The organism is Silvibacterium bohemicum, assembly GCF_001006305.1.
Classification (GTDB): Bacteria; Acidobacteriota; Terriglobia; order Terriglobales; family Acidobacteriaceae; genus Silvibacterium; species Silvibacterium bohemicum.
The window spans coordinates 288358-519043 of record NZ_LBHJ01000001.1 but is presented as its reverse complement, the minus strand read 5'-3'; the positions used below and the strand labels follow the sequence as shown (position 1 = coordinate 519043).

The following is a 230686-nucleotide window of genomic DNA, read 5'->3' as shown; positions in this document are numbered from 1 at the left end:
GAATCGTAGCTGTCCCCAGGTCTTCGTGCACCGGCTTCAACCGCGGTTGCGCCGGAGATACAGCCGCTTGAATGGCCGCCGGAGAGGATGCCGAGGCATTGGCATGAGTCGCAGGCCCATTGAAAAATCGCATGCGTCCCGAATCCGATTCCCAGCACCCACCCCGCAGGTCTCGCGGAGGTTCCACCGTCACCGTCGCTTGTTTGTGGACGGAATCCCACATTGAGCTGGTTCCCGCCACCGGATCGTGAATATTAACCATCGTGGTGGTGTTGTGGACAGCGGGACTGGGGAGCTGATGCGAAAGGAAAGTGAGCCCTTGCGAGTCCCGAGCCCGTTTTTCGGTAGTCTCCCGGGTGATGGTCCCGCCGTTGGCCAGCGTCTGAATTGAAGTGACCTTGAATTCCGCGGTGTAGGGACCATTGTTCTGAGCCAGCAGACCGTATGGCCCCGCGAAAACCATCAGTAAGGCAAAAAGGCGAGTTGCCTTCACGCGCATGGAGCACCTCCGCTACGGAAAACCTCAAATTCGCACACTCATCCTACCGCGATCTGGGCATATCTACGCCCGCATTTCGTTCATTTCACCAATCCTTTCAGCGCCTCCAGATTACGACGGTCATCGCCCGGCTCATCGACCGGAGTTTCCGCAATAAAAGCGCAGTGCTGAAAGCGCTTGTCGTTGAGCAAGCGCCGGAACGGCTCAAGTCCCATCGTTCCTTCGCCGATATTCTGATGGCGGTCGAGCTTTGATCCTTGCGCAGCTTTGGCGTCATTCATATGCCAGACATGGACATTCTTGTGCCCGACGGTGTTCCCAATCAGGCCGAGAGTCTCCTCGTAACCGCCGGGGGTCACAAGATCGTAGCCCGCAACGTGGCAGTGGCAGGTATCGAGGCAGGCTCCCACAGGCACAACGGGCTTCAGACGTGCGATCAGCTCCGCCACCTGCTCAAACCTGCTCCCCAGCGAGAACTCGGCCCCCGCCGTGTTTTCGATGAGGATGCGGAAATCACAGGAGTCGAGCGCGATGCCTTCCGTGGCCGCAGCAATCGATTCGGTGGCGAGGTCGAGCCCTTGCTCGCGGGTGAGGCCGCGCCAGGAGCCCGGATGAAGCACCAGGTATTCGGCCCCCAGCGCCAGAGCGCGCTCCACTTCCCCGCGGAAAGCGCCGATAGACTTCTGACGGACCTCCTCCGACTGGCTGCAAAGATTGACCAGGTAGCTGGTGTGGATCACCAGAGGAGCGCAGTCGTAGAGATCGCGCAGGCGTGCCATTTCGACACAATGACTCTCATCGATGCGCGCCGGACGCCACATCCGCGGACTAGATGAGAAAATCTGAAAGGTATTTGCGCCGATCTCACGGGCGCGCTCGGCGGCTTTGAAAACGCCGCCCGACGTAGACAGGTGGATCCCGATACGGCGAGGCTTCATCTGCATCTAGTTTAGGTTTTTAGTTGACGAATTTGCCAGTAAGCAGGAAGGTGGAGCCTTGATGCTCCAAAGAGAAGAAGCATGCAGACGGTAATTACAGCGGAGCGGCTGATCGCTCCCGAACACTTGATCGAAGATCCGATGGTGGTCATCGAAGATGGCCTCATCACCCACGTTGCCTCGCGCGCCGGAGCCGAGCTGCCTCCGGGCCATCATCTCCACTTCGCTGGCTGCACCCTCGCGCCTGCGCTCTTCGATGTTCACATCCACGGCAGCGCGGGCCACGACGTGATGGAAGCGACGCCGGAGGCCTTCACCAAAATCGGCCGCTTTCTGGCACAGCACGGTGTGGGCGCGTATCTGCCAACGACGGTGACAGCGCCTCTGGAAGCGACCCTGCGCTCGCTCGCCGGCATGGCCAAGCTGATCGGCAGCGTCGAGTTCGGAGCGAGGCCCCTCGGCATTCACATGGAAGGTCCGTTCCTCTCGCCGCACAAAAAGGGCGCGCATACCGAGCGCCTTTTGCTCACGCCATCGGTTGAGCTCTTCGAGCGCATGTGGCAGGCGTCGGAGGGAAAAATTCGGCTCATGACCATCGCACCCGAGTTGCCGGGCGCAGAAGAAGTGATCGCGCACGCGACGAGTCTCGGCGTGCGGGTGAGCCTGGGGCACAGCAACGCCGATTCTGATGCGGCACGGCGCGGTGTGGAAGCCGGCGCGGTGAGCGCGACCCATACCTATAACGCGATGCGCGCCTTCGACCATCGCAGTCCAGGTCTGCTGGGCGAGGTGCTCGCCAATGACGATCTCTTTGCCGAACTCATCTGCGATGGGCTGCACGTGGCTTCGAACGCGGTGCGAATTTACTGGAAATCGAAAGGCCCGGAGCGCGCCATCCTGATTACCGACGCCATGGGCGCCACCGGCATGCCGGACGGCAACTACAAACTCGGCGAGCTCGATGTGCGCGTGAAGGACGGCGTCTGCCTGACCGGCGAGAACACCCTCGCCGGCAGCACGCTGACCCTGGATCGCGGAGTGAAGAACTTCTCCGCCATGACCGGCGCATCGATCCGCGAGGTAGCGGCGCTGGCCAGCAGAAATCCGGCGCGCATGACCGGCTTTGCGGCCGAAGTGGGCTCACTGGCGGTGGGACGCAGCGCCGACATCGTCGTGCTCTCCGCGGAAAACGATGTCCTCGATACCATCCTGCGCGGAGAAATTTTGGCGCGCGCGTAGGATAGCGCTCACAGCCCGCTCTTCGCAGCGGGCCGCGAAATCGGTGAGTCGCTTCTTAGCCTCGGACCGCCTGCCGGGCTCTCCACAGCGCGCCTTCGATGGGGTCGACGGCTTCAGGAACGATGAGGACGCCGGGCAAGGCGAGGCGGATAGTGTCCATCATGCTCTCGCGCACGACGGCGATCTTCTCGAGAATGCTGCCGGTGAAGGCGATACCGGGCAGATCCGGCGTCGGATCGAGCGCACGCACGCGGCGAAAGGCTTCGATTGCATCTTCTCCAATCAAGCGTCCGCCTGCGACCAGCACCCGCATGGCTACAGCATCGCCTTGCCCGGCCAGCTCTACGATGATCGGAGAGAGCTGAGAGAAATCCGGCGGCGGCGTCCCATTCGCGATGTTCACGACCTCTTCCAGGCTCGGTGCGGACCAAAATTCGATGACGCGCTCCAGAATGCGCGTCGGCTCCTCGTAGTCGAGCGCGCGAAATCCCGCGCGGAGCGCCTGCACGCCAATCCAGTGACCGGAAGCCTCATCGCGCAGCACCGGTCCCCATCCACCCACGTTCAGCATCGCACCGCCGCTGGTGCGGCCCACGGTATTCGAGCCTGTTCCCGCCATGGAGAGAACTCCCGCCTGGCCCGGAAAGGCCGCGTCGAGCGCGATCTCTTCATCGCCGCAGATCACAATCTTTCCGCCGGCGCAGGCGGAAAGAATCTCTCGCATCCACCCATCCGTTTGCGGGAGCATCACTCCGGCCGTGCCGATGCAGGAGGCAGCAACGCTGCGCAGATCGACGCCCGATTTCGCTTCGACTTCGTCGAGCAGCGAACGCATGTTGTCGCGCGCCTCTTCGAAGCTGACGCGAAGCGGCTTGATGCTGCCGCCGGTGGCGCGGATCAAAATCTGGGAGTCATTGCCAAGCGCGCAGGTGGTCTTGGTTCCACCCGCATCAAAGCCCAAAAAAAAGGACATCCTACTGCTTTACCTCTTCGTGATCGGCCAGCACGCCGGAAAGAACATTGGCGCTGCCATCGATAGGTGGGTTTTCGAGTCCGAGAATCTTTGTCACCAATGGAAAGACGTTGATGTTCTCGAATGGCTTCAGAGCGATGCCGCGCTTGATGTCCGGCCCCTCGGCAAAGAAGATGGCGCGCATGCTGTGCATCTGGAAAGGGTCGTAGCCGTGCGCGCCGGCCGTTGGCGGATGATCTTCCCGGCCGGCCGCGGGAGCATTGGCGCGGATCATAAACGGGCCATTGGGCACGATAACCGGATCGCCCTCGCGCGGGTTGCTGTTGTAGTGAAGATAAGCAGGAACTTTGTCCCGGCGATAGACGGTGAACGACGCATCCGCCGACTTCAGCTTTTGATAGACGCGGTTGGCCTCAGCCTCGGAAGGAGCGTATAGCAGCGAGCCCGCTGTTTCAAATCCATCGAGCGAGACATACTTGTCGAGGTTGATCCAACTGCCCTGAACGCGCTCCATCCCATGGTCGGAGACGACGATGAGGTCGATGGGCAGATGCAGCGCGTCAAGGTCGGCATGCAAGCGGCCGATAAGCTCGTCGACGTGCTTCACCGCCTCGGCAACCTGCGGCGTGTCCGGACCGAATTCGTGCCCGGCATGGTCGACATTTGCGTAATAAAGAGTGATGAAGTGCGGACGCTGCGCATCGGGCAGGCGCAGCCACGCAATCACCTGGTCGATGCGCTTCTTTTCGTCGATAGTGTCATCGAAGCGCAGATAGTAGCTGGGACGCTCGCCCGCGATCTCCGCCTCCGAGCCCGGCCAGAAGAAGCAGGCGGTGCGCATTCCCTGCTTCTCGGCGAGCGACCAGAGCGGGACGCCGCTATACCACGACCCGTCAGTCACGGATTGGGCATCGCCCAGCGCATAGGTGGCCTTGCGCGCCGGATCGTAAAACCGGTTGGCGACAATGCCATGGTGCTCAGGATAGAGCCCGGTCACCAGGGTGTAATGGTTGGGGAAGGTCAACGAAGGATACGCGGGAATCATGCCGTCGGGCGCGCTTGCGCCCTCCTCGCCAAGAGCCAGAATGTGCTTCGCCCCATACTTCTTCGCATAGTCGTAGCGAAAGCCGTCGAGCGAAACCATCACCACATAGTGCTTCTGCTGTTGCTGAACCGCCTCCGGCCCGTGGTCGACGGCAATGACCGATGTGACCTGCCCGTGGCAGGAAAACAATGGAAACAGGACCAGCGTTACCGCGAGCAAATGACGACGAAATGACGATGGCATAGGCGATCCCGCTTCCTTCCCCGACAAGCTTAAACGAAACCGCTAACGGATGAGGAATGCCCAGGCGGCAATACCCATGCCGGCGGCGCCGAAGGCCATACCCAAATACCAGTACGCGCGCTGGCGGGTAAGCAAAGTGATGGAGGTCACGACCAGTCCGATTTCGAGCAGCGCCTCGCCAAGGTCGAAGCGATCGGCGTGGCGCTCGGATTTGCGCACCTCGGCTTCGAGACTGTGGGCTTCCTTCTCCTCATCGGCCAGGTCGTCGTTCCACTTTTGCAGGTGGGATTTGTAACTATCGATGACTTTATCCGCAGCCGCCTGATCGTGAATGGTGACGGCGGTAAGCAGATCGGCGGTCAGCTGGGTGTTGTACTGCCGGTTCTTTTTGGCCTGGTAGAGGTTCCACTGGTCGCTGGCGCGCGCCTGCTCCAGCACCGCCTCGGTATGGGTGCGGTGTCCGAGGACTGTGGTGACGGCGACCAGAACCGCTAGCACGCTCATAGTGAAACTTACCGGACGCAGGCTCGGATCATGCGCCGCGTGTTCGTGCTCTTCCTGGAGTTCCTGGGCTTCGTTGGCTTCCATCTTCTTTACTGATTCCTTATGGGAAGATTAGCAATTTCGGAGCCGCCAAGCGAGCAAACTTTGGGCACACAGCTGACGAATCCCTAATTGCGCTTCTCGATGCAGCCAGGGTTTCCTGGTCCATCGGCTGCCCACTGAGCTTGCAATGTGTGAGATCGAAAAACGCGAATGCCGGGCGAAATTCCTTGCACGAACACAAGTATTTACCCGCCAGGACTTTTGGCCTACGCTGAATGCATGCAATATTCGCAAATCATCACAATGGATGCGGGCCAACGGCGCGGCAAGCCATGTATTCGCGGATTACGCGTGACGGTCTCCGATGTTCTCGAGTACCTGGCCTCCGGCATGACGCATGAGCAGATCCTCAACGATCTTCCCTACCTGAAAGAGGAGGATATACTCGCCTGCCTCGCCTTCGCCGCAGACCGTGAGCGGAAACTGGAAATTGTGACGGCGTGAAGCTGCTGCTCGATGCCAACTTATCGCCCCGGCTAGTGGAAGTTCTTCGAGATCTTTACCCGGGCTCCTTGCATGTACTGCATTGCAGCTTGCTGGACGCCTCGGATGACGCCATCTGGCGATATGCAAGAGAACAAAGCTTCACAATCGTCTCGAAGGACTCGGATTTTGCCGAGCGTAGCTTTTTGTATGGCCATCCACCCAAAGTCATTTGGCTTCGTCTGGGTAATTGCACTACGCAAGCTGTGGAAAAATCGCTGCGCGCAGCTTTCCAGGTAATCCACGACTTTGTAGAGACTGATCTTGAGACCTGCCTCATCCTCGGATCATCGAACTCAGCTGAATAAAAACTCCTTGGTCCGCAGCTCCTTGATTGAGTCGCGCAGTCGCGCAGCCTTCTCGAACTCAAACTTCTTCGCAGCCTCGCGCATGTCGGATTCGAGCTTGACGATATGCGCATCCAGCTCCTGCTGCGACTTGAAATCGGGCATCGCGTCGGCTTCGTCAGTCAGATCGGCATAGTCCGCCTTGAGTATCTTGGCCAGCGACATATCGGTTGGACGAATAATCGACGTAGGCGTGATGCCGTGTTCTTCGTTGTAGGCGCTCTGCACCTCGCGGCGACGATTGGTCTCGCCGATGGCCTGCTTCATTGAATCGGTCATGCGGTCGGCGTAGAGGATGGCGCGGCCATTCACATGGCGAGCAGCGCGGCCGATCGTCTGGATAAGCGAGCCGGACGATCGCAAAAAACCTTCTTTATCCGCATCGAGAATGGCCACCAGCGAAACCTCGGGAAGGTCCAGCCCTTCGCGCAGCAGATTGATGCCGATCAGCACGTCGTATTCGCCCTTGCGCAGATCGCGCAGTAAACGGACCCGCTCCAGCGTCTCGATCTCGGAGTGCATATAGCGGCACTTCACTCCCACCTCGGAGTAGTAGCCGGCCAGATCTTCGGACATGCGCTTGGTCAACGTGGTCACCAGCACCCGCTCGTTCTTCGCCGCGCGGTCGCGAATCTCCGCCAGCAGATCGTCGATCTGCCCGCGAATAGGCCGGATCTCCACTTCGGGATCGATGAGGCCGGTGGGTCGAATAATCTGCTCGACCACCACACCCGCGGATTTCGTCAGCTCATACGGTCCCGGCGTCGCCGAGACATAAAGCACCTGGTTCACGCGGCTCTCGAACTCATCGAATTTCAGCGGACGATTGTCCGTCGCCGAAGGCAGCCGGAATCCATAGTCGACCAGATTTTGCTTACGCGAGCGATCGCCATGCCACATGCCGTGAATCTGCGGAACCGTCGCGTGCGATTCGTCGATGAAGACCAGATAGTCGCGCGGAAAGTAATCGAGCAGCGTCGGCGGCGGCTCGCCCGGAAGCCGGCCGGAAAAGTGGCGCGAGTAGTTCTCGATGCCGTGGCAGTAGCCGACCGACTTGATCATCTCGAGGTCGAAGCGGGTGCGCTGGTGAATGCGCTGCGACTCCACCAGGCGGCCCTGCGATTCAAGCTCCTTCTCCCACCATTCCAGTTCTGCGAGGATGGACTCGATCGCCGTCTTCTTCCGCTCCGGCTGCACCACATAGTGGCTCTTGGGGTAGATGGGCAGCCGCGCGTACTTCTGCTTCACCGTGCCGAAGAGCGGATCGATCTGCGCCAGGGTGTCGATCTCGTCGCCGAAGAGTTCGATGCGGTAGGCGTTCTCGTCGTAGGTGGGATAGACCTCGATGACGTCGCCGCGCACGCGAAAAGTGCCGCGGCGAAAATCGGCATCGTTGCGCTCGTACAGGATCTCCACCAGTCGCTTGGTAATATCTTCACGGCGAATCTTCTGCCCTTTTTCGAGCAGCAGGAGCATGCCGAAATAAGCTTCCGGCGAGCCCAGTCCGTAGATGCAGGAGACGGAAGAGACGATGATCGCATCTCGCCGCTCGAAGAGCGAGCGCGTAGCCGAGAGCCGCAGCTTGTCCAGCTCCTCATTGATCGTCGCCTCCTTCTCGATATACAGGTCGCCGGAGGGGATATAAGCCTCGGGCTGGTAGTAGTCGTAATAGGAGACGAAGTATTCAACGGCGTTGCCGGGAAAAAACTGCTTGAACTCGTGATACAGCTGCGCAGCAAGTGTTTTGTTATGCGCCAGGATGAGGGCAGGGCGGTTCAGCTCCTCGATGATCTTGGCCATGGTGTAGGTCTTGCCGGAACCGGTAACCCCGAGCAGCACCTGGTGCTTCTCGCCCGCATTCACTCCCTGGACCAGCTCCGGGATGGCGCGGGCCTGGTCGCCGCGAGGCTGGTAATCGCTCACTAATTGGAAATCCACCTCTCTATCGTAACGAATGGGGCGGAAAGCGGCGGGAGAGCTGGCACGAGGCGATTTTTCTGATTTTTTGCCGATGAAATCAGAGCGGTTGCCGGCCAAAAACCTGCGCAGCCCCGCACCCAATAAAATCCGGTGAATCGCTAAACAATTCACCGCGATGTGCCGAAAAGCAGATTGAGGATGGCTGTCCCCAACGCACGAGGAGAAACCATGCAGATCAGCAACGAACCTTCTGTAGCCCCAATCGCTCCGGTGTCCGAGCAAGAGCAGATCATCAAGCAGGCCGCGCAGACCGCCGCCACACCGGCTCCTCCCACGCAGAGCAACGCGGTGACCGCTGTCAGCGAAACGCTGGCCGCCGTCTACTTCACCTCCGCCGCGGGAAAGCAATTCTCCGCGAGCGTCGATCAGGCGGGAGCCGAATACGTCGCGAACCTGCCCTATCCGCCGGGCGGCACCGTAACCGCGGACACCATCGGCGCCGCCGAAACCGACATCGCTATCAAAATCGACGAGCTGATTTAAGCCCTTCAGAATTTGCCGCAAACGGCCGCAACGGCGCCGATACGGCACGAGACGAACTGGGCGATCCCATCGAGAAGATGCCAGGCCACCCCATCTTCCTAGAGGGCTTGATGAGGTGCGTCTGAGCGTTGACTCCGAGCGGCCAGCCGCACGGCCGCCCTCTGCAGGTTATTGTCCAAACGTATCGCTTATACTGAAAACATAGGAACCACCTATGGAATTTCAGCAGTTGAAATACGTGTGCGCCATCGCCGACACCGGCAGCTTCAGCCGCGCCGCCGAGCGCTGCCATGTGGCGCAGCCCTCGCTCTCGCAGCAGGTTTTAAAGCTCGAAGAAGATCTCGGCGCGAAGCTGTTCGATCGGCTGGGACGCAGCGTTCGCCTCACCGAGGCAGGACGCGCCTTCCTGCCTCACGCGCGATCCATCCTCCACCAGATGGAAGCCGCCCGGTGCGGCGTTGAGGACAAGCGCGACGATATTCGCGGCAGCGTGTCGGTGGGCGTGATCCCCACCATCGCGCCCTATCTGATGCCGCAGTGCATCGCTGCATTCTCAAAGCGATATGCCGACGCCAAGCTGCGCATCGTCGAAGAGACAACCCCGCTTCTGGTCGAGAGCCTGCGCAGCCTGGCCATCGACGTAGCCATCCTGTCACTGCCCCTCAAGCACAAGGACTTCGAAGTTTTTCCTCTGCAGACGGAGCCGCTGTTTGCCGTGCTGCCTCGGGATCACAGCCGCGCCGAAGCAAAGACTCTGGCGCTGAAGGATCTGAAGGGCGAATCCTTTGTGCTGCTCCGCGACAGTCACTGCTTTCGCGACATCAGCATGGCCGCCTGTACACGTGCCAAGGTCGATCCGCGCATCGCCTTCGAGAGCGGTCAGTTCAGCAGCCTGCTGGGGATGGTGGCAGCCGGCGTGGGCGTATCCCTGGTTCCGGAGATGGCCGTCGATCCCAACTCCAATTGCAGCTTCGTCCGGATCTCCGATACCCAGGCTTCGCGCACCATCGTGGCCGCAGTGCTGCGCGGACGATCCTTCAACCGCGTGCAGGCAGCCTTCCTCGCGCATCTGCGCGACTACGCCGCGGCCGGCATGCCGGCGCGCAGCAAAGCCGCCATCAAAAGTTGAAGCGCATGGCCAGTTGCAGGCGGCGCGGCGGTTCGGCGCTGGTCACCTGCCCAAAGTCGGGACTGCCTTCGGTGGTGTCGACGAACGACCCATTGGGGTGATTCAGCACATCGAAGGATGAAATCGAAAGGCCGAGGGTCGGGCTCTTGTCGATCTCCTTCGGCTCCAATTTGAAGTCGTAGCCCCAGCGCAGATCCAGGTCCGCATAGTCCGGACCTATCTCCGAGTTGCGAGCCACGCCCTCGGGACGCGCATTGAAGAGGTTGTCCCCGAAAGAATCGGTTCCGGTCAGAACCGACCATGGATGTCCGCTGTTGGCGAATACACCAACGCCAAGATTCAGCAGATGCTGCGGGTTGATCGAGCCATAGAGCCCGAAGTGGTTGCGTTGGTCCCACGAGGCCGGCCCCCACTCCGCGTTCGGCTCCTGCTGGTTCTGAGGAAACCACGTGATGCCGTCGGTGTTGTTGGCGTAGTGGCTCCAGGTGTACCAGGCAAAGCCGGTGAAGCGCTTGTTGAAGCGGCCGCGATAGTTGATATCGAGCGCCGAGCCGATCTGCGTGCCCGCCGACTGAATCTGGCGCAGCTGCGAGACGTTGGGATTTGGCCTGGTTGTGTAGTCGGGACCGAGCGGCGCATTGACGTCGATGGAGCGGAAGACATCCACACCGCGGTTCATCCGTCCGCCAATAGAAACCGTTCCCTTCTCGCCGACTCTGCGGTCGAGCGATAGACCATATTGGATCTGATAGGGCGTCTTAATGCCCGGCGCGAGCTCGACGAGCGACGGCGGCAGCGCAGTCGTATCGACGCAATCAGCAATGGGAAAGCATAGCGGCTGCTGGTTAGCCGAGAGCTGCAGCAGCCGCAGCTTGGCAAACTGATAGCGCGCGAGATCGACCAGCGGCCCGGAGCCGGTGCGGTCGTAGTAGATGCCTCCGCCGCCGCGCAGCACCAGGTCATGCGCCTGATCCCACACCCAGGCAAAAGAGAGGCGCGGAGAGAAGTTGTTACGATCCCCTCCCAGAAAGTTCTGCCAGTCGTAGCGCAGTCCCGGAGTCACCGAGAACCACGGCTTCAACTTGATCTGATCCTGAAAGAATCCGCCCACTTCCTGCTGGTGATAAACGAAGCGCGTCTGCCCCTGCTGCATGGAGAAGCCGGAGGGACTGTTGGCCTGCTGATTCTGAATCGCCGTGGTGACCAGCGTGCCGGTTGCGTCATACGTGGGGCTGAAGGTGTAAGTGCCGTCCTGATTGGTGAGATCGTCGCGCACGCGGCGGCTGAAGTGCGGCAGGTTCATGCCGAACTTCATGGTGTGCGGCCCCTGCGTCCAGGTCACCATCTCGTTGGCGCGCAGGTTGTATTCGGTATTCACCTGATCGGCCTGGGCGCTACCGCCCGTGTAGTTGCCGTTAACGCGAATCTGCGGGCCTTCCTGCACATCGCTCACCGGATCGTAGCTGCGCTCGAGCACAATCGAAGCCTGGTTCAGCTTTGTCGGAGAAAGGATGTAGTCGTCGTGAAAGATCAGATCGTCTTCGCGCGTCTCCGTGTTATATCCAGCCTCCGGCAGCGTCTGGTTGCCCACGCCGGAGTTGCGATTGGTCGCGTCCTGAAAGGCATACATCACCGACGCGCTGTTCTTGTCGCTGAACTGATGCCCGATCCGGAAGGAGAACTCGGTATCGCGCGTAGGCGCAGGCACATTGACGTTGAAGATGCCGTTGGGATTATCCGGCGCCGGCGCCACCGTCGCATTCACCACCGCGTTCAGATCCTCTTCCGCGCGATTGAAAGAAAACAGGAACATGGTGTTCTTCGAATGCAGGACAGGACCCGTGAGATTGCCCTCGTAAATGCGGCGCTGCTCGAATGGCTTGCTGGGAGAGAAATCCTGCTGCGCATTCAGCGCCGAATCACGGAAGAGAAAGTTGAACTGCCCGTGATAGGCGTCCGCCGACTGCTTGGTGATGATTTCGATCTGGCCGCGGCCGGGGCGATAATACTGCGCCGAGTAGGGGTCCTGATTGATGTGGACCTCCTGCACCGCTGACGGCGATACCACGGACCGGTTCGCCTCGACGCCGTCGACCATCAGGCCCGAGCCTGCAGTGCCTGCATCTCCGGAATCGAGAAAACTGCCCATCGCGGTTACAAAATCGTTGTCGAAAACGGGAAGATCTTTCAGATCGCTGGAGGTCATCACCGCGGTGTCGCCGTTGTTCTCAGAAGCAGTAAGATCCACCTGCGATCCTGCGCTCACCGTCACCTGCTGCACGGCCGCAGCGACACTCAGCGTGATGGTCAACGCTGCCGGCGAACCACTCGCCGCAACCGTCACCGCGGCAGTCGCTGTCTGGAAACCAGCCAGACTAGCAGCGACCGAATACGCTCCGGGCTGCGGAGCCAGCATCCGAAAGCTGCCCGACGCATCCGTAGTGGTTGTCGACACAGTCGCGCCGGTCGCATCGGTGAGCGATACTTGAGCGCCCGGAATGATCGCGCCCGAGGGATCCTCTACCGTTCCGGTCACAGCAGCTGAGGCGGCGGGCGATGCCGCCAATGCTGATGAGGGAATCAGAGACGCGGACTGCGCAAAGGCGGAGGAGCAGAGCAGGGTGGCTGCAAAAACAAAACGGATCGTCGAACAAGTCAAGATGTGTCTCCCAAGGCAAAAGAAACTCAAGATGCAAATGCATCTCGAAGTTTTGAAATCGTTTCCATTGCAGTCGAGAGAAACAACGCACTCTGCGCCTCGGTGTTGAAGCAAGAGCGATCCGCACCGAAGTCCGGGAACGCTTCTTAAGAATGCATTTCGATTGCGATGGGACTATGTAAAGCGGTGGCACTCCGAAAGAGATGAAGCCTGCGGTGCGCGTCTAATGCTTGGCTCAGCGATGCGCGCTTGTCGAGTTGAATGCTGTAGCCCATTCCGCAGCCGTATCGACCAGGCAGTCAGAGGGGATTGACTCCAATGTATGCGAGGACAGGCCGAACCTGCAACCAATGATCCAGGCTCCGGCACGGCGCGCCGTCAATACATCCACGTCCGAGTCGCCAACCATCACTGTTTCCTCGGGGCTCACGCCGGCCTCGCGGATCAACGCATTCAGCCCCTCGGGATCGGGCTTCTTGGTGCCGAAACTATTCCCGCCATAGATCTGGAAGAAGTAGGGGCTCAGCTTCAGAGCTTCGCAGATGGCCAGCGAAGGACCGATTGGCTTGTTGGTCAGCACCGCCATCGCGCGCGCAGAGCCGTCAGGCATGGTCTTGAGAGCCTCGAGCGAGGAGAACACGCCCGCATAAACATAGGTGTGATCCAGCTTGTGCTCGCGATAGTAGTCGAGAAAGCGCTTCAGCCCTTCCTCGACAAGATGCTCCTCCTCGGGATCGCCAAGCGCCCGGCGCACCAACATACCCGCGCCATCGCCGATGTAAGTGGCGATGATCTCCTCAGGCAGCGGCTGGCGCTGCATCTGCGTGAGCATGGCATTGATGGACTGCGCGAGATCCTTGCGTGAGTCGATGAGCGTGCCGTCGAGATCGAAGACGATCAGACGAATGGAATCAGCAGGAATGGGATTCGCAATGTGCAGCATGGTTCCAGTCTAGCTGCCCAGCGCTGTTGAGAGGGATGATGAGGCATCTTCTAGCTCCGAGTCAGTGATTACCCAAATGAATTTGTCATCCCGACCGAAGCGAAGCGGAGCGGAGGGACCTGCAGTTTCCTACCGTGTGCTCGGAGAGAGCACTGTTTTCGGAGAGGGCGTGTTTTTCGGAGAGGGCGTGTTTTCAGAGAAAGCGCGTTTTCAGAGGGAAGCGCGTTTTCAGAAGGAAGCACGCTTTCCGGAGGAAGCGTGCTTTCCGGAGAGAACACGATTTTCAGAGAGAGCACGGTTTTACGGAGGGAGCGTGAGGCTTCAGCCTCACGACTTAACCGCCCAACTCCGAGGGCTTCAGCCCCGGGCCTTCCTAAACCAGACCCAACTTCGTCCGAAGCCTCGTCTAAATACTCTGCGCCTTCCACCGTCCGCGGCGAAACAGCACAATGCTGATAACCGCGATCGTGCACTCAGCAATAACGATCGACAACAGCGCCCCCACCGTGTGCAGGGAGGTGCGCGTCGCGAGGTACCATGCCAGCGGCAGCTCCAGCACCCAGAAGCCGAAGAAGTTCACGATGGTCGGAGTAATGGTGTCTCCCGCGCCATTGAAGGCCTGCAGCATCACCATCGCATAGGCATAGCCGATATTGCCGCAGCTCATCACCCGCAGCGCCGCAGCCGCCAACGGCACGACCGCGGGATCATTGACGAAAAGCCGCACCGCGGGCGTGGCAAATACAAAGAAGAACACGCCGATGCTGCCGAGGAAGAGCATGTTGTAGAAGCCGGTGCGCCATACAGCCTGCTCCGCGCGATCAGGACGGCGCGCCCCGAGATTCTGGCCCACCAGCGTGGCCGCCGCATTGCTCAACCCCCACGAAGGCAGGATGAAGAAGATAACGATGCGGATGGCAACGGTATATCCGGCAACAGCAGCCGATCCGAAGAGAGCAATGATGCGCACCAGGCCGATCCAGCTGGCATTGGCGATGGTGAACTGCAGGATGCCGGTCAGCGACACCCGCAGCAGCCTCCACAACACCGCTACGTTCAGCCGCAGATGCCGCGCCATCACGTGGATGCGCTCAGTCCCCTTCAGCAGCCGGTAGAACTGGTAGAGCACGCCGATGCTGCGGCCCGTGCAGGTGGCCAGCGCTGCCCCCGTAACCCCGAAACGATGGAATGGGCCAAGGCCGAAGATCAGGCAGGGGTCGAGAATCAGGTTGATGATGTTCGAGACCCATAGCAGGCGCATGGCAATGGCGGCATCGCCCGCTCCGCGAAAGATCGCGTTGTTCAGGAAGAGCATGATGATCGCGCCGCATCCGCCCAACGCAATGCGCGCGTAGCCGGAACCGCTGGCGACAATGCTCGGAGATGCGCCCATGGCCCGGAGCAGGTTCGGTGCGAAAATTCCGGTGGGGATGCCCACCGCCAGCGAGATCAGCACGCCGAGAGCGATGGCCTGCACCGCCGAGATGGCCGCGTCCTCCGGATCTTTTTCCCCGATGCGGCGCGCGACCATGGCTCCGGTCGAAAGCGCCAGCCCCATCCCTACAGCGAAGACCAGCATCAGCATCGATTCGGTCAGCCCGACCGTGGCCACGGCATCCGCGCCCAGCCTTCCCACCCAGAAGACGTCGACGACGGCAAAGAGCGATTCCAGAACCATCTCCAAAACCATGGGAATGGCGAGCAGCAGGATGGCGCGGTTCAGATTTCCGGCGGTATAGTCCTGGTGCGATCCGCGCAGGGCTTCGCGCACCGACGACCAGAGGCCGGGTGTAGCTGGAATTACGGGCTCGGAGGCAGAATTCATCTTAGTGTGCCGCGACTCTACAAGATATGCTGTTGACCATGGTTATACCTGTCCGTTCGCTCGCTCTACTGGCTGGGTTTTGTATCACTTGCTCGCAGTTTTCTTTGGCCTTCGATGACAACCGCTTTCCTTCTAATGAAGACTTGCGCCATGTACGCAGCATGTCGCAGCCCCATCTCTCACCCGACGGCCGCAGCGTGCTGCTCACGGTGACCGATTCAACCGCCGACGGCGCGAAGAACCATCTCTGGCTGGTGGATATTAAACAGAATACCGCGCGCCAGCTCACCTGGTCCGAAGCCGGCGAAAAGCGAGGCGAATCGCAGGGCAAGTGGATGCCCGATGGCGACAGCATTTTGTTTCTCGCCCACCGCGGCGAACACACCCAGCTCTATCGCCTGCCCATGGAAGGCGGCGAGGCTCGCGCCTACGATCTGAAGATCGCTCCGCCCGTGGATACATCCACGCTGGCCGATGCCATTCCTCCGCGCAAGGAGGAATCGTCTCCCGCAAAGATCGAGCCGCTGCCCATCGACGTACAGAATTACGATCCTTCGCCCGATGGAAAGTGGATCGCCATCCTCGCACACGATCCGGAGACTCCAGGCGAGAAGAAAGCGCACGATGACAAAGCCGACGCCGTCTGGGTCGATCACGATCCGCACGGCTCGCGCCTCTATCTGCTCGATACAGACAACGAGAAGATGACGGTAGCCGGTGTGCCGCCCGACGTTCACAGCATCGCGTGGAGCCGCCAGGGCGATCGCTTGATGGCCGTTGCCGGCGGCATGAACAATATTGGCGATCTCGCCCCTGCTGACACCACATGGCTGGTCAGTGTCGGCGATCCCGCCCACCCCAGGCAGCTCAAAGAGTTTCCGGCAACCATTCAGAGCGGTGTGTGGTCAGAGGATGCCAAGCGATTTTATTTCCTGGCCCAGTCCACGAAGGACGCGCCTCCCGGCTATCACGATCTATTTGTCTTCACCTTCGCCGACGGCAGCATTCAGGATATGACTCCAGACTTCACCGGCTCCCTCTCTCACGAGATGCCATTGATCGATGATGGCAAGATTCTCGTTCCCGCCGAAATGGGAGTTCATGTAGGCGTGCTGCGGATCGATAGCGAGAAGCAGGAGCCGGTCAAATTCGAAACCGTCACGGTTACACAATTGAATACCAACGCGAAACAGAATGGCTGGGTGTGGCTGGGAGCCAGCAGCACGCAACCCATGACGCTCTATTATTCCGAGAAGCTTGGCCATAACGAAAAACCTCTCAACGCGCCGACGCTCCTGCCGGCGACCTGGCCCCAGATCAACTCGCAGGTAGTGAGCTGGAAGAATGAGGGCCAGTCCATCGAAGGCCTGCTCTATCTGCCGCCGCAGGCCGCGACGCATAAGGTGCCGCTCATCGTCGACGTGCACGGCGGGCCTACGGGCGCCTTCGAGGATAGCTACTATCCGCTGGTCGAATACCTGCTTGGCCAGGGCTGGGCCGTTCTGCGCACTAATCCGCGCGGCAGCACCGGCTATGGCGCAGCCTTCGCCGCGGCGAATAAGAACGATCTCGGCGGCGCGGACTATCGCGACATTATGACCGGCGTCGACACCGTCATCGCGCGTTATCCCATCGACGCGACCAAGCTCGGCCTCATGGGATACAGCTATGGCGGCGAGATGGCCGGCTTTGTCGAAGGCAAAACCGATCGTTTCAAAGCCATCATCAGCGGAGCTCCGGTGATCGACCAGAACAGCGAATACGGAACCGAGAGCGGCTCATGGTACGACCGCTGGTTCTACGGCAAGCCATGGGAGCACGAGGCCGATGTCTGGCGGCAAAGCCCACTCGCAGGCGCCTCGCATGCGAAGACCCCGTTCCTGCTGCTGCAGGGCGAATCCGATACCACCGACCCGCTCGGTCAGAGTCTCGAGATGTACCGCGCGCTGCGGCAGATGGGGGTGCCGGTAGAGATGGTCCAGTATCCACGCGAAGACCACGGACCGCTCGCGGGAGGCATCTTCGGAAGCCCCACCCCCGAGCCATGGCACGGCTTCGACGGGCGCCAGCGCATCGTGAAGTTCTTCAAAACGGCTTTTGGAGAGTAAGAAAACTTCTTTGAAACGGCCTTTGATGAAGTGAGAACTTCCACAAGCGCTCAGGCATAGCGTGAACTAAATCTCAAACCGTCATTCCGACGACCGACGGGAGGAAGAATCTCAGCGATGCTCGGCCTCAAACATCGCTGAGATTCTTCACTTCGCTGAGAATGACGTTCGCTGTCAGAACGGCGTTCACGGGACAACTCAACAACGTCCTCACACCGCAGTAGTCTGACGCGCGAGAGCCCGCCGCAGCACCACCTCGAACGCGGACTTCAGCTCCAGATACTCCGCCTCCGACAGCTTCCCTTCCAGCCTCTCCGTCTCGAGCGAGAAGAGTTCATCCTTCAGCGCAGCCAGCAGCGATCCGCGTGGCTCGCCCGTTACGCGTCCCGGCAACGCAGCTGCAACCTCGGGAGTGCGCACCAGCGGCGACGGGAGAGGCGCAGCCGGCGCTGTCTCAACCGGCTTGCCGCGCAGAAAGAACGCCGCGGCAATCACCAGCACCAGGGCCAGGCCGCTCAGGATCCACCACTTGTATTTCTGCAGCGGATCGGGCGTATCGATTGGAGCTCCCAGCCCGATGCCGGGGCGCGTATCGCTCTCGGCGCTCGCCGGACCACCACCCGCCGCAGGTGGCATCGCGTTCGCACCGGAGCTATCCCCCGCCTGCTGTTGCTGCTGCTGCGAGTCGCGCGGCATCACGCCTTCCCCGGAAACGGTGAAGTCAAGAGCCTGCGATGGCTGCACATTCTTGGCCAGAAAGGTCTGTGTCGCGGTATCGATGTCGGTCGCCTGAAAAGCCGGACCGCCATCGAACTTCATGCTCTTCGGCAGCATGATGGCCAGGTTCTGCGTCGGCAGCGCCAGCTTCGGCGTGAATTTGTAACTGCCACTGTAACTTAACGTGTAGCTGATCTGGAAGCGCGTCTCGCCGGGACGAACGGGAAAGACAAAGGCGTAGCGTCCCTTCTCGCCAGTCGGCATCGGCGATGACGAAACCGGCATGCCCGCCGGCCCCATCGCCGCCGAGGCTTCAATCTTCGCGTCAGCCGGCAGATAAATGGGATAAGCCTCTTTGCTGAACTGGGTGCGCGGAGGATTCGACTCGTTCTTCACGAAGAAATTCTCGATCACCCGCATCCCCTGCGGCCCGGCCTCGATGCGCATCACGTCGGCTTCCGTGCTGACTCCTTCCACCTTCGGCGAAACGTCGTAGACATCGATATCTACGCTCGTCTTTCCCGGCTGGACCGGCTCGAAGTAAGCAGCCTTCTGGTGGTCAACGCGGATCAGGTGCATCCCGTTGTCCGGCACATCGATGCTGTAGTGGCCGGTCGCGTCGGTTTTCGTGCGTCCCGCCTCCTGCATACCCTGGGCGAAGCCGATCAGGACCACATCGTCCCCGGCTGCGGCCTTGTTGTTCGTTTTATCTGTAACTTTTCCAGTTACAGTTGCCGCAAAAGAGGGAGAGACGCCGGCAACCAGGAGAGCAAAGGCGAGAGCCGCGCAGGAGCGCAGTCGTAGAGCAGATTTCATTCGTTTCCTCGGTTTCAATTCCGGCGGTGTCGGCATCCGATACGTCAGCGCGGCTGGGCTTCGAGCAGGTCGATCTCGGCCACGACCTCTGCGGCTTCGGTTTCCAGAATCCCCTGCTGCGCGGCGTAATCTTCCTCGACATACTTGCCCGCGCGGTATTCGAAGTTCAGGTCGCGCAGGTTATCGTAGAGCACCTCTTTGCGCTCGCGCAGGTATTCGAGACGAGTCTTCTGCGTCTGCGATTCCACATGGCGCTCCGGATAAAAAACGTAGATCAGGATGCCGATCAGCATCAGGCTGCAGGCGACAATAGTCATAGCTCGGTCTCCCGGTGAATGCGATCGCGTATGCCCTGGAACTGCACGGAACGCTGCACCGGAGGCAGCGCGGCTGTGCGAAGCCTCCAGCGCCGGACCAGCACCATCGTGCCGGCGATGCCCAAGAGGAGAAGTATAGGCGGCATGATCCACGCCAGGATGTTGAATTTCGTCAGCATCGGAGCAGCCAGGATCGTCGGTCCGTATTTTTCCTGGAACGCCGCAAGAATGCTTTCGTCGTTTCCACCCTGTGAAAGGCTCGTGCGCAACTCACCCAGCATGCGATCCGAATCAGGGCAGCCCAGGTGATTGCACTCGATCAAAATCTGTCCGCAGCCGCACGCGCACATCATCTTGTGGCCGAGCTCGTTATAGCGCGTCGCATTGTCGGCAGCGCCCATGGTCAGAACCGCCACGAGCACCACCATTAGCACGCGAGAAATTACGGAGATGCGCCGCATCAATCGCCTCCCCGCGCCGGCAGCGCGTCAGCAACAGCGGCAGACTGCACCCGGTTGCGGCTCGCAGCCAGGGCTGCGGTCATGTTCGGGAACAACGCCACACCTGTTCCGAAGACAATGATGGCCACGCCGATCCATATCCATGCAACCAGCGGATTCAGAAACACTTTGATGATGGGCTGGCCGGTGTCGGGATTCTTGCCCGCATAGATCACGTACAGATCCCAGGCCAGCGTCGAGTGGTTGGCCACCATCGTCGATGGTTGCTGGCTCGCGATATAGAAGCGCTTCTCCGGCGCCAGTTGCGTAATCTTCTTGCCGCCGCGATAGACGTCAAGCAGCGCGAATTCGGTGTCGTAATTGGCGTTCGAATCCTGCGAATAGCTCTGGCACTCCAGCCGGTAGGGTCCGATGTTCAGGCTCTCCTTGAAGCCGAGCTCCTGCTCTTTGCTCTGGTTAAAGGCGCTCCCGGCAATGCCGATAAAAATCACTACCACGCCGAAGTGGACGATGTACCCACCATAGCGGCGCGTATTGCGGCGAGTCAGCTGCACCATCGAGGCCAACAGTCCCTGACCGGTGTGGCGAGAGATCACACCCGCGCCGCGCAGGAACTCGGCACTGATGGCAGTGACCACCATCGCCGCCAGGACAAAAGCAAAGAAGGCATAGAACGATCCCTGGCCGTCGGTGGTAAAGATCTCCCAGGGATGCACGCCGCACACAATTACCACGACCGCGGCTACCAATCCCGCAATGCAGGGCAGAACGAAGTTCTTGCGGATGCTCTTGAATGACGAGCTGCGCCACGCCAGCAGCGGTCCAATGCCGGTCAGGAAAAGCAGAAAAAGTCCGATGGGCACGGCAACGCGATTGTAGAAAGGCGCGCCAACCGTAACGCGATTGCCCTGAACGTATTCTGACAACACCGGGAAGAGCGTTCCCCACAGCACTGTGAAACAGGCAGCCAGCAGCACCAGGTTGTTGAACAGAAAGCTCGACTCGCGCGAAACCAGTGACTCCAGCTTGTTATCGGCCTTCAAATGATCGCGCTGCAGGATGAAGGTAAACAGGCATACCGACAGCACAATGATTAGGAAGGCCCAGAACCAGCTGCCGATCGACGACTGTGCGAAGGCATGAACGGAGCTGACCAGGCCCGAGCGGGTGAGCAGCGTCCCGAAGATCGCCAGCATGAAGGTGGAGAAAATCAGCCACACATTCCACGTCTTCATCATGCCGCGCTTCTCTTGCATCATCACCGAGTGCAGAAAGGCAGTGCCGGTGAGCCACGGCATCAGCGAAGCATTCTCAACCGGATCCCAGCCCCAGTATCCGCCCCAACCCAAAACCGAATACGCCCAGTGCGCACCGAGAAAGATGCCGCAGGTCAGGAAGAGCCACGTCACCATCGTCCAGCGGCGGGTGATGTGAATCCACTTCTCTCCGGGATAGCGCATCATCAGCGCGCCCAGCGCAAAGGCGAAGGGCACTGCAAAGCCCACATATCCGAGATAGAGCATCGGAGGATGGATCACCATCTCCGGATACTGCAGCAGCGGATTGAGCCCGAAGCCATCCTGCGGAACGGTTCCGCCCACCAGCGAGAAGGGCATCGCAGCAAAATTCAGCAGCAACAGGAAGAAGACCTGGATGCCGGCCAGGATGGTCGAGGCGTACGCAGTCAGCTTGACATCGACCTTGTGGCGCAGACGCAGGACGAATCCATAGGCCGCGAGTAGCCACGCCCACAGCAGCAAAGAGCCTTCCTGACCTGACCACAGCGCTGCGAATTTATACGGCCCAGGCAGCGCGCGGTTGGAGTGGTGCAGGATGTAGGCGACGGAAAAGTCGTTGTTGAAGGCCGCCCAAACTAGCGCGAAGGCCGCGGCAGTCGTGGCTACAAAGCTTCCGATGCCGGCGCGACGCGCCGTTTCGGCCAGTTTCTCAGGAGTGACGCGGGCTCGTGCACCGGTCGCAAGCTGGCGAAGCGCCACCGCGCCTGCGAGAAGCGTGTATCCGCTGAGAGCGAGAGCGAGCAATAGGGAAAAACTGCCGAATGTAGGCATAGGATCGACAGTTCATTGTCGCAGACAGCTCGAACCTCAGCAATTCAGGAGTGAATTGCGGGAGGAAAAGCAGACCACGTAGACAGAAGCTTGAATAAAGCTAGGCGCTGCGGCTGATGGGACCGTCGAGAATCGATGCGGTCAAAGCGACGAGCATATCCGGCGCGAAAGGCTTCACGCGAAAGATCACGTTCATGCCCTCATACTCGCCTTCAGCATCGGCCAGCCCGCTCAATACTAGAACGGGAATCTTGGGCAACTGCTCTCGCAGCTTCTCGACAAACTGGGGACCATTGATGCCAGGCATCCAGTGATCGCTGATGATCAAGCCAATCGAGCCCAGCAGCCCTTCATCTTCCAAAATCTGCAGTCCCTGTGCGGCTCCGGAAGCGATGACGACGGAGCGCCCCGCCCGCACCAGAATGGCCCGACGGGTTGTGGCCTGTACAACATTGTCATCAACTAAAAGAATCTCAGCGGTCATCGTGTAGGTATCGTTTTCTAGGCCGATTTTGGTGGTTTCTTTGCTAGATGCACGCGTTGGGACGAGGGTTGTGCAGCAAACCTTTCCATTTTGTAACCGGTCACACGCGGAATTGCAACAGCGAATGGCCCGGGAGGACCCTATACAGCTACCCGGCAGCTACTGGATAGATACCGGCAAAGGCAAGCCGGCGGCAGAAAAAAGAGCGAGGCGGCTAGAAGCCGCCCCACTCTCGCTTGATAGTGAAAGGGTTAGAAGTTGAACTTGCCAAAGACCTGCAACACTCGCCCACCCACACCGGCCGACTGGAAGGATCCATAAGGGCTGGTGGGAGGAGCAAGGATGTTGCCGCTGCTGCCGATGCTGCCGGCAGCCACGTCGTTGGCCGGCGGTCCGAAGTTGGGGTGATTGAAGACGTTAAATGCGGAGGCGCCGATTTGAAGGGTATAGCGCTCCAGATTCAGGAACCTCTTGCTGAGCGACCAATCGGAGTCGGCATAGTGGGGACCGTAGAAGGAATTGCGCCGTACGTTGCCGAAACCAGTTTGGCTTGTGGACGTTTCAAAGTCCGCGACCGAGTTGCAGGGAGTGGCAATGCCATTTCCATTGCAGTGGTAAGTAAGTTTCGCCCCGGGAACCGCAGCGGCAAGAACCTGATCCGCTCCGGCGACGGGATAGAACGTTCCACCGACCAGGGAGCTGTCGACGATCGAGAAAGGCTGGCCGGAGCGCCAATACGATTTGCCCGAAAACAACCAGCCGCCTGCCAGAGTATTTACCAGCATTCCACGGTTGCCAAATCTTGGCATCTGGTAGACGTAGTCGGCAACGAAATCGTGCCGGAAGTCATAGTCTGAGTTCGAGTAGTTCAGGCCGGCTACGCTCAGCGGAGAGACCTGTTCGTTGATCGACCCGAGGTTGTAATACTCACCGACGCCGCCATTCGAAACATCGTCGAGTGAGTGGCTATAGGTGTAGGTTAAATCGACAGAGAGTCCATGCTGATCGATGTGCTTGTAGGTGACCGATGCACCGTTATAGTTGGAATTCGCTTCATTCAGGTATTGGTTCACAGCGTTGAAGCGCGGGTCGGGCGAATTCGTCGGTAGCCCGCCGAAGTTGGTCGATGACGAGGCGTTGACCAGAGGATTCTGGATGACCTCGTCATAACCCTTATTACCGACATAGCTGATGATGACGGCGTCGGAAGGCCCGACCTGATGCTGAATCTGCAGGTTCCATTCCAGATACTTGGGACTGCGCCAATTCTGCGGGGAAACGTTAAGGTTAGGGGCGGAGAACGGAACGCCAATGGCGGCAAGCGCGTTCGTGATCTGCGTTGCGTTTTGGCCCGTATTGAAACCGGCTTGTAGAAGGTTATTGGATTGCGCCGCGAAGTTCCCTGCGCTGGTCGGCGATGCGGTAGGAGCAACATGACCGCTGGTTACCGTCGCCGCATATAGCTGCGGGAAGTTCTGCACAAAGCCATCCAGGAAGGTTGACGCAGGCAGATCTCCGAACAAGCCAACTCCGCCGCGAACAACAGTGTGCCCGTTGCCGGTCAAGTCGTAGTTAAAGCCAAAACGAGGCTGAGCAACGACCGATTCGATGCTGGGAAAGGCATTCTGCAGACCGTTGCTGATCGCCTGATTATAAGGAGCGTCCACCGTGGAGTTGGGGAAGGAACCGTTGTACCGGGCAAAGCAATCGTTGTTGCAGAGCGGGTTTCCGGTGCGATCGAAGCGGATGCCGAGCGTCGTGTGCAGCCGCGGTGTAGCCTGCCATTCATCCTGCAGGTAGGCGCCGATGTTGTAGAGGGCGAGATACGCGGTGGATTTCTGAGCAAAGTTCTGCAAATAGTAAGACTGGCTCGGGCTGCCTGCGGGGGTGGCGGCTGGCAACGAAAGCTGGCCGGAAGCAAAGTTGTTCAGGCTCAGGAAATCGTAATAGCCGTTCTCGATCTCCTGGGCGTCGTAGTCGGAAAGATCGTCACGGCGAAAATTGTAGCCGAAACGGAAGGTGTGGCTGCCCTTGATCCAGGAGAGATCGTCGACAAACTGATACTGGGTGACGTTTCTTCCCTGCGGAAAGTAGTAAGGGGCTCCGAGAGAACCGAAGTCCGCGCCGGAGTTGATTGCGCCATCGCTAAAGCCCATATATGTCGGGAATGTCGAGAGAGTCTGAGCGAGATTCGAGGGGCCGAAGAACGCTGTGTACCAGTTGGCCGCGAAGACGAATTGGTTGGTCAGGTGAGGGTTGAAGACATAAGTGTCGTTCAACTGACCTTCGTAGGCAGGCTGCGAAGAGATGGTGTTGAATGCCGGGCTCACGAAGCTGGTGTATGTGGGCTGGGTTCCGCGATCGAGCTTGAAGCGGCCGAAAATCTTGTGCTTCTCGTTGATATCCCAGTCGACGCGCGCCGTAAACAGGTATTCCTTGTTGGTGTTCGAAGCGCTGCCGACGGCGGCGTTTTCGCAAGGAGTTGTAACTCCAAAGCCGGCCGTGCCGGCAAACTGGCCGCAACCCAGGTTGCCCGTTGAATCCTGAAGAGGACCGCCGCCCGTGGTGACTGGAATGGCAGCTTTGGCTGAAGGCGAGTTGTTATAAAGCGCGAAGGCCTGCTGGTAAAGAGGGACCGAATCCGCGGGAATATTCGCCAGAATGTAATTCTGGAACGCGGCGGTCGGGAAGACCGCGTAGCCCGACGCGGGCAGCACGTAGTGCAGACCTTCATAATCGGCGAAGAAGAAGAGCTTATCCTTAATGATGGGGCCGCCTACGTTCGCTGCCCACTCGTTCGAGATTGCGCGTTCCCGGCCGATACCGGCATTGTTGCGGAACCAGTCGTTCGCGTTCAACACGTCGCCGTTGTAGTAGTAATTCGCCATGCCGTGGAACTTATTGGAGCCGGACTTCGTGGTGTAGTTCAGAATGGCGCCGGCAGCGCGTCCATACTGAGCGCTGTAACCATTGAGAACCACGGCGGCTTCAGAGATTTCGCCCTGGCCGAGAGACAGGTTGGAAGATCCCGAGTTGTTCAGGTTCAAAAATGGATCTTCATCATCAAAGCCGTTCAGCACAAACAGGTTCGAGGTGCCGGGCAGGCCATTCGCACTGAAATTGCCATAGCTGCCGCCCGCGTTGACCGCGACTCCAGGAACGGTAAAAGCTACGGTGGTGATATCCCCACCCGGAGCGGGAAGGTTCTGAACCTGTTGTTCGTTGAAAGTAGTGATGAGGGCAGGCGACTCAGTATCCGTAAGCTGCGCAACCTGGGCAGAAACGGTGACGGTAGTATTTTCGCCGGAGGGAGACACGGTGAAGTCGATGTTGGATGTCTGATCGACCAGCACCTGAACCTCAAGCTTCGACGATGAAAGTCCAGCGGCAACGGCTCTCAACTCATATTTTGACGGCTTCAGCAGAGGGACGTTGAAACGGCCCTGTTCGTTCGACTTCGCCGTCTGGGTAGAGCCAGTTGCGGTGTCCGTGACAGTGATCGAAGCTCCCGGGACCACGGCGCCGGACGGGTCGCTGATGACACCGGTCAGCGCGCCGGTAGTGGCGGTCTGCGCCTGCGAATTCGCAGGCAGGAAGAGCAATGCTGCAAGCAGCGTCACCCCAAGGAACAGGGTTTTGATCGAGATAATCGCTGAGCGATCCGGGCAGTAGATTCTCATAGCGACTGGTTCATGCAATTGCAATGCCTTTTTAGGGTGATCCCTAAGACTTCCCTAATTGTTTGATAAGGTTAAGGTTACATATTTACCAAATAGTAACCCTGGCTCTCATCGGAGGAGCGGTTTATTCCATGAATATCCCGTTAACGAAAGGGTAACTACAGGAAACCATATTTGTGAAATTCCTTTTATGAAACAATGAATTTATATGCCTCGTTGCACCATGGGAGGACATAGCAAATGAACACTCTCAAGACCGCTTTTCTGCTTACTGCTTTGACACTGCTGCTGGTTCTGCTGGGGGATCACTTCGGCGGCCGCAACGGCATGGTTCTGGCCTTTGTCATCGCCGCGGCAATGAATTTCGTCAGCTACTTCTACTCAGACAAGCTGGCCCTCAGCATGTATCGCGCCCAACCGGTCACGCGCGAGCAGTTGCCGCGCGTTTACCAGGTCGTCGAGCGGATGACCCAGCGCATCGGGCTTCCCATGCCTAAGATTTATGTCATCCCCTCCGACTCGCCGAATGCCTTTGCCACCGGCCGTAATCCGCAGCATGCTTCCGTCGCGGTCACCAACGGCATTCTGAACCTGCTCAGCGACGACGAGCTCGAAGGCGTGCTGGCCCACGAACTGGGCCACGTCAAGAACCGCGATATCCTGACCAGCTCCATTGCAGCCACCCTCGCCGGCGCCGTCACCATGCTGGCCCGCATGGGCTATTGGGCCTCGCTCTTCGGCGGGTATGGCGGCGGACGGGACCGCGAGCGCGGCGGAGGAGGCATGGGAGCGCTCTTCATGCTGATCCTGGCGCCCATTGCGGCCATGCTCATCCAGCTAGCAGTTTCACGCTCCCGCGAATACGAGGCCGATGCCACGGGCGCTCAGATCACAGGCAATCCCTATGCGCTCGCCAGCGCGCTCGAAAAGCTCGAAGCCTATTCGAAGCGGCTGCCCATGGCCGCCTCGCCTTCGACCGCACATTTGTTTATCGTGGCTCCAGTGATCAGCGCGCGCGATCTGACCAGCCTCTTCTCGACCCACCCACCGATTCCGAAGCGAATCGAGCGTCTGATCGGCCGCCCCAGTGTCTATGGAGTACAAGACCGCTAGATGAAGACCGCAATCCGCGCAATCATCCTCCTTCTCATCGTGTTGTGGCTGGGCGGCGTGATGTTCTTTCCCATCGTCGCCGCGTCAGCCTTCACCTCCATCGCGGATACCCATGCCGCCGGAACCATCGTGGCCAAGTGCCTGCGCACTTTGCATTATGAAGGCCTGTTCGCGGGAGCTGCGATCATCCTTCTGCTACTCGCAGCGCAGACCGTGAAGGCGCTTCCCCGCCCTGTCGGCGCTCCCGTAGCGGTGACACTTATCATGCTGGCGCTGACCGCCTTTTCGCAGTTCTCCATCATCCCGCGGATGGAAAACGACCGCATCGCTGTCGGCGGAGCCATCGACGCCGCGCCTCCCAACGATCCGCACCGCGCAGAATTCAATCGCCTGCACGGAGTTTCCGAGAAGGTGGAAGAGGGCGTCCTCGTGGCCGGCATCGTCCTGGTGGTTCTGCTCGCGATGGGACCAAAAACAACGATGACAGCGGAGCGAACCTAGCTTCTGGTTTTGCAGGAGAGCGGCGGGTGCCGTCTTATCGGAGGGAGCCCTGGGCATTAGTCTGGGAAATAACCCAGAGCAAAGTGGGGACTTCAGCCCCCGGCTATGCATCGGACCGGGTATAGACCAGCCCAGACCGGGTGCCCCACATCTCGATTTTGAGATGTGGGATTGGGATTACGAAACCCGTGTCGATCACCACTAGAACGAGCGCCGAAGGCGCAATCGCCTGGTCGGCCAGTCGCTCTCCGAGCGAAGATGAATTCTCCGGGAATTTGCGCGGGAGAAAGAACCACATCGCACAGCGCTGCTATCATGAAGGATTGCCCTAGCCCCGCTTTTGTCGGCTGTGGGTCATATGTGCATTCTTCCGGCTGGTTGAACCAGCCGCCCCATCGTTCCTCTGAGTCATGATCCATAGATCGGGAATCTTATGTTGCTTTCGCTTACGCTCGGACTTCTCGCTGCCCTTGCCGATATTCTCGGCGGCCTCATGCTGGTGCGCCACAATTGGAGTAAGCGCTACCTGCGTTACTTCATCGCCATCGGCGCGGGATTTATGCTCTCCGTCGCACTGCTGGAAATGATGCCCGAGAGCCTCCATTTCTCCCCGAAATGGTCGCCCGTTCTCATTCTCGCCGGATACTGCGCCATCCATCTTCTGGAGCACACCATCACGCCGCACTTCCACTTCGGCGAAGAGACACATCATCACGAGTTCGTCTCAGCGCATACCGGCTATTCGGTCCTGGTCGGCCTGGCGGTGCACGCGCTTTTTGACGGCGTGGCCATCGGCTCGGGGTTCGTGCTCTCCAGCTGGCTGGGCTGGCTGATCTTCTTCGCCGTCTTCCTGCACAAGATGCCCGAGGGATTCACGGTAGCCTCGGTCATGCTGGCCTCGGGACGAAGCCGCCGCGCGGCACTGATTTCGGCTATGATTCTGGCGCTCACCACCGTGCTCGGAGTGCTGGTCATCAACCTGCTGCCAGGATGGGTAGAGGCGGGACTACCGCTTTCGGCGGGCGTCTCCATCTATGTGGCGGCCACCGACCTGGTTCCGGAGGTAAACCGCGAGCCGGGCATCCGCATGGCGTTGGTCTTCTTCGCCGGAGTGCTGATGTTCCTGCTAATCAAGCTGCTGGTTCCGTCGATTTAGAGTCTGTTATGCCCTTTTGGGCATAACAGACTCTAGTGATGCGGCCGGGAATGCCGTGAGAGCGTAGTTCGAATGGCAGCGGGAATTTTTCTGACCAACTCGCCCACACCAATCTGTTCGTGCTCCAGCTTGTACATAAAACCGGGATGCACCAAAGCAAGAGGCAAATGCCGAGGTCGCGCTGCCTCAGCCATCAGTTTGGGATATGCGGATAACCTGTGGCTGGCTACAAAAATGAACATATTCTGCCGGTACCACCACGCGATGCGGTCGTCGTCCCACAAGGCATCCCGCAAACAATCGATGCAGGTATAGCCTCGCGCGTTAAACAGCGATGTCCAATATTGAGGCCACTGTTCGTTCACGTGATGAGTGCCGCCTTGCGATGGAATCGCCGCCGAGAACAGAATCACATCGCCATGCTTCGTGAGCGTATCGATAAAGGTTGTGGCTCGATCGTTGGAGAGATGTTCCGCGACTTCGAGTGACATCACCAAATCGAAAGTCCGCTTCAGTTCCAAGGGTTGGGTGATATCGGCTCGAACGAAATGATCCTTGGGGATGACAAGGAGAGCATCGGAAACATACTCACCGTCAATGCCGGTGATATCTCCAATCCCCAGTTCGGTAAATGAGCGCAGCCATGTACCCACACCGCAGCCGAAATCGGCCACGCTTTTTGAATCGCAGAGTGAAAGCACGCGGGGTATCACCACACCCGCAGAGATGAGGGAGGCATCCTTTTGGCTGTTAAAGAATGCGGCGTTGTAGGGGGAACGCGCCATGTCGGACTGTCCTTAATCAATGGTCAGCAAGATTCGAATCCTGCATGCCCACTCCTGTCAAGGACAACATGGCGCTCGCGTGCTTTGAGTTAAACCGCTATTGTGCGGCTACCGCTGATGCCTGCTTCTCTTTCCACAGCTTGTAAAGCCCCCAGGCGGCAACGGTGCAGGCGTCCTGGATCGTTCCGTCGAGGAGCATTTGCTCGAATTCGGCGACGGTCGCGGTCTGCAGCACCAGGTCGTGCTCTTCGGGGTCGGGATCGGTCCCGGCCGGGGTCAGGCCGGTGGCCAGGTAGACGTGCTGCTTCTGCCGGGTGAAGCCGTAGGCAATCCAGAGCATCCCCAGGTAGGTCATCGAGTCGGCGATCAGGCCCGTCTCCTCGCGCAGCTCACCCCGGGCCAGCTCCTCGGGATCGACGTCCGCGCTCTCCCACCCGCCCTGCGGCAGCTCCAGGGCGCGCTGCTGAATCGTATAGCGGAACTGCTCGATAAGGTAGACGGTATCTCCCTCAAGGGGGAGGATGACCGCGCAGTCTTCCTTGTCGACGACACCGTAGATGCCTCGGGCTCCATTGCTGCGTTCAATCTCATCTTCGCGGAGGCGAAGCCAGGGATTGCGATAGACTTCGCGGCTGCTCAGGGTTCGAATGCTCATGGGTCCTGCTATTTTCCCACGCCGGGAATGACGCGCAGATAAACCTGCTTACACACTTTGTGGGACTTTCCCGATGCGCTATCCTTATGCGGACGTCTAGAGCCTGTTATGCCCTTTTGGGCGTCGTCGCCGGGAGCCAATTTTCTGGATTCTAGGAGCGAGGAGCGACGAATATCGGGAATCTTCGAGCGACGAGGGACAACGAAGCCGGGCCCTGGAAATGGAAAACGGGTGGCCCCGGCCCTTCGGGTTGCGGCGCAAAGCGGTCCATACTTCGTTGTCGCCCTCGACGGTGGGCCCGCCACAGCCTTCGGGCTCCGTCTCGTCTGGACCGCTTTTCGCTCGCAACAACAACTGCCCAAAAGGGCATAACAGGCTCTAAGTGCCAAGGAGAATGCCAGTGGCCATATTCGCGATTTTCAGCTTCGTAACCATCTTTGCCGTGTCGATCCTATGGGCCAGCCGGCCCAACCATTCCGACCACCATTCGCACCACTAGAGCTATCGCAGATATATCTTATTCGCGACGGTCGAGGGCCGTCGTTCGGCATTGAAAGCCGTGCTGTATCAATGATCTGGTGGCGAGAAAAGACCTCCGGGCCGTGAAGCTCGACTAGGAACAAGCCCCATTTTTTTCTCTCATCGGTGATGGCGAGTCGGAATCCCGGCAGAGAGGCTCCTCAGAAGGCGGCTGCCGGGAGCGAAGCCGGACGCGGAATCATCTACCATCCGAAGGTGCCGCGGACAGCGCATATTCTCTAGCCCAGTTGTTACTTGTTTATTAGCAAGTAACTGACCGGCGGCGGTAGTTGCGGAGTAGGTGATACCCATGGCCTCAAGTTTTTAACATATGGTTTTCCATAGGTCGCAATGAAAATCTGCAGCAAAGGCAAATCATTTGTGACCCGACCGGCTCTTCAGCGGTCTATACGGTATCTCGTATTCCATTGCTCATCAACGATATACTGGGGAGCACTGTGAAATTCGGGTTGTGCGCGACCTTGGCAGGAGAGTTGCACAGGCAGGCGGTGCATCTCCGAAACCACACGTCCTCCACCCTTTATGGAGAAGTCTTTTCAAATTCGCATCACAGTGGTGCTGCTGGCAGTCTTCACCGCCGCAGCCGCGGTGCTTGCGTCTTTGAATTTCGTCCAGGAGACGGGATACCAGTCTCCTACCGACGGCGTGGTGTGGGTGGAAGCCACCGGTGGTCTGGCGGCCCAGCGCGTAGCGGCCGGCAGCGCCGGACAGCATGCCGGGCTGAAGGCCGGCGACCTGATGGTACGCGCCAACGATCGCGAGGTTCCGCGCTGGGCAGCTCTGGCCCAGGAAATGATTCGCACCAAAGCCTATAACACCATCACCTACACCATCATGCGTGACGGCGTCCGGATCGAAGTCCCGGTCATCCTCGACGCGCTCGACCGCAGCTTCAACCAGGGCTTCCGGCTGATCGCGCTGGTGTATCTCGGCATCGGGCTTTACGTGCTCTTCCGGCGCTGGACGGCCCCGCACTCGACCCACTTTTATATCTTCTGCCTGGTTTCTTTCGTTCTCTATTCGTTCAAGTCCACCGGCAAGATGGACGGCCTCGACCAGGCCGTTTATTGGGGCAACATCCTGGCCGAGAGCCTGCAGCCGGCGCTGTTTCTGCACTTCGCGCTGGCCTTCGCAGACGAACGCGGCCGGCGCCGCCCACGGCTAATGTCGCTGGTCTACCTGCCCGGCATCTTTGTCATCGGCCTGCGGCTGATGGCCATCTGGCGCTGGTCGGCAACCGAGTTGCTGCGCCATCGGCTGGATCAGATCGGCATCGGTTACGACGCAGCATTCTATGTGCTGGCAGCGGTCGTGCTTTTCGTCAGCTACAAGATGACGACGGCCCCGCTGCGGCGTCAGCAGCTGAAGTGGCTGACGCGCGGCACCATCGTAGCCGTGATGCCGTTCGCGCTGCTCTACGCGATTCCCTACCTGTTCAACTTCGCGGTTCCGGACCTGGTGACCAAGCTGGCGGGCATCTCGCTGGTCTTCCTGCCGCTTACCTTCAGCTGGGCCATCGTGCGCTACCGGCTGATGGACACCGACCTGATCTTCAAGCGGGGCGTCACCTACACGCTGGCCACGGCTTCACTCGTGGGCCTGTACTTCCTGCTGGTAGCAATTTCGGCCGAGGTGGTCCGCAAACGGCTGCCGAATGCCGGCGCGTGGGGCGTGATCGCGGCGATTGTGATCACCGCCCAGCTCTTCGATCCCCTCAAGCGGCGCATCCAGGACCGCGTCGACCGGGTCTTCGATCGCAAGCGCTACGACTACCGGCAGACTCTGATCGAATTCGGCCGCGGCTTGAACTCCCAGACCGACCTCAACGCACTCCTGAACGCCATTGTCGACCGGCTGCCGCGCACGCTGCTGGTGACCCGCATCGCGGTCTTCCTGGCCGACCAGCAGCGCGGCGGATTCGTTCTCGCCGCAGGACACGGATTGCCGCCAAGCGCCTTCGATCCCAAGCTCGACCTGGGACTGCTGGACTTCGATCAGCCCGATGCCGGCTCACATATTTTTCTCGAGAATCCGCAGCAGGCGCTGCACCTCACCGAACCGGAGCGCCGCGCCGCCTCCCTGCTCGACCTGAATTACTACCTGCCCTGCCGCGTCCAGGACCGGGCCATCGCCGTCATTGGCCTGGGACGCACGGCGGATGGCGATTTTCTGTCCAGCGAAGATGTAGAGCTGCTGGAATCTCTGGCCAGCTATATCGGCATCGCCATCCAGAACGCGCGGCTTTACGCCAGCCTGGAAGAAAAGATCTCGGAGTACGAACGCCTCAAGGAATTCAACGAGAACATCGTCGAATCGATCAACGTCGGCATTCTCGCCGTCGATCTCGAAGACCGCATCGACAGCTGGAACTCGCAGATGGAAGTGATGTACGCGCTGCCCCGCGCCGAAGCGCTGCGCCAGCCGCTCTCCGCGGTGTTTCCACCCGGACTCATCGAGGCCTACGAGCGGGCGACGAGCGAATCGGGTGTCCACAATCTGTACAAGTTCCGCCTGGAGACGCGGACGGGCGAGGTGCGCACCGCAAACATCGCCATTGCCCCGCTCGTCTCCCGCGACTTCACGACGGTGGGACGGATCATCCTGGTAGACGACATCACCGACCGCACCGAGCTTGAGGTTCAGCTCTCGCAGGCAGAAAAGCTGTCGTCGATCGGCCTCCTGGCCGCAGGCGTGGCGCACGAGGTCAACACTCCGCTGGCGGTGATCTCCTCCTACACGCAGATGCTGACCAAGCAGGTGCGCGGCGACGACCGGCTCTCGCCGCTGCTCGAGAAGATTACGCAGCAGACCTTCCGCGCATCGGAGATCGTGAATGGGCTGCTGAATTTTTCCCGCACCGGCACGACCGAATTTCGCGAAACCGATCTGAATGCAATCATTCGCGACACGCTGACGCTGGTCGAGCACCAGTTCAAGACCTCGCAGGTTCAACTGGATGCCACCCTCCTCCCCGATCTGCCTCCGATTCTGGGCAACGCGGGCAAGCTGCAGCAGGTCTTTCTCAATCTCTTTTTGAACGCGAAGGACGCGATGACGGACGGCGGTACGCTGCGCATCGCGACCGAAGTCAACGGGCATGTGAGTGTAGCCATCTCAGACACCGGTTCGGGGATCTCTCCCGAACATCTGCGCCGCATCTACGATCCGTTTTTCACCACCAAGTCGGCTCCGAAGGAAGGCCAACGCCGCGGCACGGGCCTGGGCCTGGCCGTGACCTACGGCATCATCCAGGAGCACGCCGGCAAAATCCACGTGGAAAGCCAGGTAGGGGAAGGCACCACCTTCTATCTGGAATTTCCCATGTTAAGGAAAGCAGCACATGTCTGAGGGCACACTCGCCATCCCCCCCGCCTCTACCGCCAATCCATCGGGAACGATCGAGCGGATACTGATCATCGACGACGAGGCAGCCATCCGCGAATCGCTGGAGACGCTGCTCGGCCTGGAAGGCTACACCGTCGACACCGCGGTGAATGGCGAAGACGGGCTGGTGGCGATCGAGCGCGCGGCCTATGACCTGGTTTTGCTGGACCTCGCACTTCCGGGAAAGAACGGCTTGGAGATCCTGGCCATCCTCCGCGAGCGGCATGCCTCGCTCCCGGTCATCATGATCACCGCGTACGGCAAGGTCGACAACGTGGTCGACGCCATTCGTACCGGTGCGCAAAACTTCGTCCAGAAACCGTGGGACAACGAGAAGCTGCTCGCCGATATCCGCTCGGCCATCGGACGCTATCACGCCGAAGAAGAGAACATCCAGCTCAAGCGCGCGCTGAAGCAGCGGTACAGCTTCTCGAACATCATCGGCAAGAGCGATGTCATGCTGCGCATCTTCGACCTGATCGCGCAGGTTGCGCCCAGCCGGTCTACAGTCCTGATTCAAGGGGAAAGCGGCACCGGCAAGGAGCTGATCGCCAAGGCCCTGCACTCGAACTCCACGCGCAAAGACAAACCGTTTGTCCCGGTGAATACCGGCGCCATGCCAACCGACCTGCTGGAGTCGACGCTCTTCGGCCATGTCCGCGGCGCGTTCACCTCAGCCGTGTCGTCGAAAAAGGGGCTCTTCGAGGTCGCCAACAGCGGCACACTCTTCCTGGACGAGATCGGCACCATGGGAATGGACACCCAGGCCAAGATCCTGCGCGTGCTGCAGGACAAGCGCTTCATGCAGCTCGGCGGGGTGCATGAGATCCAGGTGGATGTACGCATCATCGCCGCGACCAACGTCGATCTGCGCCAGGCCGTGCGCGAGGGCAAGTTCCGTGAGGATCTGTTCTACCGGCTGAACGTGATCAATATCGAACTGCCGCCGCTGCGCAGCCGACGCGAGGACATCCCGCTGCTGGCCGCGCACTTTCTGAAGTACTACGCCGAGGAGAACAGCCTTCCGTTGCGAAGCCTGGCTCCCGACGCCCTGCGCGCGCTGATGGACTACGACTGGCCGGGAAACGTCCGCGAGCTCGAAAACGCCATGGAGCGCGGAGTCGTGCTGTCGTCCAGCCCCGTCATCGGCTCAGACCTGCTGCCCGGGCAGATGACAGGCCGCAGCTACTCCACTAGCCTGCTCGAACACAACGCCGACGCCTCCCTCTTCGACATCCTGGAAGACATCGAACGGCGCATCATCATGGACAAGCTGGAGCGCTGCAACTGGAACCAGACCGAAGCCGCGGAGCAGTTCCGCGTTCCGCTGTCCACGCTGAACCAGAAGATCAAGCGGCTGAATATCGAGATCAAGAAGCGGGCGAAAGAATAGGCCCCCTGCCATTGCAACTTCGCATGGCAAGCACATCCCGGCCGGTTGTAGACTCGCATGTATGGCGCCCATAGCCTCCCGCGAGGCAAAAACTCATTTCCCCGCTCTTCTGAAGCGCGTGCAGGAGGGCGAGCACATCACCATCACCAAGCATGGTGTTCCGGTGGCCGTGCTGTCTCCTGTCGAGGCGAAAAAGGGTAAGAGCCGGGAAGATGCGATCGAGGCGATGCGGGCGTTCGGACGCGGCCGCACGCTTCCTGAAGGAATGACATTCAAGGACATGATCGACGAAGGGCGGCGATATTGAACGCCAGCCTGAGAATCGATGCCTCCGTCACACTCCGGTGCATGGTAGTCTCGCACTAGAATCGAAGTAGGGCTGATCGGCATCCTACGAACAGCCCATATTCAAGGATCTGACTTCCGACCCATGCCTTTCACCACGATCGATGCAGCCGCCAAAAGAGGTGTCACCTCCGTCCAGGAGTACTCGCTGCTTTCGGCGCGAGCCCTGGGCAATCTCTTTCGCCGTCCCTTTTATGGCGCGGATATCATCACCCAGGCTGACATGATCGGCGTTGGGTCGCTGCCGATCGTGATTTTGACCGGCTTCTTCACGGGTGGCGTGCTGGCTTTGCAATCGGCCTCGACGTTGGCCCAGTTTGGCGCCGCAGCGGTGACCGGGCAGCTGGTTAGTATGTCGATGATCAAGGAGCTGGGTCCCGTTTTAACCAGCCTCATGGTTTCCGGACGCAATGCTTCAGGGATGGCCAGCGAGCTGGGATCGATGATGGTGACCGAGCAGATCGACGCCATGCGTGCGCTGGGAACCGATCCGCTGAAGAAACTGGTCATGCCGCGGCTCGTAGCCACAATCATCATGATGTTCTTCCTGACCATTCTTTCCGATACGGTGGGAATTTTAGGTGGAGCGGCCTGCGCGGTCTTCCTGCTGGGCCAGGACTCTTCCCAGTACTTCCACACCGCCTATCAGACGATCCACTATGCGGATATCATCCAGGGACTGGTAAAGCCGGTCTTTTTCGGTTTCATCATCTCCACCATCGGCTGTTATTACGGAATGAATACGCGCGGCGGCACCCAGGGCGTCGGCCGGTCAACGACACAGGCAGTCGTCGTTTCGTCGGTAATGATTATCGCCTCCGACTTTGTCCTCAGCCGGTTCATGATCGGTATCTTCGGGCGCTGACCAATGGCCACTAAAGAGCTCGCCGCCAACGCCATCGATCCGCTCAGCGATACTGACCCCAGCCAGATCTACCCCGAAGCACAAGCCGTGGAATTTCAGGATGTAAGCATCGGCTTCGAGGGGAAGCAGGTACTCGAAAACATCTCCTTCCGGGTGAAGCGCGGCGAAACCCGCGTCCTGCTTGGGCCAGCGGGCGTGGGCAAGAGCGTGCTGCTCAAGTTAGCAAACGGCCTGCTCAAGCCGGATACCGGACGCATCTTCGTCTTCGGCTTCGAGGTCAGTGCCATGCGCGACGACGACCTCTTTCGCCTGCGTGGATCGATCGGTACGGTGTTTCAGGAGGGCGCGCTCTTCGACTCGCTCACCGTGCGCGATAATGTGGCCTTCCGGCTCACCGAAGAGCGGGTGCCGGACGAGGAGATCGACCGCCGCGTGACCGAGGCGCTGCGCTTCGTGGAGCTCGAGCACACGCTGACCAAGTTTCCCTCCGAGCTCTCAGGGGGCATGCGCCGCCGCGTGGCGATTGCGCGTGCCATCGTGACAAAACCGGAGTTGCTCCTGTACGACTCGCCGACCGGAGGCCTCGATCCGATTACTTCGACCACCATCGTCGAGCTGGTCATCAAGCAGCGGGACGTGGCCCAGACCAGCTCCCTGCTGGTGACGCACCGGCTGCAGGACGCCTTCATGCTGGCAACGCATCACTTCAACAAAGAGACGAACCAGGTCGAAGAGCTGCCCGAGAACCAGACCATACCCAGCACCAGCTTCCTGATGCTGCACCAGGGCAAGCTGGTCTTTGACGGAACCACGCACGATCTGGTGAATTCGAAAGATGAATTCATCAAGGGATATATTTCCTGACAGCACTCGATGTTTCCCGACGCGAGGCAGCGGCCATGTGCAGAAATATCAAAACCCTTTTCAACTTCGATCTGCCTGTAACGCCGGAGGAGGTTCAAGCTGCTTCCCTTCAATTTGTGAGGAAGATCAGCGGCTTCAACAAACCTTCGCAGGCGAACGAAGCAGTATTTCTGGCAGCCATCGATGAGGTGGCCGCAGTCTCCGCGCGCCTTCTGCAATCGCTCGAAACGAATGCGCCGCCGAAGAATCGGGAAGAAGAAGCGGCCAAAGCAAAAGCCCGGGCTGCGGAGAGGTTCGGGGATTAGGCCGTCAGATCTCCTAACAAGTTTTCTTGGCCGAGCTGGCTTTTGCCCGCCTTTGAACCGCTCTGTTAGGCTGAGTGGTTTGATTCCTGGCACTGGAGCGAGTTTTTATGGCATACCCCTTCAAGGGCGTGGACTTTATCGGTTTCGACGCGCTGCTCGATGATGATGAGCGCATGGCGCGCGACATGGCGCGGCAATTCATTGAAGACAAGCTGATTCCCATCATCGAAGAGTGCAACCGCGAGGGCCGTTTTCCCCGCGAGCTGGTTCCACAGATGGGGCAGCTTGGCTTCTTCGGAGCCAACCTGCATGGCTACAACTGCGCGGGTATGTCGAACGTGGCGTATGGGCTGGTGATGCAGGAGTTCGAGCGCGGCGATTCTGGCCTGCGCAGCTTCGTGAGCGTGCAGTCGGCGCTGGTCATGTATCCCATCTACACGTTTGGTTCCGAAGAGCAGAAGAACTACTGGCTGCCTCTGATGGCCAGCGGCGAAAAACTCGGCTGCTTTGGATTGACAGAGCCGGATTTCGGATCGAATCCCGGCGGCATGCGCACACGCGCGGTGAAAGAGGGTGACGAGTACATCCTAAATGGCGAGAAGATGTGGATCACCTCCGGTTCCATTGCAGATGTCGCCGTGATCTGGGCCAAAGTCAAAGAAGAGGATGGCGGCAAGAACGAGGATGGCGGTACGGATGTAGTCCGTGGATTTCTGGTCGAGACCAATCGGCCCGGATTCTCCGCGCATGACGTTCACGGCAAGTGGTCTCTGCGTGCGTCGGTCACTTCCGGCCTGTCGCTCCAGGATGTGCGGATCCCCGCCAAGAACTTGCTGCCCCGGTCGGGAGGACTGAAGTCTCCGCTGATGTGCCTCAACCAGGCGCGGCATGGAATCAGCTGGGGCGCGATCGGCGCAGCCATGTCGTGCTACGACACGGCGCTCAAGTATTCGCTCGACCGCAAGCAGTTTCGCAATGAGCCGATTGCCAGCCACCAGCTGATCCAGGAAAAGCTGGCCTGGATGATCTCGGAGATCAGCAAAGCACAGCTGCTGGCGCTGCATGTTGGCCGCATGAAGGACGACGGCAAGGTTGGCCACGAGCATATCTCCATGGCCAAGCGAAACAACGTGTGGATGGCGCTCGAGTGTGCGCGAATGGCGCGCGACATCCTCGGGGGCGCTGGAATTACCGATGATTTCCCCATCATGCGCCACATGATGAACCTGGAGTCAGTGAAGACGTATGAGGGAACGAACGATATCCACACCCTGATCATCGGGCAGAGCGTTACCGGGATCTCCGCGTTTTAGGACTGGCCGTCCAGGCCATCGCTTCGCGCCGGAAACTCCGAAATCGGAAATCGAGATACAGAAGTTCCTCGAAGCGCTCGGCGCAACCCGTGGGTGGGAAAGGCGTCTAAAAGAGAGACGCTCCATGGCCATGCACCTGCCCAAGCTCGAACGCCGTCCCGAACTCGACGCTTTGCGCGGGCTCTTTCTGGTGTGGATGACGCTGACGCACCTGCCAACGCGCTTTGCCGATTTCGTCAATCAGCCCATCGGCTTTGTGACCTCGGCGGAAGGGTTTGTTTTTCTTTCGGCGCTGCTTGTAGGCAGGCTCTACATTCGCGAGCTGGTACTGGACGAGCCGGGTGTGCGCATGAAGCTGTGGAAGCGCTCGCTGAAGATCTACGCCTATCACCTCCTGATGCTGGCCTTCGCCTTTACCGTGGCCGCGGAGTTCGCGATCCACACCCACCGCGCGGCGCTCACCAACCTGCTGGATTTCTATCTGGCGCATCCGCTGGTGGCCATCGTGGGTTCAGTGCTGCTGCTGTATTGCCCGCCGCTGCTCGATATTCTGCCGATGTACGTGACCTTTCTATTCTTCACGCCGCTGCTGCTCTCGGCCTCGGTGCGCTTCGGCTGGAGAAAGATTCTGGCGGTGAGCGGGCTGGTCTGGCTGCTGGCGCAATTCGGCCTGCGGGACATGGTCCACAACGCGATTGTCCGGGCCACACATCTGCACATCCCGCTGCAGGAGACGGGTGCCTTCAATCTGTTTGCCTGGCAGGCGGTGTGGGTTGTCGGACTATGGCTGGGCGCGCGGTCAGCTACCGGCGCCGTGCCGCTCAAGAGAATTCCCGGCTGGGGAACCGCTGTGGCGGGCGCGGTATGCGTATTCTTCGTCGGCGTGCGGCATGGCTGGCTGGGACCGCACCTGACGGCGCAAACCCTCGGTGTACAGGTCGACAAGTGGCAGATCGGGCCGCTGCGCGCGCTGAACCTGATCGCCTTCACCGTGCTCTTTTACTGGCTGCGAAAGTACGTGCTGCGCGTGGTGTCGGTCGAGCCGTTTCTGACCCTGGGCAAGGCTTCGCTGCAGGTCTTTTGCGCGCATGTATTCTTCGTCTTTGTGGGGCTGGCGCTGCTCTATGGCGAGCTTGAGCAGCTGCAAGGAACCACCGCGGTTGCCCTCGTGGTGGTCACCTTCGCCGCACTGATTCTGGTGGCAGCGAACGAAGTCCGGAAGCGGCGCTTAGACCGCGAAGCGAAAAAGCGTGAGCTGCGCGAGAAGGAGCTGCCGCCTGCTTCAGGACGGCCTCTGGCTTGTGTCGAGCAGCAGCCCTAACTGCAGCGAGTCAGCAAGTCAGCGGTCAGCCACGAACCCGGCCAGCATCCTACTCGCGAATGACTGACCGTCTTTGCGCCTGACTGCTGCCCGCTACTCTTCAGACCGCCACCGTGAACGAATCTTCCGTTCTCGTCACCGCGCGATAAAGCGTGTCGCGTTCGACGGGAACCCGGCCGGCTTCGGTGATGAGTCTTACCAGATCCTGGCGGCGCATGCCTTGCGGCGTGGTCGCTCCTGCATCGTGGTAAATCTTCTCTTCGATCACCGTGCCGTCGACGTCGTCGGCGCCGAAGCGCAAGGCGATCTGCGCGATCTGCGCTGTCATCATCTGCCAGTACGCCTTGATGTGCGGGAAGTTGTCGAGCAGCAGGCGGCTCACCGCGATCTGCCGGATATCGGTCATGCCGCTGGTGCGGGGCAAAAATCCAAGCGCAGTGTTGTCGGGATGAAAGGCCAGCGGGATGAAGGTCTGGAAGCCGTGGGTTTCGTCCTGCACCTCGCGCAGCTTCAGCAGATGATCGACGCGGTCTTCATCGTTCTCGACATGGCCGTAGAGCATGGTCGCATTCGATTTCAGGCCGGCCTGGTGAGCCATGCGCGCAGTGTCCAGCCATTCGCTGCCATCGATCTTGTGATCGCAGATGATGTGGCGCACGCGGTCGGAAAAGATTTCGGCTCCGCCTCCCGGACAGGAGTCGACGCCGGCTTCCTTCATGCGCTCCAGCGTCTGCGGGATACTGAGCTTGGCACGGCGCGCCAGGAAGGCCACTTCCACCATGGTGAAGGCCTTGATGTGCACCAGCGGAAAGCGTTCTTTCAATCCGCGTACCAGATCGAGGAAGTATTCGAGGGGCAGATCGGGATGAAGTCCACCGACGATGTGGAACTCGGTGACCGCTTCGCTGTATCCGGAGGCCGCCGTCTCCCATGCCTGCTCCAAAGCCATGGTGTAGGAGCCCTCGGTGCCCTTCTTGCGGCCAAAAGCGCAAAGGCGGCAAGCGGCTACACAGACATTGGTGGGATTGATGTGGCGATTGACGTTGAAGTAGGCGAGATCGCCGTGCATTCTTTCGCGAACGTAGTTGGCGAGCCAGCCGACAGCCAGAATGTCAGGCGATCCATACAGCGCGAGACCGTCTTCGAAGCTGAGGCGTTCACCGGCCAATACCCTGGCGGCAATCGGCTTCAAACGATCGTCGTCGGTGCCGAAAGGTCTCCGTTCGTCCACGCCTGTAGTTTCGATCACGTCGTCGCCAATCATGCTTTTCCTCACTTCTTATGATAATTCACCTGCTCCGGCCTTCGCGACCATGAACCTTGCAGGCCGCTGGTACGTATTCCATGCAGGGAACTACGGATTTTCCGGCTATACTACCGGCCATGGCTCCGGGCTGCGGGATGTCGTCGCGGCTGTTACTATGCCTCAAGTAGATCCGGACAACTTAACTTCAAGACCTGGGACACTGATTGATCTCAAGCATGCGATATGCCGCGCGAATCATTTTCAGCCTGGCGGTTTTGCCGCTGGCTCACGCCGCGCAGAGTAGCGACACGCAGAAACCTCTTGTTTTCCCGGGAACCCTGTCCTACAGCCTGGACAAGGCCAAGGTAAACCTGCCTTCGGATCTGGAAGGCAAAACGAATCTTCTGCTGATCTCCTTTGAGCCTGAACAACAGAAGGATATCGATAGCTGGTCTCCCGTCGCCGAAGCCTTGCAGCACAGCGACTTCAGCTTCCGCTGGTACCGGCTGCCCATCTCGAGCCGCGAGAACTTCGTCTTCCGCTGGTGGGAAAACTCCTCCATGCGCAGCGATGAGACCGACCCGGAAACGTGGCACTGGATCATTCCGCTCTACGTCAACAAGGACGAATTCCGGCGCACCCTGCAAATTCCGAACGAACACGAGATCGTGGCCCTGCTCACCAACAAGCAAGGCCAGGTGCTGTGGCGGAGCTCCGGTTCGCTCACCCCGCAGAAGCGTCTCTCATTGCTGACGGCGGCGGGCTATCACTCGGCTGGACCTGCTTCAGGAGAATGAATCTGGCGCACTTTCAAGTGAACATTCCATAGTGAGCGCGTCCAGCGTGCCCATGTAGAAATCAGGAATGCGGCCGGTCGGCGTGAATCCCAGCTTGCGATAGAAAGACTGCGCTTCGAGATTATCGACCGCAACCTCCAGGCGAATTGCGACAGCTCGTTGAGCTCGCAGACCTTCGATCATCTCCTGCATAAGGCGCTGCCCTATGCCCTGGCGGCGCAGGCTGGGGTCGACATCGATGGTGACGATGTGGCCTATGCGCCGGCCCTGCTCCAGCTTCGATTCTGCGATTGCAAAACCGAGAATGCTTTCGGAAGCATCCACGGCGGCATAGGTAAGGCTGCGGGAATGGTTGAGGAAGTAAGCGAGTTCGGACTTGGAATAGGCGATGCCAGGACGGAAGCATCGCTTGTCGAGCGCGAAGAGCTGATCCAGATCTTCGCGCTCGATCCTGCGAATGCGAAACACCTCAGCGCTGGGCTTGCTGCGAACCGGTGGCCGCGGCGTCGGCGGGCTGCACGACGATGCCGTCGTAGAGCGATGCGGCTACCAGGCGTCCTCCCATGGTGTGGACCTTACGCACGCGCCAACCGGCATCCCACCACTTCCAGGTCTTGTCGGTAGAGTCGACGGCAAAGACCATCGTGGAGTCGGTCGAAGTAATGACGACGCGGTTGAGCGCTGCGTCCCAATCGACGTTGCCGATGTTGGTGATGGGCAGCGTGCTCAAGGCCTCCCAGCTCTGGCCGTGATCGTTGCTATAGAAGGCTCCCTCGCGCCCGCCCAACCACAAAGTGCCGTTGGGTGCGGTGCTGAGTGCGCGTACCGAACTCAGCTTGGCAGGAAGCGGAACCGCCTTCCAGGTTACGCCGCCGTCCTCAGACACGCTGAGGTCGTTACGCCGCGCGGCGAAGACGATGTCTCCGTGGAAATCGACGAAGCGGTATTGCTTTTCCTGGAGCACAGGGCCGGTCCAGGTTGCGCCCTGGGTCGCGCTCCGATAGACGCCGTCCGAAGTGGCCGCAAACCAGACCGGGCCGCTCACGGAGAGGTCGTTCACCTGCGCGTCGATGACAAGTGGCTTCGAAGATTCGGTTTCGGTCTTCTTGACCTTCTTGCCTTTGCGAACAACGTAGACCGTCTTTTCCGTGGTGTTGACGACCTTGCCGTCCGGTTCCCAGGTCGATCCGCTCCAACGGAAGATGCCGTGGCTGGTACCGGCGATCACCGTTCCGTCCGGGCTCTCTCCCAGGCTGAAGATGTCGCGGCCATCGAGGCCGGCGCTGCGCTGGTTCCAGGTCTTGCCGGCATCTTCGGAGATGAAGACGCCGCCATAGCTCTTGTCATTGACGACGCCGGCATACATGGTCTGCTCGTGCTTGGAGTCGGTCAGGAACGCCGTGACCTGGCGCTGCGAGAAGCCCTGATTGGAAGAGACAAAAGATGAGCCCGCGTTCTGGCTGGCGAGCACGCCGCTGCGATCGGTGGCCAGGAGCACGTGCTGCGTGTTTTTCGGATCGACGTAAACGTCATTGATGATGACGTCGGGACCGGTCATGCGCGTCCAGTTCGCACCGCTATCCATGGTCTTGTACAGGCCTTCGGTGGTTCCCGCATAGACTATCCGGCGATCGACCGGATCCTGCTCCAGCACGCGCGTGCGCCGAGCTGTGGAGGGAATGCCCTGCACCTTGCGGAAGAGTTCTCCGCCGTTCTGGCTGGAATAGATGCCGGAGCAGGCGCTGGCGTAGACCACGCTGGGCTTGGTCGGATCGATGATGATGGAGAAGACATCCGAGTCATCGATGAGGCCTTCCTTGATGTTGTGCCAGTTGGCGCCGCCGTCCGTGGTCTTCCAAGGCAGGTGCCAGGTTCCGGCATAGATGGTCTTGGGATCGGCAGGATCGATGGCGATGGATTCGACCTTGTGAATCTCGCCGCTGCCCTGCGGGCTGATCTGCGTCCAGTGGTCTCCGCCGTCTTCTGTGCGGTAGACGCCGCTGATGGCGCCAACCACGAGAATCTTGGGATTGGAAGGAGCCTGGCTGAGAGCACGCACGGACTGCCCATCCATATCCTTCATAGATGTCCACGTCACGCCGCTATCGTGGCTGACATAGACACCCCCGCCAGGGCTGTCGAGCTGCCATACGCCGGCATAGAGGGTCTTAGGGTCGGCAGAATCCACGGTCAGGTTATCGACAATGAGATCGTCGACCTTGCCCAGATGGGCCAGACGCGACCAGGTCGCTCCGCCATCGCTGGATTGATAGATCCAGCTGCTGGTGGTGCCGAGATAAATGTGCTGGGGGTTTGCCGGGTCGTAGGCGAAGGCCCGGGCGTCACCGCCGTGCGGGCCAACGGAGACCCACGGCGTGATTTGTGCATGAAGGGTGGAGGTGTGAATCAATCCTGCGAGTGCGCAACCAAGGACAAGAGACGAAGAAAATCGGAGTTTCATAGATTCTGTACGCGTTAGATTCCACCTCCATCATAGCGTTTACACCATTTTTATGCGGTTACCGAAGTGATACCCGGCGACAGGTAAAATGTGACCGGCAAAATGGAAAAGGCCGACCGGAGTTCCGGTCGGCCTTTTCAGTTACGGCTGAAACTTCCAGCCTGGAGTTAGTTGCTCGTCGCACCCGGAGCAGGATGAACAGCCGTCTTCCGGTGCACATGGTGCGCGGGAGGAGCGGTTCTGGCCTGCGGCTTCACTGTGGACTCGTCGACCGCGGTAGTGCCGGTGACGTCGGTGTCGAAGGTGGCGCCGGCGGGCACGAGGTAGTTGTCGACCTCGTTGGTGCCGGTAGTGCCAGTGCGCACCGAGATGCGGCTGGCGTCAATGCCCTTCTCCTTCACCAGATAGTCCTTGGTGTTGACCGCACGCTGGGCAGCCAGGTCGGCTTCCATGTGCTCATGGTGGTGACGACCCTTGGCCGGTTCGGCGGCAGGGGCAGCGGTATTGCCGACCACAACCAGGGTTGCGTCGGAAGCACGCTGTGCGTTGAGCGCCACGTCATCGAGGCAGCCCTTGGCATCGTTGTCTACGCGAGCCGGACGCTTCTTGTCATGATCGAACTGGATCGTGCAGAGCGTCTGGGTCTTGGGAGCCGGCGGCGGAGCCTGCTCGATGCTGACGGTAGTGGTCGAGGATGCGGTCTGACCCTTGTCGTCGACGACGTTGCAAGTGACAGTGACCGAGCCTGCAGGAGCGCCAGTGGTGGACAGGGTTGCCGTGTTGCCGGTGCCGCTTACAGTTCCAGCAGAAGCCTGGTAGCTGTAGGTCAGCGGACGGTTCTGCGGGCTGACGCCAGTCGCGGTGATGGTGGAGCTGTCACCCGGCTTGACGGTGGAAGGATTGGCCGAGCAGCTCACTGTCGGCGGCTCGAATGCCTTCACCGTAAATTGCGCGGTGCAATCGGCAGACTCGCCGGCCTTGGTGCCCTCGGCTACGTGTCCGGTAACCGTATATGAGCCAGGAGCGAGGCTGGCGGTATCGATGTTGCCAGTCGAGCTGCTGCCGCTGACCGTCACGCCCTGACCGCTCCAGGTATAGGTAGCAGTCTTTTTGGGGTTCAGGTTCGAAGCAGTTCCGGTGATGGTGACCGGCTCGCCGGGGAACACCGACGTCGGACTAGCCGAGCAAGCGTACTGTACCGGAGGAGGCGGCGTGATGTTGCCAAACTTCACGACCAGACCAGTGCTCAGACGGGCATTGCCTGGGTTCGCACGGCCGCCGACATAAACCTCGGGACCGAAGTTGGCGTGGAAGTATTCATAATCGGCCTGGAAGAGACGAAGGCCGAAACGATGATTCATGAAGGGCAGGTCGTAGTCCAGTCCGCCGCCGGCCGTCAGAGCCGGTCCCCAGGTGTAGGGGTGAGCAGCGAACGGTTCGTCATTCGGGCCGCCGAGGCGAACGCCGCCGGCCAGGCCGTGAACAAAGGGGGTCATGCCCTGCACCGGGAAACGGAAAATGATACCGGCCTGCGCAGTCTGCGCGCCGTCATTGTTGCCGTCCGGATGATTCGCGTATTCGATCTGACCGCCCACATACTTGTTGAAGTAGTAGGCCACGCTGCCGATGGCGCCGGCATTGATCGACGAATAGCTATCGGTAAAGGTGGTTCCATCGGCCTGAGGAGTCGCGACCGAACCCTTGGGGGCGAGGTACGAATAGCCGAGGAAAACATCGATTCTGGAAGTAGGTGCTTCAGGGGGGGTCGAGGTCGAGCTCTGCCCATACATGCTCGATGCACCGACTCCAACGGCACACCCAACAAGCAGAATTCGGCTCAGGGAAGTTAACAAACGAGAATGCATGCGTCTATCCTCCGCAAGAATTGGGAAGTCATACAAATATTGGCTTACGCAAGTAAGCCCAGGCCAAAAATCGTTTAAATGTTGCTAAAGCTAAGGGAACGAGAAAATCAAAAGGATCAGGACGAGCCTGAAGTTATCAGCGTATTCAACCTACCATATTTAACTGGTTAGATCACAATTTTTTCAATGAGTTGCCTATAGATGGCGTTAAATTTCTCAAGCACATAGCTCTGGTCGTGAAGCCTGAGAAAGACACACTCCGGGGTTGCCGAGAAGTCTCCCCCTTGAACGGGTGGATACGAACAGCCTGAAGATGCCCAGCCGATCGTTAAGTTATTCAAAAATAGGGGCTACTGGAGATTCAATGCGCGTTTGAGACTGCCGCGCTCGTGCTGAATTTTCTCCTGCAAAAGTGTGATCGCGTACAGGAGCTGCTCGGGACGCGGCGGGCACCCTGGAACATAGACGTCGACAGGAATCACTTGATTAACCCCCTGGAGCAGGGCGTAGTTATTGAAAACGCCTCCCGAGGTCGCACAGGCGCCCATGGAAATGACCCACTTCGGCTCCGGCATCTGGTCATAGAGACGGCGAATGACCGGCGCCATCTTCTGCGAAACGCGACCGGCGATGACCATGAGATCCGATTGCCGCGGGGAAGGCCGAAAGACTTCTGCGCCGAAACGCGCCACGTCGAAGCGCGACGCCCCCATCGACATCATCTCGATGGCGCAGCAGGCCAAACCGAAGGTCATCGGCCAAACTGAATTCTTGCGGATCCAGTTGATCGCCGCGTCCAGCGAAGTGAGGAAGACGCCCTCGGGCTGTTCGTAGCCGTAGCTGACTTCGTTGAGCTTTTGGCGGTTCTTGGCGCTGCTGTCCAACGCCCCAAAAAGATATCTGTCACGCAAGGTGCTGCTGCCGACATCGCTCATACCTTCACTATACCCTCGATATCGTTAGAGTACCGTCAGAAATCGTTCATTTTCAACACCCCGAGCAGAAGATGCCCTGAATTATGCGCGGGCTGCACGATTCCACCGCGGCTCCCGAAGCGCCGCATGCAACACGAATTCTCCTTCCCTGTTTGCCAATTGCGAAAAATGTGTAAAAGTAACTCCAACGCACGATGAAAGCGTGGTTCTGGAGCACGCAAACAGAACTGCTTTCCCCGCACCAAACCTTGCCAAAGCTTGAAAAAGACGCCGGAGACAATCCGGCCGACGTAACTTGCCATTATTGAAAATCGGGAGTGTTATGCGTTCTTATTTCGTGGGGTTTCTCCTCGCTCTGACGTTGTTTTGTTGCGGAAATGCGGTGGCCCAGCCGGTTTCCGCGCCGTCTACCTCCGATCGGCTGACGAAGCTCGAAGCCCAGGTGGCGCAGGCGCAGTCCTCCGCTGACAACAGCTGGATGCTGACGAGTTCGGCGCTGGTGCTGATGATGACCGGCCCCGGCTTGGCGCTTTTCTATGGCGGCCTGGTGCGGAAGAAGAACGTGCTGTCGGTCATGATGCAAAGCTTCGCCATGATGGCCATCATCACGGTGATGTGGGCGATCGTGAATTACAGCCTGGCTTTTGGCACGGGAACCAGCTTCATCGGCGGCTTTCATAATTTGTTTCTGCACGGTGTGGGACTTGCGCCCGATCCCGATTACGCAGCCACGCTGCCGCTGCAGACTTTCATGGTGTATCAGCTGATGTTTGCGATCATCACGCCGGCGCTGATCACCGGCGCGTTTGCGGAGCGCATGAAGTTCAGCGGCATGGCTGCGTTTCTCGTGCTGTGGTCGATCTTCGTGTATTCGCCCATGGCGCACATGGTCTGGGGCAAAGGCGGATTGCTCAACGCGTCGCTGGGCGGACGCTTCCCCTGCCTCGATTTTGCGGGCGGCACTGTGGTGCACGTGACCTCCGGCGTCTCGGCTTTGGTTTGCGCTATTTATCTCGGCAAGCGTCTCGGCTATCCGAAGCAAGCCATGCCGCCGCATTCGGTGGTGCTGAGCTTCATCGGCGCATGCCTGCTGTGGGTAGGTTGGTTCGGCTTTAACGCAGGCAGCGCACTGGCCGCGGGAACGCTGGCCACCAGCGCCTTCGTGAACACGCATTTCGCCGCTGCGGCCGCGGCGTTGAGCTGGGCATTGGCGGAATGGATTCGCAACGGCAAGCCCAGCGCTCTTGGCGCGATTTCCGGATCGGTGGCTGGCCTGGTTGCGATTACTCCGGCGGCGGGATTCGTTCAGCCGATGTCGGCCATCGTGATCGGCTTGATCGCTGGGTTCTTCTGCTACTTCATGGTCATCAAGGTGAAGTCATGGTTTGGCTACGACGATTCGCTCGACGCCTTCGGCGTGCATGGAGCGGGCGGAACGCTCGGAGCGATTCTCACCGGCATCTTCGCGTCGAGCGTCATCAATCCCATTTTCAAAGATGCCAAGGGCAATCCCCTGCCCTCCGGAGCAGTCGAAGGCAACTGGCACCAGGTGCTCAACCAGCTGGTGGGAGTTGCGATTGCATGGGTGATCTCGATTGTTGGTACCCTGATCCTGCTTAAGATTGTGGACGCGACGATAGGATTGCGGGTGACGCCGGATCAGGAGTCCGAGGGTCTGGATCTTACGCAGCACGGTGAAGAAGGCTACGACTTTGCCTCCTAAGCCGCATAAAACATAAACCTGATACTCTTTGTAGCCTGGGACAGTGAGCAATGCAAAAGATTGAAGCAGTCATTCAGCCTTCGAAACTGGATGCAGTGAAAGACGCCCTTCTTGAAGTGGGAATCGAGGGAATGACGATTCTCGAAGCGCGCGGCCACGGACGGCAGAAGGGCCACACGGAGTTTTACCGCGGGCGCGAGTACACCGTCGACCTTCTCCCCAAAATCAAGCTGGAGATGGTGGTTGTGGACGAGCTGGTCGACAAAGCGGTGCAGGCCATTCTTTCTTCGGCTCGTACCGGCAAAATCGGCGACGGGAAGATTTTCATCTCGAAGATCGACGAAGCCATCCGCATCCGCAACGACGAGCGCGGATCGACCGCGCTCTAGGCCGCGTTCTCCGGCCGGCATCATCGGGCCGTTGCCAGACGAGTCGCAGTGAGCTGATCCGTAATCGTACGAGGCGAGCCCTCTCCGCCGCCGGATTTCCGGCGCGCGGTACCAGTCTATCCAGCTGTGACCTGAGCTTTGACGCCGGAGAGATTAGGCCGGTTTTCTGGACTGAAACTATGACCGCTGACCTTTCATTGCTGCCTCAGTTGCGGAGCCTGTACCAACAGGAGAGCGAGGACGTGCGCCAGTCCTTCGAGCGCAGCGGCGATGGTTCGGCGGCCATCCGGCGACGCGCCACGCTGGTGGACAACATCGTTCGCCAGATATGGACAGGGTTGTCGAGCGGAGCGGACCGCAGCAACCTTGCTCTCGTCGCAACCGGCGGGTTCGGACGCAAAGAGCTCTTTCCTTTTTCCGATGTCGACATTCTGTATGTCTGCGCAAACGAGAGCGTGGAGCGGGACTCGCACGAGCTGTTGCGTGCGACGACCCAGGCCATGTGGGACGCGGGACTACGCGCCAGTCCGGCGACACGCACGCTGAAGGAATGCGATCGCGTCGACCCCGACAATCTCGAGTTCACCGTCTCCTTGCTGGACCGCAGATTCATCGCCGGCGATGCGGGGCTTTACAAACGGCTGGAGAGCGAGCTTTTGCCGACGCTGGGATTGCGCGACTGGGACACGATCGTACAAAACCTCGGCGAGATTGCGCGCGCACGGCACGCGAAATACGGCAACACCATCTTTCATCTCGAGCCCAATATCAAGGAGTGTCCGGGCGGCCTGCGCGATTATCACGTGGCGCAGTGGCTGACGCTGCTGGCAACGCTCAAGTCGGAGAAGGCGTGGCCCAAGCCCGAGACCAATTCCTTCTACGCGACCCACAACGAGCGCGAATCCGCTTACGACTTTCTTGCCGCGGCACGATGTTTCCTGCACTACAGGAACCGCCGCGACGACAATATTCTCGACTGGCATGCGCAGGACGAGGCTGCGGCTCAGAGCGTGGGGCTGGAAACGCGCGGCTCAGCCGATCCCGCCTACTGGATGCGGACATATTATCGCCACGCGCGCACCATCTATCGCCGCGCGGCTCTGCTGCTCGATGACCTGCCGCCTGCGCGTCGCTCCTTCTACAAACAATTCAAGCGCAAACGGACGCCAGTTCCGGGCACCGATTTTTTTCTCGAACAAGGCCGGCTCGACCTTGATGAGACGGCAACCGACATCGATGGCGATGCCATCCTGCGCATCTTCGGAATTATTGCCACTCACGGTTACAAATTAAGCCAGAACGCGGAAGACCGCATCGCCGATAGCCTTCCCGTCCTCGCGGTGCAGATGCCTGAGGGGCCGTTCCTCTGGAACTGCCTGCGCGAGGTGCTGCTCGGACCCTATGCGGCGCATGCTCTGCGCACCATGCACGCGCTGGGCATTCTGGAGCTGCTGATCCCGGAGTTTCATGGCATCGACTCGCTGGTTATCCGCGATTCGTACCATCGCTATACCGTCGACGAACACACCTTTCTGGTCATCGACAATGTTCATGCCCTGCGCCAGCCCCACCAGGACTGGGAGAAGCGCTTTGCCACGCTGTTGCCCGAGATCGATCGCCTGGATCTCTTCTTCCTGGCGCTGCTCATGCACGACACGGGCAAGGCGCGGCGCACCGGCAATCACGCCATCCAGAGCGTGGAGTTGACGGAGAATCTTTTTGCGCGGCTCGAGTTCGACACCGAGGAGCGCGAGACGGTGCGGCGCATCATTCGCCATCATTTGGAGATGTCGCTGGCGCTGCGCCGCGATATTTTCGCCGCCGAGACGATTCGTGCGCTGGCCGAGAAGATCGGGACACAGCCGCAGCTGAAAATGCTGACGCTGATGACCTACGCCGACATCAAAGCGGTCGCCCCCGACGCGCTCACTCCATGGAAGGCGGAGAATCTCTGGCAGCTCTACATGGGCGCGTCGAATTTTCTGGATCGCAGCGTCGACGAAGTACGCTATCACGTCGATGCCGACCCGGCGGTGCTCAACCGCATCATGGCATTGGCTCCGGACCGCGCGCCGGAGCTGCGCGCCTTCCTGGAAGGGTTGCCGCAGCGGTATTTGCAGACGCGATTGCCGGATCAGATTCGCAGCCACTTCATGATGGCGCTCCAGCTCGCGAAGGAGCCCGTGCAAGTAGCCTTTCGCACCGTCCGCCAGCTAAATGAGATCACGCTGGTCACCACAGACCGGCCGCTGCTCTTCGCCGACATGGCCGGCGTGCTGTCTTCGTGGGGCATGAATATCGTAAAGGCGGATGCCTTCTCGAATGCCGCCGGCCTCATCATCGACACCTTCCAGTTCACCGATCCCTTCGAGACCCTGGCGCTGAACCCTTCGGAGATCGACCGTTTTCTGCAGAGCATCCGCGACGCAATTGGGCAGCAGGTCTCGATCGAAAAGCTGTTGAACGCGCGACGCCACGCCAACCGCCGCACTCAAGCCAAGGTCAATATCGAGACGCGATTCGAATTCGATAGCGACTCTTCCTCGCACAGCACATTGCTGCAGGTGGTGGCGCCCGATACCCCGGGGCTGTTGCGGGAGATCGCCAAGAGCTTCGCCAAATGCGGATGCAATATCGAGGTCGCGCTCATCGATACCGAAGGCGAGATGGCCATCGACGTCTTCTACCTCACCGCAGAAGGACGCAAGCTGACCACGGGCGCGCAGTTGCTGCTTACGGCCGCACTGGAACAAGCCATGGACCTGCTGAAGTAACGGCCCCGCTCACTTCAAGTAAGCACGCACCAGGTCGATGAGGTCTTCGGCCAGCTCGACGGACGGCGCGGGACTTTTCTCGGGGCCCATCATGTGATTGCGGATGTGATCCTCAAGGACTTCCGCCATGAGGCTGTTGATGCCTCCCCGGATGTTGGCCAGAAGCATCAGCACGTCGGCACAGTCCGCCTCCGAGCCAAGCGACTTTTCGACGGAATCTACCTGGCCGCGAATACGCCGGATGCGGGCAACGAGCTTTTGTTTTTCTTTTTCTAAATGAGACATATTTATATTTTAATATCCTAGGGGGGTATGGTAAAAAAAGCTGTCGGCGTGGGGAGCGAGTTCGCTTTTTGACCAATTCGCGGCTGGCTGACGGGGAGTTGTAACCAAACTGCAACCTTTCCCGTGAATGATCGTTTCAACTTGTCGTCCTACTATTTCCGAAAAGCATCTTACGGAGGAATCTGTGCGCGTTTGGGTTACGATTGTCTGCCTGCTGCCGGCCTTTCTTGGCGCCCGCGCGCAGTCGATCGCGATTTTGCCGGATGCACCCTCCGCCCAGCTGAGCACGGCGGGCCTGCGTGAGTTCTCGACAGATCTCTTCCTCGCGCAAAATCCGGGGTCGAGTGCGAGCAGCAACGATAGCTCTGAGCCGGCAGCGCCGGAAGAAAGCGAAGTCACGTTCTTTCCCCATCCTGACAATGCCCGCTACTATATCGCGGGTCAGGCGAATATTATCTTCCAGTCCAATTTTGCCTTTCATTCTCCGTATCAGGGAACGAACAGCTTTCGCAACGCCGGCGAATACAAGACGTCTATGCTGGGAACGCTTTATCTTGGCTTCCAGCCACACAAAAATACCCGCTACAACACCGATTTCATCGTAGATTTCGAGAGCGCCGGCGGCCGTGGGTTGAGCGAAGCCCTGGGCGTTGCCGGCTTCATGAATGTGGATGTGGTTCGGAACCCGAACCTGGGCTCATCACCATATCTCGCACGCGGAGTCATTCACCAGACCTTTGGACTCACCGACGAGATGACCGAGGCCGAGCGCGGACCATTCTCGCTTGCAACCGAGGTGCCGGTGAGGCGCTTCGAGGCGCGTGTGGGCAAGATGAGCCTGCCCGATGTCTTCGACCTCAACTCCATCGGCAGCGACAGCCATCTGCAGTTCATGAACTGGTCGGTCGACAACAACGGCGCGTGGGATTACGCGGCCGACACGCGCGGTTATACGGTGGGCGGCGTGCTCGAATACGACGACCGCAACTGGAGCGCGCGTTACGGCATCTTCGCCATGCCCACGGTGGCCAACGGTATCGATCTCGACTGGGCCTTCTCACGCGCTCGCGGGCAGAACTGGGAGTTCGAGCTGCGGCAGTCGGTGCTTCCCAAGCGCAAGGGCACGACGCGCATTCTCGGCTACGTGAACAATGCCCACATGGGCACCTACCGTGAAGCGGTCGAGGCTTTCCTCGCCGGCAGCGATTTAACTCCGGAGATCGCGAACCATGCGCATTTCGGCGCGGTGAAGTATGGCTTCACCTGGAACAACGAGCAGGAGATCACGCAGTATCTCCGCGTGTATAGCCGCTTCGGCTGGAATGAGGGACAGCACGAGTCGTATGCCTACACCGAGATCGATCAGACAGTCGCCATTGGCGGCGACTACTCAGGCGCAGCGTGGCATCGACCTCTCGACAAAGTCGGCACTACGTTTGTGAGCAACGCCATCAAGAAGGATCATCAGAACTATCTGGCCTACGGCGGTCTGGGCTTCATTCTCGGCGATGGGCACCTGAACTACGGGCGCGAGAATATCGAGGAGTCCTACTACAACATGCACGCGTGGAAGGGGCTATACTTCGCCTTCGATCTGCAGCACGTCGACAGCCCAGGGTATAACCGCGATCGCGGACCGGTGTGGGTGCCAAGCGTTCGCGCACACGTCGACTTCTAGAGCGGACGTGTATAGCCAATTCAAGTAACGGATGGCTGGACTATGTTTCATCCCACGTCTTAAAATCCAGACGTGGGGCACCCTCAGCCTGTTACAGGCGCGAACTACTCATCCTGCTCGCGCAGCTTGGCGATTACGCTGAAGTCTTCGAGGGTCGTTGTATCGCCTTTGATTTCTCCGTGGGTCGCTAACTCACGCAGCAGCCGGCGCATGATCTTTCCGGAGCGCGTCTTCGGCAACTGATCGGTAAAGCGAAGATCGTCGGGGCGGGCCAGCGCTCCGATCTCTTTCGCCACCCACTTGCGCAGCTCATCTTTGAGTTCGGGCGAAGGCTGGAATGCGCTTTCGAGAGTGACGAAAGCAGAGATTCCCTGCCCTTTCAGCTCGTCGGGACGACCGACGACCGCGGCTTCGGCGACCTTGGGATGGGCTACGAGCGCGGATTCGATTTCCATGGTGCCAAGGCGATGACCGCTGACGTTGATCACGTCGTCGACGCGGCCCATCAGCCAGTAGTAGCCGTCGTCGTCACAGCGCGCGCCGTCACCTGTGAAATAGGAGCCGGGGACCTCGGACCAGTAAGCCTGCTCGTAGCGCTCGGGATCGTTGAAGATGGTGCGAGCCATGGACGGCCATGGTTTGCGGATGATCAGCAAGCCTCCCTGGCCGGGTGGAACCGGGTCACCCTCTTTTGTAACAATCTCCGGCACAATTCCGGGCAGCGGTCTCGTTGCAGAACCAGGCTTGGTGGCGACCGCTCCCGGCACGGGCGCGATCATGATGGCGCCGGTCTCAGTTTGCCACCAGGTATCGACGATAGGGCAGCGGCCTTTGCCGATCATGTCGCGATACCACATCCAGGCCTCGGGATTGATGGGCTCGCCCACCGTCCCAAGCAGGCGCAGGCTGCTCAAGTCGTGCTTGAGCGGATACTGATCGCCCCACTTGATAAAGGCGCGGATCGCGGTAGGTGCAGTGTAGAAGACAGAGACCTTGTGGTCGTCGATGATCTTCCAGAAGCGGTCGCACTCGGGATGGTTCGGCGCGCCTTCATACATCAGCGTCGTGACGCCGTTCTGCAGGATGCCGTAGATCACGTACGAGTGCCCGGTGACCCAGCCGATGTCGGCCGAGCACCAGTAGACATCGTCATCCTTCAGGTCGAAGACCAGCTTGCTGGTGAAATAGGTGCCGACGGAGTAGCCGCCGGTGGTGTGGACCAGCCCCTTGGGCTTGCCGGTCGTTCCTGAGGTATAGAGGATGTAAAGCGGATCTTCGGAGTCGAGCTGCTCGGCCGGGCAAGCCGGCGCGGCCGCGGCCATCAGATCGTGCCACCAGTGATCGCGGCCGGCCTGCATGGTGATGTCTGCACCCGATCGTTTGTATACGACGACATTCTTCACCGTGGGACAGTGAGGCAGCGCCTCGTCAACCGATGCCTTCAGCTTCACCTGCGAACCGCGGCGATAAGAAGTGTCCTGGGTGAGGATGGCGACGCATTGCGCATCGTTGACGCGATCAACAATTGCGTTGGCGGCAAACCCTCCGAAGATGACGGAGTGCACCGCGCCGATGCGCGCGCAGGCCAGGATGGCGACGGCCAGCTCGGGCGTCATGCCCATGTACACGGCCACGCGATCGCCCTTACCGATGCCCAGCGACTTGAGAGCATTTGCGAAGCGCTCCACTTCGCTCAACAGCTCTCCGTAGGTCAGCTTGCGGACCTCGCCCGGCTCGCCCTCCCAGAGGATTGCGGTCTTGTCCTTCTTGCCGTTGTTGACGTGGCGATCGAGGCAGTTGTAGGAGATGTTGATTTTCCCGCCGACGAACCATTTGGCCCAGGGCAGATCCCACTCCAGCGTCTTGGTCCAGGGAGCAAACCAGTGCAGCTCGCGCGCGATCTCGTCCCAGAACGCCTCGGGGGCAGCGGCCGAGCGCGCGTAGAGCTCATCGTATTCGGCAAGACTGCCGATCCGGGCCTTCGCGGCGAACTCGGGCGGAGGAGGAAACATGCGGTTCTCGCGAAGAGTCGAGCTAAGGTGCGAATCGGTGTGCGAAGGAGACGTCATGCGCTTTCAGGCCTGCCTTTGGTTCAGGAAGATGTGCGCCGAGCGAAGGCAAAGAGTTCGACAAAGCGCAGTTCAAGCTCCACACTAACGGGTCGGTGAAGGAGGGCGCAAGGGCGGAGCAGTATAGACAGGTTATCAGGTGCAAAAACAGCCGGATTTTCTCTATTAAACTGGCTCTAACCCGACAAGGAACCCATAAGGAACAGATTTGATCGAAATCGATAGCGATCCCGCCCTCGTGATGAAACAACGTGTCCTTGGAGTCATTCCCGCCCGCCTGGCTTCGACCCGGCTTCCCCGCAAGGTGCTTCGCGAAATTGCGGGCGAACCGATGATCGGATGGGTCTACCACGCGGCGCGCGCCTGTCCTCTGCTCGACCAGGTACTGATCGCGACGGATTCCGAAGAGGTCCTGAGCTTCGCACAGGAGCATGGCCTGCCGGCTGTCTTTACACCAGAGGATTGCGCCAGCGGCACCGACCGCGTGCATGCCGTAGCGCAGTCGATCGCCGCCGATATTTACGTCAACATACAAGGGGACGAGCCGCTGCTGCGCCCCGAGCATCTGGAGGCGCTGCTCGCACCGATGGAGCGGCCCGAGGTCGAGGTGACAACGCTGGCGACGGATTGCAACCCCGAGCAGGTCACCAATCCGCACGCGGTGAAGGTGGTGACGGCCGCAAATGGTCGGGCGCTTTATTTTTCACGCGCGACCATCCCCTACGACCGCGACAAGGCAGGCGGGGTGGCGTATCGCAAGCATCTCGGAATATACGCGTACCGCAAAGCCGCGCTGCAACGCTTTCCTTCTCTACCCGCCAGCCGCCTTGAGGCTATCGAAAAACTGGAGCAGCTGCGCTTCCTCGAAAACGGCATTGACGTCTATGTTTCGCACACGCCCTACGACACCATCGGCGTCGACACCGAAGAGGATTTTCGCGCGGTGGAGAAGCTGATCTTGGAGAGGAAACGCTGACCTCCACCACAAGACGGTTTATACAGTGAGGTCGGCGCCGCGGGACTCTCTTCCGAACGCGGTAATGATGGCCAGGAAGCAGGCGACGATCAGCACGGTAACGGCAAGCACGCGTCCGTAGCCTCCGAAGCGTTCTGCGGCCTTGGCCTGAATCACCGAGTTACGTGAAGTGATCAGGTTGCCGAGCTGATAGGCCAATCCCGGGAAGGTCGCTCGCACCGGTCCAGGCGAGAGCTCGCTGAGATAGGCGGGCACCACGCCCCAGGCTCCCTGCACCATGAACTGCATGAGAAAGGCTCCGCCGGCCAGCGCGTAGAGAGAATGCGAGAAGGCGTAGAGCGGGATCATCGGCAGCGAAAGAAGTGCGGCCGCAATGATGGTCCGCTTGCGTCCGAATTTCTCAGAGAGCGCGCCAAAGAAAATTCCGCCCAGCAGCGCTCCCACGTTATAGACGATGGCAACCGCGCCCGTGAGGCCCGCCGAGAAGTGATGGTCCTTCTGAAGAAAAGTCGGATAGAGATCCTGCGTTCCGTGCGAGAGAGCATTGAAGCCGGTCATGAGCAGGATAAGAAACAGGAAAGTCGGCGCGTATTGGCGAATGCCGGCCAGTACCCCGGTTTTAGGTTCAGTTGAGGCCGCTTGTGGAGCAGTTGCGCGGGCGTTGCGCTCGCGCCATACCGGCGACTCTTCCACCTTGAAACCGATGTAGAAGACCAGCAGCGCAGGAATCGCTCCGACGATGAACATGCCTCGCCAGCCGACGATGTATCCATGCCACATCATGTGAGCGAAGTGCGGAAAGAGCAAAGCATACGCGGCTGCGGCGACCAGATAGCCGACGACGTATCCCTCCTGCAGCAGCCCGGAGAAAAACCCGCGGCCTTCCTTGGGGAGAGTTTCAAAGGCCAGCGCCGCGCCTACGCCCCACTCGCCGCCCATGGCGATTCCGAAGAGAGCGCGCAGCAAGTAGAGGCCGTGCAGCGAGGTGACAAAGGCACAGGCCAGCTCGAAGATCGAGTAACAGGCGATATTCAGCATCAGCGCCGGCCGGCGGCCATACTTGTCCGCCAGAGCACCGAAGAGAAAGGCTCCTACGGGACGAAAGGCGAGAGTGAAAAACAATGCTTCGGCTACGGCGGACGGCTGGACGTGGAAGTCGCCGGCAATCGAAGAGACACAGAAGACCAGAATGAAGAAATCGAAAGCATCCAGCGACCAGCCAAGGAAACAGGCGGCAAAGGCGTGGCGCTGATGGGAGTTCAGGCTCCGGAAGACGCTCGGCATAGGCGATTCATCGAGCGCGACTTCCGGCTCAGAACGAGATTACCAGAGGAAAGAGTGAGTGATGGGGCACGTCTCGAGATAAGTGGATCAAGATAACGAGCGGCGCGTGACACACTTCGATCGTGAAGCCGGGGGCGATTGCAGAATCAGAGGCTGGCGATGGCGCGAACAAAATGAATTTCCGTTCGCGCGCGCTCAGGATGACGACTTAAATTTCTAGTGCGAAGCGCTTCCGTTGACGCCGGCCTTGACGACCATAGCGCCTTCTTGATCACTTGCCTTCTTGTGAATCTGATGATGCAGGCAGTAGAGCGCCAGTTCGAGGCGATCCGAAACTCCCAGCTTGTCATAGATCTTGCGCAGATAATTTTTCACCACCTGCTCGGTGGTGCCGAGCTGGAAGGCGATCTCCTTGTTGCGCTTGCCCTGCGTGATACAGGCAATGATGGAGAGCTCTTTCGGTGAAAGTCTCGGCTGCGACTTGGGATTGGTGATCGACGTGGCCTGCGAGCGATAGGCTTCGATGACCCAGGTTACCGACTGGTTGTCGATCCAGGTCTCACCCGAGGCGATCTTGCGGACGCACTTCACCAGCAGATCGGGGGCAATGGACCGGGGTATGATTCCGCGCACGCCGCGCCGATAGAGTTCTACGGTATGAGCTTCGTCGGTGCCCGAGGTCTGCACGATGATTTTCATCTCCGGCGCGAGCCGGACGATTTCAGGAATGACATCGGAGGTGCCTGCGATCAGATTGCCTTCCATGAGCAGTACGTCCGCGGGATGGCGAACGACAGCATCCGCCAAATGATCCACGCGCTCCACCTGACCCACGACACGGATGTCGTCTTCCAAGGCAAAAACTTTGCGCATACCCACGCGATAAATCGCCTGGGAATCCGCCAAAAGAATTCGAATAAGAGGTTTACCCGATTGCGGCATGCCGTCAACAGAGATGGCCTCTGGCTGTTCCATAGTAGTTAGTTCGCCCATAAAGATTTTGGTCGTGCCCCCAGTCACTGAAAGCTATATTCTTCGATTACTGCTGCGGCGAAGGCCGTCGAACTTTCCACGTAGGACCGAACAATCCTTCCGACGCAATGTACAGCCGCGGTTTGATAGGCCCCAATGGTTCCTTCCGGTATCTCAATCAAGAATTCCACCTGGGTTCCGGGGGGTAGAAGTTCATCCAGGTGAAAGAGAATCCCACTTGCAGATATATTGTCTGTTACTGCGTCATACTGCTTGGTTGACGCGACCAGATGAAGGGGGAGAGCAATAGGGAAACGAACAGATGCCCTGAGTCTCGGCTTTTCGCCAACGCCCAATTCATTTTCGTGCTCTTCGACAGTGCGAGTCGCCAAGTCCATATGCCAGCTCCCAGGAATGCAGTGATATTGCCTTGAAAGTATTTGTCTCGACTTACTAAAATGAATTAACTTGCCTGGAATTACGAAAGTTTACACCTTCGCCCCTACGTTTGACAGTAAAAAGGTTTGGCTTGGGGTTACCTGCGTACTGAATCCCTATCGGCGCAGAGACCATCCGGAAGCTTCGGCGATTTCCAGCCAGCCGATTCAGGACTGCAGTGGATAGAAGGCAGCGGAAGCGCCGACCCACTCCTGACCGCGATTGTGATCCACACCCATCATCTGCCCACGCCCCAGCCGAATCAACGGTAAAACAGGCTGAAGATCCTCTCCGTCGGGCCATAGATATAAGATGCGAATTTCCGGCTGGGTCATCCCCAAAGGGGTGTCGATAACCGATTCAAACTGTACGCGTTGCTGCAGCAGGTAGTTTTTGCGCTCTGCACCAGGTATGGCGTGTAATTCCTCTTCGGAGGGAGCAAATCGGATACCTTTCCCTGCGAACGAAAAGAGAGGCTTCAGTATCCATTGTTCGCGGTCGGCGGGCAAGCGGTCTCGCCCTTTTCCGTCAAACCATTCATTCAGAAAGACGGCAGGCGGCACCGAGGGGTGATCGAGGTATGGGATGGAGAATTTGCTCAGGTGGAAGTACCAGTTGGGATGGCCAGCCCACTCCACGTCGAACGACTCCCGATAGTCAAATTGAAGATGGATCTTCTTCTGGATCAGTTCGTCCACGATGGCGCGGTTGTAGATGCGATGGATGGGAACGAGGTGCTTGCCTTCGCGATAACAGAGCCTGGGTAACCTGCCTGGACGGTCTTGAGGGGTGATCGCGGAGATATCGACGATGCGGATACCCAGCCGGTCGGCGGTCACCTGGAAATCGGGCAGCGTCTTCTGGTGCATGGGATCTACTTCGGCGAGAACGACGTTTTCTGGAGGATGTCCGTTGAGAATGACCTGCCCCATCTGCTTCCAGAAACCAGCTTCGTTATTTCCACCAAGGTAGTAGTCGAGCGGTCCCAGGGCATCGAGATTGAAGGCAGCGCGGTAGCTCTCCGATAGTACGTATTGATAGGCGAAGACCGACGGGAAGGCCTGAAGTTCGACCAGGCGCGGAGAAAGAGATCCGTCCTGTTTCTTTACCAGGCCGAAATCGACGGTCATGAAGTGAGGATGGGGAGTCTGATCGGCAGCACACCAGGCTTCAGGTATAGCCTTTGCTGATTTGGCCATGTAGTCTGCGTCTTCAACCAGTCGCAGAGTGAGCTCAGCGCCGATGGATGCCATTTCATCCAGTAATGACTTGGGAAAGAAGGTCGGAGTTTCGGCGACCCTGAAGGAGACATGGGTGCGCACACAGGCATCGAGATTGCGCAGAAGATGCCGGTAGTCTTCGGGACGGTAACGCGAGTTGAACTGCTGCCGCAGAGACCGAATCACGGAGATAAGGCTATACCTTTCCGCTATCGGAGTGCAGCAGGATCCTCGGAGCAGGTCAGGCTAGCCTCCTGAATTCATCGGCGCAGCACTGGATGACGGCACTTGTGGCCCCGGCTACATTCCGTAAGCCCGAGCCACGTGCGCATCGCTTACCGACCACCCAGCATCGGAGGCCCTACAAGTTTGACCGCATACTTCTTTCCGATCTCTTGCAGATCCACCCGGTCTCCGTTCGTCGCGATCATCTGCAACGCCTCTTCACAGCCTCCCGGAACCGCCGTGATGATCACGCGGAGCGGAGCATCGGTGGGGTTCCCCCAGGCGTGCGGCACGTCCCGCGGAAGACTCACTGTGGTTCCTGCCTTGGCCTCGAAGGTCTTGTCTCCGCAGAGGATCTTCGCAGTGCCATCCAACACGAGCAGGTATTCATCTTCTTTCTCCTGCTGATGAACGAAGGTGCTGTCGCCCGGGTTCAATAGAAACTCCGTCACAGAGTAGGCGCCGTTCGTTTCCTTCGCTGGGACACGAATTAAAAAGCGTGCCACTTTTCCTGCGTTCAATCGCTCTCCACCAAGCCTTTTGTCACTCACGTTCGTTTCACCTTTCACTGTTCAGTTTCTCCTCATACTTCATTTTTAGGCGCTTCAGTGTTGCGCGTCGTATCGTCTGTCTTCCTTTAAAAACAACAAAATGCGAAGAAGAATATTCCTCCGCGATCCAGCAGGGAGCCGTTGCGAGGATCGGCATCGCGCGAGATGCCAGGCGACTTGTCCCACGAAACTGCCTGCGACTCGAACGCTTGTCCGCGTTGATCCCCCGTTGGTGGAATATCGCCCAAGCGCCCTGCCCGCATACATTGTTGTTAACAACCAACAACCATTCCTATGGGGCTGCAGAGCTTCCACGCGTGCCTGAAGCGGAGAGACGACTTGGGCTTTGTTGAGACGTGCCGGGCTGATGCTTGCGATGCCCGTTTTCCGCGACGAAAACCCACTTCGGTTTGACCCTAAGCGCCTAGGCTTCGTATCATGAGAAGTCGGTCCTGTTTCTGATTGGGATTCGTTTGGCGGCGTAGCTCAGATGGTTAGAGCGACGGACTCATAACCCGTAGGTCGGCAGTTCGATTCTGCCCGCCGCCACCAGTAGCACTAAGACGCACAAATGAATGTAGCGAAGGGCTGGCGCACCCCACATTTGGTGCGGATATTCCATCAGGCGACGGGTTTTCTCCCGTCGGTTGAAGCCAAACCCGTAGCTCGACAGGTCGATTCTGTCCGCCGCCACCAGTGAGGCACTCTCCGCCCGCTTGGAGTATCATCTGAGGTAATCAGCTTCGTGCTGCCCTCTGCACATGTCAAAAGCCTTCAAGCGCTCCGTCTTCGGCATCTCCGTTGCCCTCGTCGTTATCGTATTTCTCGGTGGATTCATCTCCGGCGGCGTAAGCGCCGGCTCGCAGAGCGAGACCGTTTATCGCCAGATGGGCGTCTACGAAGAGGTCCTGCACAAGATTCAGAGCGACTACGTCACCGAGCCGAATATCAACGATGTGACGACCGGCGCGCTGCATGGCCTGCTGGAATCTCTCGACGCCGACTCCAGCTATCTCACGCCCGCTGAATACACGGCATACAAAGCACATTCGAACGAGGGCACGGCACAGGTTGGCTTGCAGGTGTCGAAGCGCTTCGGTTATGCCACGGTGGTCGCGGTGGTTCCGGGAAGTCCGGCTGACAAGCAAGAGCACATTATGGATGGCGACATTCTCGAGGCCATCGGCGGTCACTCGACGCGCGAGATGTCTTTGGCCATGATCCGGCTGAGCCTGGAAGGCAAGCCCGGCACCAATGTCACCTTTTCGATCGTTCGTCCGGGCAAGGCCGAGCCACAAAAGATCTCGCTGACGCGGACAGTGATCACTGCTCCTCCGCTGGCCGAGCAGCAGTATGAGAATTCTTCGATCCTATACCTGAAGCCGGGCGTGTTGAGCCGGGAGCGGGTCAACGAGATCGATGCCAAGCTGCGAGCCATGCCCAAGAATGGCAACAAGAAGGTATTGCTCGATCTGCGCGACGTGGTCGAAGGCGATTCCGACCAGGCGATTCGGCTGGCCAATGCGTTTCTGAAGAGCGGCAACATCGCTTCGCTCTCCGGGCAGAAGGTCGCCAAGCAGACCTTCGACGCCGATCCGGCCAAGTTCATCACCAACGCCCCGCTTGTGCTCCTGATCAATCATGGAACCGCTGGACCAGCCGAGCTGGTGGCGGCTGCCATCCTGGACAACAAGCGCGGCGACCTGATCGGTGATCGGACATTCGGCGAAGGCGCAGTGCAGAAGACCATCGACCTGCCGGATGGCGCGGCGGTGATCCTCTCGATCGCGAAGTACGATTCACCTTCGGGCAAGGCTATTCAGGATACGGCTGTCACTCCGAACATCGTGGTGACTGAGAGCATCGACCAGCTTCTCGCCGAAGAAGACATAGACGAAACGCAGCCGGCCGAAAAAACAGCGCCTGCCACCGACGATCAGCTCAACAAAGCCCTGGACGTCCTAAAAGCCAAAACCGCCTAGGACTGGCCGGGACTGGCCGTCCAGGCAACTGCGCCTTTCGGCGCCTGTTCGCGATTGACGATTGTTTCTTTTCCTAATATCGCGGCAGTGAGATTCCGCTAGTTTGGCTCTGCTGACGTATTCAGTTGTGAGTGCATACATAGCAACTTCTTCCTTTCGACTGCAAAAATCACCGTATCGAATTCGGCTCATCGTGATGCGTGTGCGTGCTCTGAGTAATAAAATTTCCTTGTCGTTCCACATTCCCCAGTGAGAGAGCGCCATTGAAATCACGCGGTCCATGGGCACCTCCACCTTCCGATCCACCGGCGAAGCCTAAGTCTCTTCCGGCTACTTCGAAATCCAGACGCTCTTCGAACTTCAAACCACCTGCACAAAATCGCAAGGTCGCCGGCAATGTGGCGCTGGCGTTTATGGCCGTGCTGGCGATTGCGGTTGGATCGCTGAGCGGGCTGATGCTGGTGTACTCGGTGAACCTGCCGCAGATTCAGGATCTGGAGCGCTACCGGCCGGACACCACCACCGAACTCTACGACGTTCATGGACGCCTCTTCGGTTCTTTCGCGCTGGAGCGGCGCGTGGTGTTGGATTACGACGGCTTTTCTCCTCTGCTGCGGCAGGCCGTGATCTCAATTGAGGACAAGAACTTCGAGAGCCACTGGGGCGTGAACGTCTTCCGCGTGATGGGCGCGGTGTATCACGACATCACTTCGAAAGGACGCGCGCAGGGCGCATCGACGCTGACCATGCAGCTGGCGCGGAATCTTTTTCTCTCGAACGAAAGAACCGCGGGCCGCAAGCTGCAGGAGATTTTTCTGTCGCTGCAGATCGAGCACAACTTCACCAAGCAGCAGATCTTCACGCTGTATGCGAACCAGATCTATCTCGGGCGCGGAACCTACGGCTTCGAAGCCGGCTCGCAATACTACTTCTCGAAGCATGCCAAAGACCTGACACTTCCGGAAGCAGCTCTGCTGGCGGGATTGCCGAAGGGGCCGAACGAATTCTCTCCGGTCGTGAATCCCGATCGCGCCTTCCGGCGGCGGAATACCGTCATTAACGCAATGCTCGAGGACGGCGCGATCACCACGGCGCAGGCGGACGCGGCGCGAACAGCGCCGCTCGGCCTGCATATCGAGGCGCCACCCAACAGCCTGGCTCCATGGTTCGTAGAAGAGGTGCGGCGCGAGCTGGAGCGGCGCTTCGGATCGGACCGCGTCCACGAGGCGGGCCTAAAGGTGGAGACGACGCTCGATCTCGATCTGCAGGAGACGGCAAACCGCGCAGTGCTGGATGGCCTGGCCGCATACGAGCGCCGGCATGGATGGAAGGGACGGCTGCTGAATGTGATCGCCGGCGGAATCGCGCTGAATGCATTCAAGCATCCCGATTGGAATGGGCCGGTGCAGCAGGGGAGCTATATCCATGGGCTGGTAACGGGGATACTTCCCTACCAGGTAACGGCTAAAGTGGGCAACCAACAGGTTGTTTTGACGCCTGAGAACTGGGCCTGGACCGGCTTCAAGACAGCGCCCGAGTTTCTACACGAGGGCGACATCGTTTATGTTCACGTAACCGGCCAGGATGGCGGCAATCTCACCGGCGTGCTGGAGCAGGACAGCGGCACGCAGGGCTCACTGCTGGCGATGGATAACTCGACGGGCGACGTGCTGGCGCTGGTGGGCGGACGCGACTTCGACATGTCGCAGTTCGACCGCGCCACACAATCGGAGCGGCAGACGGGATCGTCATTCAAGCCTTATGTGTACACGGCCGCGGTTGAAGAAGGCGCAACACCGGGCGAGATGATTCTGGATGCGCCGACTTCGTTCGGGTCATATACGCCGCATAACTACGAGGGCAATTTCCTGGGCGAGATCACGCTCGAAAAAGCCTTCGCCGATTCGCGGAATATCCCGGCGCTCAAACTGGCGCAGCGCGTGGGTATTCACAAGGTCATCGATACTGCCCATCGCTTCGGCGTAACCAGCAACATTCCTCCGTTTCTGCCGGTGGCGCTAGGGTCGGTCGAGATCACGCTGATGGAGCATACGGCAGCTTATTCGGTCTTCCCCAATGACGGCATCCGCATTGCGCCGCGGCTGATCCGGCGGGTTACGTCGGCGGACGGCATTCCCATGACCGAGCCGGTTCCCGAGGTAAAGGAAGTGATCAGCGCAAAGACGGCGCGGACCATGATGGTGTTTTTGAAGTCCACGATCGAACCGGGTGGGACGGGGCAGGCTGCCTCGGAGCTGCATCATGCGTTGGGCGGGAAAACCGGCACGACCAGCGACTTTACCGACGCATGGTTCATGGGCTTTTCGCCCTCGTTGACCTGCGGCGTGTGGGTGGGGTATGACAGCCGCCAGTCTTTGGGTGACAAAGAGACGGGCGCACATGCCGCACTGCCCATCTGGATGGACTTCATGAAAACAGCGATTGCCGGAAAACCGGATGAACAGTTTCCTGGCGACCTGAAGGGGTCGGCTCCTGCCTTTGCTACACATGTGGCTTCGGCTGCAGCAGGCAAGGTTGGTCCGGGTTAGTCGTTGTCTTCGCTCATTCGCTGGTTCGCGAAAGATGGGCTTCGCGTTCCACGTTCCGAAAATAAGACATGGGCACCCGGGATCCTAACCGGGTGCCCGTCTTCTTCTAGAAGTGCCAGATGAGGTCTCCGGCAAAAGTTAGCTGCGTGGTCTTGGAGGGCGCGCCGCCGGTGGGTGCGTCGAAGGCCGGCTTGTCGTAGGAGTGATCGAGCCTCAGCTCTGGCCGGAAAGTGATGGTGCTTCCAACCCAGTAGTTCAATCCCACCAGATGCTCGGAGTATTTGGTCGCGGTGCCGGTGCGCTGGCCCCTCAGGTCATCGACATACTCGTTGCGAATGGTCAGCGAGGTGTGGTGGTTGTTCCACTCGTGTTCGAGGTAGTTCACGATGGCATAGTCGGGAGCGTAGCAGTGGGTCGCCAGAGGATTGCACTGGGCTCCGTTGGCGCCGTTGATGAGCGAGGGCGAAGTGATCTCGCCGGAGTTGGCTCCGATATTGGCGTTAGGACCGTAGCTGATACAGGGGTCGAGACCATAGCAGAGGTTCGGAACATCACGCTCGTACTGATACCAGGCCTCGGTGTCGGTGTGCCAGGTGGCGTTGATCTTGTGATAGTAGGTTAGATAATACGCAGAAATATTGTTATAGGCGTACTTCGCCGAGTTGAGCGAATTCGCGCAGAAGTAGAGATTGTTACTGCCGTTGGTCCATGTGTAGCCAGCGCAAGCGTCGCCGGTGAGCTTGGCGTACTTGCTCCAGGGCGCGGCTTCGCAACCCGCCGAAACTCCTTCCTGAACAGTCCAGTGCTCGCTCAGCTTGGTGGTGACATTGACACCGTGCTGGGTATAGCAATCGACCGTATAGAGCAACGAGTGACTGTAGGTGTAGTTATTCGGAGCGAGCTGCGCTTCAATGTCGGGAAGAGAAATGTAGCGGCCTACGCGGACGTCGGTCCCCTGCCCGATGTGGGGCAGATAGAAGTCGAGGTAATACATCACCGGATCGTAGCCATAGGTGTTGTTCTTCTGCAGCAGCTGCTGGCTGAAATCCCCGTAGGCGGTGGTGTAGCGATAATCGAGACCATAGAGACTGGTGAAGCGGAAGCCCCAATCGAAATGGTCTTTCTGCACGGTGTCGGGCAGGCGCTCGAGGTAGAGAGCAGCCTGATCCAGCTGAACCGAATTCGGAATCACGTCGTATGCGGCCGGGGCGTTGGCATACTTGCCTTTGTCGGAGGTGCTGGCGTTGTAGCCGATGTCGAACCATCCGTACATCTTGAAGCGAGTCTTATTCTCGTTCACCGCCTGCATGAGCGGATAGGTCTGGTAGTCCGGTGCTCCGATGACGACGGTGCCTCCAATCGGCCAGTCGGCGCTCGGAAAAGGCGGCGAGTTCAAAGGGGCCGGTGTGCCGCGACGAGTGGGTTCCGGGGCAGCAGTTGCGGTGGGGCTGGGGCTCCAGTCCTCGAGATAGGCGTGGCCTAGACGGGTGAATAAGCCTTGCGGCGGTATCTGAGGGGAAGACGCTGCGGGCGCGGGACCTGCTGCGCTTTGGCCGCTCCCCTGACTTTGGCCGCCATCAGCGGGCGCGCTATTCTCCGGCGCGTACGGCTGGCTTATAGCGTGGCTCGCATTCCCGTTTATTTCCTGGCTTGCATTCTGGGCTAGATCCTGTGCTGTCGCGCATAACGGAATGGCTGCCAGCAATCCTCCTAAAATCATAGGAAGAGGGGTAAAAATGGTTTTGAATTCGCTTGTTCGAAACATAGTCTCCGACTCTGGCCGCTCGCAGGTTGGCTACTTCTGCGGCGCGCAGGTTAAAGACTAATAAGGAAGGAATAAATACTGGGTAAGCGCGGCATAAGGGCTTCATAAGCGTGCGCGCATGCGGGCGAAACATATCCTTAACGACTCCGTGAGGCCGATTTCCTCGCCCGCAACCTTGGACTCCGGAAATCAGCCCCACGGCTCCTGTTATTGCGGCAAGACTGGATCTTTGGCGTCGGGGATCTGCTGAAGTTCGCTGCTGCTGAGATGCAGGTGCGCCTCGGCTATCTGCTCAGGCAGGCGGCGTATCCATTGATTCAGCGAGACGTCGGAGAATTGGTCGCTCTTGAACATCTCGAGGAAGATCACATCGTCCGTGCCGGTGTTCTCGATGTAGTGTCCGGCAACTGCAGGAACGTAGCCCACGTCGTTGGCATGGAAGCTCATGGTGCGCGCCTCACCAGCCGAGGCGAAGACGGTCATGCGGCCCGTACCCTGCAGCCAGTATTGCCACTCGGAGGCGTTGGGATGCCAGTGCATCTCGCGGATGGCTCCAGGCTTGAGGATAACGAGCGCTGCAGCGATGGTCTTGGACGCGAGGAAGACGCGGGAGTCGACGATGCGTGCGCTGCCTCCGGCATCTTCGAAGGTGGGCTTCATGGAGCGCATGCGAAAGCTGTAGGAGATCTTCGATTCGACGGTCTTGCCGCCGACCGCGCGGCGATCGTCTTCGAGCGGGCCGGGGACAGTGCCGGGGAAGATGTACTCCTCGCGAGTGGGCAGCTTCTGAATTGCGCTGGCCGGCAGGCCGAAGTTTTTCTCGAGCAAATCAGGCGGAGTGTGGGCGACCCAATCGGAGATGAGGAAGGTCTGATACTCCGAAAATGTTCCCTGATCGAAGACCAGCAGGAATTCGCAGCCATCAGGACCCAGGCCCTGGATCGAGTGCGGATAGCCGGCGGGGAAGAACCACAGGTCTCCGGCGTTCACGTCATCGATGAAAATGGTGCCATCCGGGTTGAGCACGGAGATGCGCGCCGAGCCGTAGAGCATGTAGGCCCATTCATTGGCGGTATGCCAGTGGAGCTCGCGATAACTGCCTGCGGTGAGCCGCATGGTGACGCCGGCAATGTCTTTGGAGTTGGGCAGGTCCTTCTGCGTCACCTGGCGCGTCCAGCCGCCATCCTGAATGCGGCGATGAGCCAGGTCAAAGGAGTACCAGAAGGGCGAGACGTCGCCATGATCGGTATCCGGCGGAACGTTGGAGTCACCGTTTTCCGCCTGCAGCTCCTTGTTGACCGGACCGGGGTTGTCGGCTGAGTGGTTGTCAGTGCCTTTGCGAATCTCTTCCCGGCTCTGCGCGAAGGCGGCGGGGGCGAAGAGCGCACTCGCGCTTAGAGCTGCTGCGGCCGCACCTAGAAACGAGCGGCGATTGACACCTTCATGTTCGGACTTCATCGTAATCATCTCTTACCTCGTAGCGTGAACATTTGTTGTTCACATGCCGATTAGAGTGTCCGAAAAGGGCATCGGTCCAACTGTATGTTTGGAATACAGTGATAACTTTTCTCGATAAGTGAATCTATGAAGCATTCATCCATCCTTCACGTGGATGAATGCTTTACGACTTTCCTAGCCAGCGCGATGAAGTTCTGGAGCAGGGTATCGCTACGATCGCGAGCGACCGCGATGCCGATCTGCGAGCGTATCTTTTCGCGAAGGAAAGGCTTCACTTTGATAACGCGGCGATAGCGATTGGCAACCCCTTCAGGCAGAATGGCGACGCCCATCCCGGCAGCAACCAGCGCCAGGGCGGTGTCCATCTCGGCAGTTTCCTGAACGACGACGGGAGTAAAACCGGCGTTGCGGCAGATGCCCGTCCAGTCCTGATAAAACTCGGGCGCCCAGCTTTGTCCGTAGGCCACGAATGGCTCGTTGGCGAATTGCGCGATGCTGAGATTCTTTGCATTCGCCAGGCGATGGCTTTTGGAAATGGCCAGCGCGAAAGGCTCGCTGTGCAACGGAGTGAGCGAGAGCGCCGGAGCGGTGAGTGGCAGCCGCACGAAACCCACGTCGAGGCCATGCGCTTCGAGTGCTTCGACCTGCCGCACGGTAGGCAGGTTTTTCAGCTCCAGGGTGACACTCGGGTAGCGACTGCGAAAGGCCAGCACAATCGCGGGAACTAACTCGGCCGTGGCCGAGGCGACGAAGGCAATGCGCAGATGGCCGGCCTCGCCAGAGGCAATTTTCAAGGTACGCACGCGAGCAGCTTCGGCAGATTGCAGTAGAACATCGGCGTCGGCAAGCAGGCTTTCGCCGGCGCGGGTGAGGCGAACGGTGCGCCGGTTGCGTTCGAGCAGGAGCGTACCGATATCCTCCTCGAGGGCCTTGATCTGTGCACTGAGCGCCGGCTGCGAAAGATGCAGATCGCGCGCCGCCTGGCTGAAGTTGAGGGCACGCGCGACGGCGATGAAAGAACGTAGTTGTTTGAGCTCCACCGATTTTCGCTCCAAACCTTACTACGGGAATTCGATCCGGCTTCTAGAGTAGAGCACGACGGGATGCGGCAGAAGCTTGCCGCGACCGGCGATCCATCTTTAGCTCCCGCAGACGAAACCGTAGGGACCCGGAGCAAATATCTGTCTCCCTGAAGTGGATTCTCTTTTGAGAGAATGAAAAAGACACGGAAATCAGACACTTTTCAATGACTCATCCCATGCTGCCCATTCAAACGATTGCCCGCAAACTCAATTTAGATGAAACCCACTACGAAACCCTTGGCGCTTATGGCGCGAAGCTCAAGCTGGATTTACTGACTGACCCGGCATTTCCGCGCCGAGGCAAGCTGATCCTGGTGACGGCGACCTCGCCAACCGTTTCAGGAGAGGGCAAGACCGTCTCCGCTATTGGATTGACGCAGGGCCTGGTGCGGATCGGCAAACGCGCTCTCATCACCTCGCGCGAGCCTTCTTTAGGGCCGGTCTTCGGCATGAAGGGCGGCGCGGCAGGCGGCGGACTGGCCCAGATCGAGCCCAGCCAGAAGATCAATCTGCACTTTCACGGAGACATGCACGCCATTGGCGCCGCGCACAATCTTCTCGCGGCGCTGATCGATACGCATCTCTTTCACGGCAACGACCTCGATCTCGATCCGGAACGAATTACCTGGCCGCGCACCATGGATATGAACGATCGCGCGCTGCGCCAGATCGAGATCAACGTCGGCGGCAAGCGCGTGGGGGCAAACCGGCGCACCGGTTTCGTGATTACGGCGGCATCGGAGGTCATGGCTATCCTCGCGCTGGCAAAGGATCGCGACGACCTGAGGCGGCGGCTGGAATCCATCGTTATCGGCTCGACGCGGGCGGGAAAGCCGGTACGCGCATCGGACCTGAAGGCGACCGGATCGATGATGGCGCTGCTGCAGGAAGCGTTCCTGCCCAATCTGGTGCAAACCACCGAGGGCGCTCCGGCACTGGTTCACACCGGACCGTTCGGCAATATCGCGCACGGCACTAGTAGCGTGGTCTCTCAGCTCATGGGCCTGCAGCTGGCCGATTACGTGGTGAACGAAGCCGGCTTCGGCGCCGATCTTGGCGCAGAGAAGTATATGGACATCGTCATGCGGAGCTCGGGAATCCAGCCAGCAGCCGCGGTCCTGGTCACCACGGTGCAGAGCCTCACCAATCAGGGCGAGGGCGATATGGAAAAGGGATTCGCGAATCTCGCCCGGCATCTCGACACGCTGCAGCGCTTCTGCCTGCCCACGGTGGTAGCGGTGAACAGGTTTCCGCGCGACTCGGAGCAGGATCTCAATCGGCTCATTGCCTACTGCTCGCAGCGGGACGTCACCAGCGCGCTCTCCGAGCCGTTCACCAAGGGCGGAGCGGGCTCCGAAGAGCTGGCACGGAAGGTGGTTGAAATCACCGAGGCCACTCCGGCAAAACCCCAGCCGGTTTATACGCTGACGGACTCGCTTCAGACCAAAGCAACGCGGGTGGCGACGGAGGTCTACGGAGCCAGCGAGGTCGCGTTCAGCGAAACCGCATCCGAAAAGCTAAAACAGCTTGTGGAATGGGGCTTCGGAGAGCTGCCCATCTGCGTGGCCAAGACGCAGTATTCGCTCTCCGACAATCCCAAACTGCTCGGCGCGCCAACGGGATGGACGCTGAGGATCACCGACGTTTCTCTCTCCGCGGGCGCGGGCTTCGTGGTGATGATTGCCGGCAACATGATGCTGATGCCGGGCCTGCCGAAGGTTTCGCGCGCTGAAGAGATCGATGTGAATGAGAGCGGGGAGATTGTTGGTGTGTAGAGGAAGCCGCGATCCTTCGACTTCGGTTTCTCCCATGTCTGAGAATCCAGACATGGGCACCCGGCGTTTTTCACTTCGAAACTTAGCGAGGTATCTCGGCGATGTTGTTCACAAAACGTCGCCGCAATTCTTTTTCCCGCTGGTCGTCAGGGTAACGGTTCTTTACAAAGCTCCGGACGCCAACCCATCGCGGCTGCTGGTTGCCGGCGGGAATCGTTGATATCCTAGAAGGATGAAGCGAGTGGTTCTTTACAGCCAACCGGGATGCCCTCCCTGCTCGGCGGCGAAGCGGTTTCTTTCCGCGCGGGGCGTGGAATTCGAGTACAAGGACGTGCAGGCCGATCCTGCGGCGTTGCAGGAGCTGGCGGCACTCAAGAGCCGCAGCACTCCGACGATCCTGGTGGGCGAAGAAGTGATGATCGGCTTCGATCCGGAGCGTCTGGATCAGATGCTTGGTGTCGAGACGGTCTGACGTCGGCTTGTGTGCGGTCCTAAGGCCCGGCTGTAGTCCACCTTCCTTCTTCTGAGATCGCGAAATCGCGTGTATCCCATTCTCCGGGATAGATGAGCTCTTCGCTCGTCCGGGGTAGCTCTCTCCCCCGTTCGTGGGATCTGTTTCGCTCCCAATAATGCCGATAGTGAAAGATGACGTTGAGTGTCTTCGTTATGAAGACGCGGGCTATCTCCTGTAGTCGCGTCCGGCCCTATGGGGTCGTCGAATCTTTTTCACCAGGTGCAGAACATGTCCAACGACAGCGGATCAACGGTCGCCCTGTTCGGCCTTCCCATCTCGAATCTGACCATGTCCGAGGCGGTCGCGCAGATCGCGGAGTGGATCGAATCGGGCACGCTTCACCAGATCGTCACCGCCAATCTCGACTTTGCCAGAAACGCGCGCAAAAGTGATTTCCTGCATCGGGTCATCTGCGCATCGAGCATGGTGCTTCCAGATGGAGCGGCCATGCTGTGGGCGTCCTGGCTGCTGCGTAAACCACTCAAGGAGCGGGTGACCGGGGTCGACCTTGTTCCGGAGCTGGCGCGGCTTTCCGCCGAGCGCGGCTATGGGATTTTTCTCCTTGGCAGCAGCACAGAAAACGCAGCCGAGGCGGCGCGGGTGCTTCAAGAGATGCATCCCGGCGCGCGGTTCGTGGGCAGCTATTCGCCGCCGGTGGCGCGGCTCGATGAGATGGATGACGCAGGGATTCTGCGCCGGATCGAGGAAGCGAATCCGGACATTCTGCTGGTTGCCTTCGGCAATCCCAAGCAGGAGATCTGGATTGCGAGGAACTTTCATTACCTGCAGGTGCCGGTGGCGATCGGGATTGGCGGGTCGCTGGACATGATTGCGGGCAGCATGAAGCGGGCTCCGGAATGGATACAAAAACTCAATCTGGAATGGTGCTTCCGCATGCTGCAGGAACCGCGCCGTCTGCTGCCGCGCTACGCTAGCGACATAGCTGCGCTGATCCGGCATCTTCCGGCTGAGGTGCTGGCAAACCGCAGCCAGCCAGAGATTCAGACTGATTGGCCGCTCGACGTGAAGATGGAATCCATCTACCGCCTGGCGCGCATCCCCGAGATCCTGACCGGAAGTGATTGCGCCGAGGTCGTAGCGGCGGCGCACACGGCGGCACGGCAGGGCCAGATGCTGGTCCTGGATATGGCCTTGACCTCGCGGCTTGAAGCGGATGGCATCGGCTGCCTGATCGAGGCTCGCCGGGTGATGATGGTGGCGTATCTTCCAGTATGGCTGACCGGCGTCTCGCAGCCGGTGCGGCGCATGCTCGAGGCAACATCGCTGTATGACCTTTTCCGCATCGCCATGACGCCTGCGGATGCTGTCCAACTGTTCAAACAAGGGCTTACGCGTCCCGAGCGGCGAACAAGGCCCCGCGGGGTTTCCGGTGCACAGCGAACACGGCGACCGGAGGCGGAGAAGACTACGGTTTAGCGATTGGCTGAAAAGCGGGTCGCTGAAGCCCGGTTGGCTAAAAAGCGGTTCGCTCAAGCATGATGGCGCCATTTGCTCGTCATTCTGAGCGCAGCGAAGAATCTCAGCGTGGTTAACCGATCAATCATCGCTGAGATTTTCCCTCCCGTTTGCCGTCAGAAAGACGGTGGATTGCAGATCCCAGCTATTTCAGCAGGCGGAAGTATCTTTGCGCCTTAGATACGTCCTTCATGATTTGCGCCTTGAGCTCTTCTGGAGTCGCGAATTTCTTTTCTCCGCGAAGGCGCTTGAGGAAGCAGAGTTCTAGCGGCGTTTCGGGCGTGAGATCGATCTCGCGGAAGTTCAGCAGATAGGTTTCGATGGCGTAAGAGGGCTCGCCGAAGGTGGGGCGGACCCCGGCGTTCGTAACTCCGTTGAAGAGCTGGCCGTTCGGTGCGCTCTCGGTCGATCCCACGTGCAGTTGCGTGATGTACACGCCGTCTGCGGGTACCAGCTCGCTGTAAGCGGCAAGATTGATGGTCGGCACGGTGAGCCGGGTGCCGATGCCTCTTCCCCGCGCCTGGGTGGAGTGGATCGAATAGGGACGGCCTAGCAGAGCACGAGCCGTGGCCATGTCTCCGGCAGCAACGCGCCGGCGGATTTCGGAGCTCGATACAGTGAGCCTGCGAATGTGAATCGCGGTATGGGCTTCGACGCGAAAGCCCAAGCCGCGGCCGAGCTCGATGAGCTCCGGCGTGCCTGCCGTGGCGTTGTGTCCGAAGCGAAAGTTGTCGCCCTCATGGACTTCGATCGCATGAAGAGCTCGCGACAAAACCTGCTCGGCGAAGTCTCGAGCGGAGAGCTTCGAGAATTCCTCGGTAAAGGGAATGACGACAGTTGCATCGAGCCCGGTAGCGGCGAGCAGTTCAAGGCGCTGCGGAAGCGGAGTGATCAGCCGCGGGGCCTGCTCGGGGCGAAGAACGCGGACCGGATGAGGATCGAAGGTAAGCGCCACGGACTTCGCGCCGAGCCGCTGCGCGCACGCGCGTACGTTGCCGATGATGGCCCGATGGCCGCGGTGGACGCCGTCGAAGTTGCCGATGGCGACGACGGTGGGCCCGAAGCCGGCGGGAATATCCGAAAGAGAGCGAAAAACCTTCATGCTCATGCGCCGCCAGCCAGCTTAAACGGGATGCGGAGGCCGTCGTAGGCCAGGCGAATGTGCGACGGCAGCTCGCTCTCCGTCTGCGCCTGGTCGAGTTCGTGCGACATGTGAGTGAAGAAGGCGCGGCGCGGCTGCACACGATCGATCCAGGCCAGGGCCTGCTCTACATTAGCGTGGCTGGGGTGCGGTTCTTTGCGCAGGGCGTCGAGGATGAGGACATCGAGGTCTTCAAGCAGCGGCAGGCTGGTTTCGGGGATGCGGCTCATGTCGGTGAGGTAAGCAGCATTGCCGAAGCGATATCCCGCGACCGGCATTTCTCCGTGGAGGATAGGCACGCGCTGAAAAGTTACTCCGGCAACATCGACAGACTCGTGTTCATTGAGGCGATGCAGCTTGACGCGGGCGCGGGTGGGATATTTCGCTTCCGGCGAAAAGGTGTAGGCGAAAACTGTTTCCAGAATCTTGATGGAGCGGTCGTCCGCGTAAAGCGGCATGCCGGCAGCGTGGCGGAAGCTGAGCGGGCGCAGATCGTCGAGGCCGAGGATATGGTCGGCGTGGGAGTGCGTATAGAAGACGGCGTCGATATGCTGGATGCGCTCGCGGATGGCCTGCTGACGGAAGTCTGGTCCGGTATCGATGAGGACACGATTCCCTTCCCACTCTATGGCGATCGACGGGCGAGTGCGGGTGTTGCGCGAATCAGTCGAGGTACAGACGGCGCAATTGCATCCGAGCGTGGGGACGCCCATGGAGGTACCGCTGCCGAGAATGACGATTTCAGATGACATAGGCTAATTCATGGATGCCGACGGGGATCCTGTCGATGCAGGCTGCATCCCGTGCTCTCGTTACCTGCTCCGGGTCGTGGTGGCGCGCCCGGCTTCTCGCCCACGTCCCAAATCGGGACGTGGGGCACACGGCTCTTGCTTGGGCTGACAATGACGTCTGACGGCAAGCCTATCGATTATTTTCTTCCGATGGGCGGCGGGTTCTGCGCCTGCTGGGCTATCGCGTTGGTGATTTCCAGGAACATCATGCGCAGCTCGAAGAGCATGGTTTGTAACAGCCGCTGTTCCTTGTCGTCGAGATTGCCGTTCGTCTTCTCCTGGAGAGCGGTGAGCATGTCAATGCTCTGGCGCGCGCCGAGGATATCGATACGCGGCTTCTGGCCGGGCTCGGCAGCCGCGCCCATGGCGACGACGGCGGAAAAATAAATGGACTGAAAAACATGTTCGATGGTGACGGGGCCGGAGGTATTCGCGCCGGGATTCGTCTGGCGGATCATCTCATCGAGCTGCTGCGAAGACGCGAGATAGGCGGCATGCTGCTCGGCGGATTCGACGGCAGTGGGTTCGGGAAGGATATCGCCTTCGTCGGCCGCGTCCTCCATGGCTTCCTGAAGGTCTTCCGGAGGAGCAGCCGGTTCAGTAACAGCAGCCGGTGCTACTGGAGGCTGCGGGGCAGCGGCAGGCGACGGCATGGTCACGACGCGCGCTCCAGGGGCGGGGTGCACTGCATTGGGAGTGAATGCTCCTGATACGGGGGCGGGCGCAGCGGGAGCCGCTTCGACCGCATTGGCGGCGAATGCGCCGGGAGCCGGGTGAACAGCGTTCGCGGTGAATTCGCCAGCGGCCGGAGCCGGGCTTGGCGGCGGTGCGGGAGCTGCTGGTTCGGAGGAAGCGACGTCCTCGCGCAGATCGCCCTCAGTTGTGAACTTGCGGCGGTCGGTTACGGTAAAGGCGGGTGGTTTCTCTGCCATGATGTCCTCAATCCTTATTCTTTCAAACTTATTTCGATTTGCAGAAGATGCTTTTGGCAGCTCGGCAGGTACTCGTTTTCCGCATCGTGTCGAAGACCGGAGAGCCATCCATTTCGGATCGCGGTCCCAGGTTTAACCCAGCTTGGGTGGCGCGTCGAGCGGAGTCACGGCAGAGCCGCTGCAGGCAATCGGCAGCTTGCGCTCCAAAACTTCGGTGCGGATGAAGCCCAGTGCAAGCGTTCCGGTGAAGCCTGGTAGATGATACTCCGCGATACTGCTGAGTTGACCGGCAGGATTCTGCTGGGCGCCTTCAGCCTCGAGCGACAGGGGCTGCTGGTCTCCGCTTTCGAAGGCTCCAGGCGGCTGAGAGAGAGAGAACTGCCGGAAGGTGCGATGCACGGTGGCGCGGGAGCGGATGCGCTCGACGATCTCCTGGCCGAGATAGCAGCCCTTGCTGAAATTGAGCGCGTGGGGCTGCGCGGTCTCCTGCGGAAGATGGCGGTCGGTGATGTCCACGCCATAAAGCGGCGTGCCTTCGAGGATACGCAAGGCCTCGAGGGCGGCCGATCCGCAGGGGATGACTCCGGAAGCGGTGAGCGCCGCCCAAAAAGCAGGCGCATCGGCACTGGCAATCCGAATTTCGAATCTCGGCACCAGCGGCGAGCGCGCATGGGTGACTGTAATCTCTGCCGACTGCCATTTCGATGGGATGAAGTGATTCTCCGGCGGGAGCGCAAACCCCAGCTGGGATAGAACCTGCATGGCGGCGGGGCCGGCAATGCCAATTGCCGTGGTCGATGCGTCTAATGGCTGGAGCTCCACGTCGTCCATAATGATGAAGTGGTCGAGATGGGCGATGAGCGCCTCGACTTGCGCGCGGTCGGTTTCCAGAAGCAGATGATCGGCAAAGCGGTAGATCGTGGCATCACCCAAAACACGTCCCTGGGCGTTGAGCAGAAAGCTGTAATTTCCCTGACCTTCTTCAAGACCGACAATGGTGTTGCTGACCATGCCGTTTGTCCAGCGGATGCGGTCGCTGCCGGTGATTTTGATGAAGGCGCGATAGCTGAGATCGTAGACGCCGGCGCGGGCGGTGAGCGCAGCCAGCTCTTCGTCACGAGCGGAGAAGGCGGCGATGGTTTCGGCACCGCGGTAGGCTCCGACGGGGAGTGCGGGCGAATGCGACGACAGGTGGGCGACCAATGGTGATTTCTCGTGGAATTCGGCAGTCGCGACGGGGGTAGAAGGCGATTCGCTCATGATCACGGGTACTAGAAATTATAGTCTCGCGCCAGAGGATCGGACCGATGCCCGCCGAATGGCTAGTGGATATCGAAGCAAAATGCGGGTTCTTCCGCTTTGCTTCGATATCCGAAAGAGCCGTGCGGGTTGACAATACGAAGAGAACGACGACGATCGCAATGAAACCCGCGCGGGTAAAGGATATGGTTTAGGAATGATGACTCATAAATGGCGGCCGCTGGGCGTGCTTACTTTGACTCTGGCCGCGACGTTGGCACTGCGAGGCCAAGCTGCGGCGCCGGCCAACGATACGAATGCCCAGACTCCCTCTGCGCAGAGCGTGCCCGACGCGGAGAAGCCGGTCCGGCATATTACTCCGGCGCAGGCCAAGGAGCTCTTTGCTTCCGTCGATACCATTTTGCGCTTCGCCTCCGACGATTCGAAGCTGCCTGTGAAAAGTAAGGTGAAGCGGCGGTTGACGACGCGCAACGACGTCGAGAAGTATCTGGTCGAGAAGATGAAGGACGATAAGGACGCCAAGCGCATGGAGCGCTCGGAGATCGTCCTCAAGAAGTTCGGCTTGCTGGACCAGAGCTTTCACCTGGAGCCGTTTCTGGTGAGCCTGCTCAAGGAGCAGATCGCGGGCTACTACGACAGCAAGACCAAGACGGTAAATCTGTTGGATTGGATCGATCCCGAGTCGCAGAAGCCGGTGCTGGCGCATGAGCTGACCCACGCGCTGCAGGATCAGCGCATGAACCTGGAGAAGTGGGAGGACTCGGACAACGACAACCTCGCCACGAATGTCGCCGAGGACAATCATCACATCTCGATCGACGAGCAGGATACGGCGCGCGAAGCGGTGCTCGAGGGCCAGGCGATGGCAGTGCTGGTGGACTACAGCCTGAAACCGATGGGCCAGAGCATCCTCACCAATCCGGCGGTGGTGAAACAAAAAGCCGATGAGCAGGGCGAGGACTCAGATTCGCCGGTGCTCTCGAGGGCTCCACTACTGCTGCAGGAGTCGCTCCTGTTTCCATATAAGGAAGGTCTGAAGTTCGAAGTCGATCTTCTGGCGGACAAAGGTGCGGAGGGCGCTTTTGCCGGCGTGCTGGATCGGCCTCCGGCATCGAGCTACGAGATCATGAATCCCCACGCCTACGAGCGCAAGGTGAAGGCGCCGGTGCTGACCATGCCCGACGTGCACTCTCTGCTCGACGCGGACTATGCGCCTTACGACGTCGGCGTGATGGGGCAGATCGATGTGCGCATCCTGTCCGAGCTATTCGGCGGACCGCAAGCAGCGGCGGCGCTGACTCCGGCATGGAATGGCGGCATCTACTATGCGGTGCAGAAGAAAGACGCGCCGGATAAGAACTCGACCGCATCGGTGGGACTGCTCTATCTCTCGCAGTGGAAGTCGCCGGAAGCTGCGGCAGCCTTCGCCAAGATGTATGGCGACGAGTTAGACAAACAGTACGATCATGTTAGCCGCGATACACAAAATGAGTCGGACGAGAGCGAGCACATCTATAAGACGAGCGAAGGTCCGATGCTCCTCTCGACCAGCGGGAACTCCGTCTTCATCAGCGAGAGCTTCGACCTGACCCTGGCGCGCAAGCTGGAGTTTCTGATGCTGGGCGCGCAACAAAGCAGCACGGAAGGTCAATCGGTGGCATGGTCTGCGGTGCCTCGTACCGGCGAAGGCAAGAGCGGGATGCCGAGCTTGACCGGTCCGATGATGAACTTCTTTGCCGGATGCGGCGTGATGCGTGCGGCTCTTCCAGCGGCGCGGTTTTAGACGAGGCTTGTTACAGCCGCGAGGCTGTTTCTAGTTCCAGGTAGCGGCCTGTAACTGCAATCGCCCATCCTTCGCAATCGAACCTGTGAAGCATGGGCTACCTGGCGCCTACTTCTACTCTTTGTCCGCTTCTACTCTTCTTAGCTAGCTTTCGACTTGCCCGCGAGTTTCCTGACTGGGTTCGATGAGCTTCCGCCTGAAACAAAGGGCGGGGAATAGTTCCCCGAATGGAATCCCTGGAGCGCAATACTAAGAAATAAAAGTTAAATAAGTCGAAGGTGCTTGACACCCGATTGCGGGCATAGCTAGACTCCGCGACGCTTCAGTAAATCGAATTAGTTGGCTACCAATGCGGGTCCAAGCTGCGTGAAGCAGCTACACCGCCGTGGCAAATGACTGAAGCTAAGGAGATTCCCTGTGTTTCTTTCTTCCAGTGATCGTAAGCGGCGGCCTTCGCTCAATCGGACCTTCCCCGGTTTGTGCATGGTATTTGTTCTACTCATTCTGAGTGCCGGGAACCTCGGCGCCCAAACAGTTGCAACTTATAACTTCGACGATGGCACCGCGGATGGATGGACGTCTTTCAATGGCGCAACTACTCCGGTCGCAAGCAGCGCCGCCGCGTTCTCTGGCACCGGCAGCCTGCTCACAACCACTGGCTCGGGCGGAGCAGGCGGTCCCTCAATTTCGTTGAATGGCATTCTGCAGCCGGGCGCAAAGTACACCATCACCGGCTATGTCCAACTGACAAATGGAGAGAGCGCGACCGACGCGAACTTCACCATCCAGCGCAGCGATCCAAGCTGCTCCGGCGGCACATGTTACGACACGATCGGCACCTACCAGGTGCCTGTATCTTCTTCCGGATGGGCGCAGATTGGCGGTAGTTACACGGTAAGTGCTACGGCAACAGGATTGAATCTCTACGCCCAGTTGGTCGGCGCGACCACGGCGCAATCCTTCTATCTGGACGACGTAGTGATTACCGAGACTGCGCCCCCTCCGGGCGGAACTCCGGTCGCGAGTTATAACTTCACTGACGGCGGATTGGACGGATGGGCTCCTTTCGGCTCGGCGACATTGACGAATACCGTGTCGCCGCTGTCCGATCCCACCGGCGACAAGAGCAGCCTGCTGGTGAGCAATCGCACGGCTACTTTCATGGGCCCGAGCCTGAACCTTCTGAACGTGAACGGAGTAGTCGCGGGTGCGACCTATCAGGTCACGGCCTATGTCCTGCTGGCCGCTCCTGACAGTAGCAATCCTACGGTTACGCTTTCGACCAAGACGGTGGACTGCGCGGCGACTTCGGGGGCCTTCGGAACGATCGCTACATCCGGAGCTTTGTCGAGCACAGCGTGGACACAGGTGCAGGGCACGTTCAGCTTCAGCGATCTGCCGGGCGCTCCGACCAACCTGACGCTCTACCTCCAGTCGAGCAGTGCGACGGATTCCTTCTACCTGGGAGATGTAGCCATCAGCGAGCTTGCTCCGGCGCCGTTAAGCGCGAACCAACAGGACAACTCCGGCATTACCAGCACCTTCGAAGATGGTGGCCTGGATGGCTGGAGCTCCCGCACCGGCAGCTCGACCGTGACCAACACCACCGCAACCGCGCACAGCGGAACGCATAGCCTGCTGACCACGGGAAGAACCGCCAACTTTGACGGTCCGCAGATCAGCGTAAGCAACAAGATGTATGTGGGTTCGGAGTACAACATCAGCGGGTGGATCAAGCTGCTGCCCACCGACGGCTCCAGCCACATCATCAACATGAGCCTGCAAACCACTATCGACGGCAACACCAGCTTTCCCAGCGTCACCGGATATCCAGGCGTGACCGTGCCGGCAGATGGCAACTGGCACCAGATCAGCGTGACCGGCTACAACATGGGAAGCGCCTACGATCAGGGCTCGGCGTCCCTCTACTTTCAGACAGTGCCGCCTTCGGGCAACGATCTGGTTTCGTTCTATCTCGACGACTTCCAGCTGACCTACGTTGCACCGCCGACGATCCAGACCAACATTCCTTCCATCTTCAAAAGCTATGAGGAGTTCTTCCCCATCGGCGCGGCGGTCGATACGACCGATCTCTCCGGGCCGAATATGCAGCTGCTGACGATGCACTTCGACAGCATGACTCCGGGGAACGACCTGAAGTGGAGCTCGGTCGAAAACACCAAGGGCGTTTACACTTATGCGACCGGCGACAGCGAAGTTGGTCTCGCTGAGTGCCACAACATGCGGGTGCGCGGACAGAACCTGGTCTGGGCAACCGGCGAGCAGACTCCGGCCTATGCCACCGGCGATGGCACCAACTCCGCTGCCAACCAGACGGTGGTGATAGCCAACATCCAGGAGCACATCCAAAACGAGGTGCAGCACTTCGGCACCGCAGTCTATGCATGGGATGTGGTGAACGAACCGCTCGATCCAACGCAGTCCGACTGCCTGGTTCATGGACCGTTCTATCAGGTGCTGGGGCCGAGCTACATCGATGTCGCGTTCAAGGCGGCGAAGCAGTATGCGCCGGCGGGAACGAAGCTCTTCATCAACGAATTCAGCACGACCGTCGCGAATCGCCAGGCCTGCCTGATCAAGGTAGTGCGGGAACTTCGCGAGCGGGGCGTGCCGGTGGATGCGATCGGGCACGAGATGCACAACGACATCAACTTCCCAACGCCCGAGTCAGTGAAGCAGGCGGTGGAAACGGTAGCCAGGAACTTCCCCGGCATCGACCAGCAGGTGACGGAGCTCGACGTGAGCGTCTACAACGGAGGCGACACCGTCTCGAACTTCGGCAATAGCATCCCAGCCTCGGTTCTGGCCGAGCAAGGCTGGCTGTATGACAAATACTTCGATGTGTTCCGCGAGCTGAAGGGCAAGCTCAGCGCGGTCACCATCTGGGGTATGGCCGACAACGATACCTGGCTGGATAGCTTTCCGGTGGATCGCACCGACTATCCTCTACCGTTCGACATGAACCTGCAGGCCAAGCCGGCCTACTGGGGCATTATCGATCACACCAAGCTGCCCGGTTACGGATTGAAGTTCTCGATTACCGAAACAAACGGCGGCAAGGGAGACAAGAACACGCGCGTATTCACGATGACCGCAACCAACGGCGACGTGGGCCCGGCGTACGCCACCCAGATTACCGGCTTCACGCTGAAGCAGATTTTCGGCAAGCACTGCTCGCCGGTGGTGACGCCGCAAAGCTCCTTCCCGGTTGTGCTGGGAGATATCCCGGCCAGCGGCGCGGCCAGCACCACCTTCGAGGTGAACTTCACCGGATGCGGCGAAGACGCACTGTTTACGCTGAGTGCGCCGTGGAATTCGTCCGTCTACCACACCGGCACGTTTTTTCTGCCGGTACTGTATGTGAACAGACAACTCGGCTGGTAAAACCGGTTCGATTTCCAGACGAACTGCCGATGCTCATCCTTCCGCGTTGTTTGCGGTGGGGTGAGCATCTTTTTTTGCGGTCTTGAGGAGTTGTTATCGCGAATTTAGTTTTCAGCGGGGCAAGGTTTTCTCCCCTGCCACAGACTGCCTCGCTGAAGATGCTGCTGGGGCCATCGCGCATTTATACTGGAGGTTCTGTTTCTTTCCATACCTTTCGATAACAGCCGCAATCTTCGCGGCGGAGCTTGAATTTGCAACTGGCAGAAATCGGAATTATCGGCGGCAGCGGCCTGTATGCCATGCCCGGCTTAACCGGAATCCATGAAGAGCGCGTGGAAACTCCCTTCGGCGATCCCAGCGACGCCTTTGTCCTGGGCGAACTCGAAGGCCGCAAGGTGGCTTTTCTTGCGCGGCATGGACGCGGCCATCGGCTTCTTCCTTCGGAGCTGAACTTTCGCGCCAACATTTATGCCATGAAGAAGCTGGGCGTGGAGCGGATACTCTCCGTCTCTGCTGTGGGCTCACTCAAGGAAGAGCACAAGCCGACGGACTTTGTGATCCCCGACCAGTTCATCGACCGCACCTTCGCGCGTAACGCAACCTTCTTCGGCGATGGGATTGTCGGGCATGTGTCTTTTGGCGATCCTGTATGCGCGACGGCGGCACGTGCGATCGAGGGAGCCTGCGCCTCGCAAGGAGTGGTTGGCAAGCTAGGCGGCACGTACATCTGCATAGAGGGCCCGCAGTTTTCGACGCGCGCGGAGTCGAACCTCTATAGGAGCTGGGGCGCGGACGTGATCGGCATGACCAATCTGCAGGAGGCGAAGCTGGCTCGCGAGGCGGAGATCTGCTATGCGACGATGGCCATGGTTACCGACTACGACTGCTGGCGCGAAGGTCATGACGATGTGACGGTCGATCAGATTGTCGCGGTGTTGAACCAGAACGCGGCGAACGCGGCCCTGGTAGTGAAGGCGGCAGTGGCTGCTATGCCGAAGGAACGCGGCTGCGCGTGTGCGTCGGCATTGAAGTTTGCGATTCTTACCAATCCTGCGGTGATTCCCGCAGCCACAAAAGTGAAGTTGGATCTGTTGATCGGCAAATACATCAGCAAAACGGAGACGAATTAGTAGATGGCGATTCTGGTGGTTGGCAGTGTGGCATTCGATGGAATTGAGACGCCTTCAGGGCGGGTGGAACGGGTGCTGGGTGGCGCGGCGACGCACTTTTCGCTGGCGGCAAGCTACTTTACCGATGTGCGTGTGATCGCAGTGGTGGGTGAGGATTTCACCGCGGAGAACGAGGCCGTCTTCACCAATCGCGGCATCGATACCCGGGGCATCGAGCATACTTCGGGCAAAAGCTTCTTCTGGGCCGGGTCATACCTGAATAACCTGAATGAGGCGCAGACGCTCAAGACGGAACTGAATGTCTTCCAGAGCTTCAGCCCCAAGATTCCGGTCGAATATCAGGATAGCGAATTCCTTTTTCTGGCCAATATCGATCCCGTGCTGCAGGCCGATGTTCGCGCCAAGATGCCGAAGGTGAAGCTGGTCTGCGGCGACACCATGAATTACTGGATCAACGATCACAGCGAGAATCTCAAGAAGGTGCTGAAGGGGCTGGACGGCCTGCTGATCAACGACACCGAGGCCAAGCTGCTGGCGCACGATACGAATCTGGTGAAGGCTGCGGACAAGATCCTGGCCATGGGGCCCAAGAGTCTGGTGGTGAAGCACGGCGAGTACGGCGCGACCGCTTTCTTCAGCGAGCGCTCGTTTGAAAAGAACGGCACTCCTCCTAGCAAAGTATTTCTTCCCTTCCGCGCGCCGGCCCTGCCGTTGTCGGAGGTGGTCGATCCTACGGGTGCGGGCGACTCCTTTGCCGGCGGCTTCTTCGGCTATATCGCTTCGCAAAAGGAGCTAACGCCGGCCATCTTTAAGAAGGCCATGTTCTACGGCGGCGTGATGGGATCGTTTGCCGTGGAGCGTTTCGGAACAGAACGGCTGGCACAGCTCGATCCGAAGGAGATTGAGGAGCGCTTCGCGCTCTTCCGCGAACTCTCGCACCTTGAATAAGCAGCTTAAGAACGACAAACCGTCCAAGCCGCGACGCGCGAAGCTGGATATCGCCAGCTTGAGCGAAGCCGAACAGCAGCGGCTGCAACTGCGCACCGAAGGCTTTGTGGTGGCGTGGAGTGTGCTGCTGCTCTCGCTGCTGGCGCTCTCCTATTGTTACTCGCGGAGCCTGCTGCTTCTCTATGGCGACGCGGTGGCGCATCTGGCGATCGCACGGCGGATCATCGATTCCATCGAGCCGGGCTTCCGGCAGATGGGCTCGGTGTGGCTGCCGTTGCCGCATCTGCTGCTGATCCCGTTTGTATGGCGACTCGAATGGTGGCAGTCCGGACTGGCCGGCGCGTTTCCGTCGATGGGCGCGTATGTGCTGGGCGCGGCCGGCATCTATCGGCTGGCGCGGCAGTGGCTCACGGCGCAGGCTTCATTGGTAGCGCTGGTTTTTTACGCGCTGAATCCTGGGCTGCTCTACATGCAGACTACGGCGATGAACGAGCCGCTGTTTCTGGCGGAGATGATCTGGACGACGCTGCTGCTGGTCGAATACAGACGCGCGCTCGACGCGGATGAGTTCAAGCGGGCGTCGATGCTGCTGACTTTGACCGGAGCCGTTCTTGTGGGTGCGGTCTTCACGCGCTACGACGGATGGATCTTCGCGGCCTTCGCGTGGGGCATCGCCTTGCTGCCCATGCTCAGCCGCAAGCGCTGGCAATCGCAGGCGGGCGGAGCGTTCGTGCTCTTCACGGCAATGGTGGCGGTGGCTCCGCTGCTGTGGTTTGGATATTGCGCGAAGCAGTTTGGCGATCCGCTGGATTTTATGCGCGGACCGTATTCCGCAAAAGCCATCGATGCGCGCACCTCTAAACCGGGCTCGCCGCACTATCCGGGCTGGCACAGCATGCCGGTGGCGGCGCTGTATTTTCTGAAAGCGGCAGAGTTGGGCGCGACAGTCCTTCGCTGCGCGAACCTGCTCTTTCTGCTCTCGATTGCCGGCACCGTAGCTGCTGCCATCAAGTGGAAGGGCGTGTTGCCGGCGCTGCTGCTGTGGGTTCCGCTGCCGTTCTATGCGTACTCGGTGGCCTACGGATCGGTGCCGATCTTCATCCCGCTATGGTGGCCGCATTCGTTCTACAACGTGCGCTACGGGATGGAATTGCTGCCGGTCTTTGCGCTGTTTCCGGCATTCTTTGTGGCATGGCTAATGGTATTGATCGAAAAGAATTTCCCCACATCTCAGACGCGAGATGTGGCGCACCCGGCTCTGTGGAAGAAGTGGCTTCCCATAGTCGGCGCGTCGCTGCCGTGGGTGGTGATAGCGCTTCTGGTGGCCAATGACGCTGTGCTGTTGCGGGCGACTCCGCTGGTGATGGGCGAGGCAATTGCAAATTCGCGGACACGGATTCCCTTCGAGGTAGCGTATGCGCGGGCGCTCGAAGAGCTGCCGCCCAATAGCACCATCCTGGCTTATACCTCGGAACATCCCGGAGCTTATCAGCGGGCAGGCATCGCGTTAAAGCACACCATCAACGAGGCGGACTACTACGAGTGGACGCCGGCGTTGAAGGATCCTACGAGGGCAGCGGATTATGTGATCGCCTCCGACGGAGATCGCGTGGCGCAGGCCGTAGCCGAGCATCCGCTGGGGCTGACGCTGATCAACATCGTGTGCTCGACTGGTCAACCCTGCATACGCATTTATCGTTCTGACCGGCACGGCGTGAATGGTAGCATCACCCAGAAATGAAGTTTCTCGCCCATATCGCCGCCGCCATGCAGGAAACCGGGCACATGCTCAGCTTCAACAATCTGCAGCAGATGCACTTCACCGGAGGCGTCATCGGGCGGTTGCTGCTGGCAGCGGTGCTGGGCGGCGTGATCGGCATCGACCGCGAATATCACCACAAGCCTTCGGGCGTGCGGACCAACCTGTTGATCTGCTTTGGCGCGGCGCTGTTCACCTTTCTCTCTGCCATCGTCGCCGGCGAGGGCAGCACCAATAAAGGACAGATCGCATCGAACGTCGTCCAGGGCATTGGCTTTCTGGGGGCGGGGCTGATCCTGCACAATCGCGACCGGGTGAGCGGCCTGACCAGTGCGGCCACGGTCTGGGCCGTAGCATCGATCGGCATGGCTTGCGGCGCTGGACTTTACGGGCCGGCGGTGATGTCCGCAGTGCTGGTGATCGTGGTGCTGGAAGTAGTGGGAGTGCTGGAGCGCGAGGGCAATCTCAAGTCGTACACGGTGGTCTATGAAGCGCGCGGCGTGGATGCAGAGAACATGAAGCTGTCGCTTCTCGCCTCGATGGACAGCGAGAAGCGCCAACTCACGAGCATCGAGGATGAATCAATGGGCGAGATACAGAGGCTGTCGTTTTCCGTGACTGCGACCAGCCGCGTACATAAGCGCCTGCTGGCTTCGTTCAAGTCAGCCGCGCCGATTGCGCAGGTCTTTACTTTCCGCAGCCAGGAGGATGAATGACGCGTTTCGCCAAGGCGCACGCCTGCGGCAATGATTTTCTGATCGTCCAGGGCGAGTGCGATCCTGCATTGGCGGTAAGACTGTGCGCACGCAACACCGGTGTGGGCGCCGACGGCGTGGAGTTTTTCTCGTGGACGGGCGAACGCTCAGGGCGGATTCGTCTGGCAAACGCCGATGGTTCAATTGCTGAGATTTCGGGAAACGGCACGCGCTGCGTCGCCGCGTGGATGGCACACGAAAGCGCGAAGACCGGCAAGCCTCTTCAGCCCGGCGCAGTGATCGAGATTGAAACCGATGCCGGGCTGCGGCGCTGCACACTGATGCGAGCCGACGGAAACAACTATGAGTTCGCCGCGAATATGGGCGCGCCGGTCATTCGTCACCGTCGCGTGACTTTGAATGACGGGACCGGCGTCGACGGTATCGAGGTATCGACGGGCAATCCTCACTTTGTGATCTTCGTCGATAATGACGACTTCTGCGTTCACGACCGGGCCTGGGAAGAGCTGGGACGGCAGATCTGTTTTCATCGCGATTTCCCAGAACAGACAAACGTCGAGTTTGTACAGGTGCTGGACGCGGAGCATATCGCAATTCGCATCTATGAGCGCGGGGTTGGGCCTACGACTTCGTCGGGCACGGGAACATGCGCGACCGCTTCGGCGACCATGGCGACGCGTGGTGGCGGCAGGCATTTGCTGGTCAAAGCTCCCGGCGGTGAGCAGCGCGTGGATTGGGCGAATCGCGAAGCGGAGCTGATTTTGACTGGGCCGGCGCAGCTGATCTGCGAGGGCCAAGCCTGGTGAGCGCGGCACGGAAGCCCGCGGCAGTGGCAGCAGGAGCGCGTGTGGCCGTGGTGGCTCCGGCAAGCAATGCCAAGATCGAGCGCATCGAGGGCGGGATCGCGGCGCTGCGGCGACATGGCTTCCAGGTGATTCCCTTTCCGCATGCCACCGGCAAGAGCGCACCGTATTTCTCCGGCACCGCGGAAGAGCGGCTTGCGGATTTGCACGAAGCTTTTGCCGATCCTGACATTGAAGCGATATTTTGTACCCGTGGCGGTTACGGATCGAATTATCTGCTGGAAGACCTCGATCTGGAGCTGATTGCGAAGCATCCTAAGCCCTTGTTCGGATACAGCGATCTGACGGTGGTGCAAACTTGGCTGCTCGATGAGCTGGGGCTGGTCGGGTTTCATGGCCCGATGGCTGCGGCAGACTTTTATCGCGAGGACGGGGTGGACGAAGCCAGCTTCTCGGATGCGTTGAATGGCGTTAAGGTGACTGCGGGAGTTCCGCAGGGGCTGCGTATTTTGAAGCCGGGGCGCGCACAGGGCGTGATGCACGGCGGCTGCCTGAGCATGCTGGTGTCGACGCTGGGCACGCGCTTTGCTCCGCAGACCGAGGGACGCCTGCTGTTCATCGAAGACGTGGGAGCGAAGCCTTACCAGATCGACCGCATGCTGCGTCAGATGGTGCTGGCGGGTAAGTTCGATGGCGTGACCGGATTCATTTTCGGGGAGATGCTGGAGTGCGCATCGCCGAATACCAGCCCCGACCTGCTCGACCAGGTGATCCTGCGTGTGCTTGACTGGTTCGACGGGCCGATTGCGATTGGACTACGGTCGGGTCATGTTTCGCGCGGGAACGTGACGCTGCCGATGGGGATTGAAGCGGAGATTGTTGCCGAAGAAGAGCCGGTGTTGCGATATCTGGAGTCTGCGGTGGACTAACCGTCCGAAAATCCGGAATCCGGGCACTTCGTGTGGATTTGGGTGGTCTCCCACCCTTTCGCAAATTGCGCGAAAGGATGGGGCACCCGGCAGTGGATTCGCGTTAATCCCACGTCTCAAATGCGAGACGTGGGACACCCGGTTCTGTGGCAGGATGACGAGTCGATTGAGCGAAAAAATTTGAATTTGTAACTGATATTGTGGCGAGAGCATGCGGGATAGAAAACATATTCATTTGATTGGGATTTGCGGAACGGCGATGGCTTCGCTGGCCGGGCTGCTGCAACTCAAAGGGCATCGCATTACGGGATCGGACCAGGCGGCGTATCCGCCGATGTCGGAGCTGCTGGAGCGGCTTCGTATTCCGATTGCCGAGCCGTTTGCGGAGGTGAATCTCGAGCCGCATCCGGACCTGGTGATTGTGGGCAACGCGATGTCGCGCGGGAACGTAGAGCTCGAATACGTGCTCGACCAGCGCATTCCCTTTGCCTCTCTGGCGGCGGTGATTCACGACGAGTTTCTACGCGGCCGCGAGTCGCTGGTGGTCGCAGGGACGCATGGCAAAACGACAACGACGAGCATGCTGGCCTGGATTTACGAGACAGCAGCGAAGCAGCGTCCGGAGTTCGCGCCTTCGTTTCTGATCGGCGGAGTGGCGGAGAACTTCGGCACCAGCTTTCAGCTTGGCGATGGGCAGCCGTTCATTCTGGAAGGCGACGAGTACGACACAGCCTTCTTCGATAAGGGGCCGAAGTTCATGCACTACTTCCCGGATGCGCTGATCCTGACCCATGTCGAGTTCGATCATGCGGACATCTATAAGGATCTCGACGCTGTGAAAACGGCATTCAAGCGGTTGGTGAATCTGGTGCCGCGCCGAGGCCGGATAGTGGCCTTCGACGCGACCGCCCATAACGCCGCGGAAAGCGGCTCCCCGAATCATGTCGACGAGTGCGTGAGCCGCGCTTTTTGTAACGTTGAGCGTTACGGATTCAAGGCCAATTCGATGTGGCGTATCGTAGACCTTGCTCACGAAGGATCGCGATCGAGCTGGCGGGTGCTGCGAGCGGGTGAGCCGTGGACGGAATTCTCCATGCCGGTCGCGGGTGCGCATAATGCGCTGAATGCGACGGCTGCTGCGGCTCTGGCCGCAGGGCAGGGCGTTCCGCTGGAGTCGATTGTGAAAGCGCTCGCCACCTTTCGCAGCGTGAAGCGGCGGCTGGAAGTAGTGGATACGATCGATGGCGTGACCATCATCGACGACTTCGCGCACCACCCCACGGCAATTCGAGAGACATTGAAGGCGCTTCGCGATGCGCATCCAGGGACGAGGTTGTGGGCTGTCCTGGAGCCCCGATCGAATACTTTGCGGCGAAATGTGTTTGAACATGAGCTGGTCGATTCGCTGGCACTGGCAGATGAGGTGGTAATGGCAGGCGTGTTCAAGATGGAGAGCATTCCCGAGGGAGAACGGCTGCATCCCGAGTCGGTAGTGAATGGGCTGAAGGCGCGCGGCATCCCGGCAGAGCTACTGCAGGATGCAAATGCAATTGTGGAATCGATTGCGCCGCGGCTGCGCTCGGGCGATGTTGTGGCGATCCTTTCCAATGGCGGCTTCGATGGAATTTATGAAAAGCTTCCGCGGCAACTGTCGGCTCGTGCGGCGAAGCGCGGTTAACCTGCCATGCTGCCTGCCCTCATCATCGTTTTTGTCTATGCTGTCCTGACCATCCCAGCGGCGGTCTTCGGCGTGCCGTGGACTCTGATCACCGGCGATATCTCGGTGCTCTATGGCTGGGCCATGCGCATCATGCGGCTGGGAACGCGGGCGGCGGGGATTCGCATCGACGCGCAGTGGCGTGCTCCGCTCGATCCCGCAAAGCACTACCTCTTTCTCTCGAATCACATCTCGAACCTCGATCCCCCGATCCTGCTGCCGCTGCTGCCGGGACGCGCTTCGGTCTTCATCAAGCGCTCGCTGCTCAAGCTTCCCCTTCTCGGCTACGGCATGAAGCTGGCGGATTTCATCCCGGTGGATCGCGATGGGCGGGTGGAGAGCGCGAAGGAGAGCATCGCCGTTGCGGCGCGCGTGATCGCGGCGGGAGTGCATGTGCTGACGTTCGCCGAAGGGACACGTTCGAAGGACGGCCGTCTGCTGCCCTTCAAGAAAGGCCCGTTCTATCTAGCGATGGAGACGGGAGCGCCAATCGTTCCGGTGTCGATCTGGGGCACGGAAACGATGATGAAAAAAGGGAGCATGCGGCTCTATCCTGGAGTGGCGCACGTTACGTTTCATGCCCCGCTCTTCCCCGGCGACTTCGCGACCCGCGAAGAGCTAATGGAAGCAGTGCGGAAGGCAATCGAATCCGGCCTCCCCGAATGGATGTGGGGACTGGCCGTCCCGGGCGGGCGCGCCCTTGGCGCCTGATTCCTCTTGCCCTCGCCTTACTCGGGTGGGGAAATTCGTTAGGGAACTGGCTAAAAACTACTTAAGAATGGCGTTGTAGCCGTCGGCGAGGAGCCGGGTACGCATGGCTTTCGCTTCATCGCGGTTGGCGAAAGGGCCTATCTGGACGTGGAGGAGGCTGTCTTTAGGATCGTTGCGAACGATTACGGTATAGCCGTGGCGTTTGAGAGCCGACACCAGGATGTTCGCGTCTTCCTGATGCGAGACGGCGGCGATCTGGACCATGGTCGGAGTCGCACCGGTTGCTGGCGGCTGTTCCGCTGCCGGCCGGCTGGTGGTGAGGGCGGCTGGTTGCGCCGCGGGGTTCGCCGTCATGCCTGGAGTTTCTACCGTTGGCCGGCTAATTGCGGCTGGCGGCTTGGCCGCTGGCACGACGGGAGGAGCGACGGATTGTGCTACCAGTTCCGGGCTGGGCTTCGCTGAGGCTTTCAGGGGGGCGCCTGCAGGGCGGCGCGCCGGGCCGTCGGGCGTTGCCACATATTCATACTGCGTGCCGTTCTCGGCTGGGGCCGGCTGGCTTGTGTTCGCGCTGGAAGCGGACTGATCGTCGCTGACCACCGTTTTGACAACCGGACTGGCCGTCGAAGCCGGATTCGTAGAGGAAGCGGAGTCGTCGCTGGTGGCGCGACTGGCGGCGTTTGCCGGATTTACCGGTGCCGGCGCGGCGTGGGAGCCGGTGCGGCCGAGAGAGTATCCAAAACCGAAAAAAATGGCGCACACCAGCACGGCGCCGAAGAAGACGCCGAGCAGTGTTCGCATGCCGAGCGTGATTTCAGTATCGGCGCTGGCGGCGTGGGTTGCGGTCTCTTCTTCTTCCTCGACCATCGATCTCATAGGCTGGTGAACCCGTTATTTTTGCTCTTGTAGCGGAGAATTTTTCTGTACGGGGGGCGGCGTGGGCGGGGTGAACCGGTTCAGCAAGGCCAGCAGTTCCATGGGCAGGGGGAAGATGACCGTGGTGTTCTTCTCAGTACCGATGTCGGTCAGGGTCTGCAAATACTTCAGCTGCAAGGTGATGGGCTGGGCGGCGAGCAGATCTCCGGCCTCGACCAGCTTCTGTGCCGCGGCAAACTCGCCTTCGGCGTTGATGATCTTGGAGCGCTTTTCGCGCTCGGCCTCGGCCTGCTTGGCCATGGCGCGCAGCATGGATTCGGGGAGATCGACCTGTTTGACTTCGACGCTGACCACTTTGACTCCCCAGGGTTCGGTGCGCTGATCGATGATGCTCTGAATGCGCTGGTTGAGCGCGTCGCGGTGCGAGAGCAGGCCGTCGAGCTCGACTTCGCCGAGAACGGAGCGGAGTGTGGTCTGCGCGAACTGCGAGGTCTGGTAGACGTAGTTGGCGACTTCGATAACCGCCTTGGCCGGGTCGAGCACGCGTAAAGTTATGACAGCATTGACTTTAATCGTAACGTTGTCGCGGGTGATCACGTCCTGGGGCGGAACTTCGAGGACTTCCTGGCGCAGGGAGACGCGGACGATCTGATCGAAGGGGCGGAAGACGGCGATGAGGCCGGGGCCTTTGGGCTGGGGCAGCGCACGGCCCAGGCGAAAGATGACTCCGCGCTCGTACTCGCGCAGTATCTTGATCGAGCTGAAGAGATAGAACACCACGACCAAGACAACAATCAGAGCCGGAATACTAAGCATCGAGCATCACCCGGATGCGATTGTATCGCAGCGGCATCGGCGAAGATGCTCTATTCGGCGGCGGGAACCCGCTCCACTAATAGCCGGAGGCCGCTTAGGGCGCGGGCGTTCTCGATTCGGCGATGGAAATTGGAGTGCGGCGGCGGGCGGCTCTCGGGTTGGATTTCCGGAAAAAAATTGAGCGGGTGTCCTCTAGCAGACGTGCGTGAGAACTTTACGCGACTCTGCTGCACTCCCGGGCTTAGGGGAAACTGCAGCTCCCTCCACTTCGCTTCGCTACGGTCGGGATGACAATTTATGAGCTGACAACTTATGAGAGGTTGGAAGCGGCACGACTGAAGTCTGCCTGATACGAATCATTTCTGAGACCAGCTCTGGCCTCTTGAGTCAGAAGTGCGACGTATATTTACCAGATCTGTAAGGGCAGCGAGCTTGAGAGAAACTGCAGGTCCCTCCGCTTCGCTTCGCGGGGATGACAAGTTACGGCTGACAAGTTATGAAAGGTTGGAAGCGGCACGACTGAGGTCTGCCTGATACGAATCATTTCTGAGACCAGCTTTGGCCTCCTGAGTCAGAAGTGCGCCGTATATTTACCAGATCTGTACGGGCAGCGAGCTTGCGGGAAACTGCGGGTCCCTCCGCTTCGCTTCATCACCCCGGCGCGCCAAAAGAAGGCGCTCCAGGGACCCCGATTTCGCTGCGGTCGGGATGACAAGTTGTAGAAATAATTAACGATTGGCAGAACTCCCTCGTCATTGGTTTGATTGGATTTTCACTCGTCTTCCTCGCCGTAACTCATTAATTCGGTGAGACTTTCCCAGAGGTCCTGAGGAATGTGGTGGATAGATGGCGGTGATTGATTTCGTTCGGGTTGTGGTCCGGTCATTGAAGGAACAGCACTTAGCGAATGTCCGCCTCTTAGGAAAGGCTCATCACTTAGGGAAGGCTCTCGACCCGGGTCGGTGAGGCGATCGATGGCTACGATGAGGGCGAGCAGGGCCTCGGGATAGCAGCGCATGTAACAGCGTATGTTTTCGAGCCTGGCGCGGAGGGCCTCAAGGAGCTGCGGCGTGTCCATGGCTTCGAGTTCGTCGTTGAGGTCGTCCATGCTCCGGTCGAAGTCGTGTTCGGTCTGCCAGCGGATGTGGAAGCGGCAGCGCGATTCCGTTCGGAGACGCGGCTGACGGCAGATGCGTCCGTTGGGCAGCTCGTATTCGCAGAGGGCGAGGTTGGGCATCGGCTTTCCTTTCCTGGTGAACGGGTGTGCCGGAAATGGAAAAGGACCGCGCCCGGGCTGGTTGCGTTGCCCGGGGTGCGGTCCTTTTTGTTCTCTATCTCTATTTTAGTGAGTTAGGGCTTAATTATGTGCCAGGTATTTTGGCTATGGTTAGGCGTTCTACTGCTACCCTTCTGTGGCTTTATTGACGGCGTGAACGCTTCTAAGTGGTGGGAAGGGCGTTTTTCGGGAGTCTTAGCCTGAGATGAGTAATTTAGCTGTACACGCAACGTCAAAAGCGCGGCTCAAAAAACGCCAGAATGGCTTATCTCCGCAGCGAAGTGTCTATAGGCTCGGAATTTCTGCCCACGCTTCACGAAATCTCAGTTTAATAACCGATAGTACAATCTCTTCGATCACACCCGAGACCATCAGCTATGCCTTCGATTGCCAAGACCTTCTTCGCCTACCCGTCCTCACCTCCGGAGATAACTGCCGTAGTGGAACAAGTTGTATCGAATTTCAAAATGGCGGGTGTCGACAGTGTGGAGTCTTGGCGTCAGCTCGATGTTGCTGGGCATTTCATCGCAGATCAGATTCTCAATAAGATTGATGAGGTTGAAGTCTTCGTTGCCGATATCACACAGCTGAACTTCAATGTGGCCTACGAAGTCGGGTACGCTCTCGCTCAGGGGAAGAGAGTTGTTCTCACCCGCCACAAAGGCATTCAGCAACTGGATCCGTTGATTAAAGATGTAGGCATATTCGACACCATCGGCTGGAAAGAATATCAAAACAGCAACGAGCTCGAGGCGGCTTTACGCGACATCACAGATTTTTCTCCGTCGATCAAGAGTGTTTATCCACTGAATAGGCGGGCTCCCGTTTACCTGATCGCTGCAAGAATCCGAACAGATCAAGTGACTCGTATCATCTCTCGCGTGAAGAAAGCAAGATTGTTTTTTCGCCAGTTTGATCCGGCAGAATCACCACGGCTGTCTGCCACACAAGCATTTGAACAGGTGTCTCAATCTTTCGGAGTTCTGCTGCATCTGCTGCCAGATCGATTTACCGACGCGAGTATTCATAACATTCAAGCGGCATTCATTGCTGGATTGGCCGAGGGCTTCGACAAGGTGCTTCTCTTTCTCCAAGATGGAGAAGAGCCGGTCCCTATTGATTATCGAGACCTTGTGACCGCATTTCTGGACCCATCACAGATCGATGAGGCGATCGGGGAGTTCGCGCCAAAAGTAATCGAAGCCACGCAACAAGCGCAGCCTGCCGAGGCTGCACGCGCTTCGACGATCCTCGAATCGGTGACATTCGGTGCCTCAGCGGCAGAAAATGAGTTCCGCGTCCTGTCCAGTTATTATCTGGACACCGAACAGTTTCATCGAGCGATGCGCGGAGAAGTGCGGTTGGTCGTCGGGAGGAAAGGTGCAGGCAAGACCGCAGTCTTTTCTCAGGTCCGAGATCGAAAGAGACAGAACGCGAAGAACATTGTTCTAGATCTTCTTCCGGATGGGTATCAGTTACTGAAATTCAAAGAGCTGGTTCTTAAGTTCCTGGGTGCCGGGTCGTTAGAGCACACAATCACAGCGTTTTGGGAATACCTCCTGCTCTTGGAAGTTTGTCACAAACTATTGCAGAAAGATCAAGCATTCCATATGCGGGATCGACGGCTCACTGAGCCGTATCGTAAGCTCGTAGAACTTTACCAGACGGATGAGTATGTTGTAGAAGGCGATTTTTCGGAACGTCTTTCAACTTTACTCCAGCACATCACCGATGATTATCAAGCGAAATATGGTGAGGAGACGAATCGCTCTTTGAGGCAACAGGACGTGACAGAACTACTGTACCGACATGATGTCGGGACCCTCCGTTCGCACGTTACTGAATATCTTCGTTTTAAAGATGGGCTGTTCATCCTCTTCGACAACATCGACAAGGGCTGGCCAACCCATGGGCTTACTACAGATGACATCGCCATAGTGCGAGCTCTGATAGAGGCCACACGTAAAGTCGAGCGGCAGCTCGCCAAAGCTGAGATCGACTGTTTTGCTTTGACCTTCCTGCGAAACGACGTCTACGAACTTCTGGTGCGAGAAACTTCCGATAGAGGCAAGGAGGGGCATGTCGCCCTGGATTGGTCTGATCAGGATATGTTGCGCGAGATGATCCGCCGCCGTCTCATCTACAGCGGTATGCCAGATCGTCCGTTTGAGGAACTCTGGCCGCAGATCTGCGTGAGCCACGTTGCGGGAGAAGATTCTTTCCAATATTTGATCGAAAGATGTCTGATGCGACCCCGAGCTCTGATTGACCTGGCAAGTCACTGCTTAGCGAGCGCTGTAAATTTAGGACACCCCAAGATTCAAGTCACGGACATTGAGAAGGGCGTCTCAGCGTTCTCTTCAGACTTGGTCAGGGACATAGGATTTGAAATAAGCGATGTCCTTCCCGAGGCAGAAAACGTACTGTACGCCTTCATAGGCGAAGCCCAAACGCTGCCATCTGCTGCATTAAGGAAGCTTCTAGAACAGAGCGGCATGCCGATATCGAAGATCGATGAAATCATCAAGACCTTATTGTGGTATGGAGTGATTGGTGTGAAGCGGTCCGACGGCGCCGTAACCTCGATCAACGACGTCAATTACGAAATGCCAATTCTTAATGGCATCATCCGAAAGCTTGAGACCAGCGGAGTCGTATACCAGATCAACGCAGCATTCGTCTCTGCGTTGGCGTTGAGCGAGTAAGAGGGGAAATAGGAGTTGAGCCCTATTCTCGAAGCAGCATTACAGTGGGATTGGGCAGGCAGGCATCTCACGCTGATTCTACTTAAGTAAACAAAGAGTCATCCTGGCAATAGATGAGGTTTGCCGCTTTCAGTCCGGCCGGCCAATGCAGACTAGACGGCAACGAGGTTCGGATCAGTATCGATATGACGGCATATCGGTAGTTATGGTCGGAATTGGCATTTCTCAAAACTGCGTGCCCATAACTTCGCTGTGTTCCGAAGGTTAGTTCGCTGGGCCGGTTATGGCTGGGACTCGATCGACCATCAGGGTTAGTCCGCTTACGGCGCGGACCTTCACCATTTCTCCGGCGGGGATGCTTTCGGGGGATTCGGCTTGCCATAGCTCTCCGTGGATGAGGATCTGGCCGCGGGGGGCGAGGGTCTCCTGGGCTATGCCGAGGGTTCCGACCAGCGCGCCGGCGCCGGTCATGACCTTGTTTTTCCTCGCGAGCATGGCGATGCGGACGAGGAAGACGGTGATGAGGCCGAAGGCCAATCCGCAGGCGATGGCGGTGAGCAGGGCTACGCGCAGTTCGGGGATGGGACCGTCGACGAGGGTGAGGGTTCCGAAGATGAGGGCGACGATGCCGACGGAGGCGAGCACTCCATGGCTGGGAAATTTGGCCTCGAGCAGCAGCAGGGCGAAGGCGGCGAGGAGCAGCATGACCGAGGTGTAGTGGACGGGCAGGAGGTTGAGCGCGAAGAGGGCGGTGACCAGCAGCAGGGTGCCGAGGGCTCCGGGGATGATGGTGCCGGGGACGTTGAACTCGAGATAGATGAGCAGGCCGCCGAGGACGAGGATGAGGACGGCGAGGTTGGGGTCCATGAGGCGGTCGAGGATCTGTTCGCGGAGGGTGGGGTTGAGCTCGATCCGGGCGGCGTTGCGGGTGTGGAGGGTGACGGTGGTTCCGTCGAAGCGGTGGAGGGTGCGGCCGTCGATTTGATTCAGCAGATCGGTGACGGTAGGGGCGACGGCGTCTAATAGATTCAGTTTTTGGGCTTCGTCGACGGTGTAGGACTTGGAGTTGAGGATGGCGTCCTGGGCGGCGTCTACATTGCGATTGCGTCTCGATACGAAGGAGCGCATGAAGGCCGTGGTGTCATTCTCGAGCTTCTGTTTCATGATGGGGTCGAGCTGGCCGCCTTCGATGACGGGGTGGGATGCTCCGGCATTGGTTCCGGGAGCCATGGCGGCGATGTCGGCAGCTTCGAGGAGGAAGAAGCCGGCCGATCCGGCGCGGCTGCCGGAGGGCGCGATGTAGACGATGACGGGAACCGGCGAGGCTAGGATCTTCGCGACCATGGAGCGGGTGGTGTCGAGGAGGCCGCCGGGCGTGTTGAGCTCGATGAGGACGGCTGAGGCGTGGGTGACCTCGCCCTGGGCGAGGCCGCGGGTGAGATATTCCTCGCTGATGGGCTGGATGGTGTCGTCGAGCTTGAGGATGACGACTTTGGGGGTTTGGGCCTGGGCTGCCATGGTGAACAGGATGAGGAGCGCGAGAGCGAGGAGGGCTGTTTTTGCCATGTCCCAGAGGCGGGATGTGGGGTGTCCGGCGAAAAACCCCACATCCCAAGTGCGGGATGTGGGGCACCCGGTTCGGTCAGGGGCTAACGCCCGTTTCCTGGCTGGAGTTTTTCGTACGGGCTGAAGCCCGTACCCTTCAAGGAACGGGATTGGTTCTTCGGTTCGCTTCGTTTGCCCGCTGAGCTTCGATGCTTTCGGTGCTCTATCCCAGAGGCTGGGTTTGGGATATTCCGATTGGTGGATTCCCACCCTTTGCGCAACGTCCGCGCAAAGGATGGGGCACCCGGCTGTTTTTGCCAGGTCCCAGAGGCTGGATGTGGGGTGTTTGGCGAAAAACCCCACATCCCAAGTGCGGGATGTGGGGCACCCGGTTCGGTGGTGGTGTGGGCTGACTGCAGGTCCCTCGGCTCGCTTCGCTCGCTCGGGATGACAAGCCTGTTGGAGCTTCCCTATAGATCGGAGCTCTCCTAAAGATTGGCGCTCTCCTAAAGATCGGCGCTCTCCTGGGGATTGGCGCTCTCCTGGGGATTGGAGCTTCGCTGGAGATTGGAGCTTCCCTGCCAGTTGCCGAGGCAGGGGATCGGGTTTCGTGGGATCTGGCTTCATGGCACCTGCTGGCCTCTGGATTCTATGGCCTGCTTCATTCCCCGGGCGTTGGCGCTGGCGGGGTCGATCTTGAGGGCCTGGCTGACTTCGCTGGCGGCGGGGGCGAGCTGGTTGCCGGCCAGGTCGAGGCGGGCGAGGACCAGGTGAGCGGGCACGTTGGGCGAAAGGGTCAAAGACTTTTGCGCCTCCTGCCGGGCGGCTTCGGTGTCGCGGCTATGTTCGCGGACCTCGGCGAGGCCGGCGTGAGCCATGGCCGATGACGGATCGGCCTTGAGCGCGGACTGGAATTCGCGCTCGGCCTCCAGGATAAGCCCGCGGTTCAGAAACTGTTCGCCATCTTTCACCAGCGAGTCGGCCTGCTGCGCCGGCGGGAGGGTGGCGAGGCGCAGGGCCTGCACTTGCTCCATCTCGAAGGCGGCCTGGCGGAAGCCGGTTTCACTATAAGAGCGCTTGATGCGCTCGAGGGGCAGGGTGTCGTCGGGAATGGCCTTGCCGGGGTCGGGATTGATCTTCACCGATGCGGGATCTTTGAGGACGGTGGCGAAGGCCTGGGCCTCGGTGTCATTGGGGCGGAGCTTGAGGGCCTGATCAATCTCCTTGATCGCACCGGCGGTGTCGTTGCGGCGGCGGAGAGAGACGGCGAGGTTGAAGTGGTAATCCTCATCCTTGGGATCGGCGGCGCTGGCCTGCTGGAACTGCGGTGCGCCGTCGCGATTGCGGCGGCTGGCGGCGACTCCCTGGTTGTTGACCACCTCGGGCAGGGGCAGGCGCAGGCTGACGAAGGCGAAGGCATCCTCGGCCTTCATGTAATTCGCGGTATAGAAGAAGGACAGGCCGCGGTAGAAGTCGGCTTCGAGCGCGTTGGGATCGTCCTTGGGAAGCTGTCCGAAGGCTGTGGCCGCGGCGTCGTAGTCCTGATTCGCGAAATAGGCTCGGCCTAAGGCAAGCCGGGCGGGCACGAAGGCTGGGCTCAGCCGGACGGATTCTTTCAAGTGAACGATGCGGTCGAGGGGGGCCTCGTCGACGACGCCGCGGATGTAGTCTTCGAAGGCATCGACCCGCAGGGGCGCGTCGGCCGCGAGAAATGTCTGCTCGGCGACGGAGTAGGTGGGATCGAGCTTGCGGGCGACATCCCAGGCTAGTCCGTTGAGGGTGTCCATCAGACTTTTGAGGTCAGCATCGCGGGTGAGCGGCGAGCTCAGGGTGAGCGCGCTGACGTCGAGGATCTGGGCCTTGGCGGTGAGCCGGTCGCTTTGCTCCACATAGGAGCCGACGATGACGTAGTTGGCGTCGAGGGTCTCGGCGATGCGCACGGTGGTGGCGCGGGAAGGCTCGAAGTTCAGCGGCAGTCCCAGCCGGTCGAGGGCGTAGAGGCGGTCTCCGCGGCCGATGGTGAGAAATCCGGCGGAGTTCAGGCGGCGGTTGAGGATGTCGGCGGCAGCCTCGCCGATCCAATCGAGGTTGGGCTGCCCGGTCTGGTTTTCAAAGGGCAGAACCAGCAGCAGACGTCCATGCTCGTCGGCCTGGTCCGCTAAGGCGCTGACCTGCTGAGCCGCTGCCCGGCCCGGAGCAAAGCCGGCGAGAGCGGCGATCAAGACTACGACAGTGGAGAGAAGAAACTTGGCCCGCACAGGATTGGATTATAGTTGGGCGGCTCGCTTCGAGGCGTTGCAACATGGGCCGCCGGGCCGGTCAGTGCCCTGCCGGCTGCGACCACGGCGGAACGACGCCGTTCATGCGGGCGTAGGCGATCAGCTGGCCCATGTGTTCGTTGGCGTGAACGATGATGCGCAGGTAGATGCCGTCGACGGTCGCCTTTTTATGCTCGATGGTCACGCTCTTTTGCAGGTCTCCAGGTTTTAACTGGGCACGAGCGGTCTTTACCGCTTCTAAAGAACGCTTCAGCCAGTCGAGGACCTCGGCTTTCTGCGTCACCTTATTTTGGAGATCCTCAGACAGATCGGGTTCTTTGAGGCCGGTCGTACTCAGCAGGTAAAAGTTGGCAATCGCAATGTGCATGAAGACTTCGCTGGTCGAACGGACTCCGGGCGCGGGTCTCCAGGCATACTTTTCCGCGGGGATGGCCTCGGCGAGCGCGATCAATTGCCGGGAGACGTGACCCCACTCACCGTCGTATCCCTCCCATAGGCCTTCGAGGGAGTCGGCGTGAGTTTGGGCGGCCTGGGCGCGGAGAGCTGTCACGCTTCCAAGCGGAATCCACACAACAATGGACAGCAGCAGAGATTGCAGCATCGATCTTTTCATCACACCTCTCACATGACAGCTTCGCGGACCTTTATTCCATGGTGACGACGATGGTTAAAACGTGGCCTGAGCTAAGAAAGCCCGCTTGTTCTATGTCGAGGATGCAACTCCGCAATCAAGTCTTTCTCCTCAGGGCCAATCCATCTCCTCGCCGGGTTTCAGTTCATTCACCAGCACCTTGTCGAGCATTACATCATGCTGCTCCACCACCACGGGCATTCGCAGAGTCTGGTAATTTCGCGAAACCTTCCCGATATCAGAGGAGCCCGGGGATTTGATCTGGTCAAATACCGCAAAAATGACGAGGGAGTAACGTCCAGGCGGGACATACTTCATCTGAAAGGAACCGTCTTCTTCAATCATGACAAGCCGGAGGGTATCCTTCCCATCTTCAAAAAGGCGCAACATCGCCTGAGAGGGCACATGATGATCCTCTCCTGCTACGATGGTGCCCTTAATGGTACAGAGACCGGCCAGGTCGATTTTCAAATCCGCGTTTGCCACCTGTTCCTCTGCGCGGACCTCGAAGACCTTGGAGTCGCTGCGGCGAAAAACTCCCGGAGCATAGACCGGCGTCAAGTCGGGATAGATTCGCAGCTCGTCGTTTGAAGGCAAAAAACTCCCGTCGCTCATTTGTCCATGCCCGGAATTGATTCCTGAAGCGATCTGAATGCCCAAAATATATCGGCCAGGCAGCAGACCAAAGATGCGGTAGCGGCCTTCATCGTCGGTAACGGCCTGGAGACGGTGTCCGGTATAGAAATCGAACTCCTGCATCGTGCTTCCCCATGTGGAGGGCCGGGCCAAGCGTATGGCTTTTATGCCAGCGTCCCGCTCAGCGGCTTCCCATGATACCTGCATCCCGATCGCTGGACTGCCATCCGCAAATTGCACACGCCCAGAAATAACCGCGCCGTGATGTAAGGACAAGTTTACTGTCGCTGTCTGACCGGCGGAGACATGCACCGTCGGAATCGACGCGAGCAGGCGCTTGATTTGATCGTCCGGGATGAACGGATCTGCAGCCGTACCGCGTGCTACATAACCTGCCATCACTGCCGCGACGAGGTAATCTCCGGCGGGCACATTGTCCAGGCGGAAGCTGCCATCCATGCCCGAAGCGCCGAGGAATATGGCCAAATGCGGTTCCACTTTCTGCCATTTCGTCGTCCCTTCCGTATGCTCGATAGTGCGATCCGGGGCGACCGGATTCGGAACGAGACGAATCTCCGCAAAGCGGATTGGCAGGCTAGTTTCGTCGTCGAGCACATGGCCTGTCACGGAACCGGTAGGCGACGAAGAGCTTTTCGGATCTTCTGCTGGCTTCTGTGCTTGCGCGAATGCAATGGAAAGGATGGACAGAGCGAGGAACACCGCGTGCGTGCGATTCGGGCCTGAATACCTGAGGTTCATGCCAAGAGTATCCGCCCGGCTCACTCGCCGGACAACTGCGAAATATCGACGCTTTTCGTGGATTCCGATCCGTCGGAAACTTAGGGTTGAATCACCGGTTGCAGCTCTGCTTCGGCGGCGCGGTTGAGGTGTATGAGGGCGGCCCACTGGCCTTTGCGCTGGGCGCGCCAGACCATGTCTCCGTCGAGGATGCGGGTGACGGTCTGCGGCTCCAGGTCGCGATGGAAGTCGAAGAAGCGCCGGTCTAGCTGTTCGTTCTTCGGTCCCAGGCTCATGAGCAGGTGCGGCGGATCGTACTTGGTCGAGAAGAGAAAGGCGACGGAGTAGGCCTCGGGCTCTTGCTTCGCTTTCTGGATCTGGCCGAAGGAGAAGTTATCGATGGCCGCTACTTTGATGGGCTGCGAGACGTAGCCCAGTTCCGGCTTGCTGAGTTCGTCGGTCGCCGGCCAGGCGGTCAGGATGGTGTCGTGCGAGTAATGGTCGACGATGTGCGCGATGCCCTCCTGATGCAGCCGGATGACGTTGGCGTAGGCGAGATTGTCTTCGGGCGCAAAGCGATAGGGCGGATTGACGAAGAGGCCGGCGACGAAGGCCACGGCGCTGAGGGCCACCAGCGAGGGCCACCATTCGAAGCGGCGGCGAAAGGTGTTGACGCAGAGCAGGATGACCAGGGGATAGAGCGGCAGAAGATAGCGGGTGAGCAGCGCTCCTCCCAGGATGGAAAAGAAGAGGATGTTCGCGGCAATGACGACATAGAAGATGGCCTGATCGGCAAAGGAGATGCGCTCGCGCCCCGAGCCATCGCTCTCCTTTAAAGGAGGCAGCAGCATGCAGGCGATCATGAGCAGCACGGGGACGAAGAGGTTCATGTGCGCGGTGATATGCAGGATGCGATGGCCGAGGGCGAGCAGAATGCGCAGCGGATCGAGGGTGGCTCCGGCGTTGTAGCGGAGGTATTCGGGGTTTCCGAAGACGAAGCCGGTGCGATGCCGGTGGTAGAGATACCAGAGGACGAGCGGGAGGACTGGAAGAGAGAGAATGGCCGCGGTGATCCCAGGTCTCAAACGCGAGGTATTGGGCACCTCGCGGGGAGGTATCCCAGGTCTCAGACGCGAGACCTGGGGCACCCGGGGACTGTTATCCCAGGTCTCAGAAGCGAGACCTGGGGCACCCGCCGCCTGGGTGGAGGCGACGCTATTTTCCTTGGATCGCCCAAGTGCTTTTCGCAGCTCGCACAGCGCCAGGGCTAGCGGCGTGACAATGGCTGTTTCTTTGCTGAGTGCCGCCAATGAAAAGCAGAAGGCGGAGAGCCATATGCCGGAGCTGGTTCGCCGCAGCAGGAACGCTATGGCCCACAGACTGGCGGCAGCGGCGGTAAGGTCGGCGTGAGCGAGCGAGCTTTGCGCGAAGAACACCGGATAGAGGGCGGTGAGCAGTACGGTAAAGGACGCGACGCTGTTTCTTGCTGTGGTGAGAAGCGCAATCTTCCAGACTGCCGTAAGCGCGATCGACGCCATGAAGCACATGGCGATGCGTGTGACCAGCGGCGAGAAGCCGAAGAGCTTCCACCAGAGAGTCAGATAAATGGCGGGGAGCGGCGGGTGCGCGTTGGAGAGCGTGCTGTAGGGGATGAGCGCGCCGGTGCGGAAGAAGTCAAAGGCTGCGGGGATGTAGTAGCCAGCTTCGTCCCAGTAATAGGGCAGGCGCAGAAGCGGTCCGTGCGCTGCGGTGATGGCAAGGAAGATGGCGGGAAAGACGATCCAGAGAGGGATGGTTCGGCGCGCAACTGAGACGTTCAACTTGACCCTCGATTGGCCTCAGTTTATCAACCGTGGGGCGAGCATGGCAGTTCCGGCGCTTACGACTATTGCGGCCGGACTGATAATGGTCGCGCTGCGAGCTGACTGCAGGTCCCTCGGCTGCGTTTCGCTTCGCTCGGGATGACAATTGTTTTGTGATTTTCCGGTTGTTTCATTGGCGCAAATTGGATGGACGCGAATGCGAGTATTTTTTCTCGCCTACCGCGGGAGCTCGTGAATGAAGGGCGGTCGATCACAGGGCCAGCTTCTCCGGAGAGGCGGGCCGGGTCAATTGACGGGATGGTTAAGGATTCGGATCACGTGAACAAAATGTGCTTAATTATTGAGAGTTCAGGAGATCTCAACAAATTATGGACATCCTCGGGGAATTCTTCGGGCATCAGAGCGTGCATTGAAGTCCTCTTAAACGTAGAAGATGGAAATAAATTGTTGAATCGTCAGTAATCGTGCACCCGGCTATTTCAGAACCGATCCCAGGGGATGAAATGGCAGTTCTACAGTGAGCCTGTAAACCTAGTGGACAGAATTTCCGTCTGCTTAACCGGTCATAGCCGGGAAAGCAAGGCTCAAAGAGTGGTTGGTAGACTTTCCCTCGCGTCTGCTCAGCAACAACGCCCTAGTTTGCAACTAGGTTTGCGAAAAGGAGCCCGATGAGCCCGAGGAACGAAGTAACTGCCAATTTCCGCTGCGTCGCGTGTAAAGACGGCGTTCGACAGCCGTTCCCATTCAGCATGGCCTTTCAACCGATCGTCGACATTGAATCGCGCACGGTCTATGCCTATGAAGCGCTGGTGCGAGGTCTCGAAGGCCAGTCCGCCGCCGCGGTTCTATGCCGGGTGACACCGGAAAACCGTTATGCCTTCGACCAGAGTTGCCGCGTAAGGGCCATCTCTCTGGCCGCGCAACTTGGACTCGCGAAGACCGAGGCCCGGCTTTCGATCAACTTTCTCCCCCGGGCGGTGCTCCGTCCGTCATCCTGCATACAACTGACTTTGCAGACCGCCCAAATTTATGGCCTGGCCCACGACAGGATTATTCTCGAGATGGTCGAGACCGAGGAAGCGCCCGATCTCGATCACCTGCGCCGCATTGTCAACGACTATCGCCAGCGCGGCTTGAAGGTGGCGCTCGATGATTTCGGCGCGGCTCATTCGGGGCTCAACCTGCTGGCCGATCTTCCCACCGACATCATCAAGCTAGACAAGGCGCTGATCCGCAACCTCTCGCATCGGAGTTCGGCGATGGCTATCGTGATGGCGATGGCGAAGCTATCCCGAACGATGGGCGTGGAGCTCATCGCGGAAGGCGTAGAGACGCTGGAGGAATACGAGGCGCTTCGCCGCTGCGGCATTTCTCTGATGCAGGGATATCTGTTTGCCAAACCTGTGTTCGAAGCGCTGCCCGAGGTCAACTGGCCGGAGCATTTCGGTTATTCCGGGAAGCTTGCCAAAGTGGGCTGAACGGGGCCGAGTCGCTCCGGCATAACCGGATCGCTGCGGCGTTCGTCGTGGATACGGATGTCCCCGATATGGAAGATCGGGTATTCGGACCGGCATGCGTTTTCCCCACATCTCAGATGCGAGATGGGACTGGCTGTCCAGGCGGTTGCGCCTTCGGCGCCTGATCCGCGGTGTGACAGCGATTGTGGAATCCCACATCTCAAAATCGAGATGTGGGGCACCCATTTTGGAGCTTTTCTAACCGCTCAAAACGCGGTTGTTCTCGTGGACAGTATTAACGGATGGAAGAGCGCCAGCGGCGTGCCTTGCTGCGATGAGACAATGTCCTCGATATGCCTCTCGGAAGAAATGTGGAAGTACAGGAAGCGCGCAGGCGTCCGATCCTGCGCTGGACGCTGGTTTTTCTTGTTTTGCTGATCCTGGTTGTTGCTGGCGCGGTGTTGGGGAGCGGCCTCTGGCTGAAGCATGCTATGGTGGCGTCGCTTCCGCAGCTTGACGGCCAGATTCGTCTGCCCGGACTTACGGCTCCGGTCACGGTGCGGCGCGACCGGCATGGCGTTCCGCATATCGAAGCTGCTTCGCTCGATGACCTCTTCGAAGCGCAGGGTTACGTCACGGCGCAGGACCGGCTTTGGGAGATGGACATGGCGCGGCGCATGGCTGCCGGCGAAGGCGCGGAGATTCTCGGCTCCAAGCTTGTGGAGCACGACCGCGTGCAGCGGGTGCTGCAGGTGCGCGCTACGGCGGAGCGGCTGGCGACTACGTTAAGCGATCGCGACCGCCGCTATTTCGAAGACTACGCGCGGGGTGTCAACGCCTTCATCGATGCCAGCCAGGATCATCTTTCACCCGAGTTCCGTCTGCTGATGTACAAGCCCAAGCCGTGGCAGCCGGTCGACTCGCTGCTGGTGGTCATGAACATGATCCAGATGCTGGACCAGCGCTGGGACACCAAGATGGCGAGGGAGCACGTGACGGCGCGGCTGGGTCCGACGCTGGCGGCTTCGCTTTATCCGAACGGCTCGTGGCGCGATCATCCACCGACCCAGGCGGCTCCGGACTTGACCGCGCCGCAGCAGAATATTCCTGACGTGCCGCTGGACGAGACGCAATCGAGCACCGAGGATCTGCTGCATCTGCACTCGCTGCTGGCGAGAGCGGGACAAGCGTGCGACGGCTGCACTGCGGGCTCGAATCAGTGGGTGATTTCCGGGGCGCATACGGCTTCGGGCAAGCCGATGCTGTCGAACGATATGCATCTCGGACACCAGATTCCGAATATCTGGTATGAGAGCGATCTGAAGGCCGGCGATTTTCACGCGGCGGGCGTCTCGGTGCCGGGCATTCCTTATATCACTGCGGGGCACAACGAGCATGTCGCGTGGGGATTCACCGCGCTTTACGCCGATATGCAGGACATCTACGCGGAGCAGGTGAATGGACAGGACCAGTACCGCACGGCGAACGGCTGGCAGCCTATCGAACACAGCCGGGAGATCATCCACGTGCGCGGCGGCAAGGATGTGGTGCTGGATGTGGCGCGCACCGGCCATGGTCCGGTGATTACTCCGCTGCTGCCCCATGAAAGGCGAGTGTTGGCGCTGCGCTGGAATATTTACGATTCGAAGAGCAGCGGCTTTCCGCTGTTCGATATGAACGCGGCGGCGAGCGGGCAGGAATTTCGTAACGCCCTGAGCAAGTGGTTTGCGCCGTCGCAGAATGTCGTCTACGCCGACGACGCGGGGCACATCGGCTATCAGACGGTGGGCTACATCCCCATGCGGCCGAATGGAATTGCGGGGACTGTCATCACGGATGGAAATCATGAGTGGGCAGGCTTCATCCCCTTTGAGCAGCTGCCTTCGGCTCAGGACCCGGCGAACGGCATCCTGGCCACGGCGAATGCGCGCATCACACCGGATGGATATCCGTTTCCTCTCACCGATGAGTGGGCCGATCCCTATCGCAATGAGCGCATCTGGAAGTGGCTGGCGGGCAAAGACAAGCTCACGCCCGCAGACATGCTGAAGCTGCAGACGGATGTGTATTCCGAGGTCGATCAGGAGCTGGCCCAGCGCTTCGCCTACGCCATCGACCACGCCCACAAGACCGATGGGCGGCTGCGTGAGGCGGCCGACCTGCTGCGCACCTGGGATGGCGTGGTGGGGATCGATTCGGCTCCGGCGGCGATTCTGGCGGCGACGAAATCCGCCTTCTGGCCCATGCTGCTGAAGCCGAAGATCGGCGGCGACTGGGAGCTGTATCAATGGCCGGAGAGCGGCTTCGCGCGCGAAGAGCTGATCATGCACGCGCCTGCTGCGTGGCTGCCTGCGGGCTACGCGACGTGGGATGATTTCCTCGCCGCGGTAGTCAGGCAGGGCATGAGTGAGCAGCATGAGCTGGACAGCGTGGCGAAGTGGAAGTACGGAGCGCAGCACCCGGTGGTGGTCGAACATCCGCTCTACAGCCTGCTGCCATGGTTCAAAGACTGGACCGGCACCGGCGAGCAGCCCCAGGCAGGCGACACCACAACGGTGAAGCAGGCGGGACGCAGCCTCGGTCCGTCGCAGCGTTTTACGATGGACTGGAGCGATCCGGACAAGTCGACCGAGAACATCGTGATGGGCGAGTCGGGCGATCCCTTGAGCGACTACTACCGCGACCAGTGGCCGTACTGGTATGGCGGAACGACCTTCGCCCTGCCCTTCAGCGATCATGCAATTGCGGCCGAGACCACGCATACGCTGCAGCTGACGCCGTGAAGATTTCGCTTCCGCATTGCGACTCTCTGAGCGGCGAGGCAGGACGGCGCAGACGGCAACGGTCGCTGATGCTGGCGTCCGTGGGCATTGTTTTGCTGCCGCTGGCCTGGCGCGGGCCTTCGTGCGGACACGACTTCGATTTCCATCTCGAGTCGTGGCTGGAGGTGGTGCGGCAGTGGCATCAGGCATTTTCGGGCGGAGGCGCGTTCTATCCGCACTGGGTGGGGTCGGCGAATTACGGAGCGGGCGAGCCGCGATTCGTCTTCTATCCGCCGCTTTCATGGGCGCTGGGCGCGTTGCTTGGCCTGCTCCTGCCGTGGACCTGGGCGCCTCTCGCATTCACGCTGCTGGCGCTGCTGGCGATGGCGGCAAGCTTCTTCCACATGGCGCGGGAGTGGATGCCCGAGGACAATGCCGCGCTGGCCGCGTGCCTCTATGTGATCAATCCTTATGTGCTGTTCGTGGCCTATGAGCGCACCGCGTATGGAGAGCTGCTGGCCGGGGCGTGGCTGCCGCTGCTGGTGCTTTACGCGCTGCGGCGAACTCCGGGGCTTGTGCCGCTGGCGTTGACGGTCGCAGCCATCTGGCTCACGAATGCTCCAGGTGCGGTGATGGGCTGCTATGCGATGGCGCTGCTGGTGCTGTGGACGGCGATTGCCGAACGGCGATGGATGCTGCTGGCGCGCGCGGTGGGAGCGACGGCGCTGGGGTTAGGACTGGCCGCGTTCTATCTGGCGCCCGCAATCTATGAGCAGCGATGGGTAGAAATTGCGCGCGCCATCGGCTCAGGGATGCGAGTCGAAGACAGCTTTCTCTTCGGGCATACCGGCGAGCCGTTTCACGACCAGGTGCTGCATACGGCTTCGTGGATTGCGGTTGTGCTGCTGATCGCGACTGCGGCTGCGGCGATGCTGTCGAGAAGATACGAGGAAGCGCGTCCTGTCTCGCAATCCTCCGCTACGCTCCGCGATGGGATGATCGCACTCGCTGCCATGATCGCCTGCCTGCTGCTGCCCTTCAGCGATGCGGTGTGGCGCTATGCGCCGGAGCTGAGGTTCCTGCAGTTTCCCTGGCGATGGCTGCTGGTCCTGGGCATGATCGCTTCCCTGCTGGCTGGCTTCTGCCTGCGCGGCGAGGTGCGACGGCAGCGGGATATCTCCCTTCGAACCGGCGTAGTTCTGATGCTGGCCTGCGCGATGTCGGGACTGGCCTGCATTTCTTTCTGGCAGCCCTGCGATGACGAAGACAATGTTCACGCCCAGCTTGCGACCTTTCACGCGGGAGGCTTCGAAGGCACCGATGAATATACTTCCGCGCCAGCCGACAACGGAGACATCCAGCAGGGTCTGCCACAGATTCGCGTGCTGCGTGAGGCTGGGGGCGACGAGGCGGACAGCTCGGTCGCGGAAAACCCCGCGTGGCAGGCCAGCATGTCAAATTTGCAACCGTCGCAGATACATATCGAGCGCTGGGGTGTGGAACGCATGACGGCGACGGTCGATACCTCCGCGCCGGCCTTTGCTGTTTTGCGGCTGATGGATTATCCGGCGTGGCAGGTGCGGGTCAACGGACGGATGGTTTCTTCGCGGCCGCGGCGTGAAGACGGGCTGATGGTGGCTCCAATCCCTGCCGGCCATGCGCAGATCGACGTTCGCTACGCGGCGACGGCGGATGTCTGGGTGGGGCGGCTGGTCTCGCTGGTTTGCATCGTATTTTTTCTGATTTGCTTCCCGAAGCAGGTTGGGTGGGGGCCGCGGCAGCAGGTATCATGAAGCGAATGCAAGCCGAAGTTCATGTGAAAGAGATTTTGCAGACAGGCGCCGAGCTGACCGATCTGGCGCTCGAACGTCTGCTGCCGCCGGGCGATGCCACACCCTCGTCGATTCATCGCGCCATGCGCCACAGCACCTTTGCCGGAGGCAAGCGGCTGCGGCCGATCCTGGTGATGGAAGCGGCACGGATGATCCACTGCCATCAAAACGGCGGCGGAGAATTGCCGGAGGGCGTGGAAGAGCTGGGTGCGGCCATCGAGATGCTGCACACCTATTCGCTGATCCACGACGACCTGCCGGCGCTGGACAACGACGAGCTGCGGCGCGGCAAGCCGACCTGCCACGTGGTCTTCGGCGAGGCCATCGCCATCCTCGCGGGAGATGCGCTGCAGACGCTGGCCTATCAGACCCTCTCCAGGCTGCGCTGCCCGGCGATGGCTGCGGTCGAGATTGTTCGCCTGGTGGCGGATGCAACGGGAACGGTCGAGGGCATGATCGGCGGCCAGGTGCTGGATCTCGAAGGCGAGCATTCGAAGCCGACGGCAGAGAGCGTGGATGCGATCCATCGCGCGAAGACCGGCGCGCTGATCCGCGTGAGCGTGGTAAGCGGCGGAGTGTATGCGGGTGGTGATCGCGAAGACGTGCAACGGCTGACGGAGTTCGGACGCAAGGCGGGACTGGCGTTCCAGATCGTCGACGACATCCTCGATGTAACGCAGGACTCCGAGCAGCTGGGCAAGACGGCGGGCAAAGACCTGGCCAGCGACAAGGCTACATGGCCGGCGGTTTTCGGCATCGAGGAGTCGCGGGTTCATGCCGCGAAGCTGGTCGACGAGGCCTTTGCCGCGCTTGCTCCTTACGGAGGCGCAGCGGAGGGATTGAAGGCGGTCGCGCGCTATCTGGTGGAGCGGACGCACTAAGCAATCGCATAGTGATTACGTCGTTCAGGATGAAAAGCTTTTGTAGAACGGCTGGCGTGGTTCTCACGCCGGCTTGATTTAGGAATTTCGAAATGGCGTTTACAGAAGAAGACGTGTTGACCGCGCTGCGTGATGTCTACGATCCCGAGCTGCCGGTGAACATTGTGGATCTCGGCCTGGTGTATCGCGTGGATGTGGCCGTCGATGCCAATGCTCCGGGAGCGGGGATTTCCGGTGTACCTGCGCGGCATCGCGTGGAGATCGATGTGACCATGACGTCGCAGGGCTGTCCGGCGCATGAAGTGATTATCGAGAAGGTCAAGAACCGGCTCGCGGGGGTGCAGGCGATCAGTGCGACCAAGGTAAATCTGGTGTGGGAGCCGGCCTGGGGCCCGCAGCGCATCAGCGCGGCCGCGCGGAAGCAGCTGGGGATCGGCTAGGCGGTATCCCGACCTCTGAAAATCCAGACGCGGGGCAGGACTGGCCGTCCAGGCGCTTGATCCGTGGTCGCAATGACCATATTGGAATCCCACATCTCAGACGCGAGATGTGGCGCACCCGAATGCTTAGCGGGTGACGGCCTGGCGGAATTTTTCGCCCTTCTTGGCGAGGTCTTCGACAAAATCCTCGGCGCGCACCAGAAAGTCCTGTCCAGCGCGGAGATAGCCGGGGACCTTTTCCCAGATTTCGCGGGCGGTATCGGGATGCTCGAGCAGAGCCACGGTCGCTCCAGCCGCGGCTACGGCCAGCGCGGACTTACGGCGTCCGGCGATGAGCAGGTAGGCTCCGGCGATGAGCGAGCCGGCAGCAACGGCGCGGGTCCAGGGAAATTCGGTGACGATCTCGGGCACGCGGGCATCGATCTTATAGGGCAGTTTCATCAGGTTCATTTCCTGTATCCAGTAATCACTGAGTGAGATGCAAGTTTAGAGCATTTTTCCTATTCCCGTGTCGTTTTAGAGATTCGATACGTGCAGCTTTTCTTAGCGGAAAAGCTGCGTAGAGCGTCTCTCTTCGGCCAGCACCTGTAGGAAAGAGCTCTAATCCAGATCGAAATCGCGGAGGGGCTTGCCCTGGTCGGGTGTTTCCTTGGCTTTGCGCAGGGCCTCGGCAAATTTTTTCTCTAGCACGTCGTTGTTATTCTTGTGCGCCTCCACCGACTGGCGGAAGAGGCTTTCCTTGCGCTCGTCCTGCTCGCGCATGGCCTTGGCCGCGGTCTCGAAGTCTTCGAAGGTACGCTTGCGCGGGGCCGGAGTGTGCGCGATGACCGCGCCGGTGGCGACATCGATCTTCATTGTGGAGCCGCACTCGGGGCAGGCTACTTCGATGGTCGAATTCTGCTTAGGGCTCATGGTTCACTGCTCTGGTCGCCGGGGACTCGATGCCTCTGCGGAGTGAGTTCAGTCTACTGCGGCGGCGGGAGGAATGTCTCGTCAGGTAGAAATTCATGAACCGTTCGGCGGCGACGCTGCATTCCAGAGATGGAGATGTCACACTGTGAGAACCGCTTTGGCGGGTGTCACGGCCAACTTTCGAGGAGCACGAGCAATGCCACTTCCCACCGACGAGAAGCTTTTAGCCCTGAGCAATGACTTTATCAAGCAGTTCGACACGATTTTTGGCGAGCATCCCGGCTTCCGTCCGGCCCATGCCAAGGGCATTCTGCTGGCGGGAACATTTACGCCCGCACCCGGCGCGGAGGCGCTGACCAAGGCCCCGCATATCGCGCATGAGTCGACTCCCGTGACGGTGCGCTTTTCTAATTCGACCGGCATTCCGCTAATTCCGGACACCGATCCCAACGCCAATCCGCGCGGTCTCGCGATTCGCTTCAACCTGGCCGAGCATGTGCACACCGATATCATCAGCCACTCGACCGACGGCTTTCCCACGCACACGGGGCAGGAGTTTCTGGAGCTTCTGCGCGCGCTGGCGGCGAGCGATCCGGCGAACCTGGCGGGATCGCCGCTGGAGGCATTTCTGGGAAGCCATCCCGCTGCACTGGCGTTTGTGCAGGCTCCCAAGCCGGCCCCGGCAAGCTTCGCAACGGAGAGCTATTTCGGCGTGACGGCGATGCAGTTCATCAACAAGGATGGCGTGAAAAAGTTCGGGCGCTACCGGATCATTCCTGAAGCCGGCAATCAGCACCTGGACGACGCGACGACGAAGGCGAAGAGCGCGAACTATCTCTTCGAGGAGATTGCGAAGCGCATCGGCAAGGAACCGGTGAAGTTCAAGATCGTAGTCCAGGTGGCGAACGATGGTGATGTGGCCGATGACGCGACCATCCACTGGCCGGAAGATCGCAAGCTGGTGGAGTTTGGGACGGTGAGCCTGACCGCGGTGGTTGCGGATAACGACCACGAGCAGCAGCGCATCATCTTCGATCCGATTCCGCGCGTGGATGGGATCGAGCCTTCGGCCGATCCGCTGCTGGAATTGCGGGCTGCGGTATACCTCATCAGCGGACGGCGGCGGCGGTCGGCTCCCGCTCAGTAGCGCTCATCTGAAGGGAACGGTGCCTAAAACCGTTCCCTCAGCGGCTGAAGCCGCACTCCTTTGGCCTGATTGACGTACGGCCTGAAGGCCGTACCCTTCCAAGAGCAAGCTGTTTGAGTTAAGTACCGCCTGATGGCTGGACCCTTCAAGGCCGAGACTTTGTCTGCAACAAGGCCGAGCCTTTGTCAGCAGCCTGAGGGGGAGGGGCCTGAGGCCGTTCCCTTTTCTTGTTTGAGCTATCAAATGTCATTGTGCTTTGTGTTTGCGATGGGTAGGATGTGTTGCTTATGTCCCGCCCACTCATCCATGAACGGCGCCTGAACTCCCGCGCGGCGATCGCGCTCGGCTTCGTACTCGTCTTCGCTTGCACCTCTTGTGCCGATCTCTCGGCGGTGGCGAAGTTTGCCGCGACGGCGAAGAACGCGTCCACTGGTTTCTCCGATATCGCCAACGACTTTGCCGGCTCGGCGGAGCGGCGTGCGCTGTATGTCAGCGACGAAGAGAAGCCCGTAGTCGAGAAGCAGGCCGAGACATACAAAGCTTTGCAGCCGGAGATGCTGGCGGCGCAGAAGGTGCTGGTCGACTACATCGCCGCGCTGGCCGCGATCTCGACCGATAGCGCGACCAGCCGCGACGCCTCGGTGAAGGCCACGGAGGACGGCCTGAAGAAGATCGGCATGTCTTCGGCTCAGGCTGCTGCCGGTGTGGGGCTGGCTACCAAAGTAGTCGATGCGCTGACCGCCGGATATCGGAGCAACAAGGCGGGCAAGGTGATCCGCGACTGCAATCCGCTGCTGCAGGATTACCTGAAAGGCCTGGAGCAGATCGTGGGCACGGACTATCCGTTGGTCCTGAACAACGAGAGGATTTCCGCGGAAGGCTACTACCAGGGGCTGCTGCACCGGTACGGCGAGAAAGAGCCTCTGGCGGCGGTGACGATTCGCGTGCAGATGCAGCAGGATCTCGACGGGATCAAGAAGCGGGAGCAGGCGGCCACGGCGTATATGAAAATCCTGACCGATATCGGCGAGGGCCACCAGAAGCTGGCCGACAGCGAGCATATGAATCCCAAACAACTGGGAAAACTGGTTGAGCCGTACGTGGAAGATATCGCGAAACAAAGCGTGGCCGTGGCAAAGGCCTACTAATCAGGATTCTCCGAGGGAGAAAGCAATGTCTTTTTATTCCGATCAGGCGAAGCAGTTCGAGCAGATGGCCGACGACATTGAAACCCGGCTGACCAACGAAGGCTCGACGCTCGATGACGCCAGCTACGGCAAGCTGGAGCAGCAACGCGATACGTTGCAGGACAAAGCGGATGTGATGATCACCGCCGACGTGCAGGCCGCACTGGGGCAATTGAAAATCGATCAAACGGCGCTGGCGAAATGCACCGCCGACCTGGTCCATGCGGTGAAGGCAGTGAAGCGTTTCGATCAGATTGCAGCGATCGTATCGGCTGGTGTCAGTCTCGCGACAGCCATTGCCTCAGCCAACCTTGGCGGGATTGCCAGCGGCATTGCGGGCGCGGAACAAGCGGTTGCGGCAGCCGTGAAGCCTCCGGCGGACGCAAAAAGCTAGAGGTAGATGGCGCGGTGCCCGGGACATTCCTGCGCGGCGTGTTCGACGAGCTGCGGGATGAGAGCGTCGCCATAGCGCGCTAAAAAGGCGGCGGCTCCGACGATGCGCTCCTGCGGATGCTGCTCGGGGAAGAGCGCGAGATAGATGGCGTCGACATGGCGGCGCAGGCTGCTCTCTTTCTGCAGCTGATAGTTGGCGGCGAGGCGGCGCAGGCGGTTCATCTGATAGAGCATCTTCGACGCCGCGACTTCGGCGGAGCGGCCCAGGCCCGGATCGAGCGCGGCCATCCACTGCTTGACCTCTGACAGTTCTGCATCGAGAGCGTTGCCTGCGGCAGCGAGCTTGCGCTTGCCCTCGATGGGCATGGAGCGGGCGCCGAGGCGCTGCGCCAGGTCATCGGGTGCGGTGTGAAGGATGTCGCCGAGAGAGAGCTCGTGCTGCGCCAGCACATCGGCGATGGCGGGCTCGATCAGTGTGGCGCTCAACCGGGGAAGAATGGGCGTGATGCGGCCGAGAATTTTTTCATAGAGCACCTGCGACTGCGCGAAATAGGCGATCTCCGCGGGGCCTCCGATGTAGGCGGCCGTGGGCAGGATGTAGTCCTGAAAGACGGGGCGAAGCAGGGCGTTGGGGCTGAGGCGCTCGGGCTCGGCTTCGAGGATGGCGAGCAGCTCGGCCTGGGTGTAGCTCTTTTTGCCGGCAATCCATGTTTCCGCGTCGGTGGCCGAATCGCGGCGCTTGAGCGCGAGGCGCTGGCCCTGTTCGTCGATGAGGAAGAGCAGGCTGCTGGAGGGTGTGACCAGTACCTGCGAGCCATAGCCGCGGGATTCAAGCAGCTTGCTGCGGTCGAGCAGCGCGGCTTCGAGCTCGGCGGCCCGCTCGATAGCCTCGCGAAGGACAGGAGCGCCGAGAGCATGAAAAGGGCGCGACGCAGCGTCGATCAGAATCAGTCCCTGATCGGCGAAGATGGCGGCCATGAGACGGCCGAAGGCTTCGGCGTAGGTGGCGTCCGGCGTGTAGGCAGCCTGGATCGCGTCGAGGATTGGCGAGGGTCCAAGCAGTTCGGCCGCTTGATCCAGAACAGCGAGTATGCCGTCACCTAACTTTACATTTCCAACCGGCTTATGCGCGTCGGCGGGATCGTGGGTGGCGCGCAGCGTGTGCAGCTCATGGCGGGAGGGCAGCGAGAGGTGATCGGCCTCTTCGAGGTCGTGATCTTCCGTGGCCAGCCAGAAGATGGGAACCGCGCCGGCATCGTTGGCCTTCCGGATGGCTGTTGCGGCTTTCAACAGCGTGAATAGCGGTCCACCAAAGATGGTTACCTGCTGGCCGGTGACGACAGCAGAAGCGCCCTCGCGCAGTTTCTGGATGTTGGCCATCGTGGCCGGACTCGCGTCGAAGCCGCGGTTCTGTGCTTCCAGAAGGTCAGCGATGCTGGAACGAAGAGCAGCGTCCTGGGAGTGCGATTGCTGCGACCACTGCGGAGAGTAGGGGCTGGTTGGGTAGAACGGCGCCAGCGGCTCGCGGCTCTCCGTGTACTCCAGAAAGAGCCGGCTGAGCCGGGGAAGGATCGAGATTGGATAACACTCGCTGTGCACCGCGTCAGCTCTCCCTAAATATTCAAGCCACTACAAGCCGTTTCAGTTTCTCACGACGGTGTAACGGCAAGGCCACCGACGAGTTGTCATCTTTGACGGAATCAAGGCCGGTTCCCGCCGCCGCTCCCAGCAAGACCTCGGCGACCGATCATTCGTTGGACTTTTCTCTTCTCGGCCTTGATACAAAATGAAGAGTCTTCGCCAAAGTTTCAGATTTTTTTACTGGCAGCGCATCCAGCGCGAATCCGGCGAGAGAGCGATATACCGCCGCGAGAATCGGATGCTCCTGGAGGGCCTGAAGATGCAGACGAATTGTTTCGGCATCTCCGCGGGCGAAGGGACCGCTGAAGCTTTTTTCGGGACCGCGGGCGAAAACGTTGCGCATGGTGGGCTCGGCCAGCGACTGGACCCAGCGGCGGGAGGTCTTTTCATCGAGGCCGGCGAGCCGCGCTGCCTCCATTGCGACGGTCAGGGCGGAGACCAGAAGCGGCGAGGCCAATGTGCCGGCGGCGTGATACATCGCCTTGTCCTCGGAGCGGAGATCGAAGGGCTTCCCGCCCAGCCTGCGAAGGAGCGAGTACAGGATTTTGCGTGTGACGGCATCTTCTACTTCGATGCCGAAGAAGACGCCGTGGAGCGAGATAACATCCCGCGTGGGGAAGGTCATCACGGGATGAACCGAGGCCACTTGGGCTCCGGCGCGTTTCGCGGTCTCCAGAGCGGCGACGGTCAGCGCGCCGCTGGAGTGGACGACGATCTGTCCGGAGAGGCTTGGGCGGCGTCTAACGATCTCCTTAACAGCCGCAGGAATGGCGGAATCGGGCACGCAGAGCCAGAGGATGCCGGCTTCGAGATTCGCGTCCCGCCAAGTGGTGAGCGGAAGCCGGGAGCGCCGTTTTCTGCGAACGATCACTTCGCGGAGCGGAATGCCCGCTGAGGTCAGCGCGGGGACGAGGGAGCTGCCCCAATTGCCGAGTCCGATCACCGAGATATCTACGATCTTCCGAGAGCGAGCGGCCATCTTCCGGATGGTACCGTAAGGGAGTGTGGGCTTAACCCAGTAAGGGAGATGCGCTTTCCGGCGTCTGCTGTGCGGGTTCGCCGGGAATGACGCGATTGTCAGAAGCGATGGTCCGAAGTGGTTCTCCGGAGTGGTTGTCCGGAAATCGGACATCGTCCGGGTTTTCGAGGTTGAGATTGCAGGTTGATCAGGAAGGGAATTTCATGGCGAAGAAGAAAGCTGAAAAACAGACCGATGCAGTCATCACCGTCAAGGGAGAGCTCAAGATCAAGGCCGGGAAACCGGCGCCGGTCAGCTCGTCCGAAGTGGCATACAAGGGCCCGCTGTTCAGCGTGATCAAGGAAGAGGTTCATGAGCCGGGCACGGAGCCGGTGAACCGGGACGTCATCCGGCACAACGGATCGGTGGTGATCCTGGCCGTGGACGACTCGAAGAGCAAGAAGGATCCTTTCATCGTCATCGAACGGCAGTACCGTCACGCGGCGGGGCAATATCTGTATGAGGTCCCTGCCGGCAAGGTCGACGGCGACGAGGAGCGCCTGGCTGCGGCCAAGCGTGAGCTGATCGAGGAGACAGGTTTCCGGGCCAAGAAATGGACGAAGCTGACGCGCTATTTCGCCAGCCCGGGTTTTCTCGGGGAGTGGATGCAGGTGTATCTGGCGGAAGGGCTTACGCCGGGCGAGGCGCAGCCGGAGCCGGACGAAAAGCTGGAGATTTATTTGGTCCGGCTCTCCGAGGTGCTGCGGCTGATTGACGCCGGGGAGATTCGCGACGGCAAAACGCTGGTTTCGGTGATGCTTTACGCGCGCCGGCAGGCGGCGAAGAAGAAACGCTAGTCTCCGGAGTCAGAAGTGCGCCGTATATTTACCAGCTCGGTAATGGCAGTAAGCTTGAGGGAAACTGCAGGTCCCTCCGCTCCGCTTCGCTACGGTCGGGATGACAAAATTTATGCAAGCAATCAATGACTCATGTGACTGGCCGAGAAAGTGGGAAAATGGCCCGGAAATCTTCCGGGCTTTCCTTTTGGTTACCTTTCTCCACCTGGCTGCTAAAGTCTCCCCATCCGGCTAGAAAACCAAAGGGCGAATAGTTGCGTCTCTAATGACAGACGGGTTGGTCACCCCCAACCGCACTTTGTTGTTAGGAAGGTTAACGGCTCGTGGCTCAATATAAAGGCAAGGTCAAGTGGTTCAATAACGCGAAGGGCTATGGTTTTATCGGAAGGGACGATGGACCGGATGTCTTCGTCCACTACAGTGCGATCCAGATCGATGGATATAAGAGCCTCAAGGAGGGCGACGAGGTCGATTTCGACATCGTGCAGGGCCAGAAAGGCCCGCAAGCCGATCAGGTTACGCGCGCCGAGCAGATTGCCTAAGCCGTCTTTCTGAACCGGAGATGGGCTTCCGCGATACCCGTTCCATCGGGTCTGCGTAAACGTGCGCAGCGTATAAAACGAAGTTTTCAGCTCTCCGCAATGATGCCCAGCCTGTTCAGGCTGGGTTTTCTTTTGGGCTTGCCGACAGAAAACCCGGGCAGGCGATAATGACCTGTTATGGACAATCGCTCGATCGCCCAGCTTCTTTCCGAAACCGCGGACCTGCTCGAAATCGGCAGCGGTGATCCCTTTCGCATCCGCTCCTACCGCCGGGCTGCCGAAGCCGTTGAGTCCACCACCGTCCAGCTGAGCGCAATTGCCGGGGACGCCAAAAAGCTGCAGGAGATTCCGGGCATCGGCAAGGGGATGGCGGCGAATATCCAGGAGATCGAGAAGGCAGGGACGCTTCCGCTGCGCGAAGAGCTGCTGGTGAAGTACCGGCCGTCGATGCTGGAGCTGCTCAAGCTGCCGGGGATGGGTCCGAAGAGCGTGGCGCTGTTCTGGGAGGCGCTCCAGGTGTCGTCGGTGGCCGAGCTGGAGACGGCGATTTCGGAAGGAAAACTCAAAGACCTGCCGCGCTTCGGCGAGAAGCAGATCGAGAAGCTGCGCAAAGGGATCGAGGACTACAAGAAGAACAGCGGGCGCTTCCTGATCGACGAGGCGGAGGTGGCGGCGGAAAAGCTGATCGCTTACCTGCGCACATTTCCGGGAATTGAAACCATCGAGCCGGCGGGATCGCTGCGGCGCGGGCGAGAGACGGTGGGCGATCTGGACATCCTGGTCACCGGCCCGGCATGCGCGGAAGACGTGGTGCAGGCAGCGGTCGATCACACCGCGGCGTATCCGCCGATTGCGAACCTTATCGCCAAGGGACAGAACAAGGTCAGCTTCAACCTGCGCAGCGGACTGCAGGTGGACGTGCGTCTGCTGCCCAAAGGATCGTATGGTGCGGCACTGCAGTATTTCTCGGGATCGAAGATGCACAACGTTACGGTGCGGCAGCGGGCGCTGAAGCGCGGCTACACGTTGAGCGAGTATGCGCTGGCGCGGGTGGAAGACGGATCGTTTGTGGCGGGGGCAACTGAGGAAGAAATTTATGCGGCGCTGGGGCTGGACTGGATTCCTCCGGAGCTGCGCGAGAATAACGGCGAGCTGGAAGCGGCGGAGAAGCACACGCTGCCCTTCCTGATCGAGCAGCGCGATATCCGCGGCGACGTGCACATGCACACCGTGGCGACGGATGGGAAAAATACCATCCGGGAGATGGCCGATGCTGCCGTTGCACGCGGCTATGAGTACATCGCCATCACCGACCACTCGAAGAATCTGGCCATGACCAACGGCCTCGACGATGCGCGGGCGCTCGAACACATTCAGCGGATACGCGAGGTGGATGCGGAGATGGAGGGGCAGATTCGCGTCTTTCCCGGCATCGAGGTGGATATTCTCGGCGACGGCGAGCTAGATTTGTCGAACGAAGTGCTGGCGCAGATGGACGTGGTGATCGCCAGCGTCCACTCGCTCTTCAACCAGCCGGAGGCGGAGATGACGGCACGAGTGCTGCGCGCGATCGAGAATCCCTATGTGCGGATACTGGGGCATCCCACGGGAAGACTGCTGCTGCGCCGCGAGGGCTATCAGATCGATATCGGCGCGGTGATCCGCAGGGCTGCAGAGCTGGGCGTGGCAGTGGAGCACAATGCCTATCCCGACCGGCTGGATCTCTGCGACCGGGATCTGCGGCTGGCCAAGGAGGTGGGGTGCAAGATCAGCATCAACACCGACGCGCACCACACCAGCCACATGGAAAAGATGCGCTACGGCATCAAGCAGCTGCGGCGAGCCTGGCTGACCAAGGCCGATGTGCTCAACACGCTGCCGGCGAAGGAATTCCTGGCTGCATTGCGTCCGCGGCCTTGAACGATTTGAGAATTCGGGTCAAAAAAATTCGCACGATAGAATGCGTTTGTAGCAAGAGGCTCCATCCCCGACATGGCTGACGACTCCCGCTCCTTCAATCACCCTTTGCTCACCGTACTGGCGGCCTTCGCGATCGTTTCCCTGGCGATTGGAGCCTATGTCCTCATTAACCAGAAGCCGCCGGTCAGCGCGGGGCAGGTGCTCAGCCTGAATGTTTATCCCATCCATCGCGATCTTTCGACGCCATCCTCAACGAACGGCCTGGGCGGCGAGAGCGAGGTCTATGACGAGGTGCTGGTTTTCGCGAATGTGCGCATCACCAACCAGACGGACATTCCTCTCTTTCTGCAGGATATGTGGGCCATCCTCGATTTGCCGGATGGGCCGCAGCGCAACGGCGCGGCGTCGCTGACGGACTTCAACAAGGTCTTCGTCGCCTATCCGGATGTACGGCAGTACCGCAAGGATCCGATACTGCGCGACCTGACCCTGCCGGCCGGCCAGAGGGTGGACGGCTTGATGATTTTTCACTTCGATATTCCCAAGGCACAGTGGGACGCGCGCCAGGACATGGAGATTCACGTGAGCTTCCAGCACCAGAACTCGCTGGTGATCACGGTTCCGAAGCGGCTATGACGCGGGCGGCTTAACTCCGGGCGGCTTAAAACCGGGTTGCTTAAGTTCGGGTCGCGGCAAAGCGGTTGGCTAAAGACAGCAGGGGAAAATGGCGTGGGCGCGTTGACGGCATTTCGATCTTTGTCCTGTCATCTCGGCTGGTTACAATCGGCCCATGCCCATTCTTAAAATCATTATCCTTGCGGTGATTCAGGGACTTGCCGAACTGCTGCCTGTTTCCAGCTCCGCTCACGTGGTTGTGGCCGAGAAGTTGATGGGGCTTGACCCTTCTTCGCCGGAGATGACGCTGGTGCTGGTGATGCTGCATACCGGGACCATGTTCGCCGTGATCGTCTACTTCTGGCGGCAGTGGATGAAGGCCTACTTCGACAGCATGGAAAACTTCAAGCGCTTTGCGGTGCGGGTGATCGCTGCCACGCTGCTGACCGGCATCGTGGGTGAAGCGATCATCAAGGTTTTGGAGAAGACGGTGTTCAAAGGGACGCCGCATGCGCAGATCGAGGACCTGTTCGGACATCTGGAGATCGTGGCTCCGGCATTGCTGGCGGCGGGGATACTGATCCTGATCGCCGGGCTCGCGGAGAGAAAGGCCGTCCACCGTTCGGTTACGGAGGGGCCTGAGCTCAGCCTGGGACAGGCCAGCCTGATCGGTTTCGTGCAGGGACTCTGCCTTCCCTTCCGCGGCTTCTCACGCTCGGGCGCTACCATCTCGGCCGGAATGCTGGCCGGTGTGGCGCGCGGACGGGCAGAGGCTTTCAGCTTCGCCTTGGCGGTGGTGCTGACGCCTGCCGTAGTGGGCCGCGAGGCGCTGCGCCTGGCTCACGTTCATGCCGAGGCCGGGACAAATGCTGTGGGGATGCCGGTGGCGATGAGCCTGCTGGGGATGGTCTTCGCGTTCCTGGCCGGACTGCTGGCGTTGAAATGGCTGAGCCAGTGGCTGGAGAGCGGCAAGTGGTATCTGTTCGGAATCTATTGCCTGGTGGCTTCGGTGGTGGTGTTCATGTTGCACCAACGTGGGTATTGAGTTCGGGTTCGTGATCTCCCACCCTTCACGATGAATCCGTGAAGGATGGGGCACCCGCCCGTTCTTTACTGGCCTGGCGTTGTCTACTGGCCCGAGGTGCTTACCGGGGCCGGCGCTGACTTGGGCGTCGAGATGTATCCCTTGATCGTGTTCTTGTCGATGCTGTTCACTACCAGCTCGTAGAGAAAATTGTCCTTGCCGGTGTAGAACTGCACCGGCTCGTTCAATCCACGATCCTTCTTCTCGATTTTCTTGTCGTCCGCGTAGACATCGAGCGTGTAGCGGCTGTGCTTGATGTCGGCCTTCTTCAGCTCCAGGCTGACCGTCGAGACGGGCTTGCGCTGGCCTTTGCTGAGGGTGAACTCGTAGTAGTTGCGGTCGCCCTTGTGCTTCAGGATCTCCAGTTCGTCGTGGTTGGTCGCGATCAGGCCGCTCTGCAGGCCGAGGTCGCCCTTCATGCTTTGCAGCTGGGTTTCAGCGGTCTTGAGCTCAGACTGCGTGTTGGTCAGGTCGCTCTTCACTCCGCCGACATCGGTCTTCACGCTGGAGACATCGCTGGAGACGGTGCTGACCGCCTTCTGCGTGGCCTGCTGCTGAGTCTCCACGCTCTGGATGCGGGTGGCGTCGGCCTGTTGACGGCGCAGCAGTTCCTGAGCCTTGAGCTCGAGCTGCTTCTGGGTCAGGCCGAGCGAGTGACCGAGCGTGTCGCTGGTGACCTTGAGGCGCGCGTTGGTCTCGTCCAGAGCGGTGGCCAGCTTGTCATTCTGCTGCTGCGCCTGAGAGAGCTGAGTCTCGGCATGGGTCAACCGTCCGGAAAGATAATAGCTCCATCCCAATCCCGCAATCGCGAGGACCACTGCCACTGCCAGCAGCCCAAGGAATAGTCCGGAAAAACTACGCTGCTCGCCTACTACCGTTGTTTCGTCACTCATCGTTCTTCCTCTCGTATTTCCAGTTCACAGGGTGCATTCGCACCGCTCAGCATTTGCCCGAGATTAGAGCATCCACCGCTGCCTGTCAGCAGCAAAGTGGCGGCATTGGCCCGTTATTTCACTATGCTAACGCCTGGCGGTGTGCGCAGGGTCACACTGCCCGTCTCGAACGCGCAATAGAATAGACGAGTGAAGCACACAGAAGTGGCAGTTGCAGGCGGCGGGATTGTTGGTCTCACGATAGCGCTCGAACTGGCCTCGATGGGACGGCAAGTCACAGTCTTCGAGCGTCAGCGGGCGATGTCCGAGGCTTCATGGGCTGCAGGCGGCATGCTGGCGGCAGCCGATCCGGAGAATCCTCCAGCGCTACACTCATTGTCGGAGCTGAGCCGCAGCCTCTATCCGCAATTCCTGGCGCGGGTCGCAGAGCTTTCGGGGATGAAGGTTCCCATCCGCACACGCCAGACGATTCAGGGGACGAGCCATCTTCCTTACGGATTTTTTACGCTCGATGCGACGACACTGAACACGCTGGCTCCCGGTATCGAGACGGATGGGCGAAGTTTTTTTCTCCTCGAGGAAGACAGCCTCAGCCCGCGCGATCTGGCTCGCGCCCTGCCTCCGGCGGTCCGAGCGGCGGGCGTTGCCCTGCACGAAGACTGCCCCGTTCTGAGCGCTCAGGAGAACGGCAGCCATGTGAAGCTAGCCACCGCGCAGGGTGAATGGACCGCGGATATTCTGATTCATGCGACCGGAGCCTGGACTGCTGAGCTTACCGGTGCGCCTTCGACGCCACGCAAGGGACAGATGATCGAGGTTCAGCTGCCGCAATCGGCGCAACTGGATGTGGTTCTGCGTACGGAAGAGATTTACCTGATCCCGCGCGGCCAAGGTCGCGTGGTCATCGGCGCGACGGTGGAAGATGCGGGCTTCGATAAGGAGATCGACCCTCGCGCCATTGAGGAATTGATGGCCACGGCGGCTTCGTTATGGCCGCCGGTGCGCGGAGCGGAGATCGTCGAGACCTGGGCTGGACTTCGGCCAGCCTCGCCCGACGAACTGCCGATGATCGGCCCGCTGGAAAATGGCGCTGAGCAAAAGAAGCGGCGGGAGCAACGCATCTGGCTGGCTGCCGGACATTTCCGCAACGGCATCCTGTTGGCTCCGGGAACGGCACGGCTGATGCGGCAGATGATTACCGGCGCTACGCCGAGCGTCGATCCTGCACCGTTTCGATGCGACCGCTTTGCCCTCTCATCCGGCCAATGAACACCCGGATGTGCGCAGACGGTGCATGACAATCGTTACCGCACTAAGTTATAAACAATCTTTAGCTCTCCTTCGTCCGCAAAGGTAATTCCTAGCCCTGCATCATACCCGGGCAATTTGGCATCTCTTTCAGGAGAAGGCGGCGCGAAGAGCCGATAAGAAGCTCATCCGTTTTAATGATGAGCAGATAACCCGTATTCAAGTTGGGAGAACGAGAGAAGCGTATGGCGACTGCGGTAGCGGCAAAAGGACTGGAAGGAATTGTTGCAGCCAACTCTGGCATCTGCTGGATCGACGGCGATGCGGGAGTGTTGGCCTACCGCGGCATCGATATTCACGAGCTGGCGGAGAAATCGAATTTCGAGGAGACGACCTATCTGCTGTGGCACGGCAAGCTGCCGACCAAGGCTGAGCTGGATGAATTCACGAAGAAGTTAGCCGCCGCACGAACCCTCCCTCCTGCAATCCTCGATCTCCTCAAATCTTTTCCGAAGACAGCGACGCCGATGGAAGTGGTGCGCACGGCTGTCTCCGCGCTGAGCATGTACGACGCGGATGAGAAGGCGGTCGATCACGACACGAATATCCGCAAATCGTTCGCTCTGACTGCGCAGATTCCCATGCTGGTAGCGGCTTTCGACCGCATTCGCAAGGGCAAGGCTGTGGTCACGCCCGATGCCTCGCTGTCGCACGCTGCGAACTTCCTTTACCTGCTGAATGTGAATGGCGAGAAGCCGTCGGAGACGGCAACGCGTGCGTTCGATGTGGCGCTGATCCTGCACGCCGACCATGAGTTGAATGCTTCGACCTTCGCGGCTCGCGTGATCGCGGCCACTTTGTCGGATGTTCACTCGGCAATTACCGGCGCTATCGGCGCGCTCAAGGGGCCGTTGCACGGCGGCGCGAACGAGGCGGTGATGCGGATGCTCTTCGCCATCGACAAAGAAGGCGCCGATGCGACCGAGTATGTGAAGAACATGCTGGCGCAGAAGAAGAAGGTCTCGGGCTTCGGCCACCGCGTGTATCACACCGAAGATCCGCGCGCGACGCACCTGCGCAAGATGTCCGAAGACCTGGGCCGTTCGGCAAACAACGCGAAGTGGTTCGAGATGTCGCGGGCCATCGAGCTTTTTGTGAAGGACGAAAAGAAGCTGAACGCCAATGTGGACTTCTACTCGGCTTCGACCTATACGACGCTGGGCATCGACATCGATCTGTTCACGCCGATCTTTGCCGTCAGCCGCATTGCGGGCTGGGCCGCGCACGTGATCGAGCAGCTTGACGACAATCGGCTGATTCGTCCGCGCGCCGAGTACATCGGACCGGAATATCCTGCGCAATATGTGGCGATCGAAAAGCGCGGCTAGGATCAACTTTCAATCATGCAAAAGAGGCGTCCGAATCGGACGCCTCTTTTGCGATTGATGATGAACTTTTGCAGTGCGGGCGGGCTTTCCCTCAGCGGCTGAAGCCGCACTTCTTTGCTTGATTTACGTATGGCCTGAAGGCCGTACCCTTCCAACGCCAGGACTTTGTTCGCAACCAGAGGCGTCCGAATTGGACGCCTCTTTTATTTTTCTGAGTGAGGCGCGGGAGTTGTCATGTCGTGTACGAGATTCGTCTGACTATGGTCTCCCACCCCCCCTTCACGATGAAACCGTGAAGGATGGGCACGGCCAACCCATCCCTCTATTCGGCGATGCAACCTTATATCGGTATTCGATCTTGGCGAGAATCTCGATATTGAGCAGTGCTGTATTACCACGAGATGCCTTAGCAAATCACAAGTGCGGAATTTGAGATGGAAAGAGGCGCCAGACCCTTAATTTGTCGCCCAAGTACCCGGGAAGATTCTCCACGCTGCATCAATGCGGAGCGCTTCCTGAATTGCTTGGCGCGCGCCAAGCTGGAAGGATTCCGGTATGAGGCTGCCGTCCAGCATCCTCGTCCCGTATTCCGTCAGCTTCAGAAATTCTGCACTTGGCGTAATCAAATTGACGTGGGCTCCTTGTTCCATAAGGCCTGCGATCTCTGCGTTGAGACTGGCGTTCAGGATCACTCGGTCCGAATCGTTGACTCCCGGCGGCAGAACCAAAGGGAAGCACGATACAACTATCACGTCTTCATAGCCCGCTGCCAAATTCGCGTTTAGCGCGCTGCGCATACCCCCATCCATATACTGATCGCCATTGATTGTGACCGGAGGCCAAACTCCCGGCAGCGCACAACTGGAAGCTACGGCGAGTTCCAAAGGTACGCCCGACTCACTATGCCAAACGACGCTTTCTCCCGTATGGACGTTCACCGCGGTGGTTCGAAAATTTTCAGGCCATTCCCGTTGCGCCAGAAAATTTACCCGCCGAATCGACTCTTCTTCGCTAGGCGTCGGCGCGGCTAAAGCCATTCGCCCAATTGCCCGACGCTGGATTTCGGGAGTGGACGACTGAGACGCTTCTGCGACAGCCTTGATCAGGAGAGCCATGCCGCTTGGTTTTGGGGTGCCGGGTCGTTGAGGAGTCGGCACGGGAACGGTAAGATCTACCTCTATCTCAAGGGCAAGTTGAGCTCCGGAAATTGCGCCAGCAGAGGTGCCGACGATCAAGTCAGCGGACCTGAGCATCACTCCTTCGGCGACGAACTTCGATAGCAACCCTGTTTGCCAAGCGCGGCCGACCGGTCCTCCCCCACCCAAGACAAGTGCGCGCTTCCTCTCCGCTGTGCTTCGGATCTCAGACACCGTAATCTTCTCCATTCCAACCCGTCGGGTCTGCATTCTTACAAGTGCGAGTCACAGAGGAGATTTTACCTTCATGATTCCGTCTCGGCGCTGGCTTTGATAAAGGACAGTGCCGGGTGAAACCGAAGAATCATGCACTGTCTTTCAGGATCGGTGGCGCTCGTGATCAGCCATGTTTGAAACGTCAGCGTGTCTGTAGATTTGAATCGGTATTTGCCGGTTCTCAAACGCTTGATTTTTGACTCGAGGGCCCGCGCCGGAACACCCAACTTTGCGGCCGCTGAGTGTCGACCGACTCGGATGGTCGTGTCGTTTCCAATCGGCGAGGCGTTTCACTCCCTCGGCCGCCAGGGAAAAATGACGACCGAGGGGAATGCCATGCGCCAAAGGCGCGGAGGCCTGGACGGCGAGTCCCTACATCTGGGCGCCGGGACGGCTGGCGGGCGGGATGATGCCGTTCATGCGCAGGTATTCGACCATCTGGCCGTAGTGATCCATGGAGTGAGCCATGCAGAAGGCGGCCATCGACGCGCGCGTCGACTTGTATGCCTCCGGCCCCGTCACGGAAAGAAATGCGTTCTGCGGGGTGATGGAGTCGACGGCGGCATGGGCGAATTTATAGCTGTCGCGCAGAGCCTTCATGAGCTCGTCTTTGGTCTTGAGTGAAGACAGCGTCTTGGGGTCGACCTCGCCCGGAATTCCCCATCCCTGGAAGAACTCGTAATTCGATTGCGCCAGATGGCGCACATGTTTGGCGAAGGTGTTGACGCCGGTAAATTCGCCACCGGGAACCGAGGGTGCGAAGTCGTATTTTTCGGCGGGCATGGCATCGGCCGCGCTGACGATCTGGTGCTCCATGATGGTCAACACCGCATTCAGGCTCTCGGCCGGAGGAATCGGCTGGCCTTCGACCGCCATCTTCGGTTTCTGCCCCTGCCCCCAACCGCTCAGCGGCAGCGTCAACATCGCGCAACAAGCCGCCATTGCCAGACATCGTTTCATGTTCATGCAAATTCTCCTGGACTGCGCAGCCAGCGTATCAGAAATCCATCGCGATGATCGCATCCAGCATCAATGGGAAACAGAAGGCTCGGGCACGATATTCTGGACCTCGTCATGAATACTTATCCCAGCTTCGACCTTACCGGACAGATCGCTCTCGTTACTGCCGCCGGACGCGGACTCGGCCGCGCCACCGCTCTTGCTCTGGCTCATGCCGGAGCCGATGTTGCCCTTGGACTGCGCGACGTCGAACAGCATGGCAATCTGCCGGATGAAATTGCCGCGCTTGGCCGCCGCTGCCTGCCCCTGCAGATGGACATGATGGACCTACAGCAGGTGCGATCGGCCATCGATGCGACGGTACATCATTGGGGACGCATCGACATCCTGGTGAACAATGCCGGCATTGCTCCCACCAACCTTGCCGAAGACGTAACCGAAGAGGACTTCGACCGTACGCTGGCGGTCAACCTGAAGGGAACGTTCTTCGCCTCGCAGGCTGCGGCTCGCCACATGATGGCTCACAAAGGCGGAGGGCGCATCATCAACATGGGCTCGCAGGCCGGATTCGCAGCGCTGCCGACCGAATCGATCTACTGCATGACGAAAGCCGGCATCGCGCACCTGACCAAGTGCCTGGCGGTGGAGTGGGGAAAATACGGCATCAATGTGAACGCAGTTGCGCCTACTTTCATCCGCACCGATGGAACCGCGCCGGTGCTGTCCGATCCCGCCTTTCGCGCCGATGTCGAAGAGCGTATCGCTGCGCTGCACCGCATTGGTGAGCCAGTCGAAGTGACGGGAGCCGTCGTGTTCCTGGCATCGCCTGCCGCTTCGCTGATTACCGGGCATACGATCCTGATCGATGGCGGATGGACAGCTCGATAGGCCGGGCACCACAGGAAGCGGCGAAGACGCGGTTGCCTGAACGGCAGGTCCAGTAAAATAAAACTATGCGTCGAATCTACATGGATGCGAATGCCACGACTCCTCTGTTGCCGGAGGTGCTGGAGGTGATGCGTCCGTGGCTGCTGGAGAGCTTTGGCAACGCGTCGTCGATCCATCAGCATGGGCAGCAGGCGCGGGCGGCTGTCGAGCATGCCCGGGAGAGCGTTGCGCGGCTGCTGAACTGCCGCGAGTCGGAGATTGTCTTCACCTCGGGCGGCACGGAGAGCGACAACATGGCGCTCTTCGGAATCATGCAGCAGGGCGGCCTGATCCAATCCGGAGATCATCTCATCACTTCGTCAATCGAGCACCATGCGGTGCTGCATGCGGCCGAACGCCTGCGGGATCGCGGCGTCGAGGTGACGTTTCTCCCTGTGAACGCAGGCGGCGCGGTCGATCCGGGTGAAGTTAAGCGCTCGCTGCGCCCGAATACCAAGCTGATCAGCGTGATGATGGCCAACAACGAGACCGGTGTGATCCAACCCGTCGCAGAGATCGGCCGTATTGCGCAGGAGGCCGATGTCTGGTTTCACACCGATGCGGTGCAGGCCGCGGGTAAGCTGCCTATCGATGTAAAAGCGATCGGATGCGATCTGCTCAGCATTTCGGGACACAAAATGCACGCGCCGCAGGGAACGGGAATTCTTTACATCCGCCGTGGCACACATATCGAGCCGCTGTTCTTTGGCGGAGCACATGAGCGGCAGCGCCGGGCTGGCACGGAGAATGTCGCCGGTATTGTTGGACTGGGACGCGCGGCCGAGCTTGCAATTGAATCGCTGAAGGCTGGCTCGCTGGATCGAGTGGCAGCGCTGCGCGACCGGCTGGAGCGAGGCATTCTGGAGCGCGTGCAAGGCTGCGGCGTGAATGGCTCCGCAGTCGAGCGAGTTCCGAATACTACGAATCTTTATTTCGACGATCTCGAAGGCGAGGCGCTGGTGATTGCGCTCGACCTCAAGGGACTGGCCGTCTCCGGCGGCTCGGCCTGCATGTCGGGCGCAACCGAACCCTCGCATGTGCTGCAGGCCATGGGGCTCGCCTCGCAGCGGTCGCGCGCCAGCCTGCGCTTCTCGCTGACCAAGCTGAACACGGATGCGGATGTGGATGCGGCGCTGGAGATCGTTCCCACCGCGGTGAGCCGCTTGCGGGAGCTGGCTCCGGTGAATGCGGGAACGCTGGGTTGAGTCGCCAGTTCGATATGCCGCGAGTGCAGACGGTCTTCCATCGGAAACACGCCAACTTTAACAATGTCTAATGCGGTAGCACGCGTTTTTGGTTATCACCTTGCGGGCGATCTTTGCACTATGCCTGAGCTCGAAGAGCTGCCCGCCGCAACCCTCTCGCCTTTGTTGGGCGAAGGGCTGTCGCACCATGCCGCTGGGCGGATGGCGGAGGCGGCGCGATACTACCAGCGCGTCTACGACGAGGATCACGATGACCCCGATGCGCTTTTGCTGCTGGGAATCGTGGCGCGGCAGACGGGGCAGTTCCCTGCTGCGATCCGATTGATTTCGACCGCCGCGGTGCGAAGGCCGGGCGCAGCGCACATTTACTTCAACCTGGCACTGGCGCTCTTGGGAGCGGGCGACCTGGAGCACGCACACGCAGCCTGCCGCGAGGCACTCACGTTCGATCCGCAGAATGGCAAGGCGTGGTGCTGCGCCGCTGAGATTGAGAGCAGGCGCTCCAACTTCAAGGCTGCTTATGAAGCTTATATCCAGGCGTTGAAGCTGCCTTCGGGCGCAGCGAGAGCGGCGTTGGCTCTGGGCAACCAGCTCTGCCGGGAGCAGCGCTACGAGATGGCGTTGCGGGTGTATGCGCGGGGCATCGCCGCGGAGCCGGCAAGCGCCGAACTGCACGCATCGATGGGAGCTGCGGCGGCCATGCTGGGCCAGGCGCGCGAAGCACAAGCCTCGTACCTCAAGGCGTTGCGATGCAGGCCGGAGTTTCCCGAGGTTCATCTCAATCTCGGCAACCTGTTCTATGACGCGGGAAATTTTCCAGTCGCTGCTGCCTCCTACTCCCGTGCCCTCGCCTTGCGGCCTGAATACGCGAAGGCCCACTGCAACCTGGGCAACGCGCTTTCTGCGATGGGCCGCTACGAGCAGGCGATCGAGAGCTACGAAAAAGCGACGGCGATCGATCCCGAAGCCGTAGCTGCGCAGCACAATCTTGGCAATGCCATGTTGCATCAGCGCGAGTACCTTCGAGCCGAGGAATGCTTTCGCCTCGCCCTCCGGTTGGAGCCGGACCGGTCGGAGCACCACAACAGCCTGGGCAATGCTCTGCTGCAACAGTGGCGCCAGGAAGAAGCGGAATCTTCTTACGCCAGGGCTCTCGAGCTCAAGCCGGACTACGCGGCAGCGCACATCAACATGGCGAATACGCTGCTGCAGCTGGGACGCGCCAAGGAGATGAAGCGCCACTATCTACGCGGTGTCGAGCTCGACCCATCGAGCGCTGGCGGCCAGTACAACCTGGCGCTGCTGTTGCTGCGCGAGGGCACCTATCCTGAGGGCTGGCTGCGGCACGAATGGCGCTGGGACTTCCATGAACTGCACCAGACGCGGCGCAGCTTCCCCCAGCCGCAATGGCGCGGAGCTCCGCTGAATGGAGCCGTCATCCTGCTGCATGCCGAGCAGGGACTGGGCGACACGCTGCAGTTTGTCCGCTACGCGTCCCTGGTGGCCGCGCGGGGCGGGCGGGTCATCCTCGAAGTACAGCCGCGGCTGCAGGAGCTGCTCCAACGAACAGAAGGCGTGGAGCGGGTCATCACCCACGGGGATGCGCTGCCGGAGTTCTCCTGTCACTGCCCCTTGATGAGCCTGCCGCTGGCCTTCACCACGTCGGTTGAAAGCATTCCGGCGCAGGTGCCCTATGTGCATGTTGATCCCGATGCTGTTGCTGCCGCGTGGCGGGCTTATCCGCGCAATGAAACCCGATTGCGGGTGGGGCTGGCGTGGTCCGGCAATCCACGCTACAAGGGAGACATGCAGCGATCCATGGCACTCGGACAGCTGCTGCCGCTGGCCGAGTTAGACAATGTGGATTTCTATTCGCTGCAGTTCGGCCCTGCGACGGAGCAAATTGCATCGCTGCAAGATCGCTTCCCGCTCATCGATGCATCTTCGCAATGTAAAGATTTTGCCGAGACGGCGGCTCTCGCCGCGACGCTGGACCTGGTGATCAGCGTAGACACATCGATCACGCACCTGGCCGGAGCCATGGGACTGCCGGTGTGGGTGATGCTGCCGTATCTGGCCGACTGGCGGTGGCTGCAAGGACGCGACGACAATCCGTGGTATCCAACCGCGCGGCTCTTCCGGCAACCTGCGCCCGGAGATTGGGCGGCGGTGATCGAGGCGGTAGTCGATTCACTGGACGACGCACTGCGCCGTCGCGCAATCTAGGCGCACGCTGCAATTCTTTTCCGTTCTTTCCGGAACCTCTCTGCTCCCCTCCGCGTATGTCTCGGGTGAGAGGCTTTCATGCAGACATTGCGGCAAGATATCGCCTATGCACTTCGCCAGATGCGCCAGTCTCCCGTCTTCACGTTGACCGCCATGCTTACGCTGGCACTGGGGATCGGCGCGACTACCGCCATCTTCTCGCTGATCAACACGGTGATGCTGAAGTCGCTGCCAGTGGTCGATCCGGCAAGCCTCTATCGCATCGGCGAAGGGGCCAGCTGCTGCATCCAGGGCAGTCCGCAGGGAAGCTACGGAATGTTTTCCTACCGTTTCTACCAGCGCATGAAAGAAAACACGCCGGAGTTCGCCGAGTTGGCCGCGTTCCAGGCCGGTGGGTCGGAGTTCAGCGCAAGGCGAGGCGAGAACGACCGCGTGAGCAAGCCGCTGCGCGGCGAGTATGTGAGTGGAAATTACTTTGCCACGTTCGGCGTGGGCGCATTCGCCGGTCGCACGCTTACTCCAATAGACGATCAGCGCTCGGCGACGCCGGTAGCGATGCTTAGCTATCGCGCGTGGCAGCAGGAGTATGGATCTGATCCGCACATGGTGGGGTCTTCGTTCATTCTCGATGGCCATCCCTTCACCATCGTCGGCATCACTCCACCCGGCTTCTTCGGCGAAACTCTGCGCAGCAATCCTCCGGAAGTGTGGGTGCCGCTTCAACAGGAGCCGTTGTTTCGCGGAACGAATTCGCTCCTCAACGAGTTCTCGGCGTGGCTGCGCGTGATTGGACGACTTCGCCCTGGCGCTTCTCCAGATGCCTTGCCCGCGCGGCTTACCAACCTGCTGCAGCTCTGGCTGGTGAACGACAGCGGCATGCCTGCGGAGTGGATGACCGGGGTCAAGGCCAGCCTACCGAAGCAGATCGTCAAGGTGATTCCAGCCGGAACCGGCATTGGAGTCATGAAAGCCAACTACACCGACAGCCTGCGTATTCTTCTCGCCGTCTGCTGCATGGTATTGCTCATCGCCTGCGCGAACATTGCGAATCTACTGCTTGCACGCGGTACTGCGAGACGCGCGCAGACCTCGGTTCGCCTGGCGCTGGGTGCTTCGCGACAGAGGCTCATTCGACAATCGTTGACGGAGAGCCTGGTTCTTTCGGTTCTGGGTGGCCTCGCCGGATTGGCCGTTGCGTATGCGGGCGTGAAAGCGATCGTCGCGCTGGCCTTTCATGGAGCGCAGTTCGTGCCCATCGACGCGCGGCCTTCGCTGCCGGTTCTGGCCTTCGCCTTTGTGCTCTCCCTAGTGACCGGCGCGCTCTTCGGAACGGCTCCCGCATGGCTCGCTTCGCATGCCGACCCCGCAGAGGCGTTGCGTGGCGCGAACCGCAGCACGCGCGACAGCTCTTCGCTTTCGCAGAAGGTTCTGGTCGTCGTTCAAGCCACGTTGTCGGTCGTGCTGCTCACGGGCGCGGGCCTTTTGACCCGTAGCCTGACGAAGCTTCAGCACCAGGACTTCGGCTATGAGACCGATCATCGCATCACGATCAGCCTCACGGCTCCATTCTCTTCATATCCCTCTGCGAAGCTGGACGCGATGTATCGCGAGCTGCAGGCCAGGCTCTCGCATATCCCCGGCGTGGAGCGTGCCGCGCTTGCGCAATATACGCCGCTGCAGGATAACTGGGGCGAATTTGTCATCCGGCAGGGGCATGGTATGCCGAATGTGAATGAGGACGCCGGCTCGTCGTGGGACCACGTGAACCCCGGCTATCTCGAAACGCTGGGAGAGCCGATTCTTCGCGGCCGCTCGATCACCGAGCAGGATACGGCATCAACTCAGAGCATCGCCGTAGTGAACGAGGCTTTTGTCCATCGATTCTTCAAGCAAGGGGAAAACCCGATAGGTGCGCACTTCGGGCTGGATCTGCCGATGTTCAGCAGCACTTACGAGATCGTCGGCGTAGTGCGCAACGCGAAGTACACCGACCCCGCCAACAAGGAGCCTACCAACCCGCTGTTTTTCCTGCCGCTTGCCCAGCGTGCGCATTATGACGCAGCCATCATGCAATCGATCGACGACAGCACTCACTTCATCGAAGGCGCGGTGCTGCACCTGCACGGCAGCATGGAAGGACTCGAACCTCAGGTTCGCCGCGTGCTCAGCGACGTCGATCCTAACCTGACTCTGCTCGGCATCCAGACGTTGGAGGAGCAGGTGGATTCGAACTTTGATCAGCAGCGCACGGTCGCAAACATGACGGGACTCTTCGGTATCCTCGCGCTGATCCTGGCTGCCGTGGGGCTTTACGGTGTGACGGCATACACCGTCGAGCGGCGCACCAGCGAGATTGGCGTACGCATGGCATTGGGCGCGAATCGCGGCAACGTGATGAGGCTGGTGCTGCGCGGAGCGTTTCTGCAGATCCTTCTGGGACTGGCTATCGGCATTCCAGTCTCGATCGGATGTTCGCGACTGATCTCGGCACAGCTTTATGAGGTGAAGGGCTGGGATCCGCTGGTGCTGGGCGGATCAATCGTGGCACTGGGAGTGTGCGCGTTTTTCGCCAGCATCATTCCGGCACAACGCGCGGCTTCGATCAACCCGGTGAAGGCTCTGCGCTCGGAGTAGCTGAATCGCGGAGACACGCAAATTTATGCTGAGCGGATATGCGAAATCTTTTTCGCCAGCTTAGTTAGCCACCATTCTGCCCAACCGCGATGCAGAATTCCCCAGAAGCTCCGTTGGATGGGAGCGGCTCGGACTCAAAAAGCGGAGGGCCCTGCGATCAGGTTCGTCGCGGGCCCTCAGCGGCTGAAGCCGCATGGATGGCGGGGATTGACGTACGACCTTAAGGCCGTACCTTTCCAATGCAGACTCGATCGGAGGGGCTTAGACCTGCACCATTCCGCCGTCGACGTAGAGCTCGACACCGGCGACGAAGCTCGCGTCGTCAGAGGCGAGGAAGACGACGGCCTTTGCGATCTCGTCGGCCTCGCCCATGCGGCCGAGAGGCACCTGGGAAGTCATACCTGCCCTGAACTGCTTGCCTGACTCTTCGTCTCCGACCAGGCGGCTGATCGCGGGCGTTTCGATGGGGCCGGGGCTGACGACATTTACGCGAATCTTGCGGTTTTTGAGTTCGCTGGTCCAGGTGCGGGCGAAGGAGCGGACCGCGGCCTTGGTGGCGCTGTAAACGCCGAAGCCAGCTATGCCTTTGACAGATACGATCGAGGCGTTAAGTACGATCGCACCGCCATCGGGAATAAGCGGGAGCGCCTTCTGCACACCGAACAAGACGCCTTTCACATTCACGTTGAAGATCTTGTTGTATTGCTCTTCGGTGACCTGGTCGATGCTCGCGAATTCACCGATGCCCGCATTCGCGAAGAGAATGTCGAGCCGGCCATGCTGTTGTTTGATGTGCGCGTAGAGCTTGTCGAGATCCGCGAGGTTTCCCGCATCCCCTTGAAAGCCGGACACTCCGGAGCCGATTTCCTTCACGGCGGCGTCGAGCACCTCTTTGCGACGGCCGGTGATGATGACGGTTGCGCCTTCGGCGACGAAGCGCTTCGCCGTGGCCAGTCCTATGCCTTCCGTTCCTCCGGTTACGAGTGCGATCTTTCCTTCAAGCTTCTTCGACATCGGAATTTCTCCTTTACTGCGTGACTGTGATTCATTCAGGATGCTTCGCTGCACCTGGCGGCGAAGAGCTTAATTCATTAGTTCTGAATTTATGAACTATTGAACTCCATGTCAAGCGCAGCTATCATGAATTCATGCGCCCCCTCTTCCATCCCTCTATTGAAGACGTAAGCGTAGAGGCGATTCTTCATGCGCTCAGCGATCCGGTACGGGTTGCGATCCTGGTGGAGATCGTAGGCGCAGCCTGTTCGCAGAACTGTTCGAACTTTCTCCAGGTGAACGACAAGGATATTCCAAAGTCGACCCTGTCGCAGCATTTCAAGGCGCTCCGCGAGGCCGGGCTCATTCGCGGCGAGCGGAAAGGCGTGGAGATGCACAACACGTCGCGCTGCGCGGAGATCGAACAGCGCTTCCCCGGCCTGATCCTCGCGATCGTGAACGCGCACAACATCCAATCGCGAGATCGCAGGCGCTCCGGGCGTAAGAGGAAGCCCATTTCTTAATTGCGTGGCGTAAGTGCTTGGCAAGACAGGCTTACCGGCGACGCTGGCATCGGCGCGCCCGCAGCTGTCATACTTAGTATGGTGAATTCTGGCTTCAACAACACGGTTGCCGTAGCCATGTCCGGCGGAGTGGACTCCTCGACGGTGGCGGCGATGCTCAAGGACGAGGGCTACGAGCTCATCGGGCTGACGCTGCAGCTTTGGAATCAGCGGCGGCTGGCCGGCCATGAAGGCATGCCGGAGTCGGTGCAGGGGCGCTGTTGTTCGATCGACGATGTTTACGACGCGCGCCGGGTGGCCGAAGCGCTGGGCATTCCTTACTACCTGGTCAATGAGCAGGAGCGCTTCGAGCGGGATGTGGTGAAGCCATTCGTCTCCGAGTATCTTGCGGGAAGAACTCCGATCCCCTGCTCGCTCTGCAACAATCACCTGAAGTTCGATCAGCTTCTGCTGCGCGCGCGGCAGATCGGCGCCGACCGCATTGCGACCGGCCACTATGCGCGCAACGAGTACGATCCGGAGCGCAACCGCTGGGTTCTCAAGCGGCCGGCGGACGCGAGCAAGGACCAGACTTACTTTCTTTTCGGCCTGACGCAGGAGCAGCTTTCCCGGACCATCTTTCCGCTGGGCGGCTACCAGAAGCCGCAGGTACGGGAGATCGCGGCAGAGCATGGACTGGCTCTGGCGGCAAAGCCGGACTCGCAGGAGATCTGCTTCATCCCGGGCGGCGATTACAAGCGCTTCATCGATGCCTATCTCGATGAGCAGGGCGAGTCGATTCCGGATACTACGGGCGAGCTGGTGAGCACGTCGGGCGAAGTCATGGGGCGGCACGGCGGCATTCACAACTTCACGGTGGGCCAGCGCAAGGGGCTTGGAGTTTCTTCGCCGAATCCGCTGTACGTGATTCAGATCGACAATGCCAGCCATCGCGTCACGGTTGGGTCAGACTCGGAGGCGGTATCGAAGACGGTGCGGGCACGCGACCTGAACTGGATCTCGATTCCCGAGATGCGCGTCGAGATGCGGGTGCGAGTGAAGATCCGGCACCGGCACGATCCTGCGCCAGCAACGTTGCGCTCTCTGGGGGATGGCGTAGTCGAAGCGGAGTTCGACGAGCCGCAGCGCGCGGTTACTCCGGGTCAGGCTGCTGTTTTTTACGATGGGGATGAGGTGGTGGGCGGCGGCTGGATTGTTTAATCGCTGCTTAAGCTGGGCTTTTGCCGATTTAAGGAATGACTTCCTCGGCCACTTTTACGACTGGCGGCTCTTCCGCTACATCCGGCTGTCTCTCTTTTCTCCGCAGCACATCGAAGCCGGCCTTGAGCCCTGCCATGATCCCGGTTACCTGGCGATAAGGCACCGTCGCCGCGTGTTGCAAGACTTCGGTCGCGTGCTCAACCGAGTTGAGAATCGCACCCATCATCTCGTTCAACCGGGCAGCCTGCGTGCTGGTCTTGTTGAGGACGTCGTCGATGGTGGAATTCAGATGCCCGGTCTGGTGGCGGAGTGTCTGGCTCACCTCAACCAGATTGGAAGAGGCAATCTTCAGCTTGGGAGAGAGATCGTCAATCAGCCGCTTTGACGAGGAAAGTACGGGCAAAAGTTGCCCTCTCACTTCGTCGGTGACTTCGTGCATCTTCTTGATCGATTGCCGGATAGCAAGAAACATCCCCAGCAGCACGAAGGCCTGGAGCAGGACGCCCGCGGCCGTGATCGCTGTGAAGATGATGTAGTAAATCTGCGGCAATTGCATCTGCATCGAGACTCCCGTCGTACCGCATCCATGTGCGAGGTCCTCTCGTTCCGAGAAGCCGCGAGGCGGCCACGATGACGAGAGAACCTCGGCGTCTTCTAAAAACGTTTAAGCGACGGGGTGTTCGCTCGGAGTTTCAGGCACGGTCGCGGTGTGACGATAGGCTTCGCGCCCAGCGCCGACGGCGGCCGTCACCTTTTCCTTCTGTTCAGTCACAACCTGACGGCTCTGGTTGATGAAATCTTCCCATTGCGCCTTACCGCGCTCTACATATTCCCGGCCGCGATCGACATATTCCGTGACCTGCACCCTACTGCGATCGACGATCTGGTTGACCTGCTCCGCAGCGTCGCGTGAGCGCTGTTTGAGGTAGTCGGTGCCCTCGCGGGCTCCGGTCACCAGGTCTTCGCGGGTCTCTCTCCCCGATTTGGGAGCGTAGAGTACGCCAACCAGCGCGCCGATTCCCAGCCCCGCCAGGAACCAACTGAAACCGCCTGTCTGCTTTTCTTCGGACATTGTCTTTCTCCTGTGGATTCTGCAGTTTCCCCGGAAGCTCGGATGGTACCAAATCGAAATCGCTCCGGCAACTTGCGCTTGTTTCACTTTAATTCAATTTCAATAGATGCTTTGCCGGCGGCGAATGCTGCCCATGGATTGGCATACGTCTGGCACGAGGCTTCGATTCGCGCCGTGGAGCTTACTTCCTGAGTCCCATGTACGTCTCTGTGAATCAAGGGAAGGGAATCAACGGGATGACCGGGATGCATGCCGATGAACCGGCGTCCTGATTCCGCAACTTGCCCTGCAAGGATTTGCCGCGCAAAATGTGATTTACCGCTATCGGAAAGAAGATCGTAAGGAGAGCCAAGATGCCAGACCTCAAGGCGCTAAGTTTCGCACCATTCGTTTCCCGAAGTTCATATTCCCCGACCCGCGTTTCCACCCAACTGACTGCTGCCTTGCTCGCCGGGCTGCTGATGTTCTCTGCCGGCTGCAATAAGCAATCCGCCAGCCAGCCGGCACCCCGGGCCGACGAACAGGTGGCCAGCGACATTCAGGCGAAGATCAATGGCGAAAGCGCATTGAACGGCCAGAATATCCAGGTTGCGGTGGTTGCCGGCGTGGCTACGCTGAGCGGCAACGCGGCTGACGATGCGTCGCGCGCCCTGGCCGGCAATGATGCCGGCTCCATCGCCGGAGTGAAGACGGTGGTCAACAACCTGACCGTCGCCCCGCCGCAGGTGGCGGCAGCTCCTGCTCCCGCGATGATGATGTCGGGGCCACCGAAGCCGCGTCCGGAGCCCGCGCCGCGCAAGCCGCGGCATCATGAAGACGCAGCGCCCGAGCCTCCACCGATGGAACAAGCGGAGCAGCCGGCTCCTCCGCCAGCGCCGGCGCAGGATACGGCCGTCGCTGCGCCGCCTCCCGCGCCAGCACCCGTTCCGGCTCCGCCTCCAGCGCCGTCCAAGCCGGTGGCCAAGACCGTCATCCTGCCGGAGGGCACGGTGGTTCCGGTGCGCATGACTGATTCGCTGGATAGCGCCAAGGCGCAGCCGAATGAGAGCTTCCGCGGAACGCTGGCCGGGGACCTGATTGCCGACGGCATGATCGCGCTGCCGCAGGGCACTACGGTCATCGGCCGCATTGTGGACGCCAAGGATGCTGCTCACTTCAAGGGCAGCGCGCTGCTTTCGATTGAGCTGACCGCGATCGACGTTCACGGCCGCTCCATTCCTCTGGTCACCGACACCTACACCAAGGAGGGCCCGGGCCGGGGCAAGAACACGCTGGCGAAGAGCGGCGGCGGCGCGGCACTGGGAGCCATCATCGGGGCGCTGGCCGGGGGCGGCAAGGGCGCGGCTATCGGAGCCGTGGCCGGAGGCGGTGCGGGTGCGGGCGTGAACGCGGTCACCCGCGGACAACAGGTACAGATCCCGACCGAGACGCTGGTGAATTTCCACCTGCAATCTCCGGTGACGGTGACCACCTCGCGGGCCATCGGTGCTCCGCGGCAGAACGACGACAGCCAGCCGCAGCTGCAGCCACGGCAGAATCCCGCTCCGTCGAATTAAGCATGACTGCAGAGCCTCTCGCGGCCAGAGTATGGCCGCGAGAGATTGATGACGAGCCTTCGTTGTGCGAGGGGGGTGTTCCCTCAGCGGCTAAAGCCGCATTCATTTTGCTTAATTTACGTACGGCCTGAAGGCCGTACCCTTCCAAAATTAAGTTGCTTGATTTACGTATGGCCGTACCCTTCTAAGACCAGACTTGGTCAGCAACCTGAGGCGGTCAGCAGTATGGCCGCTTTTTCTTTTGCTCCGGAGTAGTTAGGTCTAGAAGCAAAAGCCCGGGCTTGAAGCTTCCTTCATTTCGTCGGCTTATTCGTGAGGCTGAAGCCTCACGCTCCCTCCGGAAAAAGCAAATCGATGGGCTGGGCTTGATCCGGATCGGTGAGCTGGGCTTTGGTCCGGAGAGCATGGCAAAGTGCGGCAAGCGCTGATAGAGAAGTTAAAGAAGAGGGAAGCAGGGCTGGCGATGGGCTTTTCATCGGCCTGAGTTCAGAAAAAAATCGAAGTGGTCTTCAATGACAAAGGCCGCGCTCGAGAGAGCGCGGCCTTTGTTGTGTCCGATTGACTTTGCTAGTTGACGGTAACGCTGACCGTGGTGGAATTCGTGATCTTGCCGGTCGACGCGTCGGCTCCGGTTACAGTAACCATGTAAGTTCCTGCAGTCGTGCCGGGGTTGGTGGTGCCACCACCGCCTCCGCCACTGCTGCTACCGCTACCGCCGCACCCGATGCCCAGGCCAACCACGGCCGCGAAGACCAGGACCCCGAGGATGGAGCGCCAGCTACGCCGGCGAGCCGGGATGGAGAAGAGGAGCAATCCGGCAACCGCGATTCCTCCACCGACCGCAAAAAACTTATTCAGCGGACGGTCGAGCGAACTGGTGGTAGCTGCCGTGGTGTTCACGGTCAGTGGGGTGGTTACAGCGGCCGCCGCCGTGACACTGACCGAGCTGGCAATCGAGCAGGTCGGTACGTCGTTCGCGCCGCTAGGACTGGTTGTGATCGAGCAGGAGAGGTTGACCGTGCCGGTAAATCCACCAGCCGGAGCTACTGAGATGGTTGAGGTTGCGCTGGCTCCGGGGCTGATTGCCGCAGGGGCCGTTCCGCTGAGGGCAATTGCAAGCGCAGGGCTAACAATGATGGGGATGGGCAACGTGGCGCTGGTTGTGTTCCCCTGGGTCGCAACGAGCTCCGCGGTGTAGGTGCCCGGAGGTGTCGCCGAAGTGGTGGTTACGGTGAGCGTGGAGGAGGTGCCATTCGCGGCAGTGGCCGGTGCGCTGCAGGTAACACCTGCAGGGCTGTTCGTGACGGTGCAGGAAATGGATGTGACGCCGGTGAGGCCGCCCTGCGGTAAGACGGTCAGTGAGGCGGTCGCGGTATCGCCCGGATTCTGGATGGCGATACCGGCTGGGCCTGAGAGTGCCAGTCCTGGGAGCAGGGTGGTGGCCGGTGCAATCACCGAAAGGCCCAGGGTGTGAACATATGCACCCGTGGAATCGGTGCCCGTGATCAAGAGGTTGTAGGTGCCGGCAGTCGTCACGTTGTCGTTGTTTACGGTCACCGCGACAGCAGCGCTACCACCTGCCGTGAGGACGGGAGAAGCGTTGCTAAACACGCACTCCACTCCGCCCGCACTGGCACAGGCGAGGTTAACCGCACCGCTGAATCCGTTGACGGAGCTGATGTTGACGGTATCTGGCACGGTGCCCGATGAGGGAATGGTCAGCGTGGTAGCCGTGGGGATCAGAGAGAAGTCCGCGAGGGGGTTGGCAATGCTCACTGCAGGGGAAGAAGAGGGAGCATAGACCGAGTCGCCGGAATAAGCAGCCGTTAGAACATTTGCGCCCTGAAGGAGTGACGTACTGTCCACGGTGATTGTTACGGAGGAAGTAACACCAGTCGTTGATGGAACAAGGGTCAATGGGTTGAAGTTGTAACCCGACGTCTCGAGAGTTATTGTCCCCGTGGGAGCAGTGGTTCCCGTTCCCGTCACTGTGACAGTTACATTGATCGCAGCATCGGGCGAAGTCGCCGGGCCACTGGTCGTAATAGCCGCGCTGCTGGCCTTAAGACCCGAAGGCGGGCTTACAAATTGAAGGCCTCCAGATGTCGACGACCCGGTGTAGTTGCCATCACCGCTATAGGTGAATGTCATGGTGTAAGTGTTCGCTGCAACGGAAGCCGGAAAAGCGACCGTCGCATAGCTCGACGTAGTGCCGGCCTGAGCATCCACACCGCTAGAGGCAACTGGAACGCTGGTCGGGGTTCCCGATGGACCGCCGCTGATTGTGACTGTCCCAGTCGGCGCCATGCCAACGCCGCTGGACTGGATGACGAGCGTGAAGGTCGTCGCCTGCCCCGCGTATAGCGTGGAGACCGCGGCTGTGGGCGTAATCGTCGTGGGCGCCGGGGTGACAGTATAGGTAATTGCCGCAGCGGTACTCGGGCTGTAGCTGCCATCGCCCGAGAATGCCGCAGTGATCGAGTGCGAACCGATTTGCGTCGTGAGATGTGCCGCGACGGGATCGGTGGGATTATATTCGGCGTCTCCCTCGGTATTGACCACCGCAGTGTTGACCGCCGTGCCGCTGTCAGAGAACGTGACGGTTCCGGTGGGGCTTGTAAAGCTCGCTGTGCTGCAGCTTGCCGGAGCAGTCGCCACGTTAACGCACTGGTTGTAGTACGTGGTCGGAAATGCCCGCCCAGAAAGAACCAGCTGCGTTCCGTAAGGAATGCTTGCAGTGCCCGAGGGAACAACAACGTAAGCTCCGCTGCTGTTTGGGCTTAGTACATTCAGATTAAGGCTGCTGGCCTCGGGATTGACCGTGATCTGAACCGGGGCGGATTGGCTCGCGGTATTGGTGGAATCTCCGCTATAGCGAGCCCACACGTTATAAGTGCCACCAGGGAGAATGCTTGTTGGACCGCTGAATGCTCCGCCGCTCAGAGGAAGCGTAATTTGCCCCTGCTGCGAGGTCCCGGTGCTGCTGGTTTCGATCGCTACTGATCCCGTTGGGGTGGCCGTCCCGGTACCGGTCTCGGCAACTGTTCCCGTAAAGGTCACCGGCGAGCCATGGGTCACGGTTGTACCTGCCGTGGGAGAGGTTAGCGTCACGCCGCTCGAAGCGAACTTGACATTACCCCAGTTCGTGACCAGCTGATTGGCGTCGATGGACCCTAGTCCGGTAGCGAGGTCGTAACCGGTTCCTGCGTTATATTCGGGCGTGGTTCCGGTGCCGATCTGGCCTTCCTGAGCTGCGCCCAGGTTTGGATCGGTTGCGGTGATTGGATTGGAAACCTTGATGCAGCCAGGGGTAGCGCTCGGTAGGAATTCGCACGGCACGGAATTCGTTCCCACGGTCACATCATGGAAAGCGGCGGGGAATTGCGCGGCGAGTGGATAGAGAACAAAGTTCGCCTGTCCCTGAGGACCGTATTTCTGATTGACCAGGGCCATGATGCCGGCAAACGAAGGTGTTGCGCCCGAGGTACCGCCGACCCCGGTAATCTGAACAGGATTACTGCCGGAAGGAGACTGGCAATCGCCGTCCGCCGCGCAAACGGGGAAGAAGCTATAGTTCAAGCCGTCCGCAGCGAAGAGCGATAGGTCAGGAATGTCACGCACATTGTCTGCGGGCACACCTGCGCCGGTCTGCCACGATGGTTTGGGATATCCGCCCGTGCAGGTAGCCCAACCGCCGTTGCTTGCCGTACCCGTTCCCAAGGCGCAATTGCTGGCTCCGCCGCTGCCGGCGGCGATGGTTGTCGTGCCATCTGCACTGAAGAAATTTATCGCGTTCAGCCCGTACTGGCTGTCGTTCCAGGGTTGTTCGGGAATAGGCTGAAGCAGCGAAACCGCAGGCAACTGGGTGGGGGTGGTGCTCCAGTAGGTTGAAGCGCTGGCCGCACCGGTCGCGTAGTCGCTGTAGTAAAAGTCGGTCCCGCCGACGGCAACGTTATAGGGAGTCGCCGCCCAGCTTCCTATTGCCTGGCCGCTAACTGCATATACCTGCGTATCGTCGTTATCGCAACCTGCCGAGCCGGAGTCTCCGGCGGCTTCCAGAACGGTGATGCCTTGAGCGGCAGCCTGCTCCCATAGAGCCGAAATGAAAGCGTTGGAAGAGCCGGCCTGCTGTTCGCATCCGCCTGTCGAGATACTGGAGCTGATGATGGGGGCGATATTGCTGTAGACAGCGCGCTCGGCAGCAAGCACACCGCCATTTTCGAGCGCCGTATCCGCCGCGACTACCAGATCGATCGTGGCCTGGGGAGCAATGGCTCCTGCCCACTCGACGTCAAGATAGGATTCCACATCGCTGCCCGCCAGAGGCCCGTCGGGGTTGTTAATGCCACCGATCCCCGGGTCATTCCCATCGATGATGACCTGCGGAGGATTCGCCGGAAGGCCGAAAAGGGTGCGGAACTGGTTCACCAGAGCGACATTGATGTTCGAAAAATCGATGATGGCAATACTTTGATTTTGACCTTCGAGTCCGGCAGTTTGCAGGGGAGTCAGATCGTACTGCACGGCGAAGTCGGCGGGCGAAAATACAAAACTCAAGCCGGTGCCGTTGGCCTGCGTCCACTGCGGTGTGGCCTTATCCGTCTTGGGGTCGTAAGTGGCTTTGCCCAGCACACGAGCCAGGCTCTTCGGCCGGAAGTTGTTGAGCGAGGCGAATCCGCCGAAGACCGGGGCCAACGCGGCGGGAATCTGCGGGTCGCTGGCGTTGGCGTAGTGGGTCTCGCCGTTCACCACATATTTATGGATCTGGGTGTTGAAGGCGGTGCGGAACTGGGCCACGCTGCCGGAGACTTCAAGGCTCTGCTTGCCGGGGTTCACCTTGGCAACATTGAAGCCCTTGGACTGCAGCCACGCTTCGAGGGTGGCGATGTCCTGGTCGGAGGGGCCGAATTGCTTGCCGAACGCATCGGGCGTCAGCCATTTGTGATAGCTGCCGGTGCCCGGCGTGTGCATGTCGGTGATGAGCTGCTTGAGCGCGGACTCCTGGGCAGGACTGCGCTGCAGCAATACCTGGATGCGGTCGAGGGGCATGCTGTCGGACGCGGCGCCTCGGTCGTTGGCGGCATTGGCCAGCGGATGGACGGTTCCCTTCAGGGTGACCCGGGCGCTTTCGTCAACAGGCTGGGTGAGGCGGTTCGCGACAGGCGAAGTGACAGCCTGAGTCGCCTGGGCCGAGAGCATCGCCGGAGCCAGGCAGAGAAGGAAGGCGGCGGCACCGAGCTTGCGGAGGTCGCGTAGAGTGGGCAGAATTTTTTGAAGCATGGCCATCCTGTTCAGTGTGAAGACAGTGAAAAACGCCTGCGCCGGTGCGCAGGAAACTTGCGGGGCGCATTCTGACGATGCGCTGGAGAACAAAGGGAAGCGTCGATGACCGGCTGGCTTGCTTCAAGGAGCAGGTTGCGAACAAAGGGGCCGGAAGCATCGTTAAGAGTTTTCAAAAGATGTTTCAAGAGAGAGGAATCCCGGGCAGGGAACTCGCTGCGGGCGTGGCGGAAAGACAAGAGATTCGCGGTGTCGAGAGATGAGGCGGCAAAGAGATCGTTCTTTTTCATCCGTATAAACGGCGCGTTAATTTCCCGGGTGGGTGAGCAACGAGCCGATCTGGACCCAGAACGATACATGGATAAGCGGAAGCACCAACGCGCAGGTATAGACGCGGATCGCGCGTATATGTTGCGAGAAAAGTAAATCAAATGGGAATAAATTGCGAGCCCATGTGTGTGCGACACAAAAACGCAGGGCCGCCTGAGCTTTTCAAGCGGCCCGCGGTCGCGATGGTCTTAATTCACGGTGAGCGTAAAGCTGGTGGTCTCGGCCAGGTTGAGCGTGCTGTTGGCGCCGGTAAGGGTCAGGGTGTAGGTGCCTTTGGGCGAGGTAGTCGCGGCCGTGGTGGTTGAGCTGCTGCCGCCGCATCCGCTGACACCCAACGTGCACAGGCCCAGCATCAGCAGAGCCGCCAGCATCGGCCAGCGGCGGCGGCGGAAGGCGGGAAATCCCAGGAGAAACAGCGAAACGAATGCCGTTCCGGCCATGGCGCGGGTTAGCTCGTTATGGCCGCGGCCTGAAGCCGGACCGCCGACTTGTACGGGCGTCGAGAAGGCGCGAGTCGCGGCCGTTGGGCAGGAGCTGGGCGTGGTGTAGAGGGTAATGGTGGCGGTCGCCGCAGCCGTGCCGCTGACGGTCGCGCTGTTCACGCAGTAGCTGAAATTGGTGAGAGTGCTGGGTCCAGACAGTGTGAAAGCCACGCCTCCGGTGAATCCTCCAGCTGGCGTTACCGTGACGGTGGAGGTTCCGCTGCTCCCCTGGGCGGCGCTGACATTGGTTGCACTCAGCGAAAACGAGGCGCTGCCATTACTGGTTGCCGCTACGGTGATAGCCAGCGAGGCCGTGGAGCCGGAGTTCGTGGCAGCGTCCGACGGGACATAGGTCGCCCCCACCGTATAGGTTCCGGCGGTAGAGGGCGTGAAGCTGTAAGTGGCAACCCCGCTCGAAAGAGTGACAGCGCTCCCAACGTTGGTGCCGTTCACGGAAAACTGAATGGTTCCCGCAGGAGTACCGGAGCCGCTATTGTCCTGGACAGTCGCCGTGACCGTAATGGCGGTGCCGATCGTGACGGAGGTGCTGGTCGCGGTCAGAACCGTGGTTGTAGCTACGGGTGACGCGCCGCCGCCGATGGAGAAGACACCGACGAAGTTTCCGGCGTCGACGGAACCCCAGCCGCTGGCCAGGTCGTAGCCGGTGGTGGCGGTGTATCCAATCGGCGAGCTGGTGCAGTCGACCGAGCCGATCTCGCAGGGGATCTCGTTGTTGCCGGTGGTGACGTCGTGGAAGGCACTGGCGTAGTCTGAGGCGGCCAGGCTGTAGATCTCGGGATTGACGTTGCCCAGGCCGTTCGCATTCAGCTTTTGGTTCAGAATAGCCAGAATGCCGGAGAAGGTGGGTGCGCCGAAGGAGGTGCCGCCGGCAACGGTGGGAATGCTGCTCGTTGCGGTACCGTCAAGAAATCCGTTGCTGCAGCTGTTGGGATCGGCGTTCGCTCCCCCCGTGCCGGAGGCGCAGAAGAGATAGCCGTCATGGTCAGGCGACGCGTTCAGGGATACATCGGGAACATCGCGGGCACTGTCATTGGGAACGCCGATGCCAGTCTGCCAGGAGGGCTTGCCGAAGAGTATGCTCTTACCGCCTCCGCCGGCATCGGGGCCGTTCGTCGTCGAGGTGTCGTTCCAGACCATCTCCGGGATGTATTCAATCGCCGAAGTGTTGGAGCTGCTGTTCGAGGAGTTCCAGTAGGTGCCGGGCGAGTTCACGTCGCCCGAAAACTCAGTGCCGCCGATCGAGGTGACATTCGGAGACGATCCCGGATAGTCAACCGCAAGCCCCTGGGTGGCTTCGTCGCCGTTGACTACGGTACTCTTCGTGCCCGAGCTTTCGCAGTCGGTTGCACCGTTGTCTCCTGCCGCGTTGACGACGGTCTGGCCCTGAGCGTTGGCCTGCTCAAACCATGATTGGAAGGTCGCAATATCCGAACCGGAGATATCGGCCTCGCAGGCTCCATAGCTGCTGCTGATGACCTGGCCGAGATTGTTGTCGATGGCGTACTGGATAGAATCGAAAACGCTAAAATCCTGGTTATTCCCAACGTAGACGAAATTGATGGTTGCGCCGGTGGCAACGGCACCGGACCACTCCACATCGAGGTCTGATTCGTCTTCGTCTCCAGCCACTGGAGTGCTGGTTCCAGATTCGGGCACCAGCGTGATGGTGGGCGTCTTTTGGGCGAGGCCGGCTGCGCTCTGGAAATGCGTTACATCGGCGGTTGCAATTGCGCTCTGGCCGACGATCACTATGGTCTTGCCGCTTCCCGTGAATCCCGCGTTGTAGAGCGGGGCGAGATCGTAGATGGTGGCGAAATCTCCAGGAGCGAGAAAGTGCTGCGCCGAACTTCCGCTGCCGAAGTTGTAGTTGCTGTTCACCGCGGAGACATGCTGAATGCGATGCAGCGAATGAGGACGGAAGTCTGCAATGTTGCGGACAGAAAGAACCACGCTGCCGAGCGCGGCGGGAATGGAAAGGGCACCGGCGTTGGCCGTGTGCACCACATCGTTCACGTTGTAGCGGTGAAGCTGGGCCTGAAAGGCCGCCTCGACCTGCGCCGCTGTTCCAGAGAAGGTGATCGCGTTCCGGCTATTCGAGATGCGGACGACATTGAATCCCTGCTGCTCCAGCCACGTCCGGACTTTGGCCAGATCGCTGGTCGATAGTCCAAACTGGCTGGCATATTGCGCCGGGGTAATCCATTGGCGAAAGAGGGGCGAGCCGGGCGTCTGTTGCGCCTGCACCAGGGCATCCAACGCCGCCTGCTGTTCGGCACTGGGCTTGAAGAACATGGTGATGCCTTCGAATTGGGTCGACGCATTGACGCGGCCGATATCGTATTGGGCTTTGGCCCGTGGATTGACGCTGTTCGGCAACTGCATCGTCGCGCTCGAATTCGGCGCCTCGATGATTCGGTCTTTAACCAGCGACTGAGCGAATGCCGCGGACGATGCGTAGATGGAAAGAAAAAATGCAAATGCCACTACGGTAAAAACATCACAGCGAGAAACAATCCTTTGCAACATAGCCCTCTTCAAGCGGAATCGACGCCAGTGGAAACTCAGACGCGATTTCGCCTTATAAGGTGGGACGAAGTTCGCCACGGCAAAGTCTACTTTCGCACGAAAGTCATCTATAAACGAACTTCATGCCATGGTATAGCGGCCGTGGTCGATGACGGCTTTGGCGACGGCGCGGCTGAGGGCGACGGTATCCGCGGGTTCGTGCTTCACCAGCCGGCGAAAGATCGCCAGCTGCGTACGCAGCATGTCACCTTCGGCGACAGCCGCGATTACCTGCCGCGCTGCGACTTCGATGATATGAAACGCCGACACTGCGTAGAGCTGGGTCATCTGCGCCGCCAGCTGCGCATGAGGAGAAGCGGATGCCGCCAGTTTGCGGGCGCGCGCCAACGCGGAGTCGAAGGCATAGACCTCGCAGATGATGTCGGCCAGCGCGCCCATGATCTCCTGCTGCTCACCGAGGCCGTTCATGTACTTCTGGCTCGCCGAGCCGGCGGCGAAGAGCGCGAGCTTCTTGGCATTGGCCAGCATCTGCACTTCTCGCGCGAGCGGGTCGTCATTGTCCTCTGTTCCGGAGAAGGACGGCGGCGACATCAGCTCATCCATTAAATCCTTGATTGCCGCGAGCAGAGGAAGCTGCCCGCTCAATGCTCGCTTCATCAGAAAGCCGGTGATGATGAGCCGGTTGATCTCGTTGGTGCCCTCAAAGATGCGATTGATGCGCGAATCGCGATAGGCGCGCTCCGCTGGATACTCCTCGACATAACCGTAGCCCGCGTAAATTTGCAGGGTGTGATCGACCACCGCATCCAGCATCTCGCTGCCCCAGACTTTGAGGATCGAGCATTCGACGGCAAATTCCTCGATGCGCTTCTGTATCTCGCGCGAATCATTCGCCTGTGCTTCGGGGATGGCCTCGAGCGCTGCATCGATCGCGCCGATGGTGCGATAGGCCATCGATTCGCCGACGTAGATGCGGGTCGCCGAGTCGGAGATCTTTTGCTGGATGAGGCCGAACTCCGCAATGGCCTTGCCGAAAGCCCTGCGTTCCTTCGCGTAGCTCACGGCATTGGCGAGCGAGTTGCGCGCGCCGCCGACACATGCCGCGCCCAGCTTGAAACGGCCGATGTTCAGAATGTTGAAGGCAATGTGATGCCCCTTACCGGCTTCGCCGAGCAGGTTCTCAACCGGCACGCGGCAGTCGTTCAGGATCACCGGACAGGTCGATGCACCGCGGATGCCGAGCTTGTGCTCTTCGGGTCCGATGCTAAGGCCGGGCGTGGTGCGCTCGACGAGAAACGCCGACATCCTCGTCTTCGATGGGTCGGGATCGGCCGGGTCGGCAATCTTGGCAAAGATGGTGAAGAGGTTGGAGAAGCCGGCGTTGGTGATCCACATCTTCTCGCCGTTCAGTACATAGTGGTCGCCATCGCGCACCGCGCGAGCGCTCATGTTCATTGCATCCGAGCCGCTGGTGGCTTCGGAAAGCGCGTAGGACGAAAGCCATGCTCCACTGGCGAGCCTGGGCAGGTATTTTGTCTTTTGCGCCGGGGTTCCGTACCACACCAGCGGCAGCGTGCCGATGCCGGTATGCGCGCTGAAGGCCACGCTGAAGCTGCCCAACACCGACATGCGGTCGGCAATGATGGCGGACGTAACCTTGTCCATGGCCAGGCCGCCGTATTCCTCAGGAACATCGACGGCCATCAGTCCCAGCTCGCCCGCTTTACGCAGCAGTGCGCAGGTGACGTCAAAATTCTTGGCTTCGATCTCCGCGGCTGCGGGGAGAATTTCGTTCGCGGCGAAGTCGGCAGTGGTGTCTGCGATCTGACGCTGCTCGTCGGAGAAATCTTCGGGAGTAAAGATGCCGGCGGGATCGGCCTCCTGCAAAAGAAAGCTGCCGCCGGTGACGGGAGTGGGCGCAACTGGAGTCGGCGCAACGGGAGTGGACATATCGCTCTTAGCTCCTCAGTCTTGAAGCACGGAGCAGTTTACTCCGTTTTTGTGCGTGGGGGATGAACCACTCAGGAGACCTTGAGACCAGCGGCTTTAGCGAGCTTTGCCTGGCGCTCATCGAAGGTCCAGAAATGCTGCGCCTTGAGTTCGATGGCTGATGCGACGTGGAGGGTATCGAGGGTTCGGCCGCCGATTCGAGATACATGACGAAGCGCCAACGCGGCAGCCGATTCGAAAACTCCCGCCGGCATCTCGGTCAAAGACCACACACCGGATTCGCAATCGCCTACAAAGCCTTTGCGTATTTTTTCCGCTGTTCCCTGAGTAAGATCGCCGCGATACACGTTCTGAGCTATGGCGTGCATCATCTCGACTTTGTGAAAGGGAGTGAGCCATATCTGCGGACGTTGAGCGATACGCCGCAATGCCCCGGGACTATGCGTATCGGATAGATAGACCGCTACCAGGAAACTTGAATCGACATAGATGTTCAATAACGACCATGGCGATCTTCTAAGAAGTTTTCGACAGCGTTAAAAACGCGATCGCCGAAGAGCTCTCGATGACGTGCCTCGAAATCAGGCCAATCTTTTTCGGATGGCACCTTCTCTTCGGGCACTATGCGACCGATCACCAGGTCCCGGTCCCGGAGTTCGATCGACTTGCCTGCCCGCAGCCACGCCTTCAACTTGCGGGTGTCGCGGAGCTCACGCATGTTCATGGTTGGCATCGATTCATTGTGGCACATAATGTGACACATCGTCGATGATGGCTTGGGGCACGGAACGCGGCCGTTACAGGTTTAATTCAAATTTTCAAATACCCCAGCGGCGCCCATGCCTCCACCAACGCACATCGTTACCAGGCCGTAGCGCAGATTCCGGCGCTTCATCTCGTAGAGCAAGGTTGCCGTAAGCTTGGCTCCGGTGCAGCCCAGCGGATGTCCCAAAGCGATCGCGCCACCATTCACGTTGACCTTCGCCGGATCGAGTCCGGCCTGCTGGATCACCGCCAATGCCTGCGCCGCGAAGGCTTCGTTCAACTCGATGAGATCGATCTGGTTAAGTTCGAGGCCGGCCAGCTTCAGAGCTTTGGGGATTGCGTGGACCGGGCCGATGCCCATCTCTTCCGGAGGACAGCCTGCGGTCGCGAAGCTGACGAAACGCGCCAGGGGCTGGATACCGAGCTGCTTCGCCCGCTCTGCGGAAATCACTATCGTTGCCGCCGCGCCGTCGGAGGTCTGCGACGAATTCCCAGCTGTCACCGAGCCCTGGGCGTGAAATACGGGCTTCAGCTTAGCGAGAGCTTCGGCAGAAGTGTCGGCGCGCGGGCCTTCATCGCGCTTAAACTCGCTCGATTTCACCTCGGGCCTGGCCGGCTTCGTGCCCGGGATGGTATTTGTCACCGTAATCGGCACAATTTCGTCGACAAACCTTCCTGCTTCGATTGCAGCCAGCGCCTTGCGATGACTGGCCAGCGAGAACTCGTCCGCCTGCTCGCGCGAGATGCCGTACTTCTTCGCTACATTCTCCGCGGTGAGGCCCATCGACAGATAAGCGTCCGGATGATTGTCGATCAGCCATGGGTTGGCGCTGAATTTATTTCCTGCGCCGGGGATCATGCTCATCGACTCGGTGCCTCCGGCGATCGAGGCCTGCGCACGTCCCGAGCGGATGGAATCGGCGGCGAGGGCGATGGCCTGTAATCCGGACGAACAAAAACGGTTGATGGTCATCGCCGATACCTCGACCGGGAGTCCAGCGCGCAGGCTCGCGATGCGAGCCACGTTGGTTCCCTGCTCGGCTTCGGGCATGGCGCAGCCGAGGATTACATCTTCGATCTCTCGCGCATCGAGCTCCGGCACACGATCGAGCGCGCCGCGAATCGCGTATGCGGCCAGATCGTCGGGGCGCGTGGCGGCCAGGGTGCCTTTGGGAGCCTTGCCGACCGCTGTGCGAACAGCAGCGGCGATATATACGTCACTCATAAAACACCTCGATGGTTCTCGCTGGGGTCATCGTAGTTAGGACGCGTGGCGACTGGCATCGGCGGTCAGTTTCCGCCATCGAGCGGAACCCACGCGCCGTTGTGAAAGTAATGGATGGATGAGGAGCGTTCGACATTGCTGTCGCGAATTCCCGCATGATCGATCGGGGCGATGTGCCGGCTCGACTTGAGTGGTCGAATCTGCGAAGCGTCGGCGATGGAGATGCCCCACGCCGCGCCGTAACCGCTGCCGGCCTCTGCGCCCAGCCATTCCTGATCGCGCTGGCTCCTCAACAGAATGGGCTGGTCCGGACGCGACTGGAAAAATGCGTAGAGCGCGGTCGTGCCGCTCGCCGAGCAAAGAACCGCCCAGTCATCGCTTCCCTGTTTTTCGAATGCGCCATGAATCACATTCTCCGGCCGGCGCGCCTCGTACGTCTGCGGCACCATGCAATTCTTCTGCTGCAGTTGACTGGCGATGGCCGCGGGCAGCGACGGGAACGAGGCCAGCGGCAGCAAACGGATGCGATAAGCGACTTCCGTGCCGCTGGGCAGGCGCGCGCTTCCGGTCTCGGCCTTCTCCGCAAGATCGGGTGAAGACTGCGATGGCGCTCCGGATTGCGCCCGTGCGGCGGAGATCATGACAAGAAACATGAGGAGGATGCTCGTGCTTTTCAGGAGCAAGGCAGCCTCGAATCCGAATGACTCATCGTTCCCGTCATATTTCATCCTGCTCTTCCTTAGATTGCAAACGCGGGCGGGATTGCAGCCATACGCGCGTTTCTGTATTTGATTCTCGCGATTCACTCGATCAGTTCCGTAGCGGCTTTCCGGTTTGCAGCGTGTAAGCGATGCGCTCCTGTGTTTTGCGCTCGCCGCACAGCGAGAGGAAGGCCTCGCGCTCCAGGTCGAGAAGATATTGTTCACTCACGAGGGAGCCGGGAGTCAAGGAACCTCCGCACAGGATGTTCGCGATGTGCGTGGCTACTTTCACATCGTGATCGCTGATGTACTCCGCCTTTCGCATGAGATGCACACCCAGCTTCAAGGTTGGCAGCACGGCTTCGCCGGGGACGGGAACGGTACGCGGCACGGGCGCGGTGAATCCGCCTTCGGCGAGAGCGATGGCCGTCTCCCTCGCGTCGAGGAGAAGGCGCTGGCGATTCATTGCGATGGGGTCGGACGGTGCGAGCAGGTCTAGCCCACGCGCCTCTGCAGCCGAAGTCGAGACCTTAGCCATCGCTACAGTTTCGAAGCGCTGACGCAACGCATCCTGCAGGTCGGCAGAGAGCGCGAAGCGCAACGGCGCAGCAGCAGGATCGATCCCCACAGAGGCGCGTGCAGCATCGATGGCGTGCAGCGCCATCTCCTTGGTGCCACCGCCGCCAGGCACCAGACCGACGCCGGCTTCGACGAGCCCCATATACAACTCGGCATGGGGATGACGGCGCGCAGCGTGCAGCGAGATCTCCGTTCCTCCGCCGAGGCACATACCGAAGGGCGCGGAAACCACCGGGCGCGGACAGAACTTGATCGCGGACGTCATGCGCTGAAAAGCGCGAATGGCCTGCTCAACTTCGTCCCACTCGCCCTCCTGGATGACGAGGAGAAGCTGCATGAGGTTGGCGCCCACAGAGAAGTCGCCGGCATCGCCGCCGATGACAAAGCCGCGGAAGTTCCGCACGTGCTCGCTGGATGGATTGAGCGTCTGCGTAATCATCGACACGATGTCGTCGCCGATGGCGTTCTTCTTCGAATGCAGCTCGAGCAGCGCGATGCCTTCGCCGATGTCGAGGAGCGAACAGCCGGGGTTCTTGCGCACCACCTTATTCGCACTGCGAAAGCTTGCCGCCGTGGCGACGCCTGACGGCAGGCTCACGGCGCGATAACTCTTCGTTGCGGTGTCGAAGACCTGTGGCTCTTCCGGCTGATCCCGATACGGCTGGTCCCGATACCAGGAGGAATTTCCCGATGCCAGCAGAGTTTCGGCCTGCGTGCTTATGTGCGCACCATCCGCGCGCTGCCGCTCGACTGTTGCAGCCACGCCTGCGGCATCCCACATCTCGAAGGGACCGAACTCCCAGTTGAAGCCGGTGCGCATGGCGCGATCGATGTCCGCGGGCGAGTCGGCAATCTCGGGCAGGACATCGGCGGCGTAATTCCAGATGGATGTCAGCAGGGGAAAGAGAAAGGCCGCGGCTTTGTCTTTCTTCGTATCGCCGCCGAGGACGAGGCGCAGACGCTCGGGCAGCGATTCGGCATTCTTCGCCATTTCGATCGATGGAAACTTTGGCCGCGCTGCTTCACGATATTCGAGGGTGCGCCAATCAAGTGCTAGGCGATTCTTTTTCGGATCGGCGATGGCCGGGTCTTTCCTGTAGAAGCCCTGCCCGGTCTTGTCGCCCAGCCAGCGGCGCTCCAGCATGGCCGCGATGAAGTCAGGCAGCTTGATGGCGGCCGCGTCGTGCCCTTGAGACGCGGCGAAGTTCCGCGCCACGTGCGCCAGCACATCGATGCCAACCATGTCGGCAAGGCGAAAGGTGCCGGTGCGCGGCCAGCCGATGATGGAGCCGGTGAGCGCGTCAACATCTTCGATGTTCAGGTCCTGCTCCTGCATCAGGCGCACCGCGGTGAGCATGGAGAAGACGCCGATGCGGTTGGCGATGAAGTTGGGCGTGTCGCGGGCGAAGACGATGGCCTTGCCCAGCCTGCGGTCGGCAAATGTCGCGATGGAGGCGACGGCGTAAGCGTCGCTCTCCGGCGTAGGGATGACTTCGACCAGCCGCATGTAGCGCGGCGGGTTGAAAAAGTGCGTGCCGAACCAGCGCCGGCGGAACTCCGGCGTGGCTTTCGCGGCTATCGACGCCACTGGCAGGCCGCTGGTGTTGGTGGTGACGATGGCTTGGGGATGCAGGTGCGGAGCAATCTTCCCGATCAGCGCCTGCTTGATGTCGAGGTCCTCGACGACGGCTTCGATCACCCAGTCGCAGTCTTTCAGCCGCTCCAGATCGTCTTCGAAGTTGCCGGGCGTAATCAGCGCGGCGCTGGCAGCATCATAAAACGCAGCGGGCTTGGCTTTGAGCAGCGCCGCTATTGCGCTCACGGCGATGCTGCTGCGCGAGGCAGCGTTTCCCGGCGGAACGATATCCAACAGGAGCACCGGTACGCCAGCATTCGCCAGATGGGCCGCGATGCGCGAGCCCATGGCTCCGGCTCCGAGAACGGCAGCGCGGCGCAGCAGAGGAGTGGAACCAACGGATGGCGATGCGGAAGGGCTCATTATGATAAGGTTCTCCGGATCAGGCAGCGATGGCAAGTTTCCCGACCCGCGGGCAGAATACTGGGCGGCTCGACGAGGGTCAAGGAGGGTCATCCTTTGACGGCATCAACGAAATCTTTCCGCTCCTCCAGTTCGCCAACGGAAGCGATGGGAGATCGAAGGAAATCCGGCGAGTCGGCATCCAAGCTGGCAAACAAAATTTGGAATCAAGGACAGATGCTTGCAGAATAATTTCATTTCCCAGTGGCTTTTGGCTTCTGTTCTCGCCGTGCAGGCCGCGGCAGTCACGCCGCCTAAAAAGCTGCACCCCATTGCACAACCGGCAGCCAAGGGCGCGGTACACATCGTCGTGCAGAACAGCCTCTTTCACGTCATGGATGACGTGGTGCTCACCGTGCCGAGGCTTGAGGGATGGATGATCCCCAGGTCGGGCGACGTCATTTCGCTCGATGACAAGAGAACCTTCATCGTGCAGATCGATTCAGGCGAAACCCGCCTCAAAGCGCCGGATCTCAGCGCGCTTCTGAATAATTATCTGCTGCCGAAAGCCAAGGCTCCGATCAAAAACATCACTGTCTCCTTTGAAGGCAATCAGATTGTGGTGAAAGGCGATCTCCATAAGCTCATCGGTATTCCTTTCGAAGGAAAAGGCACCGTCACGATCGCGGACGACAGCGACATTCGCGTTCACTTCACCGAGCTGAAAGCTGCCGGCATGCTGAAGAAAGGCGTGCTGGACGCGTTGGGACTTAAGCTCTCATCGATTGCCCAGCCGCGGAAGCCATCGCGCTTCTACATCGAAGGCGACGACATTATTCTTCCCATCAATGCGCTGTTTCCGCCGCCGCGGATTACCGGCAAAATTACGTCGGTGCGCATCGAGGGCGACTCTCTAGTCCAGGTCTTCGGGCCGCCCGTCGCGAAAGGGGCGCAGCCTCCGACACCGGCGGCGAACTTCATTTACTTTCGCGGCGGGCGCATGAAGTATGGAAAATTTCTCATGGAGGACGCGGACCTGCAGCTGGCGGATAAAGAGCCGGCCAATAGCTTCGATTTCTCTCTCGACCACTACAACGAACAGCTGCAGGCCGGCTATTCGAAGCTGCTGCCCAGTGGCGGCCTGCTGATTTTCCTTCCCGACTACGCGACGATGCAGAAGCCGGCGCAACCGGCGAAGAAGAATTAGGCGGTTGTTTTCTTTCTGATTATGGGCGCACCCCAGCCGCCCAGCAGGATGAGAGCGACGAACACAATCTGCATGAGGCCGCGCACGGCCACGCTGGGCATATGCAGGGGCCCAATCATCTTTCCTGCGATGTAGATATTCGCCGGAAAGATGGCGATCATGAACACCGCCAGCCATAGCGAAGCTATCCGGCGCGTCGATGCCAGCAGAAGGCCGATACCGCCGGCGGCCTCGCAAATTCCGCTTACGATAGCCAGCGCATAGCGGAAGGGAAAGACCGGTGGAATCAGCGCCGCGACAAATGCGGGCTGAAGGAAATGTCCGATCGCCGAGGCCAACAGAATTACTGCGACCAGAATCCGTATTCCCCGCTGCGGCCATCCGAAGGCGACGAAGCCACCGCGAGCGAGCAGGAAGAACGCCGGAATGGTCAGCGCGACGACAAAGATGGGCACGGCATAGTGCATATGTCGTTAACGGTAGCAGAGCGGCCCCCGATCGCGATTCGCCGCATTGATCTCCTTAGATGAGTCAAGTTTAGAAAGCAAAGGCCCGGGGCTGAAGCCCTTCCGTTGGCTGGACTCTTCGTGAGGCTGAAGCCTCACGCTCCCTCCGGAAAACCAAATCGCTGGCCTCTTCCTTGGCCTGGGCTCCGAAAGACAAGTAGAAGGGTTCTTCGAATAACGAAGGCCGCGCTGGGGAGCGCCGCGCGAGATTTATGACGAACCTTTGTAGCGCGAACCGGGGCGTTCCCTCAGCGGCTGAAGCCTCATTCGTTTTGCTTAATTAACGTACGGCCTGAAGGCCGTACCTACCAAGAGCAAGTTTCTTGATCTAGGTACAGCTTGCCGTACTCTTCCAAGACCGAGACCTGGTTATCGATGCGATACTTTCGTTGTTCGCGCGCATACTGTAGCTTTTAAAAACTCACCAGGGCCACGCCGATCGTGCCCGCTGCCAGGAGACATGCAATGCACGATACCGAAAGCAAGCCGGGTGGAATCAGCCTGGCCGCCGTTGTCCTCAGCCTGTTGATCTGCTTCGGTGCGGTCTGCCTCATCGGTTCCGTTGCCGCATTGTTTCTCACGCGCAATCCGCTGGTGCCGCACATCGCCTCGGTCCGCATCATTCTGGCCAGCTTCGACCTGCTGCTGCTGCTGTTTCTCGCTTGGTGCGCGTGGACCGTAGCCGGCCTGTTCCAGCTACGCATCTGGGCGCGGTATTCCATCATGGCTATCGGCGCGCTGGACTTTCTTGTCTTTTCACTGTTGTCGGCTACGCTGCTCTTTGCACGGCGCAGTCCCATCATCATCGGCATGGATGCTCATCCTAATCCGGCAATGCCCATCCCACTCGGCGCGATGCTTCTGACGCTGGCGCTCATCTATGCAGCGGTCGCACTCATCGGTGCATGGTGGATGATCTATTTCAACCTGCGTCCCGTCCGGCTGGTTTTCGCCGTGGCTAAAACCGGCGGCGCTTCGCGTTTGACACCCTGATTTCACACGATTAGCGTCAAATCTGTATCCATCTGTTCTTGTCTAGATCGAGGTTTCATGAGATTTCTTTCTGCTGCGCATGGGTTTGCGCGTGTGGCCGCGCTTGGAACCTGTCTCGCAATCGTGGGTCCAGCCGCGAAGCTGGCCTGGAGCCAGGGTCACGCAAGTCCTGATCAGGCGAGCCCTGATCAAGCGAACCCTGGCCGGTTCCTGGCGGACTTCAACAAGCGTGTCACGACAAAGGTTCTACCCAACGGTCTTACGCTGATCCTCTGCGAGAGGCCGGAAGCGCCGGTGTTCTCCTACTTCACCATCGTGGATGCGGGCGACGCCAACGATCCTGGCGGCCAGTCGGGCATCGCGCACATGTTCGAACACCTGGCCTTCAAGGGGACGAAGGATATCGGCACCACCGACTACGCGGCGGAGAAGATTGCGCTCGACAAGGTGGAAGATGCTTATGCCGCCTACGACACGGAGTATCGCAAGCGCGTGGGCCGCGATGAAGCCAAGCTCAAGCAGCTGCACGATGCGTTTCTGGATGCCCAGAAAGATGCCGAGCAATACGTGATCCCCAACGAGTTCACGGAGATTGCGGACGCCAACGGAGCCAGCGGACTGAACGCCGAGACCAGCCTCGACGCGACGCAGTATTTCTGGAGCATGCCCGCGAATCGCCTGCAGCTGTGGGCCTACATGGAGAGCGACCGCATCGCGAATCCGGTGCCGCGCGAGTTTTATAAGGAGCGCGACGTGGTGATGGAAGAGCGGCGCATGCGCGTCGACTCCAATCCCATCGGCCGCATGGTGGAGCAGTTTCTGGCCGCCGCGTACGTTGCGCATCCCTATCACCGGCCGAATGTGGGCTGGGAGAGCGAGTTGAGCCAGATCACGGCCACCGAGGCCGCGGCCTTTCACAAGATCTACTATGTGCCGGCGAACATCACCATCGCCGTGGTGGGCGATGTGAAGCCCGGCGATATGGCGATGTTCGAAAAATACTTCGGCACGATACCCGCCGGGCCGAAGCCGGAGGAGATGACCACGGTCGAGCCTCCGCAGACTGCAGAGAAATCCGTCGTCATCAAGGAGCCGACGCAGCCGCTTTATCTTGAGGGCTACCACCGCCCCGACTATCGCGATCCCGACGACGCTGTTTACGATGCGATTCAGGACATCTTCTCGAACGGCCGTACCTCGCGCCTCTATCGCTCACTGGTGCGCGACCAGCAGATTGCCGCGCAGGCTGAGGGCTTCAGCGGCTTCCCCGGCGACAAGTATCCGGGCCTCTTCGCCTTCTTCGCTGTGCCCGATCAGGGACACACACCGCAAGAGATGCGTGCCGCGATCCATAAAGAGATCGACAAGCTGAAGGCAGCGGATGTAAGCGACGAAGAGCTGGCCATGTTCAAGACCCGCGCACGCGCAGACCTGCTGCGTGGGCTGGGCGATAACGAAGGACTTGCGCAGCAGCTCGCGATTTATCAGTTGCGATATGGAGACTGGCGAGAGCTTTTCAATCAACTTCAGAAGATCGATTCAGTGACGAAGGCGGATATTCGCAGAGTGGCTAACAAGGTTTTTGTCGACACCAACCGCACCTATGCGATGGTCGAGTTTGAAGCTCCAAAACCATCTGCGCAGCAGCAGTCCCAGGCAGGTGCGCAATGATGAGGCATAGACTTCCATTGAGCAGGCTTCCCCGGCGCGGCGCGCATCCGATTCGTACGGCCGTCTTTTCACTGCTCGGCATGACGGCGCTGGCCGCGATCTCTGCGCAGGCGCAGACTACGACGGTGGTTCCTCCCGACGCCAAGGCGGCGCGCCAGGCCCAGCCATGGACGCAGATTCCCATTCCACCGCTGCCGGCCTTTCATCCTGAACCGCCGAAGCGCGTCGAGTTGAAAAACGGCGTGATCATTCTTCTCGAAGAAGACCACGAGCTGCCGTTCATTAGCGGCACGATCGATATTCGCGGCGGATCGCGCGATGTGCCGGCGGCCAAGGTTGGACTGATCGGACTTTACGGCGAGACCTGGCGCACCAGCGGCACGACGACCCAGGATGGCGACAAACTCGATGATCTTCTCGAGGCGAAGGCGGCGAAGGTGGAGACCGGTGGAGATATCGATTCCACCTCTGTCTCGTGGTCATGCCTTACCAAGGATGAAGATCAGGTCTTCGGCATCGCCGTCGATGTGCTCGAGCATCCGGCCTTCAACGACCAGAAATTGCAGTTGGCCAAGCAGCAGGCGGTGGCCGGCATCGTGCGCCGCAACGACGATGTAGAAGAGGTTGCGCAGCGCGAGGCGACCAAGCTGGTCTTCGGTGCGGACAGCCCTTACGCTCGTGAGCCGGAGATTGCGACGGTGATGTCTGTCACGGTCGACGATCTGAAGGCGTGGCATGCGAAGACGGTCGCTCCCAATAACATCATCATTTCGGTAGAAGGCGATTTCGATTCGGCGACGATGGAGAAAAAGCTGCGCGAGGCGTTTGAAAGCCTGCCACGCGGCGCTGCATCGCCCAAGCCCGGCGGCGAATTTGCCGGTCCCAAGCCGGGGGTTTATTTCGTCAACAAAGAGGACGTGAACCAGAGCAACGTGTGGATCGTCGGGCTCGGCACCGACCGCCGCAACCCCGACTTCTATGCGCTCGCGGTGATGAACGAAATCTTCTCCGGCGGCTTTGGCTCGCGGCTGTTTCAGCAGGTGCGCACCAAGATGGGCCTGGCGTACTCGGTGAGCGGCGGCTATGGCGCGTCGTATGACCACCCGGGGATGTTCTACACAACAGCTCTCACCAAGAGCCCGACCACCGTGACGGCCACCAAGGCCATGCTCGATGAGATCAACGATCTCAAGACCAAGCCCTTCACGGATGCCGAACTGACCAGCGCCAAGGACCAGCTGCTGAATTCTTTCATCTTCCGTTACGACAGCAAGGAAAAGGTGCTGACCGAGGCGACGACGCTGGAGTTCTATGGATATCCTCCGGATTTTCTGGAGAAATATCGCGCCGCAGTGGAAGCAGTAACGACTGCGGATCTGGAGCGCGTGGCGAAGAAGTACATCGACCCATCCAAGCTCGCGGTGCTGGTCGTCGGCAACGAATCGCAGCTTGGAACACCGCTGACTGAGCTGAACATGGGCCAGCCGCATCCGATCGATATCACCATCCCCATGCCGGCGGGAATGCGGCAGCAGATGGGACCGGGAAATTGACGATAGGGTGTCGGGGATAGGTTTTAGGGTTTAGCGGTTTGGCGGGCAAGGCCTTCTTTGGCGTTGCCCGTTTTGCTTTTTGAGCGGTGACGGTGAGTGCGTGACGAGTCTTTAGTTGCCTGCTTGTTCTTCTACCAGCTTGCTGGGTCTTGCCGGGACTATGCCTAGTTGCTCGTAGATTGGCCTGATTCCCTTGCGCAGCGTCTTCATCTGCGTCCAAAACCAGGCTGATCCCGCCACGCAGCAGGTACCGGTTACCATCACAGTTCTCGGCGCGCCGATCCAATGCGCCATGGAGCCGGCGAGCAGGCTGCCGAAGGGCGCCATGCCCACGAAGGCTGCTGTGTAGTAGCTCATCAAGCGGCCGCGCTTATCTTCAGGAACGAGGGTCTGGATGATGGTGTTGCTGGCGGTCAGGCCCTGCATCATCCCGAAGCCCACAATCACCATCAACGCCATCGAAAGCCACATCACGCGCGAAAGCCCGAAGGCCACCAGGCCTACTCCGAAGATCGCGGCGGCAATCGGAATCATCTTCAGCAGTCCGCGCACCGATTTGCGCAGCACCAGCGACAGCGCAGAAACCAGCGCGCCGACTCCGGCCCCGCCCATCAGGAATCCGAGGGTGTGCGGGCCTCCGTGCAGCACCTGGGCGGCGAAGACCGGCATCAGCACAACGTAGGGCATGCCCATCAGGCTGACCAGCGCGAAGAGCAGCAGAATAGTTCGCACCGGCACGAAGGTCGAGACGTAATCCCAGCCCTCGCGCAGCTGAGCGGCCATCGAGGCGGTTGCGCGCTTTACTTCATCGGCCTTCACCCGCATCAGCAGCAGCGAGACAATGACGGCGATGTAGCTGATGCCATCGATCAAGAAGCACCATCCCTCGTTGGTGGCTGCGATGACCAGGCCAGCCAGTGAAGGACCGATCAGCCGGGCAAGGTTGACCATGGACGAGTTGATGGCGATGGCGTTCGAAAGATCGGTGCGATCCTCCACCATCTTGACCATAAAGGACTGCCGGCCGGGCATATCGAAGGCATTGATGACGCCCTGAAAGGCGCTCAGCGCCAAGACTTCGCTAATGGTGATGCGATGGGTGAGCGTGAGCCAGGCCAGAATCAGCGACTGAAGCATGGCCAGGGCCTGCGTCCAGAGCAGCACCATGCGGCGGTCGACACGATCGACGAGAACACCGGCCAGTGGCGCAAGGATAAATGTGGGGATCTGCCCAACGAAGCTGACTGTGCCCAGCAGAAGCGCCGAATGGGTGAGCTGATAGACCAGCCAGGCTGTGGCGATGCGCGTCATCCAGGTGCCGATGAGCGAAATGCTCTGGCCGGCAAAGAACAGGCGGAAGTTGGGATGCCGCAGCGCCCGCCACGCATGCGAGAAACTACTCTGACTCGGGGCAGGCATCGGACTAGCCCCAGTCGCGTTCCGTGCGCCGGTCTCTTCTCGAACCTCCGAGGTCATCGGCTCCACGCATGCGACGGCGTGAAATTATTCATCTCATCAATTTTCATAACTTTTGGATGCAGAGCCAGTGCCCCGGATTCTGGAACCGCCCCTTACTGACGGTTGGGCGCGCCGATAGGACTTTCCTGGGACGGGGATAGAAGTGCAGCGAGCGGACGCGAGTTAGTGGACAGCGATCTCGCCGCTTCCCGCTCCGGGGTGATTCTTCTTCAGCAGGAAGGCTGCGGGAATCATCAAGATCGAAGCGCCGCAAAGGATGTAAAAAACATCGACATAGGCCAGCGTTTGGGATTGCTGCTGAAGCTGGTTATAAATCGACCCCTGCGCCAACAGATTCGCGTTGCCGCCTCCCGCGCTGGTGGTGAAAACATTGCTCAGGCTGTCGACGCGCTGCTGGAAGTTGGCGTTCGAGGGAGTCAGATACTTCAGCAGCTGATTCTGGTGAAACATGCCGCGCTCCGTCACCGCGGCGTTCGTCAGCGAGATGAGAATGCTGCCGCCGATGTTGCGCACGAAGTTGATGAGCCCGGATATCTGATTGCTCTTCTCGCGCGGAAGCCCGAAGTAGGCTGCGGTGGTGACCGAAATAAAGACGAAGGGAATGGGAGTGACCTGGACGACGCGAAGCCACGAAGAAGTCTTGAAGCTGAGGCCGAGGTTGATGAAGGTGGCGCTCATGAAGTACGCGATAGAAAAGATAATGAAGCCGAAGGCGATGATATTCCTTGCGGGAAATCGTCCCACAGCCTGACCGGCCAGCGGCATGAGAAAGATCAGCACCAATCCTCCGCCGGAGAGCGAGAGGCCGGCCAGAGTCGCTGTGTATCCCAATTGGGCTTGCAAAAATTGCGGCTGCAGTACGGTGGTGGCGTTCAGAAGGCCGCCGGTCAGCAGCATGAGGAAACAGCAGACGGCGAAGTTGGATTGCTTGAAGAGGCGCAGGTCCATGAGCGGATTTTTGGCGCGCCACTCCCAAAGGATGAGTGCGATAAACGAGATCGCGAAGGCGATGGCGAATCCCACGATGAAGTGCGAGCCGAACCAATCTTTCTCTTCGCCTTTATCGAGGCCGATCTGCAGCGCGCCCATGGCTATAACCAGCAGGCTCAGTCCCACGTAGTCCAGCTTGAATAGATTCTTTCGGTCAGGCTTGCTCCACGGCGGATCTTCGACCAGCCGCTGCGTGAGGAAGAAGGCCAGGATGCCGACCGGGATGTTGATGTAGAAGATCCAGTGCCAGCTGTAGTTGTCGGTGATCCAACCGCCCAGCGTCGGCCCGATCGAAGGAGCGAGCACCGCGACCAGTCCATAGAGCGAGAAGGCGAGACCGCGCTGCGCTGGCTCAAAGGAATCCGCCATGATGGCCTGGGCCATCGGCTGCAGTCCTCCACCGCCTGCGCCTTGCATGACACGAAACAGGAGGAGCAGAGGCAGAGAGGGCGCGATACCGCAGAGAAAGGAGCTTACCGTGAAGATCACGATGCACAGCAGGAAGAACTTCTTCCGGCCGATGACGCTCGCCGCCCAGCCGCCCATGGGCAACACGACGGCGTTGGAAACGAGATAAGCAGTGAGCACCCAGGTGCTCTCGTCCTGGCTCGCTCCCAAACTTCCTGCGATGTGAGGCAGCGCGACATTGGCAATGGAGGTATCGAGCACCTCCATGAAGGCAGCCATGGCCACAGTGGCGGCGATGATCCAGGGATTGACTCTGGGCCGCCATTTTTCCTGAGCTATGAGTTTAGGATCGGCGGTCGCGGCGGATGCTGCCATCAGTCTCCGGTGTCTCCTTCGTCCATCAAGAGAACGGCACAGGAACGTTCCCCGTTCTTTTGATATTCGTAGCTAGGAGAAGGATACGCCGCGAGCGGTGAAAGACGGGAAAAAGCACGAAGATGGCTGCTAAAAAACAGGGACGACGGTGAATGACACTTCCCCGCCGTCTCTGTTCTCTTTTGGAAGCTGATTTTTTGCAGCTATGCCAGGTTTTTCTTCAGGAACTCGAGCGAACGCTCGCGAGCCAACTTCGCCGAATCCGCATCGAAGTCCTTGCGCATGTCGCAATTGAATCCATGTCCCGCGTCGTAGAGATAGATGGGGACTTCGGGATGCGCTGCTGCGATCTTCGCTCTATCTTCTTCGGAAATGTGCGCGTCCTTCTTGCCGAAATGCAGGATGATGGGAGCCTTGATCGGAGCGTCGGCAAACTTTGCAATCATCCCGCCGTAATATCCCACTGCGGCGTCGACAACTCCCTGCGAAGCGGCCAGCCAGGCAATCGACCCGCCCAGGCAGTAACCGATGATGCCGGTCTTTTTCCCTGCCTGTTCGCGCGCATACTTGATTGCAGCCGCTGTGTCTTTGCTCATCTGGTCGACATCCAACTTGGGGAAGAAAGACATGGCCTTCTCCATATCCTTGCCCTCATAACCGATATCTACGCCACGCTCGAAGCGATCGAAGAGAGCCGGAGCCACGGCGAGAAATCCATCTTTCGCATAACCGTCAGCGACGGCGCGGATGTGCTTGTTGACGCCAAAAATTTCCTGAATGACCACCAATGCTGCGATGGGATCGCCCTCTGGTTTTGCCACGTAGGCATCCAGCTCATGCCCATCACTTGCGGTCAGCTTTACAAATTCACCCATTATTTACTCCGGAAAAAAATTAGGACTGCATGTTGCAGATGAAGAGACGTTGCCCAAAGACGCGAGGCCGCATGGATAGGCTTTCACCGCACCAATATGACGCCTTCTTAGCGCCTATTTATGGGTTGGTACCGATGCAGACGGGAGCCGCGTGTCCAGCGCGTCCCGATAGGCGAAAAAGGCCGGCGACGGTTGATAGTCGGAATCGAAAGGCAGGCACCTCTGCGGTTTGCCGTCGATACGCGCGTATTTCGGACCGTCCAGCCAGGTGTAGCGATCCGTAATACCCCAGGTCAGCACCGCACTCACATTCGGTTCTGCCACCATCATGGTTACGTAATCTTTGTATAGTTTGGCAATGGCGGCATCGCGCTCGGCGATCGAGCCCTCAAGCTTGCGCTCATTGATATCAAGCTCGGTTACAAATACCTGCAATCCCATGCGGCGCAGCTCGCGGACGAACTCCTGAAGACCGGCTCCGGGCGCTGGATCGGTCACGGTGAGATGGCTCTGCACCCCGACCGCGTCGATGGGCACTCCGCGATCCTTCATCCGCCGCACCAGCTGCAACACCTGTCCACGCTTTTCGCGGTTGTCAGCCGAGTCGTTCTCGATGCCGTAGTCGTTGTAGGTCAGCAGCGCGGCGGGATCGGCCTGGCGCGCCGTACGAAACGCCAGCTCGATGTAATCGGGACCGATCAGCTCCAGCCAGGGAGATTTACGCAAGGCATCCGGCCGGTCGCTCTTGGTATCGATGGCCTCGTTCACTACGTCCCACGAATGCAGCTTGCCAGCATAGCGGCCAGCCACGGTCTGAATGTGTTGAACCAGAAACTGCCGCGCGTTGTCCCTGGTGACGGCGCCATCGAACCATTTGGGAATCGACTCATGCCAGCAGAGATTGTGGCCGCGGACCTTCTGCTTGTGCCCGGCGGCGAAGGCCAGGATTTCGTCCGCGCCGCGAAAATCGAACTTGCCGGGAGCGGGCCGCAGCGCGCCCCACTTCATTGCGTTCTCAGCGACCAGCAGGTTCGCCTGTTCGGCAACGACGCTGCCGTAGGGCGGCTCGCCGGTCAACCGATCCGGGACCACGGCGCACCCCACCAGCAAGCCCCGCTGCTCAGCATGCGCGCGCAAAGAGCGCGGGCCGGAGACATCGGCGAGCGCGGAAGGGCGCGTGTCCTTTTCCTGATACGCATTGGTGAGCGGGGGAAGCACCGCCGCGGCAGACAACAGTCGAAGAAATTCCCGCCGATTTTGCATTCTGCTCCTGCTCTTATTCGAGATCTAATCCCGTATCCCGGCTTTTTCGATTTCGCCCGTCCACTTGAGAAAGCGGAGAAGGTTTCCCTTCTCTTTCCATACGAAGCGCAGCACATCGGAGGGCTTGATCTCGTCGGCCTTCATGCCGGAGTAGGTCTCGATGCGCCACTTGATGTATTCGCTGCGCCAGGGGCGAAGACGATGCCCGCGCGTCGCGTTCCACATGAACCGTGCTGGCGAGAGTATGCCCATTCCTCAAGCAGTATAGAAGGCCCGGCTTCTGCGCGCTAAAACAGAAAAGCCCAGGCGGGTTCGCCCTGGGATCAGATTGATGAAGAACCTTAGCAGTGCGAGCGGGGCGTTCCCTCAGCGGCTGAAGCCGCACTCATTTTGCTCGTTTACGTACGGCCTGAAGGCCGTACCCTTCCAAGACCAGGGCTTGGTCAGCAACATCGGCACAATTTGCGCATGGCCTGAAGGCCGTGCCCTTCCAAGGCTAAGGCTTGGTCAGCGGCCTGAACCCAGAGAGCATTTGCCCTGCGCTTCCCTTTGTCGCAAATTTCCCGATGTTATCGTTTCGCCTGCACGCTCTGGGCAAGGTCACTGTTGCTAGAAGAGCCGTCGCCGGAGCGCCGCACATCGTTCAGAGTCCAGATGACCTCGTCGGGGCGGGCGTAGTGCAGCTTCTCCCGCGCCTCATGCTCGATGGCATCGGGATCGCTGGTCAGCCGGTCTACGTGATCCTTGAGGTGGTCGTTTTCCTGCTGCAACGTGTCGATCCGCTGGTGCAGCGAACGGTCTTCCGTGCGCTTGGCTTCGTACACATTCAGACCATTGCGGCCGAACATGACATGGAATCCGAAGAACACCGCCAGAACCACCGCCAGCCCAGTCGCGATGCGGCGGCGAACCCGGTACACCGAGCTCACGGCGCGCGATTTTAACGACGGCTTGGACGCAACGGCATTCACGATGACTCCCCAGATTCAAATCATCGACCGAACACCGGAGGAAGCGCATCGAGTTCGAGTGAAAGTTAGCCGGAAGGAATCAAGAGCGCCATTCTTTCGCCAATTCTTCGCATGGAAAATCGGCAAATAAGCAGCAAAATGGGCCTCCCGGTAAGAGAAGGCCCAATTCGTGTCAGCGGTGGATACGAATTACTGCGTTTATTCCAGCACCCAGTTTTTGGCAGCGGCGCTCAGCGCATCGGTGTCGCTATGCTTGCGAGCTTCGGAGTAAACGCGAACCACCGGCTCGGTTCCGCTCAGGCGATAGCAGACCCAGGAGCCGTCTTCGAGGATCAGCTTCAAGCCGTCGGTGCGAACGATTTGCGAAACCTTGCGTCCGCTCAGCTCCTTGGGATCGGTCTTCACCTTCTCGACGAATTTTTCCTTCACCTCGGGAGTCAGCCGGAAGTTTTCGCGGTTGGGATAGAACTCGCCCACGCGACCGAAGAGATCCTTTAGCTGTGCTCCCAGGCTCTTGCCGCGAACCGCGACCATCTCGGTGACCAGCAGGCCGGCAATCACGCCATCCTTTTCCGGAACGTGCCCGCGGATGGTGAGACCGGCGCTCTCTTCGCCGCCGATGACGATCTTGTCCTGATTGATCAGCTCGCCGATGTACTTGAAACCGACCGGCGTCTCGTAGAGGGGAATGTTGAGCGACTCGGCCAGCGCATTGACGAGGTTGGTGGTGGCAACAGACTTGGCCACTCCGTTCTTCCAGCCGCGCGTCTGGACAAGATAGTCGAAGAGCAGCGCGATGATGTAGTTCGGCTGAATAAACGTCCCGTCTTCGTCGACGATGCCGAAGCGGTCGGCGTCGCCGTCGGTGGCAATGCCGATCTTCGCTCCCGTCTCCTTCATCCTGGCTTTGCAATCGCCCAGCAGATGATCGTCCGGCTCGGGAGCATGGCCGCCGAAGAGCACATCGCGATAGTCGTGAACCGTCGCCGTCTCGACGCCGTGCTCGCGGAGGATGTGGCAGCTGTAGCCGCGCGCCGCGCCCCAGAAGGGATCAAAGACGACCTTGATTCCCGACTTCTTGATGGCGGGAAAATCCACCAGCTCACCGAGGCGCTTCAGATAATCCGGCTTCGCGTCGACTTCTTCGAACTTGTCTTTGGGCTCCGGAGCCGATGGGATCACGCTTTCGCCAAGTGCGGCGATCTGAGCCTCGATCTGCTTCGTCACTTCGGGCAGGGCGGGTGCGCCGTCAGGAGTTGAAAATTTGATGCCGTTGTATTCCGGCGGATTGTGCGAGGCGGTGAAGTTGATCGCGCCACCGGTCTTCAATTTCCGGACGGTGTAGGAGATGGCCGGCGTCGGCGCGGCGTCTGGAATCACAATCGGCTTCACGCCATGCGAGGCGAGGATCCTGGCCGCCTCGGCCACAAAGGTCTCACCCAGAAAGCGAGGATCGCGCCCCACCAATACAGAGTGCTGGCCCGGCTGCGCCGCCACGTATTTTGCAATGCCTGTCACCGCGCGCCGGATATTTCCCAGCGTGAAGTCTTCGGCGACAATCGCCCGCCATCCTGAAGTGCCAAACTTAATTTCGACCGCCATCTTCTCCCCTTGCCTGAATCTCGTGGATTGAATTTGCACGAAGCTCTTGTCCATAAGATGCTCACGGTGAGCACGACAATGCCTGCCACATCTTAAATCCACAGCGTCAACATCGGAGAGATCTCGCCGTCCAACGAAAAACGCCGATGCCATGAATAGACACCGGCGTTCCTGTGGAATCCGGCAGCTTAGCCGTTCTGATCGCCTTGATCGGGATGGAGGGTGAGGTAGGTTGCGTTGCCCTTCGACCACACCAGCAGGAGCACGTCCTTTCCTGCCGTGCTGCCGTGGACTGCGCTCACAAACTGGCTTGCCGATGACGCGGGCTGACGGTTGACTTCGAGGATGATGTCGCCGGGCTGCAAGCCTGCATCTTCCGCGGGGCTGCCGGGACGAACATTCTGGACCGCCACGCCGTGAACCTGGTCGGGAACGCTGAGCTGCTGCCGGACCTGCGGGGTGAGATCACTTACCGCAAGGCCGAGCTTGCCGCTCTGCGGCCCACCCTGGCTATCGTCGTCATTGCTTGCGACCTCTTTGTTGTTATGGAACTGCCCTACGGTCACGTTCAACGTCTGCGGCTTGCCGTCGCGGACGATGCCGAGAGAGATGCTGGTTCCGGGCGTCATTTCGCTGACCCGCACCTGCAACGCGCCCGAGTTGTCGATCTTCTGCCCGTTGAGCGCGGCGATCACATCGCCGTTGCGCAAACCGGCGCGGCTGGCGGGAGAATCCGGACTTACCTGCGCGACGAGCGCACCGGAGGCCTCCTGCAGATGGAAGAAGCCGGCGTTGTCCGGCGTCACGTCGTTCATGCTGATGCCGAGGTAACCGTGTTCGACCTTGCCATGTTGAATAAGCTGCTCGGCCGTGGCACGCACCATCTGCGAGGGGATGGCGAAGCCGGCTCCGGCAAAGGCTCCATCGCCGGAGATGATGAAGGTGTTGATGCCGACCAGCTCGCCGCGCGCGTCGACCAGCGGTCCGCCCGAGTTGCCGGGATTGATTGCCGCATCGGTCTGGATGTAACCACCCGGCTTGCGCGCATCGTCACGATAGGGGTTGTCGCGGTTCACGGCGCTGACGATGCCGCGCGTCACTGAAAACTTGAAGTATCCGAAGGGGCTGCCGAAGGCCAGCACCGTCTGTCCCGGCTGCAGCTTGGTCGAATCTCCCCAGGAGATCGATTGCAGATCCGTGGCGTTTACTTTGACCACGGCGAGATCGGTCAGCTTGTCGACGCCGACCAGCTTGGCAGTGAGCACGCGGCGATCGTTCAATGTCACTTTGATCTGGGTCGCGCCTTCGACCACGTGGTTGTTGGTGACGATGTAGCCGTCAGGCGAGATGATGACTCCGCTGCCGATGCCGTGCTGGAGCTGCGGCTGTTGCGGCTGCTGCCCTCCGAAGGGACCGTTCGGTCCGAAGAACTGCGCGAAGCCCGGAGGCAGATTTTGCGCCTGCTGATCGTCGCCGGTGTTCTGCTCGGTGGTGCGCGAGGTGACGGCGATGTTAACGACGGCGGGCGTGACGCGGGACGCGACCGACTCCATGGCCTGATCGAGCGCAGTGAGCGCGGAGACACTGCGGTCATCGAGCGGAGCGGGATTCGATACCGCAGCAGCGTGAACGCCGCCGTGTCCGACGAAGAACGCAGCGCCGAGAACGAAGGCTCCGGCCACGGCAGCAGGTGCGGCCAATTTCCTGGCCTTTTCTACTAATTGATTAGTTGGTTCGAACATGCAACAACCCTCCCATGGGTTTTCTTGCGGTTAGAGTTGGACGATGAGCCAGCCGTTTGGAGTGGGAACGGCGGCGTAGGAATAGATGTCGTCAGAGACGACCAGGCCAAGACGGGGCGGCAGAGGAACACCCGTCCAATCGGTGAGAACGAGAACGGCTGCGCGTTGCGGCATTCTGCTCGACAGCGCACGGCGCTCAGAGATATCGGCTAGCGTGATGCGATTGGCGGGGATGGTACGCACAGCCTTACGCAGGCGCGGCTTCGGCGCGATTGCCGGCTTCACCGGCTGCTTATCCGGCGATGCGGCCGGAAGATGGAAGACGGTGTCGACCATCTTCAGCGCAGGCATGGTGGTCCGGAACGACGCCGGTACATAGCGGGCAGCGGGCATGATGCTTGCTTCCATCGGGAGTGCGGGTCGCGGAGCGAAGCTGATCAGCTGCGGTTCGCGAGCGAGCGTGAACGCGCCGGTCATCATCCCTAAAAGCAGTGCGCTGGTCACCAGGCGCATCTGCCTGCGTCCCATCACGCTCTCCGGCCCACGCAGGATGCGGCGCACGCGACGGCCCAGCTCCGACTGCCGCTCCCACGCTCCCAATACCAGCGAAGCGCTGCGGCGCAACATCGAATGTTCCGCGAGATTGACCAGGCAGGTGGCATAAGCCTTGCGGGCGCGGGTGAGATGCAGCACGCGGTCGTCGCAGGCCAGCTCGCGTTCCGCGCAAAGACGGCGGTCGACAAACAGCAGGACAGGATTCAGCGGGAAGAGGACGACGCTGAGCTTCTGCAGGAGGTTGGTCCAGTCGTCGCCGCGGCGCAGGTGCTCCATCTCGTGCATCACGATCTGTTCCAGCTCGGATGCCGGGAGCTTTTCGTAGAGAGCCAGCGGAATCAGAACGCGCGGAGCGAAGAAGCCGATCACGCTTGGACGATCGACATCCGCCGAAACGCAGAGCCTTGCGGAACGAAGGCGCGTGCGCAGCAGCACAGCGCATTCCGGAGAGGCGGCGACGGGGATTGCCCTCTTGGCGATCCGATGCAGGCCGATGGCGCTGTGAACCAGCTGTGCCGCGCGGACCAGGGAGAAAACAGCCCAGAGCGCGACGATGGCCATGCTCCAGCGCAGGTCGACATGTAACGTCTTTGCAGCCCCGAGCTGCGCCTCAGCTGAGCGAATGCCGAAGAACGGGACGAAGTGCAGGAGAACGACAAACAGGAGCACCGCCGTCCACAGAGCCGAGCGGACGGCCGCAGGGATTCCCTTCACGAGGTGAAGGCAGAGAGCGATACTCGCAGCCAATACGGTGCCTTCCCAGATCGCGGTGACCAGGGAGCCGGCAAGCGCGGCGGAAAAAGTGCTGAGGATGCCCGTTGCGTGTTCCATCACTAGACCTCCTCCGGCTGGCCGGCAAAGTCGTCGGGTGCGCTGGCGATGGCATCTTTCAGGCGCTTCAGCTCTTCGGGAGAGACGTCGTCATCTCCGAGCAGCGAGAGGAGCAGCCGCTCGCGGGAGTTGCCGAAGAAGCGCTGCAGCACGTGGCGAACCTCGGACTTGCTGGCCTGGAACTCATCAATGCACGGACTGTAGAGAAAGGCGCGGCCCTCCTGGCGATGACAGACATAGCCCTTGCTCTCGAGGATGCGCACGGTGGTGAGAACCGAGGTGTAGGCCAGGGTTCGCTCGCCGGAGACGGCAGCGACAATATCGGAGACAGCCGACTCGCCGCGTTCCCACAGAACCTTCATCAGCCGGAGTTCGGCTTCGGTCAGCGTGATGGATTTCTTCGGAGGCATTGAAATTCGTTCAATCCTTCTGACGAGCAACTAAACAATTAGTTAGCACAATTTTTGGTTGGCCGCAAAATTCTTTTTTCGTGGACAGGGCAAATCTCGTTATCCCAGGAAGGCTTCGGCTATATTCAAAACACCCGTAGCGTTCCATAAATCCATCACTTTCCAGCAGATAAGGCATCCGATGAGAGGATTTCTCCCCGCGGCACTGCTCCTAATTACGGCTTTTGCCGTGAGACCGACGGTTCCGGCCTTTGCGCAGGCGCAGGGCCCCGGTGATCGTTCAGCCGACAATCGCTTCAATGTGGTTGGCGCCACCATCGCCGAGACGCAACAGGCCATCCGCGAGGGACGAACCACCTGCCGCGCGGTGGTACAGAGCTACCTGGCTCGCATCAGTTTCTACGATCAGAAACCGATGGACGGCCCAGGCGGCAATCAGCGCCTGAACTCGATTGTGCTGGTCAATCCCAACGCTCTTGCCGATGCCGACGACTGCGATCACAATTTCGCCGCCACGCACACGCTGCCTCCGCTGGGCGGCATCGCTGTGCTCATCAAGGACAACTACGACACGATGGGATTGCAGACCACCGGCGGCTCCCTGGCCATGAAGGGCTTCCTCCCCGAGCGCGACGCCACCATGGTCGCCAGGCTGCGCGCAGCCGGAGCCATCATCCTGGCCAAGACCAACATGGCGGAGTGGGCTTTCAGCCCTTATCTGACCGCCAGCTCCATCGCCGGCATCACGCGCAATCCTTATGACCTGACGCGTGTGCCGGCGGGTTCGAGCGGAGGCACCGCCGCCGCCGTCGCGTCCAGCCTGGGCGAATCGGGACTTGGAACCGACACAGGCAATTCGATTCGCGGACCATCGTCGCATAACGATCTCGTGGGCATTCGCCCGACCATCGGCCTCACCAGCCGCAGCGGCATCATTCCGCTGTTTGCGAATAACGATGTCGGCGGACCGATCGCGCGCACCGTGGCCGACGCCGCTGCGCTGCTGACGGTGGTTGCTAAACCAGATTCGGCGGATCCAATCACGTGGCATAGTACAAGGCGACCGAAGCTCGGTTACACGCAATTTCTCGACCGGCATGGACTGCGCGGCGCGCGCATCGGGGTCTTCCGGCAGTACTTTGATAAACCGGAGACCGATCCGGAGGTGAAAGCAGTGACCGAGCAGGCGCTGAAGACACTGCAGCAGGAGGGCGCGGTGCTGGTCGATCCCTTCACGATCCCCGGCTATGACGACCTCACGAAGAATCTGTGGTGCGGTGATTTCGAGGCCGACCTAAACGCTTACCTCGCGAAGCATCCGAACGCGCCGTATCACGATCTGAAGTCCATCGTTGCGTCGGGACTTTATCTGCCCTACATCGAAGAGGAGATCAAAGGAGCCGTCGCGCCGCCTAAGGCTGACGACCGGCGCGCGCCATGCCCTGACGTCTATCACGATGCGCCGAAGATTGCCTTCCGCAACGCATTGATGGCGGCGATGGCGAAGGATCACCTCGACGCCATTGTGTATCCGACCTGGAGCAATGCGCCACGCAAGGTGGGCGACACGGAGAGTCCCGCAGGCGACAACAGCCAGGTGCTCTCGCCGCAGACCGGCTTTCCGGCCATCACCGTGCCTATGGGCTTCACGCACGGCGCGCTGCCGGCGGGGCTGACGATTCTTGGGCCGGCATTCAGCGAAGCCAAGTTGATCCGCTACGCCTATGACTTCGAGCAAACCACGCAGCAGCGCAGAGATCCGCCGCTCTTTCCACCTTTGCCGTAACTTTTTGGAGACGATCCCTCATGAAAATTCTTGCGTCTATTGTTCTCAGCCTCTCTTCCCTGTCGCTGCTCGCGCAATCCGCTCCGCAGCAGCCTGAGCCGGTGGAACACACCTATGTCATTCACAACTTCCATACCGAGAGCGGCGTCACGCTGCCGGAGGCAAAGATTGTCTACGGGACATATGGGCATTTGAATGCTGCCGGGGACAATGCCATCCTGCTGCCCTCGCATTACATGGCGAACATGAAGGGCTACGGATGGCTCATCGGACCGGGCAAGGCGCTGGACCCGGAGAAGCAGTTCCTGATTACATCCGAATTATTTGGCAACGGCCGCTCTTCGTCGCCGAGCAATACGCCCGAGCCGTTCCACGGGCCGCGCTTCCCCGTCACGACGATTCGCGACAATGTTGAGGCCGTTCATCAGCTTCTTACCCAGGAGCTGGGCGTGAAGCACCTGCAGGCGGTCATCGGCTTCTCCATGGGTGCGCAGCAGGCCTTTCAATGGGCTGTCTCTTATCCCGATTACATGGACCGGATCGTGGCGACTTCCGGCACGGCCAAGACCTATGGACATGGCATTGTGCGGCTGGAGAGTGAGATCAACGCGATTGAAACGGATGACGCATTCAAGGGCGGCGATTACACCACAGAGCCGGTGAAAGGCATCCAGTCGTTCTCGCTGGTGTGGACGGCGTGGTTGTTTTCGCAGGAGTGGTGGCACCAGGAGTTGTGGAAGACGGAAGAGCCGGCCGGGCGCACGCTGGCGCAGGTGATCGAGAACTACAAGACGCACTTCATTCCGGACGCCGATGCCAACAACCTTATCCTGCAGATGCGTACCTGGGAGCAGCACGACGTGGGGACGACTCCGGGATTCAACGGCGATACGACGAAGGCACTCGGATCGATCAAGGCGCAGGTCCTCTACATGCCATCGGCGACCGACCTGTACTTTCCGGTGACCGATGCCCGCACCGAAGCGCCGCTGATTCCGCACTGCACCCTGCTGCCTATCCCGTCGTTGTGGGGACATCCTGCGGGAGCGGGGGCAAGCCCGGCGGACGAAAAATTTCTCAATGGGAACGTTGCCGCGTTTATGAAAGGCCAGCCTCTACACCCGTAATGAGATAACGCGGAATCAAATAGGAGAAGCAAATCTCACGACTTGTTTCTCCTCGCCACATGAGGAAAACCGCAGTATCGTGCAAGAGACGGGGTGGGATATCGATTCCCATTTACACTGATGCTTCGCAACAGCACTGCCTTCGATTCACCGGGCAAGATTTCCGGAAGGAGATGTTTCCAATCCATCGCATGCGGCCGCGGGCTTTCAATGGCACGAGACAAATCCTTCAAGTTGCGTCCATTGCTTTGATGATGGTCCCCGCCGCGTCGCATTGTTTCGCGCAGAGCGTACCCGATTCTCCAGACAAGGTCTGGCACTCGAAGGCGGAGCAGAGTCTGGATCGCGAACTGGCTGCGCGTCCCGAGGCGAAATACGACATCGATGCTGCGAAGGTTTACACGCTGGCTGAGTTGATCGACCTCGCGCAGCGGCATAATCCGGAGACGCGCGTCACCTGGGAGCAGGCCAGGGCGAGAGCAGCAGCTGTGGGAATCGCACGGGCCGCGTTCCTGCCGACTATTGCCGCAGTCGCGCTGGCGGCAACGGAGCGTACGGCAACGTTAGTCAACCAGTATTTTCAACGGCAGACCATTGCCGTCTTCGAACCGACGCTGCATGTCGAATATCTGGTCTTCGACTTTGGCGGCCGGGGCGGAGCGGTCGATGTGGCCAAGGCCAACCTGCTGATCGCGAACCTCGAGTTCAACAACACGCATCGCGAGGTTATCTTCAAGGTGTCGTCGGCCTACTATCGCCTGCTGAATGCGATGGGCCAGCGCGAGGCGGCAGAGGTGAGCCTGAAGAATGCGCAGACGGTGGAAGAGGACGCACAGAACCGGCTGGACAATGGCCTCGCCACCAGGCCCGATCTGCTAGAGGCAACCGCGGCGCGGGCGCAGGCCGACTACGATCTGCAGGCGACCATCGGAGCGGAAGATATTGCGCGTGGAGATCTGGCGACAGCGATGGGACTGCCTCCCGAGATACAGTTCAAGGTGCAGGACATCCGAGAGTTGAGCACGCCGAACGCGATGGTCGACTCCGTAGACCAGGAAATCGATCGCGCCTTTGCGCAACGGCCGGAGCTGATGCAGCAGGTGGCTCGGGTGCGCTCCGCTGAAGGCACCATCAGGCAGGCGCGCTCGACCTACTTTCCCACGCTTGGCTTTAGCGGCGATGGAGGCGAGGCCCGCGCGTACGGACAAACCAATCTGTTTCCCGGCGGCTATGCAGAGGGTGAAGTGTGGACCGTTGGCCTGCAGCTCAAGTGGACGCTCTTCGACGGCACACGGCGGGAGCATGAGATTGCCGAGGCCAAGGCAGAGAAGCGAGCTGCGCAGGCGAACATCGATGCGCTTCGCGACCAGATCTCCGACGAAGTATGGACCGCCTATTCGAATATGAGGACGGCGCTCCGGCAGCAACAGGCCGCGACAGCTCTGCTGACCGCCTCCGATCAATCCTATGAAGCGGCACGCGAGTCGTACGGGTATGGAGTACGGAATTTGCTCGATGTAGTGTCGGCGCAGAAGACGTTGGCCCAGGCGCGATCGGAAGAGATACTGGCGCGTACGCAGCTGCTATTGCAGGTTGCGGATCTGGCGTTCCGCACCGGCGACCTGATTCAGGTTCAGCCTCCGCCGAAGCCCGCGCCATGAAGCGCAAGGATGGAACGACTGTGATGAAACAACGAGGATGGGAAGAAGAACTGAGGCTCGTGCAGCTTTTGCAAAAATCGATGGCACCGCTCCTCGGATTGGGTGGTTTCAGCCTCCTGGCGGGCTGTGGGCGGGCGCCATCGTTCAATATTCTGGGCTCGTTTTTCCCTGCCTGGCTCATCTGCATGATCGTGGGAATAGTGCTGGCAGGCATCACGAACTGGGTGCTGGCGCGTTTCAAACGGGACAGGTTGATTCAGTGGACGATTGTGACTTACCCCTGTCTGGCAGCGTTTTTCGCATTCACGTTATGGCTGATTTTCTTTAGTTAGGGCAACTTATGACACTCGACGAATCATCGCAAAGCAGCAACCGCGCGGGCCGCGTCGTAAGCGTCGTAATCATCTTGTGCGCCACGATTACCGGACTGCTGGTTCTCAACAAAGTCACGAACGATCCGCGTACCGACGACGCCGAAATCTTCGCCAACTATATTGGCATCGCCCCGCTGGTGAACGGACCCATCACCAAGCTGAATGTCGTGGATAACCAGCTGGTGAAACAGGGAGAACGTCTCTTCGAAATCGACGGCCGCCCCTACGCCTACGCGCTGGCGCGGGCGAAGTCGGACCAGGTGGCGCTGGCCGGTGAGATCAACGACGAGCGTCGCGTCATCGCCGGCAAGGTAAGCGGCGTGGATGTGGCCAAGGCCAGCGCGCTGAGCTCGGAGGCCAGCCTGAATCGCTCCTCCGCAGCCATCGAGCAGGCGAAGGCCGATGTCTCGAACGCCAAAGCCGCGGTAGAACGCGCGAACGCGGACCTGGCCTATGCGACGAATAATCTCCATCGTATCGAGCCGCTGCTGGCCAAACAATTTGTAACTGTGGACCAGATCGACCAGGCGCGCACGCTGGAAATCACGCGCTCGCAGGAAACCCATCAGGCACGCGCGCAGCTGGCCCTGGCAGAAGCCGGACTTGACGCCGCCAAAGCGCAGTACGCGCAATCGCAAGCCACACTCGTACAGAGCCATCAGCAGGTGCAGCAGGCCTCTCATAACGTAACTACGCTCGAACCGCTGGAGGGTCAGGTCTCAGGCAAGCAGGCCGTGATCGACACTGCGCAATACAACTTCGACAACTGCAAAGTCGACGCCCCCTTCGATGCCCGCGTGACCAACCTGATCATCTCTCAGGGCGCCTACGCTACGGCCGGACAGCAGATCTTCACTCTGATCGATACGCGGACATGGTGGGCTATCGCCAACTTCCGCGAGACCCAGCTTCGTCATATCCGCCCCGGCATGCCAGCCGAGGTCTACGTGCTGTCCCGTCCCAATGTTCATTACCAGGGTGTCGTGGATAGCGTGGGTTTCGGCGTAACGCCGGATGCCGATCTGATCGGAAGTTTTTCGCCGCCCGGCCTTCCCGATGTGCAGCGCACGCTCAACTGGGTCCATCTCGCTTCGCGTTTTCCGGTGCGTGTACGCCTCGAAGCCCAGCCGAACGAAGTCTTCCGCCTTGGAGAATCGGCGGTTGTCGTCATCCGCGGTGAGTCTTCTCTGGCTACGCGGAGATAGCCATGGCCTCCTCCACGATCCAGCTTCCGCATCGTGCCCGCTTTAGCGACTGGTTCACCGCCTTTCTGCGCAGCGAACTGGCTCCCTATCCCGGCCGCGGCGCGACGGTCGCGCGCATGGTCATTTCTGCCACCCTCACCATGATCATCATCGTCACCTTCCGTATTCCGGGTGGCGTCGTCGGCGCGCTCTGCGCCTTCATTCTTTCGCGCGAAAACCTTCTCTCCACGGCGAAGTCGGCTATCTCCATCGTGGCCGCCTTCGTCATCGGCGGCCTGTTCGTTCCTATTGGTGCGCGCATGTTCGCGTCCATTCCCGTCACCCACTTTCTATGGGAGGCGGTCAGCCTCTTTATCGTTTTCTTTCTCCTTCGTACGCTGACCAATTTTGCCCTCGCCACCGGCCTCAGCATCGTGGCAACCAATACCCTTTCGATCTGGTATCTGCCCGGCCCCGCGCAACACAATGTCGAACTCACCCTTTGGCAGGTGTTGGGCACATTCATCGGCGCGCTGGTCACACTTTCGGTAGAGGTCGTGTTCCACGCCTTCAGCAAGCGCGATGAATTGAAAGACGGAATGCACGACCGTCTCAAAATCATCGAAAGCATGCTTCGCACCTATGGCGCCGGCAAGGCCGCCGACCCGGAGACCAACCGGCTCCTCTCGCAATACGCCGTCGTCGGCGTCGGAGCTTTGCGCCGCTATATTACCCGCGCCAACTTCACATCGATACAACGCATGCAGAGCAGCGCTTTGATCTCTGTCATCGGCCGCAGCATGGATTTCGCAGCAGCCCTCGCCAACGCCTATCCTGTCCTCGATACCGCTCTGGAGCGGAGAGCAGCTTTGCTGGCTGAGCACGTCGCCGAAATCCGGGTGTGCATGGAAGAACAGAGATCGCCTGCATCATGGGAGCCGGAGCGCGATCAAGGCGCCGCCACGCCGCTCTTTTCCGAGCTGGAATCGCTGCTTGCACTCATTCCTTCCATCTATGCCAGCCAGACATCGATCGATCCGCGGATGCAGATTCTGGAAGCCGAACAAACATCGAACCGCCTCTTCGTCGAAGATGCTTTCTCCAATCGCGAGCATCTACGCTACGTGCTGGGCGGCACCCTCGCGGCCATGCTTTGCTACATCACCTACGTCTCACTCGATTGGCCGGGCATCTCGACCGCCGTCACCACCTGTGTGCTCACGGCTCTCACCAACATCGGCTCATCGCGGCAGAAGCAGGTGCTGCGCATCGCGGGAGCATTGCTGGGCGGCTTTGTTTTTGGGCTCGGAGCGCAGGTCTTCGTGCTGCCCTACATCGACTCCATTACCGGCTTTACAGTTCTATTCGCCGTGGTTTCGGCCATCGGGGCGTGGGTTGCCACATCCAGCGCGCGTCTTTCCTACGCAGGATTGCAGATCGTCGTCGCGTTCTATTTCATCAACTTGAGCGAATTCAGCATTCAACTGTCGCTGAGCGCGTCCCGCGACCGCGCCATCGGCGTGCTGCTGGGGATTTCGATGATGTGGCTGGTCTTTGAGCGCCTCTACCCCCGCGCGGCATCCGATCAGATGGTTCGCATCTTTGTCCGCAATCTCCGGCTCATGGCCACGCTGGTCACCGAATCCGGCATTGGCGCAGATGCCGACACCATCGTCCTTATTCGCAAACAGCGGGATCAGGTCTACCGATATTTCGGCGAGGTCAACGCGCAGGCCGATGCGGTTCCCTTCGAAACCGGACCGGATCGTGCGGCCCACATGGCTGCGCGTGATCGCATCCGCCGCTGGCAAACGTCGCTGCGCACGTTTTATCTCATGGAGATTCCGCTGCTTCAGTTTCGATTGTTCGGCGACCCCAGCCGCATCTCCGAAGCTTTTCGCAATATCGAGCGCAGCTTTCTCGAAGACTGTTCGCGGGCGATCAATCACGTTGCCGACCGCCTGGAAAGCCAACTCGACGGCAAGCCCTACGAACATCCTCCACACCCCGGCCTGCAGAAATTCCTGGAGAGCTTAGAGGCCAGCGAGCACACACCGATCTCGGCACAGGAGGAGGGCCTGCTGCGCTTGACCAAAACGATCTCCGCGCTCCTCGACCGGCTGGAAGCGGAGGCCGCATCGGAACCGCTTTTCGCTACGGAATAGCGATGGTGAGCCTGGCCTGGGGGCCGGCTTCTGATGCGACCTTATCAAAATAAGAGGCAACCTTCCGCGGCCTCAGCACGTATACTTCATTCCCACAAGCCAGATGATTGAGCAACGCGGCTCAAGCCATATCTGAGAGATGCGAGGGAGATACTGTGCCACTTACAATCACCGGTCTGACTAAGACATATTCCAACGGCGTGCAGGCGCTGAAGGGACTGAACCTCACCGTCGGAAATAACATGTTCGGGCTGTTAGGCCCGAACGGCGCGGGCAAGAGCACGCTGATGCGCACCATCGCGACGCTGCAGGAGCCCGATGCGGGCGAGATCTGGTTAGACGGCATCAATGTAGTCAAGCAGAAAGAGACGGTGCGTCGGCTGCTTGGCTATCTCCCTCAGGAGTTCGGGGTCTATCCGAAGATTTCAGCGTTGGACATGCTCAACCATCTGGCCGTGATGAAGGGCATTACCAGCAGCGGTGAGCGCAAATCGATGGTCGAAGCGTTATTGCAGCAGACCAATCTTTGGGATGCGCGCAAAAAAGCGCTCAGCACTTATTCAGGCGGCATGAAGCAGCGCTTCGGCATTGCTCAGGCGCTGCTGGCGAACCCCAAGCTCATCATCGTGGATGAGCCCACGGCCGGCCTCGATCCAGTCGAGCGGCATCGCTTCCTGAATCTGCTCAGCGCCATCGGGCGCGACGTCATCGTGATCCTCTCGACGCATATCGTCGAAGACGTTCGCGAGCTGTGCAATCGCATGGCGATCATCAGCAACGGACAGGTGGTTCTCGAAGGTGCGCCTTCCGAAGCGCTCGAAACCCTGGCTAGCCGCATCTGGAGCAAGCTGGTCACCGACGAGAGCGAACTGGAGGCCATCGAAGCACAGATGCAGATCGTCTCTGTGCAGCTGCTGGGCGGTGCGCATGAGGTTCGCGTCTACGCCGAGAGCGATCCCGGCAACGGCTTCCGCCCGGTCGATGCCAACCTCGAAGATGTGTACTTCCTCAAGATCGAGAGCGGCGCCACCACGGCAAAGATCAACTGACCCGATCCCGCTTCAGGCCCGGGAGGGCGACGCCATGTTCTTAGATTTTCTTCTGTTCGAGCTGAAGCTGCGCTTCAAAAGCATCTCGACTTACGTCTATTTCCTGCTCTTTTTCCTGCTTGCCTTCCTGTCGGTCGCCGCTGAGGACTTCGGGCCGACGGGCGCGGGCAAGATTGCACTCAACGGCCCCTACAGCACGCTGATCATCTTTGCCGAGTTTTCAGCCTTCGGTATTTTGGTGATGTCGGCGATCTTCGGCCCATCGATCCTGCGCGACTTCCAGCGCGATACCTATCAGCTGGTCTTTACTAAGCCGATCGGCAAGCTGCCCTACCTGGGCGGCCGATGGCTGGGCTCGCTGATCATCACGCTGCTGATCCTGACCGGGCTGCCGATCGGAGAGATCCTCGGCAGCTTCGCGCCATGGGCCGACCACACGCGGATTCAGCCGATTCATCTGGCCATGTATGCGAAGCTCTTCTTCGAAGTCTGCGCCATCCAGGTCTTCTTTGTGGGCTCGCTCTTTTTCACGGTGGCCGCGCTCACACGGAAGGTCGTCACGGTTTACCTGCAGGGTGTGATCTTCTTCGTGATCTACCTGATCCTGGCCATCTCCGTCTCGCAGACACGCTCCTTGAATTACTTCTGGCCATCGGTCTTCGATCCGCTGGGCATATTGTGGACCGAAAACATCACGCGCTACTGGACGGTCGCCGAGAGAAATACTCTCATCCCCACCTGGACCGGAATGTTCCTCTGGAACCGCGTGCTGTGGGCAAGCGTCGGCCTGCTTTCTCTTGTCGTTCTTTGGATATTTTTTCCCATGTCGGCAGAAACGCTGACCGCGCGGGCCTCGAAGAAGAAAAAGAAAGTGGAGCAGGAGGATGCGCGTCCGCCGCGGGCTCGCTTCGGCGTGAAGCTGCCTGTCGTGCATCAGGTCTTCGGAGCGCGCACCAGCCTGCTGCAATTCTTCAGCCTGGTGCGGCTGCGCATCAACAACGTAGTTCGAGAGATTCCTTTCTGGGCAATCGCCCTGGTCATGATCGTCTACGTCATGATCAACGGGCATTTCGCCGGACGCCTCGATGAATCGAACGTATGGCCTTTAACCTTCCTGATGCTGCAGGCAGTGGAAGGCTCGGCCATGCTCTTCTTCCTCATCGTGTCGACGCTTTACGCCGGCGAGCTGATCTGGCGCGAGCGCGATGTCCGCTTCGAGCAGATTCACGATGCGCTGCCCTCACGCGAGTGGATCGACTGGCTGAGCAAGTTCTGCTCATTGGCCATCGTGGAGCTAATTTTGCTGACGGTGGTGATGGTATGCGGCATTCTGTCCCAGGCGATCCAGGGCTATTTTCACTTCGAGCTTCTCCACTACTTTAAAGAGCTCTACCTCATAACTTTCGCGCAGGTTGTGATTTATATCCTGCTGGCGCTGTTCATTCAGACAATTCTCGGCAATAAGTTCATGGCGCATGGCGTCGTCGTTGGATTCTTCGTCCTGGTGCCGGTGCTGTATCGCATTGGAATCGAGAATCGCCTGGTGCTCTACGGCGAGATTACGCCGTACACCTACTCCGACATGAATGGCTACGGCCACTTTGTCGCCGCGCTCATCTGGATTTTGGTTTACTGGCTGGCGATCGGTGGACTAATTGGAGCTGTCTCTGTCCTGCTGCATCGACGTGGGAGCGATTCCTCGTGGAAGAGCCGCCTGCACAGCGCGGGCCAGCGAATTCCGGGAGTCATTCCCGTATCGGTGCTGCTCATTCTCATCGCCGCAGGCAGTGGAGGCTGGTTCTACTACAACACGCATGTGCTGAATGTCTTTCGCACCGCGAAGCAGGCGCGCCACTTGCAGGCGGATTACGAAAAGCTCTACAAAAAATACGAGAAGCAGCCGCTGCCCAAGGTGATCGCAGTCGACACCACGGTGAACATCTTTCCTGAGCGCCGGTCGTTCTCCGCGACCGGATGGTACATCCTGCTCAATCGCACGACGCAGCCGATCAGCGATATTCATATCACCGGAGCACGCGATTCCGTTGACGAAATCCACTTCGACCGTCCTGCGCAGCAGACGCTCAATGACAAAGCGCATTGGTATTTCATCTATCATCTCGCCACGCCACTCGCGCCGGGCGACAAGCTGCGCATGGACTTCAAGTGCTCGTACAGCTCGCATGGATTCAAGGACGGCAACGAGCGCGCGGAGTTTGCTTACAACGGAACCTTCTTCGATCAGGATTATTTCCCATATCTCGGATACAACCGCGGCATCGAGCTGGATAACCCGGTGCGACGCCGGGAAGAGAAGCTTGGTCCTTACGCGGAGATGGCGCCCCGCGGCGATCCCTATTACTCGCAGGCCAATCTCTTCCGCCCCGACTCCGATTGGGTCACTTATCACACTGTAGTGAGCACATCGGGAGATCAGACGGCTATCTCGTCCGGATATCTCCAGAAGCAATGGACACAGGATGGCAGGAATTACTACGAGTACAGCATGGGGTCGACCGACATCGCCGACTTCTTCTCGTATCTTTCGGGTCGCTACGCGGTGAAGCACGATAAGTGGCAGAACGTGAACCTCGAGGTTTACTACACGCCGCAGCACACCTACGATCTTGACAAGATGATCGGCGCGTCAAAGGCCGGCCTCGATTACTACACGAAGTACTACAGCCCTTACCAGTTCGCGCAGTACCGCATTCTGGAATACCCCCGCTACCGCGAGTTCGCGCAATCTTTTCCCAACACCGTTCCTTACTCCGAAGGCATCGGATTCATCGGCCGGGTGCTCAAGCCGGAAGATATCGACTTCTCTTACTTCGTCACCGCGCATGAGCTGGCTCACCAATGGTGGGCACACCAGATTATTGGCGCCGATGTGCAGGGCTCGAACATGATGTCCGAGAGCCTTGCCGAATACTCTGCGCTGCGCGTGATGCAGCACCGCTACGGCGACGCCAACATGCGCCGATTCCTTCGCCATGAGCTCGATGGCTATCTTCGCGGACGCGCAGGTGAGGTCCGCCATGAGCCACCGTTGCTGCTGGTGCAGAACGAGCCCTACGTCTGGTATCAGAAGGGCTCGCTGGTGCTCTATGCGCTCAGCGACTACATCGGCGAGGACACGCTCAACAACGCGCTGGGCAACTACCTTCGCCAGAATCGCTATGCCGGGGGCCCTTATCCCGATACGCGGGGCTTCGATGCGGCGTTGCGCGGCGCAACTCCCCCCGATCTGCAGTATCTGATCACCGATATGTTCGAGACCATCACGCTTTACGATAACCGCGTCGTCTCGGCGACCTGGCAGGAAACTCCGGACCATAAGTACAAAGTGGTGATGACGGTGAAATCGCACAAGTTGAAGGCCAATGGCGAAGGAGCGGAGCAGGAAGTGCCGATTCACGACCTGATCGAGGTAGGCGTCTTCTCGGGAAGCAAGGATCACGAGCAGCCGATTCACGTGGAGAAGCAATGGATCACGCAGAACGACTCGACCATCATCTTTGTTGTCGACCAGAAACCGACCCGGGCGGGCATCGATCCGTATAACAAGCTGATCGACCGCAATCCCGAGGACAATATGACCGACATCGGCAAAATGTAACTAAGGCGGTTACTTTTCAGCGGCGGCCGGAATCGCAGCGGTGTGTATCCGTATACAGCGCTGCGATTCTTCCTCCCTTTGATCGTCAGAATGACGGCTTTCGCGCTGTGGATTGGCGGTCTTCGGAATGATGAGCGTGTGCGACTTCAGTGCGGGTTATCGATCACGTAAATCTGGCTGGTGGCCGCGGCTATTTCGGTATAGAGGATAGTCTTTGCATCCGGCGAGACAGTCAGACCGGCATATCCGCTTTGCACTGGCGCTATCACGCGACTCTGACGCGAAGAGAGATCTAGAAACTGGATGGCCAGCCCATCTTCTGATCGCGCGATGAAATATACGCCTCGCGCGGCCAACGCAAAATTGTGGAAGAGGACTGAAGGCAGCACCGGCTCGGGTTTGCCCGATGGCAGACGCATGCGCCACAGCGCGGCGTCCTTGTCTCCACTGCCGAGATAGTAGAGCCAGTGTCCATCGGGTGATTCGACAGGCGCGTAGCCGCCCTGCGGCGTAACCTGGATGGCACGGCCGCCACCCTGTGGCGAGGCCTTCCAGACTTGATAGACGGCAGTTTGGCGCGAGGTGAAGTAAATCCACTGGCCGTCGCGGGACCACGATGGATAGATCGAATCCACGTCGGCGGAGGTGACCGCATGCGCATTGCCGCCTTCAGCCGCAGTTGTATAAACCCGCGCATGGCCACCGAGGGTGGAATAGTAGGCGATCGACTTGCCGTCGGGCGACCAGCTTGGATCGCCGGTGTTGGCGTTGTCGGTCCAGGTGAGTTGATTGCAGCCCGATCCATCGCGATTGCAAACCCATATTTCAGAGACCTCGGCGCGTCCGGAAGAGAACGCTACCTTGCTTCCGTCCGGCGAAAACATGGGAGCGAACTGATCGCGTGAAGAGCTTGCGAACTTCGCGGAAGCGCCCGAAGGCTGGTCAGAAGATGAAAGGTTGAGCCTGCGGATTTGGAGATTTCCTCCCACGGTTCGGGTATAGGCCATGCGTGATCCGCGCAGCGCGACCGAAGGCCAATTGCCTCCCCGCCCGGTCTCGACCAGCAGCTTCGGAGCTGCGCCACCCTCGATCGGCAGGGTCCACATACCCAGAGCCGAGGGATAGACGATGCTCTTTCCGTCCGCGGTCCACGCGGCACATTGGTTCACCGGCATTGCTACGGGGGCAACGCGACCTGACGGAGACGCTCCTTCGTTCATCGCCAGCATGTAAAGCTTGCCGGTCCACTCCGGCCTTAATGTGGCGCGACGAAACAGAAGATGCGTGCCATCGGGAGAGGCCGAGACGCAGTGATCGCCGATGTCGCCATCGGGAGGGAAGGTAACCTGCCGCAACTTTCCACTGTCGATCGAGAGCACGTGGAGCGCACTCACACCGCTCGGTGTCATGCTCTCCACAACCAGGGAGCGGCCGTCGCCAGACCGTCTATCACTCACCCATGCGAGGTAGGGTCCCGAGAGCTGGGATATATCGGGCAGCGTGATCTCGGCTAGCCGGCGCTCCAGTCCTCCGAGAGCCGGCACCAGCAGCACCAGATAGTGGTTTCCCCCGTTGACCTGGCGAAGAAATGCGACCGAGTTTCCATCCGGCGACCATGCCGGCGCGAAGTCGTCGGCGGGATCGGTGGTCAGGCGCAGCGGCGCGCCCTTCAAGGGTCCGTTCGCCGCGATGGACTTTACATAGATATCGAAGTTTTGCGGGTCAACGCCATTCCAGGAGAAGGCGATGTGACTTCCGTCGGGAGAGAGCGATGGCTGCTGCACCATTCCGGCATAATCGCCCAAAGGCGCAACCGTGAGCGGTCCGCTTGGGTGTGGCTGCCGGACGCGCCACCACAGTGCGGCCGCCATCGTCGCCACCAGCAACACAATGGCAGCGACGGCCATGCTCTTCGTCCAGATGCGGCGGGTTGAACGCCGAACTCCTCCCCGCATCTCAGCCAGCGATGCGGTCGGCACCTTCTCCACCAGTTGCATCGCCTGTCTTACTTCCTCGGCTGACTGCCAGCGCTCTTCGGGTTTCTTGGCGAGGCTCTTTTCGACGATCGCTTTGAGACCGGGCGGTTGTAGGACACCGAGGTCGGGCGTGCGGTGCAGGATGTCGCCGATCAGCGTGGCCTGGCTGGCGGCGGCAAAGGCGCGTCGTCCCGTCGCCATTTCGTAGAGGATGAGCCCCAAGGAGAAGAGATCGCTGCGGGCATCGCACTCTGCACCCTCCAACTGCTCGGGCGCCATGTAAGCCAGTGTTCCCTGGATGGCGCCCGGTTGAAGAATGCTTTCCGTGGTCGTCGAAAAAGATGGAACGCTGCCGTTCTGTATCCCGATTTTGGCCAATCCAAAATCGAGCACCTTGATGCCGGTCGCAGTGAGCATGATGTTGCCCGGTTTCAGATCGCGATGCGTGATGCCTCGCGCATGAGCCGCGGCCAGAGCCTCCGCGATCTGAGCGCCGAAGCGCAGGACTTCGTTGGTGGGCAACGATCCACGGTCGAGCCTTTGAGCCAGCGACTCGCCCTCGACCAGCTCCATCACCAGGTAGTTGGAGCCGACATCGTAGAGTGTGCAGATATGGGGATGATTCAGCGCGGAGATGGCGCGCGCCTCGCGCTTGAAGTTCGCTCCCGGTATCTCGGCGGAAATCTTGATGGCTACGGGTCGCCCCAGACGCGTATCGACGGCGCGATAGACCTTGCCCATGCCGCCCGAGCCCAGCAGTCCCTCGATCTCGTATGGACCGAGGCGCGAGCCCTCGGGTAATGTCGCCGACAGCGCAGCATCCGGCACGTATGGGGCTGGGGAAGTATGCGGACTGCTCTGCGCGAGCAGCATCTCGACAGCGTGGCGGATTTCGTCGTCTCCGCCAGTGGCCTGCGCGAGAAAGCTGGCGCGGCCATCGGGTGGGAGCTTGAGAGCCTGCTGGAAGAGCTGTTCTACTTTCTGCCAGCGTTCCGGAGTCATCGTTTAAGCAAAGAACATCGCACCGATGATACTGCATCGCTGGGCGAAGACCTGATGATTTACTGCCTCAAAAAAAACAAGCCCGGAATGGCTATCCGGGCGAGATCGATGACCAACCTTTGAGTGCGAGCGGGGTGTTCCCTCAGTGGCTAAAGCCGCACTCATCTTGCTTGATTTACGTACGGCCTGAAGGCCGTACCCTTCAAAGAGCAAGACTTTGTCAGCAGCAAAAGCCCGGATAGCTATCCGGGCTTTCGCTGACTTGCTCTTACAGGCTGACTAGCTGGCCGCTTCTTCCGTCGCCTTCACCTGCGCCACGGTCCAGTTGGGGTCGCCAACCTTGAAGCGCGCGAAGCGGCGAACCGAGAGGTTCTCGCCCAGCTTGCCGACCTTGGTTGCGATGATGTCCTTGATGGCGACCGTCTGCTCTTTGATGAACGGTTGTTCGAGCAAGCAGACTTCCTCATAGAACTTGCTCATCTTGCCTTCGACGATCTTCTCGACCACCGGAGCCGGCTTGCCGGTCGCTGCGGCCTGCGCGCGATAGATATCCTTTTCGCGCTCCAGATCTTCGGCGGTGACGTCTTCCTTGCGGATGTAGCGGGGATCGGTCGCCGCGATGTGCATGGCGATGTCCTTCAGCAGATCCTGGAAGTCCTCGGTGCGGGCCACGAAATCGCTCTCGCAGTTCACTTCGAGCAGCACGCCGATCTTTCCGCCGGCGTGGATGTAAGTTCCGACCGCGCCCTCGTTGGTGGTGCGCGAAGCCTTCTTCGCAGCCGACGCCATGCCGCGCTTGCGCAGAATGACGAACGCCTCTTCCATATCGCCCTTCGACTCCTGCAGAGCCTTGAGGCAGTCACCCATCGGCGCGCCAGAATTGTCGCGCAGTTGCTTTACCAGCTTGGCATCGATTTTTTCAGTCACAGTAGACATCCCTTTGTACCTGCTCCCTCAATTTTAGAATCCCATGAACGCGCTGTCCCGGCTCATCAACAGCCTGTAAATAGAAGAGGCGCATTCTGTCGCAGAATTCAGATTTCTGGTTGGCGCGAAGCGCGTGGGCCTGGACGGCAAGTCCACATAAAAAAGCGTGGCCGTTTGAAAGAACGCAGCCACGCTTCCCCAACTTCTCCACGGCCTTCAGGCCATTTCCAAAGTCTTAATAGCTGCTTTCCGCTGCCTCGGCCTCGTCCAGAGCCGCAACGATCGCCGGAGCCTTGCGGATTCCGCCGCCCAGTGCCGCTTCGAGGTCGACAACTTCAGTCTCGGCAGCAGCTTCGGCAACCGGAGCTTCCGTCGCACCCTCGGCGCTGGCTTCGATGTCGGTCTGCGTGGTCACGCCCGCAACCTCGGCATACTGCTTGTCGCCCGAGATCTGCACACCCTCGATCACCGAATCGGAGATCTTCGAGGTGAACAGGCGGATGGCGCGCAGCGCGTCGTCGTTGCCTGGAATTACGTGGTCCACAACCGTGGGATCGCAGTTCGTGTCGACAACCGCAACCACCGGGATGCCCAGCTTGCGGGCTTCCTTAACGGCAATAGCTTCGTTGTTCGAATCCACGATGAAGAGCGCATCGGGCAGGCGGCGCATGTTCTTGATGCCGGCGAGATTGGCCTGCAGGTGCTTGCGCTCGCGCTCGAGCTTGATGACTTCCTTCTTGGTCAGAAGGTCGTAGCGGCCGTCCGTGGCCATATCGTCCAGTTCCTGAAGGCGCTTCACCGACTTCTGCACCGTGACCCAGTTGGTCAGCAGTCCACCCAGCCAACGCTGGTTGATGTAGAACATGCCGCAGCGGGTCGCCTCTTCGGCGATGGCATCCTGCGCCTGCCGCTTGGTGCCGACAAACAGGATGACCTTGCCGGTAGCCGTCAGGTCAGTGACGAACTTGCTGGCGTCCTTGAACATCTTCAAGGTCTTCTGCAGGTCGATGATGTAAATGCCGTTGCGCTCGCCGAAGATGTATTCCTTCATCCGCGGATCCCAGCGCTTCGTCTGATGCCCGAAGTGAACACCCGCTTCGAGCAGCTCCTTCATGGTGATCGTGGCCAAACAGCCTCCTCAGTGAATTGCATCCCGGCCTAAAGAACAGAAACGGCCAAAGACCGGGATTGATTCCCTCTTGGGAAAATTTAACTACTTAAAAACTAGAGCTCAGGGCCCAGAGCACAGTGTTCGGTAGAAACTGTGCTCTGAGCTCCGTGCACTGAAAACTAGCGCTTCGAGAACTGGAATCTCTTACGGGCACCCTTCTGTCCGTACTTCTTCCGTTCTTTCTGGCGCGCATCGCGCGAGAGCAGCCCTTCGGCTTTCAGGGTCTTGCGCAGCTCGGCATTGAACTCGAGCAGAGCGCGGGAGATACCCATCTTCACCGCATCGGCCTGCGCGCTTACGCCGCCGCCACGCACGGTGGTCAACACGTCGAACGAACCCTTCAGCTCGGTCAGGATCAGCGGACGAACCGCCGAAACGCGCTGCTGTTCGGTGACGAAGTAGACATCGCTGGGCTTACCGTTGACCGTGAAGTTACCGCTGCCAGGGCGAAGAAACACGCGGGCGATCGCCGACTTGCGCCGTCCCGTTCCGTAATACTGAACCAAATCTGCCATTCTCTGTCCTGATCTCTTCTAAAGATTTTTAAGCGTTGATCTCGAGCGGCACCGGCTTCTGCGCCTGATGAGGGTGCTTGTCGCCCTTGTAAACCTGCAGCTTGGTTGCCATCTGGCGACCCATCTTGGTTTTGGGAAGCATGCCCTTGATGGCCTCCTCGATGACCTTTTCCGGACGCCGCGCGATCAGGCGAATGAAGGACTCCTCGCGCAGACCGCCGGGGAAGCCGGTGTAGCGGCGATAGACCTTCTGCTGGCTCTTCAGCCCGGTCAGACGCACCTTTTCGGCGTTGACGACGATGACATGGTCGCCCATATCGATATAAGGCACGTACTTGGGATTTCTCTTGCCGGCCAACACGCTGGCCGCTTCGGTCGCCAGACGGCCCAGGGTCTTGCCCGTGGCGTCCACCACAAACCATTTACGGTCAATCTCGTGCGCGCTCGGAATATATGTCGACATCGTTCTTTCCTTCTCCTCAGAACATCGCTCCGCATGACCCAGCCCGGAACCGGCCTGCGAGACTTAATCCCGCCTAAAAAACGCAAATTGCCCACGCGCAAAAAGCAGCCGCGGACCTGAAATTCCCCGCAGCTTACAGAATGCTGTTCGCGTGAGGCTGGCGCAGATTCACTTCCATCGGTTTCCCACGTTCACATCCCGGCTAAACGGATCAACAAACAGCCAGGCAGACGCAGACTGCGCAAGGACTTTAGAATACGTCAATTTCTGGACGGGGTCAACGAATTCGGCGGGGAATGACTTTATTAGCCTTGCGGCTCCGGCCGAAGCCCTTTGGCGGCCGCGATCTTCAATTGTGGCAGATCGTGCTCGACTGTGTCCCATACGACTTTGTCGTCTACTCGATGATACTGATGCCTAAGAATATTGCCCATCCCGCGCAAGCCCTTCCAATCCGGTCCCGGATACAGCGCCTCGGCTTCACTGCCGAGACGGACTGCAGCTTCGCTGAGAATCTGCATTTGGCGTTCTACAGCAGATCTGGTTTTGGCGTCGTTTTGATAGAGCAGGAAATCCACTCCGGCCAAAAACTCGTCGATAAGGGCGATACTCTCCAGAATGTCGCGCAGACAGCTCTGAGCGTTGCTAAAAGGCAAGAACAGCCTCGCTCATGGCCTTTTGGCGAACGGACTCCTTTAGCCAACTGACCGTGGAGAGGTCAACTTTGGCGTCCAACAAATCGCCGATCTCGATTTCCAGACGACCAACGCTCACGAGGGTGTGGAGCTTCGACTGATCGAACTCCGCCAGAAGATCGATATCGGAATCCAACGAGGCTTCGTCTCTAGCGACTGATCCGAAGACAGACAGATGCACAATCCCGGCAGCGCGGAGTTCCAGCTCGTGAGAGCGCAAGGTCTCGATAACGTGGCGCCTGTCCATACCAAGACTCTGGCACAGATGGCCATCTATATTCAATATTTCCGTCGACTCTAGAGCTATTCACCGTTTCGGCCTCAGAGTATCGAACATTGCTCCCGGCATTCGTTGCATGCGATCCGAAGTATTACTACTTGATAAATTTCGACAGCGAAGTGTAACTGAAACCGTAACCCTCCCTCGAATGGGCAGGCACGCTTTTCCGACACATTGAGGCGCGTGCCTGAAATCCCCCTTCCGAGGAGTTCCAGTCATGCGAAAGAGCATTCTATCGCTCGGCATTGCGGCAACCTGTGTTGCCGCTTCGTTCTCACCGCTCTATGCCAGCAGCTCAAGCGAGTATGTGTACGTGGAAAGCAATACCGCCGCCGCGAACAGCAACTCCATCTTTGCCTTCAAGCGCGGAAGCGGCGGCAATCTCACGCCGCTCCCGGGCTCGCCATTTCTCACCGGAGGCGCGGGCGTACAGTACACCGGTCCGAATCTCGGGCCGTTCGACTCGGACCAGGAAGTCATCACCAATCCGCAGAACACGCTGCTCTTTGCGGTCAACCCCGGCAGCGATAGCATCGCGGTCTTTCACATCGATGAAGATGGATCGCTCAAGGCGGTCGAGGGCTCTCCCTTTCCCTCCGGCGGCAACGACCCGGTGAGCCTGGCGCTCAACGGCAACACCCTGTACATCGCCAACCAGAGCGGTGACTTCGGGCGCCCGTCGACCATTCTGCCCAACTACACAACCATGACGGTCGAGCCGGATGGCATTCTGGTGCCGGTCGGGGACGCCACTAACGATAGCTCGCATCCATTCGAGCCGACGGTGAGCGTCGCCGCAGGAAGCTCGCCTTCGCAAGGGCTCTTCGTACCCGGCACCAATCTCCTCATCGGCAACAACTTCCTGGGCGGCCTGATCCAGCCTTTCCAGGTGGATTGGCAGGGACGCCTGCAGGCTCAGCCGGCCATTGCGCTTCCCGCATCGGAGTTCGATGCGACCACCCCGCGCTTCCCGCTCGGCCTGGCCGCTAATCCCAGCACGCCTATTCTCTATGTGGGCTATGTCACCGCCAATAAGATGGGCGTGTACCGCTATAGCCAGAATGGCGCGCTGAAGTTTTTGCGCACCGTTCCCAATGCCGGCCAGGGCATCTGCTGGATTCGCTCCAATAAGAGCGGCAACCGTTTGTACACTACCGACACCACGACCAACCAGATCAGCGTCTACGATGCGACCGACCCTGAATTCCCGGTCGAGATTCAGACTCTGACGCTGCAGGGCGTAGGCAATGCTTTCCAGATCTCGGTCTCAGAGGATGGAAAGCACGTGTACTCCATCTCCCAGCGAGACTCGGCCTCTTTCCCCGCAGGACAGGGCAATGTTCTGCATACCTTGTCCGTGAACAGTGACGGCACGCTGGACGAAACCGGCACGCCTATCACCTTCAATGTGCCCGCCACCACTCGTCCTCAGGGAGTTGCGGTCGTCGACCTGCAGTAGTGCTCACCCGAAAGCAATAGCGAAGCCCCTCGGATGTTCGAGGGGCTTCGTTGCTCTACGATTGCTGTTAGCGAATAGCCGTCTCGCGGCTCTGTGTTTTGGACGCTACCCTGGCCACTCTGCGGGTATTCGTGGCAAGCCCGCAGGCCAGTGGAGGATTAGCCATCTGCTTCACGAAGACGCGGTAGCTGATGGTTCCCGGCTGCAAGGTCGACCAGTAGCTGGTGCGCGATACCACGCCCTTGTGTTGATCGATCATCTGGTGGTCGAGGATCTTCACTCCACACTCGAGGTTGTTCTTCGGCTGCAGGATGGTCTTGGCCGGATCCTTGGGAGGAAGATTCTTATCCGCATCCCAGTTGAAGTCGCAGCCGTAGCGCTGCTGATCCTCATACGTCAGCTGCAGCAATCCCTCGCTGCGCACTGCCCGGTGAGTTACAGGATCGATGACCGCAACAGCGGGGTCGGTGTGGCGGACGCGGGTATCGGGATCGAGGCCGGCTTCAGCTCCGGCAAGCGCCTGGAAGAAGTAAGCCCAGAAGGCGCGCTTGTCGACTTCGCTCATTCCATAAAAGCGTGGACAGAAGCGGCGAACATCGCGTGGCACCGCGGTCGAGAGCATTTCTCCGGGAAGCGCCTTCTCGACGATGGCGTCCCATTGCGGGTCCCAGGTGGCGCCACCCAGCTCCACTTTTTTGGCGTCGATCGGCGTGGCCGGAGCAGGCTTGGTGATTGGGGCTTGAGGCTGCGCGACTGGCTGCACGGGAGCCTCGTGCTTCGCGCATCCGGAAGCGGCGAGAACAAGTCCCACACTCAGCAACGCGGCAATCGCTGCGGGCAATCGAGCCGATATCTGACACACATCATGCTTCAAAGTGGACATCCCTTCGCGGCCAAAAATCCCGCACACACACGCCGAGTGTCTGGATGCCCCGCGAAGAGATTCCGTTGCCATGGAACGACAGCTCTTCGTTCTCACGAAAGCTGAGATTGATAATGGACCTTAGGGGAGTTCCCTCAGCGGCTGAAGCCGCGCTCCTTTTGCCTGATCTACGTACGGCCTGAAGGCCGTACCCTTCCAAGACCAAGAATTTCTCAGCAACCAGGGCTCATCGTTCTCATGAGAGCTGGCAATTTTTTGTTGTCAGGGAGGGGATCAACGCGCGCAACAGAAACTCGTGATTTCCCTCTGCACCTTGAATGGGGGAATCGATCACTTCGATCTCGACTGCGCCGAGCGCGATCACACAATCCCGCACCCGATCGATGGCCAGCTGGTGAGCAGCGGGATCGCGTACGATGCCGCCCTTGCCGATATGCTCGCGGCCTGCCTCGAACTGGGGCTTGACCAGCACCACCGCTTCCAGACCCTCCGGCCCCGCAGCCGCAGCGGCGACGACGGCCGGGAGCACCAGCGTTGCCGAGATGAACGAGACGTCCATCGAGAGAAACCGGATGCCGGGTGGCAGTTCTCCGGGAGCAAGCTTGCGGGCGTTCGTGCGCTCCATTAAAGCCACTCGAGGATCGCTGCGCAGCTTTTGCGCGATCTGCCCATAGCCGGTGTCGACGGCGAGCACCTTTGCGGCTCCGTGCTGCAGCATGCAGTCGGTGAAGCCGCCGGTCGATGCGCCCACATCGAGACAGAACTTCCCTCCAAGCTCGATTTTCCAGTGCTGCAACGCAGCTTCGAGCTTGAGTCCGCCACGGCTTACATAACGCAGATCCTCGCCGAGCAACCTCACATTTGCGTCGGGTGAAACGGAAGTACCCGGCTTTTCGAATTTCTGCTCGTCCACCAGAACGCGGCCAGCTAGAATGAGCGCTTGCGCCCGTTCCCGGGAGGGGGTTAAGCCGCGATCTACAAGCAACTTGTCCAGGCGGCACTTCATCGTATCTACTCTGACTGAATCCGATCCTCGGCACAAAAGGATGAGGCCCCCGACCGGATAGTTTCAGTGACTACTGCAAGTCGTTTTCAACTTTCTTGCTAAATTCGAACGCTCCTCGCAGAATACCCTTGGTTTCGAAAACATGCCTGAGGATTCCCAAAATCCGATTCCAAGCGCTCCCCGTTCTATGGATAGAACCGCGGTGAACGCTGGCCAAATCGAAGATGGCGTCTTGCTCGACAGGATTACTTCGGGCGATCAGGATGCGATGGCGCGGTTTTTCGAACGCTACTCCCCCATGGTGTATTCCGTAGCGCTGCGAGTTCTTAAGGACTCGGGTGAAGCGGAGGATGTTGTCCAGGAAATCTTTGTCAGGGTCTGGAAAAACCCCGCGGCCTTTGTTTCCGGGAAAGGATCGCTCGGGGGCTGGCTGGTTGTCGTCGCCCGCAATCGGGCCATTGACACACTTCGCCGCCGTCGTCCGTCTGATCCTATTGAATTGTTCTCTCTGCCTTCGTCGACCAATCTTGCCAGCGAAGCGGAGCGCTCGGTTCTGATGCAAAAAATTCGGGTGGCCATGCATGAGCTTCCCGTGGAGCAGCAGAAATCAGTCGAGCTGGCATATTTTGAAGGACTGAGCCATTCGGAGATCGCTCAGCAAACCGGAGACCCTCTGGGCACGGTGAAGACGAGAATTCGTCTTGCATTGCTTTCCTTGAGAAAGGTTTTGACCGCGTGAACGGCGCCAAGCACATCTCGCAAGAAGATCTCGCGCTCTACTCCATGCAGGCGCTCACGCCTGAGGAGCAGACCGAGGTACGCGACCACCTGCAAGGGTGCGCGGCTTGCAAGGCGGCCTTGCGCGATATTCTTGCGGAGGATGCCCTGCTCGGATTGAGCGTCGAGCAACAGGCACTTCCCGCGGGCGCACAGCAACGCTTTATGGCGCACATCGCGAATACTCCTCAGGAAACTACTCTGGGGCGGAGCGCCAAGGCTGAGCCTGCAGTTGTCTCAGCTGGTCGCAAGCCGGGCTCGGGCCTGGGCTGGCTGGGATGGGTGACCGCCTTCGCGGCCATCGCCGTTGCCGTCTACTTCGGATATGAGAGCCAGCAGCTCAAGCAGCAGCTTGGGAAAGATCAATCGGATATCGCACAGCTATCGGCGCAGGCCGATCGCGCCCAGGAGCTGACCGACGCGCTGACTTCACCGGCGGCGAAACAAGTCACGCTTACCGAGACCAAGCAGCCTGCGCAGCCGGTAGGACACGCTACCTATCTACCCAGCAAGGGCGCGCTGATCTTCGTCGCGAGCAATCTGCACCCGGTGAAGCCGGAGAAAACCTATGAGCTGTGGCTCATCCCCGCGAATGGAAAAGCTCCGATTCCCGCAGGTCTCTTCCGTCCGGACGCGACGGGCAGTGCCTCAGTGGTATTGCCGCAGCTGCCTGAGGGCGTAGAGGCGAAGGCCTTCGGCGTGACCATCGAAGATGCACAGGGATCAAACACGCCAACACTGCCGATCGTGATGGCCGGATCTTGAGAGCAGGGTTTAGGGGGTAGGGCGGAGGGTGTAGAAGCCACGGCGCGCTTGTATGCTGTCCCCCCATCCCTATACCCTACTTCCTGAACTTATGTCTAAAGGCGATAAGCACTTTCCTCACCCCATTACTCTGGCTGTCGATGTTGGCGGCACCGGCATCAAGGTCATGCTTCTGGATGCGCGCGGCAACCCGCTCTCCGAGAGGCTGCGCACGCCTACTCCGCAGCCCGCGACTCCCGCGAAGATGCTGGCGGCACTCGAAAAGCTGCGCAGCCACCTTCCTGCTTTCGACCGGGTGTCGATAGGTTTTCCCGGCGTGGTGAAGCGCGGCAAGATATGGTCCGCAGCCAATGTGGACAAGGAATGGATCGGCTTCCCCCTCGAGGCCACGCTGCATAAGCGCTGGAAACGGCCCGTGCATCTGGCCAACGATGCTGCGGTGCAGGGTTACGGAGCCATCAGCGGCAAAGGTGTGGAGCTTACCATCACCCTCGGCACCGGCATGGGCTCGGCGCTCTTCACTGACGGCCATCTCTGCCCCGGCCTGGAATTAGGCCATCATCCCTGGCGCAAGGGGAAGACATACGAGGACTACCTCGGCCGCAAAGGCCTGAAGAAGCTGGGTAAAAAGCGCTGGAACAAGCTCCTCGAAGAGGCTATTGAGCAGACGGCGCATACCTTCAACTGGGATCACCTCTATATCGGCGGAGGCAACGCCGCTGAGATCAACTTCACGCTTCCACCGCAGGTCACCATCATCTCCAACGAAGACGGACTCTTCGGCGGCGTGGCGCTTTGGCGATTCCAGAACTGAGAGCAAGAGGAGGGAGGCATCTCATGCGTTCCTTCCTTTTAGCTTTGTGAGTCTCTTCGCAAAGCGGACCATGAGTGAAATTAGGTCCATAAGATTCCTGCTTTCCCTGAACTAATTCCTACCATCGCGCTGGTACGCAAACTACCGCACGTCTCTAGTCCGGAGCCGCGGCGGCCAACCGAAACAACTTGGTCAGAAGAAACGAGACCGCAATCCAAGCGGTCCGCCCGGCTTCAGACTTCGACGGTTTGCTTGAGCTGGCCGCAGGCGGCGTAAATATCCCGGCCGCGCGGACGCCGCACGAAGGCGGGAATTTCGTGCTCGATGAGGTGCTGCTGAAAACGCGCAACGTCGTCCGGCGCGGGCATCGAGTAGGGGATGCCGGGGCCGGGATTCCAGGCGATGAGATTCACCTTGGCCGGCAGTCCGGCGCGACGGATCAGCCTGACCACCTCCGCCGCGTGCTGCGGCTGATCGTTCACTCCGCCTAACAGAACATATTCGAAGGTCACCCGCTCGCGCGGCCGCAGAGGAACCTTGCGCACCGCGTCCATCAGGTCGCCGATATCCCATTTGCGCGTGATGGGCATGATCTCTTCGCGCACCTTGTCGTTCGAGGCATTCAGCGAGATGGCCAGCTTGGGCCGGACCGTCTCCGAGGCGAAGCGCTCGATGCCGGGGACGATGCCGGAGGTCGAAACCGTCATGCGCGATTCGGCAATGCCCACCTCTTCGACCAGCAGGCGCACCGCGTCCATGAAGGCGTCGTAGTTGAGAAAGGGCTCGCCCATGCCCATGAAGACGAGATTGATGCGATCGCGGCCGATCTTCACGCCGTGGCGCTTGAGTACGGCGACGACCTGTCCGGCGATTTCGCCCGCGGTGAGGTTGCGAATGATGCCCAGCTTCGCGGTGAGACAGAACTGGCAGTTGACGGCACAGCCGATCTGGCTGGAGACGCAGATGGTGGCGTCGTGATGGCCGCTGGCCTCTTCGTCGCCGGCTCTGCCGTGGCCGGGAACGGCTGCGGAGAAGTTTCCAGCTTCGGAGCCGTCGCCTTCTTCGCCGTCATCGCCCTCGGGCATCCAGACCGTCTCCACCGTCTGAGCGCTTCCTGCTCCCGGATCTCCGACGGCGATGAGATAGCGTTCGGTTCCGTCGATGGACTTGAATGTCTCTGCGATCTGGGGAAGGCCGATGCCGTATCCCGCCTGCGCGAGCTGATCGCGGAAGGATTTAGGCAGCGGAGTGATGTCGTCGAGGGAGGAAACCCAGACCCGGTAAAGCCCCTGGGATATCTGCCGGGCACGGTACTCTGGTACCGTAAATTCCTTGGCAATCCCGCTAAGCTCCTCATTTTTAAGGCCAAAAAGGGGACGAATCGGAACGGCTGGTAAAGCGTCTAAAATGGAGTAGAGATTGTTCCTGCCAGCCGTCATCGTAAATCCGGAATCCGTGGTGTCAGCATAGCGCATTCGCGAGACCGAAGATCAGTGTTCTTCCCCGCTCACAATGACCAACGGACGCCGGTCAACCTTTCGACGGACGGCCCCAAGTAGAAAGGTCGCGAGACTGCATGAGTAACGAGAGAAATATACGCCGCACCATCCTGCCCAATGGACTGACGATTCTCACCGAGAAGATGGACCACATCCGCTCCGTAGCCATGGGTGTCTGGATCCGTGCGGGGTCGCGCCATGAGCAGCCCGAGGTGAATGGGATCTCGCATTTCGTGGAGCACATGGTGTTCAAAGGCACGAAGTCGCGGTCGGCGCAACGGATCGCGCGCGAGGTGGACGCCATCGGCGGCAACCTCGACGCCTTCACCGGCAAAGAGACGGTCTGCTTCAACATGAAGGTGCTGGACGAGCATGTGCCGAGCGCGCTCGAAGTGTTGTCGGACCTGGTGCTGAATCCGGTCTTCGCCGCCGAAGAGATCAACCGCGAGCGCGGCGTGATCCTCGAAGAGATCAAGATGGACGAAGACAATCCCGACTATCTGGTGCATGAGATCTTCACCCAGAATTTCTGGAAGGACCATCCGCTGGGCAAGCCGATCCTCGGCACCAAGGAGACGGTGCGCAAGTTCGAGCGGGAGACGCTCTTCGACTTCTACGGCTCGCGTTTTCTCGGCGGCAACATGATTTTCTCCGCTGCCGGCAACATCGAGCATGACGACTTCGTCGACCGCGTGACCCGCAAATTCGAAGCCCTGCCGGCGGGACAGAGCGAACACACCGAAGCTCCACCCAAGACCGCAGCGCGGATCAACCTGCGCAACAAAAAATCGCTGGAACAGGTACAGCTCTGCCTGGGCGTGCCTTCCCCTCCGGTTGCCGATGAGTCACGCTACGTCACGCTGGTGCTGAATACCGTGCTCGGCGGCGGCATGAGCTCGCGGCTCTTCCAGACGGTCCGCGAGGAGCGCGGCCTGGCCTATGCGATCTATAGCGACCTGAATCCCTATCGCGATACCGGATCGCTCTGCGTTTACGCCGGCACATCGTCGGACAAGGCGGTGCAGGTGATCGATCTGGTGATGACGGAGTTCGGCAAGCTGAAAAATACGCCCATGGCCGCGGATGAGCTGCGCCGCGCCAAAGACCAGCTGAAGGGCAACCTGCTGTTGTCACTGGAGAGCTCGATGTCGCGGATGTCGAACCTGGCGCGCCAGCAGATGTACTTCAATTACTTCTTCGGGCTGCAGGAGATCCTGGACAAGGTGGAGAACGTGACGGACGAACAGGTAATGGCCATGGCCAACACCCTCTTCCAACCCGACCGGATCGCCGTGACCCTGCTGGGCCGGCTGGACGGGTTGAAGGTCACGCGCGACCAGCTAGCGTGTTAAAGGCAGGGTGTAGGGTACAGGGTTTAGGGTGTAGTGGGCGGGGCGGAGGTAATGCTCCGCGCGTGAAATTGTCTTGGCTTTTCTACACCCTGCTCCCTACACCCAATTCCCTGTCTTCTTTACCCTAAAACTATCTCCTACACCCTGCCCTTGAGCGGTTTGCTGGTTTCCTGCGTCTTCATCCGTTAGGATTGCGTGTGGCGAGAGTGTTCACGCGGTCTCTCCCCAAGGGATATTGACTTATGAAGCTTTCGATTGCTCGCAGCCTGGTTAGTAAAGAAGCCCGATCCCGCCAAAACAGCGGCCGTTACCTGTCCGAAGCCGGTTTCACCTTGATGGAACTGCTGATCGTGATCTCGATCATGCTGATCCTGATGTTGATCGCCATCCCCAACTTTGCCGGCATGAAGATGCAGGCCAATGAGACCTCGGCCATTCAGTCGCTGCGTGCGATCTATGAGTCGCAGATCCAGTTCCAGACCACCTATCCGGCAAACGGCTTCGCCTGCTCGCTGCAGGCGCTGGGCGGCGATTCCAAAGCCGGACCGCCGAATCCGCAGTCGGCGCAGTTGCTCCAGGGCGACCTGGCCGGCGGCCAGAAAAGCGGATACACCTTCAACATCGTGAACTGCACCAAGGTCACGGTGAACAACCAGGACATGTACACCGGCTACGAGGTCACGGCGGTGCCGCAGGCGGTGGGTAAGACGGGACACAACGGCTTTTGCATCGACCAGCAGGGCGAGGTGCGCAAGGATGCTACCGGCGGCACCAACTGCACGGTCGCACTGCAATAAGCGCACTTCAGTAAGCTAGAGGAAGTGAGACGCCTTCTCTTCCCATTCAACGCAAAGCGGGCATTCGCGGCGACTATCGCCGCGATGCTCTGCTGGATTGCTAATCCAGCCCATCCCCAAATGACCTCGGCCCAGACCGGCGCGGCTAATACCGCTGCGGGGTTAACCGCAGACATTCTAGCCAGCCGCATCGATCGCCATTACAACGCACTTCATTCGCTGGAAGTCCATTTCGTCCAGAGCTACTCGGGCATGGGCATGAACCGGCATGAGGCCGGCGTGCTGCTGCTGAAGAAGCCGGGCAAGATGCGCTGGACCTATACCCAGCCCGATGGCAAGCTCTTCATCCTCGACGGACATGATGGGTACTTCTATTCGCCCGGCGACACGGAGGTGCAGCGCGTGCCGGTGAAGCAATTGGACGATATGCGCTCGCCGCTGCGGCTGCTTCTCGGACACACCCAACTCGCGAAAGAGTTGAACGGAATCGCGATTGCTCCCGCCGCTGACGGAGCTTACACGCTCACCGGGATTCCGCGTGGCATGGAGAAGCGCGTCGCTTCCTTCAGCGTAACTGCGGCCGCGGATGGAACGATTCGCTCGCTGCGCGTCGAAGAGACGGATGGGATCACCAACACCTTTACCTTTTCCGGCGAGGCGGCCAATGTTCCGGCCGCGGATGGAAGCTTTGTTTTCAATCCTCCCGCTGGAGTGCATGTCATCAACGGCATGCCGCCGGTTTAGAAAGCTCTTTCACGGGCGGGAAGCCCATATCGCGCCGCGACAAAAAGCGACGGCGCAAAGAAACGACGATTTCAGGAGGAACGAGGCCATGCTCAAGCAGATGATCCTGCAGGTGATTCTGGCAGCCGCATTCGGTTATGGCTCGCTGGCAGCGGCGACCGATCTCACCATTCACTTGAAGGGATCGCAGCCGCTCTCCCGCATAACTCTGCAATACCAATGCGATGAACAGGGCGTGAAGATGGGCCTGCCGGCCGGGCCGTTTCCGGTCGAGTATGTGAACGGCGGCGGAAACAGCCTCGCCATCCTGCCGGTCGGCAAAAACACCTTGATCTTCGCCAACATCATTTCCGGCTCAGGCGCGCGCTATGCGGCGAACCAGTACATCTGGTGGGACGCGGCCGGACGCGGCACCACATTCTCCTCCGATTCGCTCGCGGGCAAGATGCAGTCGGCCTGCCATCGGGTGGCAGCGAAATGAAACGCCGTCTGGGAATGGCCGTGGTGGCGCTCTTAGCGGCGCTCGTCGCTGGCAACGCCGAAGGGCAGGATGTAACCTCCGGGCCTTGGGTGATGCAGTCGAGCGGGAGTTCTGCAGGCCTGCGCGGCATTCATGCCGTGGGCGGCGGCGTAGCCTGGGCCAGCGGAAGCGATGGCACGGTGTTGCGCACCGAGGACAGCGGCTTCGTGTGGCAGAGCTGCGCCATGCCTCCCGGAGCGGAGAAGCTGGATTTTCGGGGTATCTGGGCGTGGGACGCGGACACGGCGATTGTGATGTCGTCCGGGCCGGGGGATCTGTCGCGGTTGTATAAGACCACGGACGGTTGCTCGCACTGGACGCTGCTCTATACCAATCCCGATAAGGATGGTTTTTGGGATTCCATCAGTTTCGAAGAGTCTGACGGCCAGTATGGAACGATGCTAGGGGATCCGGTCGGGGGAGCATTTACCGTGCTTCGCACCACCGACGGCGGGAGTCACTGGACAAGGGTTAAATCCACTTCCTCGCCCGGCTTGGCTGCGGACGCGTCGAAAATTGGGGCTTTCGCCGCCAGCAATTCGGCGCTGGTTTTCGCCGCCCAGGTCCTCAATTCCGTCGATAATGAGAACTTCATTTACTGGTTTGCGGCTGGCGGAACGACAGGAGCTTTCATTTTTCGTGGGCAGAGTGAGTGCGATCCGCAGACCTATCACAAAGATCCGGAGCATTGTTCGGTTCGTTGGAAGGTAACCCCCGATCGCGTTCCTCTATCCTCCGGAAAAAGCTCTTCAGGAGCGTTTTCTATCGCCGTTCTTGATGGAGATGAGACGATTCATCACGCGGTCGTGGTAGGCGGCGATTACAACGATCCGACTGAGCGGTCAGGTACCGCGGCTTATTGGGACGAGGCTGGCCGGCGATGGATAGCGGCGACAACCCCACCTGGAGGCTATCGCTCGGCAGTGCAGATACTGCCCAATTCCGGGACTGTAGAAGATTACTCCCATCTGGTCTGGATCAGCGCCGGGCCCAACGGCTCCGATATCAGCTACGACGGCGGCAAAACCTGGTCTCCGCTGGACAATGGCAACTGGAACGCCCTCAGCCTGCCCTGGATCGTGGGCCCCAAGGGACGGATCGCCAAGCTGGATGAGGGGCGGCTGAAACGGCCTTAGTGGTCTCCCACCCTTCACGATGAAACCGTGAAGGATGGGGCACCGGCGTGAACTCAAGTAGCGGGCAGGTCGATGTCTTCTTGAACGCTTCGCCGATCCTTTGCGTCTATCGTCTGCGGGAACTGGTACCCTGAAGTAGCATCCACACATGGCGGAATTTGTAATCAAGCTGGCCGACGAGCGCGGCCGCGTCCAGGAACAGGTGCAGTCGGCGGCCACCGCCGAGGAGCTGCGCCAACGCTTCTCCCATGCCGGCTATTATGTCTATTCGATTAAGCCCAAAGGACTTACCGGCAGCAGGCGCAAAGCCAAGCTGGAGACCTTCATCATCTTCAACCAGCAGTTCCTGACCCTGGTGAAGGCCGGCCTGCCCATTCTCGGATCGCTCGAGATGCTGGCCAAGAGCCAGAAAAACCCCGCCTTTGCGGGCCAGCTGCAGAACGTCGCAGCCCGCGTGAGAACCGGTGAATCGATCTCGGCGGCCTTCGAGGCGCAAGGTGGATTTCCGATCATCTACACCACCACGCTGCTGGCCGGCGAGCGAAGCGGCAACCTGGAAGAGGTTCTCGGCCGTTTTCTCTCCTTTCAGCGGATTTCGCTGACCTTTCGCAAGAAGCTGACCGCATCGCTGATCTATCCCGCGCTGCTGATTACCCTGGTCTTCGGCCTGTTCGTCTTCCTGATCACGTTTGTCGTGCCGCGCTTCGCCACCCTCTATGACCAGCTGGGCACCAACCTGCCCGGGCTGACGCTGCTGCTGTTGAAGGTCGGGCAGGATGCGCAGAAATATATCGTTTACGTGCTTCCGATGCTGGCGCTGATCGGCTACCTGCTCTTTCGCTGGAGCAAGACCGAGGCCGGCGCCGACCGCATCGACGGCCTGCGCATCAGCCTGCCGGTCTTCGGCAATATCTGGATCAAGTATCAAGTGGCTCTCTTTTCCCGCACCCTTTCGACGCTGCTCTCCGGCGGTTTGCCGCTGGTGCCGTCGCTCGAAACCGCGGCCCGCTCGATCGCGAGCAAACGCATTGCCAAGGCCGTCTTTTCCTCGGTGACCCACGTACGCGAAGGCAAGGGACTCTCCGTCAGCCTGGAGGCGACGCGGGTCTTTCCGGATCTTTCGGTGGAGATGATCGAGGTGGGAGAATCGACGGGCGCGCTGCCGCAGATGTTGAACTCCGTCGCCGAGTTTTTCGAGGAAGATGTGCAGACGGCTTTGACCGCGGCCATGGCGCTGATCGAACCGGCCATCCTGATCGTGATGGGTATTGTTGTGGTGGTTATTCTTATCGCGCTCTACCTGCCGATATTCTCCCTGGGGAACGCTAACAACTTCTCGCACTGAGAGACCGGCCATCCCACCCTTCGCGACAAAGACGCTCGCAAAGGATGGGGCACCCGCAAGAACAGAGTTCTCTGAAGTAAGGTTCACCGAGGAAAACGCTTATGGCACAGGCAACGGTTCTTACATTACCGACCGAGCATGACGAAACATCGCGCGCCCAGGCTCTGGCGGCGCGCTATCGCTGCGAGTTTGTGGACCTCAAGAACTTCCGCATCCAGCACGAGCTCTTCAAGACCGTGCCGGTGGACATGATGTTCCGCTACAACTTCGTGCCGCTGGAGCAGGATGGCAACCGGCTGACCATCGCCGTCAGCGACCCCAGCAAGCTGATGCTGCTGGATGAGATCGCCGGTCTGCTGGGGCAGCGCATCTCGACCCGGGTGGCGACGCTGACCCAGATCACCGACCTGCTCAAGAAAACGGAGCAGTCGCAGCGCGTGCTCGACGAGGCCTCCGAGGGCATGACCTTCGATGTCATCTCGTCGGAAGACAATCCGGACGAGACGATCTCGATCGAGAAGCTGACCTCGGAAGAAGACATCAGCCCCATCATCCGGCTGGTGGATACGACGATCTTCACCGCTCTCGAACGGCGCGCCTCGGATATCCACATCGAGACCTTCGACGACTCGCTGGTGGTCAAGTACCGCATCGACGGCGTGCTGCAGCTGGCCATGGCTCCCATTGCCCGCGAGCACCACTCGACCATCCTTTCGCGTATCAAGGTCATGAGCGAGTTGGACATCGCCGAGCGGCGCGTCCCGCAGGACGGACGCTTCCGGGTGCGCTACAAGGGCCGCCTGATCGACTTCCGCGTCTCCATCATGCCCACCGTGCATGGCGAAAACGCCGTGCTTCGTGTGCTCGACAAAGAGTCGATGAGCGAGAAGTTCAGCAAGCTTACGCTGGACGTGGTCGGCTTCCATGAAGACGACCTGCGGCGCTTCCGGCGGTACATCCGCGAGCCCTACGGCATGGTGCTGGTGACCGGCCCCACCGGCTCGGGTAAAACCACCACTCTTTACGCGGCTCTTAACGAGATCAAGAGCGATGAAGACAAGATCATCACCATTGAAGACCCGGTCGAATACCAGATCCGCGGCATCACGCAGATTCCGGTCAACGAAAAGAAGGGATTGACCTTCGCTCGCGGACTGCGCTCCATCCTGCGCCACGATCCGGACAAGATCCTGGTCGGCGAAATCCGCGACCAGGAGACGGCGCAGATCGCCATCAACTCGGCGCTCACCGGACACCTGGTCTTCACCACCGTCCACGCCAACAACGTGGTCGACGTGCTGGGGCGCTTCCTGAACATGGGCGTCGAAGCCTACAACTTCGTCTCGGCGCTGAACTGCATCCTGGCGCAGCGGCTGGTGCGTACTGTCTGCGAGCACTGCGTGCATACGGTGCATTACGACGAGGAGATACTGCTCACCAGCGGCTTGAATCCGGACGAGTGGCGGCACTTCGATTTCCGCGAGGGAGCTGGATGCATCGAATGCGGGGGCACCGGCTATCGCGGACGAACGGCAATTCACGAACTCCTGGATCTGACCGATCCGATCCGTGAAATCATTCTGGATAAGAAGCCGGCTTCGGAAGTGCGTAAGCTGGCCCAGGCCGAAGGAATGCAGTTCCTGCGCGAATCGGCCATCGACCGCGTGAAGCGCGGCTGGACGACGCTGAAAGAGATCAACAAGGTTACGTTTATCGAGGCTACGCGCTAGTGCAGATTCCCTTCCAATTTCTCGCTCCCAAGACAAATCTCCGCCCCGGGCTGGCCTGCGAGATCACCTCGGAAGGCGTGATCGCCGCGCACCAGGTCGACGGCCAGGAGGCAACGATGGCCTTCACCCCGATTGCCGCGGGCATCGTGCGGCCGGGGCTTGCGGAGGCCAACTTCGCCGATCAGCCGCTGGTGGTTGCGGCGCTCCGCAAGGCACTGGACGAGGTTGCGGGTCGCGAAAAGCAGCTCACGCTGGTGATTCCCGATGCAGCCGTGCGGGTGCTGGTGATGGATTTCGATACGCTTCCCGCCAAGGTGCAGGAGGCGCTGCCCATCGTGCGCTTTCGCCTCAAAAAGCTTGCGCCCTTCGAAGTGGAGGACGCCGCGGTAAGCTACCAGGTGATGCGCCAGACCTCGGAACAGACGCGAGTGCTGGCTACGGTGATGCCGGCGGCCATCCGCGCCGAGTATGAGAGCGCGGTGATTGCAGCCGGTTACGAGCCGGGCGTGATTCTGCCCTCGACGCTAGCGGCTCTGGCGGCATTGGCAGCTGACGGAGCGTCGCTCGTGATCAACCACAACGGACACTCCCTCACCACCGCCATCACCCAGGGCAACGAGCTTCTGCTGCACCGCACCCTGGAGCTGCCAGCGAGCGACGAGTGGCATCATGAGGAGCTGGCCAGGACCGTATCTGTGGCCATGGCCTATTTCGAAGACACCCTGCAGACGCGGCCCAATGTGCTGAATTATGTCGGACCGGGCGGGGCGCAGGAGTTTACACGGGTGATGGGCGAGGCGCCGGGACAGATGTTGGAAGAGTACGGCCTGCGCGTCCGCGATCTGGTCCCCGCTCTGGCTGCCGGCGGTTCAACAGGATTACCCAAGGGATTAGTGGCAGGCGTGGTGGGGGCGCTGGCAAGCTGATGCGCATCACCCTCAATCTCGCCAGCAAGCCGTATGTCGATCTGCGATCGATCCTGAAGCGGCTGCGCATTCTCATGTTGATTCTCGCGGTCCTGGCCGTGCCGCTCTGGTACGCACTGCGTTCGGAGCGCGGCAAAGCCGCAGCAGCAACAGCACGCGTCGAGGCCATGCAAAACAATGTCCGCCGGCTACAACAGCAGCAGCAGAGCTATCAGGCGCTGATGCAGCAACCGCAAAATGCTGCGGTGCTGACCCAGGCGGATTTCCTGAACGGGCTCTTCCGGCGCAAAGCCTTCTCCTGGACCGCGACCATGACCGATCTGGAAACAGTTCTTCCGAACGGAGTGCAGGTGTTGAGCCTCGATCCCGAGGTGGCCAAGGACGGAGCGGTGAGCATCCATCTGCGCGTGAGCGGCGGACGCGACCGCGCGGTCGAGCTGGTGCGCAACCTGGAAAAATCGCGGCACTTCGCCTCGCCTCGCCTGACCGGCGAAGCGCTGGCGCAAGTCGGCGGCCAGAGCAACAACCCCAATGCCGCCCTGCAGCCGGTGACCACTTCAATCGCGGTTAATTTCGAGATCGTGTCGGGCTATCGTCCGCTCAGTCCGGACGAGGAAAAGTCAGAGGATGAAGCGGCAAAGAAGTCCCATAAAGATGACGAATCGCCGGCAAGCGAAAAGCGATCGTCGGCTCCGCGTACCAGGCGCGGTTCAGCGATGACACAGCCCGGCGGCGCAGGCCCGATGCCGGCAAAGAAGCGGGGTGTGCAATGAGCGCTCTCCGGCGGTTCTTTACCGCGTTGAATCTGCACATTGCCGCAGTCGTCGTCCTGCTGGGAGTGGTGCTCTTTCTGGGCATCGAGGTGTTGGTCGCTTTCCACCAGGCGGGCGCGGCGCAATCGGCGAGCTTCGAGCAGCAGCAGGCTCTCTATGCGCAGCTGCAGGCGCAATTGGCGCATCTGCAGGGGCTTCCGGATAAGGTGAACCAGTCACGCGAGGATGCGAATCATTTCTACGAGAAGCGCCTGGCGCCGAACTACTCGACCGTCGCCGCGGAACTGGGCGATATCGAGGTAAAGAATCAGGTGCGGCTGACGCGTGCGCAATATACCGCCGGACCGGCCATCGACGGCCTGCACGAGGTTCGCATCGATGCCAACCTCAGCGGCGATTACGCGCCCCTGATGCACTTCATCAACGATCTGGAGCGGGATAAGAACCACGTCTTCTTCATCATCAACGGAATCACTCTCACCGGACAGCAGGGCGGGCTGGTGAATCTTCGCTTGCGCATGACCACCTACCTGCAGGCCGGCGCCAACGACCTGCCTTCGAATGTCGGGGATGCGGGCGCAGAGTCCGCATCCAGCGGGGAGGTGCAGTAATGGCGCTCAAGACAGGTTCGGAAGACAAAAAGAAAGTCATCATCGCCGCTACGCTCGGTGTGGTTGTCCTGGGCCTGGCGGGATATCAGATCTTCAACATGTTCGGCGGCAGCACGCCACCACCTGCGGCCCCGGTGAGCGTGTCCACTGCTGCTCCAACTCCGGTTTCAAGCCCAGGCCCGGGTCCGGTCCAGCATCGGATGACTGTCGGCCAGGGGCACGAAGCCGCGAAGATCGGAAACTCCATGGCCCGGCTCGACCCCACGCTGCACCCGGAGCTGATGGCGGCGGCGGAATCCCTGGAGTACACCGGCAAGGGACGGAATATCTTCTCGATGTCGTCGGTTGCGATGGCGATTGAGCCCGTGAAGGGACCGTTCCGCACGGCGCAAAACGCGCCGGTGGTTCCTGCCGGGCCGCCGCCGCCTCCGCCTATCGATCTGAAGTTTTTCGGCTTCGAGGCTGTCAAGAGCGGGACGCGTAAGGCCTTTCTCCTGCATGGCGACGACGTTTTCATCGCGGCAGAAGGCGACGTGGTCGATCATCGCTACAAGGTGGTGAAGATCGCGCCGTTCTCCCTGCAGGTCGAGGACATTCCGTACAACAACACGCAGACGTTACCGCTGGTCCAGAATTAGCACCGGTTTTTCAGCGGCTGCGGCATCGAACTGAAGCAGAAGCATGAATCTTCGCTCCCAATCCGGACAGCACGCCAAGGCTGCAAGCGGCTCCGAGAGCGGATTCGTGCTCATCGCGGTGCTGTTTCTGGTGGCGCTGATCCTCATCGCGCTGGCCGTGGCTGCGCCGAAGGTCGCCCAATCCATCCAGCGGGACAAAGAGCTGGAGTTACTCCATCGCGGCCAGCAGTACCAAAGGGCTATCAAGCTCTACTACAGAAAGTACGGCGCCTACCCGTCGAACATGGATCAGCTGATCAACACCAACCAGATCCGCTTCCTGCGCAAGCGTTATGTCGACCCCATGACCAACAAGGACGATTGGAAGATGGTCTACTTCGGCCAGGCTCACGTACCGGCCATGGGCCTCTTCGGACAGCCTCTGGCTAACGCCGGAGCCGCCGGGGCGAACGCGCTGGGCGGAACAGGCGCGGGCGGGGTGGGACAGCCGGTCGCGGGTTCGTCCTCAGGCAGTAGCTCCGGCAGCGCCTTTGGCAGCAGTTCCGGGAGCGCATTCGGAAGCAGCTCGAGTAGCAGCTTTGGCAGCAGTTCGGGTGGCTACGGCTCGTCGGGCTCTTCCTTTGGGAGCTCAAGCGGGGGATCCAGTTTCGGCGGCGGATCCAGTTTTGGCGGAGGATCGTCGTTCGGATCGAGTTCGTCGGGGAGCAGCTTCGGGTCGGGTTCGTCCTCCGGATATTCTTCCGGCAGCAGCTTCGGGAGCAACTCGGGGACCACGGGCAGCAGCACCGATCCCGGCAGCTCGGGCACCGGCGGTACAGGCTCCGGATCGACGACAGGAAGCACAACTGGCGCGGGCACTGGGACGTCGGCTGGCACAGGGACGGGCGGAGCCTTTGGCACCACCGGCAGCAGCAGTTCGACTCTGGGCAGTACGGGACCGATCGTTGGCGTGGTGATTCCCGACACGCGCGCTTCGATCAAGGAATACAAGAAGCAGAAGCACTACAACCAGTGGGAGTTCGTTTACGATCCGCTCGAAGATCAGCTGCAGGCCTCAGGCATCGGCGGCCAGACGAACCTGAATGGCGCCACTGGAGCGAACGGGACGAACGGAACCAGCACCGGTTCAGGCTTCTCCAGTGGTATCGGAGGCGGTTCGTCATTCGGTGGCGGGCAGTCGAGCGGTGGCTATGGGAGTTCGAGCGGCGGCTTTGGGAGTTCGTCAAGCGGGTCTGGCAGCTTTGGCAATTCCGGTAGTGGGAGTTTTGGCAACTCTGGATCTAGCGGTTTCGGCAATTCCGGTAGTGGAAGCTTTGGCAACTCTGGATCTAGCGGTTTTGGCAACTCTGGATCTAGCGGTTTCGGCAACTCCGGGTCTGGTTCGGGGAGTTCTACACCGCCTCCTCAATAGGCGATTCCTGAATTGCTTTTCGCTACGCGTGCAGTCTTTCGATCCGCTTCGCTCTCCGAGAACATCTTCTGGATACACGAAAGCGAGATCGGTGATGAGCCTTTGTCGTGCGATCGGGCGTTCTCTCAGCCGCTGAAGCCGCGCTTCCTTTGCTCGATTTGTACGTCCTGAAGGCCGTACCTACCAAGACCAAGCTACTTAATTTAGGCAGGGCTGAAAGCCGTACCCTTCTAAGAGCAAGTTGCCTGATTTAGGTAAGGCCTGTAGGCCGTACCTACCGAGACCAAGTTGCTTGATTGAGGCTGGGCTGAAAGCCGTACCTTCCAAGAGCTAGACTTTGTCCGCAACAGGAAAGCCCTGCTCGGGGAGCAGGGCTTTTTCCGACCTCAAACGGCGGGCGTTGCTGCCGCGATTAAACGCTGAAGGATGAGCCGCAGCCGCAGGTGCTCTTGACGCTGGGGTTTTCGAACTTGAAGCCGGCAGCTTCCAGGGTCTCGACGTAATCGACCACGCAGCCGTTCAGATAGACCAGCGAGGTGGCATCGACGAAGACCTTGAGGCCGTCGAAGTTCAGAACCTTGTCCATCATGCCAGCCTGGTTTTCGAAGGACATGGAGTACTGGAAGCCGGAACAGCCTCCCCCGACCACACCGATGCGCAGACCGGCAGGAAGCGGATCCTGGGTCGCCATGATTTCACGCACCTTGACTGCGGCGCTGTCGGTAAGCGTGAGAGGTGTCTTAATCGCTGTTGCTTCGGGAACGGCGGTTGCTGTGGCCATGGAATATCTCCTGAATCTACGGGTACTGGTGCTTTCAGTGTATCGCCCGATTAAAGCGGCACACAAGGCACATCACCAGTATTGGATGAGATTCTCCGTCGTTCGACTCAGTCCGCCACGATTTTATTCGAGATCCGCTGGTACTCGGCCTCGGACATCAGCCCCTTGGTAACCAGGTCATGCGGAGCCGAATAGGGCCTGCCGTCCACGATGCGCTGCGCCCGAGCCGACGAGATGCCGGGCAGCCCGGAGAGCTGGGCGGCGCTTGCCGAATTGATGTCCAGCGTGCCGGAAGTTCCTGGCGTCGAATTGCTTTGTATGCCCTGTTTTACGCCCGCCGCCACGTCGTCGACCTTGCGCTCGGCGCTGGCCGCCGCCACCCTGGCGTTGGCCGCTGCCTCCTGGGCATCCTGCTTCACCTGCTGGGTGGTCTGGGCCGCCTGATCTTTCAATTCCTGATCGGTTTTGGGCGGATTGTTGCAGGCAGAAAGGCAAAACATAGCAGCGGATCCGGCAAAAACCACCAACCCGAGGGAACGTGACATCTTTGCTAAGCAACGAACCATTCAGCTCTCCTGTGCGCCTGCCGTGGATTCGGGCGGCGCGACGTGTCACACCTATGGAATCGCTTCAATCTCCAAGGGTTGCCAATCTGGTTTCGTAATACTGAAAATGGCCTACACAACTCTCGGGGCGCGGGACTAATATGCTTCGCGAACGGCCCCTCTTACCCCCCGAGCCCGCAAAATGGGACCCGCTCGGTATCCGGAGCCGGCTCAAATCCGAATCCTGAGGTGCTCCATGAGCATCATGCCTGTTCTATGGATCGTATGGGCCGGAGTTACAGCGATCCTGCTTGTGCTTCTGGCATATAGAGGAACGATTACCCGGCACGAGGAAGACCAGATATTTCTGGATTCCGCGTCCGATCACCAGCAGAGAGAACAAACCGAGATCCTGGCCAAGGTCGGCAAGATCAACCCTTACGTGAACTACGCCACGGGGGCGACTTGCCTCCTATCGGCTTGCATTCTGGGGATGTATGTCTGGGATGCAGTGAAGCATTTAATGTAGATTCGCCATCGATACTTACCCGTCTGCCCGATTACGCCGGAATGCCACACCGCATTCCGGCGTAGCTGTCTGGCCACGGCAGCTTACTGCAAGCCTTCCACCGTGCCTTTTGCCGCGACATCCACGTCGACCTGCTTGCCTACGTGTAGCACAAAGCTGCTGGGATCTTTCATGCCCCAGGCTACGTAGGGAATGACGAAGTGCGTGGTGGCCGTGGCGTTTTTGCCCGCAATCTCGACCTGCATGGCCAGCGCCAGGGGATGGTCGCTTCCATGGATGGTAAATGTGCCGCTGACAGTGACACTTTGTTTCGAGCCGGAATGAATGCTTCCCGTCACTTTCTCGGGATGAAAGATGGCCTGCGGAAATTTTTCGCTCTCGAGAACATCTTTTTGCATGCGCGAATCGCGCGCGTGGCTGCCGCTCTGGCCGCTGATTACGTCGACGAGGATCTCCCCTTGCGCCATGCCGGTCTGAGGATCGAAGGTGACCAGGCCTCCCTTCAACGCGAAGGCGCCATGCACGGTATGCAGCGGATCGGAGAGCGTCCAGTGAATCTGCGTCGTAGCGGGGTCCAGATGAACGGTGACTTTCTGGCCGTCCTGTGGGGCGGTCTGAGCCGAGGCTCCGATACAGAGCGCGAGCGAAAGAAGGCCGCCTATTGATCTGAGGATCGTGCGACGAGGGGATTTGAGGATCGTGCGACGAGCTTTCATGCTTTCTCCATAGAATTGGGCCGAAAATTCAGGGCAGCGACGGCCGCAGCAGGCGCAGGCCGAGGCCGGGAGCTTCGCGAAGGATGAACGGCCGCAGCGGCCTCTCTCCGATGTGAATGGACAGCATGGATTGAAAGAGCCCCGGATCGCAGGCCAGGACATGCAATGCACGCTCACGCAGGAGCGGCCAGCGATCCATCAGCAGCATGGTCCGCGCCATGGCTTGAGGCAGCTGCATGATGGAAGAATGCTTCTTCCGATAGAGGGAGAGATTTTCCGCAGCCAGTGCATCGCCCAGAAGTTGTGCCTGGCGAAAGCTCACCGCCAGCCCTTCGCCGGTGATGGCATCGGAGGAACCGGAGGCATCGCCTACCAGCGCTACATTGCCGCGAGCTACCGATTTCAGACGGCGTGTGGTGAGAATGGCGCCTCTTTCGCGAGTGATAACTTTGGCTCCCCCCAAACGATGTCTCAGCTCTGGGATGCTCTCTATCAACTCTTGGCTGCGTGCGTCGGTGTTACGCGTCATCACCGAGATGCTGATCTCGTCGTCGGCAACCGGAGTTACATACGCCTGCCCGGCCGCAGCCCAGTGAACCTCGACGTACGGGCTCCAGGGGGCGACGCGGTAGTGAATGCGAAAACCAAAACGCCGGGTGAAGAGGGTGGCGTCGTCGAGTCCGGCCCAGGAGCGCACGCGTGAGGATTGGCCATCCGCTCCGACGAGGTATTTGTACTTCACCTCTTCGCCATTGATGCGCAGCGGCTGCCCCGGCTTGACGGAGACGTTGGTCTTCCAGGCGAGGCGCACCCCGGCGGCGGCCGCACAATCCACCAGCACGCGATGAAGCACGGTTCGCCTCACGCCCAGGCCGTTGCCGGAGGGGAAGTCAGCGGAAGCAGAGGAGCGGCGATCGCAAAAGCGTATGCCGCGAAATTCTGAGCCGTGAAAACTCGGGAGTTCCACGCCCAAGTGCGCCAGATCGCGGCGCGCATCGGGCATGATGCCTTCGCCGCAGGCCTTATCGATGGGCGGCGTTTGGGAGTCGGCCAGCAGTACATTGGCGCCGCGACTGCGTAAAGCAATTGCCGTCGTCAGTCCTGCCGGACCTCCTCCCACTACCAGTACATCGCAACTCAGGCCCGGCATCGATCACTACCACTCAAGTAACAGCATCTCGGCGCAGAAGCCCGGGCCCATAGCAGCCAGCACGCTCCGCGTTCCTGGCTTGGGCCGCTGGTGCTTCATGATCTCGTCGAGAACCACGAGCACGGAGGCCGAAGACAGGTTACCTACACGGCGCAGCGCATCCCAGGAGACCTGCAGCTCGGAGTTGTCGATACCCAGAGCCTCCGCGCTGGCCTCTAAAACTTTGGGACCACCGTTATGCATGATCCATGTGCCTACGTCATTCCGGGTCATATTGTGGGCGGCCAGAAACTGGTCGACATCGTGGCCTAGATTCTCGCGAACCACCTTGGGAACATCGGGAGAGAGAATGATGTTGAATCCCTTCTCCGAGATATCCCAGCCCATGACGTAGCCAGTGTCGGGATAGAACACCTGATGATTGGCCAGGATGCGCGGGCCGGGCAGCGGAACGCGATCGCCGACGACAAGAGCGGCAGCTGCGCCGTCGCCAAAGAGACCCGCCGAGATGAGATTGGCCGCAGAGATGTCGTCGCGCTGCCAGGTAAGCGAGCAGAGCTCGACGGAGAGCAGCACCGCGACCTGATCGGGGTAGGCCCGCACGTAATCGGCAGCCCGCGCGAGGCCGGCAGCGCCGGCAACACAGCCCAGTCCGAAGATCGGGTTGCGCTTGATGTGCGGCGAGAGCTTCATGCGATTGACCAGCCGTGCGTCGATGGAAGGGCTGACGACTCCGGTGACGGAGACGAAGAAGATTGCGGAAATCTGATCGACGGTCAGATGGGTCTGCTTGAGGAGACAGTCGATTGCCTGTTCCCCCAGCTGCTCGGCAACTTCAATCCATACGTTGTTGGTTTTCCCGAAGGTATCGAGGGCCGCATATTCACCCAGCGGGCGGGAAAAATGACGGCCCGCAACGCCGGTGCGTGAGTGCAGCCGTTCCAACACGGCCGCGGTTGCTTCGTCTCGTCCCCAGTAGGTCTTTAGTTCGTCGACTACCGCTTGTTGAGTGAAGTAATGTTCAGGAAAGGCAGTAGCCGTTGCAGCAATGCGCATATTTATGTGAGCTCAAGTCGGAGAATATTGGAATCGGTACGCTGAAATGTCAGTCAAAAGTCAGAAATATGTTACTGCGTGTGTTGAGGTTAAAAATACTATGCCGAGATGTTTCTTTCATTGAAGAAGATGACGGGGTATCGCTTCCCTTACTCATTTCGACAAGGAAATTCAGGATCTCGCCTCCTGTAGTTCATCCGCAGGCTGGGTTTCTGGCTGACTATTCCCGAACGTCCCAATCGGAATCTCTACGACGATTTCCACTCCGGTTGCTGCTGATTGATTCGTCGCCCGCGCCGAGCCGCCGTGAGCACACGCTACGGCTTTGACAAAAGCAAGGCCGAGCCCGTGACCCTCCGACGCATTCCCCTTCACGAAACGCTGAAACAGATGGCCGACCATTTCGGGGGGAAATCCCGGCCCATCGTCCTCAATTGTAATGACAGCTGTGCCTTCTCCCGCCGCAAGCCTTAGCTCGATACGGGCGCCGTCCCCAGCATAACGCAGCTCGTTCTCCAGCAGGTTAGAGATCAGACGCAGAAAAAAACGATGATCCACATTGGCCGTGACCGGATTCGGTGCGACGACCGTCAGGCTTTGGCGATGGTCGTGGAAGGCCGGGGTATAAAGATCGGCCACGCGGCGAACCAGCTCACCCAGGTCCGTCGTCTCGCGGCGCAGGCGCAGCGCACCGGCTTCGGCCTCCGCGACGTCGAGGGAAGTGGTGACAATTTCGGCCAGCCGGTCGAGATGCTCCAGCGCTTTGGCCACGTATTCGCGCGAGGTCTCGGCGTCATCGGTGGAGAGAGCCGCTTCCAGGCCACCGCGCACCGAGGTGATGGGGCTCTTCATGTCGTGAGCAACCGCGTCGGTAAGGGTGCGAAGCTGATTCACAGACGCGGAGATGCGATCCAGCATGGTGTTGAAAGCACGTGCGAGGCGAGCGATTTCGTCATTCGGCTGGCTGGCCGAAAACACCCGGCTGCCCAGATCGGAGGTATCAATGCTCGAAGCAGCGGTGGTGATGGCGTCGACGCGCTTCAGAGTCCGCCGCAGACCGAGGACGGCGCTGAGGAAACCGAAGCCCACCATGCATATCCAGCCGAAGACGAACCACAGCAGGAGATGGAAGAGCAGCTCGCTGGCGCTGGAGTCGAGAAGGCCGAGGTAGATTCTTCCCCCGTCCGTTCCTAAATCCGCAGCCACAACACGAAACGGCGAGCGCCAACCGGCCATTCGGATCGAAATGGCCGTATGCTCGCGGACATTCAGCCTGCCGATGGCATCGATAAAGGGCTGATTATTCGTGGGACCGACCCAGAGTGGGGGCCGGCCGGAGTTGTCTGTCTGCAGAAAAAAAACGGTGTTTTCGGGGAGATGATTTCCCTTTCCGTCGTATGCCAGCTCCTGGGTGGCCAGTTCGGCAACCTCTTCCACGATACGGCCGTAGAGGGCGTCGCGCTGCGTGGTCGACGCCACCTGCTTCAGGGTCTCGCTCTCGCCGATGAGCCAGGAGTCGCCGCGCTCGCGTACTGCGCTGGCTACCAGGCCATACATGAGCACGAATACGGCCGCGCTGCCCACTGCGAAGGCCAAGGTGCTGCGCAAGGCCAGCCGCCAGGCCGCGGTGTGATAAAAAGACCCGCTAATCCGTGAGAACGTACCCAACCCCCCGCATGGTTCGTATGAGCGGTCGTGCTGCTTCCCTGTCCACTTTATTCCTGAGGCGGTGAATGTGCACGTCAACAATGTTGGTCGAGGTATCGATGCGCATCTTCCAGACGTGGTCGAGGACCATGGCGCGGGTCACCACGCGGCCGGCGTTGCGGCATAAATATTCCAGCAGAGCGAACTCCTGCTGGGTGAGCTGAAGCTCAATGCCGTCGCGGTGCGCCTCGCGGCGGATGAGGTCGAGTTCGAGGTCGGCGACGCGCAGCCGGGTGGCTTCCTGCTGGCCCGGCGTGCTGCGGCGCAACAGGGCACGCAGGCGCGCCAGGACCTCAGCCACAGCGAACGGCTTGGTCAGGTAATCGTCCCCGCCGCGTTCCAGGCCGAGGATCCGCTCATCCACCGAGCGGCGCGCGGAGAGGATCAGCACCGGGGCATTGACTCCCTGGGCGCGCAGGCGGCCGATGAGATCCAAGCCGTCCATATCCGGCAGCGTCAGGTCGATGATCAGTGCGTCATGCACTCCTTCGACCGCCAGACGCTCGGCGCCCTTGCCCTCGGCGCAGGCATCCACGCGAAAACCGCCTTCGGTGAGAGCCCGGGTGAGAAAATCGCGAATTGTGTTGTCGTCCTCTACGACGAGCAGCCGCACAGCATTGCCTCCCCTGGCCAGATCCTGATAGTTCCGGTCAGATCCTGATCGCTTCGGCCAGATCCAACGCCTCCTGCCGGAGGCGTTTCGATGAGTGTACGGCCTTGAGCACACTCTCTTACCCTAACCTTCCCCCCGCCTTGCAAAAGGATGACAAATCCGTCATCCGCCATCAATTCGATTACCGATTTCACCACGTCGCAACTGGACGGGCGCGATTTGTCCATGGGAGCAACAGCTTGACGCAGCACCCCCTCTGCCGCGAAGCTGAAAGCAAGGCGGAGGGGTTCGCCTATCCCAACCGCTGCCTCGCCGGCAGCCAATGACTCCTGACTTGCATGCGCCTGATCGAATCGACGCACCCGGTTGACGAATCGGGCTAGATCGAGGCGTCTGGATCGATCAAGGCAGGAGGAGCCGGGAGACGATGAAATATCTATGGGTCGCTTTGGGAGGCGCGCTGGGTTCGATGGCGCGTTATGCGGTAGGACTGTGGATCTATGAGCGCATGGGCACGCGCTTCCCCTACGGAACCTTCGTCATCAATATCAGCGGCTGCTTCATCATCGGCTTCGCGCTGACGGTGCTGGATGAACGCATCGGCCTACCTCCGGCCTGGCGTCTGGCCATTCCAATCGGATTCGTTGGGGCGTATACCACCTTCTCCACCTTCGAATACGAGACCCTGCGCCTGGCCCAGCATGGCCAGGCGGCGACGGGGCTGCTCTATGTCCTGCTCAGTGTGTTGCTGGGATATGGGGCGGTCTGGATGGGTATGGCTGCGGGTCGGGTATTCGCTTAAGCACCTGGAAAGAGCCTTGGGGAACTGCTTTCTTGGTCTCCCACCCTTCACGGTGAAACTGTGAAGAATGGGGCACCCGGCACAGTTTGATTCCATCCCACGTCTCAGAAGCGAGACGTGGGGCACCCGGCCGTTGATTCCGGAATTAAAGCGCTGCCTTCTCTGCTGCCTCTACCGTTTGAGCGATGAGTGTGGCGATGGTCATGGGGCCGACTCCGCCGGGTACGGGGGTATAGGCGGCGCAGCGGTCAATGACCGGGGCCAGTTCGATGTCTCCTACTCCGCCGGGATGATAGCCGGCGTCGACAACCACCGCTCCGTCGCGAATCCAGCCGGCCTTGAGGAACTCCGGCTTGCCGACGGCTCCCACGAGAATCTCGGCGCGGCTGACCACATCCGCGAGATTTTTTGTCCGGGAGTGGCAGATGGTGACCGTGGCGTTGGCTCCCAGCAGCATCATCGCCATGGGTTTGCCGAGTATGGGGCTGCGACCGACCACGACGGCCTCTTTGCCTGCGATCTCAATGCCATACCGCTTGAGCAGGCGCATGATGCCGGCCGGCGTGGCCGAACCGTATGCGGGCTCGTCCATGGCCATGCGGCCGAAACCCTGGCTGGTGACGCCATCCACATCTTTTTCAATCGCAATGCGGTCGAAGCACTCGCGCTCCTCGATCTGTTTGGGCACGGGATGCTGCAGGAGGATGCCCCGAACGCGCGGGTTGGCGTTCAGGTCGTCGATGGCGGTGAGCAGCTGGTGCGTAGTCGTCTCTTCGGGCAGCGAGATGGAGAGCGACTCCATGCCCACGCGGCGGCAGGCGTTGCCCTTCATGCGCACGTAGGTAGCGGACGCGGGATCCGCGCCGACCAGAATGGTAGCGAGGATAGGCGGTTCGCCGCCGGTCTTTTCGAGGAGATTCGTCACCCTGGATGCGAGCTCGACTTCAAGCTCCTTCGCATACGCCTTGCCGTCCAATACCAATCCTGACATGGGATTAGTTTAAGGCTTGCGGCGGGTTAATCGACAACAGCGCTGAGCTGATGGCGCACATCGGCGCCGCGAATCCAGAAGATCACGTCGGTCGCGATGTTAGTCGCGTGGTCGGCAATGCGCTCGAGGTTGCGGGAGACCAGGATCGCGTGGAGCGCGAGGTGGGCAACCTCGGGTCGCTGCTGGATCACGTGAATGAGATCGATATGGGCGACGCGATTCATGCGATCGATCTCGTCATCCATGTCCCGAACCGATTCCGCTACGTGGCAATCGCCTTCGAGGAGAGCCTGAATCGAGGAGCGGATCATGCGGGCGGCGTAGTCGCCCATACCGGCGATGTCGACGGGCAGGTCGAACGGCTGCTCATCGATCAGCTCGCGGGTGCGAATAGCGATGCTCATGGCCTGGTCGCCAATGCGCTCGAGGTCGCCATTGATCTTGATCACCGCCAGGATGAAGCGCAGATCGATGGCCATCGGCTGCTCCTTGGCCAGGAGCTCATAGGCCATCTCGTCCACCTCACGCTGCGCGGCGTTGATGGCGGTTTCGTTTTCGCGCACGTACTGGCAGATTCCGGCGTCGCGCCGGATATAAGCCTCGACCGCGGATTCCAGAGCCTGCTGGGAGAGCGCAGCCATGGCCAGGAGCTTGTCCTTCAGTTCGGCCAGCTGCTGATGGAAATGAATGCGCGGCAAGATTTTCTCCCCAACATGCATTGTGCACCAATGCGTGTAAAAGAGGCGCAAATATTCGCAGCTGCCACCCTTCAGTTACCAGTTTCCAGCGGCCAGTCACCAGTTCTCAGGGTAGTTTGTCTTTTCGAACTATCCACAATCACCTGAGAATTGGGCACTGACAACTAAGAACTTGTCCACTCAAGCCAGGCGTTCTTCCGCCTGCTTCGCCGCTTCAAAGATCTGGTCGAAGGATTCTACGGCGTAGAGCACCTTCTGCATCTCCGAAACCAGGAACTGCTGATCGAGCACCTGGTCGAGATTGAAGTCGCGAATCTCAGGACCGTGGCCGCTGATGACGTATTCCGATTCGCCGTGCGAGGAGATCAGCCCGCTGCCGTAGAGCTTGATCCTGCCATTCTGGCGGATGACCCCGAACTCGACGGTGAACCAGAAGAGGCGGCCCATCTGCTCCAGCTTGTCTTTATATGTGCCGCGGGCGCTAGCCGTGCCGCCGGCGCTGTCTTTCAGCCCAGCGCAGACGCGGCCGTACTCCTGCAGAAAATCGGCGAAGACGGGATGGGCGTGCATGGGAACGTGGCCGAAAACGTCATGAAAGATGTCCGGCTCGGGCGTATATTCGAGCGAATCGCGGCTGCGCAGCCAGGTGGTGGTCGGAAACTGCCGCGTGGCCAGCATCTCAAAGAAGGCGTCGGGCGGCAGAAAACCACTGACCGGCGTGGCATTCCAGCCGGTGCGCGGACCGAGGCGCTTGTTCACCTCGGCTAGATTGGGGATGCTGTCTTCGCGCAGGCCAATCTGGTGGAAACCGTCGAGATATTCGGCGCAGGCATGCTCGTTGAGCTGGGGCATGCGGCGGCGCACCAACTCCGCCCACACCGCATGCTGCTCCGGCGTATAAGCCGCCCAATCCTGCTGGATCAGGTACTGCTCGGCAACGGTAAGAGCGGCGGCTTGAGGATTCATGGGTTTTAGGCTCCGGCAAAACAAATGAGGATTGCATCCTGCAGCTTCGGGTGTCAACCGGAACCGGCGCGAGCGGCTGCACCGATTTTCGTCCTGACACATCTGTATTTTCAGCAGGCTTCGCGAAGAGGCCGCTTTGGAACGGTCTATGACCCAGAACTCCCGTACACAGGACTCCCGGACACAGAACTCCCGGCTCGCTCGCACTCCCCTTTCGGTATTGGACCTGGCTCACGTCCGGCAGGGCGGCACCATCGCTGATGCCTTCCGCAACACGCTGGACATGGCGCAGCACGCGGAGCGGTGGGGATACAAGCGCTTCTGGCTGGCCGAGCACCACAACATTGCCGGCGTCGCTTCGGCTGCGACGTCGGTGCTGATCGGGCATATTGCCGGAGGCACCAGCACCATTCGCGTAGGATCGGGCGGAATCATGCTGCCCAACCATGCTCCGCTGGTGATCGCCGAGCAGTTCGGGACGCTGGAAACGCTGTATCCAGGCCGCATCGACCTGGGCCTGGGACGCGCACCGGGCGGCGATTTCGCCGTCACGCGGGCGCTCCGCAAAGACCTGCGGGCGAATGGCGACGACTTCCCCGCCTTGCTTGAAGAGCTGCAGCATTATTTCGCTCCGGTTCAGCCGGGACAGACGGTGACCGCGATTCCCGGCGCGGGCATCCATGTTCCCATCTGGCTGCTGGGATCGAGTGGATTCAGCGCGGCGCTGGCGGCGGAGCTGGGACTTCCTTTCGCCTTTGCGGCGCATTTTCAGCCGGATAATCTCTTGCCCGCGCTCGACCTCTACCGGCGCAGCTTCAAGCCTTCGAAGATTCTCGACCGGCCGTACGCCATGGCCGGCATTCCGGTACTCGCTGCGGAAACCGACGAAGAAGCGGAGTTTCTCGCCACGACGCCGCAGCAGATGTTCCTGAACCTGATCCGTAATCGTCCTGTCCCGCTGATGCCGCCGGTCAGGCGGATGGAGTGGGACGCCTTCGAGCAGAGCGCGGTCGAAGCCAAGTTCCGCGCCGCGATTGTCGGAGGTCCGGAGACGGTGCGGCAGAAGCTGGAGCTGTTTTTGGACGAGACCCAGGTTGACGAGGTCATGATCGCGTCCAATCCGTACGAGCATTCAGCACGACTGCGCTCCTACGAGATTGTGGCGGAATTGGCCGGGATCTCTCCACGGCGAGAATTGTCGTTCTCGTGAAATCTGCGGTTTAGGGGAAGAAAGCGTTGTCCAGACAACATCGCCGGGGATTACCTCATCGAAATTTCCGTGTGCATAACCTGCACGGAGGGACCCACGCAATGAAAATCAATCGACTGTCCATACCCGCACTTGCCCTGATTCTGGGCACATCTGGATCGGTTCTCGCTTTTGGATACAGCGCCCCGCAGGGGCCGCCGCCGCCGGGATACGGACAAGAGCAGGGTGGTTGGGATGCGCCTCCGGCGGAGTTCCAGGATATTCAACGCCGCGGTTTTCATGACGGTATCGAGGGAGCCCGGAAAGACTTCGACAACCACCGCCCGCCCAGCGTTGAAAACCGGGATGAGTTTCGCCATCCTCCTGTTCCCCGCGATGCGCGCCGTGACTATCGCGACGGATTCCGCCGCGGCTATGAGACGGCCATGCACCACATGATGGGACCTCGCTAAACCAGGCCGGACAACCGTGACCTAACTAATTCCCAATCGCTGCGCGGCTTCTCGTTCCCCGTGAGAGAGTTGCGCGGCGATTTTGCGTTCCAGTGGATCATGACCGGCCGTTCTACAACACATACACAACGGCCTGGCTTTCATTCCCATCCGCGATGACTATTTCAGCGGATAGGCGTCCGATTGCAGCTGCAATGCTTTGTAGGGAGCACCACACCTGCTAGCATCGTAGTTTCCGATGGCAGACACAAAGTTACAGATCATACCCCTGGGCGGATTGGGCGAGTTTGGCATGAATTGCCTCGCCGTTCGCTGGCAGAACGACATTCTCGTTATCGATGCGGGACTCATGTTTCCGGAGTCCGAGTTGCTCGGCGTCGATATTGTCGTTCCCGACATCACTTACCTCGTTGAAAACAAAGAGCATGTTCGAGGGATCATTCTCACGCACGGCCACGAGGATCATATCGGCGGCCTGCCGTGGATCCTCTCCGAGCTCAACGTCCCGGTATACGGCACGGAGTTCACATTGGCCTACGTGGAGGGCAAACTCGACGAACACAAGATGCTCGACGACACCGAGCTGATCGAGATCGCTCCCGGAGCGAAGTTCTCGCTCGGGCCGTTCACGGTTGAGCCCATCCGCGTGACGCATAGCCTGGTGGATTGCGTGGCCCTGGCCATTGAAACCCCAGTCGGTGTGATCGTACACACCGGCGACTTCAAGATCGACCTCTCACCGCCGGATGGCAAGGCCTTCGACCTTCACAAATTTGCCGAATACGGCAAGCGCGGTGTACTGGCGCTGCTGCAGGACTCGACCAACGTCGACCGCCCCGGCTATACGCCGAGCGAATGGTCGGTCAAGCCGCGCCTGGACGAGGTCTTTTCGCGCACCAAGAAGAAGCTGTTCTTCAGCTGCTTCTCGTCCTCGATCTATCGCATTCGGATCGCCCTCGATCTGGCTCACTTCCATGGCCGCAAAGTAGCCGTGGTGGGGCGATCGATGGTGGAATCCTCGGAGATCGCGCAGGACCTGGGTTATCTCGATCTGCCGCCGGGTCTGCTGATTCATCCCGGCCAGATCAACGACTTCGCGCCGGAAAACATGATGATCCTCATCAGCGGCACGCAGGGCGAGCCGATGTCCGCGCTGAGCCGCGCCGCCGTGGACAATCACAAGCACGCGCACATTCTGCCCGGGGATACCGTGGTGCTGAGCTCGCGGGTGATTCCCGGCAACGAGAAGAGCATCTATCGCGTCATCGATCACCTCTATCGTCGCGATGCGCATGTAATCTACGACGACGGCGCGTCGGGGCTGATCCACGTGAGCGGACACGCGAGCCAGGAAGAGCAGCGGCTGATGATCAACCTACTCAAGCCGAAGTTCTTCATCCCGGTGCACGGCGATTATCGTCACCTGAAGAAGCATGCGGAGCTGGCGCAGAGCATCGGCGTCGTCGATCAGGCACTGGTGATCGAGGATGGCGACGTTCTGGAGCTCGATCGCGAGAGCGCGCAGAAGAAGGGCAAGGTCACGGCAGGACGGATCTGCATCGACTCGGGCTCGACCGCCGATGTCGTCGAAGATATCGTCATCCGCGACCGGCGCCATCTGTCCGAAGACGGCTTCGTGCTGCCCATCCTGACCATCAACAAGCTGAGCGGCAAGGTCGAACGCCAGCCGGAGCTGGTCACGCGCGGCTTCGTAGCCGAATCCGGGCTTCTGGAGTCGGCGCGGCAGGTAGTGGCTTCGACGCTGGAGAATTCGAGCGCCGAAGAAAAGGCGGACTACGGCGTGATCAAGGAAAAGATCCGCGTCGACCTCAAGCGGTATATCCAGAAGAACACCAGCCGGCGGCCGCTGATTATGCCGGTCATTCTGGAGATCTGATTCACGAGGGTGAGAACGATGACCTTTCGCGGCTTTCTGCTGATTGGTTGTATCTCGGTTCTGGGCATTCCTGCGTGCCATGCGCAGGCTTGCCCTTCGACGAATACTCTTCCCGAACTGATCAAAGCTTTGGATGACGCGGTGAGCGGGCCGGGAAACAAGGATCGCACCTGTCTCCGCGGATTGATGGCGCCCGACGCGAAGTTGATTCCGGTCTCGAAGTCTCCGGAAGGCAAGTGGGAGTCGCAGCCTCTGACCGTCGAGGATTGGGTCACACGCGTGGCGAAGCGTGGTGACAAAGAGTTTTACGAGCGCCAGGTGAAGTACTCTTCGCAGACCTTCGGCCAGATCGCTCAGATCTGGAGCACCTTCGAAATTCGCCCCACTCCCGATGGCAAAGCGATGGCGCGCGGCATCAATGCGATTCAAGCCATCCGGGAGGGGCCAGGGGACGGCTCGGGCTGGAAGGTCACGCAGATCATCTGGAAAGATGAATCGCCCGGCGATCCCGTGCGTGCAAAAGATCTGCCCTAAACTGCCTTCTTTTGCGCTTCCACGTACTCGCGCAGAGCAGCATTGATGCGGCTCTGGTAGCGCCTGCCGATCTTCCTGAAAAATGACACTACATCCGCATCGAGGCGGAGTGTGATCTGCTGCTTGTTCTCGGCGGGGATCAGAGCACCGGGCCGCGTCCAGTCCTTTTTATTGTGCTGGGGCGGGATGTCGCTGTAGTCGATCTCAGCATCGGTCATGTTGAGCAGCCTGGCTTCCTGCTTTGGCGTCATCCGGGGTGGATTGGCCGGGTCGAGAGTGTATTTAACCGTTCCAGTAGGCTTCGA

At 59.8% G+C, this 230686-nt stretch carries 190 protein-coding genes and 1 tRNA gene (2 of these 191 running past the window's edge); 96 read left to right on the top strand and 95 right to left on the bottom strand.

All coding sequences use genetic code 11. The features are described from left to right. Nucleotides 1-499, bottom strand: the 5' portion of a protein-coding gene (locus tag XX99_RS02215) for a hypothetical protein (RefSeq protein ID WP_050057727.1). It extends 278 nt beyond the left edge of the window; only the first 499 of its 777 coding nucleotides appear in the window; the start codon lies at nucleotides 497-499; its stop codon lies off the left edge, out of view. Nucleotides 500-579: 80 nt separating this feature from the next. Next, entirely contained in the window at nucleotides 580-1437 is an 858-nt protein-coding gene (locus XX99_RS02210) for a deoxyribonuclease IV (RefSeq protein WP_050058078.1), read from the bottom strand. Nucleotides 1438-1518: 81 nt separating this feature from the next. Between XX99_RS02210 and nagA the strand changes: the two genes are divergently transcribed. Beyond that, a complete protein-coding gene (gene nagA, locus XX99_RS02205) occupies nucleotides 1519-2676 on the top strand; it encodes an N-acetylglucosamine-6-phosphate deacetylase (RefSeq protein WP_050057726.1) in 1158 nt (385 codons plus the stop codon). 55 nt (nucleotides 2677-2731) lie between these two features. On the opposite strand, the gene XX99_RS02200 is transcribed toward nagA, so the two are convergent. From XX99_RS02200 to XX99_RS02190, 3 genes are read right to left on the bottom strand one after another with little or no spacing between them, the layout of a single operon-like run. Next, nucleotides 2732-3649: an N-acetylglucosamine kinase gene (locus XX99_RS02200; protein WP_050057725.1), complete on the bottom strand. Its 918-nt coding sequence runs from the start codon at nucleotides 3647-3649 to the stop codon at nucleotides 2732-2734. A 1-nt stretch (nucleotide 3650) separates the two neighbouring features. After that, nucleotides 3651-4937, bottom strand: a complete 1287-nt coding sequence (locus XX99_RS02195) for an alkaline phosphatase family protein (RefSeq protein WP_050057724.1) — start codon at nucleotides 4935-4937, stop codon at nucleotides 3651-3653. A 42-nt stretch (nucleotides 4938-4979) separates the two neighbouring features. Then, the gene (locus XX99_RS02190; protein WP_050057723.1) at nucleotides 4980-5525 is read right to left on the bottom strand and encodes a DUF4337 domain-containing protein; all 546 of its coding nucleotides are present in this window, start codon (nucleotides 5523-5525) and stop codon (nucleotides 4980-4982) included. A 237-nt stretch (nucleotides 5526-5762) separates the two neighbouring features. On the opposite strand from XX99_RS02190, the gene XX99_RS02185 reads away from it, so the two are divergent. Both XX99_RS02185 and XX99_RS02180 read left to right on the top strand, forming a co-directional pair. Next, nucleotides 5763-5987, top strand: a complete 225-nt coding sequence (locus tag XX99_RS02185; RefSeq protein WP_050058077.1) for a DUF433 domain-containing protein — start codon at nucleotides 5763-5765, stop codon at nucleotides 5985-5987. Beyond that, nucleotides 5984-6334: a DUF5615 family PIN-like protein gene (locus XX99_RS02180; RefSeq protein WP_050057722.1), complete on the top strand. Its 351-nt coding sequence runs from the start codon at nucleotides 5984-5986 to the stop codon at nucleotides 6332-6334. Before XX99_RS02185 ends, XX99_RS02180 begins: the two co-directional genes overlap by 4 nt. On the opposite strand, the gene uvrB is transcribed toward XX99_RS02180, so the two are convergent. Continuing rightward, complete coding sequence (uvrB, locus tag XX99_RS02175; RefSeq protein WP_050058076.1) at nucleotides 6323-8311, bottom strand: excinuclease ABC subunit UvrB; 1989 nt, start codon at nucleotides 8309-8311, stop codon at nucleotides 6323-6325. The two genes, XX99_RS02180 and uvrB, sit on opposite strands and share 12 nt — an antisense overlap. A gap of 210 nt (nucleotides 8312-8521) precedes the next feature. Here uvrB and XX99_RS02170 point away from each other — a divergent pair, with 210 nt between their 5' ends. Both XX99_RS02170 and XX99_RS02165 read left to right on the top strand, forming a co-directional pair. Next, entirely contained in the window at nucleotides 8522-8836 is a 315-nt protein-coding gene (locus XX99_RS02170; protein WP_050057721.1) for a hypothetical protein, read from the top strand. A 214-nt stretch (nucleotides 8837-9050) separates the two neighbouring features. After that, nucleotides 9051-9965, top strand: a complete 915-nt coding sequence (locus tag XX99_RS02165; RefSeq protein ID WP_050057720.1) for a LysR family transcriptional regulator — start codon at nucleotides 9051-9053, stop codon at nucleotides 9963-9965. Here XX99_RS02165 and XX99_RS02160 read toward each other — a convergent pair. The 3 genes from XX99_RS02160 to XX99_RS02150 form a co-directional block, all read right to left on the bottom strand. Beyond that, the gene (locus XX99_RS02160) at nucleotides 9955-12624 is read right to left on the bottom strand and encodes a TonB-dependent receptor (RefSeq protein WP_050057719.1); all 2670 of its coding nucleotides are present in this window, start codon (nucleotides 12622-12624) and stop codon (nucleotides 9955-9957) included. The genes XX99_RS02165 and XX99_RS02160 overlap by 11 nt on opposite strands. Nucleotides 12625-12859: 235 nt before the next feature. Continuing rightward, nucleotides 12860-13567: an HAD family hydrolase gene (locus tag XX99_RS02155; protein WP_050057718.1), complete on the bottom strand. Its 708-nt coding sequence runs from the start codon at nucleotides 13565-13567 to the stop codon at nucleotides 12860-12862. 406 nt (nucleotides 13568-13973) lie between these two features. Further along, nucleotides 13974-15392, bottom strand: a complete 1419-nt coding sequence (locus XX99_RS02150) for an MATE family efflux transporter (RefSeq protein WP_050057717.1) — start codon at nucleotides 15390-15392, stop codon at nucleotides 13974-13976. A 143-nt stretch (nucleotides 15393-15535) separates the two neighbouring features. Between XX99_RS02150 and XX99_RS02145 the strand changes: the two genes are divergently transcribed. Then, nucleotides 15536-17500: a S9 family peptidase gene (locus XX99_RS02145; protein ID WP_184084495.1), complete on the top strand. Its 1965-nt coding sequence runs from the start codon at nucleotides 15536-15538 to the stop codon at nucleotides 17498-17500. Nucleotides 17501-17710: 210 nt separating this feature from the next. Here XX99_RS02145 and XX99_RS02140 read toward each other — a convergent pair whose 3' ends face one another. The 6 genes from XX99_RS02140 to XX99_RS02115 form a co-directional block, all read right to left on the bottom strand. After that, nucleotides 17711-19033 carry a peptidase associated/transthyretin-like domain-containing protein gene (locus XX99_RS02140; protein ID WP_050057715.1) on the bottom strand — a complete coding sequence of 441 codons (1323 nt, stop codon included), beginning with the start codon at nucleotides 19031-19033 and terminating at the stop codon, nucleotides 17711-17713. A 44-nt stretch (nucleotides 19034-19077) separates the two neighbouring features. Continuing rightward, on the bottom strand, nucleotides 19078-19350 hold the full coding sequence (locus XX99_RS02135; RefSeq protein ID WP_050057714.1) for a hypothetical protein: 273 nt from the start codon (nucleotides 19348-19350) through the stop codon (nucleotides 19078-19080). Beyond that, nucleotides 19347-19811 carry a cytochrome c-type biogenesis protein gene (locus XX99_RS02130; RefSeq protein ID WP_050057713.1) on the bottom strand — a complete coding sequence of 155 codons (465 nt, stop codon included), beginning with the start codon at nucleotides 19809-19811 and terminating at the stop codon, nucleotides 19347-19349. The genes XX99_RS02135 and XX99_RS02130 overlap by 4 nt, the downstream gene beginning before the upstream one ends. Beyond that, the gene (locus XX99_RS02125) at nucleotides 19811-21880 is read right to left on the bottom strand and encodes a heme lyase CcmF/NrfE family subunit (protein WP_050057712.1); all 2070 of its coding nucleotides are present in this window, start codon (nucleotides 21878-21880) and stop codon (nucleotides 19811-19813) included. The genes XX99_RS02130 and XX99_RS02125 overlap by 1 nt, the downstream gene beginning before the upstream one ends. A gap of 100 nt (nucleotides 21881-21980) precedes the next feature. Further along, nucleotides 21981-22364 carry a response regulator gene (locus XX99_RS02120; protein ID WP_050057711.1) on the bottom strand — a complete coding sequence of 128 codons (384 nt, stop codon included), beginning with the start codon at nucleotides 22362-22364 and terminating at the stop codon, nucleotides 21981-21983. Nucleotides 22365-22615: 251 nt separating this feature from the next. Further along, entirely contained in the window at nucleotides 22616-26044 is a 3429-nt protein-coding gene (locus tag XX99_RS02115) for a TonB-dependent receptor (protein ID WP_050057710.1), read from the bottom strand. 240 nt (nucleotides 26045-26284) lie between these two features. On the opposite strand from XX99_RS02115, the gene XX99_RS02110 reads away from it, so the two are divergent. Together XX99_RS02110 and XX99_RS02105 are read left to right on the top strand one after the other, a co-directional pair. Beyond that, the gene (locus XX99_RS02110) at nucleotides 26285-27157 is read left to right on the top strand and encodes a zinc metalloprotease HtpX (RefSeq protein WP_050057709.1); all 873 of its coding nucleotides are present in this window, start codon (nucleotides 26285-26287) and stop codon (nucleotides 27155-27157) included. Continuing rightward, nucleotides 27158-27658, top strand: coding sequence for a DUF4149 domain-containing protein (locus XX99_RS02105; protein WP_050057708.1), 501 nt, complete (start codon nucleotides 27158-27160; stop codon nucleotides 27656-27658). A 103-nt stretch (nucleotides 27659-27761) separates the two neighbouring features. Here XX99_RS02105 and XX99_RS02100 read toward each other — a convergent pair whose 3' ends face one another. Continuing rightward, on the bottom strand, nucleotides 27762-27956 hold the full coding sequence (locus XX99_RS02100) for a hypothetical protein (RefSeq protein WP_050057707.1): 195 nt from the start codon (nucleotides 27954-27956) through the stop codon (nucleotides 27762-27764). A 135-nt stretch (nucleotides 27957-28091) separates the two neighbouring features. Between XX99_RS02100 and XX99_RS02095 the strand changes: the two genes are divergently transcribed. Further along, on the top strand, nucleotides 28092-28814 hold the full coding sequence (locus XX99_RS02095; protein WP_050057706.1) for a ZIP family metal transporter: 723 nt from the start codon (nucleotides 28092-28094) through the stop codon (nucleotides 28812-28814). Between the two features lie 32 nt (nucleotides 28815-28846). Here XX99_RS02095 and XX99_RS02090 read toward each other — a convergent pair whose 3' ends face one another. Together XX99_RS02090 and XX99_RS02085 are read right to left on the bottom strand one after the other, a co-directional pair. Next, nucleotides 28847-29599, bottom strand: a complete 753-nt coding sequence (locus XX99_RS02090; protein ID WP_050057705.1) for a class I SAM-dependent methyltransferase — start codon at nucleotides 29597-29599, stop codon at nucleotides 28847-28849. A 97-nt stretch (nucleotides 29600-29696) separates the two neighbouring features. Further along, nucleotides 29697-30254, bottom strand: a complete 558-nt coding sequence (locus XX99_RS02085; RefSeq protein WP_050057704.1) for an NUDIX domain-containing protein — start codon at nucleotides 30252-30254, stop codon at nucleotides 29697-29699. A 1062-nt stretch (nucleotides 30255-31316) separates the two neighbouring features. Between XX99_RS02085 and XX99_RS02080 the strand changes: the two genes are divergently transcribed. The 8 genes from XX99_RS02080 to opgC all read left to right on the top strand — a co-directional run bounded on the left by XX99_RS02080 (nucleotide 31317) and on the right by opgC (nucleotide 40584). Further along, a complete protein-coding gene (locus XX99_RS02080) occupies nucleotides 31317-34142 on the top strand; it encodes an ATP-binding protein (protein ID WP_050057703.1) in 2826 nt (941 codons plus the stop codon). Continuing rightward, nucleotides 34135-35571, top strand: coding sequence for a sigma-54-dependent transcriptional regulator (locus XX99_RS02075; protein WP_050057702.1), 1437 nt, complete (start codon nucleotides 34135-34137; stop codon nucleotides 35569-35571). The genes XX99_RS02080 and XX99_RS02075 overlap by 8 nt, the downstream gene beginning before the upstream one ends. Nucleotides 35572-35632: 61 nt before the next feature. Continuing rightward, complete coding sequence (locus XX99_RS02070; RefSeq protein WP_050057701.1) at nucleotides 35633-35878, top strand: type II toxin-antitoxin system Phd/YefM family antitoxin; 246 nt, start codon at nucleotides 35633-35635, stop codon at nucleotides 35876-35878. Nucleotides 35879-36001: 123 nt separating this feature from the next. Next, a complete protein-coding gene (locus XX99_RS02065) occupies nucleotides 36002-36781 on the top strand; it encodes an MlaE family ABC transporter permease (protein ID WP_050057700.1) in 780 nt (259 codons plus the stop codon). Between the two features lie 3 nt (nucleotides 36782-36784). Continuing rightward, complete coding sequence (locus XX99_RS02060; RefSeq protein ID WP_082125171.1) at nucleotides 36785-37645, top strand: ABC transporter ATP-binding protein; 861 nt, start codon at nucleotides 36785-36787, stop codon at nucleotides 37643-37645. 35 nt (nucleotides 37646-37680) lie between these two features. After that, nucleotides 37681-37950, top strand: coding sequence for a DUF2277 domain-containing protein (locus XX99_RS02055; RefSeq protein WP_050057699.1), 270 nt, complete (start codon nucleotides 37681-37683; stop codon nucleotides 37948-37950). 107 nt (nucleotides 37951-38057) lie between these two features. Further along, on the top strand, nucleotides 38058-39263 hold the full coding sequence (locus XX99_RS02050; protein WP_050057698.1) for an acyl-CoA dehydrogenase family protein: 1206 nt from the start codon (nucleotides 38058-38060) through the stop codon (nucleotides 39261-39263). Nucleotides 39264-39387: 124 nt separating this feature from the next. Then, nucleotides 39388-40584, top strand: coding sequence for an OpgC domain-containing protein (opgC, locus tag XX99_RS02045; RefSeq protein WP_050057697.1), 1197 nt, complete (start codon nucleotides 39388-39390; stop codon nucleotides 40582-40584). 100 nt (nucleotides 40585-40684) lie between these two features. On the opposite strand, the gene mqnE is transcribed toward opgC, so the two are convergent. Continuing rightward, entirely contained in the window at nucleotides 40685-41848 is a 1164-nt protein-coding gene (gene mqnE, locus XX99_RS02040; protein ID WP_050057696.1) for an aminofutalosine synthase MqnE, read from the bottom strand. A gap of 218 nt (nucleotides 41849-42066) precedes the next feature. On the opposite strand from mqnE, the gene XX99_RS02035 reads away from it, so the two are divergent. Continuing rightward, entirely contained in the window at nucleotides 42067-42627 is a 561-nt protein-coding gene (locus tag XX99_RS02035) for a hypothetical protein (RefSeq protein WP_050057695.1), read from the top strand. Here the strand turns inward: XX99_RS02035 and XX99_RS02030 are convergent. The 4 genes from XX99_RS02030 to XX99_RS02015 all read right to left on the bottom strand — a co-directional run bounded on the left by XX99_RS02030 (nucleotide 42616) and on the right by XX99_RS02015 (nucleotide 47888). Next, on the bottom strand, nucleotides 42616-43095 hold the full coding sequence (locus tag XX99_RS02030; RefSeq protein ID WP_050057694.1) for a GNAT family N-acetyltransferase: 480 nt from the start codon (nucleotides 43093-43095) through the stop codon (nucleotides 42616-42618). The two genes, XX99_RS02035 and XX99_RS02030, sit on opposite strands and share 12 nt — an antisense overlap. 1 nt (nucleotide 43096) lies before the next feature. Then, the gene (locus XX99_RS02025) at nucleotides 43097-45088 is read right to left on the bottom strand and encodes a WD40/YVTN/BNR-like repeat-containing protein (protein WP_231581114.1); all 1992 of its coding nucleotides are present in this window, start codon (nucleotides 45086-45088) and stop codon (nucleotides 43097-43099) included. A 167-nt stretch (nucleotides 45089-45255) separates the two neighbouring features. After that, nucleotides 45256-46953 (bottom strand): OmpA family protein, encoded by a 1698-nt coding sequence (locus XX99_RS02020; protein WP_050057693.1) that lies wholly within the window; start codon nucleotides 46951-46953, stop codon nucleotides 45256-45258. 350 nt (nucleotides 46954-47303) lie between these two features. Further along, nucleotides 47304-47888, bottom strand: a complete 585-nt coding sequence (locus XX99_RS02015) for an NADH-quinone oxidoreductase subunit B (protein WP_050057692.1) — start codon at nucleotides 47886-47888, stop codon at nucleotides 47304-47306. 322 nt (nucleotides 47889-48210) lie between these two features. Between XX99_RS02015 and XX99_RS02010 the strand changes: the two genes are divergently transcribed. The 3 genes from XX99_RS02010 to XX99_RS02000 all read left to right on the top strand — a co-directional run bounded on the left by XX99_RS02010 (nucleotide 48211) and on the right by XX99_RS02000 (nucleotide 52774). Next, nucleotides 48211-49611: an ammonium transporter gene (locus XX99_RS02010; RefSeq protein WP_050057691.1), complete on the top strand. Its 1401-nt coding sequence runs from the start codon at nucleotides 48211-48213 to the stop codon at nucleotides 49609-49611. A 50-nt stretch (nucleotides 49612-49661) separates the two neighbouring features. Further along, entirely contained in the window at nucleotides 49662-50000 is a 339-nt protein-coding gene (locus tag XX99_RS02005; protein WP_050057690.1) for a P-II family nitrogen regulator, read from the top strand. 179 nt (nucleotides 50001-50179) lie between these two features. Further along, a complete protein-coding gene (locus tag XX99_RS02000; RefSeq protein ID WP_050057689.1) occupies nucleotides 50180-52774 on the top strand; it encodes a bifunctional uridylyltransferase/uridylyl-removing protein GlnD in 2595 nt (864 codons plus the stop codon). A 9-nt stretch (nucleotides 52775-52783) separates the two neighbouring features. On the opposite strand, the gene XX99_RS01995 is transcribed toward XX99_RS02000, so the two are convergent. Beyond that, nucleotides 52784-53059 carry a metal/formaldehyde-sensitive transcriptional repressor gene (locus tag XX99_RS01995; RefSeq protein WP_050057688.1) on the bottom strand — a complete coding sequence of 92 codons (276 nt, stop codon included), beginning with the start codon at nucleotides 53057-53059 and terminating at the stop codon, nucleotides 52784-52786. Between the two features lie 184 nt (nucleotides 53060-53243). On the opposite strand from XX99_RS01995, the gene XX99_RS01990 reads away from it, so the two are divergent. Further along, nucleotides 53244-54737 carry a carbohydrate porin gene (locus XX99_RS01990; RefSeq protein ID WP_050057687.1) on the top strand — a complete coding sequence of 498 codons (1494 nt, stop codon included), beginning with the start codon at nucleotides 53244-53246 and terminating at the stop codon, nucleotides 54735-54737. A gap of 104 nt (nucleotides 54738-54841) precedes the next feature. On the opposite strand, the gene acs is transcribed toward XX99_RS01990, so the two are convergent. After that, nucleotides 54842-56806, bottom strand: a complete 1965-nt coding sequence (gene acs / locus XX99_RS01985) for an acetate--CoA ligase (protein WP_050057686.1) — start codon at nucleotides 56804-56806, stop codon at nucleotides 54842-54844. 241 nt (nucleotides 56807-57047) lie between these two features. On the opposite strand from acs, the gene kdsB reads away from it, so the two are divergent. Then, entirely contained in the window at nucleotides 57048-57782 is a 735-nt protein-coding gene (gene kdsB / locus XX99_RS01980) for a 3-deoxy-manno-octulosonate cytidylyltransferase (protein ID WP_050058073.1), read from the top strand. A gap of 18 nt (nucleotides 57783-57800) precedes the next feature. On the opposite strand, the gene XX99_RS01975 is transcribed toward kdsB, so the two are convergent. From XX99_RS01975 to XX99_RS01955, 5 genes are all read right to left on the bottom strand, one after another. Further along, nucleotides 57801-59066 carry an MFS transporter gene (locus XX99_RS01975; RefSeq protein WP_050057685.1) on the bottom strand — a complete coding sequence of 422 codons (1266 nt, stop codon included), beginning with the start codon at nucleotides 59064-59066 and terminating at the stop codon, nucleotides 57801-57803. Between the two features lie 216 nt (nucleotides 59067-59282). Next, nucleotides 59283-60041, bottom strand: a complete 759-nt coding sequence (locus XX99_RS01970; RefSeq protein ID WP_050057684.1) for a response regulator transcription factor — start codon at nucleotides 60039-60041, stop codon at nucleotides 59283-59285. Nucleotides 60042-60082: 41 nt separating this feature from the next. Then, nucleotides 60083-60436, bottom strand: a complete 354-nt coding sequence (locus tag XX99_RS28510) for a PilZ domain-containing protein (protein ID WP_050057683.1) — start codon at nucleotides 60434-60436, stop codon at nucleotides 60083-60085. A gap of 207 nt (nucleotides 60437-60643) precedes the next feature. Beyond that, on the bottom strand, nucleotides 60644-61882 hold the full coding sequence (locus tag XX99_RS01960) for an ATP-grasp domain-containing protein (protein ID WP_050057682.1): 1239 nt from the start codon (nucleotides 61880-61882) through the stop codon (nucleotides 60644-60646). 149 nt (nucleotides 61883-62031) lie between these two features. Beyond that, the gene (locus XX99_RS01955; RefSeq protein WP_184084492.1) at nucleotides 62032-62427 is read right to left on the bottom strand and encodes a cupin domain-containing protein; all 396 of its coding nucleotides are present in this window, start codon (nucleotides 62425-62427) and stop codon (nucleotides 62032-62034) included. Nucleotides 62428-62947: 520 nt separating this feature from the next. On the opposite strand from XX99_RS01955, the gene XX99_RS01950 reads away from it, so the two are divergent. The 3 genes from XX99_RS01950 (at nucleotide 62948) to XX99_RS01940 (ending at nucleotide 67003) form a co-directional block, all read left to right on the top strand. Next, nucleotides 62948-63024, top strand: a tRNA-Met gene (locus tag XX99_RS01950). A 209-nt stretch (nucleotides 63025-63233) separates the two neighbouring features. Further along, entirely contained in the window at nucleotides 63234-64454 is a 1221-nt protein-coding gene (locus tag XX99_RS01945; protein ID WP_050057680.1) for a S41 family peptidase, read from the top strand. Between the two features lie 263 nt (nucleotides 64455-64717). Continuing rightward, entirely contained in the window at nucleotides 64718-67003 is a 2286-nt protein-coding gene (locus XX99_RS01940; RefSeq protein WP_408021475.1) for a penicillin-binding protein 1A, read from the top strand. A 106-nt stretch (nucleotides 67004-67109) separates the two neighbouring features. Here XX99_RS01940 and XX99_RS01935 read toward each other — a convergent pair whose 3' ends face one another. The 3 genes from XX99_RS01935 to XX99_RS01925 form a co-directional block, all read right to left on the bottom strand. Further along, nucleotides 67110-68708 (bottom strand): outer membrane beta-barrel protein, encoded by a 1599-nt coding sequence (locus tag XX99_RS01935; protein ID WP_184084489.1) that lies wholly within the window; start codon nucleotides 68706-68708, stop codon nucleotides 67110-67112. A 267-nt stretch (nucleotides 68709-68975) separates the two neighbouring features. After that, on the bottom strand, nucleotides 68976-70226 hold the full coding sequence (locus XX99_RS01930) for a cupin domain-containing protein (RefSeq protein WP_156185753.1): 1251 nt from the start codon (nucleotides 70224-70226) through the stop codon (nucleotides 68976-68978). A gap of 146 nt (nucleotides 70227-70372) precedes the next feature. Further along, nucleotides 70373-71266: a LysR family transcriptional regulator gene (locus XX99_RS01925; RefSeq protein WP_050057677.1), complete on the bottom strand. Its 894-nt coding sequence runs from the start codon at nucleotides 71264-71266 to the stop codon at nucleotides 70373-70375. A gap of 206 nt (nucleotides 71267-71472) precedes the next feature. On the opposite strand from XX99_RS01925, the gene XX99_RS01920 reads away from it, so the two are divergent. The 3 genes from XX99_RS01920 to XX99_RS01910 all read left to right on the top strand — a co-directional run bounded on the left by XX99_RS01920 (nucleotide 71473) and on the right by XX99_RS01910 (nucleotide 75034). After that, a complete protein-coding gene (locus tag XX99_RS01920) occupies nucleotides 71473-73083 on the top strand; it encodes a formate--tetrahydrofolate ligase (RefSeq protein WP_050057676.1) in 1611 nt (536 codons plus the stop codon). A 232-nt stretch (nucleotides 73084-73315) separates the two neighbouring features. Beyond that, nucleotides 73316-73555 (top strand): glutaredoxin family protein, encoded by a 240-nt coding sequence (locus XX99_RS01915; RefSeq protein ID WP_050057675.1) that lies wholly within the window; start codon nucleotides 73316-73318, stop codon nucleotides 73553-73555. A gap of 270 nt (nucleotides 73556-73825) precedes the next feature. After that, nucleotides 73826-75034, top strand: a complete 1209-nt coding sequence (locus XX99_RS01910) for a WecB/TagA/CpsF family glycosyltransferase (RefSeq protein ID WP_184084487.1) — start codon at nucleotides 73826-73828, stop codon at nucleotides 75032-75034. 184 nt (nucleotides 75035-75218) lie between these two features. On the opposite strand, the gene ribF is transcribed toward XX99_RS01910, so the two are convergent. From ribF to ygfZ, 4 genes are all read right to left on the bottom strand, one after another. After that, complete coding sequence (ribF, locus tag XX99_RS01905; protein WP_331386713.1) at nucleotides 75219-76181, bottom strand: riboflavin biosynthesis protein RibF; 963 nt, start codon at nucleotides 76179-76181, stop codon at nucleotides 75219-75221. Further along, nucleotides 76178-76966, bottom strand: coding sequence for an MBL fold metallo-hydrolase (locus XX99_RS01900; RefSeq protein WP_050057672.1), 789 nt, complete (start codon nucleotides 76964-76966; stop codon nucleotides 76178-76180). The genes ribF and XX99_RS01900 overlap by 4 nt, the downstream gene beginning before the upstream one ends. 176 nt (nucleotides 76967-77142) lie before the next feature. Beyond that, nucleotides 77143-77937, bottom strand: coding sequence for a DUF1844 domain-containing protein (locus XX99_RS01895; protein WP_050057671.1), 795 nt, complete (start codon nucleotides 77935-77937; stop codon nucleotides 77143-77145). 132 nt (nucleotides 77938-78069) lie between these two features. Continuing rightward, nucleotides 78070-79197 carry a CAF17-like 4Fe-4S cluster assembly/insertion protein YgfZ gene (ygfZ, locus tag XX99_RS01890; protein WP_050057670.1) on the bottom strand — a complete coding sequence of 376 codons (1128 nt, stop codon included), beginning with the start codon at nucleotides 79195-79197 and terminating at the stop codon, nucleotides 78070-78072. A 196-nt stretch (nucleotides 79198-79393) separates the two neighbouring features. On the opposite strand from ygfZ, the gene XX99_RS01885 reads away from it, so the two are divergent. From XX99_RS01885 to XX99_RS01840, 10 genes are all read left to right on the top strand, one after another. Next, complete coding sequence (locus tag XX99_RS01885; protein WP_050057669.1) at nucleotides 79394-80980, top strand: hypothetical protein; 1587 nt, start codon at nucleotides 79394-79396, stop codon at nucleotides 80978-80980. A 417-nt stretch (nucleotides 80981-81397) separates the two neighbouring features. After that, nucleotides 81398-84385 (top strand): endo-1,4-beta-xylanase, encoded by a 2988-nt coding sequence (locus XX99_RS01880; RefSeq protein WP_156185752.1) that lies wholly within the window; start codon nucleotides 81398-81400, stop codon nucleotides 84383-84385. Between the two features lie 251 nt (nucleotides 84386-84636). Continuing rightward, nucleotides 84637-85515: an S-methyl-5'-thioadenosine phosphorylase gene (mtnP, locus tag XX99_RS01875; RefSeq protein ID WP_082125165.1), complete on the top strand. Its 879-nt coding sequence runs from the start codon at nucleotides 84637-84639 to the stop codon at nucleotides 85513-85515. A 3-nt stretch (nucleotides 85516-85518) separates the two neighbouring features. Continuing rightward, nucleotides 85519-86463, top strand: a complete 945-nt coding sequence (locus XX99_RS01870) for a PfkB family carbohydrate kinase (RefSeq protein ID WP_050057667.1) — start codon at nucleotides 85519-85521, stop codon at nucleotides 86461-86463. Further along, nucleotides 86456-88204 (top strand): glycosyltransferase family protein, encoded by a 1749-nt coding sequence (locus XX99_RS01865; protein ID WP_050057666.1) that lies wholly within the window; start codon nucleotides 86456-86458, stop codon nucleotides 88202-88204. The genes XX99_RS01870 and XX99_RS01865 overlap by 8 nt, the downstream gene beginning before the upstream one ends. Next, nucleotides 88201-88938: an MgtC/SapB family protein gene (locus XX99_RS01860; protein WP_231581113.1), complete on the top strand. Its 738-nt coding sequence runs from the start codon at nucleotides 88201-88203 to the stop codon at nucleotides 88936-88938. Before XX99_RS01865 ends, XX99_RS01860 begins: the two co-directional genes overlap by 4 nt. Beyond that, nucleotides 88935-89744, top strand: a complete 810-nt coding sequence (dapF, locus tag XX99_RS01855) for a diaminopimelate epimerase (protein ID WP_050057665.1) — start codon at nucleotides 88935-88937, stop codon at nucleotides 89742-89744. The genes XX99_RS01860 and dapF overlap by 4 nt, the downstream gene beginning before the upstream one ends. Nucleotides 89745-89767: 23 nt before the next feature. Continuing rightward, nucleotides 89768-90670, top strand: coding sequence for a S66 peptidase family protein (locus XX99_RS01850; protein ID WP_231581112.1), 903 nt, complete (start codon nucleotides 89768-89770; stop codon nucleotides 90668-90670). A gap of 211 nt (nucleotides 90671-90881) precedes the next feature. After that, nucleotides 90882-92348, top strand: a complete 1467-nt coding sequence (gene mpl / locus XX99_RS01845) for a UDP-N-acetylmuramate:L-alanyl-gamma-D-glutamyl-meso-diaminopimelate ligase (protein WP_050057663.1) — start codon at nucleotides 90882-90884, stop codon at nucleotides 92346-92348. Between the two features lie 6 nt (nucleotides 92349-92354). After that, a complete protein-coding gene (locus XX99_RS01840; RefSeq protein WP_050057662.1) occupies nucleotides 92355-93098 on the top strand; it encodes a lysophospholipid acyltransferase family protein in 744 nt (247 codons plus the stop codon). A gap of 57 nt (nucleotides 93099-93155) precedes the next feature. Here the strand turns inward: XX99_RS01840 and XX99_RS01835 are convergent, their stop codons facing one another. The 3 genes from XX99_RS01835 to XX99_RS01825 form a co-directional block, all read right to left on the bottom strand. After that, nucleotides 93156-93962, bottom strand: coding sequence for an SPOR domain-containing protein (locus XX99_RS01835; RefSeq protein WP_050057661.1), 807 nt, complete (start codon nucleotides 93960-93962; stop codon nucleotides 93156-93158). A 24-nt stretch (nucleotides 93963-93986) separates the two neighbouring features. Beyond that, on the bottom strand, nucleotides 93987-94787 hold the full coding sequence (locus XX99_RS01830; protein WP_050057660.1) for a slipin family protein: 801 nt from the start codon (nucleotides 94785-94787) through the stop codon (nucleotides 93987-93989). Nucleotides 94788-95559: 772 nt separating this feature from the next. After that, nucleotides 95560-96024: a hypothetical protein gene (locus XX99_RS01825; protein WP_050057659.1), complete on the bottom strand. Its 465-nt coding sequence runs from the start codon at nucleotides 96022-96024 to the stop codon at nucleotides 95560-95562. Between the two features lie 416 nt (nucleotides 96025-96440). On the opposite strand from XX99_RS01825, the gene XX99_RS01820 reads away from it, so the two are divergent. Then, nucleotides 96441-98768 (top strand): P-loop ATPase, Sll1717 family, encoded by a 2328-nt coding sequence (locus XX99_RS01820; protein WP_050057658.1) that lies wholly within the window; start codon nucleotides 96441-96443, stop codon nucleotides 98766-98768. A 264-nt stretch (nucleotides 98769-99032) separates the two neighbouring features. On the opposite strand, the gene XX99_RS01815 is transcribed toward XX99_RS01820, so the two are convergent. The 5 genes from XX99_RS01815 to XX99_RS01795 all read right to left on the bottom strand — a co-directional run bounded on the left by XX99_RS01815 (nucleotide 99033) and on the right by XX99_RS01795 (nucleotide 106417). After that, complete coding sequence (locus XX99_RS01815) at nucleotides 99033-100334, bottom strand: NfeD family protein (RefSeq protein ID WP_050057657.1); 1302 nt, start codon at nucleotides 100332-100334, stop codon at nucleotides 99033-99035. A 602-nt stretch (nucleotides 100335-100936) separates the two neighbouring features. Next, complete coding sequence (locus XX99_RS01810; protein ID WP_156185751.1) at nucleotides 100937-102571, bottom strand: tetratricopeptide repeat protein; 1635 nt, start codon at nucleotides 102569-102571, stop codon at nucleotides 100937-100939. Nucleotides 102572-102632: 61 nt separating this feature from the next. Further along, complete coding sequence (locus XX99_RS01805) at nucleotides 102633-103205, bottom strand: DinB family protein (protein ID WP_231581111.1); 573 nt, start codon at nucleotides 103203-103205, stop codon at nucleotides 102633-102635. Between the two features lie 129 nt (nucleotides 103206-103334). Beyond that, nucleotides 103335-104618 carry an MSCRAMM family protein gene (locus tag XX99_RS01800; protein ID WP_050057655.1) on the bottom strand — a complete coding sequence of 428 codons (1284 nt, stop codon included), beginning with the start codon at nucleotides 104616-104618 and terminating at the stop codon, nucleotides 103335-103337. Between the two features lie 80 nt (nucleotides 104619-104698). After that, nucleotides 104699-106417, bottom strand: a complete 1719-nt coding sequence (locus XX99_RS01795) for a glycosyltransferase family 39 protein (protein WP_221302291.1) — start codon at nucleotides 106415-106417, stop codon at nucleotides 104699-104701. 671 nt (nucleotides 106418-107088) lie between these two features. Between XX99_RS01795 and XX99_RS01790 the strand changes: the two genes are divergently transcribed. From XX99_RS01790 to XX99_RS01770, 5 genes are all read left to right on the top strand, one after another. Continuing rightward, the gene (locus XX99_RS01790; protein WP_050057654.1) at nucleotides 107089-107898 is read left to right on the top strand and encodes an EAL domain-containing protein; all 810 of its coding nucleotides are present in this window, start codon (nucleotides 107089-107091) and stop codon (nucleotides 107896-107898) included. Between the two features lie 332 nt (nucleotides 107899-108230). After that, nucleotides 108231-110660, top strand: coding sequence for a penicillin acylase family protein (locus XX99_RS01785; RefSeq protein WP_050057653.1), 2430 nt, complete (start codon nucleotides 108231-108233; stop codon nucleotides 110658-110660). Then, nucleotides 110657-112432 (top strand): 6-pyruvoyl-tetrahydropterin synthase-related protein, encoded by a 1776-nt coding sequence (locus XX99_RS01780; RefSeq protein ID WP_050057652.1) that lies wholly within the window; start codon nucleotides 110657-110659, stop codon nucleotides 112430-112432. Before XX99_RS01785 ends, XX99_RS01780 begins: the two co-directional genes overlap by 4 nt. After that, nucleotides 112429-113352 carry a polyprenyl synthetase family protein gene (locus XX99_RS01775; protein WP_375782533.1) on the top strand — a complete coding sequence of 308 codons (924 nt, stop codon included), beginning with the start codon at nucleotides 112429-112431 and terminating at the stop codon, nucleotides 113350-113352. The genes XX99_RS01780 and XX99_RS01775 overlap by 4 nt, the downstream gene beginning before the upstream one ends. 92 nt (nucleotides 113353-113444) lie before the next feature. Next, nucleotides 113445-113792 carry a metal-sulfur cluster assembly factor gene (locus XX99_RS01770; protein WP_050057651.1) on the top strand — a complete coding sequence of 116 codons (348 nt, stop codon included), beginning with the start codon at nucleotides 113445-113447 and terminating at the stop codon, nucleotides 113790-113792. Between the two features lie 126 nt (nucleotides 113793-113918). Here the strand turns inward: XX99_RS01770 and XX99_RS01765 are convergent, their stop codons facing one another. Together XX99_RS01765 and XX99_RS01760 are read right to left on the bottom strand one after the other, a co-directional pair. Beyond that, entirely contained in the window at nucleotides 113919-114242 is a 324-nt protein-coding gene (locus tag XX99_RS01765) for a hypothetical protein (protein ID WP_156185750.1), read from the bottom strand. A 150-nt stretch (nucleotides 114243-114392) separates the two neighbouring features. Then, entirely contained in the window at nucleotides 114393-114704 is a 312-nt protein-coding gene (locus tag XX99_RS01760; protein ID WP_050057649.1) for a hypothetical protein, read from the bottom strand. A gap of 196 nt (nucleotides 114705-114900) precedes the next feature. Here XX99_RS01760 and XX99_RS01755 point away from each other — a divergent pair, with 196 nt between their 5' ends. The 3 genes from XX99_RS01755 to XX99_RS01745 all read left to right on the top strand — a co-directional run bounded on the left by XX99_RS01755 (nucleotide 114901) and on the right by XX99_RS01745 (nucleotide 117432). Continuing rightward, nucleotides 114901-115851, top strand: a complete 951-nt coding sequence (locus XX99_RS01755) for a catalase family peroxidase (protein WP_050057648.1) — start codon at nucleotides 114901-114903, stop codon at nucleotides 115849-115851. A 287-nt stretch (nucleotides 115852-116138) separates the two neighbouring features. Continuing rightward, nucleotides 116139-116999 (top strand): hypothetical protein, encoded by an 861-nt coding sequence (locus tag XX99_RS01750; protein ID WP_050057647.1) that lies wholly within the window; start codon nucleotides 116139-116141, stop codon nucleotides 116997-116999. A gap of 25 nt (nucleotides 117000-117024) precedes the next feature. Continuing rightward, nucleotides 117025-117432 carry a hypothetical protein gene (locus tag XX99_RS01745; protein WP_050057646.1) on the top strand — a complete coding sequence of 136 codons (408 nt, stop codon included), beginning with the start codon at nucleotides 117025-117027 and terminating at the stop codon, nucleotides 117430-117432. Here the strand turns inward: XX99_RS01745 and bshC are convergent. After that, complete coding sequence (gene bshC / locus XX99_RS01740; RefSeq protein ID WP_050057645.1) at nucleotides 117429-119030, bottom strand: bacillithiol biosynthesis cysteine-adding enzyme BshC; 1602 nt, start codon at nucleotides 119028-119030, stop codon at nucleotides 117429-117431. The genes XX99_RS01745 and bshC overlap by 4 nt on opposite strands. A 148-nt stretch (nucleotides 119031-119178) precedes the next feature. Further along, nucleotides 119179-120204: a DUF2520 domain-containing protein gene (locus XX99_RS01735; RefSeq protein ID WP_050057644.1), complete on the bottom strand. Its 1026-nt coding sequence runs from the start codon at nucleotides 120202-120204 to the stop codon at nucleotides 119179-119181. Between the two features lie 50 nt (nucleotides 120205-120254). On the opposite strand from XX99_RS01735, the gene XX99_RS01730 reads away from it, so the two are divergent. The 5 genes from XX99_RS01730 to XX99_RS01710 all read left to right on the top strand — a co-directional run bounded on the left by XX99_RS01730 (nucleotide 120255) and on the right by XX99_RS01710 (nucleotide 125009). Beyond that, entirely contained in the window at nucleotides 120255-120887 is a 633-nt protein-coding gene (locus XX99_RS01730) for an NUDIX hydrolase (protein WP_050058067.1), read from the top strand. 323 nt (nucleotides 120888-121210) lie between these two features. Next, entirely contained in the window at nucleotides 121211-121429 is a 219-nt protein-coding gene (locus XX99_RS01725; protein ID WP_050057643.1) for a cold shock domain-containing protein, read from the top strand. Between the two features lie 177 nt (nucleotides 121430-121606). Beyond that, nucleotides 121607-123349, top strand: coding sequence for a DNA polymerase/3'-5' exonuclease PolX (polX, locus tag XX99_RS01720; RefSeq protein WP_050057642.1), 1743 nt, complete (start codon nucleotides 121607-121609; stop codon nucleotides 123347-123349). A gap of 72 nt (nucleotides 123350-123421) precedes the next feature. After that, entirely contained in the window at nucleotides 123422-123985 is a 564-nt protein-coding gene (locus tag XX99_RS01715) for a hypothetical protein (RefSeq protein WP_050057641.1), read from the top strand. Between the two features lie 154 nt (nucleotides 123986-124139). Continuing rightward, nucleotides 124140-125009: an undecaprenyl-diphosphate phosphatase gene (locus tag XX99_RS01710; RefSeq protein WP_050057640.1), complete on the top strand. Its 870-nt coding sequence runs from the start codon at nucleotides 124140-124142 to the stop codon at nucleotides 125007-125009. 83 nt (nucleotides 125010-125092) lie between these two features. Here the strand turns inward: XX99_RS01710 and XX99_RS01705 are convergent, their stop codons facing one another. Continuing rightward, a complete protein-coding gene (locus XX99_RS01705) occupies nucleotides 125093-125941 on the bottom strand; it encodes a hypothetical protein (RefSeq protein ID WP_050057639.1) in 849 nt (282 codons plus the stop codon). A 189-nt stretch (nucleotides 125942-126130) separates the two neighbouring features. Between XX99_RS01705 and XX99_RS01700 the strand changes: the two genes are divergently transcribed. Further along, nucleotides 126131-127210 (top strand): NAD(P)/FAD-dependent oxidoreductase, encoded by a 1080-nt coding sequence (locus tag XX99_RS01700; protein ID WP_050057638.1) that lies wholly within the window; start codon nucleotides 126131-126133, stop codon nucleotides 127208-127210. A 224-nt stretch (nucleotides 127211-127434) separates the two neighbouring features. After that, nucleotides 127435-128577, top strand: a complete 1143-nt coding sequence (locus XX99_RS01695) for a citrate synthase (RefSeq protein ID WP_050057637.1) — start codon at nucleotides 127435-127437, stop codon at nucleotides 128575-128577. 455 nt (nucleotides 128578-129032) lie between these two features. Here the strand turns inward: XX99_RS01695 and XX99_RS01690 are convergent, their stop codons facing one another. Together XX99_RS01690 and XX99_RS01685 are read right to left on the bottom strand one after the other, a co-directional pair. Then, nucleotides 129033-129947, bottom strand: a complete 915-nt coding sequence (locus XX99_RS01690; RefSeq protein ID WP_184084484.1) for a patatin-like phospholipase family protein — start codon at nucleotides 129945-129947, stop codon at nucleotides 129033-129035. A 414-nt stretch (nucleotides 129948-130361) separates the two neighbouring features. Beyond that, complete coding sequence (locus tag XX99_RS01685) at nucleotides 130362-130955, bottom strand: DinB family protein (protein WP_184084481.1); 594 nt, start codon at nucleotides 130953-130955, stop codon at nucleotides 130362-130364. A gap of 108 nt (nucleotides 130956-131063) precedes the next feature. Between XX99_RS01685 and XX99_RS01680 the strand changes: the two genes are divergently transcribed. The 4 genes from XX99_RS01680 to XX99_RS01665 all read left to right on the top strand — a co-directional run bounded on the left by XX99_RS01680 (nucleotide 131064) and on the right by XX99_RS01665 (nucleotide 137941). Continuing rightward, entirely contained in the window at nucleotides 131064-131837 is a 774-nt protein-coding gene (locus XX99_RS01680) for an SDR family NAD(P)-dependent oxidoreductase (RefSeq protein WP_050058066.1), read from the top strand. Between the two features lie 65 nt (nucleotides 131838-131902). Continuing rightward, nucleotides 131903-133081, top strand: coding sequence for a cysteine desulfurase family protein (locus XX99_RS01675; protein WP_050057634.1), 1179 nt, complete (start codon nucleotides 131903-131905; stop codon nucleotides 133079-133081). A gap of 120 nt (nucleotides 133082-133201) precedes the next feature. Continuing rightward, entirely contained in the window at nucleotides 133202-135307 is a 2106-nt protein-coding gene (locus XX99_RS01670; protein WP_184084478.1) for a tetratricopeptide repeat protein, read from the top strand. 78 nt (nucleotides 135308-135385) lie between these two features. Further along, the gene (locus XX99_RS01665; protein ID WP_050057632.1) at nucleotides 135386-137941 is read left to right on the top strand and encodes an ABC transporter permease; all 2556 of its coding nucleotides are present in this window, start codon (nucleotides 135386-135388) and stop codon (nucleotides 137939-137941) included. 261 nt (nucleotides 137942-138202) lie between these two features. On the opposite strand, the gene XX99_RS01660 is transcribed toward XX99_RS01665, so the two are convergent. Further along, entirely contained in the window at nucleotides 138203-138955 is a 753-nt protein-coding gene (locus tag XX99_RS01660) for a glucose 1-dehydrogenase (protein WP_050057631.1), read from the bottom strand. 134 nt (nucleotides 138956-139089) lie between these two features. On the opposite strand from XX99_RS01660, the gene XX99_RS01655 reads away from it, so the two are divergent. Further along, complete coding sequence (locus tag XX99_RS01655; RefSeq protein ID WP_050057630.1) at nucleotides 139090-139458, top strand: ArsR/SmtB family transcription factor; 369 nt, start codon at nucleotides 139090-139092, stop codon at nucleotides 139456-139458. 78 nt (nucleotides 139459-139536) lie between these two features. After that, a complete protein-coding gene (mnmA, locus tag XX99_RS01650) occupies nucleotides 139537-140658 on the top strand; it encodes a tRNA 2-thiouridine(34) synthase MnmA (RefSeq protein WP_050057629.1) in 1122 nt (373 codons plus the stop codon). A gap of 28 nt (nucleotides 140659-140686) precedes the next feature. On the opposite strand, the gene XX99_RS01645 is transcribed toward mnmA, so the two are convergent. Continuing rightward, nucleotides 140687-141220, bottom strand: coding sequence for a hypothetical protein (locus XX99_RS01645; RefSeq protein WP_050057628.1), 534 nt, complete (start codon nucleotides 141218-141220; stop codon nucleotides 140687-140689). A 102-nt stretch (nucleotides 141221-141322) separates the two neighbouring features. Continuing rightward, entirely contained in the window at nucleotides 141323-141730 is a 408-nt protein-coding gene (locus tag XX99_RS01640) for a YtxH domain-containing protein (RefSeq protein ID WP_050057627.1), read from the bottom strand. 353 nt (nucleotides 141731-142083) lie between these two features. Between XX99_RS01640 and XX99_RS01635 the strand changes: the two genes are divergently transcribed. Beyond that, nucleotides 142084-143286 (top strand): BON domain-containing protein, encoded by a 1203-nt coding sequence (locus XX99_RS01635; protein WP_050057626.1) that lies wholly within the window; start codon nucleotides 142084-142086, stop codon nucleotides 143284-143286. Nucleotides 143287-143853: 567 nt separating this feature from the next. On the opposite strand, the gene XX99_RS01630 is transcribed toward XX99_RS01635, so the two are convergent. From XX99_RS01630 to XX99_RS01590, 8 genes are all read right to left on the bottom strand, one after another. Further along, nucleotides 143854-148566 carry an Ig-like domain repeat protein gene (locus tag XX99_RS01630; protein WP_184084475.1) on the bottom strand — a complete coding sequence of 1571 codons (4713 nt, stop codon included), beginning with the start codon at nucleotides 148564-148566 and terminating at the stop codon, nucleotides 143854-143856. 518 nt (nucleotides 148567-149084) lie between these two features. Continuing rightward, on the bottom strand, nucleotides 149085-151883 hold the full coding sequence (locus tag XX99_RS01620; protein ID WP_184084472.1) for a protease pro-enzyme activation domain-containing protein: 2799 nt from the start codon (nucleotides 151881-151883) through the stop codon (nucleotides 149085-149087). A gap of 162 nt (nucleotides 151884-152045) precedes the next feature. Next, the gene (locus XX99_RS01615; RefSeq protein WP_050057622.1) at nucleotides 152046-153875 is read right to left on the bottom strand and encodes an acyl-CoA dehydrogenase family protein; all 1830 of its coding nucleotides are present in this window, start codon (nucleotides 153873-153875) and stop codon (nucleotides 152046-152048) included. A gap of 71 nt (nucleotides 153876-153946) precedes the next feature. Then, complete coding sequence (locus XX99_RS01610; protein ID WP_050057621.1) at nucleotides 153947-154372, bottom strand: type II toxin-antitoxin system VapC family toxin; 426 nt, start codon at nucleotides 154370-154372, stop codon at nucleotides 153947-153949. Continuing rightward, on the bottom strand, nucleotides 154369-154599 hold the full coding sequence (locus XX99_RS01605; protein ID WP_050057620.1) for a hypothetical protein: 231 nt from the start codon (nucleotides 154597-154599) through the stop codon (nucleotides 154369-154371). Before XX99_RS01605 ends, XX99_RS01610 begins: the two co-directional genes overlap by 4 nt. 81 nt (nucleotides 154600-154680) lie before the next feature. Beyond that, the gene (locus tag XX99_RS01600; RefSeq protein ID WP_050057619.1) at nucleotides 154681-155865 is read right to left on the bottom strand and encodes an acetyl-CoA C-acyltransferase; all 1185 of its coding nucleotides are present in this window, start codon (nucleotides 155863-155865) and stop codon (nucleotides 154681-154683) included. A gap of 65 nt (nucleotides 155866-155930) precedes the next feature. After that, nucleotides 155931-156593 (bottom strand): hypothetical protein, encoded by a 663-nt coding sequence (locus tag XX99_RS01595; RefSeq protein ID WP_050057618.1) that lies wholly within the window; start codon nucleotides 156591-156593, stop codon nucleotides 155931-155933. Nucleotides 156594-156675: 82 nt separating this feature from the next. Continuing rightward, a complete protein-coding gene (locus tag XX99_RS01590; RefSeq protein ID WP_050057617.1) occupies nucleotides 156676-159144 on the bottom strand; it encodes a 3-hydroxyacyl-CoA dehydrogenase/enoyl-CoA hydratase family protein in 2469 nt (822 codons plus the stop codon). Between the two features lie 220 nt (nucleotides 159145-159364). Between XX99_RS01590 and XX99_RS01585 the strand changes: the two genes are divergently transcribed. Next, nucleotides 159365-160330 (top strand): hypothetical protein, encoded by a 966-nt coding sequence (locus XX99_RS01585; protein WP_050057616.1) that lies wholly within the window; start codon nucleotides 159365-159367, stop codon nucleotides 160328-160330. Here XX99_RS01585 and XX99_RS01580 read toward each other — a convergent pair. Next, nucleotides 160327-160797 (bottom strand): DoxX family protein, encoded by a 471-nt coding sequence (locus XX99_RS01580; RefSeq protein ID WP_050057615.1) that lies wholly within the window; start codon nucleotides 160795-160797, stop codon nucleotides 160327-160329. The two genes, XX99_RS01585 and XX99_RS01580, sit on opposite strands and share 4 nt — an antisense overlap. Nucleotides 160798-161301: 504 nt before the next feature. Between XX99_RS01580 and XX99_RS01575 the strand changes: the two genes are divergently transcribed. From XX99_RS01575 to XX99_RS01565, 3 genes are read left to right on the top strand one after another with little or no spacing between them, the layout of a single operon-like run. Then, nucleotides 161302-161829 (top strand): hypothetical protein, encoded by a 528-nt coding sequence (locus XX99_RS01575; RefSeq protein ID WP_050057614.1) that lies wholly within the window; start codon nucleotides 161302-161304, stop codon nucleotides 161827-161829. A 57-nt stretch (nucleotides 161830-161886) separates the two neighbouring features. Continuing rightward, nucleotides 161887-163500, top strand: coding sequence for a M16 family metallopeptidase (locus XX99_RS01570; protein ID WP_082125163.1), 1614 nt, complete (start codon nucleotides 161887-161889; stop codon nucleotides 163498-163500). A 17-nt stretch (nucleotides 163501-163517) separates the two neighbouring features. Then, the gene (locus XX99_RS01565; protein ID WP_231581110.1) at nucleotides 163518-165053 is read left to right on the top strand and encodes a M16 family metallopeptidase; all 1536 of its coding nucleotides are present in this window, start codon (nucleotides 163518-163520) and stop codon (nucleotides 165051-165053) included. A gap of 111 nt (nucleotides 165054-165164) precedes the next feature. Here the strand turns inward: XX99_RS01565 and XX99_RS01560 are convergent, their stop codons facing one another. The 10 genes from XX99_RS01560 to XX99_RS01515 all read right to left on the bottom strand — a co-directional run bounded on the left by XX99_RS01560 (nucleotide 165165) and on the right by XX99_RS01515 (nucleotide 176554). Further along, entirely contained in the window at nucleotides 165165-166472 is a 1308-nt protein-coding gene (locus tag XX99_RS01560; protein ID WP_050058063.1) for an MFS transporter, read from the bottom strand. A gap of 222 nt (nucleotides 166473-166694) precedes the next feature. After that, the gene (locus tag XX99_RS01555) at nucleotides 166695-168305 is read right to left on the bottom strand and encodes a DHA2 family efflux MFS transporter permease subunit (RefSeq protein ID WP_050057613.1); all 1611 of its coding nucleotides are present in this window, start codon (nucleotides 168303-168305) and stop codon (nucleotides 166695-166697) included. A gap of 203 nt (nucleotides 168306-168508) precedes the next feature. Then, the gene (locus XX99_RS01550; protein ID WP_050057612.1) at nucleotides 168509-169180 is read right to left on the bottom strand and encodes a dienelactone hydrolase family protein; all 672 of its coding nucleotides are present in this window, start codon (nucleotides 169178-169180) and stop codon (nucleotides 168509-168511) included. Between the two features lie 114 nt (nucleotides 169181-169294). After that, the gene (locus tag XX99_RS01545; protein WP_082125162.1) at nucleotides 169295-170443 is read right to left on the bottom strand and encodes an endo-1,4-beta-xylanase; all 1149 of its coding nucleotides are present in this window, start codon (nucleotides 170441-170443) and stop codon (nucleotides 169295-169297) included. Nucleotides 170444-170467: 24 nt separating this feature from the next. Next, nucleotides 170468-170695, bottom strand: a complete 228-nt coding sequence (locus XX99_RS01540) for a hypothetical protein (protein WP_050057611.1) — start codon at nucleotides 170693-170695, stop codon at nucleotides 170468-170470. 317 nt (nucleotides 170696-171012) lie between these two features. Beyond that, on the bottom strand, nucleotides 171013-171414 hold the full coding sequence (locus tag XX99_RS01535; RefSeq protein WP_231581109.1) for an FtsB family cell division protein: 402 nt from the start codon (nucleotides 171412-171414) through the stop codon (nucleotides 171013-171015). Nucleotides 171415-171612: 198 nt separating this feature from the next. Beyond that, entirely contained in the window at nucleotides 171613-173016 is a 1404-nt protein-coding gene (locus XX99_RS01530; RefSeq protein WP_050058060.1) for a phosphoglucomutase/phosphomannomutase family protein, read from the bottom strand. Nucleotides 173017-173204: 188 nt separating this feature from the next. Beyond that, complete coding sequence (locus XX99_RS01525; RefSeq protein ID WP_050057610.1) at nucleotides 173205-174758, bottom strand: Do family serine endopeptidase; 1554 nt, start codon at nucleotides 174756-174758, stop codon at nucleotides 173205-173207. A gap of 30 nt (nucleotides 174759-174788) precedes the next feature. Continuing rightward, a complete protein-coding gene (locus tag XX99_RS01520; protein ID WP_050057609.1) occupies nucleotides 174789-176144 on the bottom strand; it encodes a M56 family metallopeptidase in 1356 nt (451 codons plus the stop codon). A gap of 2 nt (nucleotides 176145-176146) precedes the next feature. After that, nucleotides 176147-176554 carry a BlaI/MecI/CopY family transcriptional regulator gene (locus tag XX99_RS01515; protein WP_050057608.1) on the bottom strand — a complete coding sequence of 136 codons (408 nt, stop codon included), beginning with the start codon at nucleotides 176552-176554 and terminating at the stop codon, nucleotides 176147-176149. Between the two features lie 181 nt (nucleotides 176555-176735). Between XX99_RS01515 and XX99_RS01510 the strand changes: the two genes are divergently transcribed. The 8 genes from XX99_RS01510 to XX99_RS01475 all read left to right on the top strand — a co-directional run bounded on the left by XX99_RS01510 (nucleotide 176736) and on the right by XX99_RS01475 (nucleotide 189519). Continuing rightward, on the top strand, nucleotides 176736-178340 hold the full coding sequence (locus tag XX99_RS01510; RefSeq protein WP_050057607.1) for an amidase: 1605 nt from the start codon (nucleotides 176736-176738) through the stop codon (nucleotides 178338-178340). Nucleotides 178341-178360: 20 nt separating this feature from the next. Beyond that, nucleotides 178361-179467 carry an alpha/beta fold hydrolase gene (locus XX99_RS01505; protein ID WP_050057606.1) on the top strand — a complete coding sequence of 369 codons (1107 nt, stop codon included), beginning with the start codon at nucleotides 178361-178363 and terminating at the stop codon, nucleotides 179465-179467. A gap of 173 nt (nucleotides 179468-179640) precedes the next feature. After that, complete coding sequence (locus XX99_RS01500; RefSeq protein WP_231581108.1) at nucleotides 179641-181128, top strand: TolC family protein; 1488 nt, start codon at nucleotides 179641-179643, stop codon at nucleotides 181126-181128. Then, on the top strand, nucleotides 181125-181460 hold the full coding sequence (locus XX99_RS01495) for a YtcA family lipoprotein (RefSeq protein ID WP_231581107.1): 336 nt from the start codon (nucleotides 181125-181127) through the stop codon (nucleotides 181458-181460). Before XX99_RS01500 ends, XX99_RS01495 begins: the two co-directional genes overlap by 4 nt. An 8-nt stretch (nucleotides 181461-181468) precedes the next feature. Further along, nucleotides 181469-182707, top strand: coding sequence for an efflux RND transporter periplasmic adaptor subunit (locus tag XX99_RS01490; RefSeq protein ID WP_050057605.1), 1239 nt, complete (start codon nucleotides 181469-181471; stop codon nucleotides 182705-182707). 2 nt (nucleotides 182708-182709) lie between these two features. Beyond that, a complete protein-coding gene (locus tag XX99_RS01485) occupies nucleotides 182710-184851 on the top strand; it encodes an FUSC family protein (RefSeq protein WP_050057604.1) in 2142 nt (713 codons plus the stop codon). A gap of 155 nt (nucleotides 184852-185006) precedes the next feature. Beyond that, nucleotides 185007-185900, top strand: coding sequence for an ABC transporter ATP-binding protein (locus XX99_RS01480; protein ID WP_050057603.1), 894 nt, complete (start codon nucleotides 185007-185009; stop codon nucleotides 185898-185900). Nucleotides 185901-185934: 34 nt separating this feature from the next. Continuing rightward, entirely contained in the window at nucleotides 185935-189519 is a 3585-nt protein-coding gene (locus XX99_RS01475) for an ABC transporter permease/M1 family aminopeptidase (protein WP_050057602.1), read from the top strand. 146 nt (nucleotides 189520-189665) lie between these two features. On the opposite strand, the gene XX99_RS01470 is transcribed toward XX99_RS01475, so the two are convergent. The 7 genes from XX99_RS01470 to XX99_RS01435 all read right to left on the bottom strand — a co-directional run bounded on the left by XX99_RS01470 (nucleotide 189666) and on the right by XX99_RS01435 (nucleotide 196515). Beyond that, entirely contained in the window at nucleotides 189666-192497 is a 2832-nt protein-coding gene (locus XX99_RS01470; RefSeq protein ID WP_082125161.1) for a protein kinase domain-containing protein, read from the bottom strand. A 279-nt stretch (nucleotides 192498-192776) separates the two neighbouring features. Continuing rightward, nucleotides 192777-193433 (bottom strand): translation elongation factor Ts, encoded by a 657-nt coding sequence (locus XX99_RS01460; RefSeq protein ID WP_050057599.1) that lies wholly within the window; start codon nucleotides 193431-193433, stop codon nucleotides 192777-192779. A gap of 226 nt (nucleotides 193434-193659) precedes the next feature. After that, nucleotides 193660-194553, bottom strand: a complete 894-nt coding sequence (gene rpsB / locus XX99_RS01455) for a 30S ribosomal protein S2 (RefSeq protein WP_050057598.1) — start codon at nucleotides 194551-194553, stop codon at nucleotides 193660-193662. Nucleotides 194554-194714: 161 nt separating this feature from the next. Continuing rightward, nucleotides 194715-195110, bottom strand: a complete 396-nt coding sequence (gene rpsI / locus XX99_RS01450; RefSeq protein ID WP_050057597.1) for a 30S ribosomal protein S9 — start codon at nucleotides 195108-195110, stop codon at nucleotides 194715-194717. A gap of 28 nt (nucleotides 195111-195138) precedes the next feature. Next, the gene (gene rplM, locus XX99_RS01445) at nucleotides 195139-195573 is read right to left on the bottom strand and encodes a 50S ribosomal protein L13 (protein WP_050057596.1); all 435 of its coding nucleotides are present in this window, start codon (nucleotides 195571-195573) and stop codon (nucleotides 195139-195141) included. 305 nt (nucleotides 195574-195878) lie between these two features. Further along, complete coding sequence (locus tag XX99_RS01440; protein WP_050057595.1) at nucleotides 195879-196229, bottom strand: HepT-like ribonuclease domain-containing protein; 351 nt, start codon at nucleotides 196227-196229, stop codon at nucleotides 195879-195881. After that, nucleotides 196219-196515 (bottom strand): nucleotidyltransferase family protein, encoded by a 297-nt coding sequence (locus XX99_RS01435; protein ID WP_050057594.1) that lies wholly within the window; start codon nucleotides 196513-196515, stop codon nucleotides 196219-196221. The genes XX99_RS01440 and XX99_RS01435 overlap by 11 nt, the downstream gene beginning before the upstream one ends. A 250-nt stretch (nucleotides 196516-196765) precedes the next feature. On the opposite strand from XX99_RS01435, the gene XX99_RS01430 reads away from it, so the two are divergent. Continuing rightward, entirely contained in the window at nucleotides 196766-198007 is a 1242-nt protein-coding gene (locus XX99_RS01430; RefSeq protein WP_050057593.1) for a lactonase family protein, read from the top strand. 67 nt (nucleotides 198008-198074) lie between these two features. Here the strand turns inward: XX99_RS01430 and XX99_RS01425 are convergent, their stop codons facing one another. Continuing rightward, on the bottom strand, nucleotides 198075-198890 hold the full coding sequence (locus XX99_RS01425) for a hypothetical protein (protein WP_156185749.1): 816 nt from the start codon (nucleotides 198888-198890) through the stop codon (nucleotides 198075-198077). Between the two features lie 235 nt (nucleotides 198891-199125). Then, nucleotides 199126-199896 (bottom strand): TlyA family RNA methyltransferase, encoded by a 771-nt coding sequence (locus tag XX99_RS01420; protein WP_050057591.1) that lies wholly within the window; start codon nucleotides 199894-199896, stop codon nucleotides 199126-199128. A gap of 202 nt (nucleotides 199897-200098) precedes the next feature. Here XX99_RS01420 and XX99_RS01415 point away from each other — a divergent pair, with 202 nt between their 5' ends. The 3 genes from XX99_RS01415 (at nucleotide 200099) to XX99_RS01405 (ending at nucleotide 202252) form a co-directional block, all read left to right on the top strand. Continuing rightward, complete coding sequence (locus XX99_RS01415; RefSeq protein ID WP_231581106.1) at nucleotides 200099-200635, top strand: RNA polymerase sigma factor; 537 nt, start codon at nucleotides 200099-200101, stop codon at nucleotides 200633-200635. Beyond that, a complete protein-coding gene (locus XX99_RS01410) occupies nucleotides 200632-201438 on the top strand; it encodes an anti-sigma factor (protein ID WP_050057589.1) in 807 nt (268 codons plus the stop codon). Before XX99_RS01415 ends, XX99_RS01410 begins: the two co-directional genes overlap by 4 nt. A 91-nt stretch (nucleotides 201439-201529) precedes the next feature. Next, nucleotides 201530-202252 carry an ROK family protein gene (locus tag XX99_RS01405; protein WP_050057588.1) on the top strand — a complete coding sequence of 241 codons (723 nt, stop codon included), beginning with the start codon at nucleotides 201530-201532 and terminating at the stop codon, nucleotides 202250-202252. Between the two features lie 233 nt (nucleotides 202253-202485). Here the strand turns inward: XX99_RS01405 and rlmN are convergent, their stop codons facing one another. Beyond that, nucleotides 202486-203691: a 23S rRNA (adenine(2503)-C(2))-methyltransferase RlmN gene (gene rlmN, locus XX99_RS01400; protein ID WP_050058057.1), complete on the bottom strand. Its 1206-nt coding sequence runs from the start codon at nucleotides 203689-203691 to the stop codon at nucleotides 202486-202488. A gap of 137 nt (nucleotides 203692-203828) precedes the next feature. On the opposite strand from rlmN, the gene XX99_RS01395 reads away from it, so the two are divergent. From XX99_RS01395 to XX99_RS01340, 12 genes are all read left to right on the top strand, one after another. Beyond that, nucleotides 203829-205103, top strand: a complete 1275-nt coding sequence (locus tag XX99_RS01395; RefSeq protein WP_050057587.1) for a M16 family metallopeptidase — start codon at nucleotides 203829-203831, stop codon at nucleotides 205101-205103. Nucleotides 205104-205345: 242 nt separating this feature from the next. After that, entirely contained in the window at nucleotides 205346-205900 is a 555-nt protein-coding gene (locus XX99_RS01390) for a type IV pilin protein (RefSeq protein WP_082125158.1), read from the top strand. A 24-nt stretch (nucleotides 205901-205924) separates the two neighbouring features. After that, complete coding sequence (gene lolA / locus XX99_RS01385; RefSeq protein WP_231581105.1) at nucleotides 205925-206644, top strand: outer membrane lipoprotein chaperone LolA; 720 nt, start codon at nucleotides 205925-205927, stop codon at nucleotides 206642-206644. Between the two features lie 88 nt (nucleotides 206645-206732). Beyond that, entirely contained in the window at nucleotides 206733-207125 is a 393-nt protein-coding gene (locus XX99_RS01380; protein WP_050057586.1) for an MliC family protein, read from the top strand. Next, nucleotides 207122-208300 carry a WD40/YVTN/BNR-like repeat-containing protein gene (locus tag XX99_RS01375; RefSeq protein ID WP_231581104.1) on the top strand — a complete coding sequence of 393 codons (1179 nt, stop codon included), beginning with the start codon at nucleotides 207122-207124 and terminating at the stop codon, nucleotides 208298-208300. Before XX99_RS01380 ends, XX99_RS01375 begins: the two co-directional genes overlap by 4 nt. A gap of 148 nt (nucleotides 208301-208448) precedes the next feature. Continuing rightward, on the top strand, nucleotides 208449-209645 hold the full coding sequence (locus XX99_RS01370) for a type II secretion system F family protein (RefSeq protein ID WP_050057584.1): 1197 nt from the start codon (nucleotides 208449-208451) through the stop codon (nucleotides 209643-209645). A gap of 101 nt (nucleotides 209646-209746) precedes the next feature. Beyond that, nucleotides 209747-211375 carry a GspE/PulE family protein gene (locus tag XX99_RS01365; protein WP_050057583.1) on the top strand — a complete coding sequence of 543 codons (1629 nt, stop codon included), beginning with the start codon at nucleotides 209747-209749 and terminating at the stop codon, nucleotides 211373-211375. Continuing rightward, nucleotides 211375-212301: a type IV pilus biogenesis protein PilM gene (locus tag XX99_RS01360; RefSeq protein ID WP_050057582.1), complete on the top strand. Its 927-nt coding sequence runs from the start codon at nucleotides 211375-211377 to the stop codon at nucleotides 212299-212301. The genes XX99_RS01365 and XX99_RS01360 overlap by 1 nt, the downstream gene beginning before the upstream one ends. Beyond that, nucleotides 212301-213074: a PilN domain-containing protein gene (locus XX99_RS01355; protein WP_050057581.1), complete on the top strand. Its 774-nt coding sequence runs from the start codon at nucleotides 212301-212303 to the stop codon at nucleotides 213072-213074. The genes XX99_RS01360 and XX99_RS01355 overlap by 1 nt, the downstream gene beginning before the upstream one ends. Further along, complete coding sequence (locus XX99_RS01350) at nucleotides 213071-213685, top strand: hypothetical protein (protein ID WP_050057580.1); 615 nt, start codon at nucleotides 213071-213073, stop codon at nucleotides 213683-213685. Before XX99_RS01355 ends, XX99_RS01350 begins: the two co-directional genes overlap by 4 nt. Next, nucleotides 213685-214323, top strand: coding sequence for a flagellar basal body-associated FliL family protein (locus XX99_RS01345; protein ID WP_050057579.1), 639 nt, complete (start codon nucleotides 213685-213687; stop codon nucleotides 214321-214323). The genes XX99_RS01350 and XX99_RS01345 overlap by 1 nt, the downstream gene beginning before the upstream one ends. A gap of 43 nt (nucleotides 214324-214366) precedes the next feature. Then, the gene (locus XX99_RS01340; protein WP_050057578.1) at nucleotides 214367-215734 is read left to right on the top strand and encodes a type II secretion system protein; all 1368 of its coding nucleotides are present in this window, start codon (nucleotides 214367-214369) and stop codon (nucleotides 215732-215734) included. 412 nt (nucleotides 215735-216146) lie between these two features. On the opposite strand, the gene XX99_RS01335 is transcribed toward XX99_RS01340, so the two are convergent. Both XX99_RS01335 and XX99_RS01330 read right to left on the bottom strand, forming a co-directional pair. Continuing rightward, entirely contained in the window at nucleotides 216147-216515 is a 369-nt protein-coding gene (locus XX99_RS01335) for a HesB/IscA family protein (protein ID WP_050057577.1), read from the bottom strand. A gap of 107 nt (nucleotides 216516-216622) precedes the next feature. After that, nucleotides 216623-217015 (bottom strand): ComEA family DNA-binding protein, encoded by a 393-nt coding sequence (locus tag XX99_RS01330; RefSeq protein ID WP_184084469.1) that lies wholly within the window; start codon nucleotides 217013-217015, stop codon nucleotides 216623-216625. Nucleotides 217016-217316: 301 nt separating this feature from the next. On the opposite strand from XX99_RS01330, the gene XX99_RS01325 reads away from it, so the two are divergent. Next, nucleotides 217317-217589: a hypothetical protein gene (locus tag XX99_RS01325; protein ID WP_050057575.1), complete on the top strand. Its 273-nt coding sequence runs from the start codon at nucleotides 217317-217319 to the stop codon at nucleotides 217587-217589. 83 nt (nucleotides 217590-217672) lie between these two features. Here the strand turns inward: XX99_RS01325 and XX99_RS01320 are convergent, their stop codons facing one another. From XX99_RS01320 to XX99_RS01300, 5 genes are all read right to left on the bottom strand, one after another. Next, nucleotides 217673-218305, bottom strand: a complete 633-nt coding sequence (locus tag XX99_RS01320; RefSeq protein ID WP_050057574.1) for a YceI family protein — start codon at nucleotides 218303-218305, stop codon at nucleotides 217673-217675. A 28-nt stretch (nucleotides 218306-218333) separates the two neighbouring features. Then, nucleotides 218334-219455: an NAD(P)/FAD-dependent oxidoreductase gene (locus tag XX99_RS01315; RefSeq protein ID WP_050057573.1), complete on the bottom strand. Its 1122-nt coding sequence runs from the start codon at nucleotides 219453-219455 to the stop codon at nucleotides 218334-218336. A 6-nt stretch (nucleotides 219456-219461) separates the two neighbouring features. Then, nucleotides 219462-220511 (bottom strand): type III polyketide synthase, encoded by a 1050-nt coding sequence (locus XX99_RS01310; protein ID WP_050057572.1) that lies wholly within the window; start codon nucleotides 220509-220511, stop codon nucleotides 219462-219464. A gap of 171 nt (nucleotides 220512-220682) precedes the next feature. After that, a complete protein-coding gene (locus XX99_RS01305; RefSeq protein WP_050057571.1) occupies nucleotides 220683-222119 on the bottom strand; it encodes an ATP-binding protein in 1437 nt (478 codons plus the stop codon). Nucleotides 222120-222156: 37 nt separating this feature from the next. Beyond that, the gene (locus tag XX99_RS01300) at nucleotides 222157-222831 is read right to left on the bottom strand and encodes a winged helix-turn-helix domain-containing protein (protein WP_050057570.1); all 675 of its coding nucleotides are present in this window, start codon (nucleotides 222829-222831) and stop codon (nucleotides 222157-222159) included. 427 nt (nucleotides 222832-223258) lie between these two features. On the opposite strand from XX99_RS01300, the gene crcB reads away from it, so the two are divergent. Next, nucleotides 223259-223633 (top strand): fluoride efflux transporter CrcB, encoded by a 375-nt coding sequence (crcB, locus tag XX99_RS01290; protein ID WP_050057568.1) that lies wholly within the window; start codon nucleotides 223259-223261, stop codon nucleotides 223631-223633. A gap of 145 nt (nucleotides 223634-223778) precedes the next feature. Here crcB and folD read toward each other — a convergent pair whose 3' ends face one another. The 3 genes from folD to XX99_RS01275 all read right to left on the bottom strand — a co-directional run bounded on the left by folD (nucleotide 223779) and on the right by XX99_RS01275 (nucleotide 226288). Then, nucleotides 223779-224624, bottom strand: coding sequence for a bifunctional methylenetetrahydrofolate dehydrogenase/methenyltetrahydrofolate cyclohydrolase FolD (gene folD, locus XX99_RS01285; RefSeq protein WP_050057567.1), 846 nt, complete (start codon nucleotides 224622-224624; stop codon nucleotides 223779-223781). 26 nt (nucleotides 224625-224650) lie between these two features. Continuing rightward, a complete protein-coding gene (gene phoU / locus XX99_RS01280; protein WP_082125155.1) occupies nucleotides 224651-225322 on the bottom strand; it encodes a phosphate signaling complex protein PhoU in 672 nt (223 codons plus the stop codon). Nucleotides 225323-225502: 180 nt separating this feature from the next. Further along, a complete protein-coding gene (locus XX99_RS01275; RefSeq protein WP_050057565.1) occupies nucleotides 225503-226288 on the bottom strand; it encodes a phenylalanine 4-monooxygenase in 786 nt (261 codons plus the stop codon). Between the two features lie 148 nt (nucleotides 226289-226436). Between XX99_RS01275 and XX99_RS01270 the strand changes: the two genes are divergently transcribed. From XX99_RS01270 to XX99_RS01255, 4 genes are all read left to right on the top strand, one after another. Further along, nucleotides 226437-227498, top strand: a complete 1062-nt coding sequence (locus XX99_RS01270) for an LLM class flavin-dependent oxidoreductase (RefSeq protein WP_050057564.1) — start codon at nucleotides 226437-226439, stop codon at nucleotides 227496-227498. Between the two features lie 101 nt (nucleotides 227499-227599). Continuing rightward, nucleotides 227600-227950 (top strand): hypothetical protein, encoded by a 351-nt coding sequence (locus XX99_RS01265; RefSeq protein ID WP_050057563.1) that lies wholly within the window; start codon nucleotides 227600-227602, stop codon nucleotides 227948-227950. A 238-nt stretch (nucleotides 227951-228188) separates the two neighbouring features. Continuing rightward, nucleotides 228189-229847, top strand: a complete 1659-nt coding sequence (locus tag XX99_RS01260) for a ribonuclease J (RefSeq protein WP_050057562.1) — start codon at nucleotides 228189-228191, stop codon at nucleotides 229845-229847. 18 nt (nucleotides 229848-229865) lie between these two features. Next, nucleotides 229866-230381, top strand: coding sequence for a hypothetical protein (locus tag XX99_RS01255; protein ID WP_050057561.1), 516 nt, complete (start codon nucleotides 229866-229868; stop codon nucleotides 230379-230381). Here XX99_RS01255 and XX99_RS01250 read toward each other — a convergent pair. Next, nucleotides 230378-230686 carry the 3' portion of a BrnA antitoxin family protein gene (locus tag XX99_RS01250; RefSeq protein WP_082125154.1) on the bottom strand. The gene runs 6 nt beyond the window's last position, so 309 of the gene's 315 nt are visible here — the last part of the coding sequence; its start codon lies off the right edge, out of view; it ends in the stop codon at nucleotides 230378-230380. The two genes, XX99_RS01255 and XX99_RS01250, sit on opposite strands and share 4 nt — an antisense overlap.

Coding starts and splice junctions, on each gene's coding strand:
- XX99_RS02210 (WP_050058078.1), bottom strand. CDS start 1,437: ATGAAGCCTCGCCGTATCGGGATCCACCTGTCTACGTCGGGCGGCGTT.
- nagA (WP_050057726.1), top strand. CDS start 1,519: ATGCAGACGGTAATTACAGCGGAGCGGCTGATCGCTCCCGAACACTTG.
- XX99_RS02200 (WP_050057725.1), bottom strand. CDS start 3,649: ATGTCCTTTTTTTTGGGCTTTGATGCGGGTGGAACCAAGACCACCTGC.
- XX99_RS02195 (WP_050057724.1), bottom strand. CDS start 4,937: ATGCCATCGTCATTTCGTCGTCATTTGCTCGCGGTAACGCTGGTCCTG.
- XX99_RS02190 (WP_050057723.1), bottom strand. CDS start 5,525: ATGGAAGCCAACGAAGCCCAGGAACTCCAGGAAGAGCACGAACACGCG.
- XX99_RS02185 (WP_050058077.1), top strand. CDS start 5,763: ATGCAATATTCGCAAATCATCACAATGGATGCGGGCCAACGGCGCGGC.
- XX99_RS02170 (WP_050057721.1), top strand. CDS start 8,522: ATGCAGATCAGCAACGAACCTTCTGTAGCCCCAATCGCTCCGGTGTCC.
- XX99_RS02165 (WP_050057720.1), top strand. CDS start 9,051: ATGGAATTTCAGCAGTTGAAATACGTGTGCGCCATCGCCGACACCGGC.
- XX99_RS02155 (WP_050057718.1), bottom strand. CDS start 13,567: ATGCTGCACATTGCGAATCCCATTCCTGCTGATTCCATTCGTCTGATC.
- XX99_RS02150 (WP_050057717.1), bottom strand. CDS start 15,392: ATGAATTCTGCCTCCGAGCCCGTAATTCCAGCTACACCCGGCCTCTGG.
- XX99_RS02140 (WP_050057715.1), bottom strand. CDS start 19,033: ATGAAATCTGCTCTACGACTGCGCTCCTGCGCGGCTCTCGCCTTTGCT.
- XX99_RS02135 (WP_050057714.1), bottom strand. CDS start 19,350: ATGACTATTGTCGCCTGCAGCCTGATGCTGATCGGCATCCTGATCTAC.
- XX99_RS02130 (WP_050057713.1), bottom strand. CDS start 19,811: ATGCGGCGCATCTCCGTAATTTCTCGCGTGCTAATGGTGGTGCTCGTG.
- XX99_RS02125 (WP_050057712.1), bottom strand. CDS start 21,880: ATGCCTACATTCGGCAGTTTTTCCCTATTGCTCGCTCTCGCTCTCAGC.
- XX99_RS02120 (WP_050057711.1), bottom strand. CDS start 22,364: ATGACCGCTGAGATTCTTTTAGTTGATGACAATGTTGTACAGGCCACA.
- XX99_RS02115 (WP_050057710.1), bottom strand. CDS start 26,044: ATGAGAATCTACTGCCCGGATCGCTCAGCGATTATCTCGATCAAAACC.
- XX99_RS02110 (WP_050057709.1), top strand. CDS start 26,285: ATGAACACTCTCAAGACCGCTTTTCTGCTTACTGCTTTGACACTGCTG.
- XX99_RS02105 (WP_050057708.1), top strand. CDS start 27,158: ATGAAGACCGCAATCCGCGCAATCATCCTCCTTCTCATCGTGTTGTGG.
- XX99_RS02100 (WP_050057707.1), bottom strand. CDS start 27,956: ATGTGGTTCTTTCTCCCGCGCAAATTCCCGGAGAATTCATCTTCGCTC.
- XX99_RS02095 (WP_050057706.1), top strand. CDS start 28,092: ATGTTGCTTTCGCTTACGCTCGGACTTCTCGCTGCCCTTGCCGATATT.
- XX99_RS02090 (WP_050057705.1), bottom strand. CDS start 29,599: ATGGCGCGTTCCCCCTACAACGCCGCATTCTTTAACAGCCAAAAGGAT.
- XX99_RS02085 (WP_050057704.1), bottom strand. CDS start 30,254: ATGAGCATTCGAACCCTGAGCAGCCGCGAAGTCTATCGCAATCCCTGG.
- XX99_RS02080 (WP_050057703.1), top strand. CDS start 31,317: ATGGAGAAGTCTTTTCAAATTCGCATCACAGTGGTGCTGCTGGCAGTC.
- XX99_RS02075 (WP_050057702.1), top strand. CDS start 34,135: ATGTCTGAGGGCACACTCGCCATCCCCCCCGCCTCTACCGCCAATCCA.
- XX99_RS02070 (WP_050057701.1), top strand. CDS start 35,633: ATGGCGCCCATAGCCTCCCGCGAGGCAAAAACTCATTTCCCCGCTCTT.
- XX99_RS02065 (WP_050057700.1), top strand. CDS start 36,002: ATGCCTTTCACCACGATCGATGCAGCCGCCAAAAGAGGTGTCACCTCC.
- XX99_RS02060 (WP_082125171.1), top strand. CDS start 36,785: ATGGCCACTAAAGAGCTCGCCGCCAACGCCATCGATCCGCTCAGCGAT.
- XX99_RS02055 (WP_050057699.1), top strand. CDS start 37,681: ATGTGCAGAAATATCAAAACCCTTTTCAACTTCGATCTGCCTGTAACG.
- XX99_RS02050 (WP_050057698.1), top strand. CDS start 38,058: ATGGCATACCCCTTCAAGGGCGTGGACTTTATCGGTTTCGACGCGCTG.
- opgC (WP_050057697.1), top strand. CDS start 39,388: ATGGCCATGCACCTGCCCAAGCTCGAACGCCGTCCCGAACTCGACGCT.
- mqnE (WP_050057696.1), bottom strand. CDS start 41,848: ATGATTGGCGACGACGTGATCGAAACTACAGGCGTGGACGAACGGAGA.
- XX99_RS02035 (WP_050057695.1), top strand. CDS start 42,067: ATGCGATATGCCGCGCGAATCATTTTCAGCCTGGCGGTTTTGCCGCTG.
- XX99_RS02025 (WP_231581114.1), bottom strand. CDS start 45,088: ATGAAACTCCGATTTTCTTCGTCTCTTGTCCTTGGTTGCGCACTCGCA.
- XX99_RS02020 (WP_050057693.1), bottom strand. CDS start 46,953: ATGCATTCTCGTTTGTTAACTTCCCTGAGCCGAATTCTGCTTGTTGGG.
- XX99_RS02015 (WP_050057692.1), bottom strand. CDS start 47,888: ATGAGCGATGTCGGCAGCAGCACCTTGCGTGACAGATATCTTTTTGGG.
- XX99_RS02010 (WP_050057691.1), top strand. CDS start 48,211: ATGCGTTCTTATTTCGTGGGGTTTCTCCTCGCTCTGACGTTGTTTTGT.
- XX99_RS02005 (WP_050057690.1), top strand. CDS start 49,662: ATGCAAAAGATTGAAGCAGTCATTCAGCCTTCGAAACTGGATGCAGTG.
- XX99_RS02000 (WP_050057689.1), top strand. CDS start 50,180: ATGACCGCTGACCTTTCATTGCTGCCTCAGTTGCGGAGCCTGTACCAA.
- XX99_RS01995 (WP_050057688.1), bottom strand. CDS start 53,059: ATGTCTCATTTAGAAAAAGAAAAACAAAAGCTCGTTGCCCGCATCCGG.
- acs (WP_050057686.1), bottom strand. CDS start 56,806: ATGACGTCTCCTTCGCACACCGATTCGCACCTTAGCTCGACTCTTCGC.
- kdsB (WP_050058073.1), top strand. CDS start 57,048: ATGAAACAACGTGTCCTTGGAGTCATTCCCGCCCGCCTGGCTTCGACC.
- XX99_RS01975 (WP_050057685.1), bottom strand. CDS start 59,066: ATGCCGAGCGTCTTCCGGAGCCTGAACTCCCATCAGCGCCACGCCTTT.
- XX99_RS01970 (WP_050057684.1), bottom strand. CDS start 60,041: ATGGAACAGCCAGAGGCCATCTCTGTTGACGGCATGCCGCAATCGGGT.
- XX99_RS28510 (WP_050057683.1), bottom strand. CDS start 60,436: ATGGACTTGGCGACTCGCACTGTCGAAGAGCACGAAAATGAATTGGGC.
- XX99_RS01945 (WP_050057680.1), top strand. CDS start 63,234: ATGTCAAAAGCCTTCAAGCGCTCCGTCTTCGGCATCTCCGTTGCCCTC.
- XX99_RS01930 (WP_156185753.1), bottom strand. CDS start 70,226: ATGAAGTCCGAACATGAAGGTGTCAATCGCCGCTCGTTTCTAGGTGCG.
- XX99_RS01920 (WP_050057676.1), top strand. CDS start 71,473: ATGACTCATCCCATGCTGCCCATTCAAACGATTGCCCGCAAACTCAAT.
- XX99_RS01915 (WP_050057675.1), top strand. CDS start 73,316: ATGAAGCGAGTGGTTCTTTACAGCCAACCGGGATGCCCTCCCTGCTCG.
- XX99_RS01910 (WP_184084487.1), top strand. CDS start 73,826: ATGTCCAACGACAGCGGATCAACGGTCGCCCTGTTCGGCCTTCCCATC.
- ribF (WP_331386713.1), bottom strand. CDS start 76,181: ATGAGCATGAAGGTTTTTCGCTCTCTTTCGGATATTCCCGCCGGCTTC.
- XX99_RS01900 (WP_050057672.1), bottom strand. CDS start 76,966: ATGTCATCTGAAATCGTCATTCTCGGCAGCGGTACCTCCATGGGCGTC.
- XX99_RS01895 (WP_050057671.1), bottom strand. CDS start 77,937: ATGGCAGAGAAACCACCCGCCTTTACCGTAACCGACCGCCGCAAGTTC.
- ygfZ (WP_050057670.1), bottom strand. CDS start 79,197: ATGAGCGAATCGCCTTCTACCCCCGTCGCGACTGCCGAATTCCACGAG.
- XX99_RS01885 (WP_050057669.1), top strand. CDS start 79,394: ATGATGACTCATAAATGGCGGCCGCTGGGCGTGCTTACTTTGACTCTG.
- XX99_RS01870 (WP_050057667.1), top strand. CDS start 85,519: ATGGCGATTCTGGTGGTTGGCAGTGTGGCATTCGATGGAATTGAGACG.
- XX99_RS01860 (WP_231581113.1), top strand. CDS start 88,201: ATGAAGTTTCTCGCCCATATCGCCGCCGCCATGCAGGAAACCGGGCAC.
- dapF (WP_050057665.1), top strand. CDS start 88,935: ATGACGCGTTTCGCCAAGGCGCACGCCTGCGGCAATGATTTTCTGATC.
- mpl (WP_050057663.1), top strand. CDS start 90,882: ATGCGGGATAGAAAACATATTCATTTGATTGGGATTTGCGGAACGGCG.
- XX99_RS01840 (WP_050057662.1), top strand. CDS start 92,355: ATGCTGCCTGCCCTCATCATCGTTTTTGTCTATGCTGTCCTGACCATC.
- XX99_RS01835 (WP_050057661.1), bottom strand. CDS start 93,962: ATGGTCGAGGAAGAAGAAGAGACCGCAACCCACGCCGCCAGCGCCGAT.
- XX99_RS01830 (WP_050057660.1), bottom strand. CDS start 94,787: ATGCTTAGTATTCCGGCTCTGATTGTTGTCTTGGTCGTGGTGTTCTAT.
- XX99_RS01825 (WP_050057659.1), bottom strand. CDS start 96,024: ATGCCCAACCTCGCCCTCTGCGAATACGAGCTGCCCAACGGACGCATC.
- XX99_RS01820 (WP_050057658.1), top strand. CDS start 96,441: ATGCCTTCGATTGCCAAGACCTTCTTCGCCTACCCGTCCTCACCTCCG.
- XX99_RS01815 (WP_050057657.1), bottom strand. CDS start 100,334: ATGGCAAAAACAGCCCTCCTCGCTCTCGCGCTCCTCATCCTGTTCACC.
- XX99_RS01805 (WP_231581111.1), bottom strand. CDS start 103,205: ATGAAAAGATCGATGCTGCAATCTCTGCTGCTGTCCATTGTTGTGTGG.
- XX99_RS01800 (WP_050057655.1), bottom strand. CDS start 104,618: ATGAACCTCAGGTATTCAGGCCCGAATCGCACGCACGCGGTGTTCCTC.
- XX99_RS01790 (WP_050057654.1), top strand. CDS start 107,089: ATGAGCCCGAGGAACGAAGTAACTGCCAATTTCCGCTGCGTCGCGTGT.
- XX99_RS01785 (WP_050057653.1), top strand. CDS start 108,231: ATGCCTCTCGGAAGAAATGTGGAAGTACAGGAAGCGCGCAGGCGTCCG.
- XX99_RS01775 (WP_375782533.1), top strand. CDS start 112,429: ATGAAGCGAATGCAAGCCGAAGTTCATGTGAAAGAGATTTTGCAGACA.
- XX99_RS01770 (WP_050057651.1), top strand. CDS start 113,445: ATGGCGTTTACAGAAGAAGACGTGTTGACCGCGCTGCGTGATGTCTAC.
- XX99_RS01765 (WP_156185750.1), bottom strand. CDS start 114,242: ATGAACCTGATGAAACTGCCCTATAAGATCGATGCCCGCGTGCCCGAG.
- XX99_RS01760 (WP_050057649.1), bottom strand. CDS start 114,704: ATGAGCCCTAAGCAGAATTCGACCATCGAAGTAGCCTGCCCCGAGTGC.
- XX99_RS01755 (WP_050057648.1), top strand. CDS start 114,901: ATGCCACTTCCCACCGACGAGAAGCTTTTAGCCCTGAGCAATGACTTT.
- XX99_RS01750 (WP_050057647.1), top strand. CDS start 116,139: ATGTCCCGCCCACTCATCCATGAACGGCGCCTGAACTCCCGCGCGGCG.
- XX99_RS01745 (WP_050057646.1), top strand. CDS start 117,025: ATGTCTTTTTATTCCGATCAGGCGAAGCAGTTCGAGCAGATGGCCGAC.
- XX99_RS01735 (WP_050057644.1), bottom strand. CDS start 120,204: ATGTCCGATTTCCGGACAACCACTCCGGAGAACCACTTCGGACCATCG.
- XX99_RS01730 (WP_050058067.1), top strand. CDS start 120,255: ATGGCGAAGAAGAAAGCTGAAAAACAGACCGATGCAGTCATCACCGTC.
- polX (WP_050057642.1), top strand. CDS start 121,607: ATGGACAATCGCTCGATCGCCCAGCTTCTTTCCGAAACCGCGGACCTG.
- XX99_RS01715 (WP_050057641.1), top strand. CDS start 123,422: ATGGCTGACGACTCCCGCTCCTTCAATCACCCTTTGCTCACCGTACTG.
- XX99_RS01710 (WP_050057640.1), top strand. CDS start 124,140: ATGCCCATTCTTAAAATCATTATCCTTGCGGTGATTCAGGGACTTGCC.
- XX99_RS01705 (WP_050057639.1), bottom strand. CDS start 125,941: ATGAGTGACGAAACAACGGTAGTAGGCGAGCAGCGTAGTTTTTCCGGA.
- XX99_RS01695 (WP_050057637.1), top strand. CDS start 127,435: ATGGCGACTGCGGTAGCGGCAAAAGGACTGGAAGGAATTGTTGCAGCC.
- XX99_RS01685 (WP_184084481.1), bottom strand. CDS start 130,955: ATGAACATGAAACGATGTCTGGCAATGGCGGCTTGTTGCGCGATGTTG.
- XX99_RS01680 (WP_050058066.1), top strand. CDS start 131,064: ATGAATACTTATCCCAGCTTCGACCTTACCGGACAGATCGCTCTCGTT.
- XX99_RS01675 (WP_050057634.1), top strand. CDS start 131,903: ATGCGTCGAATCTACATGGATGCGAATGCCACGACTCCTCTGTTGCCG.
- XX99_RS01670 (WP_184084478.1), top strand. CDS start 133,202: ATGCCTGAGCTCGAAGAGCTGCCCGCCGCAACCCTCTCGCCTTTGTTG.
- XX99_RS01665 (WP_050057632.1), top strand. CDS start 135,386: ATGCAGACATTGCGGCAAGATATCGCCTATGCACTTCGCCAGATGCGC.
- XX99_RS01660 (WP_050057631.1), bottom strand. CDS start 138,955: ATGTCGAAGAAGCTTGAAGGAAAGATCGCACTCGTAACCGGAGGAACG.
- XX99_RS01655 (WP_050057630.1), top strand. CDS start 139,090: ATGCGCCCCCTCTTCCATCCCTCTATTGAAGACGTAAGCGTAGAGGCG.
- mnmA (WP_050057629.1), top strand. CDS start 139,537: ATGGTGAATTCTGGCTTCAACAACACGGTTGCCGTAGCCATGTCCGGC.
- XX99_RS01645 (WP_050057628.1), bottom strand. CDS start 141,220: ATGCAGATGCAATTGCCGCAGATTTACTACATCATCTTCACAGCGATC.
- XX99_RS01640 (WP_050057627.1), bottom strand. CDS start 141,730: ATGTCCGAAGAAAAGCAGACAGGCGGTTTCAGTTGGTTCCTGGCGGGG.
- XX99_RS01635 (WP_050057626.1), top strand. CDS start 142,084: ATGCCAGACCTCAAGGCGCTAAGTTTCGCACCATTCGTTTCCCGAAGT.
- XX99_RS01630 (WP_184084475.1), bottom strand. CDS start 148,566: ATGCTTCAAAAAATTCTGCCCACTCTACGCGACCTCCGCAAGCTCGGT.
- XX99_RS01615 (WP_050057622.1), bottom strand. CDS start 153,875: ATGTCCACTCCCGTTGCGCCGACTCCAGTTGCGCCCACTCCCGTCACC.
- XX99_RS01605 (WP_050057620.1), bottom strand. CDS start 154,599: ATGAACATGCGTGAGCTCCGCGACACCCGCAAGTTGAAGGCGTGGCTG.
- XX99_RS01600 (WP_050057619.1), bottom strand. CDS start 155,865: ATGAGTGACGTATATATCGCCGCTGCTGTTCGCACAGCGGTCGGCAAG.
- XX99_RS01595 (WP_050057618.1), bottom strand. CDS start 156,593: ATGAAATATGACGGGAACGATGAGTCATTCGGATTCGAGGCTGCCTTG.
- XX99_RS01590 (WP_050057617.1), bottom strand. CDS start 159,144: ATGAGCCCTTCCGCATCGCCATCCGTTGGTTCCACTCCTCTGCTGCGC.
- XX99_RS01580 (WP_050057615.1), bottom strand. CDS start 160,797: ATGCACTATGCCGTGCCCATCTTTGTCGTCGCGCTGACCATTCCGGCG.
- XX99_RS01575 (WP_050057614.1), top strand. CDS start 161,302: ATGCACGATACCGAAAGCAAGCCGGGTGGAATCAGCCTGGCCGCCGTT.
- XX99_RS01570 (WP_082125163.1), top strand. CDS start 161,887: ATGAGATTTCTTTCTGCTGCGCATGGGTTTGCGCGTGTGGCCGCGCTT.
- XX99_RS01560 (WP_050058063.1), bottom strand. CDS start 166,472: ATGCCTGCCCCGAGTCAGAGTAGTTTCTCGCATGCGTGGCGGGCGCTG.
- XX99_RS01555 (WP_050057613.1), bottom strand. CDS start 168,305: ATGGCAGCATCCGCCGCGACCGCCGATCCTAAACTCATAGCTCAGGAA.
- XX99_RS01550 (WP_050057612.1), bottom strand. CDS start 169,180: ATGGGTGAATTTGTAAAGCTGACCGCAAGTGATGGGCATGAGCTGGAT.
- XX99_RS01545 (WP_082125162.1), bottom strand. CDS start 170,443: ATGCAAAATCGGCGGGAATTTCTTCGACTGTTGTCTGCCGCGGCGGTG.
- XX99_RS01540 (WP_050057611.1), bottom strand. CDS start 170,695: ATGGGCATACTCTCGCCAGCACGGTTCATGTGGAACGCGACGCGCGGG.
- XX99_RS01530 (WP_050058060.1), bottom strand. CDS start 173,016: ATGGCGGTCGAAATTAAGTTTGGCACTTCAGGATGGCGGGCGATTGTC.
- XX99_RS01525 (WP_050057610.1), bottom strand. CDS start 174,758: ATGTTCGAACCAACTAATCAATTAGTAGAAAAGGCCAGGAAATTGGCC.
- XX99_RS01520 (WP_050057609.1), bottom strand. CDS start 176,144: ATGGAACACGCAACGGGCATCCTCAGCACTTTTTCCGCCGCGCTTGCC.
- XX99_RS01515 (WP_050057608.1), bottom strand. CDS start 176,554: ATGCCTCCGAAGAAATCCATCACGCTGACCGAAGCCGAACTCCGGCTG.
- XX99_RS01510 (WP_050057607.1), top strand. CDS start 176,736: ATGAGAGGATTTCTCCCCGCGGCACTGCTCCTAATTACGGCTTTTGCC.
- XX99_RS01505 (WP_050057606.1), top strand. CDS start 178,361: ATGAAAATTCTTGCGTCTATTGTTCTCAGCCTCTCTTCCCTGTCGCTG.
- XX99_RS01500 (WP_231581108.1), top strand. CDS start 179,641: ATGTTTCCAATCCATCGCATGCGGCCGCGGGCTTTCAATGGCACGAGA.
- XX99_RS01495 (WP_231581107.1), top strand. CDS start 181,125: ATGAAGCGCAAGGATGGAACGACTGTGATGAAACAACGAGGATGGGAA.
- XX99_RS01490 (WP_050057605.1), top strand. CDS start 181,469: ATGACACTCGACGAATCATCGCAAAGCAGCAACCGCGCGGGCCGCGTC.
- XX99_RS01485 (WP_050057604.1), top strand. CDS start 182,710: ATGGCCTCCTCCACGATCCAGCTTCCGCATCGTGCCCGCTTTAGCGAC.
- XX99_RS01475 (WP_050057602.1), top strand. CDS start 185,935: ATGTTCTTAGATTTTCTTCTGTTCGAGCTGAAGCTGCGCTTCAAAAGC.
- XX99_RS01470 (WP_082125161.1), bottom strand. CDS start 192,497: ATGACTCCGGAACGCTGGCAGAAAGTAGAACAGCTCTTCCAGCAGGCT.
- XX99_RS01460 (WP_050057599.1), bottom strand. CDS start 193,433: ATGTCTACTGTGACTGAAAAAATCGATGCCAAGCTGGTAAAGCAACTG.
- rpsI (WP_050057597.1), bottom strand. CDS start 195,110: ATGGCAGATTTGGTTCAGTATTACGGAACGGGACGGCGCAAGTCGGCG.
- rplM (WP_050057596.1), bottom strand. CDS start 195,573: ATGTCGACATATATTCCGAGCGCGCACGAGATTGACCGTAAATGGTTT.
- XX99_RS01435 (WP_050057594.1), bottom strand. CDS start 196,515: ATGGACAGGCGCCACGTTATCGAGACCTTGCGCTCTCACGAGCTGGAA.
- XX99_RS01430 (WP_050057593.1), top strand. CDS start 196,766: ATGCGAAAGAGCATTCTATCGCTCGGCATTGCGGCAACCTGTGTTGCC.
- XX99_RS01425 (WP_156185749.1), bottom strand. CDS start 198,890: ATGTCCACTTTGAAGCATGATGTGTGTCAGATATCGGCTCGATTGCCC.
- XX99_RS01420 (WP_050057591.1), bottom strand. CDS start 199,896: ATGAAGTGCCGCCTGGACAAGTTGCTTGTAGATCGCGGCTTAACCCCC.
- XX99_RS01405 (WP_050057588.1), top strand. CDS start 201,530: ATGTCTAAAGGCGATAAGCACTTTCCTCACCCCATTACTCTGGCTGTC.
- rlmN (WP_050058057.1), bottom strand. CDS start 203,691: ATGACGGCTGGCAGGAACAATCTCTACTCCATTTTAGACGCTTTACCA.
- XX99_RS01395 (WP_050057587.1), top strand. CDS start 203,829: ATGAGTAACGAGAGAAATATACGCCGCACCATCCTGCCCAATGGACTG.
- XX99_RS01390 (WP_082125158.1), top strand. CDS start 205,346: ATGAAGCTTTCGATTGCTCGCAGCCTGGTTAGTAAAGAAGCCCGATCC.
- XX99_RS01380 (WP_050057586.1), top strand. CDS start 206,733: ATGCTCAAGCAGATGATCCTGCAGGTGATTCTGGCAGCCGCATTCGGT.
- XX99_RS01375 (WP_231581104.1), top strand. CDS start 207,122: ATGAAACGCCGTCTGGGAATGGCCGTGGTGGCGCTCTTAGCGGCGCTC.
- XX99_RS01370 (WP_050057584.1), top strand. CDS start 208,449: ATGGCGGAATTTGTAATCAAGCTGGCCGACGAGCGCGGCCGCGTCCAG.
- XX99_RS01365 (WP_050057583.1), top strand. CDS start 209,747: ATGGCACAGGCAACGGTTCTTACATTACCGACCGAGCATGACGAAACA.
- XX99_RS01355 (WP_050057581.1), top strand. CDS start 212,301: ATGCGCATCACCCTCAATCTCGCCAGCAAGCCGTATGTCGATCTGCGA.
- XX99_RS01350 (WP_050057580.1), top strand. CDS start 213,071: ATGAGCGCTCTCCGGCGGTTCTTTACCGCGTTGAATCTGCACATTGCC.
- XX99_RS01345 (WP_050057579.1), top strand. CDS start 213,685: ATGGCGCTCAAGACAGGTTCGGAAGACAAAAAGAAAGTCATCATCGCC.
- XX99_RS01340 (WP_050057578.1), top strand. CDS start 214,367: ATGAATCTTCGCTCCCAATCCGGACAGCACGCCAAGGCTGCAAGCGGC.
- XX99_RS01335 (WP_050057577.1), bottom strand. CDS start 216,515: ATGGCCACAGCAACCGCCGTTCCCGAAGCAACAGCGATTAAGACACCT.
- XX99_RS01330 (WP_184084469.1), bottom strand. CDS start 217,015: ATGTTTTGCCTTTCTGCCTGCAACAATCCGCCCAAAACCGATCAGGAA.
- XX99_RS01325 (WP_050057575.1), top strand. CDS start 217,317: ATGAGCATCATGCCTGTTCTATGGATCGTATGGGCCGGAGTTACAGCG.
- XX99_RS01320 (WP_050057574.1), bottom strand. CDS start 218,305: ATGAAAGCTCGTCGCACGATCCTCAAATCCCCTCGTCGCACGATCCTC.
- XX99_RS01315 (WP_050057573.1), bottom strand. CDS start 219,455: ATGCCGGGCCTGAGTTGCGATGTACTGGTAGTGGGAGGAGGTCCGGCA.
- XX99_RS01310 (WP_050057572.1), bottom strand. CDS start 220,511: ATGCGCATTGCTGCAACGGCTACTGCCTTTCCTGAACATTACTTCACT.
- crcB (WP_050057568.1), top strand. CDS start 223,259: ATGAAATATCTATGGGTCGCTTTGGGAGGCGCGCTGGGTTCGATGGCG.
- folD (WP_050057567.1), bottom strand. CDS start 224,624: ATGTCAGGATTGGTATTGGACGGCAAGGCGTATGCGAAGGAGCTTGAA.
- XX99_RS01275 (WP_050057565.1), bottom strand. CDS start 226,288: ATGAATCCTCAAGCCGCCGCTCTTACCGTTGCCGAGCAGTACCTGATC.
- XX99_RS01270 (WP_050057564.1), top strand. CDS start 226,437: ATGACCCAGAACTCCCGTACACAGGACTCCCGGACACAGAACTCCCGG.
- XX99_RS01265 (WP_050057563.1), top strand. CDS start 227,600: ATGAAAATCAATCGACTGTCCATACCCGCACTTGCCCTGATTCTGGGC.
- XX99_RS01260 (WP_050057562.1), top strand. CDS start 228,189: ATGGCAGACACAAAGTTACAGATCATACCCCTGGGCGGATTGGGCGAG.
- XX99_RS01255 (WP_050057561.1), top strand. CDS start 229,866: ATGACCTTTCGCGGCTTTCTGCTGATTGGTTGTATCTCGGTTCTGGGC.